Annotated in this window: 202 protein-coding genes (2 of these 202 cut by a window edge); 106 read left to right on the top strand and 96 right to left on the bottom strand. The window is 39.1% G+C overall.

What is annotated here, in order from left to right:
- Positions 1-113, top strand: the 3' portion of a protein-coding gene (locus FHS59_RS03715; protein WP_394353559.1) for a putative LPS assembly protein LptD. 2,620 nt of this gene lie to the left of the window's left edge; 113 of the gene's 2,733 nt are visible here — the last part of the coding sequence; the start codon falls outside the window, past its left edge; its stop codon occupies positions 111-113.
- A 74-nt stretch (positions 114-187) separates the two neighbouring features.
- On the opposite strand, the gene FHS59_RS03710 is transcribed toward FHS59_RS03715, so the two are convergent.
- Entirely contained in the window at positions 188-1,402 is a 1,215-nt protein-coding gene (locus FHS59_RS03710; RefSeq protein WP_184493156.1) for an arginine deiminase, read from the bottom strand.
- A 218-nt stretch (positions 1,403-1,620) separates the two neighbouring features.
- Between FHS59_RS03710 and FHS59_RS03705 the strand changes: the two genes are divergently transcribed.
- Positions 1,621-2,364 carry a DUF4197 domain-containing protein gene (locus FHS59_RS03705; protein WP_184493154.1) on the top strand — a complete coding sequence of 248 codons (744 nt, stop codon included), beginning with the start codon at positions 1,621-1,623 and terminating at the stop codon, positions 2,362-2,364.
- A 112-nt stretch (positions 2,365-2,476) separates the two neighbouring features.
- Here FHS59_RS03705 and lysS read toward each other — a convergent pair whose 3' ends face one another.
- Together lysS and FHS59_RS03695 are read right to left on the bottom strand one after the other, a co-directional pair.
- Positions 2,477-4,183 carry a lysine--tRNA ligase gene (lysS, locus tag FHS59_RS03700; RefSeq protein ID WP_184493152.1) on the bottom strand — a complete coding sequence of 569 codons (1,707 nt, stop codon included), beginning with the start codon at positions 4,181-4,183 and terminating at the stop codon, positions 2,477-2,479.
- Between the two features lie 156 nt (positions 4,184-4,339).
- Positions 4,340-5,515, bottom strand: coding sequence for a proline dehydrogenase family protein (locus FHS59_RS03695; RefSeq protein ID WP_184493150.1), 1,176 nt, complete (start codon positions 5,513-5,515; stop codon positions 4,340-4,342).
- A 513-nt stretch (positions 5,516-6,028) separates the two neighbouring features.
- On the opposite strand from FHS59_RS03695, the gene FHS59_RS03690 reads away from it, so the two are divergent.
- The 12 genes from FHS59_RS03690 to FHS59_RS03635 all read left to right on the top strand — a co-directional run bounded on the left by FHS59_RS03690 (position 6,029) and on the right by FHS59_RS03635 (position 17,749).
- A complete protein-coding gene (locus FHS59_RS03690; RefSeq protein ID WP_184493148.1) occupies positions 6,029-7,126 on the top strand; it encodes a chorismate mutase in 1,098 nt (365 codons plus the stop codon).
- 85 nt (positions 7,127-7,211) lie between these two features.
- Positions 7,212-8,255: a 3-dehydroquinate synthase gene (aroB, locus tag FHS59_RS03685; RefSeq protein ID WP_184493146.1), complete on the top strand. Its 1,044-nt coding sequence runs from the start codon at positions 7,212-7,214 to the stop codon at positions 8,253-8,255.
- A 10-nt stretch (positions 8,256-8,265) separates the two neighbouring features.
- Complete coding sequence (locus FHS59_RS03680) at positions 8,266-9,507, top strand: 3-phosphoshikimate 1-carboxyvinyltransferase (protein ID WP_184493144.1); 1,242 nt, start codon at positions 8,266-8,268, stop codon at positions 9,505-9,507.
- A gap of 3 nt (positions 9,508-9,510) precedes the next feature.
- Positions 9,511-10,335, top strand: a complete 825-nt coding sequence (locus FHS59_RS03675) for a prephenate dehydratase (protein WP_184493142.1) — start codon at positions 9,511-9,513, stop codon at positions 10,333-10,335.
- Positions 10,335-11,483 carry a pyridoxal phosphate-dependent aminotransferase gene (locus tag FHS59_RS03670; RefSeq protein ID WP_184493140.1) on the top strand — a complete coding sequence of 383 codons (1,149 nt, stop codon included), beginning with the start codon at positions 10,335-10,337 and terminating at the stop codon, positions 11,481-11,483. Before FHS59_RS03675 ends, FHS59_RS03670 begins: the two co-directional genes overlap by 1 nt.
- 2 nt (positions 11,484-11,485) lie before the next feature.
- Positions 11,486-12,334 carry a prephenate dehydrogenase gene (locus FHS59_RS03665; protein ID WP_184493138.1) on the top strand — a complete coding sequence of 283 codons (849 nt, stop codon included), beginning with the start codon at positions 11,486-11,488 and terminating at the stop codon, positions 12,332-12,334.
- A gap of 104 nt (positions 12,335-12,438) precedes the next feature.
- The gene (locus tag FHS59_RS03660; protein ID WP_184493136.1) at positions 12,439-13,407 is read left to right on the top strand and encodes a Kelch repeat-containing protein; all 969 of its coding nucleotides are present in this window, start codon (positions 12,439-12,441) and stop codon (positions 13,405-13,407) included.
- 116 nt (positions 13,408-13,523) lie between these two features.
- Positions 13,524-14,213: an SIMPL domain-containing protein gene (locus FHS59_RS03655; protein ID WP_184493134.1), complete on the top strand. Its 690-nt coding sequence runs from the start codon at positions 13,524-13,526 to the stop codon at positions 14,211-14,213.
- Between the two features lie 69 nt (positions 14,214-14,282).
- Positions 14,283-14,864: an O-methyltransferase gene (locus tag FHS59_RS03650; protein WP_184493132.1), complete on the top strand. Its 582-nt coding sequence runs from the start codon at positions 14,283-14,285 to the stop codon at positions 14,862-14,864.
- 79 nt (positions 14,865-14,943) lie between these two features.
- Entirely contained in the window at positions 14,944-16,254 is a 1,311-nt protein-coding gene (locus FHS59_RS03645) for a polysaccharide deacetylase family protein (protein WP_184493130.1), read from the top strand.
- Positions 16,255-16,261: 7 nt separating this feature from the next.
- On the top strand, positions 16,262-16,744 hold the full coding sequence (locus tag FHS59_RS03640) for a VOC family protein (protein WP_317168143.1): 483 nt from the start codon (positions 16,262-16,264) through the stop codon (positions 16,742-16,744).
- A gap of 114 nt (positions 16,745-16,858) precedes the next feature.
- Entirely contained in the window at positions 16,859-17,749 is an 891-nt protein-coding gene (locus FHS59_RS03635) for a dienelactone hydrolase family protein (protein ID WP_184493128.1), read from the top strand.
- A 55-nt stretch (positions 17,750-17,804) separates the two neighbouring features.
- Here FHS59_RS03635 and FHS59_RS03630 read toward each other — a convergent pair whose 3' ends face one another.
- Complete coding sequence (locus FHS59_RS03630; protein WP_184493126.1) at positions 17,805-18,374, bottom strand: Pycsar system effector family protein; 570 nt, start codon at positions 18,372-18,374, stop codon at positions 17,805-17,807.
- A gap of 91 nt (positions 18,375-18,465) precedes the next feature.
- A complete protein-coding gene (locus tag FHS59_RS03625) occupies positions 18,466-20,640 on the bottom strand; it encodes a B12-binding domain-containing radical SAM protein (RefSeq protein ID WP_184493124.1) in 2,175 nt (724 codons plus the stop codon).
- 143 nt (positions 20,641-20,783) lie between these two features.
- Here FHS59_RS03625 and FHS59_RS03620 point away from each other — a divergent pair, with 143 nt between their 5' ends.
- The 3 genes from FHS59_RS03620 (at position 20,784) to FHS59_RS03610 (ending at position 24,110) form a co-directional block, all read left to right on the top strand.
- On the top strand, positions 20,784-21,569 hold the full coding sequence (locus FHS59_RS03620) for an NYN domain-containing protein (protein ID WP_184493122.1): 786 nt from the start codon (positions 20,784-20,786) through the stop codon (positions 21,567-21,569).
- A gap of 147 nt (positions 21,570-21,716) precedes the next feature.
- Entirely contained in the window at positions 21,717-22,448 is a 732-nt protein-coding gene (locus FHS59_RS03615) for a class I SAM-dependent methyltransferase (RefSeq protein WP_184493120.1), read from the top strand.
- Positions 22,449-22,574: 126 nt separating this feature from the next.
- Positions 22,575-24,110, top strand: coding sequence for a thiol-activated cytolysin family protein (locus FHS59_RS03610; RefSeq protein ID WP_184493118.1), 1,536 nt, complete (start codon positions 22,575-22,577; stop codon positions 24,108-24,110).
- Between the two features lie 15 nt (positions 24,111-24,125).
- Here the strand turns inward: FHS59_RS03610 and FHS59_RS03605 are convergent, their stop codons facing one another.
- Both FHS59_RS03605 and FHS59_RS03600 read right to left on the bottom strand, forming a co-directional pair.
- Entirely contained in the window at positions 24,126-26,717 is a 2,592-nt protein-coding gene (locus FHS59_RS03605; protein WP_184493116.1) for a serine/threonine-protein kinase, read from the bottom strand.
- An 11-nt stretch (positions 26,718-26,728) separates the two neighbouring features.
- Positions 26,729-27,268 carry an ECF-type sigma factor gene (locus FHS59_RS03600; RefSeq protein WP_262890852.1) on the bottom strand — a complete coding sequence of 180 codons (540 nt, stop codon included), beginning with the start codon at positions 27,266-27,268 and terminating at the stop codon, positions 26,729-26,731.
- 201 nt (positions 27,269-27,469) lie between these two features.
- On the opposite strand from FHS59_RS03600, the gene FHS59_RS03595 reads away from it, so the two are divergent.
- Positions 27,470-29,005 (top strand): M20/M25/M40 family metallo-hydrolase, encoded by a 1,536-nt coding sequence (locus tag FHS59_RS03595; protein WP_184493112.1) that lies wholly within the window; start codon positions 27,470-27,472, stop codon positions 29,003-29,005.
- 71 nt (positions 29,006-29,076) lie between these two features.
- On the top strand, positions 29,077-30,246 hold the full coding sequence (locus FHS59_RS03590; protein WP_184493110.1) for a DUF4421 family protein: 1,170 nt from the start codon (positions 29,077-29,079) through the stop codon (positions 30,244-30,246).
- A gap of 1 nt (position 30,247) precedes the next feature.
- Here FHS59_RS03590 and FHS59_RS03585 read toward each other — a convergent pair whose 3' ends face one another.
- Positions 30,248-30,949 carry an NUDIX hydrolase gene (locus FHS59_RS03585; RefSeq protein WP_184493108.1) on the bottom strand — a complete coding sequence of 234 codons (702 nt, stop codon included), beginning with the start codon at positions 30,947-30,949 and terminating at the stop codon, positions 30,248-30,250.
- A 126-nt stretch (positions 30,950-31,075) separates the two neighbouring features.
- Here FHS59_RS03585 and FHS59_RS03580 point away from each other — a divergent pair, with 126 nt between their 5' ends.
- A complete protein-coding gene (locus FHS59_RS03580; protein WP_184493106.1) occupies positions 31,076-32,680 on the top strand; it encodes a carboxylesterase/lipase family protein in 1,605 nt (534 codons plus the stop codon).
- 53 nt (positions 32,681-32,733) lie between these two features.
- Here FHS59_RS03580 and FHS59_RS03575 read toward each other — a convergent pair whose 3' ends face one another.
- Positions 32,734-34,995: a helix-turn-helix domain-containing protein gene (locus FHS59_RS03575; RefSeq protein WP_184493104.1), complete on the bottom strand. Its 2,262-nt coding sequence runs from the start codon at positions 34,993-34,995 to the stop codon at positions 32,734-32,736.
- A 97-nt stretch (positions 34,996-35,092) separates the two neighbouring features.
- Here FHS59_RS03575 and FHS59_RS03570 point away from each other — a divergent pair, with 97 nt between their 5' ends.
- Positions 35,093-35,710, top strand: coding sequence for an FMN-binding negative transcriptional regulator (locus FHS59_RS03570; RefSeq protein WP_184493102.1), 618 nt, complete (start codon positions 35,093-35,095; stop codon positions 35,708-35,710).
- Positions 35,711-35,859: 149 nt separating this feature from the next.
- Positions 35,860-36,234 carry a PRC-barrel domain-containing protein gene (locus FHS59_RS03565; RefSeq protein ID WP_184493100.1) on the top strand — a complete coding sequence of 125 codons (375 nt, stop codon included), beginning with the start codon at positions 35,860-35,862 and terminating at the stop codon, positions 36,232-36,234.
- A 41-nt stretch (positions 36,235-36,275) separates the two neighbouring features.
- Here FHS59_RS03565 and FHS59_RS03560 read toward each other — a convergent pair whose 3' ends face one another.
- Positions 36,276-37,883, bottom strand: a complete 1,608-nt coding sequence (locus FHS59_RS03560) for an AsmA family protein (protein WP_184493098.1) — start codon at positions 37,881-37,883, stop codon at positions 36,276-36,278.
- 197 nt (positions 37,884-38,080) lie between these two features.
- Here FHS59_RS03560 and FHS59_RS03555 point away from each other — a divergent pair, with 197 nt between their 5' ends.
- From FHS59_RS03555 to FHS59_RS03545, 3 genes are read left to right on the top strand one after another with little or no spacing between them, the layout of a single operon-like run.
- Positions 38,081-38,884, top strand: coding sequence for an endonuclease/exonuclease/phosphatase family protein (locus tag FHS59_RS03555; protein ID WP_184493096.1), 804 nt, complete (start codon positions 38,081-38,083; stop codon positions 38,882-38,884).
- 1 nt (position 38,885) lies between these two features.
- Entirely contained in the window at positions 38,886-39,755 is an 870-nt protein-coding gene (locus tag FHS59_RS03550; RefSeq protein WP_184493093.1) for a 3-keto-disaccharide hydrolase, read from the top strand.
- Between the two features lie 12 nt (positions 39,756-39,767).
- Positions 39,768-41,015, top strand: a complete 1,248-nt coding sequence (locus tag FHS59_RS03545; RefSeq protein ID WP_184493091.1) for a DUF2264 domain-containing protein — start codon at positions 39,768-39,770, stop codon at positions 41,013-41,015.
- Positions 41,016-41,064: 49 nt separating this feature from the next.
- Here FHS59_RS03545 and FHS59_RS03540 read toward each other — a convergent pair whose 3' ends face one another.
- Positions 41,065-42,450: a Gfo/Idh/MocA family protein gene (locus FHS59_RS03540; RefSeq protein ID WP_184493089.1), complete on the bottom strand. Its 1,386-nt coding sequence runs from the start codon at positions 42,448-42,450 to the stop codon at positions 41,065-41,067.
- A gap of 151 nt (positions 42,451-42,601) precedes the next feature.
- Positions 42,602-42,814: a YgaP family membrane protein gene (locus tag FHS59_RS03535; RefSeq protein WP_184493087.1), complete on the bottom strand. Its 213-nt coding sequence runs from the start codon at positions 42,812-42,814 to the stop codon at positions 42,602-42,604.
- Positions 42,815-43,124: 310 nt separating this feature from the next.
- Here FHS59_RS03535 and FHS59_RS03530 point away from each other — a divergent pair, with 310 nt between their 5' ends.
- On the top strand, positions 43,125-44,816 hold the full coding sequence (locus tag FHS59_RS03530; RefSeq protein WP_184493085.1) for a hypothetical protein: 1,692 nt from the start codon (positions 43,125-43,127) through the stop codon (positions 44,814-44,816).
- 6 nt (positions 44,817-44,822) lie between these two features.
- Here FHS59_RS03530 and FHS59_RS03525 read toward each other — a convergent pair whose 3' ends face one another.
- From FHS59_RS03525 to FHS59_RS03450, 16 genes are all read right to left on the bottom strand, one after another.
- Entirely contained in the window at positions 44,823-46,796 is a 1,974-nt protein-coding gene (locus FHS59_RS03525) for an ATP-binding protein (protein ID WP_184493083.1), read from the bottom strand.
- Between the two features lie 26 nt (positions 46,797-46,822).
- Positions 46,823-48,511, bottom strand: a complete 1,689-nt coding sequence (locus tag FHS59_RS03520) for a hypothetical protein (protein WP_184493081.1) — start codon at positions 48,509-48,511, stop codon at positions 46,823-46,825.
- A gap of 159 nt (positions 48,512-48,670) precedes the next feature.
- Entirely contained in the window at positions 48,671-49,714 is a 1,044-nt protein-coding gene (locus FHS59_RS03515) for a glycoside hydrolase family 113 (protein ID WP_246388283.1), read from the bottom strand.
- Positions 49,711-50,928, bottom strand: a complete 1,218-nt coding sequence (locus tag FHS59_RS03510) for a bifunctional alpha/beta hydrolase/OsmC family protein (RefSeq protein ID WP_184493079.1) — start codon at positions 50,926-50,928, stop codon at positions 49,711-49,713. Before FHS59_RS03510 ends, FHS59_RS03515 begins: the two co-directional genes overlap by 4 nt.
- Before the next feature lie 5 nt (positions 50,929-50,933).
- Positions 50,934-51,683, bottom strand: a complete 750-nt coding sequence (locus FHS59_RS03505; protein ID WP_184493077.1) for a DUF6503 family protein — start codon at positions 51,681-51,683, stop codon at positions 50,934-50,936.
- A gap of 26 nt (positions 51,684-51,709) precedes the next feature.
- A complete protein-coding gene (locus FHS59_RS03500) occupies positions 51,710-52,453 on the bottom strand; it encodes a hypothetical protein (protein WP_184493075.1) in 744 nt (247 codons plus the stop codon).
- Positions 52,450-53,772: a glycosyltransferase 87 family protein gene (locus FHS59_RS03495; protein ID WP_184493073.1), complete on the bottom strand. Its 1,323-nt coding sequence runs from the start codon at positions 53,770-53,772 to the stop codon at positions 52,450-52,452. The genes FHS59_RS03500 and FHS59_RS03495 overlap by 4 nt, the downstream gene beginning before the upstream one ends.
- Positions 53,773-53,792: 20 nt before the next feature.
- The gene (locus FHS59_RS03490) at positions 53,793-54,668 is read right to left on the bottom strand and encodes a hypothetical protein (RefSeq protein WP_184493071.1); all 876 of its coding nucleotides are present in this window, start codon (positions 54,666-54,668) and stop codon (positions 53,793-53,795) included.
- 10 nt (positions 54,669-54,678) lie between these two features.
- Positions 54,679-55,389, bottom strand: coding sequence for a glycosyltransferase family 2 protein (locus FHS59_RS03485; RefSeq protein WP_184493069.1), 711 nt, complete (start codon positions 55,387-55,389; stop codon positions 54,679-54,681).
- Positions 55,379-56,848, bottom strand: coding sequence for a cellulose synthase family protein (locus tag FHS59_RS03480; protein ID WP_184493067.1), 1,470 nt, complete (start codon positions 56,846-56,848; stop codon positions 55,379-55,381). Before FHS59_RS03480 ends, FHS59_RS03485 begins: the two co-directional genes overlap by 11 nt.
- Positions 56,849-58,393 carry a 4Fe-4S binding protein gene (locus FHS59_RS03475; protein ID WP_184493065.1) on the bottom strand — a complete coding sequence of 515 codons (1,545 nt, stop codon included), beginning with the start codon at positions 58,391-58,393 and terminating at the stop codon, positions 56,849-56,851.
- Positions 58,390-59,745, bottom strand: coding sequence for an NAD(P)/FAD-dependent oxidoreductase (locus FHS59_RS03470; RefSeq protein ID WP_184493063.1), 1,356 nt, complete (start codon positions 59,743-59,745; stop codon positions 58,390-58,392). Before FHS59_RS03470 ends, FHS59_RS03475 begins: the two co-directional genes overlap by 4 nt.
- 49 nt (positions 59,746-59,794) lie before the next feature.
- Positions 59,795-60,622, bottom strand: a complete 828-nt coding sequence (locus tag FHS59_RS03465; protein WP_246388281.1) for a DUF547 domain-containing protein — start codon at positions 60,620-60,622, stop codon at positions 59,795-59,797.
- Positions 60,623-60,689: 67 nt separating this feature from the next.
- Entirely contained in the window at positions 60,690-61,202 is a 513-nt protein-coding gene (locus tag FHS59_RS03460; protein WP_184493061.1) for a rhodanese-like domain-containing protein, read from the bottom strand.
- Between the two features lie 36 nt (positions 61,203-61,238).
- Positions 61,239-61,952: a Crp/Fnr family transcriptional regulator gene (locus FHS59_RS03455; protein WP_184493059.1), complete on the bottom strand. Its 714-nt coding sequence runs from the start codon at positions 61,950-61,952 to the stop codon at positions 61,239-61,241.
- A 60-nt stretch (positions 61,953-62,012) separates the two neighbouring features.
- Positions 62,013-62,486: a type I restriction enzyme HsdR N-terminal domain-containing protein gene (locus tag FHS59_RS03450; protein WP_184493057.1), complete on the bottom strand. Its 474-nt coding sequence runs from the start codon at positions 62,484-62,486 to the stop codon at positions 62,013-62,015.
- A gap of 51 nt (positions 62,487-62,537) precedes the next feature.
- Between FHS59_RS03450 and FHS59_RS03445 the strand changes: the two genes are divergently transcribed.
- The gene (locus FHS59_RS03445; RefSeq protein ID WP_246388280.1) at positions 62,538-64,178 is read left to right on the top strand and encodes an amidohydrolase; all 1,641 of its coding nucleotides are present in this window, start codon (positions 62,538-62,540) and stop codon (positions 64,176-64,178) included.
- On the opposite strand, the gene FHS59_RS03440 is transcribed toward FHS59_RS03445, so the two are convergent.
- Positions 64,163-64,843 (bottom strand): ComEA family DNA-binding protein, encoded by a 681-nt coding sequence (locus FHS59_RS03440; protein ID WP_184493053.1) that lies wholly within the window; start codon positions 64,841-64,843, stop codon positions 64,163-64,165. The genes FHS59_RS03445 and FHS59_RS03440 overlap by 16 nt on opposite strands.
- 199 nt (positions 64,844-65,042) lie before the next feature.
- Between FHS59_RS03440 and hemA the strand changes: the two genes are divergently transcribed.
- Together hemA and FHS59_RS03430 are read left to right on the top strand one after the other, a co-directional pair.
- Positions 65,043-66,311: a glutamyl-tRNA reductase gene (gene hemA, locus FHS59_RS03435; protein WP_184493051.1), complete on the top strand. Its 1,269-nt coding sequence runs from the start codon at positions 65,043-65,045 to the stop codon at positions 66,309-66,311.
- Between the two features lie 97 nt (positions 66,312-66,408).
- Complete coding sequence (locus FHS59_RS03430) at positions 66,409-67,974, top strand: WG repeat-containing protein (RefSeq protein ID WP_184493049.1); 1,566 nt, start codon at positions 66,409-66,411, stop codon at positions 67,972-67,974.
- Between the two features lie 43 nt (positions 67,975-68,017).
- On the opposite strand, the gene floA is transcribed toward FHS59_RS03430, so the two are convergent.
- The 3 genes from floA to proS form a co-directional block, all read right to left on the bottom strand.
- The gene (gene floA, locus FHS59_RS03425; RefSeq protein ID WP_184493047.1) at positions 68,018-69,028 is read right to left on the bottom strand and encodes a flotillin-like protein FloA; all 1,011 of its coding nucleotides are present in this window, start codon (positions 69,026-69,028) and stop codon (positions 68,018-68,020) included.
- 6 nt (positions 69,029-69,034) lie between these two features.
- Positions 69,035-69,493 carry an NfeD family protein gene (locus FHS59_RS03420; protein ID WP_184493045.1) on the bottom strand — a complete coding sequence of 153 codons (459 nt, stop codon included), beginning with the start codon at positions 69,491-69,493 and terminating at the stop codon, positions 69,035-69,037.
- Between the two features lie 92 nt (positions 69,494-69,585).
- Positions 69,586-71,067 carry a proline--tRNA ligase gene (gene proS, locus FHS59_RS03415; RefSeq protein WP_184493043.1) on the bottom strand — a complete coding sequence of 494 codons (1,482 nt, stop codon included), beginning with the start codon at positions 71,065-71,067 and terminating at the stop codon, positions 69,586-69,588.
- A gap of 122 nt (positions 71,068-71,189) precedes the next feature.
- Here proS and FHS59_RS03410 point away from each other — a divergent pair, with 122 nt between their 5' ends.
- Together FHS59_RS03410 and FHS59_RS03405 are read left to right on the top strand one after the other, a co-directional pair.
- Complete coding sequence (locus FHS59_RS03410; RefSeq protein ID WP_246388278.1) at positions 71,190-72,530, top strand: hypothetical protein; 1,341 nt, start codon at positions 71,190-71,192, stop codon at positions 72,528-72,530.
- A 74-nt stretch (positions 72,531-72,604) separates the two neighbouring features.
- Entirely contained in the window at positions 72,605-74,116 is a 1,512-nt protein-coding gene (locus FHS59_RS03405) for an OmpP1/FadL family transporter (protein ID WP_184493041.1), read from the top strand.
- Here the strand turns inward: FHS59_RS03405 and FHS59_RS03400 are convergent.
- Genes FHS59_RS03400 through FHS59_RS03390 form a run of 3 tightly spaced genes read right to left on the bottom strand, consistent with a single transcriptional unit; the run spans position 74,099 to position 76,273 of the window.
- On the bottom strand, positions 74,099-74,635 hold the full coding sequence (locus FHS59_RS03400) for a shikimate kinase (RefSeq protein WP_184493039.1): 537 nt from the start codon (positions 74,633-74,635) through the stop codon (positions 74,099-74,101). The genes FHS59_RS03405 and FHS59_RS03400 overlap by 18 nt on opposite strands.
- The gene (locus FHS59_RS03395) at positions 74,632-75,732 is read right to left on the bottom strand and encodes a BT_3928 family protein (RefSeq protein WP_184493037.1); all 1,101 of its coding nucleotides are present in this window, start codon (positions 75,730-75,732) and stop codon (positions 74,632-74,634) included. Before FHS59_RS03395 ends, FHS59_RS03400 begins: the two co-directional genes overlap by 4 nt.
- Positions 75,725-76,273: a DUF1599 domain-containing protein gene (locus tag FHS59_RS03390; protein ID WP_184493035.1), complete on the bottom strand. Its 549-nt coding sequence runs from the start codon at positions 76,271-76,273 to the stop codon at positions 75,725-75,727. The genes FHS59_RS03395 and FHS59_RS03390 overlap by 8 nt, the downstream gene beginning before the upstream one ends.
- Before the next feature lie 16 nt (positions 76,274-76,289).
- Between FHS59_RS03390 and folP the strand changes: the two genes are divergently transcribed.
- From folP to FHS59_RS03375, 3 genes are all read left to right on the top strand, one after another.
- Complete coding sequence (folP, locus tag FHS59_RS03385) at positions 76,290-77,171, top strand: dihydropteroate synthase (RefSeq protein ID WP_184493033.1); 882 nt, start codon at positions 76,290-76,292, stop codon at positions 77,169-77,171.
- Positions 77,168-78,043, top strand: coding sequence for a diadenylate cyclase CdaA (gene cdaA / locus FHS59_RS03380; RefSeq protein ID WP_184493031.1), 876 nt, complete (start codon positions 77,168-77,170; stop codon positions 78,041-78,043). The genes folP and cdaA overlap by 4 nt, the downstream gene beginning before the upstream one ends.
- 352 nt (positions 78,044-78,395) lie before the next feature.
- Positions 78,396-79,118, top strand: a complete 723-nt coding sequence (locus tag FHS59_RS03375; RefSeq protein WP_184493029.1) for a DUF5715 family protein — start codon at positions 78,396-78,398, stop codon at positions 79,116-79,118.
- Between the two features lie 118 nt (positions 79,119-79,236).
- Here FHS59_RS03375 and kbl read toward each other — a convergent pair whose 3' ends face one another.
- The gene (gene kbl / locus FHS59_RS03370) at positions 79,237-80,433 is read right to left on the bottom strand and encodes a glycine C-acetyltransferase (protein WP_184493027.1); all 1,197 of its coding nucleotides are present in this window, start codon (positions 80,431-80,433) and stop codon (positions 79,237-79,239) included.
- A gap of 154 nt (positions 80,434-80,587) precedes the next feature.
- On the opposite strand from kbl, the gene FHS59_RS03365 reads away from it, so the two are divergent.
- The 5 genes from FHS59_RS03365 (at position 80,588) to FHS59_RS03345 (ending at position 88,155) form a co-directional block, all read left to right on the top strand.
- Entirely contained in the window at positions 80,588-81,535 is a 948-nt protein-coding gene (locus tag FHS59_RS03365; protein WP_184493025.1) for an NAD-dependent epimerase/dehydratase family protein, read from the top strand.
- Between the two features lie 118 nt (positions 81,536-81,653).
- Positions 81,654-84,392, top strand: a complete 2,739-nt coding sequence (locus tag FHS59_RS03360; RefSeq protein WP_184493023.1) for a DUF1553 domain-containing protein — start codon at positions 81,654-81,656, stop codon at positions 84,390-84,392.
- Position 84,393: 1 nt separating this feature from the next.
- Positions 84,394-85,902, top strand: coding sequence for a DUF1501 domain-containing protein (locus FHS59_RS03355; protein WP_184493021.1), 1,509 nt, complete (start codon positions 84,394-84,396; stop codon positions 85,900-85,902).
- Positions 85,903-85,904: 2 nt separating this feature from the next.
- Complete coding sequence (locus FHS59_RS03350; RefSeq protein WP_221444435.1) at positions 85,905-86,780, top strand: sugar phosphate isomerase/epimerase family protein; 876 nt, start codon at positions 85,905-85,907, stop codon at positions 86,778-86,780.
- On the top strand, positions 86,773-88,155 hold the full coding sequence (locus FHS59_RS03345) for a c-type cytochrome domain-containing protein (protein ID WP_184493019.1): 1,383 nt from the start codon (positions 86,773-86,775) through the stop codon (positions 88,153-88,155). Before FHS59_RS03350 ends, FHS59_RS03345 begins: the two co-directional genes overlap by 8 nt.
- Positions 88,156-88,220: 65 nt before the next feature.
- Here the strand turns inward: FHS59_RS03345 and FHS59_RS03340 are convergent, their stop codons facing one another.
- Positions 88,221-88,574: a Spx/MgsR family RNA polymerase-binding regulatory protein gene (locus tag FHS59_RS03340; protein WP_184493017.1), complete on the bottom strand. Its 354-nt coding sequence runs from the start codon at positions 88,572-88,574 to the stop codon at positions 88,221-88,223.
- Positions 88,575-88,667: 93 nt separating this feature from the next.
- On the opposite strand from FHS59_RS03340, the gene FHS59_RS03335 reads away from it, so the two are divergent.
- The gene (locus FHS59_RS03335; protein WP_184493015.1) at positions 88,668-89,750 is read left to right on the top strand and encodes a DUF3667 domain-containing protein; all 1,083 of its coding nucleotides are present in this window, start codon (positions 88,668-88,670) and stop codon (positions 89,748-89,750) included.
- Between the two features lie 201 nt (positions 89,751-89,951).
- Here the strand turns inward: FHS59_RS03335 and hemL are convergent, their stop codons facing one another.
- The 3 genes from hemL to guaA all read right to left on the bottom strand — a co-directional run bounded on the left by hemL (position 89,952) and on the right by guaA (position 94,589).
- Complete coding sequence (gene hemL / locus FHS59_RS03330) at positions 89,952-91,244, bottom strand: glutamate-1-semialdehyde 2,1-aminomutase (RefSeq protein WP_184493013.1); 1,293 nt, start codon at positions 91,242-91,244, stop codon at positions 89,952-89,954.
- Between the two features lie 3 nt (positions 91,245-91,247).
- Positions 91,248-92,900 carry an ABC transporter substrate-binding protein gene (locus FHS59_RS03325; RefSeq protein WP_184493011.1) on the bottom strand — a complete coding sequence of 551 codons (1,653 nt, stop codon included), beginning with the start codon at positions 92,898-92,900 and terminating at the stop codon, positions 91,248-91,250.
- Between the two features lie 159 nt (positions 92,901-93,059).
- Entirely contained in the window at positions 93,060-94,589 is a 1,530-nt protein-coding gene (gene guaA / locus FHS59_RS03320; RefSeq protein ID WP_184493009.1) for a glutamine-hydrolyzing GMP synthase, read from the bottom strand.
- A 308-nt stretch (positions 94,590-94,897) separates the two neighbouring features.
- On the opposite strand from guaA, the gene FHS59_RS03315 reads away from it, so the two are divergent.
- From FHS59_RS03315 to FHS59_RS03305, 3 genes are all read left to right on the top strand, one after another.
- Positions 94,898-95,506, top strand: coding sequence for a hypothetical protein (locus tag FHS59_RS03315; RefSeq protein ID WP_184493007.1), 609 nt, complete (start codon positions 94,898-94,900; stop codon positions 95,504-95,506).
- Positions 95,507-95,556: 50 nt separating this feature from the next.
- On the top strand, positions 95,557-97,278 hold the full coding sequence (locus FHS59_RS03310; protein WP_184493005.1) for a M28 family peptidase: 1,722 nt from the start codon (positions 95,557-95,559) through the stop codon (positions 97,276-97,278).
- Between the two features lie 80 nt (positions 97,279-97,358).
- Positions 97,359-97,961, top strand: a complete 603-nt coding sequence (locus tag FHS59_RS03305; RefSeq protein ID WP_184493003.1) for a hypothetical protein — start codon at positions 97,359-97,361, stop codon at positions 97,959-97,961.
- 10 nt (positions 97,962-97,971) lie between these two features.
- Here FHS59_RS03305 and FHS59_RS03300 read toward each other — a convergent pair whose 3' ends face one another.
- Both FHS59_RS03300 and FHS59_RS03295 read right to left on the bottom strand, forming a co-directional pair.
- Complete coding sequence (locus tag FHS59_RS03300; protein ID WP_184493001.1) at positions 97,972-98,979, bottom strand: phosphotriesterase family protein; 1,008 nt, start codon at positions 98,977-98,979, stop codon at positions 97,972-97,974.
- A gap of 12 nt (positions 98,980-98,991) precedes the next feature.
- On the bottom strand, positions 98,992-100,125 hold the full coding sequence (locus FHS59_RS03295) for a hypothetical protein (RefSeq protein WP_184492999.1): 1,134 nt from the start codon (positions 100,123-100,125) through the stop codon (positions 98,992-98,994).
- A 123-nt stretch (positions 100,126-100,248) separates the two neighbouring features.
- On the opposite strand from FHS59_RS03295, the gene FHS59_RS03290 reads away from it, so the two are divergent.
- Positions 100,249-100,659, top strand: coding sequence for a DUF4174 domain-containing protein (locus FHS59_RS03290; protein WP_184492997.1), 411 nt, complete (start codon positions 100,249-100,251; stop codon positions 100,657-100,659).
- A 99-nt stretch (positions 100,660-100,758) separates the two neighbouring features.
- Here FHS59_RS03290 and FHS59_RS03285 read toward each other — a convergent pair whose 3' ends face one another.
- Positions 100,759-101,349 carry a DUF4136 domain-containing protein gene (locus FHS59_RS03285; protein ID WP_184492995.1) on the bottom strand — a complete coding sequence of 197 codons (591 nt, stop codon included), beginning with the start codon at positions 101,347-101,349 and terminating at the stop codon, positions 100,759-100,761.
- Positions 101,350-101,863: 514 nt separating this feature from the next.
- On the opposite strand from FHS59_RS03285, the gene FHS59_RS03280 reads away from it, so the two are divergent.
- Entirely contained in the window at positions 101,864-103,303 is a 1,440-nt protein-coding gene (locus tag FHS59_RS03280) for a sulfatase family protein (protein ID WP_184492993.1), read from the top strand.
- Positions 103,304-103,384: 81 nt separating this feature from the next.
- Here the strand turns inward: FHS59_RS03280 and folE are convergent, their stop codons facing one another.
- Positions 103,385-104,089: a GTP cyclohydrolase I FolE gene (gene folE, locus FHS59_RS03275; protein WP_184492991.1), complete on the bottom strand. Its 705-nt coding sequence runs from the start codon at positions 104,087-104,089 to the stop codon at positions 103,385-103,387.
- Positions 104,049-104,459 (bottom strand): 6-pyruvoyl trahydropterin synthase family protein, encoded by a 411-nt coding sequence (locus tag FHS59_RS03270; RefSeq protein WP_184492989.1) that lies wholly within the window; start codon positions 104,457-104,459, stop codon positions 104,049-104,051. The genes folE and FHS59_RS03270 overlap by 41 nt, the downstream gene beginning before the upstream one ends.
- A gap of 296 nt (positions 104,460-104,755) precedes the next feature.
- On the opposite strand from FHS59_RS03270, the gene FHS59_RS03265 reads away from it, so the two are divergent.
- Positions 104,756-105,460, top strand: a complete 705-nt coding sequence (locus FHS59_RS03265) for a murein L,D-transpeptidase catalytic domain family protein (protein ID WP_184492987.1) — start codon at positions 104,756-104,758, stop codon at positions 105,458-105,460.
- Here the strand turns inward: FHS59_RS03265 and FHS59_RS03260 are convergent.
- The 5 genes from FHS59_RS03260 to FHS59_RS03240 form a co-directional block, all read right to left on the bottom strand.
- Entirely contained in the window at positions 105,411-107,099 is a 1,689-nt protein-coding gene (locus tag FHS59_RS03260) for a L,D-transpeptidase family protein (RefSeq protein ID WP_184492985.1), read from the bottom strand. The genes FHS59_RS03265 and FHS59_RS03260 overlap by 50 nt on opposite strands.
- Before the next feature lie 210 nt (positions 107,100-107,309).
- The gene (locus tag FHS59_RS03255) at positions 107,310-108,956 is read right to left on the bottom strand and encodes a L,D-transpeptidase family protein (protein ID WP_184492983.1); all 1,647 of its coding nucleotides are present in this window, start codon (positions 108,954-108,956) and stop codon (positions 107,310-107,312) included.
- A gap of 12 nt (positions 108,957-108,968) precedes the next feature.
- Positions 108,969-109,817 carry a 3-deoxy-8-phosphooctulonate synthase gene (gene kdsA, locus FHS59_RS03250; RefSeq protein ID WP_184492981.1) on the bottom strand — a complete coding sequence of 283 codons (849 nt, stop codon included), beginning with the start codon at positions 109,815-109,817 and terminating at the stop codon, positions 108,969-108,971.
- Complete coding sequence (locus FHS59_RS03245) at positions 109,814-110,389, bottom strand: KdsC family phosphatase (protein ID WP_184492979.1); 576 nt, start codon at positions 110,387-110,389, stop codon at positions 109,814-109,816. Before FHS59_RS03245 ends, kdsA begins: the two co-directional genes overlap by 4 nt.
- Positions 110,371-111,912, bottom strand: coding sequence for a GNAT family N-acetyltransferase (locus FHS59_RS03240; RefSeq protein WP_184492977.1), 1,542 nt, complete (start codon positions 111,910-111,912; stop codon positions 110,371-110,373). Before FHS59_RS03240 ends, FHS59_RS03245 begins: the two co-directional genes overlap by 19 nt.
- Positions 111,913-112,078: 166 nt before the next feature.
- Here FHS59_RS03240 and FHS59_RS03235 point away from each other — a divergent pair, with 166 nt between their 5' ends.
- Both FHS59_RS03235 and FHS59_RS03230 read left to right on the top strand, forming a co-directional pair.
- Positions 112,079-112,981 carry a mechanosensitive ion channel family protein gene (locus tag FHS59_RS03235; protein ID WP_184492975.1) on the top strand — a complete coding sequence of 301 codons (903 nt, stop codon included), beginning with the start codon at positions 112,079-112,081 and terminating at the stop codon, positions 112,979-112,981.
- A gap of 52 nt (positions 112,982-113,033) precedes the next feature.
- A complete protein-coding gene (locus FHS59_RS03230; RefSeq protein WP_184492973.1) occupies positions 113,034-113,957 on the top strand; it encodes a DUF6089 family protein in 924 nt (307 codons plus the stop codon).
- Between the two features lies 1 nt (position 113,958).
- Here FHS59_RS03230 and FHS59_RS03225 read toward each other — a convergent pair whose 3' ends face one another.
- Together FHS59_RS03225 and FHS59_RS03220 are read right to left on the bottom strand one after the other, a co-directional pair.
- Positions 113,959-114,783 (bottom strand): universal stress protein, encoded by an 825-nt coding sequence (locus FHS59_RS03225; protein WP_184492971.1) that lies wholly within the window; start codon positions 114,781-114,783, stop codon positions 113,959-113,961.
- 101 nt (positions 114,784-114,884) lie between these two features.
- Complete coding sequence (locus FHS59_RS03220) at positions 114,885-115,349, bottom strand: GNAT family N-acetyltransferase (RefSeq protein WP_184492969.1); 465 nt, start codon at positions 115,347-115,349, stop codon at positions 114,885-114,887.
- Between the two features lie 74 nt (positions 115,350-115,423).
- Between FHS59_RS03220 and FHS59_RS03215 the strand changes: the two genes are divergently transcribed.
- On the top strand, positions 115,424-115,936 hold the full coding sequence (locus FHS59_RS03215; protein WP_184492967.1) for a RidA family protein: 513 nt from the start codon (positions 115,424-115,426) through the stop codon (positions 115,934-115,936).
- A gap of 2 nt (positions 115,937-115,938) precedes the next feature.
- Here the strand turns inward: FHS59_RS03215 and FHS59_RS03210 are convergent, their stop codons facing one another.
- The 3 genes from FHS59_RS03210 to FHS59_RS03200 all read right to left on the bottom strand — a co-directional run bounded on the left by FHS59_RS03210 (position 115,939) and on the right by FHS59_RS03200 (position 117,903).
- Complete coding sequence (locus FHS59_RS03210) at positions 115,939-116,403, bottom strand: methylated-DNA--[protein]-cysteine S-methyltransferase (RefSeq protein ID WP_184492965.1); 465 nt, start codon at positions 116,401-116,403, stop codon at positions 115,939-115,941.
- Between the two features lie 87 nt (positions 116,404-116,490).
- On the bottom strand, positions 116,491-117,186 hold the full coding sequence (locus FHS59_RS03205; RefSeq protein ID WP_184492963.1) for an XRE family transcriptional regulator: 696 nt from the start codon (positions 117,184-117,186) through the stop codon (positions 116,491-116,493).
- Between the two features lie 327 nt (positions 117,187-117,513).
- A complete protein-coding gene (locus FHS59_RS03200; protein WP_184492961.1) occupies positions 117,514-117,903 on the bottom strand; it encodes a four helix bundle protein in 390 nt (129 codons plus the stop codon).
- 194 nt (positions 117,904-118,097) lie between these two features.
- Between FHS59_RS03200 and dinB the strand changes: the two genes are divergently transcribed.
- Positions 118,098-119,288: a DNA polymerase IV gene (dinB, locus tag FHS59_RS03195; RefSeq protein ID WP_184492959.1), complete on the top strand. Its 1,191-nt coding sequence runs from the start codon at positions 118,098-118,100 to the stop codon at positions 119,286-119,288.
- Between the two features lie 59 nt (positions 119,289-119,347).
- Positions 119,348-119,884 (top strand): GNAT family N-acetyltransferase, encoded by a 537-nt coding sequence (locus tag FHS59_RS03190; RefSeq protein WP_184492957.1) that lies wholly within the window; start codon positions 119,348-119,350, stop codon positions 119,882-119,884.
- Positions 119,885-120,274: 390 nt separating this feature from the next.
- Here FHS59_RS03190 and FHS59_RS03185 read toward each other — a convergent pair whose 3' ends face one another.
- Together FHS59_RS03185 and FHS59_RS03180 are read right to left on the bottom strand one after the other, a co-directional pair.
- Positions 120,275-121,093, bottom strand: a complete 819-nt coding sequence (locus FHS59_RS03185; protein WP_184492956.1) for a ferritin-like domain-containing protein — start codon at positions 121,091-121,093, stop codon at positions 120,275-120,277.
- Positions 121,094-121,117: 24 nt separating this feature from the next.
- Entirely contained in the window at positions 121,118-121,816 is a 699-nt protein-coding gene (locus FHS59_RS03180) for a ferritin-like domain-containing protein (RefSeq protein ID WP_184492955.1), read from the bottom strand.
- Positions 121,817-122,586: 770 nt separating this feature from the next.
- On the opposite strand from FHS59_RS03180, the gene FHS59_RS03175 reads away from it, so the two are divergent.
- The 10 genes from FHS59_RS03175 to FHS59_RS03130 all read left to right on the top strand — a co-directional run bounded on the left by FHS59_RS03175 (position 122,587) and on the right by FHS59_RS03130 (position 131,865).
- A complete protein-coding gene (locus FHS59_RS03175) occupies positions 122,587-124,458 on the top strand; it encodes a tetratricopeptide repeat-containing sensor histidine kinase (protein WP_184492954.1) in 1,872 nt (623 codons plus the stop codon).
- Between the two features lie 44 nt (positions 124,459-124,502).
- Entirely contained in the window at positions 124,503-125,312 is an 810-nt protein-coding gene (locus tag FHS59_RS03170; RefSeq protein ID WP_184492953.1) for a creatininase family protein, read from the top strand.
- An 87-nt stretch (positions 125,313-125,399) separates the two neighbouring features.
- A complete protein-coding gene (locus FHS59_RS03165; protein WP_184492952.1) occupies positions 125,400-125,960 on the top strand; it encodes a pentapeptide repeat-containing protein in 561 nt (186 codons plus the stop codon).
- A gap of 62 nt (positions 125,961-126,022) precedes the next feature.
- The gene (locus FHS59_RS03160; protein ID WP_184494476.1) at positions 126,023-126,244 is read left to right on the top strand and encodes a DUF4160 domain-containing protein; all 222 of its coding nucleotides are present in this window, start codon (positions 126,023-126,025) and stop codon (positions 126,242-126,244) included.
- Positions 126,228-126,464: a DUF2442 domain-containing protein gene (locus FHS59_RS03155; RefSeq protein WP_184492951.1), complete on the top strand. Its 237-nt coding sequence runs from the start codon at positions 126,228-126,230 to the stop codon at positions 126,462-126,464. The genes FHS59_RS03160 and FHS59_RS03155 overlap by 17 nt, the downstream gene beginning before the upstream one ends.
- 168 nt (positions 126,465-126,632) lie before the next feature.
- Positions 126,633-126,839: a hypothetical protein gene (locus tag FHS59_RS03150; protein WP_184492950.1), complete on the top strand. Its 207-nt coding sequence runs from the start codon at positions 126,633-126,635 to the stop codon at positions 126,837-126,839.
- Positions 126,840-126,933: 94 nt separating this feature from the next.
- On the top strand, positions 126,934-127,158 hold the full coding sequence (locus FHS59_RS03145; protein WP_317168176.1) for a type II toxin-antitoxin system RelE/ParE family toxin: 225 nt from the start codon (positions 126,934-126,936) through the stop codon (positions 127,156-127,158).
- A gap of 611 nt (positions 127,159-127,769) precedes the next feature.
- Positions 127,770-130,727 carry a DNA polymerase III subunit alpha gene (locus tag FHS59_RS03140; protein WP_184494475.1) on the top strand — a complete coding sequence of 986 codons (2,958 nt, stop codon included), beginning with the start codon at positions 127,770-127,772 and terminating at the stop codon, positions 130,725-130,727.
- A 216-nt stretch (positions 130,728-130,943) separates the two neighbouring features.
- Positions 130,944-131,405 carry an antitoxin Xre-like helix-turn-helix domain-containing protein gene (locus FHS59_RS03135; RefSeq protein ID WP_184492949.1) on the top strand — a complete coding sequence of 154 codons (462 nt, stop codon included), beginning with the start codon at positions 130,944-130,946 and terminating at the stop codon, positions 131,403-131,405.
- Positions 131,406-131,409: 4 nt separating this feature from the next.
- A complete protein-coding gene (locus FHS59_RS03130; protein ID WP_184492948.1) occupies positions 131,410-131,865 on the top strand; it encodes an RES family NAD+ phosphorylase in 456 nt (151 codons plus the stop codon).
- 74 nt (positions 131,866-131,939) lie between these two features.
- Here the strand turns inward: FHS59_RS03130 and FHS59_RS03125 are convergent, their stop codons facing one another.
- From FHS59_RS03125 to FHS59_RS03090, 8 genes are all read right to left on the bottom strand, one after another.
- Positions 131,940-133,106 (bottom strand): hypothetical protein, encoded by a 1,167-nt coding sequence (locus FHS59_RS03125; protein WP_184492947.1) that lies wholly within the window; start codon positions 133,104-133,106, stop codon positions 131,940-131,942.
- Positions 133,099-134,232: a hypothetical protein gene (locus FHS59_RS03120; RefSeq protein ID WP_184492946.1), complete on the bottom strand. Its 1,134-nt coding sequence runs from the start codon at positions 134,230-134,232 to the stop codon at positions 133,099-133,101. Before FHS59_RS03120 ends, FHS59_RS03125 begins: the two co-directional genes overlap by 8 nt.
- A 79-nt stretch (positions 134,233-134,311) precedes the next feature.
- Entirely contained in the window at positions 134,312-135,340 is a 1,029-nt protein-coding gene (locus tag FHS59_RS03115; protein ID WP_184492945.1) for a hypothetical protein, read from the bottom strand.
- A gap of 28 nt (positions 135,341-135,368) precedes the next feature.
- Complete coding sequence (locus FHS59_RS03110) at positions 135,369-136,115, bottom strand: hypothetical protein (RefSeq protein ID WP_184492944.1); 747 nt, start codon at positions 136,113-136,115, stop codon at positions 135,369-135,371.
- 183 nt (positions 136,116-136,298) lie between these two features.
- Positions 136,299-136,934 (bottom strand): 3-keto-disaccharide hydrolase, encoded by a 636-nt coding sequence (locus FHS59_RS03105; protein ID WP_184494474.1) that lies wholly within the window; start codon positions 136,932-136,934, stop codon positions 136,299-136,301.
- A 111-nt stretch (positions 136,935-137,045) separates the two neighbouring features.
- The gene (locus FHS59_RS03100; RefSeq protein WP_184492943.1) at positions 137,046-137,966 is read right to left on the bottom strand and encodes a formate/nitrite transporter family protein; all 921 of its coding nucleotides are present in this window, start codon (positions 137,964-137,966) and stop codon (positions 137,046-137,048) included.
- 77 nt (positions 137,967-138,043) lie between these two features.
- Positions 138,044-138,445, bottom strand: coding sequence for a group III truncated hemoglobin (locus FHS59_RS03095; protein ID WP_184492942.1), 402 nt, complete (start codon positions 138,443-138,445; stop codon positions 138,044-138,046).
- Between the two features lie 4 nt (positions 138,446-138,449).
- Positions 138,450-139,697, bottom strand: a complete 1,248-nt coding sequence (locus FHS59_RS03090) for an alkaline phosphatase family protein (RefSeq protein ID WP_184492941.1) — start codon at positions 139,695-139,697, stop codon at positions 138,450-138,452.
- A gap of 317 nt (positions 139,698-140,014) precedes the next feature.
- Here FHS59_RS03090 and FHS59_RS03085 point away from each other — a divergent pair, with 317 nt between their 5' ends.
- A complete protein-coding gene (locus tag FHS59_RS03085) occupies positions 140,015-140,692 on the top strand; it encodes an OmpA family protein (RefSeq protein ID WP_184492940.1) in 678 nt (225 codons plus the stop codon).
- Between the two features lie 62 nt (positions 140,693-140,754).
- Here the strand turns inward: FHS59_RS03085 and FHS59_RS03080 are convergent, their stop codons facing one another.
- From FHS59_RS03080 to FHS59_RS03065, 4 genes are all read right to left on the bottom strand, one after another.
- Positions 140,755-143,133: a tetratricopeptide repeat protein gene (locus FHS59_RS03080; RefSeq protein WP_184492939.1), complete on the bottom strand. Its 2,379-nt coding sequence runs from the start codon at positions 143,131-143,133 to the stop codon at positions 140,755-140,757.
- 277 nt (positions 143,134-143,410) lie between these two features.
- Positions 143,411-143,929 carry a GNAT family N-acetyltransferase gene (locus FHS59_RS03075; RefSeq protein ID WP_184492938.1) on the bottom strand — a complete coding sequence of 173 codons (519 nt, stop codon included), beginning with the start codon at positions 143,927-143,929 and terminating at the stop codon, positions 143,411-143,413.
- A 3-nt stretch (positions 143,930-143,932) separates the two neighbouring features.
- The gene (locus FHS59_RS03070) at positions 143,933-144,541 is read right to left on the bottom strand and encodes a hypothetical protein (protein WP_184492937.1); all 609 of its coding nucleotides are present in this window, start codon (positions 144,539-144,541) and stop codon (positions 143,933-143,935) included.
- 148 nt (positions 144,542-144,689) lie between these two features.
- Positions 144,690-145,451 carry an SDR family NAD(P)-dependent oxidoreductase gene (locus FHS59_RS03065; RefSeq protein WP_184492936.1) on the bottom strand — a complete coding sequence of 254 codons (762 nt, stop codon included), beginning with the start codon at positions 145,449-145,451 and terminating at the stop codon, positions 144,690-144,692.
- A 343-nt stretch (positions 145,452-145,794) separates the two neighbouring features.
- Between FHS59_RS03065 and FHS59_RS03060 the strand changes: the two genes are divergently transcribed.
- The 4 genes from FHS59_RS03060 (at position 145,795) to FHS59_RS03045 (ending at position 149,721) form a co-directional block, all read left to right on the top strand.
- The gene (locus FHS59_RS03060; RefSeq protein ID WP_184492935.1) at positions 145,795-146,544 is read left to right on the top strand and encodes a hypothetical protein; all 750 of its coding nucleotides are present in this window, start codon (positions 145,795-145,797) and stop codon (positions 146,542-146,544) included.
- Positions 146,545-146,553: 9 nt separating this feature from the next.
- Entirely contained in the window at positions 146,554-147,504 is a 951-nt protein-coding gene (locus tag FHS59_RS03055) for a hypothetical protein (RefSeq protein ID WP_184492934.1), read from the top strand.
- Between the two features lie 14 nt (positions 147,505-147,518).
- Positions 147,519-148,148 carry a hypothetical protein gene (locus FHS59_RS03050; RefSeq protein ID WP_184492933.1) on the top strand — a complete coding sequence of 210 codons (630 nt, stop codon included), beginning with the start codon at positions 147,519-147,521 and terminating at the stop codon, positions 148,146-148,148.
- 157 nt (positions 148,149-148,305) lie between these two features.
- Positions 148,306-149,721 carry a hypothetical protein gene (locus FHS59_RS03045; protein WP_184492932.1) on the top strand — a complete coding sequence of 472 codons (1,416 nt, stop codon included), beginning with the start codon at positions 148,306-148,308 and terminating at the stop codon, positions 149,719-149,721.
- Positions 149,722-149,896: 175 nt separating this feature from the next.
- Here FHS59_RS03045 and FHS59_RS03040 read toward each other — a convergent pair whose 3' ends face one another.
- Positions 149,897-150,667, bottom strand: a complete 771-nt coding sequence (locus tag FHS59_RS03040) for a hypothetical protein (protein ID WP_184492931.1) — start codon at positions 150,665-150,667, stop codon at positions 149,897-149,899.
- Between the two features lie 170 nt (positions 150,668-150,837).
- Between FHS59_RS03040 and FHS59_RS03035 the strand changes: the two genes are divergently transcribed.
- Complete coding sequence (locus FHS59_RS03035) at positions 150,838-151,275, top strand: VOC family protein (RefSeq protein ID WP_184492930.1); 438 nt, start codon at positions 150,838-150,840, stop codon at positions 151,273-151,275.
- A gap of 55 nt (positions 151,276-151,330) precedes the next feature.
- Here FHS59_RS03035 and FHS59_RS03030 read toward each other — a convergent pair whose 3' ends face one another.
- The 8 genes from FHS59_RS03030 to FHS59_RS02995 all read right to left on the bottom strand — a co-directional run bounded on the left by FHS59_RS03030 (position 151,331) and on the right by FHS59_RS02995 (position 164,538).
- Positions 151,331-152,431 (bottom strand): glycoside hydrolase family 130 protein, encoded by a 1,101-nt coding sequence (locus FHS59_RS03030; RefSeq protein WP_184492929.1) that lies wholly within the window; start codon positions 152,429-152,431, stop codon positions 151,331-151,333.
- A 163-nt stretch (positions 152,432-152,594) separates the two neighbouring features.
- A complete protein-coding gene (locus tag FHS59_RS03025; RefSeq protein ID WP_184492928.1) occupies positions 152,595-153,752 on the bottom strand; it encodes an efflux RND transporter periplasmic adaptor subunit in 1,158 nt (385 codons plus the stop codon).
- The gene (locus FHS59_RS03020; protein WP_184492927.1) at positions 153,752-158,083 is read right to left on the bottom strand and encodes a CusA/CzcA family heavy metal efflux RND transporter; all 4,332 of its coding nucleotides are present in this window, start codon (positions 158,081-158,083) and stop codon (positions 153,752-153,754) included. Before FHS59_RS03020 ends, FHS59_RS03025 begins: the two co-directional genes overlap by 1 nt.
- 89 nt (positions 158,084-158,172) lie before the next feature.
- Positions 158,173-159,537, bottom strand: a complete 1,365-nt coding sequence (locus FHS59_RS03015; protein WP_184492926.1) for a sensor histidine kinase — start codon at positions 159,535-159,537, stop codon at positions 158,173-158,175.
- The gene (locus FHS59_RS03010; protein ID WP_184492925.1) at positions 159,534-160,202 is read right to left on the bottom strand and encodes a response regulator transcription factor; all 669 of its coding nucleotides are present in this window, start codon (positions 160,200-160,202) and stop codon (positions 159,534-159,536) included. The genes FHS59_RS03015 and FHS59_RS03010 overlap by 4 nt, the downstream gene beginning before the upstream one ends.
- 2 nt (positions 160,203-160,204) lie before the next feature.
- Complete coding sequence (locus FHS59_RS03005) at positions 160,205-162,466, bottom strand: lipid-A-disaccharide synthase N-terminal domain-containing protein (protein ID WP_184492924.1); 2,262 nt, start codon at positions 162,464-162,466, stop codon at positions 160,205-160,207.
- Between the two features lie 4 nt (positions 162,467-162,470).
- Positions 162,471-163,199, bottom strand: a complete 729-nt coding sequence (locus tag FHS59_RS03000; protein ID WP_184492923.1) for a glycosyltransferase family 2 protein — start codon at positions 163,197-163,199, stop codon at positions 162,471-162,473.
- Positions 163,200-163,317: 118 nt separating this feature from the next.
- Positions 163,318-164,538, bottom strand: coding sequence for a PepSY-associated TM helix domain-containing protein (locus FHS59_RS02995; protein WP_184492922.1), 1,221 nt, complete (start codon positions 164,536-164,538; stop codon positions 163,318-163,320).
- A 188-nt stretch (positions 164,539-164,726) separates the two neighbouring features.
- Here FHS59_RS02995 and FHS59_RS02990 point away from each other — a divergent pair, with 188 nt between their 5' ends.
- Positions 164,727-165,494 carry a DUF6503 family protein gene (locus FHS59_RS02990; RefSeq protein ID WP_184492921.1) on the top strand — a complete coding sequence of 256 codons (768 nt, stop codon included), beginning with the start codon at positions 164,727-164,729 and terminating at the stop codon, positions 165,492-165,494.
- On the opposite strand, the gene FHS59_RS02985 is transcribed toward FHS59_RS02990, so the two are convergent.
- The 3 genes from FHS59_RS02985 to FHS59_RS02975 all read right to left on the bottom strand — a co-directional run bounded on the left by FHS59_RS02985 (position 165,491) and on the right by FHS59_RS02975 (position 168,875).
- Entirely contained in the window at positions 165,491-166,351 is an 861-nt protein-coding gene (locus FHS59_RS02985; protein ID WP_184492920.1) for a transglutaminase family protein, read from the bottom strand. The two genes, FHS59_RS02990 and FHS59_RS02985, sit on opposite strands and share 4 nt — an antisense overlap.
- A 96-nt stretch (positions 166,352-166,447) precedes the next feature.
- Complete coding sequence (locus FHS59_RS02980) at positions 166,448-167,440, bottom strand: alpha-E domain-containing protein (RefSeq protein ID WP_184492919.1); 993 nt, start codon at positions 167,438-167,440, stop codon at positions 166,448-166,450.
- 7 nt (positions 167,441-167,447) lie between these two features.
- Positions 167,448-168,875 carry a circularly permuted type 2 ATP-grasp protein gene (locus tag FHS59_RS02975; RefSeq protein WP_184492918.1) on the bottom strand — a complete coding sequence of 476 codons (1,428 nt, stop codon included), beginning with the start codon at positions 168,873-168,875 and terminating at the stop codon, positions 167,448-167,450.
- A gap of 265 nt (positions 168,876-169,140) precedes the next feature.
- On the opposite strand from FHS59_RS02975, the gene FHS59_RS02970 reads away from it, so the two are divergent.
- On the top strand, positions 169,141-170,046 hold the full coding sequence (locus tag FHS59_RS02970) for a YitT family protein (RefSeq protein ID WP_184492917.1): 906 nt from the start codon (positions 169,141-169,143) through the stop codon (positions 170,044-170,046).
- A 198-nt stretch (positions 170,047-170,244) separates the two neighbouring features.
- Here the strand turns inward: FHS59_RS02970 and metG are convergent, their stop codons facing one another.
- Positions 170,245-172,305 (bottom strand): methionine--tRNA ligase, encoded by a 2,061-nt coding sequence (gene metG / locus FHS59_RS02965; protein ID WP_184492916.1) that lies wholly within the window; start codon positions 172,303-172,305, stop codon positions 170,245-170,247.
- 93 nt (positions 172,306-172,398) lie between these two features.
- Positions 172,399-173,031 carry a TetR/AcrR family transcriptional regulator gene (locus tag FHS59_RS02960; protein ID WP_184492915.1) on the bottom strand — a complete coding sequence of 211 codons (633 nt, stop codon included), beginning with the start codon at positions 173,029-173,031 and terminating at the stop codon, positions 172,399-172,401.
- Positions 173,032-173,275: 244 nt separating this feature from the next.
- Here FHS59_RS02960 and ligA point away from each other — a divergent pair, with 244 nt between their 5' ends.
- The 5 genes from ligA (at position 173,276) to FHS59_RS02935 (ending at position 179,006) form a co-directional block, all read left to right on the top strand.
- On the top strand, positions 173,276-175,726 hold the full coding sequence (ligA, locus tag FHS59_RS02955; protein ID WP_184492914.1) for an NAD-dependent DNA ligase LigA: 2,451 nt from the start codon (positions 173,276-173,278) through the stop codon (positions 175,724-175,726).
- A gap of 76 nt (positions 175,727-175,802) precedes the next feature.
- Positions 175,803-176,666 carry a 4-hydroxy-tetrahydrodipicolinate synthase gene (gene dapA / locus FHS59_RS02950; RefSeq protein ID WP_184492913.1) on the top strand — a complete coding sequence of 288 codons (864 nt, stop codon included), beginning with the start codon at positions 175,803-175,805 and terminating at the stop codon, positions 176,664-176,666.
- Between the two features lie 5 nt (positions 176,667-176,671).
- Entirely contained in the window at positions 176,672-177,991 is a 1,320-nt protein-coding gene (xseA, locus tag FHS59_RS02945) for an exodeoxyribonuclease VII large subunit (protein ID WP_184492912.1), read from the top strand.
- Positions 177,979-178,167, top strand: coding sequence for an exodeoxyribonuclease VII small subunit (xseB, locus tag FHS59_RS02940; protein WP_184492911.1), 189 nt, complete (start codon positions 177,979-177,981; stop codon positions 178,165-178,167). Before xseA ends, xseB begins: the two co-directional genes overlap by 13 nt.
- A 134-nt stretch (positions 178,168-178,301) precedes the next feature.
- The gene (locus FHS59_RS02935) at positions 178,302-179,006 is read left to right on the top strand and encodes a hypothetical protein (protein WP_184492910.1); all 705 of its coding nucleotides are present in this window, start codon (positions 178,302-178,304) and stop codon (positions 179,004-179,006) included.
- 28 nt (positions 179,007-179,034) lie between these two features.
- On the opposite strand, the gene FHS59_RS02930 is transcribed toward FHS59_RS02935, so the two are convergent.
- From FHS59_RS02930 to FHS59_RS02910, 5 genes are all read right to left on the bottom strand, one after another.
- A complete protein-coding gene (locus FHS59_RS02930) occupies positions 179,035-179,553 on the bottom strand; it encodes a UpxY family transcription antiterminator (RefSeq protein ID WP_184492909.1) in 519 nt (172 codons plus the stop codon).
- 134 nt (positions 179,554-179,687) lie between these two features.
- On the bottom strand, positions 179,688-183,092 hold the full coding sequence (locus tag FHS59_RS02925) for an efflux RND transporter permease subunit (RefSeq protein ID WP_184492908.1): 3,405 nt from the start codon (positions 183,090-183,092) through the stop codon (positions 179,688-179,690).
- A 2-nt stretch (positions 183,093-183,094) separates the two neighbouring features.
- Complete coding sequence (locus tag FHS59_RS02920) at positions 183,095-184,228, bottom strand: efflux RND transporter periplasmic adaptor subunit (RefSeq protein ID WP_184492907.1); 1,134 nt, start codon at positions 184,226-184,228, stop codon at positions 183,095-183,097.
- A 52-nt stretch (positions 184,229-184,280) separates the two neighbouring features.
- Complete coding sequence (locus FHS59_RS02915; protein ID WP_184492906.1) at positions 184,281-185,663, bottom strand: TolC family protein; 1,383 nt, start codon at positions 185,661-185,663, stop codon at positions 184,281-184,283.
- A gap of 63 nt (positions 185,664-185,726) precedes the next feature.
- On the bottom strand, positions 185,727-186,392 hold the full coding sequence (locus FHS59_RS02910) for a TetR/AcrR family transcriptional regulator (protein WP_246388275.1): 666 nt from the start codon (positions 186,390-186,392) through the stop codon (positions 185,727-185,729).
- Positions 186,393-187,620: 1,228 nt separating this feature from the next.
- On the opposite strand from FHS59_RS02910, the gene purL reads away from it, so the two are divergent.
- From purL to FHS59_RS02880, 6 genes are all read left to right on the top strand, one after another.
- Positions 187,621-191,304 carry a phosphoribosylformylglycinamidine synthase gene (gene purL, locus FHS59_RS02905; protein WP_184492905.1) on the top strand — a complete coding sequence of 1,228 codons (3,684 nt, stop codon included), beginning with the start codon at positions 187,621-187,623 and terminating at the stop codon, positions 191,302-191,304.
- A 180-nt stretch (positions 191,305-191,484) separates the two neighbouring features.
- On the top strand, positions 191,485-191,700 hold the full coding sequence (locus FHS59_RS23120) for a tyrosine-type recombinase/integrase (protein WP_246388273.1): 216 nt from the start codon (positions 191,485-191,487) through the stop codon (positions 191,698-191,700).
- Between the two features lie 109 nt (positions 191,701-191,809).
- Positions 191,810-192,460, top strand: a complete 651-nt coding sequence (locus tag FHS59_RS02895; protein ID WP_184492904.1) for a hypothetical protein — start codon at positions 191,810-191,812, stop codon at positions 192,458-192,460.
- Positions 192,457-193,374, top strand: a complete 918-nt coding sequence (locus tag FHS59_RS02890) for an AraC family transcriptional regulator (protein WP_221444434.1) — start codon at positions 192,457-192,459, stop codon at positions 193,372-193,374. Before FHS59_RS02895 ends, FHS59_RS02890 begins: the two co-directional genes overlap by 4 nt.
- Positions 193,375-193,825: 451 nt before the next feature.
- Positions 193,826-194,287, top strand: a complete 462-nt coding sequence (locus FHS59_RS02885) for a hypothetical protein (protein ID WP_184492903.1) — start codon at positions 193,826-193,828, stop codon at positions 194,285-194,287.
- A gap of 21 nt (positions 194,288-194,308) precedes the next feature.
- Positions 194,309-194,686, top strand: a complete 378-nt coding sequence (locus tag FHS59_RS02880) for a cation diffusion facilitator family transporter (protein ID WP_184494470.1) — start codon at positions 194,309-194,311, stop codon at positions 194,684-194,686.
- Between the two features lie 53 nt (positions 194,687-194,739).
- Here FHS59_RS02880 and FHS59_RS02875 read toward each other — a convergent pair whose 3' ends face one another.
- Positions 194,740-195,150 carry a helix-turn-helix domain-containing protein gene (locus FHS59_RS02875; RefSeq protein ID WP_184492902.1) on the bottom strand — a complete coding sequence of 137 codons (411 nt, stop codon included), beginning with the start codon at positions 195,148-195,150 and terminating at the stop codon, positions 194,740-194,742.
- A 375-nt stretch (positions 195,151-195,525) separates the two neighbouring features.
- Positions 195,526-195,987 carry an IS200/IS605 family transposase gene (tnpA, locus tag FHS59_RS02870; RefSeq protein ID WP_184492901.1) on the bottom strand — a complete coding sequence of 154 codons (462 nt, stop codon included), beginning with the start codon at positions 195,985-195,987 and terminating at the stop codon, positions 195,526-195,528.
- 1,282 nt (positions 195,988-197,269) lie between these two features.
- Here tnpA and FHS59_RS02865 point away from each other — a divergent pair.
- From FHS59_RS02865 to FHS59_RS02855, 3 genes are all read left to right on the top strand, one after another.
- Complete coding sequence (locus FHS59_RS02865) at positions 197,270-197,605, top strand: hypothetical protein (RefSeq protein WP_184492900.1); 336 nt, start codon at positions 197,270-197,272, stop codon at positions 197,603-197,605.
- A gap of 216 nt (positions 197,606-197,821) precedes the next feature.
- The gene (locus tag FHS59_RS02860) at positions 197,822-198,676 is read left to right on the top strand and encodes an HAEPLYID family protein (protein ID WP_317168130.1); all 855 of its coding nucleotides are present in this window, start codon (positions 197,822-197,824) and stop codon (positions 198,674-198,676) included.
- A gap of 212 nt (positions 198,677-198,888) precedes the next feature.
- Complete coding sequence (locus tag FHS59_RS02855) at positions 198,889-199,188, top strand: hypothetical protein (protein ID WP_184492899.1); 300 nt, start codon at positions 198,889-198,891, stop codon at positions 199,186-199,188.
- A gap of 119 nt (positions 199,189-199,307) precedes the next feature.
- On the opposite strand, the gene FHS59_RS02850 is transcribed toward FHS59_RS02855, so the two are convergent.
- Positions 199,308-199,535, bottom strand: coding sequence for a hypothetical protein (locus FHS59_RS02850; RefSeq protein WP_184492898.1), 228 nt, complete (start codon positions 199,533-199,535; stop codon positions 199,308-199,310).
- A gap of 207 nt (positions 199,536-199,742) precedes the next feature.
- Positions 199,743-200,480, bottom strand: a complete 738-nt coding sequence (locus FHS59_RS02845) for a phytanoyl-CoA dioxygenase family protein (protein WP_184492897.1) — start codon at positions 200,478-200,480, stop codon at positions 199,743-199,745.
- A 332-nt stretch (positions 200,481-200,812) separates the two neighbouring features.
- Here FHS59_RS02845 and FHS59_RS02840 point away from each other — a divergent pair, with 332 nt between their 5' ends.
- The 8 genes from FHS59_RS02840 to FHS59_RS02805 all read left to right on the top strand — a co-directional run bounded on the left by FHS59_RS02840 (position 200,813) and on the right by FHS59_RS02805 (position 209,475).
- Entirely contained in the window at positions 200,813-202,255 is a 1,443-nt protein-coding gene (locus FHS59_RS02840; protein ID WP_184492896.1) for a hypothetical protein, read from the top strand.
- Between the two features lie 254 nt (positions 202,256-202,509).
- Positions 202,510-203,232 carry a DUF2071 domain-containing protein gene (locus FHS59_RS02835; RefSeq protein WP_184492895.1) on the top strand — a complete coding sequence of 241 codons (723 nt, stop codon included), beginning with the start codon at positions 202,510-202,512 and terminating at the stop codon, positions 203,230-203,232.
- Positions 203,233-203,390: 158 nt separating this feature from the next.
- Positions 203,391-203,966 (top strand): DUF1444 family protein, encoded by a 576-nt coding sequence (locus FHS59_RS02830; RefSeq protein WP_184492894.1) that lies wholly within the window; start codon positions 203,391-203,393, stop codon positions 203,964-203,966.
- A 141-nt stretch (positions 203,967-204,107) separates the two neighbouring features.
- The gene (locus FHS59_RS02825; RefSeq protein ID WP_184492893.1) at positions 204,108-204,800 is read left to right on the top strand and encodes an SDR family NAD(P)-dependent oxidoreductase; all 693 of its coding nucleotides are present in this window, start codon (positions 204,108-204,110) and stop codon (positions 204,798-204,800) included.
- Positions 204,801-204,811: 11 nt separating this feature from the next.
- Positions 204,812-204,988: a Lacal_2735 family protein gene (locus FHS59_RS02820; RefSeq protein ID WP_184492892.1), complete on the top strand. Its 177-nt coding sequence runs from the start codon at positions 204,812-204,814 to the stop codon at positions 204,986-204,988.
- On the top strand, positions 204,989-206,404 hold the full coding sequence (locus FHS59_RS02815; protein ID WP_184492891.1) for an SDR family oxidoreductase: 1,416 nt from the start codon (positions 204,989-204,991) through the stop codon (positions 206,402-206,404). It abuts the gene before it with no gap.
- Positions 206,405-206,535: 131 nt separating this feature from the next.
- Complete coding sequence (locus FHS59_RS02810; RefSeq protein ID WP_184492890.1) at positions 206,536-208,014, top strand: APC family permease; 1,479 nt, start codon at positions 206,536-206,538, stop codon at positions 208,012-208,014.
- Between the two features lie 3 nt (positions 208,015-208,017).
- A complete protein-coding gene (locus FHS59_RS02805) occupies positions 208,018-209,475 on the top strand; it encodes an aldo/keto reductase (protein ID WP_184492889.1) in 1,458 nt (485 codons plus the stop codon).
- 2 nt (positions 209,476-209,477) lie between these two features.
- On the opposite strand, the gene FHS59_RS02800 is transcribed toward FHS59_RS02805, so the two are convergent.
- Both FHS59_RS02800 and FHS59_RS02795 read right to left on the bottom strand, forming a co-directional pair.
- A complete protein-coding gene (locus FHS59_RS02800) occupies positions 209,478-212,585 on the bottom strand; it encodes a VPS10 domain-containing protein (RefSeq protein ID WP_184492888.1) in 3,108 nt (1,035 codons plus the stop codon).
- A gap of 100 nt (positions 212,586-212,685) precedes the next feature.
- Positions 212,686-213,867: a dicarboxylate/amino acid:cation symporter gene (locus FHS59_RS02795; RefSeq protein WP_184492887.1), complete on the bottom strand. Its 1,182-nt coding sequence runs from the start codon at positions 213,865-213,867 to the stop codon at positions 212,686-212,688.
- A 172-nt stretch (positions 213,868-214,039) separates the two neighbouring features.
- On the opposite strand from FHS59_RS02795, the gene FHS59_RS02790 reads away from it, so the two are divergent.
- Together FHS59_RS02790 and FHS59_RS02785 are read left to right on the top strand one after the other, a co-directional pair.
- Positions 214,040-214,837 (top strand): M90 family metallopeptidase, encoded by a 798-nt coding sequence (locus tag FHS59_RS02790; RefSeq protein WP_184492886.1) that lies wholly within the window; start codon positions 214,040-214,042, stop codon positions 214,835-214,837.
- 85 nt (positions 214,838-214,922) lie between these two features.
- A complete protein-coding gene (locus FHS59_RS02785; RefSeq protein WP_184492885.1) occupies positions 214,923-216,221 on the top strand; it encodes a glucuronyl esterase domain-containing protein in 1,299 nt (432 codons plus the stop codon).
- Here the strand turns inward: FHS59_RS02785 and FHS59_RS02780 are convergent, their stop codons facing one another.
- A complete protein-coding gene (locus FHS59_RS02780; protein WP_184492884.1) occupies positions 216,222-216,776 on the bottom strand; it encodes a DUF2911 domain-containing protein in 555 nt (184 codons plus the stop codon).
- Positions 216,777-217,034: 258 nt separating this feature from the next.
- Between FHS59_RS02780 and FHS59_RS02775 the strand changes: the two genes are divergently transcribed.
- The 6 genes from FHS59_RS02775 (at position 217,035) to FHS59_RS02750 (ending at position 222,150) form a co-directional block, all read left to right on the top strand.
- Positions 217,035-217,547: an OsmC family protein gene (locus FHS59_RS02775; protein ID WP_184492883.1), complete on the top strand. Its 513-nt coding sequence runs from the start codon at positions 217,035-217,037 to the stop codon at positions 217,545-217,547.
- A 10-nt stretch (positions 217,548-217,557) separates the two neighbouring features.
- A complete protein-coding gene (locus FHS59_RS02770) occupies positions 217,558-218,376 on the top strand; it encodes a class I SAM-dependent methyltransferase (protein ID WP_184492882.1) in 819 nt (272 codons plus the stop codon).
- A 127-nt stretch (positions 218,377-218,503) separates the two neighbouring features.
- The gene (locus FHS59_RS23510) at positions 218,504-219,463 is read left to right on the top strand and encodes an NAD(P)-dependent alcohol dehydrogenase (RefSeq protein ID WP_184492881.1); all 960 of its coding nucleotides are present in this window, start codon (positions 218,504-218,506) and stop codon (positions 219,461-219,463) included.
- A gap of 27 nt (positions 219,464-219,490) precedes the next feature.
- Positions 219,491-220,825, top strand: coding sequence for an ADP-ribosylglycohydrolase family protein (locus FHS59_RS02760; protein WP_184492880.1), 1,335 nt, complete (start codon positions 219,491-219,493; stop codon positions 220,823-220,825).
- Positions 220,826-220,938: 113 nt separating this feature from the next.
- Positions 220,939-221,745, top strand: coding sequence for a metallophosphoesterase family protein (locus tag FHS59_RS02755; protein WP_184492879.1), 807 nt, complete (start codon positions 220,939-220,941; stop codon positions 221,743-221,745).
- A 69-nt stretch (positions 221,746-221,814) separates the two neighbouring features.
- On the top strand, positions 221,815-222,150 hold the full coding sequence (locus FHS59_RS02750; protein WP_184492878.1) for a HopJ type III effector protein: 336 nt from the start codon (positions 221,815-221,817) through the stop codon (positions 222,148-222,150).
- Between the two features lie 99 nt (positions 222,151-222,249).
- On the opposite strand, the gene FHS59_RS02745 is transcribed toward FHS59_RS02750, so the two are convergent.
- Entirely contained in the window at positions 222,250-222,786 is a 537-nt protein-coding gene (locus FHS59_RS02745) for a pyridoxamine 5'-phosphate oxidase family protein (protein ID WP_184492877.1), read from the bottom strand.
- Between the two features lie 249 nt (positions 222,787-223,035).
- Between FHS59_RS02745 and FHS59_RS02740 the strand changes: the two genes are divergently transcribed.
- The 7 genes from FHS59_RS02740 to FHS59_RS02710 form a co-directional block, all read left to right on the top strand.
- Complete coding sequence (locus tag FHS59_RS02740; protein ID WP_184492876.1) at positions 223,036-225,273, top strand: FdhF/YdeP family oxidoreductase; 2,238 nt, start codon at positions 223,036-223,038, stop codon at positions 225,271-225,273.
- A 53-nt stretch (positions 225,274-225,326) separates the two neighbouring features.
- Positions 225,327-226,064, top strand: a complete 738-nt coding sequence (locus FHS59_RS02735) for a peptidylprolyl isomerase (protein WP_184492875.1) — start codon at positions 225,327-225,329, stop codon at positions 226,062-226,064.
- Between the two features lie 83 nt (positions 226,065-226,147).
- Positions 226,148-227,740 carry a sulfatase gene (locus tag FHS59_RS02730; RefSeq protein ID WP_184492874.1) on the top strand — a complete coding sequence of 531 codons (1,593 nt, stop codon included), beginning with the start codon at positions 226,148-226,150 and terminating at the stop codon, positions 227,738-227,740.
- Between the two features lie 39 nt (positions 227,741-227,779).
- On the top strand, positions 227,780-228,712 hold the full coding sequence (locus FHS59_RS02725) for an aldo/keto reductase (protein WP_184492873.1): 933 nt from the start codon (positions 227,780-227,782) through the stop codon (positions 228,710-228,712).
- A gap of 11 nt (positions 228,713-228,723) precedes the next feature.
- Positions 228,724-229,746, top strand: a complete 1,023-nt coding sequence (locus FHS59_RS02720; protein ID WP_184492872.1) for a zinc-binding alcohol dehydrogenase family protein — start codon at positions 228,724-228,726, stop codon at positions 229,744-229,746.
- A 1-nt stretch (position 229,747) separates the two neighbouring features.
- Complete coding sequence (locus FHS59_RS02715) at positions 229,748-230,563, top strand: sugar phosphate isomerase/epimerase family protein (protein ID WP_184492871.1); 816 nt, start codon at positions 229,748-229,750, stop codon at positions 230,561-230,563.
- A gap of 11 nt (positions 230,564-230,574) precedes the next feature.
- Positions 230,575-230,686 carry the 5' portion of an L-rhamnose mutarotase gene (locus FHS59_RS02710; RefSeq protein ID WP_184492870.1) on the top strand. Its footprint extends 230 nt past the window's final position, so 112 of the gene's 342 nt are visible here — the first part of the coding sequence; it begins with the start codon at positions 230,575-230,577; its stop codon lies beyond the right edge, outside the window.

The raw sequence follows: 230,686 nt of genomic DNA, 5'->3' as shown, positions 1-230,686 counted from the left end.
TAAGCTGGATTCCATTCGGAAGATTTACCTCTTACAGTATTGACATCAGGGTTAAATCAAGCATTCTCCAGGACTTGAAAGTTTCTCGAAGAAGATCATTCTTTGACAACTAGGTGATTTGAGATATTAGATGTAAGATATATGATGATCCCTAAATCATACATCTAAAATCATAAATCCAATATCCCTAAACTCTCGATCTGCTCAACGGCATCGTCATACATCTAGGACCTCCTAGACCTCTACTTAATTCTGAGGAAGGAATTTCTAGAACCTCTACTCCCATTTGCCGCAAAGCTCGGTTGGTATGAATATTTCTATTGTAAGAAATCACCCTACGAGGTCCAATTGCGAAAACATTTGCCCCATCAAACCATTGCTCACGCTGGGAATAATCAGGGCTTCCATCTGCAGTATGAAGAATTTCTAAATGCGGGATTTCACGTTCCAGAATCGTCAACAGAGATTCCTTCAGCACTTCTCTTTTGATGTGAACTTTGTCTCCATTTACTTCTTTCAAGGTATATAAAGAGGTCTGCAACACTGAATTTAGCGCATCAGGATAGGTCAAAACCAAGTTTTCATCTAGGATGGTAAACACAGTATCCAAGTGCATGTATTGACGTTTTTTAGGCAAGTGAACTTCATAAACTCGTTGAACGGAACCTTCTGCAAGCATGGCTTTGGCAGCATGGTAAATCGCTTTTTCGTCGGTCCGCTCTGAATTTCCGATTGCCACTGCTTTTCCAGAAAGCACGATGATATCTCCCCCTTCAATACTTGGAGGATTATCATGTCCATTCACAGGATACAGGCGGTTCACATTGTCCTTGAAATCCATATGATTTTCAAAAATCGTCCTCAAAAGATCTGCTTCACGTTGTCTTCCATCCATTTTCATACTTGAAAAAATGATTCCAGATGGAGTCAAAGCCATTGGATCGCGCTGGAAATACAAATTGGGACAAGGGGAAATTGCAAAGGCAGATTCCATTAATTCTCCCGAATTTAAATTGGGGAGTTTCTTTCTTAATTCGTGAATCTTCAACCCAGCCGTTAAAATGGATGCACATTCTGCCGTAGAATATCTTTCTAAAATATCTTCGGCTAAATGGACCAAACCTGATCTTTTTAATGATTCACGCATCAATTGAAGTAAAATTGATTCATCGTATAAAACTCGAATCAGCAATTCTCTCAATTGATATACCTGAGCACCAGTTGAATCTTTGATCAGATTGGAAAAAGCATCGTGTTCGCGTTGCAAAGCCTCTAAGTAGGGAACGTCTTCAAAGAGCAAAAACTCTTTGTTGTAAGGGGTAAGACGGTCTATTTCCCTTCCGGGTCTATGCATCAGAACAGCTTTAAGCGTTCCAAATTCTGAATTGAGCCGAAGATTCATTCAATTATTATTTTTATATCTATTTTAACTATTTATTATATTTATTCAAACAAAAACGATCTTTTATTAATAATTATAAAATTATTTTAGAAAAAATTGATTTGATTGAATTGACCTACCCCCTTTTTCATGGAATAATTAAAAAAAATTAATTCACCATAAAAAATCGGGGTATCATTGTTGGACTTATAAACTTCATACAGAAAACATACTCAATTATGAAAGTTAAAATCCACAAGAATATAGCATTTATCTTTCTCTTTTTTGGCCTTATCAACACAGGATGTGATACAATTAATCAATTAGGCGGTCAATTTGGACTGGGAACTCCTACAGAAGCTGAGATCAACTCAGGTTTAAAGCAAGCTCTGGAATATGGGACCAGCTACGCATCCGATAGATTGTCTCAAGAAGATGGTTATTTGGGAAACTTAGCGATCAAAATCGTATTTCCAGAGGAAGCCAAAAAAGTTGAAAACACCCTTCGCTCTATCGGTTTAGGAAATCTTTGTGACCAAGTGATCACCAGTGTCAATAGGGCTGCAGAAGATGCTGCGATTGAAGCAAAGCCAATTTTTGTAGCTGCAATCAAAGATATGACGATCAACGATGTGAAAAACATCCTATTGGGGCAAGACAATGCCGCAACTCAATATTTTGAAAACAAAACAACCAGTGAGCTAGAATCGAAATTCAAACCTATTATAGAATCTAGCCTAAATAAGGTTGGTGCAACCAAATACTGGGGAGATGTGATCGGAAGGTACAATCAAGTTCCCTTAGTAAAACCGATTGAAACAGACCTTTCAAAATATGTCACCCAAAAAGCAATTGACGGTTTATTTTATGAGATCGCAAAAGAAGAATTAAAAATCAGAGAAAACGTTACTGCAAGAAGCACTGTGTTACTTCAAAAGGTATTTGGATATGCAGAACGTGAGAAGGCTGGTTCTGGGATTTAATTTTAAATCTTCAAATCGACTTTTTATCGCTTATTAAAATTTCTTGAAGAACGATATTAAAACAAAAAAAACCGAGCCTCTCAGCCCGGTTTTCCTTTATTATTATTGAAGCTTATTCAGCTAAAGAAACTGTCAAATTATCTCCGTCTTTAGTCACTTTCGCCACTCCTTTCCCAGTCAAACCTTTCATTGACACATCCCACTTCTTATTACTCAAACCAGCTTTTTCTTTGAGTGATACTAGAGCAACTGGAGATTCAGCCTTTAACAGTTCAAAAATGATCTTCTCTTCTTCTGTCAATTCAACAGCTTTCTTTTCAGGCCTCATTTGAGGGAAGAACAACACTTCTTGAATTGTAGTATTATTGGTCATCAACATCGTTAATCTGTCGATTCCAATTCCCAATCCTGAAGTTGGAGGCATTCCATATTCCAAGGCACGAAGGAAATCATCGTCCATCGCCATCGCCTCATCATCCCCTCTCGCGGCTAATTTCAACTGATCTTCGAAACGTTCTCTTTGGTCGATTGGATCATTCAATTCGGTATATGCGTTTGCGATTTCTTTTCCGTTTACGAATAATTCAAATCGCTCCACCAAACCTGGTTCAGTTCTATGCTTTTTCGCCAAAGGCGTCATTTCAATTGGATAATCCGTAATGTAAGTCGGCTGGATTAAATTAGCCTCAACCTTTTCACCGAAAATCTCATCCACCAATTTTCCTTTGCCCATCGAATCATCCACAGCGATTCCCATCTCAGCACATACCTTACGAAGGCCTTCCTCATCCATTTTGCTGACATCAATTCCTGCATATTCCTTAATGGAATCATACATGGTTAATCTTCTATATGGTCCAGCAAACTCTATCTCGTTTCCGCCAACTTTGATCTTGGTTTTACCATGAATGGCTTCAGTCACCTGCTCAATCAATTCTTCCACCATCTCCATCATCCAGATGTAATCCTTATAGGCTACATAGATTTCCATGGAAGTAAATTCAGGATTGTGCGTACGGTCCATTCCTTCATTACGGAACATTTTTCCAAACTCATACACACCATCAAACCCACCAACAATCAGCCTTTTTAGATATAACTCATTCGCAATTCTTAAGAAAAGCGGCATATCTAAAGTATTGTGATGCGTTGCGAAAGGACGCGCTGCTGCACCTCCGTGAACGGCCTGAAGAATAGGTGTCTCCACTTCTAACCATCCATGATCGTCAAAATAGCGACGCATTTGAGTAATGATTTTAGAGCGGGTCATAAAGGTCTTCTTCACTTCAGGGTTTACAGTGAGATCGACATATCTCTGACGATATCTCAATTCAGGGTCTGTAAATCCATCATGCACATTTCCATCTTCATCTCTCTTCACCACTGGAAGCGGCTTCACAGATTTTGAAAGGACTTTCAACTCAGTCACATGAAGAGAAATTTCTCCAGTCTGGGTAGTAAAAATATATCCCTTCACTCCGATAAAATCACCGATTCCAAGCAACTTTTTAAACACTGCATTGTAATGCGTTTTATCTTCCTCAGGGCAGATATCGTCTCTTCTCACATAGATCTGTAATCTTCCTGTGGAATCCTGGATCTCGGCAAATGACGCAGAACCCATAATTCTTCTACTCATCAGACGACCTGCAATGGAAATTCCCTTGTAGTCATTCTTTCTGTTTTCGTAGTTTCTATGAATATCTTCTGCTGTCACATTGATAGGGAAAGCCTCTGCTGGATATGGGTTAATTCCCAATCGCATCAGTTCTTCCCGATCTTTCCTTCGCTCTAATTCCTGTTCGCTCAAAAGTTGCATTTTATTTAATTTGAAATTTATAATTCAAAATTTGAATTTTAGAAAATTGCCGATTGCAATCCTAAATTCGGAATATTTAATGTTTTAGAATCTGCCTAAAACTTCTTTTAACTCATTAGTGATTTTCGCCCTGTAACTGAGACTGCCTACTGATCACTATTTTATTTTTCTCCTTTTCATTTCTCGCTTTATCAGCTCAAATTCTCTACTGCTTTGCCCTGCAATGCTGGAGTTTTCTGCTGCTCTTCGAGTCAAATAAGGCATAACTTTTTCCACAGGCCCATAAGGAACATATTTCACAACCCTATATCCAGCATTTGCCAGATTAAAAGAAATATTATCACTCATTCCATACAACTGCGCAAAGAAAACCTGATCTGAATTAGGATCTACTCCATATTTATTGATCAAGTCAGCTACTAGTAAATTGCTGTTTTCATTATGCGAGCCACTCATCAGGTGAATCTTGTTTTCAATACAAAACTCGACTCCCAAATTGTAATCTCTATCTGTTGCCGCTTTGCTAGGCTGGATTGGACTTGGATACCCTAGCTTTTCTGCCCGCTCTCCTTCCTTTTCCATATAGGCCCCTCTTACGAGTTTTACTCCTAACAAATAGCCTTTTTCCTTGGCCACCTCAGCTGCTTTTTTCAATCTACCCAACATATCATGTCGATACATCTGGTAAGTATTATAAACTACACAACGCTCTTGGTTATACTTCTCCATTGCCTCATAAGCCAAATCATCAACAGCATCCTGAAACCAAGATTCCTCGGCATCGATCAGGATTTTCAAACCGAGATCATGAGCAGTTTTGCAAAGTAAATCAACCCGGTTTTTGGTTCGCTGATAAGCTTCTTGCTCTTCCTGATTTAATTTCTCTCCTGCCTGAATCTTTATCAAATGGTGATAATCTCCCAGACCGGTTACTTTTATGACACCAAAAGGCATGTAATCCGTTTTTTCAGACTCAATCATTGTCTGACGAATCTCTTCGGTAGTTCTTTCAAAACTTTCCTCATCCCCTTTTCCTTCCACTGAATAATCCAGGATAGCTTCGATGCCATATTTGGCCAAAGATTCACAGGCTTTAATGCTTTCTTTGATCGTTTCCCCTCCACAAAAATGCCCAAACATTGTTTGCTTCATGATCCACTTGATAGGAAATTTCAATTTCAAAGCCACATGAGTCAGGGCAATTCCGATATCTGAAAGGGTCTTATTATTTAATAAGGAGAAAACCAGATGCATTTTTTTAAGTTCTGCATCAGATTTAGAGGCAAAGGCCACTTCTAGATTTTCGAAAGAAATAGTCGGTTTTGTTGGCATATTTCTAAATAAAGGTGCAAAGATATCAAAAAAACTACTTTTACTCGGCTTTTGTTGGCAATAAACATGAGGCTTTATTGGAGATAAATCTTCTTCTTAAATTCTGAATGTTCTTTTCCATTTTAATAGAAAGACGTGCAAAAATTTTCTGACTTGTTAATTTTTTAAGATTTTTTTTAAAGAATTTTAAAAAAGAAATTAGAACGAAAACAGAATAATATTCCGAATAGACAGTTTCACAAAGTAAAATCTAAGTGATTTATTCAGTTGTCATTATTTAATATTGAATTTTTCAACTTTGGTTAAAAAATTAATTTTGTTTTTTGAGAGTCCCCTCTTACATTTGGGGCATGTTATTGACAGCAGCGATCTATTTTACCTTCTTTTACTTTTACTTTCGAAGCCAAAATCGAATCGGTGCCGCCTATTGTCTAGCCAAAAACTAAAAGAACATAAACTACACAAAGAGCCCGATTCGAAAGAGTCGGGTTTTTTCATTTAATGCTTAGCCGTATGAAAACGCACAAACAAATCAAAGACTGGGGTCTAGGACTCACTGGACCAACCATCATCGCAGGACCTTGCTCCGCAGAATCTCCTGAGCAGATCGAGAAGATCTGTCTGGAAATGAAAGAAAATAACATTATCCCTTCTATGTTCCGTGCTGGAATCTGGAAGCCAAGAACCAGACCGGGAAGTTTCGAAGGTATCGGTGAAGAAGGTTTGAAGTGGATGGAAATCGTCCGTCATCATTTGAACATTCCAATTACCGTTGAAGTAGGGAATGCAGCACATGCAGAAATCGCCCTTAGAAACAACGTTGACGTAGTTTGGGTAGGTGCAAGAACTACCGTTAACCCATTTGCTGTTCAGGAAATTGCTGATGCTCTTAAAGGATCAGACATTCCAGTAATGGTTAAAAACCCTATGAATCCAGACTTGGATCTTTGGATGGGTGCTTTGGAAAGATTTCATGCTGTTGGACTTGACAAATTAGCCGCAATCCACAGAGGTTTCTCTGATGCTTATGATAAGAGATTCCGTAACAAGCCAAACTGGTCTATGCCAATGCACTTAAAGCGTGTTTGGACTGGAATGGAAGTAATCAATGACCCTTCTCACATTGTAGGAAAGAGAGACGGCATTCTTGAAATTTCCCAGAAAGCGATGAACTTCGGTTTGGATGGTTTGATGATCGAAACACACCATGATCCAGATAATGCATGGTCTGATGCCAAGCAGCAAGTGACTCCAAAGAGATTGAAAGAAATAATCTCTGCTATTGATTTCAAGAAACCATTGGAATCTGAGAAGCCAAGCGAAAGATTAAATGATTTGAGAAGAGCTGTGGATCATTTGGATGATCAGTTATTGGATATTCTTCAAGAGAGATTTGCGATTATCGATCAAATCGGTGCACATAAAAGAGAGCATCATCTAACTGTATTTCAGTCTGATAGATGGAAAGAAGTAATGGAAAGCAGAACTCAAAAGGGAGTTCAGCGTCACCTGAGTGAAAAGTTTATGAAGGAGTTACTTTATTCTATTCATGAAGAGTCCGTAAAACGCCAAGAAAAACAACTTCGCGAATCTGAAGCTGTTAAGAAGTAAAATCAAAGGCTAAGCATTACTAGGTTTTGGGAGAATTTTTCTCCCAAAACCATTTGCCTACCTTGCTCCTATCCTATCAAAACCTGTGGATCCTGTAATTTTCTCAACCTCTATTGCCTCAGATTTGAAAAAAGTGCTTTCGGGCATTTCTTTTTCCCAACTTTTCGTCCTCACAGACCAAAATACTGAGCAGCATTGTTTACCTAAGCTTAAATCCATTTTTCCTTCAGACACTGTTTTTAAAACTGTTTCTGCAGGAGAAAAAAACAAAAACCTAAGTACTTGTACTGATATTTGGTCGGCTATGACCAAGGCCGCCTTAGATAGAAAAGCTCTCTTTATCAATATCGGTGGCGGAGTAATCGGCGACATGGGTGGTTTTTGCGCAAGCATTTACAAAAGAGGAATCCGTTTTATCAATATTCCAACTACTCTTCTTTCTCAGGTTGACGCAAGCGTCGGTGGAAAATTAGGAGTTGATTTTGAGGGATTAAAAAATCACTTGGGAACATTTAATGAACCGGAAACAGTGATGATTTCAACTGAATTTCTGACAACATTGCCTGAAGAGGAATTGCGTTCCGGATATGCAGAAATCATCAAGCATGGTTTGATTCAGGACAAATCCTATTTTGAAAACCTGTCTATTGAAAACTGGGAGAATCAAAATTGGATGGAATTGATTCAACATTCTGTGGGCATCAAAAAACAGGTGGTGACTTCTGATCCAAAAGAAGCCGGACTTCGCAAAGTTTTAAATTATGGCCATACCATTGGACATGCTTTTGAATCACACTTTTTGGATGGACCAAAACATCTATTACACGGAGAGGCTATTGCGATCGGAATGATCTGTGAAGGATACCTTTCCCATAAAAAATTAAACCTGAGTGCGAATGAACTGAATATTATCAATAAAACTTTCCTTTCTATTTATGGAAAAATCAGTTTCGCAGAGTCAGATTTTGGCCCAATACTCGATCTTTGTCTACAGGACAAAAAAAATGAAGGCTCTGTCCTTATGTTTTCTCTTTTGAAGAAAATCGGAGATTGCAGCTATAATATTCCGGTGAGCCGAGATGAAATAAAAGAAGCAATTCTTTACTACCAAAACTTAGATCTTTCTTAAACCTATTCCCGTGAGTACCGAAACCAAAACTGTTTTACAGCTACACCAAAAAAGCGAATTCAATACCACCACTATCCCTCTTCCATCTTCAAAGAGTGAATCAAACAGGGTTTTGGTTATTGACGCATTAACTGAAGGCAAAAACAAGATCACAAATCTGGCTGAGGCGAGAGATACGCAAACTATGATCCGTTTGCTTGGCAAAAACCCTCCTGTTTTTGACGTATTGGATGCTGGAACTACTATGCGTTTTTTGACTGCTTATGCTGCCGTAACCAATCAAAACAAAGTGATGACTGGTACTCCAAGAATGTGCGAACGACCAATAGGAATTTTGGTGGATGCGCTAAGAACTGTTGGAGCTAAAATACATTATTTGGGCGTAGAAGGCTACCCTCCTCTTGCCATTCACGGACTTTCCGAACAGCTTTCTAACAAAGTTAAAATCCGCGGAGACGTCTCTTCACAATACATTTCAGCGATGTTGATGATCGCTCCGATCCTACCTCAGGGATTAGAATTAGAACTTGAAGGCAAAGTCGGATCTAGAACATATATCGAAATGACCCTCGAACTGATGGCTCAATTTGGCATCAAGTACGAGTGGAATGACAATAAAATCAAGGTCGTAAATCAGCCTTATCAAACCACTTCTTTCGCCGTAGAAAGCGATTGGTCGGGAGCTAGCTACTGGTTCAGTTTATTGGCTTGTGCCGATTCTGGAACGTTATTTTTAGAAGGTTTGAAAGAAAACAGCCTTCAGGGAGACTCCAAAATCGTCGATATCATGGACCGTTTAGGAATCAAAAGCAGTTTCAAAGACGGAGGAGTTTTACTACAGAAACAACCTGTGAAAGGACTTGATAAATGGGATTTCACTCATTGTCCAGACCTTGCCCAAACAGTCGCTGTTACCTGCGCGATCCTTGGTCAAAATGCCATTTTCACCGGTTTGGAAAGCTTGAAAATCAAAGAGACTGATCGAATTCTAGCACTTCAACAAGAATTGGCAAAGTTCAATGCGGATCTTAAGGAAATTGAACCGGAAGTTTATCAGGTGATTCCATCTGTGACGATGCCTTCCGAGGTAGAAATTCACACCTACGATGACCACCGAATGGGAATGGCTTTTATGCCTTTGCTGACAAAAACACGCGTGTTAATCGAAGATCCTGCCGTAGTGAATAAATCCTATCCAAGCTTTTGGAAACATTGTGAGCTTTTAGGAATCGAAATGGAAACCAAATCCTAAGTCATGAGCACATTAAATATTGCCATCCAAGGGGTTCCGGGATCCTTCCACCACCAAGTGGCTCTGGCTAAATTTGGCGAAAACACAGAAATACTTTCTTTCAACCAGTTTGAACCAGTAGCTAAATCTGTCGCCACAGGAGAAGCAGATTTTGCTGTCATGGCAATTGAAAACTCTATTGCCGGAGCAATTTTCCCCAATTACGAGCTGCTGGACCGATATGAACTGACCGTTCGGGATGAATATTATCTTCCAATCGCACATCAATTGATGGCATTGCCAGGTCAAAAAATTGAGGATATCAAAGAAGTGCGTTCTCATCCAATGGCCTTACTACAGTGCAAAGCATTCTTTGCGGAGCATCCCTCCATCGAACTTAAGGATGATATCGATACTGCGGCAGTTTCGAAGCAAATCGCAACCCATCAATGGAAAGGAATTGGAGCAATTGCTTCCACGATTGCAGCAGACATTTATGGACTAGAAATCTTGGCAAAAGATATTCAAACGGTAAAGAACAATTTTACCCGATTTATCATTTTGCAAAAGCAAAAAGAGATTTTGGATTTCATCCCAAATAAAGCTTCGATCAAAGTAACGCTGAAAAACGAAAAAGGAATTTTGGCAAAACTTCTCACATTGATGAGCGAAAATGGCTTGGATCTAAGTAAGATTCAGTCCGTTCCGGTCATTCAAAAACCATGGGAATATTCGTTCTTTATGGACACAGTTTTTGAAGATCATCAGGTTTTCAAACAAACCATGGAGGAGATTCAAGAGCGATTTGGAGAGGTGAAAATTTTTGGGGAATACATAAGCAGAAAATAATGAAAGGATTTTCAGAGAAAATCGAAACTGTACAGGAATACTATTTTTCTGCCAAACTAAGGGAAGTCAATCAGATGATTGCGGATGGAAAACCTGTAATCAATTTAGGGATTGGCAGTCCAGATCTTGCTCCAGACCCTAAGGTAATTGAAGCATTAAAAAACACCGCTGAAAACCCACGGGCCCATGGATATCAAAGTTATCAAGGTATCCCCGAACTGAGAATTGCATATGCAGAGTTTTATGCCCGGGAATATGGAGTCTCCTTACAACCCGATAAAGAAATATTACCTCTAATGGGCTCTAAAGAAGGAATTATGCATGTAAGCATGACCTTTCTAAACCCAGGCGATGAGGTATTGATTCCAAATCCAGGATATCCTACTTATGCCTCAGTCACCAATCTTCTCGGAGCAAAACCTGTCTATTATACTATTGATTTGAATAGGAAAGGCCGGCCAGATTTTGAATCATTAGAGCAAACAGACCTTAGCAAAGTAAAGCTGATGTGGATCAATTATCCCCATATGCCAACAGGCGCTCAAGGGTCTGAAGAGATACTCAAAGAGTTGGTGGATTTTGCGAAGAAACATGACATTGTATTGATTTCTGATAATCCCTACAGTCATATTTTGACGGATGCGCCTAGAAGTATTTTGAGCATTTCTGGAGCTGAGGAAGTTGCCATGGAGTTAAATTCCTTAAGCAAAACCTTTAATATGCCAGGTTGGAGAGTGGGAATGTTGGCAGGAAGAGCCGATTGGTTGCAGAAAGTGCTGAAAGTAAAAAGTAACATGGACTCAGGAATGTTTCTTGGCCTCCAAAAAGGTGCGATTGCTGCCTTAGGTCTGGGAAAAACCTGGTTTGAAGATTTAGACGATTTATATAAAAACAGGAGAAAACTAGTTTGGAAACTAGCAGACAAACTCGGTCTTAAATACGAGCAGGATTCTGCTGGATTATTTGTCTGGTGTCAAGTACCAGAGGGAAAAACTGCTGAGGAAATCGTGGATAACTTGTTGTACGAAAAAAATATTTTCATCACACCGGGTAAAATCTTTGGTTCGGAAGGAAACAATTATGTCAGGATCTCCCTATGCATGCCAGAATTCAAAATTTTAGAAGCAATTAACCGTATTAAACCATAACCATGAAAAAGATACATATCATCGGACTGGGTCTTCTTGGAGGCTCTTTCGCATTAGGTGCAAAAAAGAAACTAGCCGATCTTCATATCACAGGATTTGATATCGATTCCCAAAATCAAAAAGATGCCCTAACGTTGGGTATTGTTTCTGAAATCAAAGAACAGGCTGATGTCGACACTGACTTAGTCATTTTGGCAACTCCAGCAGATACTTTGGGGGATTTGTTGATTTCCACATTGGATCAAATCGGTGAAAACACACTTGTTTTTGATGTGGGTTCCACCAAATCAAAACTAACCACTTTGGTGGCGGGCCACCCGAAAAGAGACCAATACTTAGCTGCTCACCCAATTGCCGGCACTGAGTATTCAGGCCCTAAAGCAGCTTTGGAAGATCTTTTGGATAGAAAAGTGATGATTATCTGTGAGCTGGAAAAAACCAATCTTCATCTCAAGGAAAAAGCTTATGAATTGTTTGAAGCTTTAAACCTTAAACTTCGATTTATGGATCCAGAAGAGCATGATAGACATTTGGCTTTCGTGTCTCACCTCTCCCATATTTCTTCTTTTATGCTTGGTGAAACTGTGCTTCAGAAAATGGCAGATGAGAAAAACATCTTTGATATGGCGGGTTCGGGCTTTGCCTCCACAGTAAGATTGGCTAAATCCAGTCCGGCGATGTGGGCTCCGATTTTGACAGAAAACAAAGAAAATATTCTCAATGCCTTAGATGGATATATCGCAAACCTTTCCTCATTTCGTGAGAAAATTGCTCAAAGCGATCTAGAAGGGCTTTATAACGAAATGGCAGAAATCAATAAGATCAGAGATATTCTGGATCTTGAGAAATAAAAAAATCGAAATCACGATTTATAACCACGGTCATCCGTGGTTTTTTTTATGTCTTTAGATTTTCGATTAATTAGGTAAATTGATAACCTCAAAACGATAAACCTATGAAACATAAACTATTACTTATTCTTGCTTTTACAGCTTTCCAAGCATTTGGACAAAGTGATTCTTGGCAAATCCTAGAAACAACGAATGAAGCTTCTCCGAGACATGAAAACTCTTTTGTAGAATGTGACGGGAAGTTTTATGCGCTCGGAGGAAGAGCAGACCGTCCAGTGGAAGAGTTTGATCCAAAGACCAAAACCTGGAAAAAGCTGGCAGATGTCCCTATGAATTTTCACCATTTTCAGGCGATCTCTTACGATCATGAAATCTATGTAATCGGGGCATTTACAGGAGGCTATCCTCACGAAAAACCTATTCCCAATTTTCTGATTTTTAACCCGAAGAAAAATGAATGGAGAGAAGGGCCAGAAATCCCAAAAGATAGATTAAGAGGATCTGTAGGAGTTTTTGTTCGGAATGATAAAATCTATTTAGCAAGTGGAATAATTGACGGACATTGGGACGGACATGTGACTTGGTTTGACGAATACGATCCAAAAACAGGAAAATGGACAGTTTTACCTGATGCTCCAAGGGCAAGAGATCATTTTAGTGCTACACTGGTTGGAGACAAAGCTTATCTAGTAGGTGGACGTCGCTCTTCTGCCGTAATCGGAAAAGTTTTAGATCTGACTGTTCCAGAAGTGGATTATTTTGATTTTGACACAAACACTTGGCATACAATCGATTCGACGATTCCTACCGAAAGAGCCGGAACATCCAATGTTGCGAATGGCCCTTACCTTGTCGTCATGAATGGTGAAAGTGTAGCACAAGAAGCTGCACATGCAGAAGTAGAAATGCTGGATACCCGTACTGGAACGTGGTCAAGTCTACCAAAATTAAACCAAGGAAGACACGGAACAGGTGTAGTTTATTACAAAGGGAAAATTTATGTAGCTGCCGGTTCAGCAAATAGAGGCGGCGGCCCTGAACTTAACAACATTGAGGTTTTGGAATGGAAATGAGCTAAAACCTCCTCTTAATTTTCCTAAAACAACGATTCTTAAAGGGTAAATTTCATTTATTTTCTATTTCTGGCCTTTCATTTGAATAAATAACACCAGAATAAACAAACTAAACCATGAAAAATCTATTCACCCTATTATTCGGATTACTTTTAGCCGTACCGGTTTTTGCTCAGGATGACATGACGATTCCTCTTATAGAAGTAGAGGGATTTGCAGAAAGAAAAGTGGCCCCGGACGAAGCTGTTTTCTCTATCCATTTGGAAGAAAAAGCAATGAAAGTAACGGATGCGACCGAAGTTTTAAATGCGAAAACCAAAAAACTTGCGCAAGCCTTAGAGAAAGCGAAAATCAAAGATTACAAATTGGTAGCAGATAACTATTCTGTGAATTTGAATAGAATTTATAGAAATGGATATGCAAGAGACAGTGGGTATGTTGCTTCTCAAAACTTAAGAATCACCACAAACAGCAAAAATGTCGACATGCAGAAAATCGTGGAAGCAATTCAAAATTCTGGAGACATGTCTTTCAATTTGAATTTTCAGGTTTCTGAAATAGCTCAAAAGTCTTTAGAAAATGAGCTTTTAACTGAGGCTTTGAAAAATGCCGAAAGTCGTGCGGAATTGATCGCTGAAACTTTGAACATTAAATCCATCAGAGTGCATAGAGTTTCATTATCTGCTTCACAGCCGGTTTATAAAATGGAAATGATGAATGCCAGAGCTGACGCAGCCCCTGCTCCATTAATTTCCCCTGATGATCAATCCCTCCAAAAACGGGTTATGGTCAAATACACCTACTAAAAATCTACTTATATAAAGAGATCTGGTAGCAGGTCTCTTTTTTTGTTTTATCCTTTTATATTTCCTTTTATGAATGATTCTGATTTCCGAAACAAGCCATCCATCCATTCTCAAATAGAGGCAAAATCTGCAGAAATAGGCTTTACCATGCCTTCTGATTTGTACATTGGAACACTTTTAAAAACCTTGGTTGCAAGTAAGCCTAATGGCCTTTTTCTAGAACTAGGTACGGGGATCGGGCTTTCCCTTTCTTGGATGATTGATGGAATGGACCAGGAATCCAATCTGATTTCAGTGGACAATGATCCTAAATTGGTTTCGATTGCCAGAGAATTTTTTGGAGAAGATGAAAGAGTTGAATTGGTATTATCCGATGGGGAAAAATGGATTGAGTCTTACGAAGGTCCTCAATTTGATCTGATATTCGCAGATGCTTGGCCTGGAAAATACAGCCATTTAGATGAAGTATTCTCCTTTTTGAAAGTGGGTGGGATCTATGTCATTGATGATATGTCAGAACAACCAAACTGGCCTAAGGGACATGCTGAAAAAGCCAATGCATTAGTTGAGTTATTGGAAAACAGAAAAGACTTTCATCTGACAAAAATGAACTGGTCTACCGGGGCAATTTTGATGACAAAGATTTCATAATCAGCTGAATTTGGGATCGGCGGTATGAATAATATTACTTGAATTTGAGATATTGGTAGGAAACATTACCCTACCCAAAATGAAATTCAGATTTCACCTATTTGCATATTCAATCATTTGCTTCAGTTTTTCTTGCTCCAATCCCAATCCAATTATTGGCACTTCAGAAATTACCAAATGGCCAGATGATAAAACTGGAGCCATTTCTGTAACTTATGATGATGGGATTGTAAATCAATTTACGATTGCAAAACCTATCATGGACAGTCTTGGGATTCCGGCTACTTTTTACATTATCACCGGAAAGGTTGAAGGAGCCGGAAAAGGGAAGTTTACAGGTAGAGATCCAAAAGTCATCATCGAGGAAACTCGGTCCACCCCTACTGATTCCAGTAATTTCTTTGAGCGTGCCTCCCTTATTGCTTTCACCGGAACAACAGAAGCAGAGGACTATCATGCACGGGTTGGTTCTTTATATGAAGCAGGTAAAGTAAATGAAGCATATAGCCTTTTGGATGAAGGCTATGAGAAAATCCGGGATGGCAAAATCCGAAACACTGGCGAAATAGTGTTTCACAACAATGTAGAAGATACTACGACTTGGGAACAGTATAGAACCTATTCAGCGCAAGGGCATGAAATAGCATCTCACACGGTTACTCATCCGAGACTTGCAGTTTTGGATGAAGTAAATATGCTTTATGAGCTAGAGCAGAGCAAAGCTGATTTATTGGAAAATATCGGTGAGGAATCCATTTTTTCTGCAGAAGGTCCATACGGAACGGAGAATGAGCGGGTCATGGAATATGCCCATAAAATCTATCCTGCTTTGAGAAACCGAATGCCTGAACCATGGCTGGAGGAAATCAATCGTGGAAGTAATGCTCAACCAGGTCAATCTGAAAAGGAATACGTGCAATGGCAAAGAGGTCCTCAGACAAGAAATACCCTGGAAGAAATGAAAAGCTGGGTGGATACTGTCATGAATCATCAAAATATCTGGTTGGTATTGGTGATACATGGCGTAGAAAATCTAGGCTGGGAGCCAAAGACAAAAGAAGAACTTACTGGTTACTTTTCTTATATGAAAGCCAATGAGGATAAGCTTTGGATTGAAACTTTTAGAGATGTCACTAAGTATATCCGAGCTCGGCAGAACAGTCAAATTTCTAGTAAATTGGAAAATGGTGAGATTTCCGTTTCACTCCAATCAGAGTTGGATGCATCTGTCTATTCAGTTCCACTAACAATCAAAACTTATATTCCTGAAGACTGGAAAGAAGCCAAGACCAATAAACAAGGTACTTTGGAAATACATCAAGACGAAAAAGGCAAATTTGTTTTATATCCATTGAGCCTAGCCGAAGCTTCCATTGCATTAACTAAATAAACTCCCTATGAAAAACATATTCTTTATCGCGGTGGGATTCATCTTAGCTGTAAGCTTGGGATTTGTTAATGATCCTGAACCAACAAAAAACGAAAATTTTATGAATACAAAAGAAAACCTAAAACTTGGGGCTTTCTCGATGAGTTTAAGTGTGAAAGACCTTCAAACATCTAAAAGATTTTATGAAAATCTCGGATTTACTCAACTTGGAGGAAACATGGATCAAAATTACCTCATTATGAAAAATGAGAATTCATTGATCGGACTATTTCAAGGAAAGTTTGAACAGAATATTTTGACTTTCAATCCAGGTTGGGACGAAAATGGGGAAAACACGGAATCCTTTGATGATATCCGGGAAATTCAAAAATTACTGAAGAGCAAGGGGATTAAAATTGATCAGGAATTAGATATGAACAGCAAAGGTCCTGCAAGTATTGTACTGACTGATCCGGATGGAAATTTAATTTTAATAGACCAGCATCGATGATTCTTCTAACATGCTCTGACTTTATCAATGAAAACACCTTTTAAAGAAAAGAAATATAAGTACATCTGTTTTTTTAATATATTATTACACAAACACTTGAACAACCAATAAACCATGAAAGAGCTCAGAAAAGAAGACATTAAACAGGAAGTTTTCGATCTATATGATGCTTATGCACATAATAAATTAGATCGAAGAACCTTCGTAGAGAAATTATCCGCATACGCTGTTGGAGGTATTACTGTTGCATCTCTAATGAGTGCAATGATGCCAAATTATGTAGATACAATTACTGTCCAGCCGGATGATGAGCGTATCGGATCCGATTACATCATGTATGATTCTCCAAAAGGCGGCGGAAAGATCAAAGGTCTACTTTCTAAACCTTCAGGAATGAGTGGTAAAGTACCTGGAATTGTGGTTGTACATGAAAACAGAGGGTTAAATCCTTATATCGAAGATGTGGGAAGAAGATGTGCAGTTGCCGGATTTATTTCTTTAGCCCCAGATGCCTTGACTCCGCTTGGAGGCTATCCTGGAAATGACGACGAAGGTCGTGCAATGCAATCAAAAAGGGATCGAAATGAGATGTTGGAGGATTTTATTGCAGCTTATGAAACGTTAAAAAATCATCCAGACTGTACCGGTGAAGTAGGCGTGGTTGGCTTTTGTTTTGGTGGATGGATCTCCAATATTATGGCCGTGAGGCTTCCAGATCTGGGAGCGGCAGTTCCTTTCTATGGCGGACAACCTTCAGCTGAGGAGGCTGCTCAGATAAAAGCTCCTTTAATGTTGCAATATGCCGGTTTAGACGAGCGTGTTAATGCAGGCTGGCCAGCATACGAGGAAGTACTGAAAGCGAATAATGTGGAGTACCAAGCCTTTGTTTACCCAGATGTCAACCATGGTTTCCATAACAATACCACACCTCGCTATGACGAGGCTGCGGCGACTTTAGCATGGGAACGAACAATTGACTTTTTCAATAAGCATCTCAAAAGCTAAAAGATTCACGCAAAAAAATGGAGGCCGATTGACCTCCATTTTTTCTATTTCTTTTTCAATAAAACATCCCGATAAAAAACAGGAAAGTTAAAATCCCCAAAGCCAAGCCTAGGATAAAAACATTGTAGGCATGCCTAAGTAAACTGTACTTTTTATTTAAAACTTTGGCCTGATAAAAAAGCGCAATAGACATTTGCTCTTGAATTTCCTTTTTTGATGGCAAAATCCTGTTGACTTCTTCCAGATATTGCTCCATAGTTAAGTTGGCACTTGAACCAAAAAACATGATGCTTGCTTTTGGATCCACCACATTCAGACTTTTATTTCCCATGATTTTAGGCTTTGCTGACTGCACTGCCAAAATAGTGGAGACAAAGCATGCTGAAATAAGTAACAACACAGGAACCAAAGTTATTGGGCTCTGAATTTCTATCTGATGGGAAATAGTGCCGTAGCCCATTATCGCCACTATCGAGGAAATCACCAGCGCATTGATGCTGATGATGATATTGGCTTTGTTGTCTGCTATCTGAAGAAGATTACAATTATTTTTAAAAGTCACTCTAAAAAATGTCTGATGTTCCCGATCAGGTTTTTCTTTTTTAACAAGGATAGGCTCTTCCATAGTATCTGTTTGTACAAATGAAATTTACATAAAAAAACAGAAGCCCATAGGATTCATCCCTCAATTTCAAGGAGTTTGAAATTTTATACCCCTAAAAAATCAGTAAACCTTGCTCTTTTAAAATCTCCCAAACTTCTGATTCCACTAATTCTTCAAACTCCCCTACCTCTTCTTCATAACTCTCTTTGACAGGCTTAATTGTATTCAATGGATTGGTATAAGAAACTTTCTCCAGCAGCTTGGTAACCCAAGCTCCAAGCTCTTCTGGCAGTTCCATAGCGAAATCCTCCTTTTTTCCTGAAAAAATCAATTCTACAAAACCTTCCTCTTCGCCTTGCATCAATTCCGGAAGTGCTCCAATCCAAAGAATTCTATTTTGGTCTTTATAAACCGGTTCAGGTTCATTCTGAATTGCTTTTGCAATGTATTTTTTATCAATCCCGGTCTTTGGCATTTTGAGATCAAACCAATCCTGCAATGGGATTTCAAATCCGATCCCATGCATGTAATTAAAAAGTGATTTTCTTAAGCCATCTCCGAAAAGCTCATGTTTTGCACCAACTGGATCCTCAAATGCCAGTTCATTATTTGCAAAATCACCATCCTCCGGATTCATTCTGGAGACACTAAATGCTTTCGGATCTAACCCAACAGGACTGTGTGCAGTCATGGCAAAACGATGCCAAAAAGCAGATTGCAACACGCCCAATTCGAAAAGTTGGCGGACCATTTCCATCGAATCAATTGTTTCTTGAGCCGTTTGGGTTGGAAAGCCATACATTAAATAGGCATGGACCATGATCCCTGCAGAAGTGAAATGGTTACAAACCTGAGCCACTTGAGACACTGTCACTCCTTTTTTGATCATCGCCAATAAGCGATCAGAAGCCACCTCCAAACCTCCGGAAACAGCAATACATCCGGATGCTCGAAGCAAACGACAAAGGTCTGTGGTAAAGCTACTCTCAAAGCGGATATTAGTCCACCAAACAACTGTCAAACCACGACGGAGAATTTCTATCGCCAAATCACGCATCAATGCCGGAGGTGCAGCTTCATCCACAAAATGAAACCCATTATTTCCAGTTTGTAGCATGATCTCTTCGATTCTATCACACAAGATTTCCGCTGTTATCGGCTCATATCGAGCAATATAATCAAGAGAAATGTCACAAAAAGTGCATTTCCCCCAATAGCAACCATGCGCCAAAGTCAGCTTATTCCATCGGCCGTCACTCCATAGTCGGTGCATAGGATTTGCTACTTCTATGACTGATAAATAGTTCTGAAGATTTAAATCCGAATAATCCGGTGTACCAACATCCCGCTGGGAAATGTCTTTAAACGCAGAATTATTCCACATTTTCACTTGACCATTCTCTCTCACAAAAGTTCTTTTCAATTCAGAAACAGGCCTCTGTCCATCCAAATGCTCCAAAAGCAAACGCACAGGCGCCTCTCCATCATCGAGCGTAATGAAATCTATGTAATCGAAAACACGAGGATCTTTTAAGGTTCTTAATTCTGTATTGGGATATCCTCCTCCCATCCAAACTGAGATGCCAGGGAAATTCTTTTTGATGAATTGACCACACTTCAAAGCTCCATAAAGATTGCCAGGGAAAGGAACTGAAAATGCAACTGAAACAGGGTCTACCTCTTTGATCTTCTCCTGCAATAAATGAAGCATTATCTGATCGATCAGACCTGTTTCATCATTTAGAGCAATTTCCATTTCATCAAAATCACTGGCAGAAACTGCCAATCTCTCTGCATACCTGCTAAAGCCAAAATTTGGGTCAATAGCTTCGGTGATCAAATCGCCCAAATCCTCTAGATACAAGGTTGAAAAGTATCTGGCCTTATCTCGAACCCCCAATGTACCAAAGGCCCATTCCAAATCATCAAGTTGCTCAAATCTAGCAGCTTCAGGAAGGTAATCTCCTTCCGAAATATGGTAAGCCAAAGTGGGATTTTTATCCTGTAAAAAGGAAATAACAGGATCAATTGTCTGAAGATATTTCAGCTTTAGACGAAGAATTCTACTTGCGTTATCCGAAAGCTGAACATCAAGATTTTCAACAATCTCAAAAACCTTTTGTAATCCTTTTCGGGAAAAAATCTCCAAAATCACATCCATTCCCAAATCCATTTGTTTGGAGGAAACTCCAAGTGTATTCAAATACCCTTTGAGATATGCTGTCGCCGGATAAGGAGTATTAAGCTGCGTAAATGGAGGAGTGATAAAGAGTACTTTCGTAGCCACAAAGATTTCATTTATTGATTTTCAAAGTTCGCAAAGAATCATGGATTCCGGCTAACTTCTTCAAAATAAGAAAAGCTTCTTCCTGAATCATCCCTTCAAGCCTTAATTTTTTTGGTAGATTTACTATTCAAGATAAAGACTACATGAGAGATAATAAATTCAATATCGCCGTATTGATCGATGGCGATAATGCCCAAGCAAAATTGATCAAAGAGATTTTAGAAGAAGTTTCCAAATATGGTAAAGCGACCATTAGGAGGATTTACGGAGATTGGACTACACCCCAAATGAATAGCTGGAAGGAAATGATCAACCTCCATTCTTTTAATCCAATCCAAAAATTCTCTTATACAACAGGTAAAAACTCTACAGACAGTTCTTTGATTATAGATGCCATGGATATCCTCCACAGTGATAGTGTGGATGGTTTTTGCATCGTTTCCAGTGATTCTGACTATACGGGACTCGCCAAAAGAATTCGTGAAGAGGGCCTTTTTGTCATGGGAATTGGCAGAAGGATTACTCCCAAAGCATTTGTTCAATCATGTGAGATTTTCACTTTTGCCGAAAACTTGGGACCAGGAGCAGATGATGAAAAAGCGCCTTCCAAGAAGTCCGAGAAACCATCCTCTGGCCCAGCAAGGCAGGATGTTTATAAAGGCGAGGAATCTAAAAAAGAAGAATTGCTGAAAGAGGCACCGACATTGGATTTAGATTTAATCGACAAAGCTTTCGAGATTTCTTCCGATGAAGAAGAGGAAATTCACATCGCAAAAATTGGCGCTTCGCTCCGTAAAATAGACCCTAGCTTTGACCCAAGATCATATGGATTCAGAAACCTGACTGAGCTTTTCCGAAGTCTGAAGAAATACCAAGTCATGAAAAATGAAGTGAATGGACTGAATTACCCGCTTGTAAAATTGAAATAAATCAAGTTGGAATTTTAGATCGAAAAAGAAGTTCAAAATAGGAAGGTTAAAAACAAGTTTCTATAAAGCTTGTTTTAAATAACAGGTTATTTGGCACATGCAAAAAACCTGCAGACTCAATGTTTAGGAACGATCAAAATCCATGAAATGAAAAAATCAAGAATCTTTCCTTTTGGCCTCTTCATTTTTTTAATTTCTTCTTTTTCATGTCAGGCTCAAAGTACCAATAGCGTAGAAAAAGATGCATACAGTTATAAAACTCCAAGTAGAGATGGTACGGGCAAATTTTACATGGGAAGAGAAATCTCCCAAGTCATGGGCTTTCAAGGAAAAGCATGGCTCGAAAGACCAAACAGGGAAGAGGAAGAAGGAATTTCCATCGCTTTAAAAAATCTGCCAATCAACGAAGAAAGTGTCGTTGCGGATATCGGAGCAGGTTCTGGATATTATTCATTTAGAATCGCCCCTCTTGTTCCAGAAGGAAAAGTCTATGCAGTAGAAATTCAGGATGAAGCCATCGCCTATTTAAATGATAAGATAGAAAGCTTAAAAATCACCAATGTAGAAACTGTAAAAGGCACAGAAAAATCACCAAATCTCCCCGAGTCTTCCGTCGATTTGGTAATCATGGTAGATGTTTATCATGAATTGGCATATCCGGCTGAGATTCTTCAAAACATTTATAAAGCACTGAAACCAAATGGGAAGATTTTACTACTGGAATACCGTGGAGAAGACCCGACGATTAATATTAAACCTTTGCATAAAATGACGGAAAGCCAAGTTAAAAGAGAATTAAAAGCCAATGGATTTAAATTTGTCAGCAATGGTAAATTCCTTCCCATCCAACATTTTTTGATTTTTGAAAAACCAGATTGATTAGGTTTTAAGCCTTAAATAGCTGAAAAATTAAATAGCTGAAAAAAAATTGATTTTTTTCAGGACTCATTACCACTTTCGGTACAAAATGTCGCCTATAGAATTGTAACCAAAATTCTATACGCCATGAAATCATTATTTCAACAAAAACTAAAAGCATTTTTCTTTATCTCTTTTTTATCAATAGTAATTTTATCTTGTGATTCTGGAGGTAAAGAAGAACCCATAAAAATCTCACCTGATGCTGAAAGTATCTCCACCTACCTCAGGGGATTAACTTTCAATTCAGATGAACTTTTAAATGTTCAGCCGATTTCCGGATCAATTTTTCGTGAAAATGTCGGAAGTCCAAGCTCCAGCACGACTCCTGGAAATGGTACCTACACAGAATGTAAAACTCAAAAAGTAAACCTTAGAAGTAACTTCGAAGAGATTGCTATTCTTCAGCCAACTAATGGAGTTATTTATCCTGGGGCTTTGGTAGTGGCAGATGAAGCCACTTTGGGAGGAATACCTACTCCAGTAACAATCGATCGAGCTCCATTGAAGTTAAGACTGGATCTTCCCGGAATTGGAGAAAACGGAAACATTGAAGTAGAGAATGCAAGCAACACTAGCGTCCAGTCCAGTGTTGATGAAGCTTTGGAGTGGTGGAATGCCAATGCCAAACCAGATGGCTATACCATTGCATCAAACTCCTCCTATTCAGCAGCTACTTCCTACACCGCAAAGCAATTAAGTATAGATGTAGGGCTTAATGTAGAATGGGCAAAAGGTGATGCAAGAGCGCAATTCAATTATACTTCAAACGAAAGTCAAAGAGTAGCTATGATGGTTTTTAAACAACGCTTTTATACCATCTCCATGGATGCTCCTGGTTCTCCAGGAGATGTTTTTGGTCCAAATGCTACCATTAATGATGTAGAATCCAGATTTGGATCAAATGGTCCTCCTGCCTATGTTCATTCTGTTTCCTATGGAAGAATAATCATGTTCAGAATGGTCACAACCGAATCAGCAACTGACGGAGAACTTTCTGGAGCTCTAAATTACGCGGCAGGTGTGACTAATGTGAGTGGAAGTACTGAAATTAAGTACAAGCAAATTCTTGAAAAATCTTCTATCACTGTGGTAACAATGGGAGGAAATGCAGAAGCTGCTTCTTCGGCAGTAACCGCTAGAAGTTTTGCTGATCTAGAGCCTATTTTGCAAGGAGAGAATGCGGTTTATAGCAGAAATAATCCTGGGGTTCCGATTGCATATAGTTTGAAATATCTAAAAGATAACACCAGTGCAAAATTAGGCTATACTACTGACTACAATGTTAAAACATGCGAAGAGGGTGTATATCCTGCGAGAGATGTAAGCTTGAATAACAAAAACGGATTCTTAGGTGTCAACATGAGATTCACTATCACTTACAAGAAACTTTCTGGTGGTAACTCTTATAATCATACGATAAACAGCGGCACAATTAGCACTAATACTAAAAATATCAAATCAATCCCTGCTGGAGCTTACGATATCAGAATTACAATTGAGTTTCAAGATGGATTTAAATGGAAGTTTTTATCCGACTACACCTACTCAAGACCGACGGCAGCTTGCTTCCAATCGGAGCAATCCTTTGCAAAAGTTACAGTCAAAAAAATAAGTTGTTAGAACTGTCCAAGCCAGCTATTCTCTTGCAGCCAATTGCTCTTGATAAAAGCTGGCTTTTTCACTATCGTTAATCCCTTCATAGGCAGAAATTAATGATTGACCAACTGAGGAAATCGTCACCTCATCCACATCAGATTGAGCTTGATAGGATTCAAAAGCTGACTTCAAAAATTCTATGGCGGTAGAATAATCCCCAAGTGCCAATAAGCATTCTCCGAGTGCTTGTTGGCTTTGGGTTATTTGGGGATGTCCTTCAGGATAAGCACTTTGCCTGATTTCCAATGCCTGACGAAAATAGGAATTTGCTAATTGGTAATCATTTTCTTCCATTGCTATTTTTCCTAACCTCTCCAGTGGAGACGCAATTCTAGGATCACCTTCAGGAAGTATCTTTTGAAAATTTTCTATTGATAATTTAAAATTTGCTTTGGCCATTTCCAGCTCACCTTGTCCCAAGTAGGCCGTCCCAAGACTTCCTATCAATGCCCAGTAATAATAATGCTCTTTGCCCACCAAGGAATCTGTAATCAACAAAGTTCTTTCATAAATGGGGATCGCTTGTTCTGGCAATCCCAATCTTACCAGAGTCCTTGCATAATTTGCCATGCTAGCCATGGTCTCCACATGAAACTCGCCAAGAATAGCTCTCCTTTGCTCCAATGATTCCTCTATATACCCCATTGCAACAGTGTCCATCTGCATTGATTGATACAAACTACCCAAATGGTTATAGGTATAGGCGATTTCCAGATGTGGCTCCTCAAAAAGCTCTTTTTTCATCGCTAATGACTCCATTAAATATTTTTCTGCCTTTTCATAATCCCCGCTTTCACGAGCATTTGCCCCAATCATGTGAAGCACAAAAGCTTCGTCTATATTCACCCCCTCATTTAATTCCTTAAAAATTTCATAGGATGCCTGATATGCAGAATCGGCACGCTCAAATTCACCTAAATCATATAAAACATTTCCCAATTCAGTCAATGCGGAAGCCATAGACTCTCCTCCATAAATTCCTGCATTTTTTAATCTATTGATAGCCTTATTGGAAAAAATCTGAGACGAATCATATTTACCAAGCAGATAATACATCGCGGAAATTTGTGTCTCATTATCAGACAAGACCTCTACAGACACATCCTCTAGACTTTGATTAATTTCATATGACTTAAAGATCAATTCCCTTCCTTTTTCGTAGACCCCCAGATTAAAATAAATCTCAGAAAGTCTAAACGCAATCGAAGCAAACAACTCAGGTTGATCCCCTAAATTTCTTTCTAGATTTTCTTTTCCCTCATTTAAAAGCTGAACGGCAGTGATGGTATCTGCTCCTCCAATATTGGGATCTGCAGCCATAAAAACATCAGATAGTAAATCTGTAATCTGATTTGCCTTTTTCGCTTCCAATTGAGCAATATTCCGCTCTTCACTCAGCCTTTTTGTATAGTAAACCCCACTAAAGGCCAGCATTAAAAAAGCAATTGCAATCGAAGCTACCAAACTGGAATTTCGTCTCAAATATTTAGAAAATGAATAAGTCCAGCCTTTTGGATGGCTCGAAATAGGATATCCAGTCAGATAAAACCTCAAGTCCCTTTGCAACTCATCTACCGAAACAAACCTATCCTCTGGATTTAGCTCCAAAGCTTTTGAACACACATATTTCAAATCAGAAATAAAAGGAGTCTTGCTTTTTAGGTCTTCCGGAACGAAGGAAAAATCACCCTTGATTTTCGCATTTTTTAATGCCGATAAATCCTCAAAGTATTGTTGGAATGGGTGCCTTCCAAATGCAAGTTCGAAAAGGATCAAACCCAAAGAATAAATATCAGACTGCGTCCCTGCGTCCTTTTTTTCAATTTGTTCGGGAGAAGCATAGGCAAGTGTGAAACTTCCTGTCCCATCTTCCGAATCTTCTAAAATTTTAGAAACACCAAAATCAAGAAGTTTTACCTGCCCATCTTTGTTGACAATGATATTCTGAGGTTTCAAATCCAGATGCACAATCAGATTCTGATGGGCATATTGCACGGCTGAGCATACCTGCAAAAACAATTTCAGCCTTCCCATCAGGTCTAGCTGGTTGTCTTGGCAATAATCAAGTAGATTTTTGCCAGACACATATTCCATGGTGAAAAAAGGTCTTTCAGACTCTGTAAACCCGCCATCATAGAGCCTGGCAATATTGGGATGATTTAATTTGGCAAGAATCTGTCTTTCTCTTTTGAAAAAATCCTTCATTGTGGAATCCAATACCAAGGATCTCAAGATTTTAATTGCTACGGTCTGGTCAAATTGGCCATCGACACGTTTTGCTTGAAAGACCGTGCCCATTGCGCCGGTACCAATAATTGATTCCAGTTGAAAAGCCCCAACATGCATTCCTAGCAAATCCGACTCATCTTCTATCTTTTCAAGCAGCTGATGGGCTGAAGCGTCAAAAATGTGGTGACCTTTTCCATCTGATTCAATTAAGTCTTTCAGTAGATTATAAAGTTCAAGATCCTCCTTTGCCAACGTATCTAAAATCGTTTGCTTCTCTTCCGAATTCGCCTCAACGATTTGATGAAAAAGCTTTTCAACCTTTTCCCATTTCCCTTTGATCATTTTAAAAAAATTTAATTCTTCAACTCATTGCTCAGCCAAGCTTTAGCCAACCTCCAATCTCTTCGCACTGTATCAATAGAAACTCCCATCATGGCAGCAATTTCTTCGTGTTTATATCCACCGAAAAAATGAAATTCAACCACTCTACAATGACGATTGTTAATGGATTTTAAGCGAGTTAATGCCTCATTTAAATTCAAAACTTCTTCCGGAGTTGTGATCACAGGGCTAGAAATTGCCCCATAAGTAAGATGTATCTGATCTCCCCCTCTTTTTATTCGCTGCTTTTGTCTTGCATAATCCACCAAAAACCTACGCATGACAATTGCTGCAACAGCCAGAAAATGATTTTTATCCTTTGTAACCTGATCTTGCTTTTCCATTTTCAGATATGCTTCATGGACCAGCGAGGAAGTATCTAAAGTAAATGCATTATGCTCATTCTTTAATTTATAATGAGCCATTTTACTGAGTTCTGAGTAGCAAGCCAAAAATTGGTTTTTGATTAAAGTGTATTGACTAGATTCTTGAGGAATGGTTTGAGAATACATACTAATAGGTCATCTTAGCTGAGAAAAATATTTTCCTAAAATAAGTCTATTGCCTTAAAACACCTAATCACAAGGATTTAAAATTCAATTATTTAGGCGTTAAACTGCAAAAAACCTGTTATGAAAAATCAACATGAATTTCTCCATAGGATTTTCATTTAGGATGCCATTTGATTACTTTGAAAACCAATCTCCAATCCTATGAAAAAACTTTTACTTCTTGTTCTCACCCTTTATTCTGTACACATTTTTGCCCAAGATTTGACAAAAAATCAAATCGAGCAATTGACAGATCAAAACTGGCAACATGGTCTTTCGCTCCTGCAAGAGATCGTCAGTATGCCAAATGATGCTTTCTACCCTGAACAGATTGAAACGAATATAAAATGGTGCGAAGAGCAATTCAAAAGTAGAAACTGGACTTCAGAAAGGTTAGTTACTGATGGAATCCCATTGCTTTTGGTCGAAAAGAAATCCCCCGGAGCTACCAAAACAATCCTCTTTTATTTTCATGTGGATGGGCAGGCGGTTGACAGAAGCAAGTGGAATCAGGAAGATCCCTACTCCCCTGTTTTAAAAAGCCAAAATCCAGACGGGACTTGGGAAATAATTCCTTCCGAGAAAATTAAAAATGAATACGATCCAAACTGGAGGATTTTCGCCAGATCCGCATCTGATGATAAAGGTCCAATAGCCATGTTTTTGACAGGATGGGATGCTTTGGAAAAGAAGGGTTTGTCTCCTGATTACAATGTTAAAATCATCCTGGATTTTGAGGAAGAACAAGGTTCACCAAGACTTCCGGGAGCAGTTGTGAAATACAAGGAAAAATTGGACGCGGATATGATGTTAATCATGGATGGGCCAAGACATACAAGTAATGAACCCACATTGAGCTATGGTGCCCGTGGAATCGCAGATTTAACTTTGACGACCTACGGCCCAAAATTCCCTCAACATAGTGGTCATTATGGTAATTATGCGCCAAATCCTGCTTTGCTTCTCTCCCAACTTTTAGCTTCCATGAAGGATGAAAATGGGCGTGTGAAAATTCCAGGCTATTATGATGGAATCGAATTATCAGCTACGGAGAAAGCGATTCTCGCAAAAGTCCCGGATGATGAAAAAGCAATTCAAACAAAACTAGGAATCGGTAGAACGGATAATGTCGGAAATAGCTATCAGGAAAGTATCCAATATCCTTCCCTAAATATCAGAGGTTTAGAATCTGCTTGGGTTGGTAGTGAAGCTAGAACGATCGTTCCAGCCACAGCCATTGCAGAAATCGATGTCCGTTTGGTTCCTGAGTCAGATCCTGAAAGGTTATTCAGCCTGATCAAAAAGCATATTCAAGACCAGGGATTTCATATTGTCAGTGAAGATCCGACAGATGCTGAGCGGATGAACTATCCGAAAATCGTAAAAATGTTCTATTCAATTTCTTATCAGGCATTTAGAACTCCTATGGATTCTGATGCAGGAAAATGGCTAAGATCTTCTATGCAGCGGGCTTTTGGAAAAGAACCTGTTCAAATCAGAATTTCTGGTGGCTCAATCCCAATCTCTCCATTTGTCGATGCTTTGGGAATTCCAGCAGTCACAATTCCTACTGTCAATGCGGACAATAACCAACATAGTCCAAATGAGAATATTAGGTTAGGAAACTACAGGGAAGGAATTAGTACAGTTATTTCCATTTTGAGTGAAAAAACTAAAGAATCCATAGAGAAAAAGTAAAGAAATTTTAATTTTAATCAGATTTCTCATTTGGCTAAAAATGTAGATTTTTCTCGTTAAAGGATTTAAAAATGACACTAAAATCATTTGTACTGACGGCATTATTTGCATCTTTCAGTTCTGCTGTTTATTCACAAATAGATCTCCAAGATTCTCATTTTGAATCCAAAAATCCTGATAATACACGTTTTGGAAAAGCTATTCTATCTAGTAATACTCCTGAGTTTAAATTTCAAGCTTACAGCGAAAAAATCATCCATGAAAATGATACAGTCCCAACTTCGGAGGGAATAGTGGTTGAGGACGGATTTATAGAAAAGATGGATAATTACCTTGCTTTTAGATTAAGCATGGTAAACGAAAATGAAAGGTTTTCATTAGATGCAGGACCCACAGTTTTAAAAATCTATCCAAATGGAAGTTCTGTTTTTAGACTTAACTTAAACTATAGATTCCTATCCGTTGGGTTTAATTTTATCCCGCAATTTTTATCAAACAATGATGATGATTTCATCAAAGGTAAAACTACCGGAATAGGATTTTCGACAGCATTAAATTTTTCTCACTGGGTTCAAGAATTTAGGTATACAAGAACAACAGGATATTATCTTGAAAACACATCAGATTATCAACCTGATTGGAATGAAGGTGACCCTTATATCCAATTTCCAGAATTACATTATAGAAGTTTTCAAGGGATCACCGGATATAATTTCAATCAACACTTTTCTACCAAAGCATTGTTTTTTGGGACTGAGCGCCAATTAAAAAGTGCAGGCACATTCTTACCTACTTTACAATATCGATACTACATCATAGATAATCGTGTGGAACCAACAAATGCCTCACCTACCCAAAAATCAAAGAATTTTGAAATTCTTGCGAATGCGGGTTATTACTATACCTATGTTATCAATGAATCATTTTATGCCTCTGCAGGTGCCTCGACGGGATATGGATTAGTTTCCTCCAAAATCATCACAAGTTCTCCTGATGAACGCATAGAAACAAAACAAAACAATGGAGTCTTCAAGTGGGATGCAAGAGGAGCGATAGGTTATAATGCCGAAAGAATCTTTTCTGGAATGTTACTGACAGCAGAAAACAGAAGGTTTAGACAACAAAACACCAATGCCATCAATACCAATTGGAGAGTATATTTACAATTCCATGTCGGTTATAGAATCACTGCCCCTAAAAAATTAAAAGAGAATTTGGATGCTGTTCCTTTTCTAAATTAAATCAAGGCTTTTTAAAACTATACAGGAAAGGAGCTTTATGAGATCCTCCTGTATATAATTTATCATGACGCTTTAAAATATTAAGGCTCAGCATTTTGCGTTGAAAATTTGCTCTATTTAAGCTTTCTCCCAAAATGGCTTCATAAACCTGCTGGAGTTCTTTCATGGTAAACTTCTCTGGCAAAAGATTAAAGCTCAGAAGCTTATGATCCAAATGAATACGCAGATGTTCTAATGCCTTTTCGATAATTTCCCTATGATCCATCATCAATTCAGGAAGCTGGTCTAAGTCATACCATTCGATAGAATCTGATAAGAAATCAGGCTTAGGTGTGACATTTTTATAATTTATCAAAGCATAATATCCCACCGTGATAAACCTTCCTAATAACCAGTGATCCTTTTCCTCAATATCACCTTGCTCCTCCATAATTCGCTTCATGATCTCCGGCTTGAAGCGATGCATCGACCCGAATGTATGAAACTGCTCCAAGTAAATTTTATCCAGGCCAGTGCGCTCGGTCAACCCTCTTTTCACAGCATCATCCAAAGCCTCATTGGTCTTCACAAATCCGCCAGGAAGAGCATAAGTCTTCATATTATGATACTCCAGAATTAATATTTTTAGCTTCTCTCCTGAGAAACCAAAAATTACAGAATCATAGGAAAGGTTGGGTATATATTCGGGAGTCGATGAGGTCATGGGCTATTGTCGGAAAAACTAGGGTAACAAATTGGATTTTCAAAAATAAGGAATTACTATTGTTTCACAACGAAACAATAAACTCAACTTATGAAATCTGTATATAAATTCATTCAGATTTTTTTCATGGCTTTATTAACAATCTTACCAACGTTACTAAAAGCTCAAAACCTAAACGGATTTGCCGTGCAAACTAAAATAAAAAATGGAATAATTGAAGGTTCTTTTGATACCAAGTCAGGCATTCAGAAATTCTTTGGGATTCCATTTGCCAAACCTCCTGTGGGTGAGCTTAGATGGAAAGCTCCTCAACCACTTGAAAACTGGAATGGAGTATTGAAAACAATGAGTTTTGGTCCTAGGGCAATTCAAGCTCCAGTTTTTGGAGATATGGATTTCAAATCAGATGGGCTAAGTGAAGACTGCCTCTATCTAAACGTTTGGACTCCAGCTGATAGATACACGAAGGATTTGCCAGTCCTGGTCTATTTTTATGGAGGCGGTTTTGTAGCAGGAGATGGTTCAGAACCTAGATATAATGGAGAGGCAATGTCTCAAAAAGGAATTGTCGTCGTTACTGTCAATTATAGATTAAACATTTTTGGCTTTTATGCACACCCTGGCTTGAGTGCTGAAGCTCCTTATAAAGCCTCAGGAAATTATGGGTTGCTGGATCAAATGGCCTCTTTGAAATGGGTGAAAGAAAACATTGAAGCATTTGGTGGAGATCCCAATAAAGTGACCATTGCAGGGGAATCTGCCGGCTCAATTTCTGTCAGCTATCAGATGGCTTCTCCCCTTTCCAAAGATTATATAGCAGGTGCAATCGGAGAAAGCGGGGCCGGAATCAATCCTACTCTGGCTCCTGTGAGTCTTGAAGAAGCTGAAAAAACCGGTGAAGATTTTGCCAAAGAGGCTGGATATTCCACCATTGAAGAATTGAGGAAGTTATCCACCAAGAAGATTTATGAAATCTATAATGAGTCAAAAAGATTTGGGTTTCCGGTGGTTTTAGATGGTTATTTTCTTCCAAAGACCTTAACTGAAATCTTCGAAGCAAAAGAACAGGCAATGGTTCCTTTATTAGCTGGATGGAACTCAGCAGAGATCCCGGGAATGGCATTTATGCAAGGAAAACCATATACTCCAGAAGCTTTTATCGAGGTCGTAAAAAGCACTTATCCTACCGATTACGAAGAGGTGTTAAAACTTCACCCACATGCCAATCCAGAAGAAGTAGAATGGTCAGCAACCCATTTGGCTGCGGATAGATTTATTGCCTACAGCACTTGGAAATGGATTGATTTACATGCAAAAAATTCGGATCAACCAGTTTACAGATACCTTTATAGCAAACTTCGCCCACCATTGAAAGACTCCAATCTTTCATCTGGTTTGGCAGGAGGAACTATCGAAGGTGGCCCAAAAATGCCAGAAGCTATTGGTGCTCCTCATGCCTGCGAAATTGAATATGCGATGGGAAATCTTCCCTTAGTGGATGCCTACTCTTGGACACCTGAAGACTACCTGGTTTCAAAAACCTTCATGAATTACTTCGCGAATTTCATCAAAACAGGAAATCCAAACGGAGAGGATTTACCTAGTTGGGAAAAAGTGGAAGGATCAGATCCAACACCTCCAACTATGGTTATTGATGTGGAGAGTAAATTGATCCAGGCTACAGATCAGGCGAGATATCAGTTTCATGATAAATACTACGGAAACAATTAATTTTATCTATTCCCGTTTCCAACTGGGGAGTTCTAAAGACTCCCCATATTTTTTTATAATCCAACCTTATTTCCGGCTATTACCATCTTGATGGTGCCGTAATCATATTTCCCATCAAAAAACGCTCTTAATTCACTCATACTTTTCTGCTTTTCCAGCTCATCCCTGATTTCGGAAATTACACCTTCAGAAAGGCAATCAGTCAATTCAATTCTTCCCGTTTCAATGCCATAGGCCAAATGGGATTTGATGGTAGATTGAGCCAAACTTCTTTCTTTGGCAATCTCTTCGGCAGTTTTCCCGGATTGAAATAATTGGTAGGTAACTTCAAAAGAATCCCCTTTTTGTCTTTTTGGTTTTAAAGAATCCCTCTTCTTTCTCCCGGTTTTTGATTTGATGTCTTTGATTTTATCCTTGGCGTTTTCTTTTGCGATTGATATAAACTGCCTTCTCAAAGCGAGCAGCTCTTCTTCCAATTCTTGCATTTTCGAAGGAACTTCTCCTTTGGAAATCACCTCAATCAATCGACCCAGTTTACTTATTTCAAGATATTTTCGAAGTAAACTTTCCTCGATTGCTTCTAATCCCTCCACGTATTTTTTTGTTCTTGAAAACTGCTCTGCCATCCCCATTTGCCCGAGAATTTTCTTCAGGGAATTAGCTAAAAGCTCGCGGTAATATTGACCACCTTTTTTAATTCGTTCCTGAATTTTCTCCGATTCCTTTTCCTGAAGTAAATAGAGTAATTGTCTTCTAAATTTCTCAGTATTTCCAACTTCTTGGGATAGAAGCTCATACACTTGAGGTATCGTCATTTGCATTTCTGGATCTTCAAATTGCATGGTGCTGTTTTCTTCTTTCTGAAAACTTTCTAGCTCTCTAAGAATAAGAACAAAATCAAAAGTTTGCTCCACTAGTTTTCCCAAATAGGTATTTTGTTGATAAAGCAACAATTCCTTCAAATCCTGCTGATTTCCTGCACTTTGAGAAAAATTTACCACTTGATTATCTGAGTATACTAAACTCGATTGGATTCTACTTCTCAAAACCAACCCATCCAAACTTCTCAATCTGGAAAGAGCCACGTATACCTGACCAGGGGCGAATGCCCGCCCTACATCGATGATTGCCTTATCAAAAGTCAGCCCTTGGCTTTTATGGACCGTTACTGCCCAAGCTAATTTTACCGGGTATTGCTCAAAAGTTCCAATCACTTCCTCATCCAATTCTTTCGTATCAGGATTAACGACATATTTTTTATTCTCCCATGTCTCCTTTCTAAGCTGATATTCCTCCTGATCATCCTGCATCTCTACCAATATTTCATCCTTTTTCAGTTGAATTACTTTGGCAATTTTACCATTGAAATAAAAAGAATTTCCAGAACTGTCATTTTTCACAAACATGATCTGTGCTCCTTCCCGAAGTTCCAGTTTCTCAGGTAAAGGATACAAAGTCTCGGGAAAATCACCTTCCACATCTGCCTCAAAAAACATGGATTTTCCTTCAAGACCTTCCATCTCTTTTTGATTGATCTGATCGGCCTTATAATTATGGGTCGTGATGGTAATGTAGTCGTTCAATTGGCCGATTTCCTCCTCACTTTTAAAATGACTATTCAGAAGTTGGATGTCTTCATTTGTCACCCGATTATCCCTCAAATGATTGAGAACGGAAATAAACTGATCATCCTGCTGACGAAAAATTTTATCCAATTCCAAATAAACCATCCCTGAATTCTGAAGAGCCTTCGCTTCAAAAAAATGCATGCTATTGTAAAATCGATTCAGGACATGCCATTCATGGTCTTTCACAATGGGCGGAAGCTGAAACAAATCCCCGATCATCAACACCTGAACCCCACCAAAAGGCTCACGGAAATTTCTCTTGACACTTTTCATGCGATAATCGATAGCATCCAAGACATCTGCTCTAAGCATACTTACCTCATCGATCACTAATAGTTCTACAGCCTTTAGGACACTTTTTCGCAACTTATTTAATGGATGTTTTCTACCCAATGTGTGCTGTGTGAAAAAGCCATATTGATCCGTAAAATTTCCTTCAGGCTCTCTGACAGGCAGAAAACTTCCCAAAGGGAGTAGAAATTGGGAATGGATAGTTACTCCTTTGGCATGAAGAGCAGCGATACCTGTTGGAGCTAAAATCACATGTCTTTTATGAGTACGCTTAGCCAAATCACGTAAAAAAGTTGTTTTCCCCGTCCCAGCTTTACCTGTCAAAAAAATCGGAGCATTGGTATTATTGACAAATTTGGCCGCAAATTCCAACTTGTCTGTAGAATAGTTGTCCATAAACTAAATTAATAAAAATTATTATTTTTTGAATTAAACTTCCTTTTGTCTTTGATCAAAATTTCCTTTTAATTTTCAGTAATTAAACAGCAAATCGATGTACATACACCCGAAAAACGTCTGGGAAGAAGAAGCCGAAATTGTAGAATTCATCAAAGGCAATCCATTTGCTACTTTGGTTTCCGAAGTAAATGGAAAACCTTGGGCCACACATATCCCTCTCCTTTTATCCAAAAATAAAGAAGGAAAAACCACAATCACAGGACATGTTGCCAAAGCAAACATCCAATGGAAACAACTGGGAGAAAAAGAAATTTTGGTAATCTTCAAAGGTCCACATGCTTATATTTCCTCTTCCTGGTACAATCATGAAAATGTCCCGACATGGAATTATTTGGCAGTGCATATTTATGGAAATATCCGGATTATTGAAGGGGAAGAGTTGATGGATCATCTCAAAACTTTGGTAGATAGATTTGAAGAAGGAAGGCCCAATCGAGTTTCTGTAGAGGGTATGAGCAAACCTTATTTGGAAAGTCAATTAAGAGGGCTGATCGGGGTAGAAATCACTATCAATGAAGTTCAAGCCAATGCAAAACTTTCGCAAAATCGAGACGAAACAAATTACCATTCTATCATTCAGCATCTCGAGTCCAGCAACTTTGGAACTGATCAGGAAGTCGCAAAGGAAATGAAAAACCGGATGAAAAAATAAATCAGGTATTCAATTTCCCAATTGGTAGAAATAACACACAGCCTGATTTTTTTAAAACCCTCATTATAGCGCTAGAACTAAGTTTTACAAAAAGGCATGCTATTGGTAAAGTATAAAGCATATTAAATGTTTCACTAAACCAACTAACAATGAATACCGATTATCATTTTCCTATTAGTAGTTCAACTACTTCAGAATGTACTATCAAAACTGCCAGAGACGAAAAAGTCGGCAAAATCAAGGATATCATGATTGATACCGAAACAGGAGACGTCGTGTATGTCGTACTTGCTGTAGACGAAGGTTTCTTAAACTTAGGGAGCAAACTTTTGGCTTTGCCATGGCAAGCATTCCATTTTCATACTCAGCAAAAAGACGTAATTATCGTCAATGTTGAGAAGGAAAAATTAGAGAATGCGCCTGGATTTGACAAAGACAATTGGCCTTCAGGTCCTCAACATGAATTCATTGAGGATTTACATACCTATTATGGATTTGAAAGAAGAAGAGTTCCGTTTATTTAATAGTAAATGGAATTTTGGAAGCCTGTTCTTTGGACAGGCTTTTACTTTTTACTATCAGGCATAAAAATATTTCCCAGCCCCGATGGAACAATCGCCATCATTCCATCTTTGGTAGAAATCCAAATCAAATGAAAAGGAGCACGATAAGGATTTCTCGAAGTCCAATGGGTGGAAATTTTATAATTTTTTGAACCAGGAAGGTTTTCTTTAGAGGTCAATAAATTAGCCACTGAAGACAAAATCCCATTTTTACTCCTCTGTTGCCCATCAGATTTATAAATCTCCAGTTTCAAATTTTCATAATCAAAATTGAGTTGATTCGAAGAACCTTTCTCATTGGCATCCATGCTTAGTTTTAGCCCACGCAAGGTCCCTGATTCGACTCTAAACTTCCCCATTGGTTCAAAGATCTCATTTAATGCTGTTAAGTTAAAACTACCAATAGATGCATCCAGTGCAAAGGATTTTGTGCCATAAGGAATATCTATCTTCATTTTCACGGGAGCAAATCCATTCAAAACTGAGGTAACATCTACGAGGAGACTCCCCTGATTTTGAAGAGAATCAGATGAGACTAAGTTGGTAATACTTCCTTGAATCTCCTGAAAGTTCAATTGAATCGGTTCATTTTTCCCCTGTAAAATCTCCTTGTATGAGATGGTAGAGTTGGTGACTTTTATTGAATCCAATTTGATCGGGAAAGGAATAGCTTCTACCATTCCTTCGAATAAAGGCTTGATTGGTTCATCAGGTCTTGGCTTATTTTTATCTCTCAAATCCTCCAAAACCAAACTATCAATCCTAGCTAGCTTTGCGAAAATAGCCCAGTTCCCATAAATTGTACTTTCGGTATCGATTTGACTTAGTTCGAATTCTTTGATATCCAACTGGATCAAGTCTTTTTGAAACTCAGATTTACTTCTTGCTCCATCAAGCCCTTCATTATATTTAAGAGAAATCCCTTTTAAAGTACCAATATTCTTACCCGAACTATAACTTGCTTCCGCGATTCGAAATTCTTGATTGGTATCAGTATTGATTTTTAGATTCTTCAGACTGGTTGCAATACTTTCCAATTTAAAAGGAATCACATTTTTTGCTATCAATGAGTCTGATTCTATACCATGTGCGACAATGGTAAGATCTGTAAATTGCCCGAACCGATAGAGACTGTCTTTGTCCATAAACATTTCAGCAGTCCCTTTTTCGAGAAAAAAGTTTTTAATTACACCTCTGGAAATCAAATCCTTAAATAAGTCCTGAAATGCCTTAGAGCTTTCATTGGCATTGCTTTTCCTATCTCTTTGAATTAGCCTAAAAGCAGGTTCCAGTAGTTTAATTTCACCTATCTCTAATTTATTATTGAAAATCAAAGCCAAAAAATCCACTCCTGACATTTCAATACTTCGGATAGATCCATTCATTTTGGTAGCCAAGGAATCATCCAACGGAACCAACATGATTTTTTTGAGTTCTACTCCCTTTTTCAATAAATGGATATCAATTTCCTCAAATTGTAAATCGTAATTCCGATCAGGATTTGCATTGATCACTTCTGGAATTCTTTTTCCAAGCCAAATTTCCAAATAGTAAGTTCCTGCGATGCCTACAACCAATAATACGAGCAGGCCAATCCCTAATTTCTTCATGAATATGTCTTTACATTGAAAGATAACTTATTATTGAATATTTCAGATTCCTTCCATCAAATCCTGATGTTTTTAGGTCGTATTCTATTATTCAACAAGTGATTCTACCATCTATTTCAACCATTCAACAATGAATTTCTGCAACTTGACCTATTCATTTTTAACTTCAATTTTTAAACCCATCGATCTGAAAAACCATGAAAATTCCTCAAAGCAAAATTCTACTTTTTCTTTTTCTTATAGGGCTTGGTAGCTCTGCTTTTGCTCAATCTTCTTCGGAAACCATTAAAATACTCAGCTACAACATCTTTCATGGGGAAAACCCAAACCATCAAGGTGTAGGAAACTTAGAAGAAATAGCTGCTTTAATATCAGAATTACAGCCTGATCTAGTCGCTATGCAAGAGGTGGATAGCATGACTACCCGCTCTGCGGGAGTTTATGGAGAAAAGGAGGATTTGATGCAAAAATTAGCTGAATTAACGGGGTATACAGGGTATTTTGCCAAAGCAATGGACTTTGCGGAAGGAGGATATGGAGAAGGATTGCTTGTAAAAGGAAATGGGAAATTTGAAACTCAAAACCTACCTCTTCCTGGGGGCGGTGAACCTAGAGCCGCTGCATGGGTAACTTATGAGCTTCCTTCCGGGAAGAAAATTAAATTTGCTGGAACTCACCTTTGTCACCAATTTGAAGAAAACCGGATTGCACAGGTGGAAGCTGTAAGTCTAAGAGCAAAAAAAGAGAAACTTCCCACCATTTGGGCAGGAGATTTAAATCTCAAGCCTGATTCGAAAGCTTATAAAAGCATCAAAGGAAGCTGGAAAGATGCCGGAGCATCCCCCACGCCGTACTCCCCTACTTATGGAACCATGGAAGACGGTGCTAGAATTGACTATGTTTGGTTTGATTCCAGTAAATTTACTTTGGTAGATTACCAAGTATTGAATGTTCTACATTCAGATCATTATCCTGTCCTTGTCACTTTACAATTGAAATAATATGAAAAAATCTATTAGCCTTGCCCTTAGCTGTCTGGCGCTTTACGCATGCAGCCCAAGTACAAATACCCAGGTAGAAGAAGAAAAAAACCAACTTGAATGGCGTGACCTTTTCAATGGAAAAGATCTAAATGACTGGTCTATAAAAATCAGCAAGCATGAACTGAATGACAATTTTGCCAATACCTTCCGAGTGGAAGACGGCATGATGCAAGTGAGGTACGATGGATATGATCAGTTTGATCGTCAGTACGGTCATATCTTTTACAATGAATCCTTTTCTAATTATGTTTTACAGGTTCAGTACCGTTTTGTAGGCGAGCAAGCCAATGGTGGTGAAGGATGGGCATGGAGAAATAGCGGTGCAATGCTGCATGGGCAAGACCCAAAAACCATGTTGGTGGACCAAGACTTCCCTATTTCTGTGGAAGCTCAGTTTCTAGGCGGAAATGGAACGGATAAGAGAAGTACCTGTAACCTTTGTACTCCCGGAACGAATGTAGTTTTAGCAGATACCTTATTCACTCCACATTGTATCAACTCTTCCTCTGAAACTTATGCTGGCGACCAATGGGTAACAGCTAATTTCATTGTTCTAGGTGATTCTGTCATTCACCACATGGTGGGAATGGATACCGTGTTTAGCTACAATAAGCCTCAGATCGGTGGTGGAAATGTAAATCCATTTGATCCGGCTGTAAAAATTGATGGGCAACTTTTGAAAGAAGGTTTCATTTCTCTTCAAAGTGAAAGTCACCCTATTGATTTTAGAAAAGTTGCGATCGTGGAATTGGATGATTTAATCGGGAAAAATGATCAGTTAAATGAAGCCGTACTTAACCTTTTGAATTCAGAAACTATCAAAAATTAATATTTCATTATAATGACATTTAAAAGAAGGGATTTCATCAAAACAGTTCCAGCACTTGGTGCTGTTTTTGGGATATCCAATCAGGCATTTAGTAATACATCCTCATTGCCAGCAGAGAATGATCGAAAAATATGGATCGATTTACTTTATAAAATCTCACGTCCGGTTCTCGACGCCATGTCTCAAGGAAAACTGAAAAGCTTGATGCCGGTGGAAGTACCTGAAGGTGCGTATGGAGATCGAGAAACAGTAACTTATTTGGAAGCCATTGGTCGATTACTGGCAGGATTGGCACCTTGGCTAGAGTTAGAAGAAGTCGGTGGAGAAGAAGCTGTTTTGCAAAAAGAGTTAAGAGAAAAAGCATTATTAAGCATCAAACATGCCGTAGATCCAAATTCACCGGACTATATCAACTGGACGAAAGGCGCGCAACCCTTGGTAGACGGAGCGTTTTTGGTTCATGGGATTATGCGAGCACCTAAGCAACTTTGGGAACCTCTGGAGCCAGAAACTAAAGCTCGATTGATCAAAGAACTTCACGCTCAGAAATTGGCAATCAAACCTTTTTATAATAACTGGATTTTGTTCGGAGCGATGATCGACGCTTTCTTGTTTTCTGTAGGTGATCAAGGGGATTTGATGCGAATGGATTTTGCCATCAAAAAACACATGGAATGGTATCTGGGAGATGGATGGTATGGAGATGGGTCGGAATTTCACTTAGACTATTATAATTCTTATGTCATTCAGCCCATGTTGATTCAAGTTTTGGAAATTGCAGTCACAAAGCAAAAAGCTTATGAAGCAGATCTAGAAAAAGCAAAAATCCGGATGAAACGGTTTGGAAGGCAATTAGAGTTAATGATTTCTCCGGAAGGAACTTATCCTGCCATCGGAAGGTCAATATGTTATAGATCAGGCGCATTTCAACCTTTGGCAGAAATTGTTTTGAAAGAGGATCTCCCTTCAGAAATCAGCAATGGTCAGGTACGGTCTGCACTCACAGCCGTGTATAAAAGATTGTTTTCTGCTAAAGATACATTCGACACAAACAACTGGCTACAGCTTGGTTTGGCTGGACATCAGCCTGATTTGGCAGAACCTTATATCAGTACCGGAAGCCTGTATTTATGTTCATTGGGATTTTTGCCATTAGGTTTGCCTGCAAACCATCCTTTCTGGACTGATCCAGCAGAAGATTGGACAAACAAAAAGATTTGGAACGGAGAAAATCTGAAAAGAGATGAGGCTCTGAAATAAGAAAAGCCCGCTGTTGATGAACAGCGGGCTTCTTTTTGAACCATTAATATTATCCTCTAAGAGTAATTGGAACAGGCTTATTTGTTTTCCAACTTCCACCTGTAAAGTCAGGAACATCGATGGAGTTAGATCTATTGGCAACAGACCACTCACTTAGCGGAGAAATACAGCTCCAAAGTGCACCATCATAAACATCCTGATCCAAAGGAAGTCCATTTCTAAGACAGTCTATCAATCTCCAGTCCATCATGAAGTCCATTCCTCCGTGACCACCCACTTGCTTGGCCAACTCACCCACTTTCTGTACGATCTCTGGAGTATATTTTGTTTCTAGATCTTTGAATTCTTCGTCTTTTAACCAGCCATGTCCTTTGGCAACTTTCGGCGTTGGATATTTTTGAGCATAACCTTCGGTACCGCTTACCACATGAAGTCTTGAATACGGTCTTGGACTCGTCACATCATGCTGAATCATGATAGTCTTACCATGCTTGGTTTTCACCACAGTAGTATTCATATTTCCTCTGTAATGCTTTGCAGCAAAATCCGAGAAGAAATTATCTTCAGCGGCAAGTTGTTCTGCCTTTGCTTTCATCATGAAATCGTTGGAAGAGACAGACGTCAAATAATCCATTTGATCTCCTCTATTGATATTCAAAATCTGGCAAATAGGTCCTAAACCATGTGTTGGATAAAGATTTCCATCCCGATAATTTTCTTTTAATCTCCACATGCCCTGGTACCCATTTTTATCAAAATTAAGAGCAAGAAGGTCATGGATATAGGCTCCTTCTACGTGAAGTACTTCACCAAAATATCCCTCACGAGCCATCTTCAAAGTCATCAATTCGAAGAAGTCATAGCAGCAGTTTTCAAGCTGCATACAGTGCTTTTTAGTACGCTCAGAGGTTTCTACTAATTGCCAGCATTCATCTAGCGTTCTAGCGATAGGCACCTCACAAGCGGCATGTTTTCCTGCTTCCATGGCATAAACTGCCATAGGAGTATGCCATTCCCAAGGAGTGGCGATGTAAATCAAATCCAAATCTGGTCGATCCATCATTTCTTTCCAGGAATATACATGTCCAGAATATCCATCTGGTCTATGAGATGTATCTTTTAACTGCGCTTTTGCTTTTTCAACTCGCTCAGGTAACAAATCACAAAGTGCCTTAATCTCCACACCATCGATTTTACTCAAACGGTCAACTGCACCTGGGCCACGCATACCCAACCCAACAATACCAATTCGAACTGTTTCAATTTTCGGAGCCGCATAACCGGACATGTTAAAAGACTGTTGTCGATTCTCGTATTTTCTTAGTTCTTCCGGTAACTTATTGATATCTCCTGCATACACAGAACCTGCTCCAAATAAGCCCAATCCGGCTAAACCAGATGCCTTTAAAAATTCTCTCCTTTTGTTATTTTTCATGTGTTGGTATTTTGGTATTCTGATTCAATACTAATGGTAAATATTAAAAAATTCAGCCTAAAATTCTTTGAGAGGTGGTAAATACCTGATAAAAAAGCCAGAATTGGTTAATTCTGGCTTAATTTTCAAAGGAATAAGAATTTCGAAAAATCTATTTTACACTAGAGTTTCGGCAAGTATTGAGTCCTACAATGGTATAAAGTGGACAGAAACTCACTATGCTGGTTAAAGTAAAAACGCCAGCTAAAATCAATGCAATAACTCCTAAAGTCCCAGTCACAACTCCGGAAAAGTAAAGAGCTATAAGTAAAGCTGCTATGACCAACCTGATACCTCGGTCGGCACTTCCCATATTTTTAATCATGATTTCTAAAATTTGGTGGATGAATGGTTAAGTCGAAATACGCTTCCGACTTGATAAACATATCAAAAGCATCCTCATTTTGATATGACTAAAGTCACATAAGAAATTGATTTAGCATCTGCTTTTCAAAAACACATACTACTGAATATCAAGTTAATCAAAGCGCAAAATCCATTTTAATCACGTATATTCATAATCTTATCTGGGCTCTTATTTTCATATTGAGTATGAAAGTTTTTTTGAGACGGAGAATTTTAGGCTGCCTAATTTTTGGAAGGCATTTGATTCAACATTCATTTATAAACGTCAAATGAAATTTTTCAAATTGTTCATTTTTTCCATTTCAGTTATGCTGCTTTGCGGGAAACTCAAGGCACAAGAGGATCTTATTTCCTCAAAAAATGATTCGATCCTATTGGCTCAGGCATACATGAATCTTTACTTGACAGCAAGCTATTTTGATTCTTTGGAATGGCCGAGAATTGAAAAAATCCTCAATTACGAGAAAAGTGAAATTGACAAAATCAAAACTCCAGCTTTTTTAAGAGGAAATCAAACGCTCTATCAGTTTACTCAGTCCCTTTTACAATTTAACCAGACCTACTTTTTCTATTCGGATCGTAGAACTCAGGCAATACTTTCCCGACCAAATCCTCAAAGAAAAGCTTTCGTGATTCGGCTAAAAAATTCATTGGATATCGCCATCAAACAATACAATAATTCCGGCACAAATGACTCTCTTTTCTATAGCCAACCACCCAACTCATTTTTCAACTTAATAGGTTTTACCATTGATGCAGATCTTCAACACAAGACCAATCTCATCCGATTAAAAAATGAAATAAACGATAAAATTGACGAGGAACTTTATCAAGACTTTCGAAGATTTTTAACCAAAGCCAAATTTTCAAAGATCTATGAATTGGACTCGATGCAATTCTTGAGCAGGAGCTACGGAATACCAATTAAATCTATTGTTCAAACCAATCAAATTCAGCCAAGCATTCATGTTTCAAGTGATTTAAACAACATTAATCCAGAATATTATACCGGATTGAGAGCGGAAGTGATTTACAGATATGTGGAATTAATGACTTTACTGAAAGTGAAAAGTTCCCGAGAATCAGATCATGATCTCCTGAATTCGAAATATAAATACTGGATCAATCGATTAAACTCCGTTGATGATGATTTCATCAAAGAGGAACTAAACCCTACTGTTGTGGCAGAGATCAAAAAACAAGTAGATAACACTACAAAGAAAACAAATACAATGAAATCGTCTGGGGGAGGAATAACAGGCAGTGGAAGAAGACCAACTTCCATCAAAAAACCTGAGTATGAGGAAGCAGTAAAATTTGATCCACCACTTACCCAAGAGGAACCAATTGTCATGTACTCCCAAGAAATTCAGAAAAAATTCTTCCCTAGCCCTCCACCCAAAGCCTCAGCTAAGTATTTTGTTTCCAACTACAAATCAGAACTAAGCAATTTGGGACAAGTGGATACCTTTCTAAAAGGCAAATTAGCTAGCAAAGGATTTACCAACCAACTCCACTATTACTATTTCAACCAGAATGGTTTTGCGATTGCTACCAGTCTGGAGAAATTTAATCTTGATGGTTCAGAAGTACCTAATGATAAAAGATTTATAAAAAGTTTGGGCAGTGAAGACCATTTCTCTTATTTCGAAATTGTCAAATCCATGTTTCTGGATATCGAGTCGGAATATAGGATGTTTACTTTCATCATTGATTCAAATGAGGCCGACCCCGCTGGTGAAGGTCTTTCTGGTACATTTTCCGAGCAAATTCTATTGAACAGCTATAAAGAATTACCCGCTGACTTAAAAGAAAAAGTCATCAGCCCAAAAGTCCTGACTGTTCTGGTATATCATTTTCATCAGAATGATATTGGGGAAGTTCCTGAGTTGGTTCTTGGCGGAAACATAAACGTTCAAGATTATCTCCAAAAAGCTGGATTAGCCTCGATAATTCAATAACAAATTTTAGTCGACCGGGGGATTTTCTCTAAAATACCTCTCGAAAGAAAATTCTTTTCTAATTGTATCTCCCGACTGAAGGATGACATCAATTCTCATGATCGGGCAATACCCCCAACCTAAATAACCGATAGAAAAAGAAGAAGTCGGATCTTTGGAAACTCTAAGCCGGTCTGCAAATCCTCTGCAAAAATTATATTGGACTTCTTTGATTTCATCTTTTCTGAAAGAAGGTACATCAAGCCACATAGTGTAATTCTTGTTTTCCCCACCAGCATTGGAAGGGCTAACAGAAGCTTTTACTTCGATTAATTCACTCAAAGGAGAAGTTCTTTCTCTATACAGAATCTGCTTCAGAACACTGTCACTTACATTGGCGTATTGATCACCCCTTCCTTCCATGACCAGCCTCAACAATTCGCTTGAATAATCATTAGCCTTTTTAGCTGCCAATGCTTCATTCTCAGCGAGAATCGCATTTTCCTGAGCTTTAATCGCCAAATAGACAAAGAGCCCCGCGATGATTACAAAGACAACCACAGCAATTTTCAAGAACATGGATTTCTTGCTTTTTACCAGTTCTTCATATTTCCTTTTAGCCTCCTTCTGCTTTTCCAGTTTTAGAGATTCCCGGCTTTTTGCTATCCAATTACTCTCCTCTTCACTCAGTTTAAATTTTCCCAAATAAGGCTCTAAAAAGATCAATTGTTTTTCGGTAAAGAATTCTCTCGCTTCTTCCCTCACCCCAATCTGACTTTTAATCAGTCTCTTGATTTCTAAAATCGCCTTTTCCTCCACAGACCTTTTCTCGGCGATAGGTTTTGCCAAGGAATCATGTGCTATTTCATAAGTCTCATTGGTATCATTATAGCGGAGAATCCTACTTGTGATAAAGGCCTGGACTACGTCCAAAATCATTTGATTATCAAGATCAGGAAGACGGGCAAACAATTCGATTTTGCTAATGGGGTCTTTTGTACCTTCCAAAGTCGCGAAAGGCGAAAGAATTTTCCAAATCAATTCTGGTTTAAACTCTTGATATTTACCACGAAGAGATTCTGAAATCCGAGAAACCTGATCTTCTAAGAAATTAATTAAAACATCACCTATTTCTCCCATTTCATTAACACTGGCCAAAGAGAATTCAGCTTGTTTTTGCCTGTTTTCATCTCCCGTAATCTGTAAATACAGCTTATCTAAAAAGACTTGAAGGAATGGCAAAGCTATCGTCAAGGACTTTTTATCTCCTCTGATTTTCTGAAAAATGGCTTCTGCAACAGCATCTTCCTCCCCAGTTTTTATTGAAATATTGGAATTTTCAAAAGATGCTGCGCCAATGATTACTTGTTTGACTTTCTCAAGGTTCATCGGTTCCACTCTTAGCTTTTTTCGGAGCAACTGGGGGATTTCTCTTTCAAACTCCGCCAAGTACCCTAAATATTCTTCTCTGATCGAAAAAATCAACTTAACTGGCTGGCCTGAATCTAAAAGCCCTTTGATTGACTCCAAAAAAGTTTGCTGCTCAATGGTAGTTCCCAAAACAAAAAGTTCCTCAAACTGGTCAAATATCAAATAGATGGGTCTGAAGGATTTTTGGTAAATCGTTTTAATGGATTTAGCCAGAGGGGTTAATTCTTTTCCTTTTTTATCGAATTCTTCATCCCAGTCATTCTCCCACTTACTTTTATCGATGTCTACATCAACATTCCCTCCCAAATTAGCCAAGGCAGAACTCAAAGACTGGTTGATATCTCTTCCTCTTCGAACCATTATTTCCAGCCAATCATGGGGCTGAAACCTCCCGGCCAGACCGCAATTGATCAAACTGGTTTTGCCTGTTCCAGAAGCCCCATATACCAATACAACAGAGGATTGAAAAACCATTTCATACAAAGAATTGATTTCTTCATCTCTCCCAAAAAACACGCTTTTATCCTCTTTCTGGTAGGAATCGAGAAACTTAAAAGGGTATTTTTTCATGTGATTTCCTTTTTGATTTTAAAAAATTAGAATTGATCCTCTGTAGATTCTTCTTCTATCCCAGTCAAAGATTTTTTAGCCTGATAGAATAGACTATAAACTTTATCAAAATTCATATCCTTCCTATTCTCTTTCATGGATAGCCACTTATTTAAAGCATTCAAATCAGAATCGTCAGGCTTTGGATTGTCAGATTTCCGGATGACAACTCTGCTATTATCCTCGATAAAACTGAAATTAAGATTCATATCATCATAGGTATTGCAGTAAGAGTAAAAGCAGATTTTAGAACCTCCTGTCAAAGCCAGACCATTGTAGTCAATGATGAATGGATCCAGATTAATATTTTTTCGGTAGTTGTCTTTGAATAATATTACTGCATGGGAAATTACCGGAGAGTTTTCCCTTCGTACTTTGCTTTGGCTGGTGCTAAACTGAATCTCTCCATCTAGCAAAACATAATTGTGTAAATACAAGCCCTCTTCATCATTTCTCTGCTGATTAAAATCAATCTCATTGATAGAAATCATGCGGTATTCTGCCAAGAAACTTAACTCCGACAGCACTACTGCAAGACTAGTTTCTATTTTGGTGCAATCTTCTAGAGAAAAGCTTGAGGTTTTCAGCAAATTAGAAACTTCATGAAGAGATTCGCAGGCTGTATAAAAATCTGACTTGTTATCTATTTTCGGCAACAAATCAAACGATTCAGAAATGAGAAAATCCAATTGATTTCCAGAATATACTTCTAAAAGACTTTTTAATAATTCTAGTAAATCCAGAATATCTTCCTCTGCAGCATTCCTAAAAAACTTCAGTAAAACTTCATTTTGGGATGCAGACAACTTCGCTTTTTTGGTTAATTGATGATCCCACAAAGAAGAAATCAATGCATAACAAATAAGCTGAAGGGCTCTTTTGGCCGTTGTTTGACTATTTTCCAGATATCGCTTCATTTTGCTTTCTGAAAAATCTTCTTCGCCAATTGACATCAACTTTCTGATCTGAACTCCAATTACCCCAACATACCCATTGATAATCAGCCGCTTTGCCGTTTGAATTAAGTGTTCATTTTCTTTCCAATCAGAATTGGCACTTAAAAACTCTTTCGCTCTCTTATTATGGCTGCTGATCGCATTGATTAACTGATCAGTCAAAACTTCATTAAATCTGTTTGGAATCTCCTTTTTATCGGTTTTGGATTCATCTCCTGATTCCCCCTTTTCACCTGCATCAAATTCCGCAAAATATCGATCCAATTGGCTTCGGTACTTATTGACCAAATTATCAATGCTGGTATAGGAAGTAAAAAAATGCCCTAAATCACCAATCTTCTTCTTGAAGGCAAAAAGTGAATTTACTTCTTCCGATAATGTTCCTGTGTTAATTGGCGCATCTTTGAAATAGGTCCAAATTTTAGGTTTCCCCTGCTTTTTGAACACATCATACGCGGTATCAAATTCTTCTTCTGTGTATTTCCCAACTTTGGTAAAAAACAAACAGACCACGATATCGCAGCTCCTGATGGCTCGATTATATTCATCCTGTAGTCTGGAGTCAGAAATAGAATCCAAGAATTCCTCCCATTGAACCAACTCTAGGTAGATACCTTTCTTGTGCAATAAGTCATTCTGATTGCTAATAAAAAGTCTAAAATCATCTCTGTCTTCTTTTAACTCGGAAGAAGAAGCAATAAAAATCCGAATCGTTTTCATAAACTCTTCATTTAATAAAACTCGATCTAATTCAGTGATTTTTACTGAATTATTCTAAAATACAGAATTTTCTCCGTTTAATATGCTGTCTTGAAAAAAGCCTTTAAAACAAGCTCTCAGACCTAAAATTCTCCTCAAATTCCATCTTTGAGGAGAGTTTTAATCTTTCATTGAAAAATATCTCGCCATAATAGCCTCGGCTTTTTTACCCTGAGGTGTGAAATCCGGGTCTCTTCCATGTGCTTCTGGATACCATTTCCAAAAGAATACCCCAGCCATCCAGGATTTTTTCCAAGCTGTTTCAAAAAATGCCTCATAACATAAGGCCTGAATTTCTTCAGATAGTTGGATTTCCTTCCGCTCATTTGGCCAAACCCAAGGTTCGATGGCGGCATCAACAGTATTGCAATAACCGATCTCAGTAAAAAACACCGGCTTCTTATATTTTCTAACCACTTTCTCTATCTGTGGAACTTGCTTTTCCCAAGATTTAGTGAGTTCTGCTAAGTCTGGGTTATGTGATTTTGCCAAAGGAAAATATGCCTGAATTCCGATGTAATCCAATTCATCCCAGAATTTGATCTTTTCAAACTCCGTAAAATTGGCAGCATAAACCAGTTTCCCAGAATACACTTTTCTAATTTGAGAAATTACTTTTCTCCAATCCTCAGTCCTTTCTGAAGTCTTTTCCAGTTCAGTTCCAATACAAAGAATCGGGATTTTTAACTCTTCAGCCAGCTTAGCATAGTCCAAAATAAATCCTCGGTAGTTTTTAAACCAGAGTTCCCAATCTTCCTCGTTTGTCATTTCGATTTCTCCTGGCCAGCTCCCTCTCACCCATAGATGTGGCTTCAGCATATTCATGATCCCTAAAACCTGTGAGGAATCATGAGTTGCCTGAATTCCATTTGCAGTTTCTCCCCACCACTGTCGCTCTGCATTCACTTGCCATCTGATTTCTGGAGAATTCAAGTCACCCTGCCAACCAAAAGGAGTTTGGGATAATGCATTTGCCCCGGTTGATTTTAATGCCCTCAACTCTCCCCCATCCAATGGAGATCTACTTCCCACCCAGCAAACGCCTTTCAGTTTCTCAGTTACAGAAATCAATTCCTCTTCCGGTAAGGTCCACCAGATCATACCAAACACAATCAAAACTGCGATTGAACTCAATAAATACCTCGTGTACCAGGGTCGATTCATTTCTTTAAAACTGTCTGAATAACAATATCTTCCTCTAATGTACGATGAACTGGACAACGATTCGAAATTTCCAACAATCTATGTCGTTGCTCTTCATCCAAGTCTCCTTCTAGCTCAATAATCCTAGTAAATCGACTGACCTTTGATTCCTTACTGGTAGGATTGTCACTGTCTTTTAAATGAACTTTGTCATGATTTAGGAAAACTGTTACTTCCTTCAAATCCCAGTTTTTTCTCCCTGCATACATTTTTAAAGTCATCACCGTACAACTTCCCAAGGAAGCCATCAAAAAATCGTATGGATTTGGTCCAAGGTTATCCCCTCCCACTTCCAGTGGTTCATCGGCTATTAAATGATGGTAAGGCGTTTTAATTTCTGTTGTAAATTTTGGCCCGGTCAACCTGACTTTCACTTGATTGCCCTCTGTATCATTAAGTGAAGTTTTTTCATCAAAAGCGATATATCTTTTGCTCCAGCTGGATATCACTTCCCCTACATATTCACTGTCTTTTTCCTGCGAAAGCAAATGGTCGGAACCATCTAAAGAGATAAAGCTTTTTGGGTGTTTTGCTGCTTGGTACAGTTCGGCAGCATTAGAAATATCTACAATTTCATCCTGCGGGGAGTGAAGAAATAAAAGTGATTTCTTTAGAGTTTTTAAATAGTTCTCAAGAGGTTTCTGTTCTAAATCCTCCAAAAATTCATTTGAAATTCGAAAAGGTCTCCCTCCAATAGTTACTTCCGCACTTCCCTTTTCTTCAATCTCAGGAATACTTTCCTTAAATAATTTTCTGACATGTCCTGGAAAAGCTGGTGAGCCGATTGTCACCACAGCCTGTATTTCTGAGAGCTCAAAACTTGCATACAATGAGGCAGTTCCACCCAAGGAATGCCCAACCAGCATTTTCGGAGTTTCGTATTCTCGTTTTAAAAACTCAAATGCATCAAGCAAGTCTGAAATGTTTGATGAGAAGTCACTTTCCTCAAATTCCCCTTTACTTCTTCCTAGACCCGTAAAATCAAAACTCAAAACCGCAATTCCCTTTTGAGAAAGAGAAGCAGCTATTTTTCTAACAGCAGAAAAGTTTTGAGAGCAGGTAAAACAGTGGGCAAAAATCGCATAGAACCTGGGATTTTGATCCAAGGGAACATAAAGATATGCTGCCAGCTCAATATCCTTCCGGTTCCTAAATGTGAGTTTTTGGGGATTCATCTGTCTTATTTTTTTAATTCCATCACCTTGATATTTTCAAGATTTATTTCGGAAAGCACCTCTAGTTTTCCAGCCAAATACAAAGATTGCATGCTGTCAACTGGTGTTTTTTCCACTTCTGGCTTCAGATTGAGATAGTTCTGAAATCTAATTCCTCCAACTTCATTGACCGAAGAAACCGACCTAAACCTCACTCCTCCTCCATCTGTCAAATAATAATATGCCATGTAATCCATGATATAATCATCCTTGCCAATCCAATACAAGAATTCATCTTCAAAATCTTCCCCTCCACCTTCTTGTGCGAAAGTCACTTTGATCAAATGATATTCTTCCCCTTTTATTTCTGCCATTCCTTCATACGTTTTAATAGCTGCAGGGTCATTTAAACCATAAGGCAAATAGGCAAAGTATGCTACTGAATTGACAGAGCGAGTGTATTTACCAATCCACTCTTCGGATAAAGTATCAATTTTTACATCATTTACTGTTCGGGCAAATCCAGAATTATTAAGAACATCTTTTACATACCCAGTGGAGTCTTCAAACTCACGAATGTATTCAAAACGGTCCGGTGTCTTTAAAATCGAATAGTGGATATCTCTGAAATCAAATTCGATTTTTGAATTCTCGTAGGCCTCTCCACCATGTGCTACTATAGATTTATTGACAATTTTCTCTGCCTCTGATTTGGACTCACAGGAGGAAAAAATCAAGACACTTGCAAGTACTGCCACACTGAATACTAATTTCATTTTGAATTGGATAATCGTCTTTTTCATTATTTATTCTCAAACTTTATTTCAAAATCTGAATACCGATATTCAGCCCTTATAAATTGCTTTTTCCCAGAAGAATCAATTCGATAGCTGGTCCTCTCCCCATAAAATAGAAAAGGATCCACCTTCTCCATGATATCATTTTCCAGCAAACTTCTATGATCTTTTAGTTGCACTTCATTCCCCAACATAACAAAACTAACTGGGTCAAAATAATACCACCAGGTATCTTGATCCGGCCCATAATTCACTTGAACCACTTCTGCCAGTTGGCCTGAAAGCAAAGTTTTTTGGCCTTCATAAGCCAAAGTAGCTCCCTCATCCCGCAGAAGTTTCCAGGGCTGCGCAATCACATAAAAAGCCGCATCAAAATCACTTTTCTTGGATTTGAGAAAGTCTGGGTTTTGAATAGAATTTCCATTCATCGTATAATTCATCTTTGACCCATTAAAGCTGGAAATATGAGTCACACTGTCACTCCCCCAAGTAATCGTGCCTTCTAGATAGGGTTTTAATCGAAACTCCATCTTCTGATCAGTCTCGCTTTCAATCGTCCCATCTTCCTTCAGTAATCGCGTCCATTTACGGAATTTCAACACTTCCAACCGATCCCATGCTTCTTGTCCTCCATGTGCAGATATGGCTTTTTCCAATATTTCTACTGCCTTCTGTTCCGGACTTGGCTTACAAGCTGTCAACTGGATAAAAATTATAAAGACGATTAAGGCACTTACTGTTATTCTCATTCAAGTAACTTTTTTGATTTAAAAGGAAATACTCCGCTTTTCCAATCCCATGCCAGAGCCAGAAAAACTAGGGCATATTCTATCCAAAGAAACATAGGGTTTTCCTCAAAACTTGGTTGGCTATAGGCATGATACGATAAAATCGCAGCAAAAGTCCAAACAAGAACTGAACGAATCTCCGTTAGCAAACTCAATCCTAATACGGGGATTATATACCAAGGGTGAACCACTGGCTGCAGAATTAAATACAAAAGATAAATCAAAACCCAAAGTTCGGCGAGTTCAATGGGTGAATTCCATCTTTTTTTCCAGCTGATCCATACTATCCCTATTAATGTGATCCCACTTAGAATTTTGGTCAAAGTAGCGATAGTATTATAGCCTTTTATCCAAAACCCTACCTCTCTAAACAGGTAATAGACAGAGGCATTGAACTCAAATTTCCCTTGGTAAAGTCTTAAGCTCTCCAGCAGGTATTGCCAAGAGTTTTGATAGAATAAAGGAAGAAAAGACAAGGCAAAAATAAAGGCAAAGCCGATCCAAAACTTAGGAGCTTTTCTGATTTTTTCTTTAAAAATAAAAGTGGGAACAAGCATCAATGGAAGTATTTTAATCCCGATTGCTAAAGCCCAAAAACCTCCAAATGTGGCAAGTTTCTCTCTTGATAAATACCACAAAGCAAGAAGCAAAGCCATTAAAACCAGTCCTTCAAAATGAAGATTGCCTGTGATTTCTAAAATCACTAAGGGGTTAAACCAATATAAAATCAGATTCTTAACATTTTTCTGATGTTTTTTCAAAAGACCCAATAAGATCCAAAAAACCGCCACCTCCACTATAATCAAAAGAATTCTTAAGGCTACGATTCCATATTCCAAATTGGAATCTGCTCCCTTCGAACCTATCCAAAAAATCAATTGATTGCTTGGAGGGTAGACGGAATAGTAATCCGGTGAATTCATCAAACTCAATAGCTTTTTTAAATATGGGGTTGATAAGTCAGGATTTGATTCCAGCCAATCATTTGGGGTTTCTAAATATGGGTTCTGCCCTAGCTCTACCAACTCACCATCCCATAAAAATCGGGCATAATCATCAGACCAAGAGGGAAAAGAAAAAAGTAAAATCAATCGCAACAAAAGCCCTCCCAAAAACCACCACCAAATATTATTTTTTGAGTTGGAGGAAGATTTGTAAAAAATTAGCATCAAGCCAAAGCACCCCGAAAAAACCACCAAAATCGGTTCAAAATATAGTCTTGGCATTGGAAACAGAAGAAAGACACCCACCATCAACCATGCCCAAATGGCAACCTGCAAAATTAGCCTCCAGTTAATTTTCAAAGCCCTAGAGCCCTTCTCAGCTCTTCGTCCTGAAGTTTATTTTTATTCCAATAATCAAGTTTTTCCATGGATCTTCTAGTGGCAATTGTCCGCTCTATTTGTCCATCCGGCTTGGTCTGCAACTCCTCCCAACTCAAAATTTCAAAAGGGAAAAATTGCTGATATCTGACTACCAGTTTCCTATTAATGGTTTTATACTCTACGGTCAATTCTTCCTGGTTACCACTAATCGACCTTTTACTAATGGATGCTCTTTCCACTTTTAATGGTATATGGCTAAATCTTTGGAAAATCAAGGATGGTATCAAACGGATATCTCCTTCAGGAACGATGGAAGGGTTAAGACGAATCGTATTGAAAATCTCATCTTCACTTGGCCCTTCTAATTTAATTTCTTGATCTCCCTCAGATTCAAAATAAGAGAAAAGTTGGGCTCGATAGGAGCCGTTTTTCCAGTTCATCTGAGTAAAAGACTGGCCACACCATTCAGTCATTGAAGCCGTGATTTTGAAGGCATTTTCTTCATCGTAAACTGGAGTAAAAACCGAAAGCATGGTGTGATAAGGATAAACTCCTGTCACAAAATCTCGGGTCATGTTTAATTTTAGAACCTTTCTGGCATCTGCACCAGCATCTTGAGGATTATCCAATTTCACCTGATTCCTTTTCGAAAAATCCTCTGTCACAAAAATCATGACTGCTGTGCCCTCTCTTCGCTCACCATATCGATATTGCTCCAAATCAAACACATTGATTTCGGCTTTTCCTTGATACCAATATCCAGAAAATTGATCTTCATCAACACCCGATCTTGGGTTTCCTCCACAGCTAATCAAGGATAAAACGGTAAATAGTAAGAGTAATCTTCTCATTTGATTCAAGTTACCAATATTTAAAAATCGTCCAAATTATTTTGTAACCAGCTCCAATAACACCTTTCACGGTTCCACTGACTTTGGAAACACCAATCCGCTTTCTGTAATTTACGGGAACTTCTGTATAGCGGAGGCCTTTTTGATGGGCTTTGATCTGCATTTCTATAGTCCAACCAAAATTCTCATCCACCATATTTAGATCCAATAACTTCTGCCATTTGATCGCCCGAAAAGGCCCCAAATCAGAATAATTAGCTCGCTGGATATACTTCATCATGGTCGTTGCCAACCAATTCCCAAATACCTGAGGAAAGGTCATCGATCCGGCTTCTTTCTGGCCTTTGGCTCTGGAGCCAATCACCATATCTGCTTGCCCATCCCAAATTGGCTGAATTAAACCCACCATTTCCTCTGGATAATCACTGTAATCTCCGTCCAAGAAAACCACGATATCCGGTTGAACAGTTTGTTTTTTGATCCAATCCATGGCAGTCAAACAGGCTTTCCCATACCCTTTCTGCGGTTCGAAGACGACAATCGCTCCTTCTTTTTCTGCTGCAGCTTTTGTCCCATCTGTAGAATTATTATTGGCAACTACTACATTTCTAACAAAGTCAGGGATCTCTCTGATTACAAAAGGAATGGACTTTTCCTCATTGTATGCAGGAATGATCACATCTACTATGGATGAGGGATGACTCGATTGATTATTTCCCAAGACTGTAGGCTTTGAATGAAGTGATAAATACCAGACTATACCCTAAAGCGAGCATTAGGTGAAAAGGCAACATTTCGAAGGTTTTCCATTGAATGTGTAGCAAAACCATTCCCCAAAAAATCAAGGCAAAAAAACCTTCAAAATAGGTGGTCACTGGGATTTTGAAATGGATATAGAGGTTAGATTTTAAACCTGATTTTTCACTTTCCAAGTTGAACTTTGGGGTTCGTATAAATGGAGATTTTTTGCCTGTCAATCCTTCCCAAACTGCCTGAGCATTGTGTAGGGCCAAGCCCATAGAAACTGACAAGAATAGTGGTAACTGCCAAAAAACTTGGCCTAAACTCTTCATAAATGACCTCCTTGCATAAAAATAGGAAACCAAATAAACTCCAGCGATTATGACAAACCCGATCATAAAAACACCAGCTAGTTTAAAAAGCCGTTCTGGAATTAAACCTTGGATTCCTGCCCACCAAACTCCGATACTGCTAAAGCTAACCAATAAAATGGCTATAAATATGGAGCTATTGAACAAGTGTGCCATCGCATGAAATTTGACACGAAAAGGCAAATCTTGTCCCAAAACTCCATTGATATGTTTAACAGCACACTCCGCTCCCCCTTTGGTCCAGCGAAACTGTTGCGATTTTACAGCTGACATAATAGGCGGAAGCTCAGCAGGAGATTCAATTTCAGGTCTGTACACAAATTCCCAACCTTTTCTTTGAGCTCGATAGCTTAGATCCAGATCTTCCGTCAATGTATCGTCATGCCAGTTACCAGCATCTAGAATACAGCTTTTGCGCCAGATACCACCAGTACCATTGAAGTTGATAAATGCTTGCTGATTATTTCTTCCCATTTGCTCTATGAGAAAATGTGCATCTAAAGCAAATGCCTGAAGTCTGGTCAGCAGAGAGTAATTTCTATTTAAGTGCGTCCATCGAGTCTGAACCATCCCGATTTTTTCATTTGAGAAAAACGGCAAGGTTTTGATCAAAAAGTCCGGATCTGGAACAAAGTCAGCATCAAAAATCACTATAAACTCACCACTTGCAACTTCCAATCCCTCTTTCAAAGCGCCAGCTTTAAAACCCTTTCTATCTACTCGATGAAGGTATTTAAAATTGACTTCAGGGTATTTTTTTAATTCCTTTTTAATCAGCTCAGCTGTCTCATCGGTGCTATCATCCAAAATTTGGATCTCAAGAAGATCTTTTGGGTAGTTAAGACTTGCTACTGATTGAATCAATCGCTCCACTACATACAACTCATTATAAATTGGAAGCTGAAGTGTCACTTTCGGGAAATCACTGATTTGCTTGATCGGCGTATTGGCTAATTTTTTTCTAGCCTTCCAAAAATTCCAAAGTAAGTTTCCCTGAGCCAAGCTGTATAGAAATATGAACAGCATTCCCAGGATATAAATCCCTATCAATAGGTAAAGAAAGATCATTTAGGCATTTAACTTTATGGAATCATTTCCAATGATAATAGGTAATTCATTGATTCTTCCTTCTTCGGAATTATTTTCAAGTTTTAGCACTCCTCTTGGGCAAACTGAAGAGCAGACTCCACATCCAACACAACTGGAACGAACGATATTTTGACCTCTTTGCGCATACCAGCGCACATCAATTCCCATTTCGCAATACGTAGAACAGTTGCCACAGGAAATACACTGTCCTCCATTTGTAGTGATTCGGAATCTGGATTTAAATCTCTGAACCAATCCTAAGTAAGCTGCCAAAGGGCATCCAAATCTACACCAAACCCTATTTCCCATGAAAGGGTAAAACCCGGTACCAACCACTCCTGCAAAAGCAGATCCGATGGCAAAACCATAAAACGAATGTAACTGGTTCGTGACATTTCCCAAAAGACTAAATCCCGAAAAGTAATTGACGATGGTTAAAAGCGTCATCACTACCGCCAAAACTAAAACAGAATGAATAATTACTCGCTCGTATTTCCAGGCTTTTAGACTTTTATCAGATAGTTGTCTATAGGGATCGCCAACAGTTTCCGCCAAACCTCCGCAGCCACAAACCCAAGAGCAATACCACCTCTTTCCGAAGAAATAGGTAAAGACCGGAACTCCAATAATAATCAAAAGAATCCCCCAGATTAGCATAAACATCCCTACTCCGCCAGCGCTCAAAAAAGTATCTATCTGATAATCATAAAAGAAGTCATAATCTAAAGGCCAGATATTTTTGAAATCAAAATAAGGTTGATTAAAGAGGACTAAAATTTCGGGAATTAGGAATGCAAAAGCTGTTTGAAAGAACATAACTGAAGCTGTTCGAAGCTGTTGGTATCTATTACCCCGATACTTTCTAAACATTCGGATCCCCATCACCAAAATGGCCAGGGTATAGATCAAGCCGTAGAGAAACCATTGGCTCGCAGGATTTCCACTTAAAATCATGCTGACTGGATCCACCATTGACACCAGATTGACTATATAGGCAGGAAACCAGTAAAGAATGATGTAAAACAAAATCAAATAAGCTCCTGTTATCATTCCCATCCAGCCTCGATTTTTCATTGCTGAATGAAACACACCATTGTTTTTAACCCCTGCCGGTTCATCGCGGTGTTTAGGAAGATTATAAAGAAGCCCTCCGATTGCAGCCAAACCAATCGACAGCATCAAAAACAGCCAAGGATTCTCTTTTACCGGACTTGATAAAGCTGCTTTTGCCAATGGAAAACTATAATCATCCCAGATAACCTGATCCCAAAGAGATTGCTCTTTTAAGCCATCATTGTAGTTGTTGAAATTTGTTTTGAATGCAGAAATAAATCCAAAATTGGAATTGTAGACTTCTCCATACATAGGTTCCAAAACCTCAGACATTTTCTCTTGATGGATGTCTTTGGTGTTTTCCAGGACCGTTTTCTTATCTAACTGATACGAGCCTAGAAATGGAATAAGTGTAAAAGTCCCAATGCCCACTAAGAATAAAAGGATCCCTATTTTTTGAATAAGCTTCATACGCTGGCTCCGAAAAGTTTTTGAATGAAAGACCTTTTTTCCAACTGGATGGAAGTTCCAAATTGGGAATTGAAAGCCTTTTGAATTTCTATATTGTAAGGAGCAAAGAACTCCGGGTCAAAATTGGCTTTTGCCAGATTGGAAACGACTTTTTCTCCATTCCATTTTTCTTTGATCGCTTTGTCAAAAAACTCATGACGCAATCTGAATCCGAAGTTATTGACGCCAAGGATCTCTCCTTTTTTACTTAAAAGCATTCGGAAAGAAACTTTTCCGGATTCATGTTCCCAATAAAAAGAATTACAATTCTCTTCATCCCAAGTAGCAGGAACTGTCCCGTATGTTTGGTATTCGATATCCAAAAACTTGGCAGAATTAAACCAGATGCCAGGACGGTAAGTTGTCGGCTTTCCAGCAAGCGTATAAGCCAAAGTCTCTCCATGCATTCTGCCCGTATACCAAACTTGTTCGATTGGTTTTCTATCAGCAGCTGGAATTTCCAAAAACTCCGCACAATCCCCTATTGCATACACATTAGGAAGATTTGTTTTAAACTGAAGATCCACTTTGACTCCTCTATTTATATTTAATGGAGTGTTTTTCAAAAACTCAATATTTGGAGACACTCCTGCTGTCAGGCCTACAAATTGGCAAGGAATTTTATCACCTGATTTTGTCTGAACTGCTCGAACCCTACCATTTTCATCGGAAATAATTTCTTCCAATTCCTCCTCAAGCCTCAAATCAATATGATGCTCTCTGATATGTCGACCGACTAAATCAGATTCTTCTTTTGGTAAAATGTTATTCCAAAACCCAGTCTCACGAACCAGAAAAGTCACCGGAATCTTTTTATAGGCCAACATTTCTGCCATTTCGATTCCTATTAAACCACCTCCTACAATCACCGCTCTACCTACTCCTTGGCTCGTTAAAGCTTCCATGGATTCAAGATCTTGTTTGGAATACAACCCTTGCACTCCTATTAAATCCTGCCCCGGCCAGCCAAATTTATTCGGCTTAGAACCAGTAGCTATCACCAAATCATCATAAGCCATATTTTCTCCGGATTGAAAAGAAATGACTTTCAAGTCAAAATCAACTGAAGAAACCCAAGCTTCTTTGAGATCAATTCTGTTCTTTTCCCAAAACCAAGGCTCATAGGGCTGGGTATGCTCAAACTTCATGTGCCCCATGAATATGTACATCAATGCTGTTCTAGAGAAGAAGTATTTAGATTCTCCAGAGATAAGGGTGATGTTGACTTGATCGTCCAGTTTCCTTAATTGACGAGCACAGGTCACTCCGGATATTCCATTGCCAATGATGACCACATGGCGGTTAGATTTCATCAAGAAATTGGGTTAGGATGAAAAAGAAATCAGAAAGTAAAAGATACGATTATTGTTTATTTAGATTCCAATCGTAATCCAAATAACTGATTTTCGCATTCTGATCGATTTTCACTTTACTGTATTTGTTCAAAAAATCGATTAGAGTTCCATTGTCTGTAAAATCGCCTTTGAACCAAGAAAATATCGAAGATAGCTGAACAGAATTTTTTGAGATTTTATTTCTGGTTCCTCCATTAATAAATGCCTCTGCCTGAGAATTTAATTGCGACTCCAGTTTAGATGGAACAAATGCTTCATTCAATAAAGGAGGGCAAGAAATTGAAGCGCAGTTAACTGCAAAGTGAATTCGAGGTTCATCAAAATCCTTTCTCAAAATCCCATGTTCGATCTCATCAAGGTTAAAATCTTCTCCCTCGATTTGAAAAAACTTATAATGCCAAACATCACTGACCAAAGGGATTTTTAAAGCCGGCCCCAAATCCTTGATGCTTTTGGTAGGGTAATTATCTACAATCAATTTTACTGTAAATGCATTGTAAGCATTGATCCAATAAGCCAATTGCTCTTCTCTTGACCAAGATTTATCTGGTTTTTTACTGCTCAAAGTCTTTAGGTATGCTTCTAATTTCGCTTTGTCTTTCACAAATCCTTCATAATCCACCATTCCAGAAGCATCGACATGTTTTTTCAAAAGTTCATCCCAAGGGGTGTGATTCGGGCCATTTTCTGCTTTTGTATTATTCCCAAGTTCTACTTTTTCAGCAACTGTATTTTCTTTTACCTCAGAATTAGAGTTTTGACAGGATAAAAAGAAAATTGCCAATCCGGCAAGCAAAGATGTTTTCATATGATTCATGAGTTCTTTTTTCTTCATTTACGTGCATTCAATGTTTTGAGATGACTCAACAATCCGTTTTGTCATGCTAAAGACAAAGTATTTTTCAATAGACTTTTTTGCCATTGTTGAGCCAAAAACCCCAGGATTTGGAATAAGTATGTACTTCTCTGGTAAGATGGCCATTTTTAAAAAGTGGTAATTCGTCGTTGGACCATTGAATAATCCCACCGTAAAGATTGAATACATTTTTGAAGCCCGCATCTTTCAGTTTCATACCAATCTCCTGAGATCTAGCACCTACCGTACAATAGACTAACACAGGTTTCTCTTTGTCCAATGATTCAATATTTTCCAACTGAAAAGAATCAAAACCTACCCATTGAGCTCCTTTTAGATGCGAGACATCATATTCTTCTTTTTCCCTCGTATCCAAAACTTGATAGCTCGATAAGTCTTTGATTTCCTTTGGATAAACAATCGGAAAATCTTTATCATAAATCCCGCTCAGGAGGGTTTTGTAAGCAAATGACTGCGCAAATGTCGAGTTGAAAATCAGGATAAGAATAACAGTTAAACCAGCTTTCAATTTTGAAACTGATGATTTTTGGGCTTTCATACCTAAGCAACTTATGAACTTATCCTAGGGTTCAGATCAAGCGTAAAAATCTGACAGACGGGCAAGGCCTTTTCTGTCTTTCAAGATGATTCTCTTGCCTTCCAACTCAATCAAATTGTCTTTTTTGAACTCAGACAGTAATCGAATCACTGACTCAGTGGCGGTGCCGACCAATCCTGCAATTTCTTCTCTGCTCAAGATTAAATCGATTTTTTGGTTTTCTCCACCTTCGACACCATAGGTATTCCCTAATTGAAGCAATACAAAAGCGAGACGCTCACGAATACTTTTCTGAGTAGCATCGGTCAGTTTTTCTTCCATCACACCCAGTTCATGGCTGAGTGCTTTGGTGACACGTTTAAAAAATTGGGTGTTTTGAAATAATGTATTTAGGAATGCCTCTTTAGGAATGAAGCATATTTTAGCATCTTCTACAATCATTGCAGAATTGGAGTAATTTTCTTCTCCAAGCAATGCTGAATATCCTAGGAAATCTCCCTCCTTAGATAAATGTAAAATTTGCTCTTTACCATTGGAAGCAGTTTTGTATACTTTTACCACTCCTGAGTTGATGCAGAAAATCCCCAAAGGCTTGGTTCCTTCGTAGAACAAAATCTGTCCTTTTCTGTGAGAAATCAGGTTTTTATTATCTGAAATGGTACAAACATGTTGTTCAGGCAAATCCGCAAAAAGTGAATATTTCCTGCTAGCGCATAGTTCACATGGAGTATTTCCTGAATTACCACTCATAATCTGATCTTAGTTTGGTCGAAATTATAAAAACACTGCTATAAATCATAAAACTGTCTCCTATTTAGGTGATGAAGGAAACTCTTTGATTTGCATAAATTCCTTTTTTTCTTCAATCCATTCTAAACTTAAATGGTTCATCCCATTTGAGAGAATCAGAAATTTCGAATGAATCTTTTGATGATAAAGACAAGCTTGCTCCACAGTCTTTTGAGTCAATTTCACAGCAGGAGCTTTGCATTCAATTAAAAGGTATGGTTTTCCTTCTTGGTTCCAAACTACCAAATCCGTTCTTTTTTGAAGGTTATTATAGACCAGACCCTTTTCGAGTGCAACTAATCCCTTGGGAAAATTTTGATGGTTGATCAAAAAATTGATCCAATGTTGTCTCACCCACTCTTCCGGTGTTAATATCAAATACTTCTTTCTGAGACTGTCAAAAATGCCTATTTTCCCATCCATTTCTCTAAGCTTAGGTTCGAAAGCCGGCAGATTGAGATTTGGTAATTGAATACGATCTAAACCCTGATTCATACCCCAAATATGTACATTAATCGTCAGTTGAAATTAAAGAATCTCTCAAAGATGATTCATTTTCTGGCTCTCTGTGGTCTCTTAGTATTGGCATCTTGCCAAAATCCAAAGATACAAGCAGACATCATTTACCATGGAGGCACTATCTATACCGTCAATTCAGAATTTGAAATCACGGATGCAGTTGCCATTACTGATGGGAAATTTGTGGCGGTAGGTTCCGATGATGAAATTTTAAATAATTACGAAGCTGAAGAAACAATTGACCTTAAAGGAAAATCAGTCTATCCCGGTTTTATAGATGCTCATACCCATTTTTTCAGATACGGTACTGGATTACGTGTGATAGACTTAGTTGGAGTTAAAAGCTTCGATGAGTTAGTTCAGAAAGTAAAAGACTATGCCAATGAAAACCCGGATGAGAGCTGGATTCTTGGAAACGGTTGGGACCAAAACATTTGGGAAGGACAGGAATTTCCAACAAGAGATCAATTAGATGAATTGTTCCCCGATAAACCTGTCCTTCTGACAAGGATTGATGGTCATGCTGCTTTGGCAAATGGAAGAGCTTTACAATTGGGTGGAGTTACCGCTGCCACCAAATTACTCGGTGGAACTGTAACCGTAAAAAACGGCAAAACAACCGGAATATTGGTAGATAATGCAATTGATCTTGTCAGTGCAAAAATTCCAAAAACAACGGAAGAGCAAGCCAGAAAGGCGATTTTACAAGCACAACAGAACTGTTTTGAAGTTGGCTTAACTTCAGTTGTGGACGCTGGATTAGATAAGGAAACCATTGACTTGTATAAAAAAATGCACCAAGATTCTTCCTTAAAAATGAGAATCTATGCAATGGTCAATCCTACACCTTCCAACATGGAATATTATTTTGATCAAGGGGTTTACCAAGATGATCAGCTAACAATTCGGAGTTTTAAAATTTATGGAGATGGAGCTTTGGGATCTAGAGGAGCTGCTTTATTAAAGCCCTATTCTGACAAACCTGAAGAGACTGGTTTTTTATTGAGTACCGAGGATGATTTCAGAGATCTTGCGAGTAAAATGTATGAAAATGGATTCCAGATGAATACTCATTGCATCGGGGATTCTGCAAACAGAACGCTTTTGAATATTTATGCGGATGTTCTGAAAGGGAAAAATGACCTGAGATGGAGAATCGAGCATGCCCAAGTGGTCAATCCTGATGATGTTCCAAAATTTGCTGAATTCAGCATTATTCCTTCTGTTCAACCAACTCATGCAACTTCAGACATGTACTGGGCAGAACAAAGATTGGGACCAGACCGCATCAAACACGCCTATATTTTCAAGGAATTGCTTGACCAGAATGGCCTAATTGCACTAGGAAGTGATTTCCCTGTTGAATTCATTAATCCACTTTATGGATTTCATGCTGCCGTAGCAAGAAAAGATAAAAACAACTGGCCAGATGAGGGATTCCAAATTGAAAACAAACTGACCAGAGAAGAAGCCCTTAAAGGGATGACCATTTGGGCAGCGTATGCAAATTTTGAGGAAAATCTGAAAGGAAGTATAGAAACGGGGAAATTGGCTGATTTGGTTATCATGGAAAATGACATCATGATCGAAGACGCTAAAAACCTTAGAGACTTACCGATTTGGGCAACGGTAGTAGGTGGAAAAATGGTCTATCAAAAAGTTAAGTAAGGTGCTATCTTATCAATCCATTCCGATTTAAAGATCTTTATCTTTTTAAGATCCTCTTTGGAATTGAATTTTCCATGTTGATTTCTATAGGCTAAAATCACCTTTGCTTCAGAATAGGAAATGTAAGGATGCTTGGAAAGTTCTTCCAGTTCGACTTCGTTTATTGGGATTTTTCGATAGATCAAAGGATCAAAATCAAAATAATCCCACATCAATTCTACTGTTTCTGCCTTTAATCCATAAACTTCTAAAAGCTGGGAGGAGCTATAAAATCCTCCCAGTTGATTTCCATATTTAATAATCCTACTGGCAGTACTTGGACCGATTCCGGAAACGATTTGTAAGGTGATGGAATCCGCCTCTGAAAAAGGTATTCGATTTAAGTTTTCTAATTTCTTGGAGCTTGAATTATTTTTAATTGTATCCTGTGGATTGAAAACAGGATCTGGAGACGAGACCAATTTCATCCCTATTTTTTCTAAAGAATCAACCTTCTCTTGATACAGCAATTCATAATCTTCTGCTTTTGAAGACCTTACTTTATTAATCAGAGAAGGGATGATAATCATGAAAATCAAAACCGGAATAAGAAGTACAAAACCCCTGGATTCTTTATTGGAAAAACCCAAATACGATTTAAGCCAAAAAAACAAATTGGTTTTCATAAAAAATTTGATCTGCAAGGGACATTGATTTTATCAATCACCTATAATTTAAGGATATTGGCATATTAATTCAAAATAACTGATCTTTGCACAGGGTATAGAATCCTTATTTAGAATTATTTCAAATTGGAATTTCGGTTAGCAAAATTGGCACTTTAACACCCATAGTCTGTTAAATTTGCAACCAAGACTTGTACCTATGCAAATCAAGTTTAGAGCTTTAAGTTTATCACATAAGACAGCACCTGTTCAAATCCGGGAAATTATTGCCCTTGGGGATCAGGAAATCCAACGCATTTTACTGAAACTGAAGGACTTCTTTAGTTTAAATGATGTGCTGATTTTGTCTACCTGTAATCGAACTGAAGTTTATTACAGTCACGACCTCGATCTTAGCACAGAGATCATCAAATTGGTTGGTCTAGAAAAAGGTCTTCCTGACATTGTCAATTACCTAGAATACTTCCAGATTTATCAAAACGACCGAGATGCAATTTCTCATTTGTTCCGTGTTTCTATGGGACTCGAGGCACAGGTTGTTGGGGATATTCAGATTTCCAATCAGGTAAAAAGAGCATATCAAGCATCAGCAGATTTAGAAATGGCAGGTCCATTTTTACATCGTTTGATGCACACTGTATTTTTCACCAACAAGAGAATCGTTCAGGAAACTTCTTTCAGAGAAGGTGCTGCTTCCTTGTCTTATGCGACAGTAGAATTAATCGAGAGTCTTACTGCAAATACATATCAGCCAAGAATCTTATTAATTGGAGTTGGTGAAATAGGTGAAGATGTAGCCAAAAACATGGTATATCTTCCAAATGCCAAAGTAACAGTTACCAATAGAACACTTTCAAAAGCAGAAGAGATTGCTGCTCCTTTGGGGTTTGAGGTGATTCCATTCGAAAATTGTATTGAGGCAATGAAAGAATCAGATGTGATTGTTTGTTCAATCATGAAAAATGAGCCTTTCATTACAAAAAATCTAATTCAGAAATTTGAAATCCCTAGCTATAAGCTTTTGATTGACCTATCAGTACCTAGAAGTATTGAAACTTCAGTAGAAGATGTACCTGGTGTGATTCTATATAATGTTGACAATATCAGAAGCAAAACTTCTGAAGCTTTGGAAAAAAGGCTTGCTGCTGTTCCTCAAGTTGAGGCAATTATCAATGAGAGCATTGATGAATTTTACAGCTGGAAAAAAGAAATGATGGTTTCCCCTACCATCAACAAGCTGAAACAAACTCTTGAGCAAATCAGACTTGAGGAGTTAAGCAGATACTTGAAAAATGCAGATGAGAAGGAATTTGCAGTGATTGATAAAATCACTAAAAGCATGATGCAAAAAATTCTGAAAGTTCCTGTGGTACAACTGAGAGCTGCCTGTCAAAGAGATCAAGCTGAAGAAATGATCGAATTTATTTCGGATCTTTTTGACTTAGATAAAGAGGACGTCAAAAAGTAATTACATAAAAGTTTAAAGTGAAATGACCAAAGGATTGCTAAAACCTTTGGTCATTTTATATTTGAGCCCTCATCAAGATTTATCACTCTAAAACAGAATGAAATTACATCTCTCAGTTCTCAAATTTTTCATATTCACCGTTTGCACAGTCACTATTTCAAAAGCTCAGACTTGGGAAGTTTATGATGATGAATACAAGCTTAAGGCAAGATTACTTTATGATGAGGTAGAACTATTAAGTGAAACAGTGCGAATCGGAAAAAAGGACTCCATTTTAAGTTTACTTTCTTCCGATCTTAAGCCTGCTGTTTCACTTCAAGGAACTGAGATCTACCAATATTTAGCTCCTTGGATACTTGTAAAAGGCCCAAATGGTATTGGCGCTTTCCATGAATATGGACAACAGGTTTTGCCTTTGGAATATGATGGAATCGAAACTTATTTTAATCTTCTTTTGGCCCGCAAAGGAAATAACTACTGGATATTTGAAAGAGGAAGCGGTAAAACAACGTCATTAGGAAGACTTGATGAAGCCAAACTGACCAAAACAGGAATGCTGATTACCCGGATCGGGAATGAATATTTCATCCCTTTGTCTAAAGCCGGTCAAAAATCATTTCAATTGCTGGAAGACTCAGAGGGCGATTTTTTACTTGCAAAAGAGTCTACTGGATTTGGCCTAATCAATCGTGAAGGTGACTATGTAATGGACCCTGTGGTGGACGAATTAAGACATAACAGAGGGAATTTTTATTTTGGTTACGATGAAAATCAATTCCTTTTAATTGAAGGAAATGACATCAAAGCGAATGTCCGATATAATTCATTTCATAAAATCACTTTGGAGAATGGTTTGATGCTAGAGTACATCCATGGCAAACTTCGCAGAGTCATGGAAGAAGATGGGATTTTGCTTGATGCTGTAGGGATGGAAGAAGTAAACAGAATTGATGATAACCTCTACACGATTAGATTTCGAGATGGCAACTTAGGTTTGTTAGGCAAAGGTGGCTGGCTGGTTAGACCTAATGCTCCAGTGGATAAAATCTGGATGGGATCCGATGGACTTTTCCCTGCCTCAAAAGATGGCGATTTGGGATTTATTAATTCGTTGGGAGAATGGGTGATCGAACCTCAATTTGAGGAGGTTGGAAAGTTCTCAGAATCCTTGAGTTCGTATAAAAAATCAGGAAAATGGGGCTTAGTAAAAAGTAATGGAGAATTGGTTGGAATGCCTTCTTGGGATGAAATCAAACCATTTTCAAATGGCTTTTCCATTGCAAAAGCAAGCAATGGGTTTTATTTGCTTAACTCCTCTGGCTCGGCTGTAAATCAGGAATCTTTAGATCAAATTTCCAGAATCAACGATGGCTATTTTATTATTGAAAAAGATGGGAAAGTTGGAATCTTAGATGCTACTGGGAAAGAACTAATCCCAATGGAATTCGAAACTATTCAAAGAGCCAAAAGAGACCAAATCATCGTTGCAAAAGATGGCAAAGTAGGATTGATCTCTGATCAAGGTGAAATTCTTCTTCCACTAGCTTTTGAAAACATCATACTCGATACGGACAGCAACAGGATTTTAACCAAAAATCTATACGAGCCGGTAGTGGTTGTGGAACCCGAGCCTTTGGATAAAAAAGGTAGAAAGCGAAACTAAAAGAAGAAGCCCTCAAAAATTTGAGGGCTTCTTCTTTGTACTCTTATTTTTTATCTGATTTTCCTTTGCTAGAATCTAGATTATCTGGATCCGATTTAGCGATTGAGTCTCTCATCGAAGTGTCGGATTTGATATTTTCCATTCTATAATAATCCATCACTCCTAATTGACCGCTTCGGAATGCCTCCGCCAAAGCTTTTGGAACTTCTGCTTCAGCCTCCACAACTTTCGCTCGCATTTCTACATTTTTGGCTCGCATTTCTTGCTCAAGCGCTACCGCCATTGCTCTTCTTTCTTCCGCTTTTGCTTCCGCAACTTTTAAGTCTGCAGAAGCCTGATCGATTTGAAGCTTCGCTCCAATGTTGGTTCCCACGTCAATATCTGCAATATCAATTGAAAGAATTTCAAAAGCAGTTCCAGCATCCAAGCCCCTTTCCAAAACCAGTTTGGAGATTTTATCAGGGTTTTCTAAAACACTTTTATGATTAGATGCAGAACCGATAGAAGTTACGATACCTTCTCCTACCCTTGCTAAAATTGTCTCCTCTCCTGCTCCACCAACTAATTGAGCGATATTCGCCCGAACCGTTACTCTCGCTTTTGCGATCAATTGAATCCCGTCAGCCGCCACTGCAGCCACATTTGGAGTATTGATCACTTTTGGATTTACAGATATCTGTACCGCTTCAAAAACATCTCTACCAGCCAAATCAATTGCTGTTGCCTGTTTGAAAGAAAGATTAATATTCGCTTTATCTGCTGAGATCAAAGCTCTGATCACATTTGGCACATTTCCTCCTGCCAAATAGTGCGTTTCCAATTCACCAGTAGTAAGCTCTAAACCTGCTTTGGTAGCAGTAATCAAGGAATTGACGATAACTCCTGGAGGCACTTTTCTAAAACGCATACCTACCAATTCCAACAATCCTACGCGGACATTGGAAAAGATCGCTGTAATCCAAAGTCCTACAGGAATGAAATACAAAAAGATAAATAGGACAACAATCGCGGCTATCGCTGCGACTAAAATAAATAAAGAATTAGATGGATCCATTTTTGGCTATTTTACTATGATTTTATTGTTTTCAATTTTTATGATCGTGACGTTTTTCCCTACTTCTATAAAGCCATTTTCACTTTTAACTTCAAAGATTTTATCCTCAAAAGTAGCTTTCCCAATTGGCTTAATATCTGAAATGGCCTGACCAGGCATCCCAACAGACAAACCGTCAGTTCTTCCATCAAAAGCTCCCCCTTCCATTTTTGATTTTAGAGAAAAATAATTCCATACACCAGAATTAAATCCATACCAAATTACAGCTATATAACACAAAGCTGTTATTCCCATAATCCAAAGAGCAATATTTAAATCAAATGAAATATAAGCGTAGTAAACACCTAGAAGACTTACCAATAAACCGATAATTCCTACCACCGTAGTGCCTGGGAGCAGAAAGACCTCTATCAGAAATAGAACGAGGCCGATAATCAGAAGACTGGAAAGAATGAAAACCGTCATGTATTTGGGGGTGTTGAATGTCCTAAAATACAAGTTTCCTAGACACCAAATTCGACAAGACAAAAAAAACCCGGAAAATTCCGGGTTTCATATTAATAAGCTTTTGCAAAATAGACTCTTCCTTCTGAAGGTTTGCCGGTCAGAATACAAGTTCCGGCTTCTTCTTTCCTTGCTAAAGGAATGCACCTAATAGTTGCTTTGGTCAAATCTTTTATTTTTTCTTCCGTTTCGGATGTTCCATCCCAATGAGCTGAAATAAATCCGCCTTTATTCTCAAGAACCTCTTTAAACTCATCCCAGGTATTCACTTCTGTAGTCTTTTCCTCTCTGAAAGAAAATGCCCTATCATAAATGGACTTTTGGATATCATCCAGCATTCCGGTTATTTTTTCGGTAATAGGTTGAGAAGCCAACTCGAATTGTTCTTTCGTCAAAGTATCTCTTCTTGCAATTTCAATAGTGCCATTTTCAAGATCTCTTGGACCGATTGCAATTCTCAAAGGTACTCCTTTCAATTCATATTCAGCAAATTTGAAACCTGGCTTATGCGTATCTCTATTGTCATATTTCACAGATACACCAGCTTTTCTCAAGTCAGCCATGATTTCATTAGCTTTCGCTGAGATAGCCTCAAATTCCTCATCTTTTCTATAAATCGGAACAATCACCACTTGGGTTGGTGCCAGCTTAGGAGGAAGTACTAAACCATTATCGTCAGAGTGAGCCATAATCAGCGCACCCATCAAACGTGTACTTACACCCCAAGAAGTTCCCCATACATATTCTAGTCCTCCTTCTTTTGTCGCAAACTTCACATCAAAAGCTTTTGCGAAATTCTGACCTAAGAAATGGGATGTTCCTGCTTGCAAAGCTTTTCCATCTTGCATCATCGCCTCAATACACAATGTATCATCAGCTCCAGCAAATCTCTCATTTGCAGATTTACGACCTCTTACTACAGGCAATGCCATGAAATCTTCAGCAAACTGTGCATAGACATTCATCATTTGCAATGTTTCTGCTTTAGCTTCTTCAGCAGTAGCATGAGCGGTATGTCCTTCCTGCCAAAGGAATTCTGCAGTTCTTAGGAAAAGTCTGGTTCTCATTTCCCAACGCACCACATTAGCCCATTGGTTTACTAATAGAGGAAGATCACGGTAAGATTGAATCCAGTTTTTATAGGTACTCCAGATTACAGTTTCGGAAGTAGGCCTTACGATTAATTCTTCTTCCAATTTTGCTTCAGGATCCACAATTACTCCACTCCCATCCTCTGCATTTTTCAGACGGTAATGTGTTACCACTGCACATTCCTTAGCAAAACCTTCTACGTGACTTGCCTCTTTGCTCAAATATGACTTGGGGATAAATAAGGGGAAATAAGCATTGGTATGACCAGTTTCTTTAAACATCCGGTCTAGTTCCGCTTGCATTTTTTCCCAAATAGAATAACCGTATGGTTTGATTACCATACAACCCCTGACTGCGGAATTTTCCGCCAAGTCGGCTTTTTTAACTAATTCGTTGTACCAAAGTGAATAATCTTCACTTCTCTTAGGTAGTCCTTTACTCATTATAATTGATTCAGATACTTTTTGTCCTTAATTTTGCTAAATTGAGCAGGGCAAATATAAAGTAAAAAGTATAACCCTTCACTTCTGACCACGTATAAGAAAGTAACAATCTAACTTCAACCATGAGGAAAATTTCAATATTCACATCTTCTGTTGTTCTCAGCGCTTTAGCATTGAGTGCTTGTAGCACCAATAAACTTGCGACTAGTGGAGAACAGGATAACTTGTATTTCATGGCTTCGGATGCTAAAATCGCTACCGAGTTTGCTGTGCAAAACAATAATCCTGAATCTTTTGAAAGCCTGAGTTCATTGAATACAGACTCCTATAAAGGTGAAAATTTCAGCTCTAGGAATGTAAATCCTGAATACATAGCGAGATATACCGCTGCTGAGGATACAATTTCTGATGAGATGGTTTATTTCGACGAAGGAGTTGAATCTTCAGGAGAAGGTGATATCAATGCATACGATAATTATAGAGTAAACAATTCCAATTCTTCTTACGGATCAAATTTCTTCCCAACCATGTCTTTAAGCCTTGGTTATATGGGAGGCTTTAGTCCTTGGGGAATGGGATATTATAGTCCTTTCTACGATCCATTCTATATGCCTGGCTACATGTATCCTTCTTTCGGATTCAGACCTGGATTTAGTCTAGGTTTCGGATTTGGTTTCGGATTCGGACTTGGTTTTGGTTCTATGTGGGGTCCAAGTTATGCTTGGGGAGGATATCCAATGTATGGAGGATTTTATCCTAGCTATGGTTATCCAGGGTATTATCCTGGTTATGGATTCAATAGACCAATTTATGTTCTTCCTGGCGGAGAATATGGAGATAGAAGAGTTGTAAGAGGAGCTCGAGCAACAAGAGGTTCAAGTTTAGCGACTTCTTCTTTAGGCACTAGATCTTCTGCTGTTTTGCCAAGTACTTCAAGAGCTCAAGCAAGAAGAGAGGCAGTAAATTCTCCTTCAAACAGAAGCTTAGTTTCTAACTCAAGTGCTAGAACTGCATCAAGAGAATTTGGTAGCTCAAAAAATGATTATTACACTAATAGTAGATCTAGAGTAGGAACTACAAGAAATGTAAGTTCTCCTGCCGTAACTAGAAGTGCTACTAGATCTAGAAGTGCAATGCCTTCTGCAAGACCTAGTTATTCTGGAACAAATTCAAGATCTTCAAATTCAGTATATAGACCAAGTAGAAATACTGGCACATACAATAGAAGTGCTAGCCCTTCTTATAATAGATCGGCAAGTCCTTCTTACAACAGAAGTAATATTCCTGCTCGTACATCGCCATCTTACGGTTCGCCGTCAAGATCATCAATGCCGAGCAGATCTAATACACCAAGCTATAGTGCTCCAAGCAGAAGCTCGGGTAGCGGCATGAGTTCTGGAGGATCAAGAAGCGGCGGAGGCAGCGTCTCCAGCGGATCATCCAGAGGAGGAAGGGGAAATTAATTCCCCTTTTTTTTTGAACATATCTGACACAATTCCTTAGCTAAGCCGTTATTATTAAAAAATTATTTCTCTCAATGAAATTAAAGATTCTTATATTCTTCAGTTTTCTCCTATCCTCCAATTTGCTATTGGCGCAGAGTGGTTATTATGAAGATGCATACAGATTCAGTCATGTAAAAGCAAATGGTTCCTCCCGGATTATGGGGATTGGCGGAACCCAATGGTCTATTGGCGGCGATGTTTCAAATATCGCTGGAAACCCAGCAGGCCTAGGTTTTTTCAGATCTTCCGAAGCAAGTATTTCCATCGGATATTCTGATTGGGGAGTTAACACAACTTATTTAGATCAGGGCAGGTCATACAATACCAGCAACTTCAATTTGCCAAACCTTTCCTATGTGATGGCCAACCCAAAGGATGGTTTATCAAGAGGAGCTTTTAAAGGAGGAGCTTTTGGAATCAGTATTCAACGATTGGCAAACTTTAATACAGAATATGGTTTTTATTCTGACGAAATCGGCAATACTTCCATCATTGATTTTTATCTGCAGGATGCCAATGGAATCCCAGAAACTCAAATTGAATCATTTGGTTTGACAGGACTTGCGTATTCTACCTACCAGATTAATCCAGTATTTGTAGATGATAATGGGAATGTTATTCAAAACCCTACCTCCTACGATTCATTTGTGACTGGTTTCCCTTTTCAGGATGAAAACATTACGCAAGAAGGAAGCTCCAACCAAATCACTTTTGCCTATGGAGCTAATTTCAACCATAAGGTGTTTATAGGTGGTTCGGTAGGAATAAGGAATCTATCATTTACTTCTCGAAAAACTTATAACGAAGAGTTCCCTGACGGACCTTTGATAAATTCTTCACTTTCTGAAAGATTATATATTAACGGAGCAGGCTTAAATGTCAATTTGGGATTAATTTATAAGCCAATTGATTATGTGAACTTAGGTTTCACTTTCCAGACTCCAACTTGGTATGCTTTCAATGAAGAATATGAAGCAAGTATGTTTGCGGAATATGACAACTACGAATTCGAACCTGAAAACATTACTTTAGGAAGAGTTGAGGCTTTATCTGACTATATAGTCGGTTCATATAACTTAAACACACCACTAAAGATCGGTGGTGGAGCTACATTTTTCCTTGGCAAAAATGGATTTGTTTCAGCTGATATAGACTTTGTAGATTATAGCAATTCCAATATTAAAAGCAGGGACTTTGACGAGGGACCTGATAATGAAGCTATCAGAAGCACCTATACAAGCACGCTGAATTATAGATTTGGAGCAGAATTCAGGTTTGATATATTCCGAATCAGAGGAGGTTATGCGTATTATGGTGATCCAATAGCTAATTCAGATTTTGACAGAAGTACCAATCAGATTAGTGGTGGATTCGGCGCAAAACTCAATAAGTTTTCAATTGACCTTGCGTTAATTAATCAGCGCTTCGATGGGCTCTACAGTAGCTACCAGGTATTAGATGCTCAGAACAATAATATAGGTCCAGTAACCCAATTAGAGAACAATATTTTTACGGGTATGCTAACCTTAGGATTCAGCTTTTAAAAGACTGATCAATTCAGATATCAAAAGCTCAGCGGAGAAGTCTTCACCGCTGAGCTTTATTTTTGCCTGATTATAAAAGTATTCCCTTTCCAGCAAAAGGCTCTTTAGCTTCGCTGTAATCTCATCTCTATCTAGTCCTTGAAACATCGGCCTATTTTGAATCTTTGACAGCCCCAAACGAGTGGAAATTTCATCTAATGGAACATCCAAATAAACTGAAACACCATGTTTATTGATCATGTCCATATTGTCATTAAAACAAGGACAACCTCCTCCTGAAGCAAGAACAAAAGAGTCGGTGCTTTCTAGGGTTTGTCTCAAGGTTTCACTTTCCCATTCCCTAAATTTTCCCTCACCAAATTTGCTGAAGATTTCGGGAATTTTCATTTCGTAATTTGATTCAATCAATTGATCCAAATCATAGTAAGGAAAGTTTAAAACAGAGGCCAATTGTCGTCCAAATGTGCTTTTTCCCGAACCAGGTAGTCCTACCAAAACGACTTTAAGTTCTTTTGTCATTTCATAAAAAGATCTAAAACCTCTCCGGCCTCCGGTGTATTGTTGTGATGATATTTCGATAAAACTTCTCCGTCTTTAAGAATCATTATTCCAGGATTTGAGCGGATAATTGTTTTCACCACAGTCGCATCAGCCTGCAAGCCTGTAATGCCCCACCCTCTTTCACTAATCAGTTTTGTTATCTCTTCCTCAGTAGCTGCTGCTACGAATACAACTTCAATAGGAGAGTTTCTTAATGAAGCAATCAATGCATCGATTTGCTCCAGATTAGAATCATCCATTTTAGGCATACTGCTCACCAAAATGGCTACTTTATTGCCATTAAACATCTCGGCAGAATAATCACCATTCTCATTCCAAACCGCGAAATCTGAAATCTTAGGTAAGTTTTCAGGATTTTTGATATTCATTTCCACAAACTCATAGCTTTCATCCGAAGGATATGAATCAAGAATGACCGTTTCACCATCCTTTTTCATCACATATGAATACAACAAAGGTGCAGAAGGCTCCATTGCCTGCGGAATATTCACACCAACCTTATAAGCTCTGAAGTCAATGAATGGTAGATTTCTAATCGCCAAAATTGATAATACCAAGGAGCTAATTAATACTAGGACGACAAGGCCGTTCGCCCACATAGGAGAGGAATCCGGAAGATCATCCCTGAACAGGAATAAAATGGTAATCAAAACCAATAAAATAATGTCTTTATAGAAAGATTCCCAAGGAGTCAATTTGATGGCGTCTCCAAAACATCCACAATCCGTTACTTTATTAAAGTAAGCAGAATAGAAAGTCAGAAACGTAAAGAATAGAATCATCAATCCTAAAGCCCATACGGTAAATCGACTCTTCACTCCGAGAATCAGCATAACTCCAAGGACAACTTCGACTACCACCAAAAACACACCTATTTGCAGAGCAAAAGGTTCAAAGGCAGCAAAAAAACCAGCAATATCATTAGAGAATACATCAAAATACTCTTCAAGTTTGATTGATGTCCCAACTGGATCATTTACTTTAATTAATCCTGAAAAAATAAAAAGCCCGCCTACCAAAAGGCGTAAGACCCAAAGAAATCCGTCTTTAATCATGATGATATCCAAGTTTGATCAAACAAAATACAGAGTAATTAATCATATCCTGATAATTGGCTTCAATTCCTTCTGAAACGATGGTTTGTCCTTCATTATCTTCTATCTGTTTGACACGAAGTAATTTCATCAATACGATGTCAGTCATAGAGCTTACTCTCATTTCTCTCCAGGCTTCACCATAATCATGATTCTTATTTTCCAATAATCCTTTCGTATCACTCACCCATTTATCATAGACTGGTTCTAATTCTGAAAAAGGTATTTCCATTCGCTCATCATCAGAAAAACTAATTTGAAGCAAGGCGATAAGGCAATAATTAATGATTCCTACAAACTCATCTACGATTGGATCATTTACTTTTTGACTTCCCTTTTCCTGGATAGATCGTACTCTTTGAGCTTTGATAAAAATCTGGTCGGTAATGGATGATAATCTTAAAATCCTCCAAGCAGTACCATAATCGATAGTTTTCTTACGAAATAATTCTTTACAACGGCTGATAACTTGTGTATATTCGTTGCTAGTTAGCGTCTCCAAATTTTATTTTAGTTTAATGTTTCCGGTTCAGGGATATTCTTCTTTCGAAGATAGATTATTTCCCCAAAAATATACATTTCAAATCAACGGACGGCTCCATGTTTGGAACAGTCCAAAGATTATGGGTATTTTAAATGTAACACCTGATTCTTTTTTTCAAAAAAGCCGGACTGATTTTAACTCTACTGATTTCTCTGCCAAGGTAAATAAATTAGTTGCTGAAGGAGCAGATATATTGGATATCGGAGGTTATAGCTCAAGACCTGGGGCTTCAGAAGTTTCGGAAGAAGAAGAAATCAGAAGAGTTGTTCCAGTCATTGAATGGATCGCCGAGAATCATCCGGAAGTATTAATTTCTATTGATACCTTCCGGGCAAAAGTGGCAGAAAAAGCAGTCCAATCTGGTGCTCATATAGTAAATGATATTTCGTCAGGAGACCTTGATCCAGAAATGATACCGGCTGTAGGTGAGTTAAAAACGCCGTATATCGCAATGCATATGAAGGGAAATCCGAAAAATATGCAAGAACTAACAAATTATTCTGATATTTTAGCAGAAATATTGAATTATTTCGCTGAAAAACTGGATCAATTCAAAAAGTTTGGCATCAAAGATGCAATAATTGATCCTGGCTTTGGATTTGCAAAATCGATTGAACAAAATTATTTTTTGCTGAAAAATTTAAGCCAGTTCCAATGTTTATCATCACCCGTTTTAGTCGGTGTTTCCCGTAAATCAATGATTTACAAAACTCTCCAAAACGATGCTAATGATGCTTTGAATGGAACTACAGCATTAAACATGTTTGCCCTTTGTCAGGGCGCAAACATCCTAAGAGTACATGACGTAAAAGAAGCTAAAGAAACACTTAAACTATATCACACAATTTACCCTTGACCCTACTATTTAAAATAGGATTTTTAGACATTTCCATCGTCAATATGATTGATATTGCGTTGGTAGCTGCGCTATTATATCAAATTTATAAATTGCTGAAGGGAAGTGTTGCGATAAAGATATTTCTTGGATTTCTTTCGATTTATCTGATTTACCTTTTGGTAAGAGCGCTTCGAATGGAGCTCCTTTCAGCAATATTAGGTCAGTTTATGGGTGTTGGTGTGATTGCCGCCATCATTATTTTTGCACCCGAGATCAGAAAGTTCTTGCTACTTATCGGCCGTTCTTCATTTTTATCCGATGATAATATGTGGAAGGATCTTCTTTTCTTTTGGAGAAAAAGAGAAAACTCGATTTTCAATATCAGTCCGATCATAGATGCATCCAAGACTTTGGCAGGTAGCAATACAGGAGCATTGATGGTTATCTCAAAAAGTACTGAGCTTAAATTTTATGCTGAAAGTGGAGATATTCTTGACGCCGAACTTTCCAAAAGACTTTTGATTTCCATCTTCAATAAATACAGCCCACTTCACGATGGAGCAGTAATTATTTACAATGGTAAAATAAAAGCAGCCAGATGTATTCTTCCTGTTACCGAAAGAGAAGTTCCCGCACAATTTGGCTTGAGACACAGAGCAGGTATCGGGATGTCAGAAGCTACTGACACATTGATTTTAATAGTTTCAGAAGAAACCGGTCAACTCTCTATGGCGAAAAATGGCAAGATTCTCCATAACATGTCATTTCAGGAAGTTCGTGAAACGATCAATGATTATTTAAATAGCGAGGATGTAGATGCTCGATTTGAAGACATTGATGAATACGAATTAAAGAAGAGACGAAAACTAGCTATGACAAGCAAATCATAAAGGAAGGCAAGTTGAATACTTGCCTTTTTTATTGTTATCCATCCATAATTATTTATCAAGATTTAAACACAAAAAAATTATCTTGAAAATATTCCAGAAAGGATTTCTTCGTTTACCAAAGAGAGCTTTCCTGATTTCCGAAACCTCTTATAAATTCAATATGCCACCAGAAAAATTTCTTCTGGGAATTATTATATTTTAAAATCAAGTTGTCTTTTCTTAATCCCAAGCGGCAAATGCCAATTAGAAATCACCCTAAATTAATTAGTTTCATTTGGCTAGATGGATTAATATTTGCTTTGCAGCTACCTAAATTAACATCTGGATAAAAAAACCAAGTACGATTTCACCCATGAGGAAACCTTCACTCATCCAACTTATCTCATTTTTCATCCTTTTTTCAGTGGGCGCGTATGCTGCTCAAGCTTATATCCCAGAACTGAAAGAACAATTAAAAGAAACGTACACGGCGCTTACTAATTCCCCTGAACCCAAAGAAAAATTAGAAGCTTTAGAACCAATAGAAGTGGAAACACCTGAAATAAGAGTGGTTCCTCCGATTCCAGAAGGTTTAATTACAAAAGAATATGACAAGCATTTATATGCTGCCGAACACAATGGTTTTGGATTAATTGAGTCTGAAGATCATTTCAAAAAGCTGATTGAAGATGAAAAACTAGTGTTGGTAGATAAGGGAAAGGGTTATGAAATCATGAAATTGACCCATAGCCATCCTTACATTACACCTTATTCCAAGGTTATTCTTGAAGAACTTGGTTTGGCTTTTCAAGCTTTAACTGATGATGAAAGCTTTTTCACGATTACATCAGTAACGCGTACCCCAGAACAGCAAAAGAGTCTAAGAAGAAGAAATAAGAATGCCACAGGAGGAACAAGTTCTCGTTCTTATGGCGTTTCATTTGATATTTCTTACATCCGCTTAAATGGCAAAAAACGCTTTAGCAGACCTCTTCAAAAGAAGATAGAGACCATTCTCAAAGAATTTGAAAAGTCTGACAAAATCGTATTTATCAAAGAAAGAAAGCAAAGTTGCTATCATGTAACAGTTAGATAATCCATCACATGGATTGGAATTGCCTTCAAAAAAAGTCGGGTTTCAATAATTGAAACCCGACTTTTTATTTACAAATATTGACAACCTACTCTACTTTTTCAAATAGGCAATGCTCACTTTATTTAATCACTCCCAACTCTTTGCCAACTTCGGTAAATGCCTGAATAGCTTGATCCAAATGAGCTCTTTCGTGTCCAGCAGAGATTTGAACTCTGATTCTAGCTTGGCCTTTTGGAACAACAGGATAATAAAAACCTATCACATAAATGCCTTTTTCCAATAATTTCTCGGCCATTTTTTGGGATAAAACCGCATCATATAGCATCACTGGAACGATAGGATGTGTTCCCGGCTTGATATCAAATCCTGCAGCAGTCATTTTCTCACGGAAGTAAACAGTGTTTTCTTCCAATTTATCTCTCAACTCAGTGGTACCGGTCAAAAGATCAAATACAGCAATGGATGCTCCGGTGATAGAAGGCGCCAAGGTATTAGAGAATAAATACGGTCTTGATCGCTGGCGCAAAAGCTCAATAATTTCTTTTCTTCCAGAAGTAAATCCTCCTGAAGCCCCACCTAAAGCTTTTCCAAGCGTTCCTGTAATGATATCAATTTTACCCATGACACCACAATGCTCGTGAACACCTCTTCCGGTTTTACCCATAAATCCGGTGGAGTGACATTCGTCAGACATCACTAATGCTTCATATTTCTCTGCTAGCTCAACGATTTTATCCAGTTGGGCGATCGTGCCATCCATGGAGAAAACTCCATCCGTCACGATAATCTTTTGTTTAGCTCCCTTTGCATCAGCATCTTTCAATTGTGCTTCTAGGTCAGCCATATCATTATGCTGATATCTAAATCTCATTGCTTTGCAAAGTCTTACCCCATCGATAATAGAAGCGTGATTTAATGCATCTGAAATAATTGCATCTTCCGGGCCCAAAATCGGTTCAAAAACGCCTCCATTTGCATCAAAAGCTGCTGCGTAAAGGATGGTATCTTCCGTTCCCAGAAACTCGGAAATCTTTTTTTCCAATTCCTTATGAATATCCTGTGTACCGCAAATAAATCGCACAGAAGACATTCCAAAACCATGTGTATCAATGGTGGCTTTAGCTGCTTCAATCACTTTTGGATGTGAAGAAAGACCTAGGTAATTGTTAGCACAAAAATTTAAAACTGACTTACCACCAGCAATTGTGATTTCGGCAGATTGAGGAGAAGTGATGATTCTTTCCTTTTTAAAGAGTCCAGCTTCTTCAATTCCTTTTAACTCTTCTACCAATTTGGGTTTTAATCGATCGTACATATACTTGTTAGAATAAATTGTTCAATTATTATCAGTTGCCGGCAATCAAAAAATCCTGCAAAACTTTAGATTTTTCTTACTTTTGCCATCGCATTCCCAAATATAAACAAAAACCTAAAGCGCGGCTTTGGGTGCATTTTTGAAAGAATACAACATGGAAAAAATCCTTGTAATCGGCGCTGCTGGTCAGCTTGGCTCAGAATTGACACGATCTCTAAGCGAAATGTATGGTGGTGAGCAAGTTATTGCCACAGATTTAAATGAAGCTGCCCGTTCTAAATTTGATTATTGTCGATTTGAAGTTCTTGATATCATGAATCAAGATGCTGCAAAAGATCTTATCAAAAGAGAAAATGTAAAACAGATTTATCATTTGGCAGCAGTTTTATCTGCTACAGGTGAGAAAAACCCGCTTTTTGCCTGGGACCTAAATATGAACAGCCTTTTGTTCGTCCTGGAAATGGCAAAAGAATTTAAACTGGACAAAGTTTACTGGCCGTCTTCAATTGCTGTTTTTGGCCCAAACACTCCAAAAGTAAATACTCCTCAATATTGTGTAAAAGAACCCAACACCGTTTATGGGATTTCAAAGCAAGCCGGAGAAAGATGGTGTGAGTATTATTTCCAGAAATTCAATGTAGATGTAAGGAGTCTTCGATATCCAGGTCTAATTGGATATAAATCACTTCCAGGTGGCGGAACCACAGATTATGCAGTGGACATATACCATAAAGCTATTGCTGGCGAGAAATTCTCTTGCTTCCTAAGAGAAGACAGTTATTTGCCAATGATGTATATGCCAGATGCCATCAAAGCTACTTTGGATTTGATGCATGCTCCGAGTGAATCTGTTAAAATCAGATCAAGCTATAATCTTTCTGCAATCAGCTTTGCTCCAAAAGATATTTATCAAAGTATTTTGAAGCATTATCCTTCCTTCGAAATTGAATACAAACCTGACTTCAGACAAGCAATTGCAGATTCTTGGCCTGATAGCATCGATGACACTTGTGCTCAAAAAGACTGGGGTTGGAAACCAGATTATGATTTGGATAAAATGACCAAAGACATTCTGGAAAACCTTCCGAATTTTTCCTTTTAAGAAAAAAATCAAACCTAGAATACAAAATTCTAGGTTTTTTTAGACTATTTGCCCTAATATCAGAATTGACTTTTGATATAATCTGAAAATCCCTACTTTTCAATTCAGCTTTAAACCCATGTCAGTAAACCGAATAATCATACTAACAAGCACTGCCATTCTCTTGGCAGTATTAGGTTTTTTCCTTTTTGGTAATGAACAGGAGGTAGATTACAGTAGTCAGATCAAGCCTATTCTAAACAAACACTGTATCTCCTGTCATGGAGGAGTGAAAAAAAGCGGAGGTTTTAGCGTACTCTTTAAAGAAGAGGCTCTTGCAATCACTGAATCTGGGCATCCTGCAATCATTCCTGGAGATCCTGAAAACAGTGAAATGATCAAAAGACTCACAGATTCTGATCCAGAGTTACGGATGCCGTACGAAAAAGCGCCGCTTTCAGAGGAGGAAATTGATCTTTTGAAAACATGGATTCGTCAAGGAGCAAATTGGGGGAAACACTGGGCTTATGAACCAATCCAAAAGCCATCATTAGAAGGGAAAAAACTTGAAGCTGGAATCTCATCAGAATCGACCAATGAAGAAATTAACCCCATAGATGTTTTTGTTGGAAACACTTTAGAAACTCAAAATTTAAATTTTTCAGAAGAAGAAAATCCTCTCAAACTGTTGAGAAGAGTCACTCTGGATATTACCGGTCTACCACCTTCAGACTCACTGGTTCAAGTGTATAAGGAAGGAAAAATCAGTTACGATCAAGCGGTTGATTACTTACTTTCTCAACCAACATATGGAGAAAACTGGGCAAGTTGGTGGCTAGATTTAGCAAGATATGCTGATACAAAGGGATACGAACGCGATGTTTCAAGAACCCTTTGGCCATTCAGGGATTATGTCATCAATTCATTTAATAAAGACAAACCCTTTGACGACTTCACCATTGAGCAATTGGCAGGGGACTTACTTCCTGATCCTACCCAAGAGCAATTAACCGCAACGGCTTTTCATCGAAACACTATGAATAATGATGAGGGAGGAACTCAAGATGAAGAATTTAGAGTTTCGGCTGTTTTGGATAGGCTTAACACCACTTATGAAGTTTGGCAAAGTACCACGATGGCTTGTGTACAATGTCATAGCCATCCTTACGATCCAATCCGTCATGAAGAATTTTATGAATCCGCAGCATTCTTTAATAACACCAGAGATGAGGATACGCATGACGAAGAGCCTAAACTAAGGTTCTACTCCGTTTCAGATGAGATAAAACTCCATTCTATTATTAACTGGGTTAAAGAAAATAAAGGCACTGATGCTGCTAAAAAGAGAAAGGATTTTCTGACTTTTTTTGAACCTAAATATGAAGCTCACATTGCGGAGGATTTTGATAAAGCCGAATTGATCGATACTAAATGGCTGGGTATGTGGCCAGGAGGATCTGCCTATTTAAGAAATATAGATACCCAGGGTTCGGATCAGATGCTGATGAACTACGGGACGGGAATTGATGGAAGTCAGATTACTATCCAGAAAGATGGGCCTGAAGGTGAAATTCTTTCCCGTTTTACAATCAATAAGACCAAAGGTGATGAAATTCATGCATTTCCATTTAAAGAAATACATGGCAAAAATGACCTTTATATTTCTGTCATCAGCCCGAATGCCAAGCCCCAGCAAAATACTTCTAAAATCATTTGGTTTGCTTTCGTACCTACACTTCCAGGAAAAGAAAAACCTGAATTCCAAGCAGTTCAGAATTCATGGGAAAGCATACTGAAATTCAATGGGACAAAGCTTCCAATCCTTATAGAAAACCCTGATTACATGAAAAGGGAAACGAGGGTTTTCGAAAGAGGAAACTGGCTGGTTTTGGGTGACAAGGTTTCTCCAGATGTACCAAGTGAATTAAATCCTTGGAAACCAGAATGGCCAAGAAATCGATTAGGCTTTGCATATTGGTTGACCGATAAAGAAAACCCTCTGACAGCCCGTACATTGGTAAATAGAGTTTGGGGTCAGCTTTTTGGAAGAGGTTTGGTAAGTACTTTGGAGGATATGGGAACACAATCAGATCCTCCCTCCCATCCTGAGCTTTTGGATTATTTGTCTTGGGAAACCATGAACACATATGATTGGAGCATCAAACAATTGATCAGACAGATCGTAACTTCCAAAACTTACAAGCAAAGCTCTGTTGTAACACCTGAATTATACAGCCAAGACCCGCAAAACAAATGGTATGCAAGAGGACCTAGAGTGAGGCTAAGTGCTGAGCAGATCAGAGATCAGGCATTGGCAGTTTCGGAATTGTTATCAGATAAAATGTTTGGGCCAAGTGTGAAACCTGCTCAACCAGAAGGTATCTGGCAAACGGTCTATAATGGAGAATCATGGACTGAATCTGAGGGAGAAGACAGACACAGAAGAGGTTTGTATACCTTTATTAAACGGACCAGTCCATACCCTTCATTCATCACATTTGATGCGGGGAGTCGGGAAGTTTGTCTGAGTAGAAGAATTGTAACTAATACACCTCTTCAGGCCTTGGTAACCCTCAATGATCCAGTTTTCATTGAAGCAGCAGCCCATTTGGGCAAAATAATGGCTGAGAAGAGTAAAGAACCTTCCCAAGCAATTTCTTTTGGATATCAAAAATTGATGTTGACTCCGATTTCAGACAGCAAACTGGAAGCTTTGACTGGTTTATACCAGAGTTCATACAGCGAGTTTAAAAATGACAGCACGGCCATGAATTCATTTTTTAAAATTGAGGATGTCAACACAAGCCCTGAGCTTGCAGCCATGACTGTAGTGGCAAACGCCTTATTGAATTTGGATGAATTTCTAACCAAACCATAGTATGAAACAAGTAGAAAAGTTGATCAATGAGCTAACTCAGCAAAAGCTGGAAAGGCAAACCAGACGACATTTCCTTATGGATTGTGTTAGTAAAATGGGAGGCCTTGCTTTGGCTCCTTTGATGTTTGGCTGCGATACCGGTTCTTCATCAAAAGCCTCTTCAGGACTTAATTTAAGCCAACGGGATTTAAATCCACTGGCCCCTTTGCCTCCTCCATTTACAGGAAAAGCAAAATCGATCATATATCTCCATATGGCTGGTGCCCCATCCCAATTGGAGCTATTTGATTTCAAACCTGAGTTGGCGAAATATCATAATCAGCCTTGCCCTGAATCTTTGCTGGAGGGGAGGAAATTTGCCTTTATCAGAGGTGTCCCAAATTTACTGGGACCTCAGGCCAAATTTGAGCAGCATGGAGAATCAGGAGCTTGGGTTTCTGATTTCCTACCTCATTTTTCGAAAGTTGTGGATGAAGTGGCTTTTCTGAAAGCAGTTCACACGGACCAATTCAACCACGGCCCAGCACAGTTATTTATGCAAACAGGAAGTCCAAGACTTGGAAGACCTAGTTTGGGAAGTTGGGTAACCTATGGGTTAGGAACAGAGAATCAAAACCTACCAGGATTTGTCGTTTTAACTTCTGGAGGAAAGACTCCTGATGCAGGAAAAAGTGTCTGGGGAAGCGGTTTCCTTCCATCGGTTTACCAAGGTGTACAATGTCGCTCCAAAGGAGATCCAGTGCTTTATCTTCAGGATCCAGACGGAATGTCCAGAGACATGAAGAAAAACCTGATTTCAGCGATCAACACAGTCAATAAAAGTGAGTTTGATCAATACGGAGATCCGGAAATCCTAGCAAGAATCAACCAATACGAAATGGCCTATCGCATGCAGATAGAAGTGCCTGAAGTCATGAATATCAATGATGAACCTAAGTATATCCATGACCTCTACGGGACCAAACCTGGATCAGAATCTTTTGCCAACAACTGTTTACTTGCAAGGAAATTAGTGGAAAAAGGAGTTCGATTCGTCCAATTGTATGATTGGGGATGGGATACTCATGGTACCGATCACGATGGATCCATCGATATGGGATTAAGAAATAAATGTCGAGAAATAGACCGGCCGATGTCTGCCCTTTTACTTGACCTAAAACAAAGAGGATTGCTGGAAGACACATTGGTAGTTTGGGGTGGAGAGTTTGGCAGAACTCCGATGCAGGAAAACAGAGAAGGAAAAACCCAAAGCTTTTTGGGAAGAGATCATCATGGCGACGCATTTACGATGTGGATGGCAGGCGGTGGAATAAAAAAAGGAGCAAGTTATGGATTGACTGATGACTTTGGATTTTCAGGAATTGGCGAACAAGTTTCTGTTCATGACATTCACGCGACCATTTTACACCTGATGGGCTTTGACCACGAACAATTCACTTATGAATTTCAGGGAAGGCCATTCAGATTGACGGATGTCGAAGGAGAATTAATAAGGAAAATTTTAGCTTAATCATGCGATCAATATTAAAGCCGCTTATTCTCCTAGGCCTCTTCATGCTGCCTTTCACAATTTTGGCACAAAAGCAATTGCAGTTTTTCCAAACTGATTGGGGAAATCAACTACCTCTGGATGAGTTTTTAAAAAAGGTGAAAGAAGATGGGTACGATGGGATTGAAGTTTGGATGCCCGGCTCGGATGAAGCCAAAGCAAATCTAAAATCGGGACTTAAAAAGTATGATCTAAAAGTAATCTTCCTACATGGAACCAACCGTGGTTTACCTTTTGAAGAAGCATTAGAAAGCTATGAAACTGGCCTAAAAGAAGTTTTATCATGGTCACCTGTCAAGGTTAACAATCATACAGGAAATGATTTTTGGTCAGAGGATGAAAACCTGGAATTCATCAAAATCGCAGATCGGCTTTCGAAAGAATCAGGTATACCGGTAATCCATGAAACTCATAGAGGAAGATTTTCAAATACTTTGCCATCCGCTTTTTCTATGCTAGCCAGATTTCCTGAATTAAAATACACACTCGACGTCAGTCATTGGATGGTCGTCCACGAGCGATTACTAAAAAAAGATGATCCAAACCTTCAAAAGATCCTTCCATCAGTTCAGCATATTCATGCCAGAGTTGGATTTGCGGAAGGCCCCCAAGTAAACAATCCGGCAGCTCCAGAATGGAAAAATGAACTGGTAGCACATCTTGATATTTGGGAAGAAATCATCAGAAATTCCGAAGAGGATGTCTTTACTATCACGACAGAGTTTGGGCCTCCACCGTATTTACCAACCATTCCATTCACAAATAAACCTATCGCCGATCAGTGGGAAGCTAATGTTTTCATCATGAAAGCGATTAAAGAAAGATTCCAGAATGATTGAGTTTATTTTGCCGCTTTTTGGAAGGTTTCATCCGATCCTTGTCCATCTTCCTATTGGCATTCTTGCCTTTGGGATCATCTTGGTTTTCCTTTCTGAGAAAGGTACTTCCAAACACCTGGATTCCATTAGGCTTGCCTTTTTGCTGGGAGGTATTTTCGCAGTCATTTCTTCGATTTCAGGTTTTCTACAATACCAATACGAAGGATTTACTTGGGAAACTGTGCAGTTTCACTTCTTCTTTGGATGGGCTACTGCAATCGCCTCTTTTTGGCTTTTCTATGAAGTCAACAAGGCAAATTCCAACCCCAAAAACTTAAAGTTAAAAGCTGCAGGTCTATTTGGGTTGATGTTATTTACAGGGCATTTGGGAGGAAATATTACACATGGAGAAGAATACCTAATTGAGGTCTTGCCTCCAGAAATGCAATCGCTCATCGGATATGAAATAGAGCCCGAAAAAGGCCTTGTTTTACCCGAACAAGGTTGGGAGGAGCTCGCATATTACGACGAAGTAGTACAACCCATTTTAAATCAGAATTGCAAAAGCTGCCATAATCCTAAAAACCTGAAAGGCGAACTTGACTTGACTTCATTTGACAAAATGCTGGAAGGCGGTGAAGATGGAAGCATTCTGACTGCAGGTAATGCAAAAGAAAGTGCTCTCTATTCACGACTGGTCCTGCCAAAAGAAGATGAGGATCACATGCCTCCTGAAGAGAAAAGACAGCCTGAAAAAGAAGCCATTGAACTGATCCGTGCCTGGATAGATTTAGGTGCTACAAAAAGTGCTAAGCTGGGAGAATCCAATATTGACACAGAAACTTTAGAGCCTTTTTTCCATCGTGTTGAAAAGCCATTTTATCCTGAATTAGCAGTTGATCCGGCAACAGAAGAATCGCTTTCTAACTTAAAAGCCGAAGGTTTCTTTGCAGAGAAAGTTTCTGAGACTTCAAATTGGTTGATGATTTCCTGCGTGAATTTCCAGAGTTTCTCAGATCAAGACTGGAGTAAGTTAGGAGCAGTCAAAAATCAAATCGCTTACCTGGATATGACTGGAACGCAAGTCACTGATGCTATTTTGGATAGTCTGAATACTTTACCCAACCTGACTGTCCTGAAATTAAATCAGACCGGTATTTCAGGGGACAATCTTCAGGTTTTGAATGAAAACAAAAATCTGAAACATCTCTATCTGAATGAAACAAAAGTGGATTTATCTTCCATTCAGGCCCTGAAAGAACATCCCTTATTAGAAAAAGTATTTGCTTTTGATACTCCTTTGGCAGAAAAGGAAGTCTCCGAAAAATTTAAATTTATTCTGGAAACAGGTAACTATCAATTGCCAGCTTTGCCGACAGACACCATTGTTTATTAAAAGTTCTCAGATCATTTTATGATGATCTGAGAACAGATTTTTTACGGATATCTTCTTTCAAACTATTATTTCAAATGTTTCTCGATCGCTTCAGGGTCAAAACCCAAAGTTAAACTTCCATCAGGATAAATGATTACAGGACGTTTGATCATGCTAGAGTTTTCTGCCAAAATAGAGACTGCAGTACTTTCCTTTTCTAATAAAGTCTTCTGCCCCTCATCCATTTTTCTATAAGTCGTCCCCTTCTTATTTACCAATGATTCGAGGTCGGTTTTCTTCAAAAATCCATTCAAAAGCGCTGCATCAGGCTTTTGCTTTTTGTAATCAATAAAATCATACGCAACTCCTTTTTCCGTCAGGAAATCGAAGGTTTTTTTCATCGTATTGCAATTCTTGATTCCGTATACTTTTAATTTCATTTGTTCTTTGTTTTCAAGCAAATTTAAGACTTATGAGGAAAGCGGACTTTTATTTTGAAAAGGATTGGCTAATTTTCTTCAAATTTCCAGCCTTTGAAAAATTCAAGAAAATTAAATTCCTGTCTCAACTGCGGGACTGAACTTGGACAAGACGTTAATTTCTGCCCCAATTGCGGCCAAGAAAACAAGGATCAAAAAGTATCGATTTTTAGGTTTGTTGAAGATTTTATTTCAAACTACCTGAATTTTGAGACCGTTTTTTTCCAAACATTACCTCCATTTTTTCTCCGTCCAGGGAAATTGACAAATACTTTTAACGAAGGGAAAAGACGAAAATACATCCATCCTATTCGATTGTATTTGATGACTTCGCTTTTCTATTTCTTCATCATTGCTCTGGTGATTCCAGTTGACTTGGTGGATAAAATCATGACCGGAGAACTCACGCCTGAACAAATCGAAAAAAATAGTGAAGGTATGGTTCGGTTTAATACCGAAGCTGCCGAAACATTTGACTCATTAAAAAAATCAGGACAACTGGATGAAATAAAAGAACTTGGGATCAATCTGGACTCAATGCAAATGAATACCAAAGGTCTGAGTGAGCTGGATAAATTTGTGAAGGATACCGTTGAGAAAAGCAGAAATGACTGGAAAGAACTCAGAACATTATCGATAAATCCTGAGGTATCTGATTCAGCATTTAATATTGCTTTATCAAAAACATCATTTGATGCTTCATTTGGTCTGGAATCCCATCAAAAAAGGAAATTCGTAGCCAACTCAGGTTTGTTTATTACTAGTGCTGCTCAAAACCTGCCTTTTATGATGTTTTTATTGCTGCCATTTTTCGCCTTTCTCCTTTGGTTTCTCAATATCCGCAGCAAAAAATTCTATGTTGAGCACTTGATTCATGGGCTTCATTTACATGCCTTTGCTTATGTTATCTATGGGCTGGCTATTTTATGGATTGTAAAGGCCCAATTATTCGTTTCTATTGTCACCTTAATCGCCTTTGTTGGTGTATCAATTTACACCTATCTATCCATGCTAAATGTCATGAAACAAGGCTGGTTTAAAACATTGATCAAATTCTGGGTCTTGGGCCTTTTTTACCTTACCGCAATCACATTTGCCCTTTTTATAGAATTGTATCTTTCTTTAATAACCTTTTAAAAAAAGAAAACCTGTCAAAAACAGGTTCCCGAAAAATAGACTAAAAAATAGTTTCAGCGATCACATTCTCAATGTGAATTACTATTACAAAACTAGGTCTTCAATCTATCATAGTAAATACCTAGGATTGGGTATTTTTCGGGGGTTTTCTTTGTTTTTTGGGCTGAAAATAAAAAAACCGGCAGAAAAGCCGGTTTTGAATTAATTGAAGATTTCGATCATACTTTCCTCATGAGCCTGAAGAATCTTGGATATCAATTCATCAGTAAGTGCTGTAGATAAAAACAAACTCTCAAACTGTGATGGAGCCAAATACACTCCCCTGTGTAGCATTGCCTGGAAATACTTACCAAATTTTCCAGTATCAGAATGCTTCGCAGATTCAAAGTCATAGACTTCATTGTCTGTGAAAAACATTGAATACATGCTACCAAGTCTATTGACAGTAAAGTTGTGACCTAGTTTTTTATTGATAGCCATGATCCCATCAGAAATCAACTCTCCCACATGGTTTAATCTTGCATATTCTTCGGGATGAGTATTTAGATGATTTAGCATCGCCAACCCAGCTGCCATTGCAATAGGATTTCCTGATAATGTTCCTGCTTGATACACAGGCCCTGCAGGTGAAACAAACTCCATGATTTCTTTTTTCCCACCATAGGCTCCAACAGGCATTCCTCCACCGATAATTTTACCAAGTGTTGTCATATCTGGAGTTACCCCAAATAGTTCCTGAGCACCACCTTTTGCAAGTCTGAAGCCAGTCATCACTTCATCAAAAATCAAGACAATCCCTTCACGGGTACAGATCTCACGAAGTCCCTGCAGATAACCTTGCTTAGGCAAGCAAAGCCCCATATTCCCTGGAACTGGCTCCAAAATCAAAGCAGCAATTTCTCCCTTATTTGCAGCGACCAATTTCTCGATTGCATCCAGATCATTGTACGGTGCCAAAAGTGTGTCTTTCGCTGTTCCCTTTGTCACTCCTGGGGAATCAGGATTCCCCATAGTCATTGCCCCAGAACCTGCAGCAATCAAAAATGAATCTCCATGTCCATGATAATGTCCTTCCATTTTGATGAACTTATCACGACCTGTATACCCTCTGGCAACGCGAATTGCCGACATAGTTGCTTCGGTTCCTGAATTCACCATTCTCACTTTTTCTACAGAAGGAACCATGCTGACGATCAGCTCAGCGATCTCCACTTCCTTCGCCGTAGGTGCTCCAAAAGATGTCCCATCTTCCATTGCCTGAACTACCGCTTCTTTGATCATCGGATGATTATGACCGAGAATCATTGGACCCCAGCTATTGATCATTTCGATGAATTTATTCCCGTCCTCATCAATCAAAAATGCACCTTCTGCTTTTTTGATAAAAAGAGGTTCCCCTCCTACTGCTCGAAAGGCTCTAACTGGAGAATTAACTCCACCTGGGATAAAATTTTGGGCATGGGCAAATAGCCTTTTGCTTTCTGAAATTTGCATGAATTACTGTAATGGTTTCAATTCTCCTGCTTCCATTTTGAAGACAGGAACGTACTGGTTGTTATTGCTGTTTTGAAAATTAAATCCCCAAGTAACTTTACCTTTTTGGAATGCCGCTTGATTCAGGTTTTTACGAAAATCAAACCCTTTACTTGGGCCCATATTATTGGAAATCCAATAAATCAACTCTCTTCCAACAGTTGCATTTAAGCTTGGATAGGCCAAGTTTTTGGTAAAGAAGTTGTCTTTAAACTGCTGCATTTCGTCCGCTTGAAAATTCGGAGTATTATTTGAAATGAAATGGAAATTTGGGAATGCCAACATCTCGTAATTGGCGAAATTAAACCCTAACCAAGAGTCCATCACCAAAAACGGAACGGAAGCTGTCACCGATTCCATCAAGCCAAAAGTAGGCTGCGCGATAGAAGGATCATCTGTCAACAAAATGATCTGATCTACTCCTAGTTCGGTGCTATCCATTCCTGATCGAACTCCTTGTCTTTGAAGAAAATCAATCACATTTCTTGAATTCACCTGCTTAGATTCAACCACTGAAAAACCTGCTGACGCAAGCTGATCATTCAACAACATCGCTAAACGCTCATCTCTGGAACTACCACTATAACCAATCGCCACTTTCCTTCCCCAGTTTTGCTTTTGCAAGGACTTCACTACACCATTGGATAAAGAGGCTACAGAAGGTCTAAACAAATAACTAAAGCCGGTATTTTCGAATCGCTCTCCTAGGTTTGATAAAGGATGAATCAAAGGAATTTTAGCTGTCTCGGAAAATGCACTGACAATATCTACTTCATCCTGATAAATCGGGCCAATGATCACATCAGCTTTGGCAATGACAGGATCATTTAACAATTCTCTCACCCGGTCTAGATCATGCTTCGAATCAAAACTATGCAAGGTCACCTGCTTTCCTTCTTCTTTCAATCTTTTGACTGCAAAATCAATTCCTTGATACAATTCAAAGACAAAGCTTGACTGATCAATTGAATTGATAGAAGCGTTCGGATTGTTTGTAAAAGGTAAAATCACAACCACATCTAGAATCAAATCCTTCACCTGATTTACTTCTCCTCCTGCATTTCCTTGGAGCTCATAAAATGCTGCTCTTTCAGTCGCAGAAAGAATTGTTTGAGATTCTAAAACCGCCTTCAAAGCTGCGGAAAATCCTTTGTTTTCTTTGAACTCCTGAAGATTGGCAACCATAAAACTTGCACTGGTCTTTTTGAGGTTTTCAAAAGTGGCGTTCTCAGCTAACACTTTGACATCCTCTTTTTTAATCCCCTTGATCGTTCGCAGCGCTTCCACGTTTTGCTGGTTTTGAAAATAGGCCAAAGCCAGCATGTATTTTGACTCATCGGATTTGGTCCAGACTTTCCCTGAAACTTGCTTCAAAGCGGCAATTGCCTGATCTGGTTGATTCGCTCCCAAAGCTGCCTCTCCAAGGTGAAAAGCAGCATAATTGGATAGATTCCCATACTTGTCTGAATCCAGAAATTCTCTGAACAATGGCATTGCCTCCCAATAATTCTTTGAATCAAGAAATGTTTGGGCTTTTTGATAGTCCGCAGGGATATTCTGGGCAAAAGTGAACGTGATCAGAAAAAAAGCGAATAGAAATAATGAATATTTTCTCATGTAGCTGAAGGTGAATCAAACATCAAAACAGGGTCTGCAAATTTAACCCAATATTTTCAAACCCAAAGTTCGAGCCGAAAAGGCTTTTAAAGTAAAAAACCCGAAGTCAAAGCTCCGGGTTTCACTATTTCTAAATTGAAATTTTAAATCTCAAATTTCTTATTCCCACTCAATTGTTGCTGGTGGCTTGGAAGAAATATCATACACTACTCGGTTGACACCTTTCACTCTATTGATAATCTCGTTAGAAATCTTTCCAAGAAACTCATATGGAAGATGGATCCAATCTGCAGTCATTCCGTCTACCGAACCAACAGCTCTCAATGCAACCACTTTTTCATAGGTTCTTTCGTCTCCCATCACGCCTACAGACTGAATTGGCAACAACATCGCTCCTGCTTGCCAAACCTGATCATAAAGACCATGATCTTTCAATCCCTGGATAAAGATGTAATCCACTTCCTGTAGAGTTTTGACTTTCTCAGCAGTGATATCACCCAAAATCCTGATTCCAAGACCTGGACCTGGGAATGGATGTCTACCAATAATGGTTTCCACAATTTCCAAAGCTCTTCCTACTTCACGAACCTCATCTTTGAAAAGCGTATTCAAAGGCTCCACCACAGAAAGTTTCATAAAATCGGGTAATCCTCCCACATTGTGGTGAGATTTTATGGTTGCAGAAGGACCTTTAACAGACACAGACTCAATCACATCTGGATAGATGGTTCCTTGACCTAGCCATTTTACTCCTTCAATTTTATGCGCTTCATCGTCAAAAACTTCAATAAAGACTCTTCCGATTGCTTTTCTCTTTGCTTCCGGATCAGTTAAACCTTCCAAAGCTTTATAAAAACGATCCTTGGCATCCACACCGATCACGTTTAATCCCATGTGCTTGTAAGAATCCAAAACTTCTTCGAACTCATTTTTACGAAGCAATCCATTGTCTACGAAAACGCAAGTCAGTTGATCACCAATCGCTCGATGGATCAAGGTGGCAGCAACAGAGGAATCAACTCCGCCAGAAAGTCCCATGACCACTTTATCAGAACCGATTTTAGCTTTCAAATCCGCGATAGTTGCATCAATGAATACATCTGAAGTCCAATCCTGTGCACATCCGCAAATTCCAACCACGAAATTTCTCAAGAGATTTTTTCCTTCTGAAGAATGGGTTACTTCCGGGTGAAACTGAATCCCGTAAGTTTCTTCTTCTTTTACCTTGAATGCCGCTACACGTACGGAAGAAGTACTTGCGATCACCTCAAAATTATCCGGAAGCTCTTTGATGGTATCTCCATGAGACATCCAAACCTGAGATCCATGGCTCATTTCTTTGAGCAGATCGTAATGCGTATCGATATGGCTCAAATTAGCACGTCCATATTCTCTGATTTCAGAAGGAAGAACTTCTCCTCCATATTTTTGTGCCAAAAGCTGGGAGCCGTAGCAAACTCCTAATAGAGGTAATTTTCCTCTTAAAACATCCAAATCCAAGTCAGGAGATCCCGCATCTCTTACAGAGCAAGGGGAACCCGAAAGGATCACTCCTTTGATATCGGAAGTGATTTCTGGAACTTTATTATAGGGGTGGATTTCACAATAAACATTCAGCTCTCTAACTCTTCGGGCGATGAGTTGTGTGTACTGAGAACCGAAATCAAGGATCAAGATTTGTTCTGCCATGCGCAAAGGTAAGCAGGTCAGATAAATTGAGGAAATGTTCTGCGAAATTTTACAGAATAATGTTTGGTAATCCTGAGAGGAGTCGAAGCAAAGTCAATTGGAAGGTTATAATATTGGAAGATTTTGAGTTGAAGGTTGTAAAGTTGAAAGGTTGAAAGATTAAAAGGTGGTTCCTCCCGGTTAAAACAATTCCAGAATCTCTGGTACTTTTTGATTTAACAATCTTTTAGTTAATCAAACTAAAAAGAATTTAGTATTTAAAAAGATTAGTAGTAATTCGGTAATTCAACTTTTAAACTCTATAAAACATGAAATTCCAACGACTACTTCTATTGCTTGCCTTTTGTTATTTGATTCCTCAAATCTCATTTTCACAGGAAAAACCCAAGCTACAATATGGAATTGGGGTCGGATCATCTTTCGACGGCATGAACCACCTGTATGGGCTCAACTTCTCCAATGAACTCAATGTAAGACTTGGCAAAAGAACCTCATTTAATGCAGGAGTTTTATTCTACCAATCATTAGGGAGTACTGAAGAAAAATCATTACCAACTTTTTCAAACGGAAAGAACAATGAACAGTCCTCAGGCTTTTTCATTACACCTTCTTTAAAATATGACATCATCCAGCGTCCTTCTGGATTTAATTTAGCATTTTCAGCAGGACCTTCCCTACAGCTAGGAGGAGAATCCTTTCTCAGAGGAATGTCTTATGGGACTGAAATCCCCGAATACGTTTATTTTGTAAATAAATATCACCGCATAGGTTTAATGCTGGAATTAGAAGCTGAATGGAATTCTAAAAATCCAAACCGAAAGAATGCTGTCAGCATTTCAGCATTTGGAGCTAATAATGCCATGCCTTGGTACCTTAATGCCACTTACAAATTGAAATTTAAAGTCGGAAAGAAATAAAACTAAAATTCTATCTTGCGCCAATAAAGCCTTTCTATTCAATTATTCGCATGAAATCCCCTTTCTTTCTCTCATTAATTTTACTGCTTTTTGCCTTCAACTCATTTGCTCAAAAAGCCAATGTCCAAAAAATTAGCGAGCCTTATTTCAATTTAGTAAGGCCTGAATTTAAGGGAGATCTGGCTTATGAAACCGTGGCCTTTGTCGAGAAATATTGGAGAGTGGCAGGGAATACCGGATTTAATAATACGGTAGAGCTGATAGCTTCCAAACTAGAAAATGCAGGATATGTCTTGGAAGAAAATGCAACCAGCGCAGATAGATTGACATACAGAATTGAGAAAAGAAAAATGGATAGACCCACTTGGGAGCCTGTCGATGGATCTGTTCAACTAATCGGTCATGAGGAAAAGCTGCTGGACTTTAGCAGCAATCGCCATTTGATGTATCAATATTCTTCTTCCACTCCAGAAGAAGGAGTCACTGCTGAGATCATTTATGTGAAGGACAAAGAAGCTTTGGAAGGCCTTGATGTGAAAGGGAAAATCATTTTTGCCGGAGAAGGTGGTTACCGGGCATTCCAATCTGCTGTCAAAGAAAAAGGGGCTTCAGGGATTTTCACTTATGATATGCCGGAATACCTCCAACCAGAAAAGAATACCACATCCATTCAATTCCGAGGCTTAAGATACGATGCAGAAAATCCTACTTGGGCAGTAGCTCTTTCCTATGAAGCCAAAGAAAAGTTAATGGCTGCCTTATCAGAAGGGCCTGTAATGGTGAATGTGAAGATTCAGACCCGAATCTATGAGTCTGAAGAATTAACAGTGGTGGCCAATGTCAAAGGTTCCGAACTTCCCTTGGAAAGTCTGGTCTTTTCTGCACACATTCAAGAGCCAGGAGCAAATGACAATGCAACAGGCGTGGGTACGCAATTGGAAATGGCTAAAATAACAGCTGATCTGATGAAACAAGGCAAGCTCGATCTGAAGCGAACTTTGACTTTCCTTTGGGGAGATGAAATCATTTCTACCAGAAGGTATATTGAAGAGGAAGAAAAAAGAGAACCGGAAATCAATTGGGGAATCTCTTTGGATATGGTGGGTGAAAATACCGATGTCACCGGAGGAACTTTCCTGATCGAAAAAATGCCTGATCCAAGTGCGATCTGGACAAGAGGAAATGATAAACATAGTGAGTGGGGTGGCCGTCCTCTGACTGTTGAAGACATGAAACCGCATTATTTAAATGATATTATCCTGACCAATTTCGAGGCGCAGGGAGAATATGCTGACTGGATAGTAAAAACCAATCCTTTCGAAGGAGGTTCGGATCACACTCCATTTTTACGGGCTGATATTCCGGGATTATTGCTTTGGCACTTTACCGATCAGTTTTATCATACAGATAACGATCGTATAGACAAAGTCTCTCAAAAAACCATGGTCAATGTCGGAACTGCGGCTTTGGCTTCAGCCTATTCTTTGCTGAATGGAGATATCAAAACAGGTGAAAAACTAGCCCAATTGCTTCTTGCCAAAGCAAATCAAAGGCTGCAGGTTGAGGCGATTTTAAGTAAAAAAGCGATCGAAAATGGTGAAGATGCAGCGGAACAAAAGTTAATTCTCACGACTTGGAAAGATTGGTACATGAATTCACTGGACTCAATTAGTGATCTTTCTCCCAAGCCAAATCAAAAATTAGAATCTATCATTTTTGGTGCAAAAGAGAAATTGGAAGGCGTTTATCAAAGCTTAATCTTAACCCTTTAAATTATTAATTAAAGAAAATTAAAATTTAATTTTAACTAACTTTTTTTTACTAGGTTTGCCTCAATTTAAAAACTAAACCAATGAACAGATTTTTTCTTCCCCTATTTGCCCTTTTAACTTTTTCCCTACAAACAACCGGGTTTTCACAAGAGAATAAAAATCTCATATATAATGTGGGAATTGGTCCCGCAATAGATGGGAATATTGGGCTTTTTGGAATTAATTTAAGCAATGAACTGAGTTTTGCCTTAGGCAAAAAAACTTCCCTGAACCCATCATTAACCTATTATCAATCTATTAAATCATTTGATAATTATGATGACCCAAAATTTGGACAGGATAATTCATCAGGGCTTTTTACCAATGTTACTTTCAAATACGATGTCCTAAAAACAAAAAATGACTTTAGAATTTCTTTGGCCATAGGACCTTCTTTTCAAATAGGAAGCGAGAATAGCACAGAGGGGGCTGTGCTTCGATATGACGATTTTGGAAACTACTATGAGTACCTTTATAGTATAAATAAATTTGCAAGATTAGGCTACACCCAGCAAGTAATTTTCGATTGGAAAAGCAAAAATGAAAACCGTAGAAATTCTGCATTGGTTAGCATGTCATCTTTTAACGGTTATTGGCCGTGGTACCTGATGGCTACTTACAGAATCGGATTCAAATTAAAGTAAGCTCTCTTTCCTATTTTTTATTTTCTCCAAAAGCCCGCTTTGGATTTTCTTTTAAAAGAAGATCCCAATCCGCTTCATCAAATCCCTTTGCGTTCAATTCAGGCATCAACTTTTCGAAAATGTTGGTGAATGGCTGAAAATCTCCCCCATCGGGTTTGGCAGGATCGTACCAACCTGCATCATGGGAAATCAGAACATTTCCCAAAATCCCATTTTCCTTGGCGAAAAGTAAGCGGTCTACATATTCATCGATACTCCAACCTATACCATCTAGACTGATCCAAACTCCAAGTTGAGCAGCTATAAGGTAATTTTGAAAATCCTGTTCTGCTTGTGCATGAACCCAAACGAATGCCGATGGATCAACTCCCATCTTTTGCAGGATTTCGACTTCTTGTTTGGCAGTATTCCAGGTACCAGTGTGAGAATAAATCAATAACCCTGTGTTTTCATTGGTTATGCCTGCAGCTCTAACCAGTTTTGCATCCACTTCCAGCAAAGGATCCTCTTCATTGACGGAAATCTTGATAAATCCCGGTTTGATCCCAGTATTTTCAATCCCCTTTTCAAACTCATCCATCCATCTTTCGGCCAATTGGGAAGCATTTTCTTGGAAGACAAAATCAGGTAAATATTTCCCTCCTACTGCCCCATAAAACCCAGTATTCGTGATTAGTTGGATCCCTGATTTTTCACTAAGTTCTTTAAGCAACTCAGGATCCTTCGTCAAGAAACTCGGAGTACAATCAAAAATAGTTTTTACGCCATACTTCTTCACCTCGAGCAAATAGGGTAAAACCTTGGTAATTACTTCCTCCCGACTATAACGATCTGGAGATACCGAGTCCGCTCCTATAAAATCCACCAGCATATGTTCATGGACTAGAGTAAGACCTAGGGAATCTAATGAGATGGGTCCGGTAACCGAGTTGAAACCGGCCTTTTCTTCATTTGCTGGTTTAGAGCATGAAAAAGAAAATATCGCAATCAGCAATAAGAAATAATAACGACTTCGCATGCTTGAATTTACTTATCTCAATTCATAAAAGTAAAAAGTCTGAACATCCTTTTCTACGGCATCAGGATCTTCTCCAGGCTTTGCATTGGAATAAAGCACATCGCGAACTGAACTTAGATTTACGTCCCAGGTTCCTTCCCAGATTTTTTCCTCTCCTTTGAATACTTGGTAATACATTTCGCTTTTATACTTTTCTTCCAATGCCATATAACGCTTATCCCCAACGACATTTCTCGGCAATGCATCTACCTCCTCCTGTGGAACCGCCCCTTGGAACATGGTCACTAAGTAATCATTAGAAAACGCTAACCCGGTGTATTGAGAACCTGCCAGGTCTTTGAAGAAACCATCAAAATTTTGTGTAGAATTTGTTGGTAAAGTTTGCTTATACTCCTTAGAAGGATTCAATTCCCATGTAGACTTCAATTTTAATTCGGGGAAATTATAAACATATATTTCTGGGGAATATGGGAAAAGAACAAACATTTCATCCTTTCTAAATTGAACAATTGGATCGAAACTAAGAAACATCCCATTATGAATTGCAGGTTGGCTTTCTTTGGGAAGTGAATCTGCACTTATGCGTTTTAAAGTAGCTAAATCCCTTATTGTCAATAAGGGATAGGAAATATTAAAAATTCCTGAATTATAAACTTTGTCCATGTCCTGTAGTTCCACAGAAAATGTATACAAATAACTTCCATAGGATTGAGCAGCTCTATTTTCACCTGATCTCCTGGTTAACAAAACAAACTCCATAGGTTGACTTTCTTTCAAATTGAAATTGAGATCATACCTAAAATATTCTGAATTAGTAGTCAGCATAATTTCATCATTTCCTGAATAATTGGCCGTATAAAAATAAGATGACTTGTAATTATCTTTTCCATCTCCCGTTCTATTTGCTCTTAGTAATATATCTCCTGAGCTATCAACTCTTAAAAACTCTTTGGTTTTAAAATCATAAAACAGATACTCCGAATTATCTTCCTTCACATCGATCAAGGTTAACTGTGTGAGATTATCTATCACCAAACTATCTTTTATTACCAGCTCGGGTATATAGGATTCTGAAGGTGTTTCTTGGGTCTTTTCGTTGCAGGCAAAAAGCACTGGAATAAGGCAAAGCAGTAAAAAGTTTTTCATCGATCTTAATTTCCTAATAAGATAGGTAGTGAGAATGAAAACTAAAAATCTCAAACTTTATTGCATTTGAAAGGTTAGGCCATTATGTGCCTTAAGAAACTATTCATCTTTACAATTTTAATTTTGAATTCCCTTTCCGTCTATTCCCAATCTCTGTCTTCTTATCAATGGAAAAATCGACTAGTACTGATCCAAACAACTAATCCACAAAATCAACTTTTTAAAACTCAGATTCAGGAACTAGAAGATCACTTAAAAGGGCTGGAAGAAAGACGCATAGTAGTATTCAAATTCACTCCAGGTTCCTTTCAAAAAGGATTTGAACAAGATGCTCCTTGGGAAAACCTGAATTCCAGTCTCAAAAAAGATTTGCGCAATAGCTCCGAATTTGAAATAATACTCATCGGTCTGGATGGAGGTGTAAAGCTTCGTAAAAATGAATTTTTGTCTACTGATCAACTTTTCAGATTAATAGACCAAATGCCGATGAGACAATCTGAAATCCGAAAGAAAAAAGATGATGACAATAAATAAATATCCGGATCTGCCTCCCTATTTCATTTTTAATTTGAATTTGAAAAAAGCATAAAAAAACCCAGGCTTTAAGCCCGGGCTTCTAGGATACTCTACTAATTATTGTGAACTCGTATTAAACTGGTTGAAGTCAAAATCTTCGAATATTGCTCCAACTTTTTCCTGCATGGCACTCATATTTTTAATGTCTTTCTCTTCCAATGCTCCGGAAGCATATCCTTGCCAAATCTGATTTCCTGATCTTGAATCCATAAAGTTTATCAAGACCGTTCCTTCATCCACAGGAATCATCTGAACTGATTCAGATCTTGGTCCAAACCCTAAATAATCCTGTCCATTGTCCAAAATATATTTTCTCAATTCTGTATCATCTTCTAAAACTTCAAAGTTGATTAACATGTCAGGGTTTTGAGCATCCTTCTTAAATCCCCTAGCTGCCATTTGAAGTTCAACAGCATCTTTAATCATTTTTTGAGAAGATTCATTATTGAAAACCAAAGCCTCATTTGAACCTAAAAGTGCATATGCATTTGGTATATTCTGCTTCTCTGAAATCCATGCATACGTATTGTACCCAGAGAGACTCGTATCTCCATCCTCTCTTGTGACTACTTTCATCCCATTATTAGAGCAGGAAATGAATGTCATACTGATAAAAGTGGCTATTAATAAATAAGTTAATTTTTTCATGATTCTAGAGTTTAAGGTGAAACAAATCAAAAAGAATTGTCACGTATTCGACCTGATTAGGGCCTTAAAAAACTCTGTTTGCAACAGGTTCAATCTTTTTTCCTTCTTTATTACCCCTATTATAATACCAACACTATTCCAGACTCTTAAACCAACCTTTAAAATCATATAACACAGATTTTCAGACACTTATATTTTATAGATGTGGATTTAAATCAACAGATCGGGAAAAAATTTTCGGAGGAGGTTTTTTCGGGAATTCAGACTTCTTACTAAATAGTTCAAGGACAAATGGAAAAATACTTTCTTAATCCAACAAGTTGATAAAAGGCTATATAAGGAAATATCACCTACCAATTTGGACAATCACAGAAAACCATTTTCCATTTTATTGCTGGAGATCATCAGGTATTCGCTCCAGCCATAGAATATGAAATAGGCCAAATTACATGACTATTGTACATTGAGGCAGAAACCATTTTCAAAACCTAAGCATCCGACATATTTTTAACCTATGAAAAGAGTTTATGTATTATCAATTCTTACTTTATTAAGCCTTAATAGCTTCATTTCTCCAAAACCTAAGCCCAATAAACAGCCCAACATTATCCTGATCTTTATTGACGATATGGGTTGGGCGGATTTTTCAAGTTTCGGAAATAAGGATGCCCAGACTCCCAATTTTGATCAAATGGCTTCGGAAGGGATCAGCTTTGAGCAGTTTTATGTCAACTCTCCTATTTGCTCTCCTTCCCGAGTGGCTATATCTACTGGAACCTATCCACAGCGTTGGAATATTACTTCCTACTTAGATAATCGAGCCCAAAATCAAAAAAGGGGCATGGCAAGCTGGCTCGATCCCAAAGCCCCCATGTTGGCAAGAAGACTCCAAGAAGCCGGGTACGCAACTGGTCATTTTGGAAAATGGCATATGGGTGGACAGCGAGATGTAACCGATGCACCACAGATTACCTCTTACGGTTTTGATGAATCTTTGACCAATTTTGAAGGATTGGGGGCTAAACTCCTTCCATTGACTAAAGATGAAACTGGAAAAGTTGGAAGGATCTGGCAAGATGCGGAAATATTGGGTGAGCCAGTTACTTGGATGCAGCGATCAGAGATTACCACTGGATTTATTGATGAAGCGATCCAGTTTATAGATAAGGCCGAAAATAAAGAACAACCCTTTTACGTCAATATCTGGCCTGATGATGTACACAGCCCTTATTGGCCTCCATTTGAGGATTATGGGCTTGCCAAAGAAGCGGGAAAAAGAGGTTTATACCTAGCCGTTCTGGAAGCTATGGATCAGCAGTTCGGTAAATTATTTGATTACATCAAATCCAATCCCGAGTTAAGCGAGAATACCTTGATTTTGATCTGCTCTGACAACGGTCCGGAACTTGGAGCCGGGCAAGCAGGTAACCTCAAAGGATATAAAACTCATTTATATGAAGGAGGAATTCGCTCTTCCTTGATTGTCTGGGGAGCGAGTTACCTCGATGAAAAAGCAATAGGTTCCCGCAACAAGGAATCTGTGTTCTCGGCAATCGACATGATGCCTTCACTGCTAGAGTTTACAGGACTCCAACCTGAAAAAAAATCAGTTTTGGACGGTGAAAATATGATTGAAACAATTCTAGGGAAATCTACAGCATCCAGAAAAGCTCCTATTTTTTACAGCAGACCTCCTGATAGGAAAAATTATTATGGAATCGAAAATCTTCCTGATTTGGCAGTTCGCGATGGAAACTGGAAACTTTTATGTGATTATGATGGAGGAAGGCCGGAATTGTATCAAATCGTAAATGATCCGGGAGAAAAACATAATCTTGCAGAAACCTATCCTGATATCGTGAAAAAACTAACTGATAAAGTGGTTTCTTGGTATCAGTCAATGCCAGTTCTAGACGAGAATACTTCAAATAATAAAATGGTTTTATCTCTTTAGGAAAAGCCCTCTATTTTAAGTCATAAAACAAAAAAACCGGGCTAAATGGCCCGGTTTAATGTTGGTCTAGTTACTTTAAAATTATTTTTCCAGAGATATGTATTTCAAAAATTCATTTCTCGATTGTTCATCTTTTTCAAACTTCCCTGAGAAGAATGATGTCACTGTGGAACTGTTTGTATCCTGCACTCCTCGTGAACTCACACACATGTGATTTGCATCCATAATGACTGCTACATCGTCAGTTTTCAAAACCTCTTTCAATTCGTTTCCGATTTGCATGGTCAGTCTTTCCTGAACCTGAGGTCTTTTTGCAAAATATTGAACGATTCTATTGATTTTAGAAAGTCCGATCACCTCTCCACCTGAAATATAGGCGACATGCGCTTTGCCATAAATCGGCACGAAATGGTGCTCGCAATGTGAATGGAATGTGATGTCTTTCTCCACCAACATTTCATTGTACTTATATTTATTTTCAAAAAGTTTTGCCGTAGGCTTATTCTTTGGATTCAACCCGCTGAACACTTCTTTCACATACATTTTGGCTACTCGATGAGGTGTTCCTTTCAAACTATCGTCAGTCAAGTCCAGCCCCATGATATGCATGATTTCACGGAAATGCTTTTCGATCAATTCGATTTTCAGCTCATCATCCATTTCAAATGCATCTTCTCTAAGTGGAGTCTCAAGAGATGTACCTACATGCTCTTCTCCAATTTCCTCAAATGATGCTCTGGCAATATTAATTCCCATCGTATTCAACAAAGTTTCTTTCCGTTTCATAAAGTCGAATCTTTAATTCGAATTTCCGATCAATTTTTTCCCTCAAAATATTCCAAATAACCACTGCAATGTTTTCGGCGGTTGGGTTAAGTTGACTGAATTCATCGGTATCCAGGTTTAAATTTTTATGATCAAATCTATTTAAAACATGCTCTTTGATCAGATCGCTGAGCAATTTCATATCGTATACATAGCCCGTTGCCGGATCTACTTCCCCTCGCAAGACCACGACCAACTCATAGTTGTGTCCGTGATAATGCGGATTATTACACTTTCCGAAAAAAGCCTTGTTCTGCTCCTCAGTCCAATCTGGGTTGTTTAAACGATGAGCGGCATTAAAATGCTCTTTTCTAAATACGGTAACTTTCATGCGCTTATTGAACAGAGGAAGATTTAATTTTGTTTACCTTTTTCGAAATAATTTTAAACACAATCATTAAAACCTTACTGTTCAGTATTTTAATTTTTAAACAGGCTGCAAAACTACAGAATAATATTTCGCGATGAAAGCCGTTGTGTAATCATGCACCCATTTAACCGAAAGAATCCTTATTTAGGTTCCAAACTCATCATCAAGTTCCTTAACAAAATTTATTAATGTTCTGATCCTTTGGAACTTTTATCCCACAAATGAACCTTGTACCTTTGTAAAATCACCCGAATTACATGATTTCAACAAACTTATTACTACCCATACTTTGGATCTTCAGCTTTGCATTCTCTCCAGAAGAAGCAAATCCCATGGAAAAGGTAATAACTGAGAATCCAATTTCACTTTATGAACAACTTGCAGAGAAAACAGAGGCTCTCCCAAAAAAAGAGGTTTTTGATATTGCTTTGAAAGGTTGGCAAAAATTGAACTCGGAACTGAAATCCAAAGTGATTACCATCATTGATTTCAGTCTTCCATCTACAGAAAAGCGTCTTTGGATCATCGATCCTACCAATCAACTGGTTCTTTTAAATACCGTTGTTTCTCATGGTAGAAATTCTGGAAATCTGATGGCAAGCAAGTTTTCCAACAAACCTGAATCCTACCAAAGCAGCCTTGGCTTCTATAAAACTGCGGAGACTTATCAGGGCAAACATGGTTATTCTTTACGTCTGGATGGATTAGAGCAAGGGTTTAACGATCAGGCGAGAAACCGTGCCATTGTGATTCATGGTGCCGATTATGCACGGGAAGAATTTGCAAAGAACACTGGAAGACTCGGAAGAAGCTTGGGTTGTCCAGCACTTCCAACAGAAATTTCATCCAAAGCAATTGATTTTATCAAAGACGGATCACTTCTTTTCATCTATGGACAAGATGAGAATTATCTTAAGTCCTCATCTTTGATTCGCTCTTTGGAGCAGCTTTCAGCGCCTTGATCACAGAAGCATCGCGATTATAGATATCCGGTCTGAAATGTCCGTTTCCGCTTTCATCTGCCCAGAAAGTCAGGTAAAGCAATAATACGGGCACTTCACGATCCAATTTTACCACTTCTTCATTTTCTTGATTCATGGCCATCTGGATCTTTTCCTCGGTCCATTTTTTATCGTTCAATAACGTTTCGGCGAATTTATCCGGGTATTGAATTCGAATACATCCGTGACTCAATGCCCTGCTTTCTCTGGCAAAAAGACTTCTTGCCGGAGTATCATGAATGTAAATGTTATAATCATTTGGGAACATAAATTTTACCAAGCCCAAAGAATTGGAACCTCCCGGTTTTTGACGAATTCTATAAGGGAAATTTTCTCCTTCTTTTCCTGACCAGTTTACTTGCTTAGGGTTCAAAACCTCTCCGGAATTAGAGACTACCTCCATATTTTTTTCTGCCAAATAATTTCCATTCTTTCTCACAGAAGGAATGATTTCATCGCTGGTAATAGAAGGAGGAATATTCCAATATGGACTAAAAACGATATAGCTCATTGGGGCAGTAAATACCGGAGACTCATTGTATTCCTTCCCTACAATAACCTTCGCAGTCAACGTAGTATCACCATCTTTAAAATAGTCCAATTGATAGTTAGCGATATTTACCAACACCAATTCGTTTTCCATATCAATTTCCGGCATCCATCTCATTCTTTCCATATTTGCTGAAGCAATTTCAATCAGCTTTTTTGGTGAATCATTCAAGAAATCTGAAGTCAAATCACCGATGGCACCATCTGGATTCATCCCATTTTCAAGCTGATAGGCTTTCAACCCTTTCCACATGGTAGAGTCAAACAATAGCTCATCTTCCATCTTATAGTTGTCCAAAAATCCCCAAAACTGCAGTCTTTCTCTCAACTTTGGAACAGACTCATTTCGATCTCCTACTTTCAATGAGCTTTCAAATCGAACTTGCTTCCAGGTCAAGGTATCTTCACCCATTTTATCGTACAGATCCTGAATCACCTTTCTACCATTTTTATACATTTCATGGTTAGGATAAAGGCTCTCAAGCACATCTCTAATATCTTCTCCACCTGCAACTTCTCCCAGAAGTTCTATCCTGTTTACCGAGGATTCTTTGGCAGCAAGTTTCCAATAAGACCCTCTAGAGTCTGGAGAAATTTTACCTAATTCCAAATCTTTTGCTAGTCTCAGAAATGCATCAGTCATCAAAAAATCAAGATCCACTAACTCTGGAGTAGATTTCGGTTTTAAAATTTTTCGTTTGTTTTGGATTTCTTCAAAAAAAGAATGGATCAAGGCCTGATTGTAATCATCCGGATTTAGTCCATCGTATTTTACTGACTCAATTTCCTCCAGGAAATCTTCTGCCAAAGAATTGATTTTCCCATTATTTGACCAAACTTCTTCGAAATCTCTGTCTTGATAGAATTCAATAATTTCTTCCGAAGTCTGAAGTCTCTCACCATTCACTTCGATGAATTTGCGGTCTTCATTATTGCTCAATCTCAATTCGATTTCTTCAGTTAAATCAGATCGGCGCAACCTATTGACAAAGAATACAGCGGCGCAAACAGTAAGAACGGCTAGAATAATTAATAGTGGTTTATTTTTCATAGTTCAAATGGGTCAAATTAATGAAATCCCTGACTATGACTATCCAATTCTGATGCTTTAAATTCAATTTCCAGAAAAAGCGAGAAAATATGTCCTTTGCATGCTCAAAAGAGACATTTCGCCTTTTTAAAAAAATCCATTTAAGAAGTTCTTAAATGGATTAGTGTAAATATTTTCCTGTTTTGGGGATTCTTCTCAAAAAGAACTCTTTTACTTATTGAGTGCTTCTAATACTTCTGCATCACGGTCGTAAATATCATCCCTGAAATGTGCTTCTCCCTTAGAATCAGCCCAAAATGTCAAGTAAACAAGTACTACCGGAATTTTTCGATCCAGTGTTACCACTGTTTCTTGGTTTTGATGCATGGCGGACTCTATCTTCTCCATCGTCCATTTCGGATCATTGGCCAATAGCGTCTTAGCAAAATCCTGAGGGTTATTAATTCGGATACAACCATGGCTTCTGGCTCGATCATCTAAAGCAAATAAAGAACGGGCATTGGTATCGTGGATGTAGACATTGTGCTTATTAGGAAACATAAATTTCACCAAACCTAAAGAATTCCATTCTCCGGGTTTTTGTCTGACCAAGTAGGGAAATGACTTTGCATTCCAGTCGATGGTGCTTGGGTCAACTACTTTTCCAGAAGTAGTCACCACTTCCATGTTTTTGGAGGCAATGTAATTTGGGTTTTTTCTGACACTCGGAATAATTTCTCCCCGAGTAATAGAATAAGGGATATTCCAATAAGGGCTAAATACGATATAGCTCATCTCAGCCATAAAAATCGGAGTTTCGTGGTACTTTTTACCAACAATTACCCGCTCCGAAATTAAGGTATCCAAATTCTTCAGATAGTCCAGCTGGAAATTGGCAATATTCACCAAGATAAACTCAGCATTCTTCACAGTGTCAGGCAGCCATCTCAAGCGCTCCATATTTACCCTAGCCTTGTCCAATCGGTCTTGAGGGGAATCATTGAAGAGCTCTGCTGTCTGAGAACCAATCACACCATCTATCTCAAGTCCATTGATACCCTGAAAATTCTTGACCGCATCCAGCATGATGGAATCATACAATTTTTCATCTTGAAAAGTATATTTCTCTAATAACTCTCCATAAATAAGTCGCTCTCGTATTCTAGGAATCTGGGAATTGGTCTCTCCTACATGAATTGCTTTGTCTACCTTTATTTTCTTCCAATTGAGCGTATCTTCCTTGACTTTAGCTGTCAATTCACGGATGACTTCTCTCCCCTTTTTATAAATACTGAATTGGGGATAAAGGGATTCAAAACTTTTTCTGATTGATTTTTCTACAAGCGCCTCTTCCAGCAATTGAGGATAATCATGAACTGGAGCTTTCCTGGATATTTCCCAATCTTCTCCAATTTTGGAAGGGTCTACTTTTCCTATTTCAAGGTTTTTGGCCAAATGAAAATAAGCGTCACTTAAAAATATGTCCAAATCAGCCAAGTCACCTACTTCATTCTGGACGCCATTTTTCTTGTTTTCTTCGAATGTGAGGAAAAAAGATTCAATGATAGCCAGATTGTAATCTTCAGGAATCAATCCATCAAACTCCGCTTGTTTGATTTCGAACCTCAATTCATAAGCCTCTTCTGTGAGAAATCCATTTGCAGACCATGCCTTTTCAAAAGTCCTATCTGTATAAAAGCGGATAATATCTTCAATTGTCAATAAAGAAACATTTCGGATTTCTATTTTATCCCGTGGTTCGTCGGACTCAATCCTAAATCGAATCAACTCACTAACCTCATCGTAAGATTGGGCAGAAAGACCATGAGAAATGAAAATAAAAACAATAGAAAGAATCCTAAAAATTTTAACCTGCATAGCGATCATAACTTATTGAATTTGAAAATCCTGATACTTTCGTCCTACAGACCAGGCTTCTTTTAGCATTTCCAGAAAATCTCCCATTCGATGAAGCGGAATTAGGTTTGGTCCATCACTTAAGGCTTTTGCAGGCTCAGGATGAGTTTCGATAAAAAATCCATCGATCCCTGTTCCAGCGGCAGCTCTTGCCAAAATCGGAGCAAATTCCCTCTGTCCTCCTGAAGTTCCTCCTTGTCCACCTGGCTGCTGTACTGAGTGTGTAATATCAAAAACAACCGGGGCAAATTGGCGCATGATCGGCAATCCACGCATATCTACGACCAAATTATGATAGCCAAGAGAAAAGCCTCTTTCTGTCAAGCAAACATTTTCATTTCCTGTAGACCTTACTTTAGTTACTGCATATTGCATATCCTCAGGCGCCATGAACTGACCTCTTTTGATTTTCACTGCTTTGCCAGTTTCGCCAGCTGCCAACAAAAGATCAGTTTGTCTACAAAGGAATGCTGGAATCTGAAGCACATCTACCACTTCAGCCACTTCTTTGGCTTGGTAGCTTTCATGAATATCTGTCACCAAAGGCACGTCTAAAGCTTTACCAACCCTCTGTAAAACTTCCAGAGATTTATCCATCCCGATACTTCTGAATGAACCAGATGAAGTCCTATTGGCTTTGTCAAAAGAAGCTTTAAAAACATAGGAGAAACCATGTTCTTCTGCCCAAGCTTTTACTTTAGTCCCGATTTCTATACAGATATCATAACTCTCTACTGCACAAGGTCCCGAAAAAAGTACTGGCTTTTCCTCACCTAAAATCACCTTATCCGTGATTTTCATGGGTTTGGTATTTCTGATCATGCTTCTTTTTTAGTTAAATTTTCAATAATTGGGACAAGCAGTCCTTTCGAATGTAAAATAATGTCGGCTGTTTCCCTAAATACACCGTCTCCGCCTTTAAAATTTGAGACCAAATGAGCAAATGGTTTAATATACTCGACCGCGTCTTTTGGACATACCGCCAGACCTACTTGGCTCAAGATCGGCAAATCGATCAAGTCATCTCCAATGTAAGCAACTGTTTCAAGATCAATTTCCATCGTCTCTAAAAGATCGTTCAGCTTTTTACCTTTGTCTTTGACTCCATGGTAATGAAAATCGAATTTCAGTTCCTCGCATCGATTCATCACCACTTGTGATTCTCTGCCTGTGATAGCTCCAATTAAAACCCCGGATTTCCTAAGGTATTTTACGATCTGACCATCTTTTACATTGTACTTTTTAAACTCTAATGCTCGATCATCATAGATGATTCCCCCATCAGTCATGACTCCATCGATGTCCGTAATCAGGAGTTTGATATTTTTGGCTCTTTGCCATACATCTTCAGAAACAGATGCAAAATAGGTTTTGATTACTTCTTCTGTTTCCATTGGATAGAATATAGGTCTAATCTTCTTTGTTCTAAATTTCTCACACTTCCGGCCTTTCTTTGTTTGGTTAGCAAATCCAAATCAACATCAGCTACGATAATTGTTTCTTCATTTTCAGATGCCTGCGCTACCACCGCATCATGAGGGAAAGAAAAATCTGATGGGGAGAATATCGCTGCCTGAGAATACTGGATGTCCATATTTTCTACTTTTGGCAAGTTGCCCACCGAACCGGTGATCGCCACATAGCATTCGTTTTCTATTGCCCTGGATTTGGCACAGGTATTTACCCGGAGGAAAGCATTTTTGGTATCGGTCCAGAAAGGCACGAATAAAATATCCATTTCCTGCTCCGCTAAAATCCTTCCCAATTCAGGAAATTCAACATCATAACAAATCAAAATCCCGATCCTTCCTGCATCCGTGTCAAAAACATTGATTCCGTTTCCTCCCTGTAGTCCCCAATAGGCAGCTTCATCCGGAGTGATATGTAGCTTATACTGTTTGGCTTGCGTTCCATCTCTTCGACAGAGGTAACTTACGTTTCTCAATTTTTTGCCATCGTATTCGGGCATCGAACCACCGATGACATTCACGTTGTAAGAAACTGCCAAATCGCTCATTCTTGAGACGATTTCGTCAGTATAATCCGCCAAATTTCGGATGGCCTCTGAGGCATCCATGTCATTGAACTCCGCCAATAGCGGGGCATTAAAGAATTCTGGGAGAAGGCAAAAATCAGATTTATAACCTGAAACCGTATCCACAAAAAACTCGACTTGCTGCATTAGATCATCCACATTGGAGAAGCGACGCATTTTCCACTGTACCAAACCCAATCGCACGATGGATTTCTTGTTTCCAATCAGCTTTTCATCTTTCTCATAATAGATATTGATCCATTCGAGTAAGGTCGCATAGGCCCGCGAATCCGTATCCTCTGGAAGATATTTAGTGATTACTTTTCTTACGTGAAATTCATTTGCCAACTGGAAAGAAAGAACCGGATCAAAAATCTCTTTATTCTTGACCAAGTCTATGTATTTACGCGGAGTCATTTCATCCGCATAATTTGCATAGCCGGGGATCCTTCCACCAGCAATAATGGACCTGAGGTTTAGGTTTTCGCAAAGCTCCTTTCGGGCATCATATAGCCTTCGGCCAATCCTCATGCCCCGATATTCTTTATCTACAAAAACATCAGTACCATATAAGGTGTCTCCGTCATCGCTATGGGTATCGAATTTTCCATATCCAGTGATTTCATCATAGGTATGATTATCCCCAAACTGAGCATAATCCACAATCAAACTCAAGGCTGCTGCAACGACCTTTCCGTTATCCTCAATACAGATCTGACCTTCTGGAAAAGCTCGTAATTGATTTTTCAACTCCTCTTTAGTCCAGGCACCACCTGGATTTTTGTAGATTGAAGTCATAATTGCCCGGATATCATCGTAATCCGAAAGCTTTATATTCCGTAACCTGAGCCTATGTTCAAGTTCTTCTTTATTCTTACTCATATGCCAAAATTAACAAAATCCAGTCCATCGTTTTAAAAGAATCGTAATTTGAATCTCAAAACAGAATAATCTACTGAACTTCAAAAGTGATTTAAATATAAATAGTTTAATGTCCTTATTCTCAATATTTTTAAAACCGAAATTTCGATAAAGTACCCGAATTTCCATGCAAGAAAGTATTAATCAAGTAGCAAAAGAAAAAGCTCAATCATTTATCGAATGGTTCGAAGAGCTAATGAATTATAGTCTATTTAATCTTGGAGAGTCCAAATTAACCATCGGACTGCTCCTTACGTTGGCTATTTCTTTTATCGTTTTATTTATTGTTACCGAATGGATCAGACGTTTTATGGTTCACCGGGTTTTGAAACGGTATCAAATCGATGTCGGGACTAAACAATCGATCGGAACCATGATCAAATACTTGCTGATTCTGGCAGGTATCTTTTCAATCCTTCAGACAAATGGAATCGATCTCAGTGCCTTTGGGATATTGGCTGGTGCACTTGGTGTCGGTATCGGTTTTGGTCTACAGAACATCACAAACAACTTTATCAGTGGTTTGATCATTCTTTTTGAACAGCCTATCAAAGTTGGCGACAGAATAGAAGTCGGAGATGTAACAGGAGACGTCATTAAAATTTCTGCTAGATCTACTATGATCGTAACTAATGACAACATTACGATCATCGTCCCAAACAGTCAATTCATTGATAGTCAAGTAATAAACTGGTCTCACAACGAAAGGAAAATCCGATTCAATTTTCCTGTTGGGGTTTCTTACAAAGAAGATCCGGAAAAGGTAAGGGCAATATTATTAGAAGTTGCCAAAGCAAATAAAGGCGTTTTAAACCAACCAGAGCCAGACGTGCTGTTTGAAGATTATGGAGATAACAGCATTAATTTCAATCTGCGGGTGTGGACCACCGAATACATCAACAGACCAAAAATCCTCAAAAGTCAACTTTATTACGAGATCTTTAGAAGGTTTGGAGAAGTTGGTATTGAAATTCCGTTTCCTCAGAGAGATTTGCATCTGCGATCTGGGTTTGAAAATATCATTAAATAGGCTATTTTTCGCTTTGATAAAACATTTCGCATAAGAAAGCCTGGGGTTCTTCATGAAAAAACTGTTATTCGTAGTATTCTTTTTATGCACTTGGACTGCCCATTCACAGAGCTTTTATCGCTATAGATTCGAGGAACCATGGTCTATTTCTGCTAGCATTGGACCTACTCAATATTTTGGGGAATTGTATTCTTTCTGGAAATACAATGAAGGAATACAGCCAGATTGGAATGCAAATTTTGCTATTCGAAGAACCATTGGCACCAACTTAAGAGCGAGGCTTGAAGGCACTTACTACAAAATGTCCGGCTCGGATAAACCTTCAGATCCAAGAGCTTATCGGTTTCCAAGAAACCTAACCTTCAGAGCAAAAAATTGGGAAATCTCAAGTATTATTGAATACCATTGGTATCCTGTCAAAGTACCCAATATCCATAGGCCACTTTGGAATCCCTACATTTTTGCAGGATTGGCATTATCAACAAACAATCCTGAAACTCAACTGGATGGAGAATGGGTTGATTTGCGACCATTGCAACTCGAAAACAATCCTTATGAGCGATATATCCTTGCTTTCCCAATGGGATTGGGTCTCAAGTACAAATTGAACGTGTACATGGATCTGACATTTGAAGGGAATTATAGATTCACACTCACCGACTATATGGATGATATTTCCGCTTATAATGTGAGTGAATTTTACCTGGATTTGGTAGAAGATTATGTTGATGGATCAAATCCAGACAGATTAAGATTAGCAATCAGAAATCCCAGATACCTTGATGCCAATGGGATGCCCGACATAGACAAAATCCTTCAAAGCAACGGCAGAATCAGGAGAGGATCTGGACTTCGGCATAGATTTGATGGATACATGACCATCAATGTAGGTCTTGAGATCCATTTGTCTGAAGATATTTTCCAAAACTGGATCTTCAGAGATAGAATTTATGAGAAGCGATTCAGATTCTGGTAAATCATCTTTTCACACTCAAGACCCCAAGGTCTGATTGGAAAATCAGAGTTTCTGTGGTGCCTATCTGATAGCCTGGATTTTTTTCATGATGGCCAGATTCCAGAGCCACCCATTTTATTTGATTTAATTCCGAAAATTCAATCAATCCTTTTTCAGTTTCCCTGTGATTAAAGACATGCAAATGAAAGGTGACTTCCTCATGTCCTTTCATAAAAAAGCCCATCCGATCAAGAGTCTCAGAACTGTTTTCAAAATGAGCTGGGGTATTGATATGCACCAGATGAACACTCGCCCGGAATAATTTCACCAATGGCTTGACTAGTTTAAAAGAATCTGAAGAGTTGACAGAAAAATTAGAAGCAAAAGCAAGCTTTCTGAAATGATTACCATCCAACGCTTCTTTTACTGCTAAGATTGGGCAATGAGCATTTCTAATAACTTTTTGCAAATTACTACCAATAAAATCTCCATCCTGGTAGCCTTTTCCATAAGCACCAATAACGATTAAATCTGGAGAATATTCATTTGCCACATTTAAAATCGACTCAGAGGGAACACCTATTTGTATAATAGACTTCAAAGGAGTCTTTGTAGGCAAAATAGAAAAAAGGTAAGTAGGCAAAAACTCAACAGCTTCATCGTATTCCTCCTGAACCTGAGCATTTTTTGCTTTCAACTGATCAGACAAAAAATTCCAATCCAACAAGGTGGGAATGATGGTCACACACAGAATTTCAGCACCAGATTTTTTACTGATTTTGTACGCAGTTTTTAAAGCCGCAACTGCATAGGGCGAAAAATCAAAGGGAACGAGAATAGATTTCATGGCAATATCAATTGGATCAGTACCAATTTCACCAAAATCAAGCTCTCATAACATGATGGTATTCAGTAGAAAATATGAGAAATATCTCCTTTTCAAAAACTCTAAATAAGGTCCAATTCCATCTTGACATCACATCGGCAATACTTTCCAGCTTCAGGAACTGACTCTTTAAAACCCAGTTTTTTATAAATATGTAAAGCTGATTGTAGCTTTGTACTGCTGTAGAGCACTAGCTTCTTTCCTCCCATTTCCTTGGCTTTTTCTATAATGGCTTTGCCTAAAAGCATCCCCACTCCTTTTCCCTGAGCGACAGGTTTCACACCCATCTTTACCATTTCAAAAACACCTTCTTCTGCTTTAGCAAGTCCAACAGTCCCTACAATTTCATCTCCCATTTTTGCAAAAATAATATCTCCTCCTGGATGGATAATTGCTTTTTCTGGAGACTCCAGTTGCTCCAGATCAAAGGGTTCCAGCGTAAAATAATCCTCCACCCAAGCTTTGGTGATTGACACAAAATCAGGTTTATAATCAGAAGAATAAGGGATAATCTGAAGATCACTCATGGAAATAGGTTTTAAACAGGCTGTAAAAGTAATCAGAATCGATTAGCTTAGGAAGACTAAACATCAACCAACGCATGAATTTGAAACAAATAATTTTAGGATTGGCACTAGCCGTTTGCCTTCCTTTTATGGTTCAGGCGCAAAGCCCTGAAGCAAAGATCAAAGAATTAGGGATCACTCTTCCTGAAGTTGGCCAACCAATGGGCACCTATGTCAAATGGAGGCAAGTGGGAAATGTCATTTATCTGGCTGGTAATGGGCCTGATGTTTTTGGAAAAGTAGGTGCAGATCTCACCGTGGAAGAAGGATATCAAGCCGCAAGAGAAACTGGAATCGAAATCCTGGCAGTGCTCAAAGCAGCTACCGGAGGTGATTTAAGCCGTATTAAACAATTTGTAAAAGTTTTGGGAATGGTGAATTCTGCCCCGGACTTCACTAAGCATCCAGCCGTCATCAACGGTTTTTCTGACTTGATGGTCGAAGTTTTTGGTGAGGCAGGAAAACATGCTAGATCAGCAGTAGGAGTTGCTGCTTTACCAAACGACATTGCCGTTGAAATCGAGGTAATCGTTGAACTGAAAGATTAAGCTCAAAACAAGCTTTTCTGGACAGGAAAACCTTCTAACTCCAGTAAAGCTTGTTTTCTTTCCAAGCCTCCTGCATAGCCGGTCAACTGCCCATTGGTACCGATAATTCGATGGCAAGGCACAATCACTAAAATCGGATTTGCACCAATGGCAGCACCGACAGCTCGGATTGCAGCTACATTTCCAAGCTTTTGCGATAGCTTCATGTAGGTGGTCGTCTGTCCAAAAGGAATCTGGTTCACAGCTTCCCACACACTTTTTTGAAAGTCAGTTCCTTTTAATTCCAGTGGCAGATCAAAGGAATTCCTTTTACCAGAAAAATAGTCATCCAATTGATTTTTCACCTCTTTGGCAATTCCTTGTATAGATTCTTCACTCAAAGGATCTTGGGTAAATTGAAGTCGAGTGAGTTTTTCATCTTGAATCTCCAAAAGAACATTTCCTAAGGAGGTCGCTATTATCGGCATGGATTAAAAGATTTTAAGTAAGGTTATCTATTTCTATTGTATTTCGTCGAACGAAGTGAGACTTATTTCCATTGTTTTTCAAACCTATCAACTCATCGCCAAGCGATATTTCCAGATTTCCCGGACTTGCTCGATTTCCACTTCGAATGGAGGATAAATCGGATTAGCCGAGCAAAGCAACAACTTCTGCTCTGATTGAATGCGGTTGTAGGCCAATTTGAAAGTTACTCCATCCTGCTCGGTGACGATGACATATCGCTCTCCATCCTTCACTGCCAACCAATCATCCACATACTCACAGACAATCCATGCTCCGTCCGGTATCGGCAACATGGAATCTCCATCCACCTGAAATACCCGGTGTTTTTTATCTGTTGGTAAGAATGGTAAAGCAAACCTTGGCAACTCAGAAATATATTCTGGATCAGCAAAGCCCGCCAGATAACTCGCTTTGGCGCGTTGCGAAACCACTTCTATCAACTCTCTCCCCTGTTCATCCACTGTCGTGGCCAAAATCCGCAACTTTCTCCCTCGCAGAAATTGATCTGTTTCCAGGAGTTCACGCAGTTTATATTCCGAATAAGATGTCAGATCCTCTCGAAGCAGAATATCCAAAGACACACCCAGCGCATCCGACAATTTCACTAAGGTGTCTAGCGGTGGGTTGACACTGGATTCATATCCAGCCAGCTTAGACCTCGATATGCCCAATGTAGAAGCCAGTACCTCTTGGGTGAGATTTTTCTTTTTCCGGAGGAATTTAATATTGGTGTTTAGAGTCATTTTTTGTCTTTTTATTAAAAAAGATAGCTCTTCGAGCAGATAGAAATAAGATAGCCTAAAGGCAGATAATTCAAGATAGAACTTAAGCCAGATTTCAGGCTGAGCACTTGAGAGACGAGAGTCTCGAAATCGAAGCCTAGTCCTCGACTCCGCTCGGACTGACCGAAAGCTATCTTAGGAAGCTAAGTTGATTATAGCTTACGAAGCCTATCCCACCGAAGGCTTATCTCAGGAGCGAAGCGACCTATCTTCGCGAAGCATATCTTATCAATAAAAGATAGCCCTGTGGCAGATAAGTAAGATAGCTTAAAGGCAGATAACTTTTAATTAAACTTGCTTTTTTGCATCATAACTTGTTTTGATTTGCCTATTCAGTTTGATCTGTAAATTCTTCGAGATAGAATAGATTTCTTCAAATTCTTCCTGCAAAACTATCTTACGCTCAAGACCTAAATCAATCCAATGTTCAACACTTTCCGAAAGTGATGCTCTAGCTATATAATAAAATTTTATCCTGTCCAAGAAATGAAACCTTGCATATCCCTCAGCAATATTTGCTCCCACTGAATCAATGGAACTTATCATTTGATCTCCCCAGTTTTTCCGAAGATGATAATCTAAACGTTGGTAAATGTTCCATGCTTTAGAAGACAATTTTCTTGATAGCTGATAAATATCGAGTTCCTTTAGAGGAATATATTTTGACTTTGATTCCATAGCTAATACTCATTAATAAGAAAACCCAATTTATCTTGCGAAGCCTATCTTCCTCTATCTCGCCGCAGGCATATCTCGCGAAGCTTATCTTTCTCCATACGTCAACCCTCGTCAATCCTTAACTATCCATTCCCAAATATAAAAATTTTGTTTAAATTATAAACATTAAAATGTTAATATAATTAACAAAAGAAATGGAAGCGAAGAGAAGTATCGTACACATGGATTTGGACTCCTATTTTGTGTCGGTAGAGCGGTTATTTGACAGCAGGCTCAACGGAAAGCCTATCCTAATCGGAGGTTCGGGAGATCGTGGCGTGGTGGCTTCTTGCAGTTACGAGGCGAGGAAGTTTGGAGTGCACTCAGCCATGCCCATGCGAACAGCCAGACAACTTTGCCCCGAGGCATTGATTATCCGGGGAGATTTTGAAAAATATAGTCAAAAATCCCACGAGGTTACCGAGATCATCCGGGAGGAAGTTCCTCTATTTGAAAAATCATCGATTGACGAGTTCTACATCGATCTGACGGGAATGGATCGCTTTTTCGGTTGCTTTAAGCTTTCGCAGCAGATCCGACAGCGCATCATCAAAGAAACCGGACTGCCCATTTCTCTGGGACTCTCAGAAAATAAAACCGTCTCCAAAGTCGCTACCGGTGAAGCCAAACCCAATAATGAAAAGCAGATTCTATTCGGAGAGGAAAAGCCTTTTCTAGCCCCTCTTTCCGTGCGAAAAATCCCGATGATCGGAGAAAAAACATCTCAGACGCTTTACAACATGGGCGTCAAAAAAGTTCAGACGCTGCAGCAAATGCCCGCCGAACTCCTGCAGGCTACTTTCGGAAAAAATGGGAATATGATCTGGGAAAAAGCCAACGGAATCGATCGCTCTCCGGTCACTCCCTACTCCGAAGCCAAATCTATCTCTACCGAAAACACCTTTGAACAGGATACCATCGATGTGAAAATGCTGGAAGCTACACTGGTGGCCATGTGCGAGCAACTCACAGGAAAACTTCGTCAAAACCTGCAATTGACGGCCTGCGTGAGTGTAAAGATCCGCTATTCGGATTTTGATACCCACACCATGCAGCAGCGTATCCCCTACACCTCGGCGGATCATACGCTGATTCCTCTGGTCAAAGAACTCTTCCGAAAGCTTTACAACCGACGTATCCTCATCCGTCTGATCGGCGTGCGCTTCAGTTCGCTGGTTTATGGCAACTACCAGATCAAACTCTTCGAAGACACCCAGGAGCAGATCAACCTCTACCAGGCCATGGATAAAATCAATGGAAAGTTTGGAGAAAAAACTGTCTGCAGAGCCGTAGGAATGAGCGTAGGAAGAAGGAGCTTTAATCCTTTTAATGGGATGGCTGTTTAATATAAAGAGTATTTGAAATTCTATTTTCCATATCCGATATTGCTCCAAATCCACATAGCTTGAAAACAACTCAGCATCTCTTCACCTCCCCTCGCCTAGGCTTTCGAACCTGGCAAGATTCTGACCTCGATGTGTTCAGCGCCATGAATTCCGACCCGGAAACCATGAAATACTTTGAAAAGCCTCTGTCCAAAGACGAGTCAAAAGCGATGATGGAGCGAATGAATAGCATGTTTAAAGATAAAGGCTATTGTTATTTCGCAGTCGAACTTCTAGAAACCGGCGAACTCCTAGGAATGATCGGAATGGGATGGAAAACTTTCGAAGCAGAGTTCACCCCTTGCGTGGATATAGGTTGGAGAATCCGGAAAGAATTTTGGAACAGAGGCTATTCCACAGAAGGTGCCAGCCGATGTCTGGACTTTGCCAAAGAGCTAGGAATTCAGAAAGTCTTATCCCTAGCTTCCTCAGACAACAAAGCATCTATTCGTGTCATGCAAAAAATCGGAATGGAATATTGGTTGGACTTCGATCATCCAGATTTAAAAAAATCAAAGCATCTGAATCCTTGTAGTTTATATCAAATAATACTTTGAAACACCATAGAAATAAACCTCCCTTCGGTCGGTGAAATACTGTCTACGTTTTATTTCGCAGAAAGTATATCCCTCACAGCATATCTAAGGAACGGAGTGACCCTATCTCAGCGAGGCTGTATTTCGCGTAGCCTATCTCAGAAGCAAAGCGACTTTATCTCAGGAGCATAGCGACCCTATCTCGCCGGCTGCCTTCCGAAGGGAGGAAGGCATATCTCGCGTAGCATATCTCAGGAACGAAGTGACCCTATGTCAGCGAAGCTATATTTCGCGTAGCCTATCTTGGGAGCGAAGCGACTCTATTTCGCCACAGGCCTATTTCAACTTTAAACAAAAAAAAGATGCCATCTCCAAAGGAAATGACATCTCGCCACCCAACCCAACTAATAATTATGCTAAGAAAAGTGATGCAATTCCGAGAACCTGGTCTTTGCTCAATGGCTCATCCCAAGCTTCAGAAACCGCAGCCGCATCGATGCCTGTCAATGCAGTCACATCTACTCCACCATGGCTAACATTTTCCTCTCCCGCATAAATCGCCTGAGTGGCTGCTGGAAGGGATCCTATCGATCCATTGGTGATCCAACCTTTCACTGTATCCTGACCTTTTTTGGTCCTTAATCTTCTGACCATAGACGCATGTCTCGCTTCCACAGAGTGAATGGAAAGTGCCGCTGTCAAAACTACATCAGACTCCATCACATTCCCTGCTTGTCCTTTGTAAGCTCTTACACCGGTATCTTCAAATGCCTGTGCAAGTGCCAAGAACGTAGGGTAATCCATAAATGGAGAGAAGTTTCCTCCTGCTGTAAAGTCAAACTCTGGTTCTGCTACTGGCATACCGCCTAGTACATTTCCGATCACCTCAGTGAGGAAGTTGACGTGAGCCAACTCGTGATCACGAATTTTGGTGAAAATGTTCAGGTCTGCTCCTTCGATCACTCCTGACTCTACACCGGTCTGATAATATCTATATTCTAAATGCTCCAGTGTCAGCGCGTAATTCAATACGCCAATCAGGCTTTCTGTATCTGCTTTAGCCACTTTTGGCAAAGCTGTCAAAACACCCAGTGGCACTGCAGCCATCGCTACTTTCTTACTGAGATCTCCAAACTGGCGAAAGGCCTCTCTTCTGGAGAAAAACATATCTTTTTCTTCCGGACTATTTGTGTCCGGACACATCGTATCGAGCAATTTTAATAAGTTCATTTCTTCTTGTGGTTAAGGTGAATATTAGCTTGGCAACTGACTGAAGTCAATCGGTGTCTTCACGTAAGTAGACGCTGCTGTCAATACATCAGTAAAATTCAGTGTACGTTCTAGACCGTTTGCATCAATCAGATCATCTCCTGCGAAATCATCTGAACCTGGATTGATCAAATCACGGATAGCTGCCGCATGTCTCGCTTCAACAGAAACAATTTTACCCGCTATCACTAAGTAATCAACATTTTCGATAAACTGACCTGCACCATTATATGCTGCAACACCAAGATCTTCAAAGGTTTTGGCTGCTCCCAAAACGGATGTTCTGCTATTGAAGTCAATGGAGCTGAAATCAACTTCCAAATCTGCAATGGCAGCACTTCCTAAAGCTGCTTTGAAGAATTCTCTGTGAGCACGCTCATGCTTCTCCAAGTCACCCATAATGGTTTTTTCTTCTGCACTCGCATTTGCGAAATATCCTCCAGTTAATACTGTGGCATAAAATGCTGCTTCCAGCTGCTCCAATGCATAAGCATAATTCAAAATTCCGATATCTCCAGAACCAAGGCTCACACCTTCCATCATAGGAGGCATCATATCGTCATCGTCATTACAGCCCATTAGAAGCAACCCTGCTCCTGCTACTGACATCGTACCAAACTTTAGGAAATTCCTTCTGTTGGTATTTGTCACAAGTCCTTTAGGCTTGATTAATTCATTTTTCATTTTAATTGTGTTTAGGTTAATAATCCGGTTTTGTTTTCCATGGAAAAAAATGAAACCATTGACCAAAACAGATTCGGTCGGATGATTTGGAAAGAATTACGAAGTAGAAGGGCTAACTGGATTGAGTGGTAACAAAAAATTGGTTTTACCTGGCAGATTCGAAAAAAATATATCTCAATAAAATACCAACAACACTTTTAAATAATACAATCAATTCTTTAACTCAATTCATATTTAACTGAAAAACAGTTAGTTGTTTTTCGAAGCCTTCCAAACATCACTAATTTTTATCAATTAAAATTTTTCAATAAAAAATTCGAAAAAACCATGAAAAATTATTTTGAAGGTTCGCTTTGAGGGCTTGCTATGCTGCTCACATTAACCATTTTCATATCAAGCAATTTCTTTGATGAAAGTAAAATGGATCATTAATTAGCCTAATTGGTAGCAGTGCCAATTAGGCCCATGATCAATTAAAAATGAAATAAGAAGAACTTTTGGACCGATATCCAAAAATTGAAGATTATGATTTTTGGTGCCGGTGAAATTTCGAATAATGAGATTTAACTTGCCTTACATTTAAATAGTACTAATTCTTCTCTAAAGAAATTTAAATTTTTTTGAGCAAACAAAGACATACAAACCTATTATTCAATAAATTAAGCCTTAATTGAGAAAATATTTTTCAGCGAGGGATTTTTTTAAATTTATCCCAAGTAAATTATCTTTCCGTTTTAAAACTGTTTAGTCCTAACAATTACCCAGATTCAATGCCCAATTTTATTTTATTGATTTCCCTGATTTGGGCTTTTATCCCATTGCAGCAGGAAACTTCTACTAAAATGGAATCTGAGGTAATTTTAGATTCTCTGATCCAAAAAAGCGAGCAGTATCTCTATGTGGAATGGGATAGCGCTTTCGCTTATCTGACCAAAGCTGATTCTGTTGCGCGCCTAATCGAAGACGAAAACAAAACTGGGAAAATCGCTAATTTATTCGGGACACTCTATTATGTGGAAGGTGATTATGTAGAATCGATCAAGTATTATTCCCTTGCTTCTGAAATTTTTAAAAATACTCAAGATGAATCAGGTTTAAGCTATGCACTAAATGGACGTGGTCTGATTTATTTAAGTCAAAATGAGCTGGAAAAAGCAATTGAAATCTTTAATCGATGTATCGAAATCAATAAAAAACTCGGCGACAGTTACGGTGTTGGAAGAAATTATTTCAATCGAAGTATCGGTGAGTCTGATCTAGGTCAGTTTGACAAAGCACATCAATCCATTGACTTGGCTCTGGAATACTTAAAAGACCATCAGGACAGGGTAATCTATACCATGACTTTAAACAGAGCCGGTAAAATCTATTTTGACGAAGGAAAGCTTGAAGAATCTGAGAAATATTATAATCGTGTTTTAAATTATCCCGGACAACTCACCAATTGGGCAAATGCATTTGCATATACCGGATTGAGCGAAATCCAACTCGAAAAAGGGAATCTCAGAAAGGCTGTAGATTTTGGTGAGACTGCCAAAACTTACGTGTCTAAAACGAGAGGATATTGGGATAAAGGAAGGCTTTCAAATGCGTTGATGAGAGCTTATGAGAAAACAAATCAATTTGATAAAGCATTAGAAAACTCCAAACTATATAAAGCCTATTCGGACAGCTTATATAATGAAAATAAAAATGCTGAAATCAGTTACTTACAGCTTCTTTTAGCCAATGCTGAAAATCAGGATTTGCTACAAAAGAAAGAACTTGCCGAAAGCAGCGCCAATTTCAATAAACGCTTCACCATTATTCTGATAATCGCCTTGATCGGGTTGATTATTGGCTTCATTCTGTATGGAAGAGTCATCAAACAGAAAGAAAAAATAAATCAGGTTCTTTTGGAGAAACAAAAGGAAATCCAGATCCAAAACGAAAAACTAGAGGCTATTAATAAAGAAAAAAACAAATTGTTTTCCATTCTCTCTCATGACCTCAAAACCCCTATTAATTCGGTCAAAGAACTCTTGGAACTGGAAGAAAATGGATTTCTAGATGAAGAAGAACAAAAAACCGCGAGAAAACTTCTTCTTAAACAAGTCTCGGATACCGATGAAATGATCCGAAAACTTCTTGGATGGTCTCATGCACAGCTCGACGGAATTATCACCAAAAGAACTCCAACAGATCTGGTAGAAATTATTAAAGAACAAATCAGCCAGTTGGATTATCAGACAGTTTCTAAAAATATTACCATCGATTTTTCATCCCTGATCGATCATCTCACGGTAAATGTAGACCCGCAACAAGTACAGATCATTTTACAAAACTGCCTTCAAAACGCAATCAAATTCTCAAACCCCAACAGTAAGATAACTTTATGGAATTCTGAGAATGAAAAGGATGGATTCATCAACCTTCATATCAAAGATCAAGGCATCGGGATTTCTGAAGAGAAAATAGAAGAAATTTACTCCCGTGTAGTCCGTGTCAAATCAACTGAAGGCACTCAGAAAGAAAAAGGAACAGGTTTGGGACTGCTTTTGGTAAGACAGTTTATGGAAAAAAACAACGGGCACTTCCTTATCAAAAGCGAACCCAACGAAGGGACAGAAATCATTCTTAGCTTTGAGAAAACCAATTCCTGACACAAGAAATAATTCCCGAATTATCATATTTCCCCTTTCCGATCATGAAAAAACTTTTTCTCCTTTCCCTTATTTCACTTATCGCTTTCCCTCTTTTTTCTCAGCAAATTTCCACCCGCGAAATGGATAGGATCAACTGGATGGAATTTGCGGATTTTGTCCCTGAAAAAATCAATACCATTTTACTACCTACCGGTACTTTGGAACCACACGGCGTAGTCAATAATGGCGCAGACAATACAGCTCCTTCAGCTATGGCAATGGATATGGCAGATGAATTGAATGCCATGATCGCTCCTACCCTGAACTACGGGATCACCGGAAGTATGGCAGCTTATCCTGGAGCCTTTCAGATTACGGAAGAAGCCTACGCACCTTTTATCCGTGACATTCTAAAAGGCCTTGCCAAAAACGGATTCAAAAACATCATCATTCTCAATGGTCATGGTGGCGGACAAACTGCCGTTTTACAAAAAGTTGCCGGAGATATTGCCAATGAATTGGGCGTGCGAACTTTAGTAATCAACTGGTGGTCTTATGCCTCTGATGTAACGATGGAGGTTTTCAAAGAAGATGGAGGACATGCCGGACTTAATGAAACCGCTTACATTCAAGCCATTGACCCTACATTGGTTCATAAAGAAAAATATGATCCAGATATGGCTACTGCGTATCCCGAAAAAGGAACCTACTCCGCTGTTCCTTTCCCTTCCAGCATTGGTTTGTATCAGGCAGGTCAGGGCTATCCAAACTTTGATGAATCGCAAGCCAAAGAATACTTCCAGAAAGTCAATGCTAAAGTAGCGGCATTGATCAAAGAAACAATCCGAAAATGGGATATGGCGGGGTTATGAGATTTGTGATTTACAAAATACATCCCGATTATTTTCGGGATACGAGGTCCCGAAGACCTCTACCATTTTTCCATAAATTTCAGTACAATGTCTTATCATTCCAACCTAAACTTTCACAATGTAAACTCAGAAAATTTCCAGCCTGGTGAATATGAAGGTTGCAGTTTTTCCCAATGCAATTTTGCAGGGATGAATCTTCAGGGTTTTAGTTTCGAGGATTGCAGTTTTACCAATTGTGACCTCAGTAATTGCAAAGTTCCAGGAGTTTCTTTCCGAGGGGTTACTTTTGAAAGCTGCAAAATGCTGGGGATCCACTTCCAAAGCTGTAACCCATTTTTGATCGAGTTCACCTTCAAAAACTGTCAACTCGACTATTGCGGTTTTTACAATCTCCAATTAAAAAAGACCGTTTTTTCCTCTTGTCGAATGCTGGAAGCAGACTTCACGATGGCAAATCTGACTGCAAGCAGTTTCGTCGGTTCCGAACTGAGCGGAGCTGTATTTGACCAGACGGTTTTAGAAAAAGCAGATTTCCGGGAAGCACAAAATTACCGCATTGATCCAGAGCTCAACCGCATCAAAGGCGCTAGATTTGATCTGGATGGGCTTCCGGGATTGCTTGGGAAGTATGGGATTAAGATTGGATGATAAAACCACTTTGACCGAAGTCAAAAGCTTCCAATATTTTCGTATTTTAGTTTAGGCCTACGATTTACTCTGAAAATGGCTTTCGGTTTTTCTTCTATAGTAATGATCATTTACCAATTCATATTCATGTAGAAAAGTCTCGCAAAACGGCTAAATTTCTTCTTGAACCAGTAGAATTAAGTTCTTCGAGGAACTTTAAAGCATCGGAATCACGAGAAATCCGTATCATTATTAACTCAAAGATTGAATTCTTTAAAGAAAAATGGAATGAATACTTTAACTAAATTAAAATCAAATCTAGCTTCCGATCTTAGTTTTACGATCGACAAGATGACCATTTATATGGAAGATGGAAGGGAGATAAGTATTCCTTTAGAATGGTTCCCGAAACTTCGATCAGCTTCGCTTGAACAATTGAATAATTGGAGATTCATCGGAGGAGGAGAAGGTATTCATTGGGAAGATTTAGATGAAGATTTGTTAGTGAGTGAATTGATATCTTAACCGCGCTAATAAACCATGTCGACCGAAGTCAAAAGCTTCGGTTTTATTTTGGTATTGTGGTTTAAAATGGCACCCAGTAAAACAATTCTTTTTTTCTTAGTTTAGCTTCACTTCTAATAATAGCCGATTACTCTTGAATAACGTATATTTGGGTAAACACCAGTTTAAATGAAAGTATTATTAGACATAGAGGATCAAAAAGCTGATTTTATCATGGAGCTCTTGAAAAATTTCAAGTTTGTCAAAGCGGAGCCTATATCTTCCTATAAGGCAAATGTCTATAAAAACATAAAACGCTCTGTGGAAGAATTGAATCTTGTCCAAGAAGGTAAAATCAAAACTATCTCCGGAAAAGATTTATTGGATGAATTATGAAGTAGCCGCCATTCCTAATTTTGGGAAAGAGCTAAAAAAATTGGCGAAAAAGTACCCTTCTTTAAAAGAAGATTTTTCAAACCTTATTTAAACACTGCAGACAAATCCTTTTCAGGGAACACCTCTAGGTAAAAACTGTTTTAAAATCCGAATGATCATTTCTTCCAAAAGAAAAGGGAAGTCTGGAGGAGCAAGAGTTATTACTTTTGTTAAAATTACCGAGACAACGGTCTATTTACTTTCGGTCTATGATAAATCAGATAAAGAAACGATCAAGGATAGCGAATTGAAAGAACTTCTAAGTCAGATTAATTTGTAGTTTTCTAATCTCAATTTCACAGGAAATTATTTTTCCATTTTTAGTCATATTATACTTTATATATATCCGCTTTCTTACCAGTCCTCAAAGAAAAAAGTGTTTGAAGTGTCTTTCAAAGTGCTGTAGGCAGTGGACTGTCATCGGTGGACGATTATCCGCGATTTTCTAAACTCAACCTTTAACTACTGGCTCATTGCGGATAATCATTTTATACTTTTAATGAAAAACTCGGAATCTTCCAAATCCGCAAAATTTCAATTTTTAATACTTCTGATAGGAGTGGTGATTTCAATTATGATTTTCTTACTAAAGTATTTGTAAGTAGGAATTCTGACAATTCTTTACATCCTCTTGCTTTCCAGCTTACATTTTGACTACATTATAAACATTAAAATGTTAATATAATTGACATTTTTAAAAGAAGTAGACTTGAAATACAGTGGAAATAAACCTCCCTGTGGTCGGTGAAATACTATAAAATTCAGAAAGCTAAAGTCTGAAATCTGAAAAAAGATAGCTCTAAGAGTAGATAGTCCAAGATAGCCTAAAAGCAGATATCTCATCCGATGGATGTATCTCGGGAGCGAAGCGACTATATCTTATTAAAAACCATGTTTATCAACTGTCATTCTCACTTCAGCTTTAAGTACGGCACCCTATCCGTAGATGCCCTCATCGAGGAGGCGAAGAGCAAGCGATTGGATGCCTTTGCTCTGACAGATATCAATTGTACCGCAGGAGTATTTCCATTTATCCGGGCTGCGCAAAGAGTTGGGATTCACCCCGTGATCGGCATAGATTTCAGAAATGGAAGTCAGCAGCAATACATCGGATTGGCCAGAAACCAAGAAGGTTTCTTCGAACTCAACAGCCATCTTTCCGATCATTTGGTTCATAAAAAACCATTCGGAAAGCGAGCTCCGGCTTTTGATCACAGCTTTATCATCTATCCCCTACCGGATCGTTTTTTTACCCTTCGGGAAAATGAATACATCGGCGTCCATCCCACCCAACTCAATCGTCTGATCTCCTCACCCTGGTTTCGTATGAAAGACCGCCTGGTCATGCTCCAACCTGTGACTTTCACTTCCAAAATTGATTTTAATGCCCATCGACTCTTGCGAAGCATAGACTTGAACACGCTACTGAGCAAACTCCCTACGGAAGAACAAGGCGATCCCAGCGATCGATTCTACAGCTATGCTGATTCGGTGGCACGCTGCGAAAACCACAGCTACCTAGTCGCCAATGCCCAGAAATTACTGGAACATTGCCAGTTTTCCTTCTACTTCCAAGCCGTCAAAAACAAACGAGATGTCTTAGGTTCAGACTGGGAAGACTATGATTACCTGCGTCAGGAAACTTTCAAGGGAGCACTTTCCCGCTATCCAAACTTGACTTCCGAGATTTCCCAACGTATAGAGAAGGAACTAGAACTCATCCAGCAAAAGGCCTTTACCTCCTACTTCCTGATCAATTACGACATCGTAACCTTTGCGCAGCAGCGCAACTTCTACCATGTGGGCCGTGGATCCGGTGCCAATAGCATCGTCGCCTATTGCCTGGGCATCACCGATGTGGACCCCATCGAACTGGACTTGTATTTCGAGCGATTTATCAATCTCTATCGTGAAAACCCGCCAGACTTTGACATAGACTTTTCCTGGAAAGACCGGGATGAAGTCACCGATTATATTTTCCGGAAATACAACCAGGGCAAGCAGGAACATGTCTCACTTTTGGCAGCTTATAGCACCTTCCAGTACAACTCTGTCTTCCGTGAACTCGGAAAAGTCTTTGGCTTACCCAAAAGCGACATTGAGTCTCTGATTCATTTTGCTGATAAGCCTTATTTCGAACCGGATCAATTTGGCAAACTCATCATCAAATACAGTCAGGTATTGCATGATATGCCCTCCCATTTGACGGTTCATGCCTGCGGAATCTTGATTTCACACAAACCCATTCATTACTATACTGCGACGGAAATGCCTCCCAAAGGCTTCCCACTTTCACACATCGACATGCATGTAGCCGAAGACATCGGACTGCATAAGTTTGACATTCTGAGCCAGCGAGGCTTGGGGCATATCAAAAGTGCAATCGAGATCATCTACCAAAACCAAGGGGTAAAAGTAGACATCCGTAAAGTGGAGCAATTCAAAAAAGATCAAAGAATCAAAGAACATCTCCGGGATGGGCATACCATCGGTGCCTTCTATGTGGAATCTCCTGCCATGCGCATGCTGCTGGCAAAGATGAAAGCTGATGAATACCTGGAACTCGTCGCTGCCAGCTCCATCATCCGTCCGGGAGTGGCGAGATCAGGAATGATGCGTGAATACATTTTGCGCCATGTGGATGAGGAGCGACGCAAAATCGCTCATCCTGTTCTCGCCGATATCATGCCCGAAACCTATGGCATTATGGTCTATCAGGAAGATGTAATCAAAGTGGCGCATTACTTCGCCGGTTTGAGTCTGGGAGAAGCCGATGTACTACGAAGAGGCATGAGTGGAAAATCCCGCTCCAAAGATGAATTCCAACGGGTGAAAGACCGCTTCTTCAGCAACTGTCGGGAAAAGGGACATGACGATAAAATCGCCGGGGAAGTCTGGCATCAGATCGAAAGCTTTGCTGGATATTCCTTTGCGAAGGGACATTCCGCTTCCTTTGCTGTGGAGAGTTACCAAAGTCTTTACCTCAAAGCCTATTTCCCACTGGAATTTATGGTGGGAGTGATCAACAACTTTGGAGGCTTTTATCATACTGAGTTTTATATCCACGAACTCCGAATGAACGGTGCGGACATCCAAGCTCCGCATATCAATGAAAGTGAGTATCTGACCCGAATTACCGGAATAACAGTGTATCTCGGATTCATCCATCTCAAGTATCTGGAAAAAGCTTCCGTGGAAAAAATCCTCACTGAGCGCAGACAAAACGGTCACTTCCTCGGACTGGCGGATTTCTGTGGACGTGTAGAAATCAGCCTGGAGCAACTCTTGATTTTAATTCGGATCAATTGCTTCCGATTCACAGGCAAAACCAAGCAGGAACTGCTCTGGGAAGCGCATTTCATTCTGAACAAGCGGAAAGCGATTCCCGGCCCTACTGATCTCTTTAAACAAAATACCGGATTCAACTTTCGCCAGCCTGCAGTACCCCAACTGGAAGAAATCGACATCAGACAGGAAATCGTCGACCAGATCGATATTCTGGAATTTCCGCTGGACTCCCCTTTTCACCTGATCAAAGATCAAAACATTTGTGGGATCAAAGCTGCCGAACTCAAGAGCTATCTGGGCAAGACGGTGAAGATTGTCGGCTATTTAGTGACCGTTAAATACACCCGAACAGTCAAAGGAGATGTGATGAATTTCGGTACTTTCATCGACAGGGAAGGTCACTGGATCGATACGGTTCACTTCCCTCCCGTGGTCAAAAAATATCCTTTCAAAGGTCGGGCAATCTACCTGATTGAAGGTAAAGTCACCGCCGAATTTGACTTCTACAGCATCGAAGCTAGCAAATGTGAAAGACTGGAGTATTGGAATGCGGGTGAGTGAATTTAAAATTGGAGAATGTGAAATTTAAAATGAATAAATCACAAGATATAGAAAGGCCTATGTCTGGATAATTATCTGAAGCCTCCATCGAATTATATGTCAAGACTGATCTCCCTTCCATTGCAGATCTTTAAGTGAATTGTAGAAAAAAATTTAGGAAAAAAATCAAATTAGGACAAATTACGTTATATTAAAAGACAATTTTCCCTTTCAGTCATGGCAAAAAAATCTTCCAAAGTCAAAGAGCCGGCAGTTGCCTATGAAAAGACTTCAAATCTTTCTGTATCTGATATTCTACATATTGATGATCATCCTTTGGACGAGCCTTTCGATAGATTGGAAGTATTCCGTAAAGGTTTGCCTAGAAAGTCTTTCGACAGTCTGAAAGAGCTATCCGGTATGGATTACAATACACTAGCCACTGCTTTGGGAGTCTCCTCCAAAACCTTGCAGCGAAAGGAAGTTTTTGACACGATCCAATCCGAAAAAATCTATCAACTCGCATCATTATATGCTTTAGGCATCAATTACTTTGGTAAAGAAGGCTTTAAAAGATGGATGGATCGACCACTTTTTACTTTAGGGAATAGAAAGCCCCTTGATCTGATTGACGTTTCGGAAGGAATAGACCTTCTCAAATCAGAAATCATGAAACTTCAATACGGTATTGCTATTTGAGAAGATGATTGTCTATCGAATTGCTTTGACACAATACAACGATCTCAGTGGTGAAGGAGCCAAACGCTATGGAGGACGTTGGAATAAAGTTGGGGTTCCTGCCATTTATGCTGGATCTAGTATCTCATCCTGTCTCTTAGAAAGATTGACAATAGATCCTGAATTGTTCTCATCTGAGAGATATATTCTCTACTCGATCATGGAAATTCAGATTCCGGACAAGCTCCTTCTCTACCCTGAAAAAACGGAATTACCAAAAAACTGGAACAGCCTCCCTCCCACAAAAGCCTCTCAGGAATATGGCTCTAACTTACTTCATTCAGGCCTTCTCTGTTTTGCAGTTCCTTCCGTAGTGGATCCAAGTTCAATGAATTTTGTGATCAACCCACTTTCAGAAAATTTCAACCTCATCGCATTCAAAACATATTCATTACAACTTGACCAGCGGATAGTCAGATGATTTTTCGTTAGGAAATCCACTTTTTTCCGAAGGCTAAAAGCGTATGAGATTGAAATCTAATCATCCGCTCTTCCCTATTCCTCCACAACTTTCAATTTATAATAAACCACCTGATCCTCTTCTGTTCCGAAGAAATCCTGATGTTTCAAAACTAAAATCTCTTCATTTTTGGTCAAGACTGTAGTGAAAATCAAGCCTTCAGGAACAGGAATATCATTTTGTAAAAGAGTAAAATCCAAATCAAAAACAGCCAGGTATTTCCTCTTTAGCCTTTCTATTTCCCTTCTTCCGTCTGGACTATTCCGGTCAAATTGTCTTGCTAGGTCTTTAGAAACTCCTTTGTGATAGATCACCAATAGTTTATCCCTTCCTCGATAGACCTCCTGAATAGATCCAGGAAAATCATAAGCCGTTAATTCATTATACTCTTTAGCTTTTTCAAACGAAACCCCAATTTCTGCAACTGCATCTGCCACTTGAAGATCGACTTCTTTTTTAAAAAGGACCTCACCCTCTTCCTCTTCGTAAACCCAAAATTTCAACTCATTTCTAAAATAAAGAATCCATTCCTTACCTGATTTACTAACTGTAGGAAAGGTCCAAAAATGGAAATCTCCATCGCTATAAATGGAGTTGGGAGGAAAAGACATGGTATATCGTGAGGTTTGGGAAACGGTATCAAGAACCTCCAAAATCGGAGATTGATAGATTTTTTTGAATAAATCACTCAATCCTTCGTCCCAGTCCATTTCACCCTTCTCTGGTCTTAAAAATGCCATATCCTTCCCCAAGGAATAAAAAGGATCTCCTTTAATCCCATTTACATAAAAATATTCTGAAGGCATTTTAAAACTCCAAACCCTGTTCCCTTGAAAATCATATCGATAAAACCCATTTGGAACAGCCATCAATTCAATTCCATCATTATTTAAACCTATAGGGTTTATCCATCCAGGCAAAGCATCCGGGCCATCAGTTGGGAAATTAAATGTGAAAGAAATCTCACCTCTTTCATCCAAAATCAAAACTTCTCTATCTCCATCTCCCCATGCAAGATATTGTTGACTGGAAGAATCATAATCTTGAATCCACAGATCTCCCAAATAATCAATCTGTAAGGAATCTGTGACAATGAGCCCAAATCCATCTTGTTTTACACTTTTAACACGTTTTTCAGTACAGCCATATGTTAAAGACCCAAAAAGTAAAATGATTAAAAAACCAGCTTTAAACTTATTCATCAATTAATTTCAATTTATAATAAACCACCTGATCCTCTTCCGTCCCGAAAAAGTCTTGGTTCTTCTTAGCAAGAATTTCACCCTTTTCAGTCATTGCTCTACTAAAAATCAAACCCTCTGGCACCTCTATTTCATTTTGGATCAACTTATTTTCCTCATCAAATACCGCTGCAAAAGTTTTATCATCAAGCTCTACACTAGGGTCAGAAAGGCTGTTTTTCACCAGTTCCTCTTGGATGCCCTTTTTATAAAAAACGATCGTTTTACCCTTATCTCTATATAGTTGCAAGATAGAAGCTGGTCGTTGATCGCTAGTGGTGTATTCCATGGCCACCTCAAAATTTTCCGCCCTTGGCAAGACAGCATCTTTCACTTCCAAATCAACTGTTTTTTCCAACACAATTTCATCCCCCATTTCCTTATAGACATAATATTTCAACTCATAGAAAAAATGTAAATACCATTTACTCCCCAGCTTTTGGATCTTAGGAAAAGGAAAAAAATAAAAATTCCCGTCGGAATACAAGGAAGTTTTCGGAAAATCCATGGTGTCATGCTTCTCCATAGAAACTGTGTCCAAAACCTCCAAAAATGGAGCACTGTACAAATACTTTACAAAATCTGTTACATCACGAATGCCCTCGTCCCCAAAACTCGCCGGCTTGAAATAGGCAATCTTTTCTCCTATAGAAGAAAATGCCGGATCTATGGAATTGTTATGAATGATGTATTGATAGGGCAATAAAATTGACCGTTTAAAATCCCCAACCTTTGTGACAAAATGAAAGCCGCTTACCGAACTCAAAATCTGCAACATTTCATTTCTATAAGACAGCAGGAATATCCCCTGCATTGAATTGGGTCCTTCAAAAGGAATCTTCAAGTTGGATGTGATTTCTCCTTTGGAATCGATAAACAAAAGTTCCTGATCGTTTTTGGTCACAGCAACAAATTCCTGAGAAACCGAATCATAATCTTGAATCCACAAATCACCCAGATAATCTATCTGTAAGGAATCAGTAATTTCTATTTGAAAATTCTGCTTAAAATTCGCTTCTGCTTTCTTTTCGGTACAACTAGCCTCAAGAATCAGAAGGATTAAAAATGAAAAGTATACATGCTTCATATCGTGTTTTTAAATCCAACCACAAGATAGAAGCAGAGACTTTTGCTGATTGTTAAAACACCTTAGCTTTTGTTAAAAGTTATTTTCGGCAGGCCATTAAAATTTGATTTTCAAATATCCTATCATTCTCCAAAATCATAAAAAACTCCTCGAGGTAGGAGGTAAAAACCTTAAAATCTCCTTTGCTGATCATGCTTTCATAAGAACCTACAAGCTCCCAAAGCTCTGGCTTCATTACTAAAAACTCCTGCCTGATTGCCTGCATCAAAGATTCTTCCCTACAATATCCCCGATACAATCGCTCTGTCACATGTTCGATGTCTACCAAATTACTCACCTGAGAATAAGGAGGATTTACAAGCCCTGTCATATCAAAATCATAAGCCAAAGGAACCACAGTTTTAGAATCCAGTTTTAGGATTTTCATATTGTGCTGAAACATGGTAGACCAATCTGTATTCCCAATCATCAACTGAAAAAAGTCATGTCTTACAGCTGCGGAGTCTTCGAGTAAGGTTCCGAGGATTTTTTTACCATCCAAAATCTCACCTTCAAATCGGTCAGCAACTTCATCATCATCTTCGATGAAAAAACCCATCAATTCAGTGGTTTCTCCTTTTTTATCGTCCTCATTTTCGAGATAAACCTTTACCAGTCTGGTTTGAAATGAATATTCGGTCACCGGCTCGGCAAGTTTATAGCAGACATATTCTTTGATAATATCATCGTCTGCACCATTCTGCCTGTTGCAAGGGATGACTAATTTCAGATTTCTATTTCCATCAAAAATGGTCTCTTTCGCCTGCTTCTTTTTGATTTTGACCCGAAGTGGCGGATAAAAACAATTGCTCAACCGAAAATTCCCTCTAACTCTCAAATCTATGTCCAGCGAATCCCACTCTCCAGTGTTTTCATTTTTATACTGTAAAAAGCTTTCGACATAGGTCGAATCATTGGAATCTTTTTTAATATCCTTGACAGAAAACTTCATTCGGATTTCCACAGGTTCCTGATCTGCAAACAGGTCAAATGACTCTTGCGCAAACCCTTTGGATGCCAAAAAGAAAATTGAAAAACAAAATAAAAACCCTCTTAGTAACACCTTCATAACCTTCATTTTAAAAATCCTCAAAAAACTATTTATTCATATCAAACATCTCCAATTTCACATCATCTACTCCTTTTTGATCAAATGGATTTTCCAATTGCTCCTGTACATTAAAAAGCGAAATCAGGATAAAAGAAGAAATCAAACCCAAAGAATATAGGATCCAAGAATCACTTTTCGAACCTCCTTCCAGCAACCTAAAATAGATAGAAGGAATATAGATAATTGGATATAAGTAAATGAATATCAAACAATAAGCACGAATCGAAGTAGGAGTTCTATGCTCCTTAATCGCGGCTGTATTTTCAATCGACTGCAGCACATCTCTCATAAACCCTTGAATTTTTAGGGAGGCATTGAATTTCATGGAAACTGACCTCTCTTTTATATAATCGCTGATTTTCTTTGCTTCAGCCCTTACAGTCTCAATTGGGGTCGGTTCTGGACCTAAATATTCCAACAAATACCTAGAAATATTCTCAATGATCTGCTTCAAAGCCTTCTTATCCTCCTCTCCGATTTTAGTCTGACTCTGAAGACAAATATCCACTGTGATCAAACCGGATTTGAATTTGGACAAATGCTCAATGGCTTTTTCCCTTCTTTTGAAAGCTCCACGAATCGTAAATACCAAAGGAAAAATAATGGCGATACTGATCATTGTCAGATCAAAATTATACTGGAAATTTTTCTCCAGTGTAAAATGTGTAGTCAAGGCGGTAATGGCTAAAGCCACAAAAGTTCGCCAATTAATAATGACCAGGTACTTTTCCATTCTAAAAATCCTGAGTTGATGGAATTGCCTGGAATCTCCTGTTTAAATAATTCAATTTTGAACTATAATTTTACTTAGAGAATCAAGCAATAAATTGAACAACAATAATTTACAACTCTAAAATATAGGATTTTTTTAATGTATATCCGATAGCAATACGGATGTTATTGATTGGAATTGGCTTTATTCAATTTCTGTCAAAAAAATGTTTTTAAACTCGACTTCTGCCCCCTCGGCCTGCAAGGCAATTTGACCTTTTTGCGCTGTTGCCCCATAGCCATCATTGACTAATTCTCCATTGAGCCAAACAGTGATTTTATCTCCATCGCAAGTGATTTTGATATGATTCCATTCGCCCAGTGGCTTCTCAGAATCATCTGTTAGATTCTTCACTCTTCTTTCTTTTCCTTCAGAAACGCCCCAATCCTCTTTTGGACCCCTGCGACTTTCCATATCATCTACTTGGATATCCTGCTGAATACACCAAAAGTCCCCTGCATTGGAATGCATCAATTGAACTTCAATGGACTTCGGAAACATATCATACAAAGCTCTTGGCTCAGAGGCATGAACCAAAATGCCGCAATTTCCCGGCTCACCGGCAAATCGGTAATCGAGTTCCAAGGTGTAATTCTCATATTCTTGATCTGTGATCAAATGCCCCTCAGGAGTCCCCAAACTCACCAACAAACCATCACGAATGATAAACGGGATTCTCAGACTGCTATCTGCTTCGAGGTCGGGCACATCCATATGCCAGCCTTCCAGATTTTCCCCATTGAATAAAGAGATGGGCTCCATTTTCTTCTCAACTTCCATTTTCTCCTCCACTTTTTCTTTGGAATTACATTGCCAAAAACCAAAAGACCCAAATGCGATCAAGAGAAAAGAGAATAGTCGGAAATTCATAGGAAGGAGTTTTGATGTCTACTATTTGTTGCTAATGATATTATACACAAATGCCCTGTATTTGATCAATCCCACGAAAATTGCTCCACCGAAGGCATTTCCCAATAAGGCCAAGCTTTGAAATGAAAGATAATCCAATAAACTGATTTCATTTGAATTCAGCATTCCCGAAAACACCTCAATACTGCCGATAATGCTGTGATGCAATCCCGTGAAAGCCAATACAGAGGTAATCAAAAAGATCATCACAATTCGGCTGATCGTATCTCTTACCGATGCCAATAACCAAGACAGCAAACCCATTAACCAGCCTGCTATAATAGCGCTGACCAGGATTACTTGAGGAGCAGAATCCACCACATGAGATGCAATGGTGATAACTACTTCCGAATTGAAAATACCAAGTCTTGGACCGAGCCAGTTTAGAATCAGAGCCATCATATAACCACCGATCAAATTCCCGCTGATGACAATTCCCCACAGCCGAAGCATCGCACCAATCGTTTGTTTCTTATTCAAAACCGGTAAAGTCAGTAAAGCTGTTTGTTCAGTAAAGAGGATACTTTGCCCCAAAACCACCAGAATAAACCCCAGAGGATACACCAGAGAAATCATTTTAAAAACAGCATCTTCCTCCATTCTTCCACCAAAAAAGAAAAATACCGTACAGATCATCAAGTAACTGAATCCTATTTCCAATCCTGCTGTAATCGAACTTAAAAACAGACTACTTGGGCTTTTTTCGTAGGTTTCCTGGGCATCAGAAATCTGATCCCGCAATATCTCCCCATGTGATTTTGGTAGATCCTTCCCCGTTTTTTTGGTGCCTTGGATTTCCTTATCTATAACTTTCTGCTTCTTTTTTTCTTCCGCAGCGACCCTTTTCTCTTCAGCCGCCTGCTTCTTCAAATCCGCTTCAAGATTTTTATCTTCTTTTTCCATAGTCAAGTTTTAGGCTGCTCCTTTCAAAAACGTTTCCATACTAAAATAAGTAAATGAACTGATTTGAAATTTTAAGTTTAAGACTTCTCCACTCGAGCCTCCCAAATCCTCATAAATAACATATGAGCCATCCTTCTGGCATGTTCTTTTGCATAATCGGCCACTTCGCCTTCAAAATACCGATCAATTGTATTAAACCATAGTTCCAGCCAATTGCCAAAATGAGCTTGTTCGATGCTATTATCAACTGCCGAATCTACCTCTCGATGAACTTTGGTTGGATTAAATTTACCGGCTCCGGGCCCGGTTTGTAAAAGGATCATTTCCCAAAAATCAGAGAGATGGATCAGGTGATGATCCCAATCTTTGACAACCCCATTAAAGATCGGCCCCAGTGTCTCATGAACCCTAATTTGATCATAAAATCTGCGAACCAAAAAATCCACTTCTTTTCTACTTCTGATATCTATTCTATCCATCTTATTATTTCAATATCGGTTCGAGTACCTTCAAATCTCCGTCGATATCCTCAGGTACAGGCAATCCTAAAATTTCACAGATCAATGGGTAAATATGAATATTATCAAACGAATCGATCTTCATTCCTTCTTTGATTTGTGGGCCATTGGAATAGAAAATCCCATGCATTTCGGGATATTTTTGACTGAAACCATGCGTTCCTCTAACCGAAGTTTCATCCATCCTCATTCTTCTGGAAATCACTTCCCGATATTCCTCATTGTCCATGAAGTAATTCCCAAGATCAGCTAGGATGATAATGTCGCCAATCCGATCTCCATAAACACTGATATCCTGATAATAATTCTTATCTGCCGGATCAAAAACCACAAAACCTACTTCCCGTTCTTTCAACTTTTTAATCGCTTCCAGTTTATCAGCCGGATCATCAAGGTATATATGTGCCAATGCACCGCTATTAACAACTTTTCCTGAAACCCCATCCGTGATTTTATCCAAAGGAATGTACTTTTCTGCTGATACGTTTGCCATCCCATGATCAGAAACGATGATTATGTTCACATCTTGATCGAGGCTTTTCACTCCTTCTATTAAAGCTCCTAGTTCTCTATCCAGGCGATACAAGGTCTCTGAAAGCTTTTCGTCGTTTTCCGCCCCATACATATGACCAACGTCATCCATGTCCGAAAAATACATGGTGATCATTCGCGGTTTTATAGAGTCCGGCATCTGAAGCCATTCAAAAACCTGACTGACTCTTGTCAGATTATTGATTCTAGCATCATAATCAAAATAGTAGCTTGGTCTTGTTTTTTGTACATCTGCCTCCGAACCAACGAAAAAGTAACTGGCTGCTTTCATCCCATTTTTCTCTGCTAGAACCCAAAGCGGCGTACCTCCATACCAGCTTCCATCTGTTATCAATTCCCTCTTATTGATTTGATAAACCTGATTTCTCTCCGGGTTAAAAAAGGAATTGTCCACGATGCCGTGATGCTCCGGCCTCATCCCGGTAGCAATGGTGTAATGATTAGGAAAAGTCTTGGTTGGAAAAGATGGAATTAAGGACTTTGCGGCGGTTCCCGAGGATATAAATCTGCTTAGATTTTCGGGTTGGAATCTCTCCACATAATCGTATCTGAAACCATCCAGAGAGATCAAAATCACCACTGGTTCCTTCTTATCCTGCGAGAAGGCAAAGAATTGAAGCCCAAAAACTAAAAGAAGGATGAGAATAAGTAATTTTTTCATTTGAAAAGAATTTAGACGAAAATACCTGTTGAAAACTTGAAACCAATGAAATCATGTAAAGTAACCTTGATCCTTTTCACTTTCTGATCAAATTACAAAGAATAGCTTCTTGATGAAGCGTATTTATAGTTTTTCATAGACCCTATTTTTTCCTTTTTTCTTTTCAACCAAATTCCCAAAATCAGCAATAAAAACTGTGGATCTCTCCCCAAATTCGGGAATTTATTTCCATGAGAAATCCCAATAAACGGCCAAAATAGCCTGCATTCGCAATGGTATGTGAATTGAACTTGAAGATTTCATCAAACAAAAAAGTTATGAAAACGACCAACAAAATTCTTTATACTATGATGATTGCTTCCGCTAGTTTGGGAGCTGTAAGTTGTAAATCCAGTAATGCCGTAAAAGGTGGTGCCATTGGTGGTGCAGCCGGAGGTGTTCTAGGTGGAGTAATTGCTGGTAAGGACCATACCGCAACAGGTGTTTTGATCGGTTCTGCTATCGGTGGTACTGCCGGTGCAATTATCGGTAACGAAATGGACAAAGCTGCCGAGGAATTGAGAAGAGATCTTGAAGGAGCAACTGTAGAGCGTGTAGGTGAAGGTATCAAAATCACTTTCGACTCTGGGTTGATGTTTGCAGTGGATGATTCAAATCTGAATTCTAATTCCAAAGAAAATTTATCTGAGCTTTCAGAGACTTTAAAGAAATATGAAGACACCAACATTCTTGTAGAAGGTCATACCGATGCCACAGGTTCGGATGAGTACAACTTGGATCTTTCTAAAAGGAGAGCCTACTCCGTAGAAGATTACTTAACTGATCTAGGAGTCGAAAAATCAAGATTGGAAACAGCTGCTTATGGAGAGGCTCAACCAGTTGCCACAAATGAAACTGAAGCCGGTAGACAGCAAAATAGACGTGTAGAGGTAGCAATTTATGCAAACAAAAAGATGCAAAAAATGGCTGAACGAGGTGAGTTAGGTCAGGATTAATCTGATCGACGAGCCCTATTTATAGATCCGAAAGGCGACCGATTGGTTGCCTTTCTTTTTGGTTACTGATTGGAGATTTTTTGTAACTGCTCCTGATAGAAATTCATTCTATCTTCATTCCCCACTGCTTTATTCAACAGATATAAATTGGAAAGAACTGACTTGCTGGTACCATATTGCAAGGCTTTCTCATAAACTTCAATCGCCTCTTTTTCCTTCCTTTGCACGATCAGTGCTGTACCAAGATTATTTAAAGCAGAGAATTGATCCTCATGCCCTGCTTCCACGGCAGCTCTAAAATACTTTTCAGCATTCGCATAATTTTTATCCTTCAAAAAGGAAATCGTCCCAAGGTTGGTTAACACGACAGAATTAGAAGGATCAGATTGATACGCTTTTAAGAATCTAGCTTTCGCCGCCAAGGTATCTCGGGTTTCAAGAAGTGATTTTCCGTAAGCAGCATAGTAAGATGGATATTTCTCCGAGCCTCCAAACTCTTCAAATGCTGATTCTACCTTCCCATATTCAGCAGCCGCCAAAGCAAAGTTTTTATTCTCAAAAGCATCATTCCCAGCTCTCAAAGCAATTAAAAAAGCTGTTTCCTCCACCGAAAAATCATCGTCATCCGATTGATAGGATTCCGCCTTTTCAAGGTCTCCGATTTCTGTATATAAGTAAGCGAGATTTCGCTTTAGCTCAGGATCATCTTGGATTTCGACTGCTTTTTCGAGAGAAGAAATCGCATTTTCCTTTTCGTTTAACCTCATATAGGTTAAACCCAGGTTTTTATAAGTGGCATACAGGTCTGGTTTATCAGCTTTCAAACTCTCCAAGTAAAATTTTCTTGCCTTCTCAAAATCTCCTTCTTCATAGGAAACGGCCGCTAATTTAAATTTTGAAAAATATACATTGGGCTGTTTTTTGATGCTTTCTTCGAGAACCAATTTTGCTCGTGTAGTATCACCAACTCCCAATAACACCTCCGCCAACGGTGCCAAATATTGAGAAACGGGAGCATCTTTGCCCAGAATCTCATAGGCTTTGTCAAAGTGTACAACAGACAGGGCAAAGTAATCTTTGGCAGAATCTGGAGAAGTTTTTTTCAATTTGGCTGCTTCCAACCTCAGTTCCTCTGCATACATCACATGTGTTCTCCAGCTTTTTGGAGCTGTTTCTACTCCTGAAGAAGAGAGTGCTAATCCGTTTTTCCAAACCGGAGAGCGATCCACCGTTTTCCATGAAAATGCCAATAAAGAGGGAACAAGCACCAGCAAGGTCACTAAAGAACTTTTTTCAATTTTATAATAGGTCAACAAACGGTAAAGTCCATAGACCACCAGAAAACTAAAAGCCAGAGAAGGGATAAACATAAATCGCTCTCCCAGATTGGAGCCGATAGTCAGTGAGTTTGTTAGGTTGGCAAAAATGGAGAATGTAGCCAGGTAAAACAGGATCCCGAAACTAAATAAGCTTCGCTTTTTAAAGCCTTTGACAGCGAAATAAATCAACACACCAAAAGTCAACAAACTCAACCAGACAATTGGATTCTGGAAAGTCTGTACATCGATCTGACTGAATGAATAATCCCAAGAAAGCGGGTGCGGGAAAATCAATAATTTCAGATACTGAAGATAGATATACAAGTTGGTCGCCAAGCGCTCCCCACCCGAAAGCCCGTATAGAATAGAATTGATTTTGGAGTCATAGGTAGTCGCTGCCTTATCGAGTACCAGCCCTCTAAAGACCATGTAAAGGATCACCGGAATCAAAAAAGGAAGGACCTCTTTGGCACTTTGTACGACAGTTTTATTCTGAAAGAAATAAGCAATCAAAAACACCAAAGCCAAAAACGTAATCGTCTCTTCTTTGGAAATCAATGACAAAAAGAAAAGTATCCCGATCCCAATTTGCTTTAGCATTTTAACTTTTGACTCGGAAGAAACCCAAAGCAAAATTGCTGAAAAGGCAAATAATGATGCCAGTAAGGTATCCCTACTTTTGACCGAAGCCACCACTTCTGTATGGATCGGATGTACTGCGTACAAAGCCAAAATCAACAGCGGGACAAATACCGGTAAATTCTTTTTCTCCGATAAAATCAACAGGAATTTGCCCAAAATCAGCAATAATCCGAAATATAAAATCACATTCAGGATATGACCATTGGAGGCATTAAACTCGCCAAAAATCTGGTATTCAATGGCAAAAGTCAATAAGGTAAATGGCCTGTAAATACTTGTGTTGACCGGATTGATGGAGATGAAATTCATGGAACCATACTTGAACAATTCGGTCCATTCTTCCAATCCTTTTTGGGTAACTCTATTGAAATAGGCGTAAATCCCGTCATCTCCTGAATAGCCATAATTGTAAGTCTGGAAATACAAGGCAGCTCCTAAGAAGGAAATCAACAGGATCCAAAAAATCGGTTTCAGCTTCATTCTGATTAATCTAATTTATGCGTATCCGCATGAATTTACCTAGTAAAATTATGTTTCGTCTATCTTGTTTAAATCCCCCTGCCCCCTTTAGAAAGGGGGAATTGCCTAATTTGAACTTCTAAAATTCAAGTAAATCACCCGTCAGTTGTTAAGCAAACAGAGAAAATTTAAAAAGCTTGAAAATAAAAATAAACTATTTTCTTTCAATTCTCCTCTTCCGGAAATTTCCCTTCAAGAAGGATTTTGTTCAGCTGTTCACTATTCCCCTTAGGATTGGCTAAACACTTTTTTTCATCAACCAATCCGTTTGGATTTCATCTCCAAAAGGAAAAGGATGCGTCCCGAATTTCACCAGACCGTTCTTTTCATAAAATCGGATTGCTCGTGCATTCTTCTCCCAGACACCCAGCCAGACATATTCCAAGCCTTGCTTTCTGGCAAAATCAAAAGCATAATCCAATAAATCCTTCCCAAGACCTATTCCTAAAAACTCCTCCAAAATATACAGCCGGGAAATCTCCAAACTACTTGGATCATGGATATCTGTCTGTGCCGGAACCTGATTCACTTTGGTATATCCGATGATTTTCCCCTCCTTTTTTGCCACAAAAAACTTGGAGCTGGGATTCAAGAATTCTTTTTGATACTGCGGCAAGGTGAAAGCTTCATCCAAGTAGGCATACACATTCTCGATTTTGTTTCCTGCAGTAAAAGCCTCCAAAAATGACTTTCTGGCCATCAAAACCAACTCCTCAAGTTCTCCTGCTTTAACTTCCTCAATCGTTATAGAACCCATTGTTTAATTCTTGTTCAAAATTTTCAGCGCCTGATCGATCTGATTATTGGGAAACTCCCCCAAAATCGCGCGGTATTCTCCGCTGGGATGAATCACCACGAAACTTCTGCAAGGATACGGAAATTTAAAAAATTGATTTTCGAAAACTCCATCAGGATCAGGCATCCAGGTCATGATTCCCTGGTATTTCTCCAACCCATGGGAGTTCTTGAAAATATATGCCGGTTCACCCGCATTTCGCTTGGCTGCCGTTTTCAACAGATAGTCATGACTTTTCTGAAAGTATCGGGTATCGTTGGCATTGTCGCCTGTAGAATTGCACTCATCCTTTCCCGGATAATAAACGACAATCAGGGATTTGCCTTCATTGAGATCCTGCGCTTTTCCCAATTTCTCGTAGAAAATCTCCGGTTCCACCTTTCCAAAAGGCATTCGATAGATCAACATCATCACCTCAGGATCCTCACTGGGCACTCCGAAATATGGTCCGTTCAATATCTTATTCTGGAATTCATCTTTGGAAACAGACCTGCCCATCTCATCTCGATATTTGGTCTGAGCCGAAAGAGAAACACTGAGTAAGAAGAAAACAAGAATCGGGATAAACTTCATGCAACCTAATTTGGGGCTAGAAAACTACTGATTAATTGTATTCCAGAAAAAAATATTGCCCTAAGATTAAAATCCCTCACCCCGGTCTGTGTCTCACAGACCGAAACTTCCTCAATAAATTGACCGAGGAAGAAACAGACCACTGCTCCTAAAGGAAAATCCCTCCCGAAACCTCGATTCGCTGACCATTGATCCAGCGGGCATCTTCGCTGCACAAAAATGCTACGACTCCACCAATATCTTCCGCTTCTCCAACTCTTCCCAGTGCTGTAGCACCAGAAATCAGCTTTCTCTTTTGTTCGTTATCCCGGTTTTCTCCTCCGCCAAACTTAGTTGCGATAGCGCCTGGAGCGACTACATTTGCTCTAATCTTTTTGCCTGCCAGTTCCTTCGCCAGATAGCGGGTCAAAACATCCACCCCACCTTTCATGGCACCATAAGCAGAGGAACTAGGAAGACTGAATCGGGCCAAACCTGAGGAAATATTAATGATCCCTCCTCCTTCACTTAGGAATGGAACAGCCTTTTGAGTCAGAAAATACACTCCTTTTAAGTGAATGTTTGCCATCTCATCAAACATGGCTTCGGTCGTTTCCAAGAAAGGAACATACAATCCCGTGCCGGCATTATTGATCAAATAATCAAACGTTTCGCGCTGCTTTTTGCTTTGTAGGTATTCATAGAGCATTGTGAAAAATGCTTCAAAGCCTTTGATATCACGGGTATCCAATGAAAAGGCTTTCGCGGTTTGTCCCAATTTCTCGATTTCTGCCACTACCTCATTGGCAGCTTTTTCATTGGTATGGTAGGTAATAATTAAGTCATTTCCTTTTTCGGCCAAGCGGAGCGCAATATCTCTTCCCAATCCACGACTTCCTCCAGTGACCAAAGCTATTTTAGAATCGTTCATTTAATCTGTTGTTTTTGTTTCTACAAATCTCGGGGAAAAACGGTTCCGAGACCTAGCCAAATCTTGGAATGATGGAGCCAAAAATGATTTTCCAACTCCTACCGATTCTCAGATTTCCCTTTTGTAGGTTGATTTTTTGGCATTTCGCCTAAAAAATACCCTGTACTGGGTATTGTGATAAAGAATTTAGTTGACGTTCTTAGGAAACTTAAAATCGGCAAAATGCTATTTCCTAAAATTTACATTTTTTGATAAGTTACAGATATAGAAAATATATGCGAAACTGGTTTAGAATATACAATTGTTAGGCACAATATTAACAGACCAGAGATAGCAGTACAAAATGAAAGTAGAAATTAAAGAAATTTTTGAATTATTAGAAAAGGTTCAAAACCAACAAGGCGACCTTAAATTATTTATTGTGATTGGTCTAATCATTGTAATTGGAGTTCTCATAACATATTTGAAATACGCAACAAAATCAATCGCTGAAGAAGCATCTAAAAAATCAGTTGCACAATATGAAAGTAATTTAACTGAAAAGGTACAGACACAAGTTGGCTTGTTTTTCAGAGACGAAAGTGTTCGTAATAATTTATTAACTCATATTGGAACAACTTCTCTTGAAAAGAAAATTGAATGCTGGCAAGTAAGCCAAACAATGTACTTTAATTATCAAAAGAGCTGGTCATTTTCGCAAGAAACAGACATTCAGGAATTTATAAAACTAGACGAAGAACTTGGGAAGATAAGACAGAAAATTTTTATTGAAACAATTCACATTGGATACTTTTTATCTCAAAAGTTAATCAGGCTTAATTCACTAATGCGAGATAATTTAAGACAAAAAAGAACCGAATTTGCTTATAGTGGTGCAAACTATCAGACTTATTTAGAAACTAAACTTCAAAATAATCTAAATATTCAACAAGACAACGAGACGAAAATTTCAGATATAATGTATGAAATTGAAAAATGGATAATCGATAAACTACATTCAGACCAAACCATTGAAAATTTTGAGTTTACAAGAGAACAATTAGAGTCAATAAAAAAAGAACGCGAATTGAAATTTGATACAATAAAGAAATAATAATCCAAAGTGATTAAAGCAGCCACTAAAATAGAACTGCACTACTTTTTGCGTGATGAAACTCACACAATGAACGCATTTGTTAGAAATGAATGCGAAAAGGAACTGTTGACTATTATCAAAGAGGTTATTTTATCACTTGATATTGAAGTTGATATAGAAAGTGAAGCTTTTAAAGAAGGTGGCTTAAAGGAGATTTGGAAGTTTTTAGGCAATAATGGAGTTCAGCTTACATTAATTATAACTGTATTCGGACTTGTTTTATCAAGAGTGCCAGTTGAGAATAAAGAACTCGTTAAGCTTCAGATGGAAAATTTGGAACTTGACAACGAACTTAAAAGACAAGAACTAAAAAAGATAAAAAACGAAATTAGGTCAGAGGAAGAGTTAACTGATGATATTGTAGAACGTGTTCTTGAAATACTCGACAAAGACTATAAAATCATTTGGCATAAATCTAATTTTTATAAAAAACTAAACTTTTATCCAAAAGTCACTAAACTGACAACTCAAAGACTAAATGAACGAAATGAACCTCTTGAGAAAGAGAGAACGGTTGAAAGAAGACAATTCGGAAATTTCATATTACGGTCTAATACATTTCCACCGAACATAGACGAAGAAGCGTTAATTGACATTATTTCTCCAGTATTGAAAAAAGGAAATTTTAATTGGAAAGGCTTTTACAAAGGCGACATAATTAACTTTGAAATGAACGACCAAACTTTTAAAAACTCAGTCCTTAATAAGGAAATTGAATTTATTAATGGCACTGCAATTAAATGCGTTCTTCATCAAAATAGAAAAATTGATGAAACGGGCTTGGTAAAAGTGGTTCAGAATAAAGTGATTACAGTAATTGAAATTATTACAGGAGACAATTATGTAGCTACTGAACAAGGAAAAAAACACAAACGTGACAAAGACCTTAAAAACGACCAGCTCAAACTTGATTTTTAATTAAACATAAAAGTATGGACAAGAAAACTGAGAGATTAATAGATATAATAAAGGATGCTAAGAGTAAATATTCCGAGGAAAATTTGGTTTTGGCTATTCCGAAATTTATGTCAAAATCTTTCACATCGTTTTGTTCTATTAGGGAGGACTTGCTATTAATAAAAAAATATTTGGAGAAATTAGAAATTGAAAAAGATGTAATTATTTCTTCTGCATTAACATACTCACTAATTTCCATTTACGGTAAATGTTTTACAGATGCCTCAAAGTCAAAATCACCAAAACTTGAACCAAAACAAATATTCGAGGAAAACTCAATTTTTTTGATGATACACGATTATTTAATGGATTTACGTCACAATTTCATAGCTCATCGTGGAGACACTGAAAACGAAGTTGAAGCAGCCTATCTTTTAATACCAAAGGAAGAAGGTGAACCGCAAGTAAGATATGCTCAAAAGAAACGAATGAACTTAAACAGTGAAAAAAGAAGTGAAATATCGGCATTAGTAGACTTCTTACTTCCTATCGTAATGGAAAAAATTCAGAAATCAGGACAAAAGACTTATAACGCATTTTTTGACAATTTTACACCAGAACAAATGAGTTTTATGTTAATAAATAACGTAAAAGATGAAAAATAGAAATACTGTGCCTAACAGCACCTACCCAAAAGTGGCGGTTCAGTGGTTAAATCAAGCTTTGTGCTCCTATCAAAGTTTCTGCTTGCTTGATAGTGAAGTGCTTCGAAATCGCCACAAGCCATATGCAAACCGTTTGCATCAACTTTAAATAGACACGATGAAAGAATATAAAGGAATAGGATTTAGTATACCTAGCGAAAATGACGACTATGTCCGCTTGGACAGCTATACTTCTTTAGCAGATTTAGATATAGCCATTTTCTGTCCAGACCTTTCAACAACTAGTTATTCAACCTACGACAGTGGTAGCTATCACAGCATTGGTGAGTACGAAGGAAAAAAACTTTATAATAAAGAGTCATCTGTATCAATAAAGGAACATTCTAAACATTGGAAAAAGGAGCTTTTACATTTTGTTGAAACCGGTAGAACACTATTTATTACCCTTCCACATAAGTCTGATTTTTATATTTATAGTGGAACAAAAGATTTAAGCGGAACAGGGAGAAATCAAAAAACTACTTACCACGTTTCACCCTTCACAAACTATTCATTCCTTCCATTTAGCTTTATTGAGTTTCATACTGCTTCTGGAAAAAATGTTTATCCCAAGTCAGACTTAACAAAAGATTTTTTCAACCAATTTAAAGACCTGATTACTTATGAAGTCTATTTAACCTCAAACAAGCAATTACAAGGATTATTTACAACAAAAAATGGTGACAGAATATTAGGTACAGTCTTTAAAATTAAAGATGGCTTTGTGGTCTTTTTGCCAAACTTAAATTTCAATGACAAGGTTTTCTCATTTTATGACAAGGAAAAAGATGATGAGTATTGGACTGAGGAAGCTATAAAGCGAGGCAAGATATTTATAAATTCATTAGTAGCTATTGACAAAAGTTTAAGAAGTGAAAAGGCAAAAACTCCAAAACCAGATTGGCTTGAAAAAGATGAATACTCCCTTGAGAAAGCAAATGAAACAAAAAGCCTAATAAAAAAAATTGAAAAAGAAATAGCTAAAAAGACAAAAGAACTCAAAGAGCTAAGTTCTGTTCTTGAAGAACAAGAAAGTTTAAAAGACTTGCTTTTTGAAACAGGGAAACCACTTGAGATTGCAGTCATAAAGGCTTTATCCATTTTAGGATATAAAGCTGAAAATTATGATGACGGAGAACTAGAATTAGACCAAATTATACTATCTCCAGAAGGGTTTAGATTAATAGGCGAATGTGAAGGGAAAGACAACAAAGACATTGATGTTTCTAAATTTAGACAATTGTTGGATGGACTGAATGCAGATTTTGAAAAGGAATCAGTAACCGAAAAAGCATTCGGATTATTATTTGGGAACCCTCAAAGACTTATTTCACCAAATGATAGGACATTAGACTTTACGCTGAAATGCAAATCAGGAGCACAGAGAGAAAAAATAGGATTAATAAAAACAAGTGAATTGTTTAGAGTTTGCAAGATTGTTTTAGAAAAAGGCGGTGATGAATTTGCTAAAAAATGTAGAGATGCAATCAATAATCAAATGGGTGATTTAGTAGTATTTCCAGATTATGAATAAAAAAGCAGCTGCCAACAGATCCTACCCTAAAAGTGGCGGTTCAGTGGTTAAATCAAGCTTTCTGCTTCTATCAAAGTTTCTGCTTGGTTGACAGTGAAGTGCTTCGAAATCGCCACCTTCGGGAAGCTGCAAAACGTTGAAAAACCAGCCCTATCCATTTCTCCAATCGCATCCCTTACTTTCCCTCCAGTTCCCCTTCAATCAACTCCAAAATATCATCTATATTCTCAAGCAGAGGTTGGTAATGATTTGTTTTTGTGGCTTCAGAGGTCAGCATAAAAATCAGTAAATCATTTTCAAAAGCCCGGGAATCCAGTATTCCCAAGTTGCTCTGCAGATTGGATGCAGCTGGAATATCAAGCGCCTGACTCAATCCGGTTTGCTCAAAAATGGTCAGAATGCTGTAATCTTCCGTTCGGAACAAATCCAAGACATCCTCACGCTGGCTACTCAGTTCCGCTTCTTGCCTTTTGATATCATCCATGGTAGCTAGCCAGGAAGTCAACTTCTTCCTCAGCTCAATGCTGGAGATATTTTTCAAATTCCCCGAGTTGATGAGTTCATTTAAAAATGAATTATTGGCATTGAAAGAAATATCATCCGAGAAAGTGCCAAATAGTAATTCAGAAAGCCGCTGATCGGTGGCTTGACCTGATTCGGAATGGATAAAATTCAGGATTTCCCTTGCTCCATCCAGATTCTTTTGGTTGACAGCCAGCAACTCGGTCAATTTCATTTTGCTCACCTGAAACTCAAATCTTAAGCCCTCAAGATAGTTCTGTTCGTTATTGGAATCTATCCTTCGAAGGTTTGCATTGTTGATAGCCAAAGCGATTAGAATCCCTATCACCACCAGCACAATCTCCCCTAGCGCATAAATCAGGTAATTATTAATCCTCTTTTCTTCAATTAGCTTCTGGCGGATTTTTCTAAAAAATTTGATCATTTATAATTCGGTTTAATCCCTTTAAGATAATCAGTTTTGCGGAAAGACATTTTTAGAGGCATTTGAACAAATTCCCTGTCGTAAAACCGCCATTTTTTGACGGAACTTAGCCTCCTAATTGAGACAGGATTTGGATAATTTTAAGTATTGAAACAAAATCAAAAATCAAGATGGCACTAATAAACCCCTACATTAACTTCAATGGAAATGCTGAAGAAGCATTTAATTTTTACAAAGCAGCTTTTGGTGGAGAGTTCGCAAACATTACGCGGTTCAAAGACATGCCAAGTTCGGAGCATCCCATTTCTGAAAAGGAAGCAGACAAAATCATGCACATCGCACTTCCTATCGGCGGAAATATCCTAATGGGAAATGATGTTCCTGAATTTATGGGCAAGGTCAATGAACTTGAGCATCGCTCCAAAATCTTTATCAGCGCAGAAAGAAGAGAGGAAGCTGACAGATTATTCAAGGCACTTTCCGCAGGTGGATCGGTGGAAGTTCCCATGGATGACAGCCCTTGGGGCTCCTATTTCGGCATGTTCCGGGATAAATATGGAATCGAATGGATGATCGATTTTGACCCGAAATACAATGGAAAACCATAAAAAAATGCCTCGTGAATCCACGAGGCATTTTTTGTTTATTTCTAACGATAATAACTTACTTATCTTCCGCTGACACAACTCCTACCATGCTATCTGCTGTCCCATAATAGAGCAGCCACTTTCCTTCAAAATAGACCAAGCCTTCCAGAAAAGTCGTCCCTTCGGGATATTGCCCGGATTTCTCAAAATCCAACGTTGGCTGGATAAAAGGAGCCTCAACCCGATCCAAAAGTTTCCATGGTTCGGTTGCAGAAAATAGTGCTTGACCTCCCGTATAAACCCGGTTCCCAAGATTCTTCACGCCCACTTGCTGGGAATTTCCCGCATTGTATAAAACGACAATTCCGTCTTTGGTAAGAACCGGAGGAGGTCCCGCCTCCACCAACCATGAGTCAAAATACCCCGGGCGAGGACTCAGTACCGGCACTCGATTGCCTTCATGATTTTCTACCGGCTGCCAATGGACCAGATCTTCCGAAGTAGCCAGCCAGATATGCGGTACGCCATAATACATCCAGTATTTCCCATCAATTTTCGCCGCAACCAACTTCCCCTCTTTCAGCTCGGTCACGATCGCACCTGATTTGGATTCGGTAGTATGATATTTCCCATCCTTCCAATCCTTGAAAATCGGCCCATGCTTTTCCCAGTTTCTCAAATCCCGGGAAGTTGCCACCGCCAATCTCGGCACATCTCTGTTCCACTGTGTGTAGGTGAGTACATAAAGCCCTTCTTCTGTCTCTACAATGCGTGGATCTTCTGTGCCTCCGGTCCATTCAAACTCCTTTTGACCATCCTCTTTGGGATAAAAAATCGGTTCTTTCTCTCTTGTAAAAGAAAAACCGTCAGTAGATGTTGCCAAACCAATTCTAGAGGTATGCCCTCCGATTTCTTTTTCTCCGAGCTTTTCCTCCGCCCGGTAAAGCACATAAACTTCCCCATTTCTGGTGATCGCCGCGGGGTTAAAGGTTGCCATCGACTCCCAAGCCACTGTTCTGCCAGTCATGGGATCTTCAAATTGGGTAGATGCTTGTGGCGCTATAATCGGCTTGGCAGCTTCCGGTCTTTGAAATGGCCCGAGCATCCAGGGTTTTTGCTGAGCCTGCAAAGCAAAAAATGAAATGAAGGCAATGGTGAATGAAAGCAACTTCTTCATAAGAATGGGTTTATTTCTTCCAATGTAAATTCTTCTGTCCACAATTCCCCTCTTGACCTTGTCAAATCTCTCTTATCAATTGGGATTAATAATTAGAAATCTAAACCCTTATCAATAAAAAAAGCCTCTAGTTGGAGGCTTTGAATTTCTATTTGGGAAGGATTTAAAGCATTGTAAAAGCTCCCTTCACCAAGATGATTGAATTTTCGTCCAGTTTTGGGTTGGGATAAATCTCTACCAAATCATCATTTTGTCTTCCCAGTTTCACCTCCACTTTATCGAGGTAAAATCCTTTTTCATCAGAACCTGACTGGACCAAAACATAATCTACACCATCTGCTGCCACTACTGCGGATACTGGCAATGACCAACCTTCCTGTGGTTCGAGTTTGATCTTCGCCTCCAAATACATGCCCGGCACCAAAGAATGCTCTTGGCTTTCATCGATTAGGTGTGCATGCACCGGAACCAATCGTTGTTCACTTATGGATTTACCTACTACATACACTTTTGCATCAAATGTTTTCCCCGGCATATCTGGAAGGGTAAAAGCTACATGCTGGCCTTCAGTTACATTCACTGCATCTTTTTCAAACACACTTAGCTCGATATGCATATGCTCTGTACTAATCAAAGTCGCAGCTTTAGAAGCCGATGGCAAAAATGCTCCCGGCACTGTGAAAACACTTTCCACATAGCCATTGATCGGAGAAATTACAGGAACCTTGGTTTGGATACTTGCCGGCGTCAATTTATCTGCATTGACATGAATCATTCCCAATTGCTTTTTCAAGCTTTCCGCTTTAGCCAAGCTACTTTGATACTCTGACTCAGCTTTGAGATAGCCTTTTTGCGAAGCTATTTTCTCTCCGAAAAGTGTCTTTTGTCGTTCAAATTCTTCTTTCAGGAAATTCAATTGACTAGAAGTTTCCAGATATTCTTGTTGAAGTCTAACAAATTCTGGGCTTTCCAGGTAAAAAAGGACTTCTCCCTTTCGAATCTGCTGCCCTTCCATCAACTTCAGGTCGGCCACATATCCTCCAAAAAACGGCGTAATATCCTGCATTCCTTCAACCGGGATTTTCACCTGTCCCTGAACTTTGATTTCTTCCGAAAAAGTCTTCAGGACCATTTCCCCCCATTTCATATCCATGGCAGCAAACTGCTCTTTGGTTAAGCCGATTTGATTGGATCCGACTTCGATACTTTCCATGGACTCTGCCCCGGAATTTTCCTCGGATTTTGGCGAACATCGGATCAGAAACACCAATCCAACTAAAATCAACAGGCCAGAATAAATTTTTGATTGTATTGCTTCCATCAGTTGATGAGATAATTAATTTCTAAGACATTGATTTGATAATTATACCTGCTTTCCAGATATTGAAGCGTGATATTCATGGAGTTTTCCATCAATTGCACGTACTGCAAAAAGTCGATTTCTCCTTCTTGATACGACCGCTGTGCCTGATCCATCAGTTGATTGGCCAGAGCCTCTCCTTCCTCCTCATAATATCGGATTACCTCCGAATTTTGATCCAACTTATATTGGGTTTGATTATATTGGGCATTTAGTCTTTTCTGGTAATTCAATGCCTCTAGCTCCATCATTTCCTTGTGAAACTCGCTGGCCCGAACCTGTGATCGCTGCGCTCCAAAGAACAATGGAACAGTAATCCCACCTTGAAAACCCGGATAAATTTTGGAATCAGGATAAGTGTTGGTTCCTCTGAAAACATCGATGTGTAAGTCAGGAAGTAATTTTCTTCGCTCCACTTGTACTTGATGATCCGCTTGGTTCAAGGCAGATTCATAATAATTCACCCCGGGATGAGAAGCCGCTTCGAAAGTGACATCTTCAGAAAGCGAAATCTCCTCAGTAACGATTTCCAACTCACCTTCCCAATTGAGCAAATTCTTTAAATTCTCAATCGAAACCTGATAATTCTGATTTGCCTCAGAAAGCTTCAGTGCTATCTCCCGCTGCTTACCGGAAGCAGTTAATTTTTCAAGGTAATTGGTCTCTCCCAGTTCAAACCTCCTATTGGAAGCTGAAGAAAACTCTTTGTAAAGGCTGTCTAATTGCGCAAAATGATCTCCTACTTCTTTCCAGTGCACCGCAGTCACATAAGCTTTACTCACTTCACCTTTCAGTGTTCGCTCCTGTAAAGTCAACTGACTTTCCTTCATTGCCACCTGATCTTTCAGCACATTTTTTTGAGCAGAATAAAGCGATGGAAAAGCAAAAGTCTGACTTAATCCCCACTTGCTATTGGCGTAGCCATTCTCAGCAATATCATTCTCATCTCGGGAAAAATAGACTTGGGTTTTATCGATGTTCCAGCCTGCTCCTGTTTTTACCGTAGCAGCTTCCAACCCTTTGGTGGCAGCCTGATAGTTCAGGTTTTGTTCCAAAGCTACTTCCAAAGCCTGCTCCAAGGTCAATTGAGATGGCTGCTCCTGAGCAAAGGCTGAAAATCCCATTCCGAAGAAAATCAAAATAGCCAAGCCGGATTTCTTTATTCCAGAGACTAAGTTTAATGATCCTTTTTTGAAAAAGACATACAAAACCGGCAGTACTACCAAAGTCAAAATTGTCGCTGAAATCAATCCTCCAATTACCACTGTGGCCAGCGGACGCTGGACTTCTGCACCCGCTGATCCTGATACTGCCATCGGCAAAAAGCCCAATGCCGCAGCTGAAGCTGTCAAAAGCACGGGTCTCAATCGCTCTTTAGCTCCGTCCAACACCAGTTTCTTGATATCTGTATACTTGCTTTCCATAGATTTGAAATGTTCTATCAATACAATTCCATTGAGGACCGCGATTCCAAACAAGGCAATAAATCCTACCCCTGCTGAGATACTGAATGGCAGGTCTCGAATCCACAATAACAAAACTCCTCCGATGGCAGAAAGTGGAATCGCAGAATAAATCATGATGGCATCTCTGGTAGATGAAAATGCGAAATACAACAAAACGAAAATCAAGATCAACGCAATCGGTACGGCAATCATCAAGCGATTTCTCGCCTGCTGCAAATTCTCAAATTGCCCACCATAATCTACTCTATATCCTTCTGGAATATCGATTTGAGTACGTATAATTTCCTGAATATCATCCACAACGGATTGAAGATCCCGATTTCTCACATTCACCCCCACTACAATTCTTCGCTGGGTATCATCTCTTGAAATTTTCGCAGGACCTTTGGTATAGGTAATTGAAGCCAATTCCCCCAAAGGAACGCTTCCTCCATTTGGCAACTGAACGGATGCCAGTTCCAAATCAGATATATCTGATCTAAAATCTTTGTCAAATCTCACAACGAGATCAAACTGTCTTTCTCCCTCAAATACTGTCCCGGCAGTTTCCCCAGCAAATCCCATGGTCACTAAAGCATTCAAATCGGAAATATTCAGGCCATATTTGGCAATTTTGCTTCGGTTGTATTCGATTTTCATCTGAGGCAAGCCATCGACTTTCTCAACAATAATATCTGCCGCACCTTCTACACCTTGGATTGCAGCTTCGATTTCCTGCCCGGTCTTCAGCAACTGATCCAGATCATCACCAAAAACTTTGATGGCCAAATCCGCCCTCACCCCAGTGATCAGCTCATTAAATCGCATTTCGATAGGCTGGGTAAACTCGTAATCCAAACCAGGAATCACTTCCAAAGCTTCTTTGAATTTATCGGCCAACTCATCTTTGGTTTCCACTGTGGTCCATTCTGAAGGCGGATTTAAGGTAACAATCACATCCGTCTCTTCCATTGACATCGGATCGGTAGGAATTTCCGCAGCACCAATCCTGGTTACCACCTGATTTACCTCGGGGAATTTTTTCAGGATCTTTTCAATTTGAGTCATCGTCTCCACGGTATTGCTCAGTGAGGTACCGGTTTTCAAAACTGGCTGAATCACAAAATCCCCTTCATCCAAGGTTGGGACAAATTCAGAACCCATGGATGAGAATAATAACACCGCTGCGATCAACATGGTGGCGGCTGCACCCAAGACGATTTTGCCATGATCCAATGCCCACTTGATGGTTGGTTCATAGACTTTATTTATCTGACGGATCAGTCTCGTAGAAATGTTTTTAGGACCTGGAGGGGTAGACTTCAAAAACAAGGAAGAAACGACCGGAACATAAGTAACTCCCAAAATCATCGCACCGATCAACGCGAAACTGAAAACTTCCGCCATTGGACGGAACATTTTGCCCTCCACTCCAGAAAGTGACAGGATAGGAATAAAAACTATGATGATGATAATCTGTCCAAAAATGGCAGAATGCATCATTTTAGAAGCACCGTTAAAAGCGATTTCATCTTTTTGATGCTGGATTTCTTTTTTGCTCAGCCCATCAAATCCATGATGAACTCTTGTAAACTGATAGGCAATAAATTCGACGATGATTACCGCCCCATCAATGATGATCCCGAAGTCAATCGCTCCCAAACTCATCAAGTTGGCATCCACTCCGAATATATTCATCATGGACAGGGCAAAGAGTAAGCTCAATGGAATAATCGATGCAACCACTAAACCTGATCGGAAATTTCCTAGTAATAAAACCACTACGAATACCACAATCAAACAGCCTTCTATCAGGTTTTTTGAGATGGTAGAGGTCGTTCTTCCGACTAATTCTGATCGATCCAAAAATCCATTGATCACAATCCCTTCAGGCAAACTAGGTTGGATTTCCTCCAATCGATCCTTGACTCTTTCGATAGTTCTTTTGGAATCAGCTCCTTTCAGCATCATCACCTGGCCAAGGACTTTTTCTCCTTCGCCGTTTCCGGTAATTGCTCCAAAACGATTGGCATGACCAAATCCAACATCAGCAATATCTCTGACATAAACTGGCGTCCCGTCTCGGATATCCACCACGATGTTTCTTATATCTTCCAGATTTTGAACCAGACCTTCTCCTCTGATAAAAAAGCTCTCATTGGTTTTCTCAATATATCCACCACCAGCGATGGAGTTATTCTGCTGAAGTGCCTGAAAAACTTGAGATAAATCGAGTTGCATTCCTTTCAATCTTTCCGGATTGATGGAAACCTCATATTGTTTTAAAAATCCTCCCCAGGTATTTACCTCCACAACTCCTTGGATACCGGAAAGCTGCCTTCTTACAATCCAATCCTGAATTGTTCTTAAATCGGTAATCGAATATTGATCTGCAAATTCCGGTTTTACATCAACCACATATTGATAAATTTCCCCAAGTCCTGTAGTAATCGGCCCCATAAATGGCTGACCAAAACCTTCAGGGATACTTTCCTGAGCAATTTTTATTCGTTCTGCGATTAATTGGCGGGGAAGATAGGTACCCAAATCATCTTCAAATACGATGGTCACCACAGAAAGACCGAATTTGGAAACAGACCTGATTTCTTTGACACCCGGTAGGTTTGCCATTTCCAATTCTACCGGATAAGTCAGGTATTTTTCAACATCTTCTGTAGCCAGATTTCTGGAAGTTGTAATTACCTGCACCTGATTATTGGTCACATCTGGAACAGCTCCAATCGGTAAATGACTAAGCGAATAAATCCCGTAAGCTATCCAGGCAGCGATAAAAAGAAAAACCAGGAGCTTGTTATGTATGCTCCATTGTATGATTTTGTCTAACATAGAATCCTCTGATTGCAAGACAAAAATCTACAATTAAACTATCAAGGAGCTTTTTAAAACCTTAAGATTAGCTTAAAAATGGCCTGTGGTCAAAAACCCAGACGAAAGGTACTGCCAAGCCCACTTTCACTTGAAACACTGATTTCGATACCACTTTCCTGGGCAAGTTTCTTAACAATTGCCAAACCCAAACCAGTACCTGGAATCAGCTTTTCCAATGCCGAAGGGTCTCTATAGAAAGGATCAAAGATCTTTTTTATGGATTCTGCAGCAATTCCCTGACCCTGATCATTTACAAAAATCATCGGTTTTCCATTTTCTATTTTGACCTCAAGGTCTATAGGGCCTTCCGAATATTTGATGGCATTCTGAATCAGATTGTTTAATATCATTACAAGTGACTTCTCACTCACCTGTACAAAAATCGGCATTGATTCACGGGTTTTAAATCGGATTTCCCTCCCTGTATCAGTTTGATACTGGGCAGCCATTTCCTCAACGAAAGACAGGATTTCCACTTCATCCTTAGGAGAAGGCGCTCCTTTTTCTACTCTTGCCAAAGCCAAAAGTTGATCAATCATTGCTGACATTCTATCGATACTGCCTAATGCTGTCTGAATCTTATTGACATATTCTTCAGAAGTCCGAGGTTTTCTGATCAACACCTCCAGAGTTCCCCGCATAACTGATAATGGAGTTCTCAACTCATGGGAAGCATCCGAAGTGAATTGCTTTTCTCGGATAATGGACTGTTCCAGACGATTCAGTAAATCATTGATGGATCTGGTAAGCTGACCTATTTCGTCTTTCTGATCCAGCACTGGCACCCGCTCATTCAGGTTGCTTTGAGTGATCTGGTTGGTTTTGGAGATGATCTTCTTAATCGGTTGAATACTTTTTCCGGCCAGGTAACGCATCGTCAAAAAAAGCGAAATCAAAATCCCAGGGTAAAGCAGTAATAAAATGTTGCGAAGGTTATTGAGAAGTTTTTGAGTATCCTCAAAGGAAGTTGCCACCAACAAATACCCTTCATCTATCCCTTCGTGATTCAATAACATTTGTTTTTGACGAACAAGTTGATCGCCAATCTTTATGGTAGAAGCACCTTCCTTGGAACTCCAATCCGGATGAAAAAGCAATCGATGATTTCCCAGATTCGGAGATTTATCCATAGAATTACCATCCAAATCCACAATTTCAATAAAAATAGGATTTAGCTGAATCTCCTGATGCTCCTCCTCCATCCATTCATCCTTGTGGATGAATTTGATTTCTCCATCTTCCAAAAAAATCTGTCCGACATGTTTATTGGTTTCCAAATCTAATTCTCTGTCGATATTTCCCACAACAGTAAAATCCACTACCCAATAAATCACACCAAAGACCACCATCACAATCAAAGCAGTGACGATGGTCAGTCTTCTAGCTATTTTTTCTTTGTAGGATAATTTCATTTTTCCTTTGCCATATAACCCACTCCCCTCACTGTCTGGATGTAATCTTCATCTTTTTGGAGATCCAATTTCTTTCGAAGTGAATTGATAAACACGTCAATCACTCCGGTATTGTATTCGAAATGGATATCCCAAACACTCTCAATGATCCTTGTACGACGACAAACCTTGTTTTTATTTCGTAATAGATGTTCCAGTAGCGCAAATTCCTTCTGAGTCAAAGAAACTTCCTCTCCATCCTTATACACCTGATGCCGATCAGTGAATAATTCGATGGGACCAAGCGTGAATTTCTCATGTTCTCCGGCCTTTGAGCGAAGCTGTACTTTTATCCGCTCCAGTAATTCTTCGAAATGAAATGGTTTTTTGATGTAATCATTTGCTCCGGCCTGAAGCCCAAAGATGGTTTCATCTACTGTGTCTTTGGCAGTCAGAAATATGATTGGTGTCAAAGGGAATTCTTTTCTGAATTTCCTCGTGATCTCTATCCCGCTAAACCCCGGAAGCATCCAGTCCAGCAATAACAGATCATAACTTCCAGACAAGGCCAAATCAAGCCCTTCTCTCCCATTGTCTGCGACATCCACAGCAAAAGCCTCCTCTTCCAATCCTTGTTTCAAGAAATTGGAGATTCCTGGTTCATCTTCTACCACCAAAATTCTCATTTCTATTGAATTGATTTAATGTTCATTATTTTCCAACCATCCACTTCCGTCAACGTTTCCCAGATCTTTCCCTTCGGCAAATCAGGCATTTTCTTTTTGACTTTTGCTAACCAAATCCCCTTTTGATGCTCTTCAGAATCAATCCAAGTCGGATTTTTCTTCAAATTAATCAAAAATGTTTTCCAATGATCATCCTTCTGGAACTGGGTTTCTCTGTTTAGTCCTTCATCTCCATCGTAAATAGAAATTACTTTTCTATCAGTTTGAAACATCACGGAAGGAAGTCGTTTATCAAAGATTACAATTTGTTCTTCTTTTGTCGAATTGGATTCTATCCAAGAAACCACTCTTCTGGTATCATTTGTAAGGGCTGGATTTTGGCTGAAAAAATAGGTAGACAAAGCTGTAATTCCCATCGTGAAAATCCATGCAGAAACAACAGCTCTTTCTGCCCTTTTCATACCCGTAAACTGGAATGCCACCAAAATGGATCCCAAAACCAATGCAACAAACAAAAACTTATAATTGTACTCTATTTTTGGGTCAATAAGTGGAGCTATCAATAAACCTATCAAAATCAGGATTTGAACTCCCAACTGGATCCTTTCCCAAATTTTTTGTTGCGATTTCTTTAACTTCATCCAAATCAAAACTGCCCCCATTGCCATTCCTGAATACACTGGCAATATGTATAGAACAAGCTTGGAATGACTCAAAGAAAAGAAGATAACCGGCACAACTAACCAGACCCAAAATAATTTTTGAAGAGATTTTTTACTTTGCCATATAGCTTTGCTTTTGGATAGAAGTATTAAAACCCAAGGAAATGCAGTCAAAACCAACAAGACTGGGTAAAACCAGATTGGCTGGCTTCTTCCAAATGTATCAGTTGCAAATCGGTCTACGGTATGCTTGAAAAAGAAATAGTCCAAAAACCTAGAATCCTCTTCATACAATTTCAAAAACCAACTGAGTCCTATTCCCAACATCAAGATCCAACCAAGGGTATGCAGCCAAACAGAACCTTCTATTTTCTTTTTGGCGATTTTTTGAAAGGACAACAATACCATTGGAACTATTAAATCGACAGGGCCTTTGGTAAGAAAACCTAATCCCAAGGAAATGTAAGAAAGCAGCAGAATCCAGGGCTTTTTTATTTCATTATATAAAATCCAAAAATAGACTGCCGCAAGTATAAATGTGGTCAAATATGCATCGGTAGTCAATGCTCTTCCGGCTATAATTACCGTGGGAAAAGATGCATAAAGCATGGATGCAAGAAAAGCCTGTTTAGTATCCTTCATCAATAATTTACCAATGAAGTAAACCAGCAAGATTTCTAACAGAATCGACAGTTGAAGGAAAAAGCGGGCTGAAAAAGGAGAAACTCCAAAAATTTTGTAAGAGAAAGCAGTGATCCAATAAGTCATTGGAGGTTTATGGTAATGATATATCCCCATCAACTGAGGATGCATCCAATCTCCAGATTCAAGCATTTCTTTCCCGATCTCCGAATACCTGGCTTCACTTGACTCTGTTACCGACCAAGCATTCAAGTTGAAGAAAAGGACAAGTGCAGTAAAAACTAATAAAAACCCCATTCTGTAAGTCTTCAACCGATCCAATACCGTCATTCTTGTAATATTTGGTGGTCCAAAATGAATCATGATATTTCTTCCATAAACCAAAATCCCAAATGCCTGCCCAATAAACAGGACTGCGTCTTTCCGGAAAATCGCATAACTGGCTATCATCAAAGCTCCCAGGAGACTGATATACCAAAACAACATGGGAAAATGCGATTCTTTGGCTTTTTCTGATTGGATCCATTGCACTACAAAACGCGCAGTAAATATGGCCTGTCCCAAACCACCCCATGTCAGCATTATGCTACTGATCTCAGGATTATTGAATACCTGGGAAAAGTCCTGATTTCTAAAAATGATCAGATTGGCAAAAAACAGAAAAGGCAAAACCAAAAAGACAATCCGAAGTCCCAAGGGTACTTTTCTCCAATAATTCTGAATCTGTAAATTTCTGATGTAGATAAAATATCCGATGAATTGCCCTCCAACAATGACTAAATCTTGGCGAAAAGTGCCGTAAATCATTAATAAGAAAGAAGCAAAAAGACTTAAAATCCAGAACAAAGTCGGTGAAAGCACTTTCCCAGCTTTCTCTGACTTGATCAGTTGGATGAGAAATCTTGCAGAGAAAAGCCCTTGTGCGATAAATCCAATTCCTAATAGAATCCAGCTGTTCATTTTTTCAATTTGGATGAGTCAATGAATTCGTACTTCTGATTTTATAATCAATTTTCCTTTTCATCATCCACCTCACAGCTAACGTATCTAGAAAAGGCGAAAGCAGGCGATTCCATAAATGAAACTTACTTTTGCCTGTAACTCTTGGAAAATGGGAAACTGGTAATTCTTTTAATTTCCCGCCTTGCATTAATACCAAAGCCGGGATAAACCGATGCATTCCTTTAAAAAAAGGAAGAGAGACTGCAAGGTCTTTTCTGATGATTTTCAAAGGGCAACCCGAATCAGAAACATGGTCATGAAGCAAGCTGTCTCTAAACCAATTTGCAAAGGAAGATGATAAGTTTTTGACGAAGCTATCTTTTCGGTTAACCCGCTTTCCTGTAATAAGATCAAATTCGCCCAAAAACGCCTCATAGGATAAAAAATCCATCGGGTCAGTTTGAAGATCCGCATCTATGTATCCTACCCAATCGCTTTGCGAATAATCAAATCCTGCCTTGATCGCAGCACTTAAGCCAGCATTTTTTTCAAAGGAAATAAACTCGAAATGATCATTAAGGAGACAGACTTTTTCAATTTCCTGAAGACTTTGGTCTGTGGAACCGTCGTTTACAAAAAGAACTTTTGCATTCAGTGAAGTGCTTTTAAAATACGGCCCAAAAGCCTCCACAATTGCCGGAATACCCGCTTCTTCGTTATAAACTGGAATTACAATTGTGATTGATGCCATCTTTCCTTAAAAAGGCAAATCACTATATTTCAGCTTTTATTCCCCTAAAATCAACCTTAAGATTCTCTTAAAATTGGGGAAATGAAAAAGCCTTCTACTAATCAGAAGACCTTAAATATTATGCAGACTCCAGAACTGTTTTGGTTACTTTCCCTTTTTTCTTTGATTTCTTTTTCTTCTTATTTAGCCAAATCAAAGTACCAGTAATCGGCAAACTGGTAGCGACCAAACAAGCTAAAAACCAGATGAATTTAGTGAACTGTCCAAAAATCTCTCCTGTATGAAGTGACTTCACAGACCTTCCAACTTGTTGCCTAAAAGGAAGATCTGAAAATAAATTCGCCTCCATAACTTCCAGGGTTGCTCCATTGATTTTCAACTGATCTGAACCTGATCTTGCAAAAAATCCAGTTCTATATTTGCTGATGCTTACAGGCTCTGAGGTCTTTTCAGGAAGGGAAATTCTATAAATTCCGTCGTAAGAAAGCGTCTTATCAGTGGCTGCAATAATTTCATCCAAAGTCTTAAATTCTCCAGAACTTAAAACAGGCTCTTCCTTTTTTTCATTTGATTCATTTCTTTGACCTGGCTCCTGATAAGTATCCCAGGTTTTTTGCCAGCCTTCTCTATACCAACTAAACGACCAAAATGGCCCAGTAACTCCCATTAACAAAAGAAAAATCAGGGAATAAAATGCCAGGGTATTATGAAGATCATGGTTAACTCTTTTCCAATTGGCATTCCATTTTACTTTTAAGCCCTGTCTCCAGTTCTTCACTTTTTTTGGAAACCAGATCACGATCCCAGTCAAAACACCAAGTGTAAAAAGTAAAGTCGCAATTCCATTAATCAATCTTCCCAAATCGCGATTTGACATACTTTCCAGCATCGGAGTTTCGATTCGATCCAGCATCAACCAGCGATGAAGGCTAAACATATAGCCCATAAATTCCGCTGCGGATGTTTTGACGCCTGAATCGCCAAGAACTTCACCTGTATATGGATTGACAAAATAGGTGGTACCTCTTCCTTTCTCTCCTTCTTCCTTCAAGGTAAACTGCACACTTTGATCGGGTTCATTATTCCAATTGACCCCTACCACGTTGGACTGAAACTCGGACTCCAATTTGTTTTTTAGAGATTCGGCAGACATTCTGGTTCCAGATTCTTCTACTGAATACAGTTCAGGACTGGCACTTTCCCTGATCTCTGAATTATAAACATAGATGGTACCGCTAAGGCAAACTGCCACAACAATGATTCCTGAAATTAATCCTGCATAAAGGTGGATCTCATTGATTACATGCCTGAATTTTTCCCAAAGTGTTGAATTCCTCATGGATTGATTAAATAGATTAATGGCTTTTTAGGAGTTTGACTTTCCTATTAAATCACAAATCTAATAAACACAATTATTATTTAGACTAATTCCAAAGTATTTTTTTTATCTGAATTGTCAACCACCCGATAGGTCTATCTAATCCAATTTGATTTTATTTGATCCATTCAATGATGAACCTAAATTCTATGAAAAACCTAAACGCAATTGCTATTCTCTTTTCCGTCTTTTTATTGGTAGCCTGTGAAAAAGAAACCGTTAAAGAAATGCCAAAAGTGAATCCGGAATTTCAGGAACTTTTGGAAAAACACGGTGATTGGTCAAAATGGATCCATGCTAAAGCCATGAGTTTTATGATGATTCATGAAACCAATCTGACTCGGGAAAATTATTTCATCAATCTGGATTCCAGAAAAATCAGATTGGATGGCTCAGGATTCTCAATTGGTAAGGATGATCAGGGAACTTGGATCAGCCCAAACAGATCGGCATTTGGTGGAAGATCCATCAACTTTTACCATAACCTTTACTTCTATTTTTACTCTATCCCTTATGTTTTCACAGATCCAGGAGTATCAGTTTCAGAAGTAGAAAACAAAATGGTGAATGGAGTTTCTTACAAAACCTTACAGGCAAAAATGGCCCCTGGAACAGGTAGTTCTCCCGATGATCAATACTTTATGCTGCTAAACCCTGAGACTGGTAGGCTTGAATATTTACTGTACACGGTTTCATTTTTTGGGAACCAAAATCCTACGTTTACCGCTTTGAAATACGATGATTATAGAGATGCTGATGGATTGGTTTTTCCGAGATATTTAACTGGATACACCTTTGAAAACGATTCTACCAAAGGCATAAAATACCAAGTAAGCTTTTCAGACATTCTACTTCTGGATGAAAAATTTGATGATTCTATCTTCGAAAAACCAGATGAAGCAGTCTACGCTGATTAATCTAATATTTGGCTGATTTGAACTTCTGTATGTAAGGTGGAATTTCCTTCTCCATTAAAGGAACCTTGGACTGGGGAAGCCAACTCTGGTTTGGCATGACATGCTAAAGGAACATAACGATGATCTGTCAGCAAGCCTAAGCTGGGATCCAGTCCTACCCAGCCGCCACCCGGCAAATACACCTCCAGCCAGGCATGAAGCTCATGTCCATCTTTCAAGTTAGGATTAAAAGCATAGCCACTTATAAATCTGGTAGCCAAGCCTATCGATCCTAAAAGGCTCATTTGCATATAAGCTAAATCACGGCATGAGCCTTTTTTCTCAGAAAATGTATATGCAGGCTCCCAGATATCCATCTCATGACGAATTAAGTGGTCCCATTGGCTGTGTATAGCTGCAGTGATCCTAAATAAAAATCCTATCACATCTTCAGGACCACGCCAATATTCCATTACAAAATCAAGCATCATCTTATCCCCAGTATCCACCAAATAGTAATTGGCGAGCTCTTTCTCAAGACCTAGATAACTGAATTTCGGATAAGTTTTATTCGCAACGGATTGAAGAAATTGTTCATCAATCAAAAATGAAAAGGGATTAAACTCTTTCACCTTCAAAACCAACTCACTTTGAATCTGGAGCTTTTCACTCATATCAAGAAACCAGACTTGAGTGTAAAAATTCCCCGAAAGATCCATCCTGACATGATTTCCTTCAGGTTTAGGATGAACTACTAAATCCTGTTTTAACACATCGAAATAAAGTCGATTTTGAGGAATTAAAAACAGGAGATGAATTCCCAAAAAGACCGGGTTATCATACTTGTATTCAGTAAGATGCTGTATTTGAAGTTTCATAAGGAGGATTTAATTCTCCTTGATTTCGGGAGATATTTGAACAAAACATAATTCTCAGAAAAAAGAATTAAACTTGATCATTTGTGGAAATTAAAATTAGGACTGCGATTGTGATTGTTCGCTGGTCTGAAATGCCAAATTGTCTTTGATGGTAAAGAAGTTCTCATTGACATGGTTGGAGATATGATTGATTTTGATCTGGAGATTATCCAGATATTCATGAAGACCAATCGTAATGATCTCTCCAACTTCTGCATATTCCAGTTTGGACCGAAGTTCTCCCATAGCCTTCTCAGCGCTATTTTGATACCCTCCACCAGAGTTTCCAGATATATTTAGAAGGCATTTTTCAGCTTCTTTGATGCAATAATAAATGGATCTTGGGAAGTATTTATTCAACACCAAAAACTCCACTACTCCAGCCGGATCGATGTTTCCATATAGTCTACGATAGGAATTAAAACCAGTCACAGATTTCAACAGAGCCATCCAATGAAGAAAATCCAAAGGTGTTCCTACCTCTTCCGGTGAAGGCAAAAGGATATGATATTTCACATCCAAAATTCGGGAAGTCTGATCAGCCCTTTCTAGAAATTGCCCGAGCTGACGGAAAAACCAACCTTCTACTCTGGCCACGGTATTATCGGCAATGCCATAAATCAGTAGAATCTGATTTTTGATTTTTTCAAAAAACTCACGGGGATCTTCTTTTTTCCATAACCTCTTCTCAGCCCCATGTTTGATCATGTAATACAATTCATTGACTTCTTCCCAAGTTTCTTTGCTCAAACTTTCTCTGATAATTCTCGCATTTTCCCTGGCATGGCTGATGGTATTGATCATGGAATTGGGGTTCTTTTCATCAAATGAAAGGAAAAACAAAACCTGATCCCTGGAAAATGTCTGATGGGTATCCAGATACAATTTCATATCTCCAGTCGCCGCAATCAAAGGTTGCCATTGCTCTTTCAGATCCAGAGGCAAATCTTGCATCAGGTTAAAATTCACGTCAATAAATCGAGCGTAGTTTTCTGCTCTTTCCAGGTATCTTCCCAGCCAATAAATATGATTTGCTACTCTACTCAGCATAGTTCAATTAGTTATATAAAACCCAAGTATCCTTACTTCCTCCTCCTTGAGAGCTGTTCACCACAAGTGAGCCTTTTTTCAGCGCCACGCGAGTCAAAGCACCCGGAATAACCTCTATTTCTTCTCCGTATAAGACATAAGGTCTCAAATCGACATGTCTACCAACTACGCCTTCTTCTGTCAAACTCGGGACTGTAGAAAGTGATAAAGTGGGTTGGGCGATGTAATTGGTCGGATTGTTTTTGATCAAAGTTTTGAAATGCTGATGCTCCTCCTTAGTGGCTTTGGGACCAATTAGCATTCCATACCCCCCTGCAGCATTTGTCTCTTTCACTACCAAATCCTGAATATTATCTAATACATACTTCCTATCGGATTCTTCCCTGCAGAGGTAAGTTGGAACATTATGCAAAATCGGATCTTCATCCAGATAATACTTTATAATCTTTGGCACATAGGCATAGACAGCTTTATCATCTGCTACTCCGGTTCCAGGTGCATTGGCCAGTCCAACATTCCCTGCCTTATAGGCTTCGAAAATGCCAGGAATCCCAAGCATAGACTCAGGATTGAAAGCCAAAGGATCCAAAAAGGTATCATCAATCCTTCTATAAATCACATCGATTTGCTGAAGCCCTTTGGTGGTCTGCATGTATACTTTCTTGTTTTCTACAATCAGATCCACTCCACTGACGAGCTCCACTCCCATTTGTAAAGCCAGATAGGAATGTTCAAAGTATGCCGAATTGTAGATTCCCGGAGTCAAAACTCCCACCACAGGCTTTGCTTTGCCACTGATATTCTGAAGCATTTTAAGAAGTTTGGCCGGGTAATCTGATACCGGCATCACTCCTTTTTGGTTGAAAAGTTCGGGATATACCCTCTTAATGATTTCTCGGCTTTCGAGCATATAAGAAACTCCAGAAGGACAGCGAAGGTTATCTTCCAAAATGTAAAACTCCCCGCTTTTATCCCTGACGAGATCTGTTCCTGTGATATGACACCAAATCCCTTTCGGCGGAGTCAAACCAATACATGGCTTGAGATAATCCTTGCTTTTCAAAATCAACTCAGCTGGAACAACGCCATCTTTCAGGATTTTTTGATCATTATAGATATCCTGAAGGAAAAGATTCAATGCATGCACCCGTTGCTTGAGACCCGCTTCCAGTTTTTTCCATTCCTGATTGGAAATGATCCTGGGAATAATGTCCAAATGAAGGATTTTCTCCATTCCTTGATTGTCATGATAGACGTTAAAAGTCATTCCCATTGCCAATTGGGTCTTATTGGCCGAAAACTGAAGATGCTTCATTTTTTTTGCTGAAGCCTTATCCAAAAACTTAAAAAAACCTTCGTAATGAGGGCGAACCTTCCCATCCGGAGTAAACATTTCGTCAAAATGTTCTCCGGCACTATATCCTTCTGTTTTCATGAAAATCAAACTTTATGGGTTGTAAGTCAAATAAGATAGAGTAAAATACATAAAAGTCAAAAATTTTAGTCAAATGCGATAAAATTTTTACCAGTTCTGATTTTTTTTATGTTTTTAATAAAAATTTTGGCTTTTTATTAACCCTATACCTCTCAAATAACACTAAAAGAATTCCCGATCTTTTTTTATTAAGTTAAGAAAAAAAATACGCTTTACTTCATCGGGCACATAGAGAAGTCTAGATGAATTGAACTAATTTTGAAGGATGGTAAAGTCAATACTGAACATAGAAGATAACCCACTAATCAAGCGAATCACCCTATACCGACAACTGAAAGACGGTCTGTTTATAGCAATCGGTGTGGTGATGGCGAGTATTGGGTTAAAAGGATTTTTGCTTCCTAATGGATTTTTCGATGGTGGAGCTATGGGTATGTCCTTGCTTCTGGAAATGCTTACCCCTGTCAATCTTTCCGTATTGATTATTTTGGTCAACCTCCCTTTTATCTTATTAGGGGCAAGACAGGTTTCAGTTCCATTTGCGATCAAAAGCACCTTGGCAATCTTTGGTCTTGCATTGCTAGTGCATTATATAGAAGTTCCTGCCATCACTGCAGACAAGCTTTTGATTGCGGTTTTCGGCGGTTTTTTCTTGGGTTCTGGGATTGGTTTTGCAATTAGAGGCGGTGCCGTTATCGACGGGACAGAAGTTTTAGCGATTTCTGTCAGCAGAAAATCCAGTTTAACAGTTGGTGACTTTATTACTGTATTTAATGTCTGCCTTTTTCTAGTCGCTGCAATTTTTGTGGATATAGAAACAGCCATGTATTCTATGCTGACCTATTTTTCTGCTTCCAAGACTGTCGATTTTATCATCAATGGTGTGGAAGAATACCTAGGCGTCATGATAATGTCTTCACACAATGAAGATATCAAGCAGATGATTTCTTATGATTTAGGCAGAGGGGTAACCGTGCTGAAATCTGACGGTGGATATGGAGACAAAGCCAATCAACTTCCAGATAGAAAGGTTTTATTCTGTGTGATCACCCGACTGGAAGTCACCAAGATGCTGGTAGAAATCGAAAAAATAGACCCCAAAGCCTTTGTGATCCAATACCCGATCAAGGATACAAAGGGTGGTATGATCAAGAAAAGACCATTGCATTAGGAAAAGTCCCTAGACACCAGTATCAAGATATTAGACTTAAAAAGAATAGAGCCAAGAATTTCGAAAACTTACCCGAAATTCTTGGCTCTTCTTGGTTCTAGATTCTAGGCTCTTGATACCAGATACTTTTTACTAGATACTCTAAAATGGCTTCGACTTCGCTCAGCCTGACAATACTAAAATCTTGGTTCCTATTTCTTAAGATATTCCCGATCCACTAGCCGTACCTTCATGTGGCATCAAGAGCTTCAACTTCCCGTCCTTGTCTTCTGCCATCAAAATCATTCCTTCTGAGTCAATTCCCATCATTTTTCTAGGAGCAAGGTTAATCAACATTGTCACTTGCTTACCTACTAAGAATTCTGGCTCGAAGTGCTCAGCAACTCCACTCAAAACAGTTCTTTCTCCTAACCCAGTATCCACTTTCAATTTGATCAGCTTTTTGGATTTAGGCATTTTCTCTGCTTCCAAAACTGTAACAACTCTCATGTCCAACTTGGCAAAATCATCATAAGTGATAATCTCCTTCATTGCTGGTACCGGTGCATTTGCAGCTTCGTTTTCTTTTTTCGCGTCCATTAGTTTCTGTACTTGTTTTTCTACTACTTCATCCTCGATTTTCTCAAAAAGCAGTCCCATCTTCCCTAGAACTGTTCCTGCTTTCAATAATTCCGACTGACCTGCTTCAGACCAATCAATTTTTTCCATACCGAATAAATCCACCAGTTTCCCGGCAGTGAATGGTAAGAAAGGCTCAGATACGATCGCTAGATTTGCAGCGATATTCAAAGCTATGTTCAGAATAGTTGCTGTTCTTGCTTCATCGGTTTTGACTACTTTCCATGGTTCGGTATCTGCCAGATATTTATTACCCAAACGAGCCAAATCCATCACAATTCCCAGAGCTTCACGGAACCTGTATCGCTCAATTGAAGAAGCAATTTTCTCTGGAAACTCTGCCAATGCAGCTAAAACTTCCTCATCGTATCCAGTTAATTCACCACGAATTGGAATCACTCCCTGATAGTATTTATGGGTCAATACAACCGCCCGATTCACGAAATTCCCATAAATCGCTACCAATTCTGAATTATTTCTTCCCTGAAAATCCTTCCAGGTAAAATCATTATCCTTGGTCTCCGGTGCATTTGCAGTCAGGACATATCTAAGGACATCCTGCTTTCCAGGAAACTCTTCTAGATACTCATGCAACCAAACAGCCCAGTTTCTTGAAGTAGAGATTTTATCTCCTTCTAGATTCAAGAATTCATTTGCCGGAACATTGTCTGGCAACACATATCCTCCATGGGTTTTCAGAATGGCCGGAAAAATAATGCAGTGGAATACAATGTTATCTTTTCCTATAAAGTGAACCAGCTTAGTTTCCTCATCTTTCCAATATGGTTCCCAGTCAATTCCCTTTTCTGCAGCCCATTCTTTCGTCGAGGAGATATATCCGATCGGTGCATCAAACCACACATAAAGAACCTTTCCTTCTGCATCGGCAAGTGGAACTTTGATACCCCAATCCAAATCTCTGGTCATGGATCTAGCCTGCAGACCATCTCCGGCTTCCAGCCAAGAACGACATTGGCCTAAGACGTTGTTTTTCCAATCTTCGGCATGATCTTCCAGAATCCACTTTTTCAAAAAGCTCTGATATCTCGCCAAATCCAGAAACCAATGTTTGGTTTCCTTCAAAACCGGAGTTCTTCCACTCAATTTTGATTTTGGATTGATAAGATCAGTAGGACTTAAGGAGCTTCCACATTTCTCACATTGATCACCATAAGCATGCTCGTTTCCACATTTCGGGCAAGTCCCCTCAATGTATCTATCCGCCAAAAACTGCTTCGCTTCCTCGTCGTAATATTGCTCGGTGCTTTGCTCTAAGAACTCCCCTTTTTCATAGAGATCTTTAAAAAAACCCTGCGCAGTCTCATGATGTACCGGAGCAGAAGTGCGGGAATAATGATCAAAGCTGATCCCAAATTCCTGAAAACTACCTTTCATAATCTGATGGTAGTGATCCACCACTTCCTGAGGCGTTTTGCCTTCTTTCTTAGCTTTAATTGTAATCGCTACACCATGCTCATCCGAGCCACAGATGTATGCTACATCTTTGCCAAGGCTGCGCAAATAGCGAACATAGATATCGGAAGGTATGTAGCACCCTGCCAAATGTCCAATATGAAGCGGGCCATTTGCATAAGGAAGTGCAGAGGTAACGGTATATCGTTTGAAATTTTTATGACTCATAAGAGTAAATCTATTCGGATTCTAGAAAGGTGATATGCAATTGAAATTCGATCAATTTGGGTGCAAAGATAGGAAAATCAGACGAAGCAGGCCTTAGGCATTTGCAAATTCGTTGCGAGCTTCTTCTGTCAAAATTCCATTGTAAATAATCGTAGTTGCCTGATCATAAATATCGGCTGGAGGAATTTTCATTCCCTTCTGAATGGATTCTGGAAATTGATGGATGAATTTCGGGTCCAAAAGAGACTGTACCGCAGCGGCATACATCATCACTACCAGGTTAATGTTCACATTGGGATTTACTAGACCAAGTTTAACACCCTGAGAAATCAGTTGCTGAAATCTCTCGTAAGCGGACTCATTGATGTAGTCTTTCAATTCCTCCCATACCTCAGGAGCATAATCTCTCAAATCATCAAAAAGGTCAGGATTAATCGGTGCCAAATGCGTTGCCATCACAGTCAAAGTAGATTTTAACTTCAATGGAAAAGGCAAATATCTATTATCCAAAATCCCTTCTACTTTCGCGGTCATCTTAGTCTTCAGCACTTCAAAAGCGGCTGAAAGCAATTCCATTTTCCCCGGATAGTATTTATAAAGCGTTTTTTTACTCATCCCCAGTGACTGAGCGATATCATCCATCGTGGTGTTTTTGTAGCCTTTTTCCAAAAAAAATGCGTAGGCAGACTCCAAAATCTTGCTCTCAATATTCGTCTTCTTGCTCATAATTTTGCCACGGAAATAAGGGAAACAAAGATTCAAAATTATGGAAGGATAAACAAAACCTTAGGATTCAATACCCTAAATGGATTAGTATTTTTATAAGTTGAAACCATCCATATTATTACTATTTTCCACAACCCAACTTTCTTTGCGTCACTTTGTGGCTCAATAAATCCAAACTCTTAAAAACATTGCTCCTTCCCAACCGAAATCTTATTTTTACCAGCCCTAATTTTTCATTACGCCCATGAACCCACAGGAAGCCGAAAAGCGCATTGCTCAGCTCAGTAAAGAAATCAATTACCATAATAACCTCTACTATCAAGAGAGTAATCCGGAGATTTCGGATTTTGAGTTTGACAAACTCTTGGAAGAGTTGATCCAACTGGAAACTGCATTTCCTGATTTGCTCGATCCAGACAGCCCAAGCCAGCGTGTGGGTGGCACTATTACAAAGGAATTTCAGACGGTGGAGCATGAGACGAGGATGCTTTCTTTGGGCAACACTTATTCTCAAGAGGAATTAGTGGCCTTTGATGAGCGAGTGGTGAAGGGATTGGGACATTCCAATTTTGAGTATTTCTGCGAAATGAAATTTGATGGAGTGGCCATTTCATTGGTGTATGAAAATGGTCGTTTTGTCCGTGCTGTTACGCGGGGAGATGGATACCGAGGTGATGATGTCACTGCCAACGTGCGAACAATCAGAAATATTCCGCTTCATATCAAAGGAGACGACATTCCTGCCAAATTCGAAGTGCGCGGAGAGATCTTTTTGCCGTTGAAAGAATTTCTAAAAATCAATGCAGAGCGAGAAGAAGCTGGTGATGCATTGCTTGCCAATCCGCGAAACGCAGCCTCAGGAACGCTTAAAATGCAGGACTCTTCAGTTGTAGCCAAGCGTAGATTGAATTGTTACTTCTACCAATTGCTTGGAGATGAAATTGGCGTTCAAACCCATTCAGAAGCGATTTCATTGATTGAAAAGTGGGGTTTTAATGTTTCTCAGACTTATAGAAAAGTTGAAAATATTCAGGAAGTAATCCAGTATATCGAAGACTGGAAAGAGAAGCGATTTACATTGCCGGTAGACACAGATGGAGTTGTTTTAAAAGTCAACAATTACGATCAAAGGGAGGAATTAGGCTTTACTGCCAAAAATCCTCGCTGGGCGATTGCCTATAAATACAAAGCTGAAAGTGCCGAGTCGGAATTGCTTTCTATTACCTATCAGGTGGGCCGTACTGGGGCGATTACTCCGGTGGCAAATCTCTCTCCAGTGAGTTTGGCAGGTACTACGGTTAAGCGAGCTTCACTACACAATGCCAATGAAATCGAACGACTGGATTTACATGAAGGCGATTTTGTATTTGTAGAAAAAGGGGGCGAAATCATCCCGAAAATCACGGCTGTAAATCCTGAAAAAAGAAAAGAAGGCGCTAAACCTATCGCTTACATTACCCATTGCCCGGAATGCGGCTCTGAGTTGGAGCGAAAGGAAAGTGAAGCCAAACACTATTGTCCAAATTCTGAATCCTGCCCTCCACAGGTGCTTGGAAGAATAGAGCATTTCGTCCATAAAAGAGCGATGGACATTGACTCCATGGGAACTGAGCGGATCAGAGCTTTGATCGACCAGGGTTTTATTGGAAATTATGCCGATATCTATGATCTGGAAGGTAGAAAAGAGGAATTGCTTGGACTCGAAATGTCCCAAGATCAATACGAAACCGAAGGAGATGGATTGCTCTATATCACGTTTGAAAAGGCGCTTTTTGCCTTGACAGAACAGATTTCATTCAAGCAAATTCACGACTTTTTGCTAGAGAAAGCTGAGCTTCCTTTGCCTGAAACCTTAAAAGCTTTTCAGGAACAAATCCGGATCTGGAAGAAAAAAGTGCCTTCAAATGTCGGGATGGTAGAATACTTGATCAATCATCTGAAAGACCATAATCTCCCGAAATTGGAGGATTATGTACCGGTAGCAGTTGTATTGGAGATTTTGCTGGGCAGGCGAGTTGAATTTGAGAGAATTCTGGAAGCTAGCAAAACAGAAGGAACTGTCCATGGAATCTTGCTGAAACTCAACTTAGACCTCTCCCCTGAAATTACAGATCGGATCAAAAAACTTAAGGCTAATACATTTCAGGATGGAGTAATTTCCAATATGATGGAAGGTATTGCGGCTTCCAAAAATCAGCCTTTTGAGAAGGTGCTTTTCGCTCTAGGAATAAGAAATATTGGAGAAAACACTGCTCAGCTTTTAGCTCGTCATTTTGTGAGAATTGAGAGAATTCAAGAAGCTACCTCAGAGCAACTTTTGGATGTCAATGGCGTGGGTGAAACTTTGGTAACAAGTATTCAGGATTTCTTTGCCAATGAAGAAAACCTGACCATCATCAACAGGTTGAAAAGCCATGGTTTGAAATTTGAAATTGAGCAAAATGAATCTTCCCAGATGGGAGATCAATTGGCAGGCAAGAGGATTTTGGCCAGTGGAAAATTGGAGCATTTCAAAAGGGATGAGATCAAAGACACGATCATTGCCCATGGCGGTCAATATATTTCTGCGGTTTCCAAAAATTTGGATTTCATTATTGAAGGTGCTGAAATGGGCCCTAGTAAGAGAGAAAAAGCTGTAAAACTGGGAATTCCATTGATTTCTGAGAAAGAATTTCTAAAAATGATCAATGAATAATCCAAATTTTGAAATCTCTTAAGATCAATTCACAGAAGCCCCTTATCTTTAGCGTCCAATCCTATTAAATTTTAAAATGAATCAGTTTACAGGCACCGGAGTAGCTTTAGTCACCCCATTTCACGACGATTGTTCGATTGATTTTGCGGGTTTGAAAAAGCTCATTGATTATGTTATCGATGGTGGCGTCGATTACTTGGTGGTCTTGGGTACTACCGGAGAAAGCGCAACCCTTACTCCTGCTGAAAAGAAACAAGTATTGGCAGCATGCTTGGAGTACAATGCAGGAAGGGTTCCGGTGGTTTATGGAATTGGTGGTAACAATACCCAAGCAGTTTTAAACGATATCAGTACTACCGATTTCACAGGTATTGAAGCTATTCTATCGGTAAGCCCATTTTATAATAAACCGAGTCAGGCTGGCATTATCGCGCATTACACTGCTATTGCTGATAACTGCCCTGTTCCGGTGATTTTATACAACGTCCCTGGAAGAACCATGTCCAATATGACTGCGGCTACCACTGTACGATTGGCAGATCATCCAAACATTATCGGGATGAAAGAAGCCAGTGGCAACCTAGAGCAATGCATGGAAATCGCAGCAAAGAAACCAAAGGACTTTTTATTGATTTCCGGTGATGATCTGATGACAAAGGCCATGTTCAGTATTGGCGGATGCGGAGTTATTTCTGTATTGGCAAACGCCTTGCCTTCGACTTTTAAAAGCATTTGCCATGGCCCAGAAAAAGAAAGTCTGAAAGCAGCATTTTCTTTGTTGAACTTTAACTCTTTGATGTATTTGGAAGGAAATCCTGTTGGGATCAAAAACTTGCTGATGCACCAAGGAATCTGTGGAGATCAACTGCGTCTTCCTATGTTGAGAGCGAGCCTGGAACTCAACCAACAAATCAAGTCTTTGTATCAAAAACACCTATAAGTTGAATGCATAATGCCCGGTCCATCTCAGAATTAAACCAGCTGATCCAACAAGTCATTGACAGAGAAATGGATCCGGTTTACTGGGTAATCGGCGAAATTTCCGACTTCAGGCTTTCCCCGCAGGGGCATGCCTATTTTGAGATTGTGGAGAAAGTTGGAAATAAAATCGAAGCAAAGCTTCGGGCAAATTTATGGCAGTTTTCTTATCGGGCAATTGCATCCAAATTTGAGTCAGCAACTGGCACGGGATTAAAAAATGGAATGAAAATTCTGGCTCAGGTAGCGATCAATTTCCACCCTTTATATGGTCTTAGCATCAATGTAAAAGATATTGACCCTTCTTTTTCTTTAGGAGAAAGAGCCCGAATCAAACAGGAAACTATTGATCGGCTGACCCGTGAGGGAATGATCGGCCTGAATCAACGCCACGTTTTACCTCCCGTGGTTCAAAAAATAGGAATCATCAGTAGTGCAACTGCCGCTGGCTATGGGGATTTTATCAATCAGTTGGATTCAAACCCCGGGGGATATAAAATCTACCATCAGCTTTTTCCTTCCTTGATGCAGGGCAATGAGGCAGCAGCAAACATCATCCGGTCAATCGAGATGGCTGAAAATTCCAAAGATAATCTGGGACTCGAAGCCCTTGTCATTATTCGAGGTGGTGGAGCTCAAATCGATTTGGATTGCTTTGATGAGTATGCTTTGGCACTGAAAATTGCCACTTGCAGTCTACCTGTGTTTACTGGAATCGGACACGAGCGAGATGAAACAATTGCCGACCTGGTTTCACATAGCAAATTAAAAACCCCAACTGCAGTAGCAGAATTTATCCTCGCCAGCTTCCGTGAATTTGATGAAACACTGGGATTGAGTTTGAGGAGATTGGATCGGGCAACTAGGATTCAGCTTCAGGAACAACAGGCAACCTTACAAAACTTCAGTTTGATGATACAATCCCAAAGCAGTCATGCTATTGCAAGGGAAAAAGAACGATTAACGGGGAATTCAAACAGAGTAAGAACCGCTGTCAGAAATCAACTTCAGTTGGAATCCTTGTCTTTATTGAATTTGGAAAAAAGCTTGAAAAATCTGGTCCAGCACCGATTGATAAAGGAATCAGATCATTTGGAAAGCTTGTCAAAAAATCTGGTACAACTGGATCCGAAAGCTATTTTGGCTCGAGGGTATACGAAAACAGAAATTAATTCTACTCCAATTCATTTAGCTAAGGCTAAAATTGGAGATGAAATGGTTACACATACTTCTGAAAAGAAAATCAGCAGTACAATTACTAAAATCGAAGAGGAATGGAAGAAATAAAATACAGTGAGGCAATGAGCCGATTAGAACAAATCTTAGCTCAATTGGAAGAAGGCAAAAAAAGTGTGGACGAATTATCCGATTTGGTAAAAGAGGCCTCAGAACTGGTTAATGCCTGTCGATCCAAATTAAAATCTACTGAGGAAGAGATCCAAAAAGCCTTTGAGAATAACTGACCAGATGTGCCATTCAGGCAATAATCCTGTGTAATTCCTGTTATTGATATGAATTCTTGTAAAGGATTGGCATATTTGTTGTCGAATTTGCAAACAATCCTGAGTTTACTTCTACTCACTTCAGGGAAATTATCATGCGTAAATTACTTTCCATATCATTTTTCACGGTTTCTCTTTTGATCTCCTTCAGCTTAAAAGCTCAGAATTTCTACAAAGAAAAGATCTCTAGAGATAATATTCTCTCCATAGGTTTTGGTCCATCATTTGCCTACCTCGACAATGGGGGAGCTTATCGGGATTTTAATTTTGAAATTAAACCCTCTTTTTCAGCTTCGATTGCTAAAAGGTTAACCCCGATGTTTGACCTTCGAACCACTACCGGAATCCAATGGATTTCTAGTGGTGGAGACCCTTCAGTTAGAGTTCAGGATTATTGGTATGAGAGAAACTCAGCTTACACTGCCAAAGGTTCTGCGATCTATTTTGACATGATGCCGAGTGTCAATTTGATTCCATTTTCAAATCACATGAACAGGAGTTTTGCCAACCTATATGGAGGTTTTGGTTTAGGTATCATGTATACAAGCACCAAACAAACCAAATCTTTTAGTGAAGATGAGGTTCCTGAAAAATTCAATTTGACGACTGCATATATGCCATTCCGAGCCGGCTTAAGTTTTCAGCTTGGAGCTTATGCAGACATTGCAGCCGAGGGGACACTAATGCTAACTTTTACAGATAATATGGATGGGAATGTCGGATTTAATAGATTTGGAGACCATCTTGGGCAAGTTCAGATAGTTTATAGGAGATATCTTTATCCAAGATTCGAACAATAAAAAAAGGAGCAAATATTTGCTCCTTTTTTTATTGTTCGGGGGTTACTTTCCCTATTGACTGCAGGAATTTTCTCGGAATACTTACCAGCATATTTTGATAAATACTTGGTATCCTGATCAAGAAATAATCTTTATTCCCTTTCTCAATTACTTCACCGGTCATATTCTGAAGTGCTCCGCCAATAACTTCCACTTTCTCTCCCGGCTCAATTACAGAACCATCAGACTCCACTGCCACACCTGTGGAAATAATCCGCTCAATGGTTTCTAATTCCTCGTCTCTTATGGTCGCATGCTGTCCAGAGAAATGGACAAATTTCACTGCGCCCGGTACTTGAAGACATTCCCATAATTGACCGCGGGTAGTTTTGACAAAAACATATCCATTAAATAAAGGGCGCTCTACTTTCTTTTTACGATCTGACCATTGTCTTAATTCCTCAACAATAGGAAGGTATACCTCTTTACCACTTTCCCTCAGTCGGGCTGCAACTTTCTTTTCAGAACGGGATGCCGTATACATGACAAACCATTTTAATTCATTCATCTCTCACCTATTTTTCTTACTCAAAATTAACATTTTTTAGCAGCAAAGGCCGAACCAAGATGATCTAAAAATCAAAAAACCCCCGGGATAGAACCCCGGAGGTTTTGTAAAAAAAACCACCAACCTTAAAACAATCATGCTTTAATCTTCTTTAACCGCATATTTAACTTATCGGCCAAGAGATACATGACTGGTACAATTACTAACGTGAGGAAGGTCGCAAAGGTTAACCCGAAAATCACTGTCCAGGCCATTGGACCCCAGAAAGCAGCGTTATCTCCTCCCACATAAAATTGCGGATCAAAGTCACTTAACAATGTTCCAAAGTTGATATTCATTCCTATAGCTAGAGGAATCAAACCAAGAACCGTCGTAATCGCTGTCAGCAATACAGGTCTTAATCTGGTCTTTCCTGATTCCACAATACTTGCAATCATTAAGTTGAACGGTAAATGGTCTTTAGGCCCCATTCCCAATTCATCCCGCTTACGCTCTCTTACTAAATTGGTATAGTCAATCAATACAATCGCATTGTTTACAACCACACCGGCAAGGGAAATAATCCCGATCCCCGTCATAATCACTACGAAGTCCATATTGAATATCACCAAACCTAGGAATACCCCAATGGTACTTAAAACCACGGAGGCCATAATAATAAAAGGCGTTGTAACTGAGTTAAACTGAGCAACAATGATTAGGAAAATTAAAGAAACTGCGATTCCTAATGCCCCAACAAGGAAATCCATTGATTTTTGTTGCTCTTCCTGCTCTCCAGTATACTTTAAAGATATCCCATCAGGAACTTCGTAATTCTGTAGTGCTGCCTGAATCTGAGCATTGACTTCTGTTGGATTATATCCGTCCAAAACGTTGGAATAGACCGTAATCGCCTTCTCCAAATCTTTTCTTTTGACAGATCCATAAGTAGAACCATATTTTACTTCAGCCACAGCAGAAATAGGAACTTCACGCTTGGTGCCAAACTTATCTCTAAACCCAATCTTCTTATTGACCAAGGTATTGATATCATATCTAAACCCTTCTTTCAATCGAAGTTGAATCGGGTAATCATCTTCACCTTCTTTGTATTTGGATACTTCCAAACCAAACAAAGCTGTTCTCAGATCATTCGCGATTTCTGAAGTAGAAAGCCCAAACCTTCTTGCTTTCTCCCGATCGATATCCAGAATTACTTCAGGGCTACCTAGGGAAAGGTCGGATTTGAGTTCTTCAATTCCAGGAATATTCAGATTGACCAGGTATTCACGGGTTTTGTTTACATAAGCGATCAACTGATCGTAATCTTCACCTACAAATTCAATGTTCACCGCTTTTCCGGTTGGAGGTCCATTTCTTTGCTTATCCACTGTTAAGAGAACTCCTGGATATTTTTCTACCAATTGCCTGATTTTCTCCATCGCCTCATTGGTATTGATCCCTTGACGGTCGATGTAATCCACAAATCCAATCGTGATTTTAGCTTTGTGTGGAGTAGGTTGATTACTTGGACCTTCCTTAGGGTCTCCAGTTCCTTCCCCCACCTGCGTAATCACAGACTCCAAAATATCTTTGTATTCATCCAAAGCCACCATCAATTCATCTTCCATTGAATCCACAAATTCGTTGGTAGCCTCTATGTCAGTTCCGATTGGAAACTCGATAAATACATTGACCAATTGAGGCTGATTATCAGGGAAGAAAAGCACTTTCGGAGCTCGAATCCCCAATAAAACCATTGAAAAGATCAACAGAAGAAAAGTACCTCCAAAGAACATGTACGGCTTTTTACCATTCAGTGCATATTCCAAAACAGATTCATACATATTCTCCAGTTTGACCAAAAACACAGTCTGGAACCAGCGGATCGCTTTTCTTAGTACAAATACATTGAACAATGTCAACACACAAGCTACAAGCATTAAAGTACCAAAAGCGGTGATCCCTACCAGATAAAAGATGGTCGAAAGGATTAAGAAAATTCCCGCAACAATAATGGACTTCTGCTTGGGTTTGTCCTTTGTCACATCCTCCACTTTCATGTAAAGTGCTGTCAAAACAGGGTTGATTACCAAGGCTACAAACAAGGAAGATGACAATACAATAATCAGTGTGATCGGAAGGAACTTCATAAATTCACCCACCACATCTTTCCAGAATGCTAATGGCAAGAATGCGGCAAGGGTCGTTGCAGTAGAGGTAATAATTGGCCATGCCACTTCCCCAACACCTTCTTTTGCTGCCTGGACTGCATCTTTGCCTTCTGACATCAATCGATAGATGTTTTCCACCACCACGATTCCGTTATCCACCAACATCCCCAGAGCCAAAATCAAAGAGAAGAGTACCATTAGGTTGAGCGTGATCCCAAAAGCATTCAACACCAAGAATGAAATAAACATGGAAAGTGGAATAGCAATCCCAACAAACAATGCATTTCTAAATCCTAAAAAGAACATCAATACCAACACCACTAGGATGACACCGAAAATAATGGAGTTCTCCAAGTCACTCACCTGAAGACGTGTCTGCTTCGATTGATCATTGGTAATCGTAATCTCCAAATCCGGAGGAAATCTATTAGCCTTAGTCGTCTCGATGATTTCCTTGATTTTATCTGCTGCATAAAGAAGATTTTCCCCACTTCTCTTTACCACGTTAATGGTTACAACAGGAAGGTTCTTGCTACGTGCATAACTAGTCCTTTCCTTATAAGTATCTTTTACCTCAGCAACATCTCTCAAGTAGACAATTTTCTGGTTATCTGTCTTGACAATAATATTCTGCAAATCCATTGGATCGGTAAATTCACCGTCAATACGCAGGGTTCTCTGGTAGTCTCCAGAACGGATATTTCCCCCTGAAATCGTCACGTTTTCGGTTTGAATTGCCTGTGCAATATCTCCGAAGCTTACTCCTACAGATTCCATTTTATAAGGATCTGCATTGATCTGAATTTCACGTTCTACCGTCCCCGCCAAGTCTGCTTTGGAAATCTCTGGAAGCTTCTCAATCTCATCCTCCAAGTATTCACCAAATTTCTTCAATTCAGCCTCAGAATAATTCCCTGAGATATTCACGTTCATGATCGGGAAATCAGAAGTATTCACTTCCAACACATTTGGATCTTGATCCAGATCTGTAGGAAGCTCACTCTTCGACTTATCGACCGCGTCTTTCACTTCCTGAATCGCCTTGGAGATTTCTACTCCAGGGTTGAATTCGATCACAATCGAAGAAAAATCCTGAACCGATGTTGAGTTGATATCCTTGATGTCATTCAGGGATTTCAATTCCTTTTCTATCGGTCGGGTGATCAAATTCTCCATGTCCACAGGTGAGTTTCCAGGATAAGGAGTCCCTACATACACAGTAGGAATTACGATTTCCGGAAAACTTTCCTTTGGCATATTTCTGTATGCACTTAGGCCAAGGACAGAAATGATCAAAGTAAGAATAACGACTGAAGTGGAATTGTCCACACTCATGCTGGACAGTCCAAACTCCCTTGTCTTTTGTGGTTTTTGGTTTTCTGCCATTATTATTGCGCTGCTATGTTCACATTAAAATTGTCTCCTACCTCGCGGAAACCTTTGTCTACCAAAGTCTCGCTTCCTACGAGTCCTTCTAAAATCTCAGTCTCTTTATCAAAAGTCTTTCCTCTTACCACATACTTTTTCAAAGCTTTACCATTCTCCACTGTAAAGACATAATCACCTCTATTATCACTTAGAATTAAATAGCTCGGTACGATCACTGCATCCGCACTTTGGTAGTCCAAAATCTTCAATACAGAAATCATATTAGGCTTTACATTAGTAATATTTGGAAGGAAAACTTCCACTTTAAAAGTCCTATTGTTTGGATTGATAATCGCTCCTACAGATGAAACTTTCGTTTGGATATCTTTATTAATAGACGGGAAATTCACATCCACAGAGTCTCCTTTGGAAAGAACTCCGATGTAGCTTTCAGAAATATCAGCTTCGATAAATAGGTCACTTTCACCTACAAATTGAAACATTCCCATTCCAGGCTGTACCAGTTCACCCAATCTAACTTCGACTGTTTCTACCGTACCGGAAAATGGCGCTCTGATGATCGCTTTATCCAGATTGGTTCTGGCAGAAGCCAAGTTTCTTTCCAATCCTTCTTTTCTGTTTTTAGCTTCTAGGTATTGAACTTCAGTACCGATTTTCTGATTCCAAAGTCTCTCCTGCTTCTCGAAAAGGGTCGTTGCGAGTTCCAAAGAATTTTCCAGTTCATCGATACTTCTTTCGATTGACTCTGCATCAATTCTGGCTAAAACGGTTCCTTTATTCACTCTCATACCTTCTAAAACTGGTACTTCAAGGATTCTTCCGGAAGTTTCCGCACTGATCATTACATTCTTCTTAGAAAGTACAGATCCTGTTACTTCTACATAATGATCAAATTCACCTTTTTTCACTGGTGCAGTGGTGATCAAGATGGATTTTTGATTTTGCTTCGCAAACTCAGGATCCAATTTCATCAACTCCGCTTCCAATTCCGAAATAGAAGTAGTCAGTTCATTCGCTTCGGCTTTCAGCTCCTCAAGTTCAGCCTTTTTAGCTGCAACCTCGTCTTTTGGCTGGCAAGAAAATACCAGTAAAGAAATACCAAGTAGCGTTAAAAATCTATGTGATAATTTCATTGTATATAGTTAATGTCGTTGATACTATTTTGTTTGATGGTCGGCCTGGAGCTTATTGATCCAAACCATTTTTTAAAATCCCAAGCGCTTTTTCCAGATCAACCTTTGAGATCAATCCATCATATAATGCTCCTAAATAATTGATTTCGGATTCGATCAAAGCTGCATCAGCTTCTACTACTTCCAAGTTAGATCCTACACCTTCATTGTACTTGATTTTGGAGATGTCATATACCTCTTTTGCCAACTCCATGCTTTCTTTCTGCACTGCCAAAACCTCCATGTCATTTGCAAGATTCTGCTTTGCCTGATACACTTCCAAAGCTATATTCTGATTGAGGTAGAATTTCTGATTTTCTAACTGCTGTAGCTGGATTCTGTTTCTCTGGATTCTGGCACTTTTAGAAAGACCGTCAAAAATCGGGATGTTCATAGAAACTCCGATAAGAGAGGAACTAAACCAATTATTTGAACTGAAAACCGTCTTGAAAGAATCTCCTGCTCCAGACCTAGTATAATTTGCTACCAGATCTATTGTCGGCATGTATTGAGAAGTATTGTACTTCAAATCCAACTGAGTCAATTCCATATTGGTTAACAACTGGTCCATTTCCACTCGGTTATTTCCTTCCATGGTCTGTAGCGCCATCAGTTCTTCTTCAGGATTCAACTCTGCCAAAGTTTCTGTGATGACGATATCATAATTTTTAGGAAGTCCCAATTGGATTTTCAACAACTGCTTAGAGATATCATAGGCAGTCAAGCTTTGCTTTAATTGAGAGAAAGTATTATTTCTCTGCACCTGAATTCTTGAAACCTCTATTCTCTCTGTAAAACCTGCTTCGTTCAAAGCTTTGGTTTCCTCTAGCAAAGAGTCTATTCTTGACAGGTTTGACTGCGAAAGTTTAATTCTTTCCGCATTGACCAATACCCCGAAATATGCTTTTTTCACATTTTCGATGACATCATTTTCTACTTTGACTTTATCCAATTCCGTCAAAGCTTTATAAGTTTTGGCAGCTCTTAACCCCACGAAGAATGAACCATCAAAAATCATCTGGCTCAAGTTAACTCCGGCATTTCCAGAATAACTCACCCCGAATCTCGCAGGAATTACGTCCGATGGATTGCTTGGATCACCAAATGGAGGTTCGTTGGGAAGGAATACTACCTGAACCAATGGGTTATAGTTTAAGCCAACTGTTCCATTGATCTGAGGCAAACCTGCAGCGGTTTCTTCCTTGATGGTAGTTTGAGAAATCATTACTTCCAATTTGGCATTCTTGGAATCTGGATTATTCTCAAGTGCATACTCCAATGTCTCCTTTAAATTTAGCTTGAGAACTTCCAAAGGAGGAGCTTCCTGAGCTACAGCCTCCATCTTGACCAAACCCAAGACGAAAAAAACTGCTAAATAAATCTTCTTTTTAAACATGATCCTATTTAATAAAAGTCGGTTTTGAGATTTAATACGATTTGAAAAGCTCACCACTCTTCGTTAATTACTTTTATATTTTTCTAAATATGCCTGTCGCCCTTTCTCCGTGAAAACACCATGAAGAAAATGGTTCATCATTTCCAAGTGTAAATCCAAAAGACTGTAAGCTAGATTATTAAAGCTGGAAGGGTCAAAAGCTGCACTGATCTGATTCACTCGCATCCTTGCCAAAATTTCGGAGTTTATTTCCTCGCGAAAATAACCCAATTTCTTACCCCTTTCCAGCACATTGACGATGTCTGTCACAATAATTTCGTCCCGAAAAGATTCAAACATTTCCCAGGAATCAGGGAAATATCGTTGAACTTCCAAAATCGCCATGGGATTCATATTTGCGAACCTTTCACGAATCATTTTTGAGGTATAAATCAATTGCTCTATCACCCCATCCCCATCGCTTAGAATTCCGACAAGCTTTTCCTGATCTTGATTGAGAAGCATCCCAAAAGCCATCTTCACCAATTCTTTTTTGTCCTTAAATTCCTGGTAAATCGTCTTTTTGGAAACTCCAGATAGTCGCGCAATATCCTCCATCGTCACAGTACGGACACCGTATCTGCTAAATTGCTCCACTGCAACCTCTAAAATCTTTTGCCTCATTAAATTCCACTTCTTTTTATCCGGCTGCAAAACTACGGAAACTTTCTGCTCTTCAAAAGTTTCCATAGTATCAAAAACGAACAATCTTTGGGCTTAACAAAAAAATAATATTAGAATATGTTCGTTTTTGAACAAATTATATAGTTTTTGAAATTTTCAGTTGAAAGACTAGAGAACTGAGATGTTAGAAAAAAGGTATAAGATTTTAGAATCAAGAGCCAGACGTCAAGAGACAAGATTCAAAAATTTAGATTCAAGAAAATTGGTTAAAGATTAATCTTCAACCCTTGCCAATCTGAGCAAATCCGAAATGGTAAATTATTAGTCCTCGACATGCCCGACTTTCCTCGCTCCAGTACTACCAATGACAGATTGATTTTAATTTCGAAAAATCAATAATTTCAATTTTTTTCTTTGCTATTGGAGATTATTTGAGTTGATAATTTCTTCTCCAAATAAACATTTTGCTATTTGTTTCCTTTGTCCTTTTGCCTTGATGCAAAAGGACCAAAAAATCAAGATTTGGCAAAGCTTCCACCGCACAAAGCCTTCGCCCGCCCCGCTGCCAAATCCTCCCACCGCACGTCTAATTAACGATTCTTCTTAAATTGAAATGTCGTTTTGTAGACAAATCGAAATTTTGAGTAACTCCCTTAAACTATCCGGTTTTTGAGCTGAAGGCAGCTCCGTTAAAAAAATCGGCTAGCCCCGAACTTGTTTCGGGGATCCGCCGATTTTTAGGAGATGCCAAAGCGAAAAAATCAAATCGGAACGAATTAACTTATTTCCAAGATTTTTTACCGATTTGAAGGAGAGTTTAGGGAGAAAACTTTTGGTTACTTTTGGTTTCAAAAGTGACAGAAATTCAAAACCCAGGCAAATCCGAAATGGTAAATTATTAGTCATCGTAACCCTGACTTTTTGACGGACAGTCATCGCCAATGACTGATTAAATTAATGGAGAGCAAACCCGGTCAGTCCGAGCACTGAAGCGACGAAAGTCGCGCATATCGAGGACCTTTCTATTTTGGGACTCCCGTCTTTTAAGAACTCGCACTGACCAGAAAATCCAATCAACCACAAAAACCCAACTCATCGAAAATCTCGTAAATCGTACTTCTTAATTCGTAAAAAAACCATATATCTTCAGTCATTCTTCCTTCTCAATGGCGAATACTATCACATTTAATTATTCCCCTCTCCTCCTGACCACGATATTTTTTAATCTTTCAATTTTCAAATTTTTCAATCTAACCCCCAAATGCTTACCTTTGCAGCTTACTAGCCTAAGGACATGATATTCTTCTTCGAATCCCCTCAAAACCTTATCTACGCCGTACAAACTCCACAACCTTTTGCTCCAGAAGATATCCAGAAACTGATCTGGCTTTTCGGCGAAGCCAAAGCTTTGGAAACCAATAAAGTAGAAGGTAAATTTTCTGGCCCAAGAAAAGAGATGATCACTCCCTGGTCCACCAATGCTGTGGAAATCACCCGAAATATGGGAATTCAGGGAATCGTGAGAATCGAAGAATTCTTCCCAATGGCAGATTCAGATCAAATCGACCCAATGCTACAAAAAGCATATAATGGTCTGGATCAGGATATTTTTGACATCCATTTGGAGCCGGAGCCGATCGTCCAAATCAATGACATCGCAGCCTACAATAAAAAAGAAGGCCTTGCATTGAGTCAGGAGGAAGTGGATTACCTGGAAAATGTTTCGAAGCAATTAGAAAGACCACTGACTGACTCCGAAGTATTCGGCTTTTCTCAGGTTAATTCAGAGCATTGTCGCCATAAGATTTTCAATGGTACATTTATCATTGACGGAGAGGAAAAACCGATGACGCTTTTCCAATTGATCAAGGAAACGTCTAAAAAACATCCAAACCGAATTGCATCAGCTTATAAAGACAATGTCGCATTCGTCGCAGGTCCAAAAGCGCAACAATTCGCTCCAAAAACACAAGACAAAGCAGACTTTTTCGAGACCCGTGACATTGACACGGTAATTTCTTTAAAAGCAGAAACTCATAATTTCCCTACCACGGTCGAACCATTTAATGGTGCTGCAACAGGTGGCGGAGGTGAGATCAGAGACCGTATGGCAGGAGGAACTGCTTCTATTCCTTTGGCTGGAACAGCCGTATATATGACTTCTTATTCCAGGACAGAGGAAGGTAGAAGTTGGGAGAAAAACCTTCCTGCAAGACCTTGGCTTTACCAGTCCCCAATGGATATTTTGATCAAAGCTTCCAATGGAGCTTCAGATTTTGGAAATAAATTTGGTCAGCCCTTGATCTCAGGTTCTGTATTGACTTTTGAGCATGAGGAAGATGGAAAGCAACACGGCTTTGACAAAGTAATCATGCTGGCAGGCGGTGTTGGCTTTACCAATGCCAAATACACAAAGAAAGAAGAGCCAAAAGCCGGTGATCAGATTGTGATTATGGGTGGCGATAATTATAGAATCGGAATGGGCGGTTCGGCGGTTTCTTCTCTGAATACCGGCGAACTATCGAATGCGATCGAACTCAATGCAATTCAGCGATCCAATCCTGAAATGCAAAAAAGGGTTTCCAATGTGATTCGTGCCATGGCCGAAAACGAAAACAACCCGATTATCTCCATTCACGATCATGGAGCAGGTGGTCACTTGAACTGCCTTTCTGAATTGGTCGAAAGCACCGGAGGTACGATCCATATCGACCAACTTCCCGTGGGAGACCCTACCCTTTCTGCCAAAGAAATCGTAGGAAACGAATCTCAGGAAAGAATGGGATTGGTTGTTGGCAAGAAAGATATTGAAATGCTCCAGACTATCTCCAATAGAGAAAGAGCTCCTTTCTATGTGGTCGGCGAGACGACTGGTGACATGCATTTCAAATTTGAGAATCAGAAAACCGGCGAAAAACCGGTTGACTGGAATCTCAGCTATATGTTTGGTTCTTCACCAAAAACGATTTTGGAAGATAAGAGCAGCAAATCAAGCTTTGCGGAAGCAAATTATGATGCTGATCAAATCAAAAATTATATCCGTGAGGTATTGCAACTGGAAGCAGTCGCTTGTAAAGATTGGTTGACCAATAAAGTTGACCGATCTGTAACAGGACGAGTGGCAACCCAGCAAACTGCCGGAGCGATCCAACTTCCACTAAATGACGTGGCTGTAATGGCTTTGGATTTTACCGGAAATAAGGGAATCGCAACTTCTATCGGTCATGCTCCTGTGGCGGCGTTGGCAGATCCAGAAGCAGGTAGCCGATTGGCGATAGCTGAAGCAATGACAAACTTGATCTTTGCCCCTATTCAGGATGGTTTGGCAGGAATTTCACTTTCAGCCAACTGGATGTGGCCTGCAAAGAATGAAGGTGAAAACGACCGACTTTACCGTGCAGTAGAAGCCGTTTCCAAATTTGCGATTGACTTGGGAGTGAATATTCCGACAGGGAAAGATTCTTTGTCCATGACTCAGAAATATCCAGATGGAAAGACTGTTTACTCTCCGGGAACAGTGATTATCTCTACCGTTGGGGAATGTTCTGATATCAAGAAGACAGTAAAAACAGCTTTAAAACCTGTCAAAGGAAGTAAGCTTTTATATATAGATTTCTCCAGAGACGAAGCGAAACTAGCAGGATCAAGCTTTTACCAAGCATTGAACAAAATTGGCTCTGAAACTCCAGATGTTAAAGATGCCGAATACTTTGGACAGGCGTTTATGGCGATCCAGGATCTAATTGATCAAGGTTGGATTTTGGCAGGACATGATATTTCTTCCGGAGGTTTGGTGACAGCCTTATTGGAAATGTGCTTCCCTACTCCAGGTTCTGGATTGAAAGTACATCCAAACAGAATGGGTGAAGAAGATTTGGTGAAAATGCTTTTCGCAGAAAATCCAGGGATTTTGATTCAGGTTTCTGATGAAAATGCGGTAGAAGAACTTCTATCTGAATCAGATGTGGATTTTGTGGAGCTTGCCAAAGTTACCGATACGGGGAGCATTGATTTCAAAGGAACAGATTTAAGTTTGGATGTTGCCGAGTTGAGGGATGTTTGGTTTAAATCCTCCTATTTATTGGACAGAAAACAAAGTGGTGAGAAGCTAGCGAAAGACCGCTTTGACAATTATAAAAACCAGGTACTTTCCTATGAATTTGCCGAAGGCTGGAAAGGTAGCTTTGAAGGATCAGGCATTGATCCATTTAGAAAGTCTACTGGCAAAGCGAAAGCAGCAATCATCCGTGAAAAAGGTGTGAATGGAGATCGTGAGATGGCTTATTCACTTTGGTTGGCTGGATTTGAGGTGAAGGACGTACACATGACCGACTTGATTGCAGGTCGCGAAAACCTAGAAGATGTGCAGATGATCGTCTTCGTAGGTGGTTTCTCCAACTCGGATGTTCTAGGTTCGGCCAAAGGTTGGGCGGGAGCATTCCTATACAATCCAAAAGCAAAACAAGCGCTTGACAACTTCTATGCAAGACCTGACACCTTGAGTTTGGGTGTTTGTAACGGTTGCCAGTTAATGATTGAATTAGGGTTGGTAACGCCTGATCATTCCGAAAAACCAAAGATGCTTCACAATGCTTCTCATAAGTTTGAGTCGACTTTTGTGAATGTTACTGTTCCTGAAAATAACTCTGTGATGTTAGGATCCCTTAGCGGTCAGCGTTTGGGAGTTTGGGTTGCTCATGGAGAAGGAAAATTCTCTCTTCCTCTAGCAGCGGATCAATACAATTTCGCAATGAAATACAGCTACGAAGCCTATCCAGGTAATCCAAATGGATCGGATCATGCTACGGCCGGTATTGCTTCTGCGGATGGACGTCACTTAGCAATTATGCCACATATTGAGCGAAGCTTGAAGCCTTGGAACTGGCCTTATTATCCGATGGACAGAAAAGATGATTTCACCCCTTGGATGGAGGCATTTGTGAATGCGAGGAAGTGGGTTGAGACTCACACTTCTTAAACTTCAACATTCATCATTCGGCGTTCATCATTCGATATTTTTTGATTGAAATATTAGAAAATTGAAAGATTGAAAGATTTCACAAACAATTCCCTCGGAGCAATCTGAGGGATTTTTTTTGATATTTTTCTATATATTAAAATACTTTTAGTTCAATATATAAAAACGATTTTTACGCGATTGCTTCAATTGAAAAAGAGGAAAAAAGTTTTAGGGAAATTTACATTTAGTAATTACCTAAATGACTTCAATTCTACCCAATTGGTAAATAGTAGCACAGATCTAAGGTATTTTCAGGAATTGCTTGGACATAATAGTAGCAGGACGACGGAGATATATACCCATGTATCCACAAAATCACTACAAAAAATCAAATCTCCTTTCGATGATCTATAGAAAAATAATCGCCATAAAAATCTATCTTTTGTGGCGATTAGCTGACAAAATGGAGGGAATTAACGCCATATTACAGCGCAAATAAACAAGTTATGCACAAGTTTGAAAAATGAGAACATTGCTTTTAATAACAGTACTTCTAATTAATACTTTTTGCTATGGACAAAGCAAGCTTGAAGGGACATATTCAAATTTCTTTGGTGAAAAAATAGAATTTCGAAAGGATTTAACATTTAAACACTCTTGGTATTTTGACCTTGCATCAAGTTGGACAGAAGGAACATACAAAATGTTTAATGACACAGTTTACTTGAGAACAAAATTGGTCCTTGACACACTCGAAATTTTAAACAATAAAAATGAATTTGTAAAGGACTCATTGGTGGTATCAGTAGACAACGAAAGTAATAGAATTGACATTATTGAATTTGCATCATCAGGCATTTCGGGAGGAGGTCAAAATCGACTTAAACCGCCAGATGAGTTAATAATAAAACGAAATAAGCTTTATCGACTTGATGAAATGGGAAAATTGAAAATAAAAAAAGACAAAATATATCGACAGCTAAAAAATATAAGACTTACTTTTTCAAAAAAGAATAAAAACCAGTGCATAACACAGTACATATTGCAGGGCGGGGTTAGGTGGTACGCCAACTGCGGATTCTCGTTTCGCAGTTCCGTGTCCTTTGGACAGGAACGCTCTTCGAAATCCGCCCCGACAACATGTACCAACCGTTGTGCAGCATTTGAAAAATGACAATTACAGATAAAGAAATACATACTGATTATAAGAATCGAATTAACCGAGTTTTTGAATTTATTGACGATAACCTGGACTCTGACTTGTCTTTAAACATTGTTTCGGAAATTGCTTTTTTCTCACCATTTCACTTCCATCGAGTTTTCAAGTTTATTACAGCAGAAACATTAAATAAGTATGTAACAAGACGTAAAATTGAAAAATCAGCCTTGGATTTGTTGCATAAAAATATCACGACCACAGAAATCGCTCACAAATATGGATTTAGTGATAATTCTTCGTTTTCCAGAGCCTTTAAAAAATATTATGGAATAAGTCCGACCGAATTTAGAAAACAAAATCCAAATCGACATAGCAAGATTAGTCAACTTCAAAGCAAGAACGGACAAGACTATCCAGACTATGACAAATACATTTGCATCATTGATAACCTTAAAAACTGGATAAAAATGAATGCAAAAATTGAGATTAAAGAAATGCCAAAAATGGATTTGGCTTATGTTTCAAGTATCGGATCGCAAAACCTTGAAAACGCTTATAGAAAACTAATTCAATGGGCAACACCTCAAGGATTGATGAACGACCAAACTAAAATGGTTAGGATTTACCACGACAGTTTTAAAGTAACAGAAGCCAGCAAAGTCAGAATGAGTGCTTCAATTTTGTTAAACAAACCTGTAAAAACAGATGGCGAAATTGGACTGACTGCAATCGAAGCAGGAAAATTTATAGTTGGAAACTTCGAGATAGGATTGAACGAATTTGAAAAATCCTGGACAGGACTATTTTTATGGATGAATGAAAACGGATATAAAAAAGCCGACAGGAATCCTTTTGAAATTTATCATAATAACTTTAATGAACATCCCGAAAGAAAGGCGATTGTTGACTTTTATATACCGATTGAATAATTAAAACGCTGTCCAACAATGCATTAAAAATAGGCGAGTTTATGCTAATTTCAGGGTTTGTGGCTCGAATCAAATTTTGTGTTTAACCGCAAGTTTCGTGCTTCGTATTCGCCTACTTTTCATTTTCCCCACGCCCTTTCGAGACTTTTCCACCATAATAACTCCCGAAAAAGAAGAGTTTCAGCGATCAGTGCAACAGCCAGAAAGTTGGAAGTTATTATCTGGAATATGGTGGTCAAAGGAGTTTCGTACATCAACCCTAAAGGTTACCTATTTTGGGGTCAGAAAAGAAATTCGGGGTTATTTAAAAAGATAAAGAAGCAAATCGATAAATTCGGTATCCAAGAAGACTTCCTGGGCCTTAAAACTGTAGATTTTTAAAGGTTTTCGGTTCGTTAGTCACAACCTGAAAATAAGACTCGATAATTAACCCTAAAAAAAATAAACAATTATGAACACTAAAAATTTAAGAATTTCAATATTTGCTTTCCTGATAGGCCTTTTTGCTATCGTTTCTTGCAATAAAGATGATGATAGCCCAAATAACAACACTCAAGCTAAAGTGCAAACTAATGTTCAAAGTGGGACTTGGAGGATTACGAAATTTATTGATTCGGGAACAGATGAAACTAATCATTTCACAGGTTACAACTTCACTTTTAATAGTTCAGGAGTTCTAAATGCAAATAACGGAACTAATAATTATGACGGGATTTGGAGTATAACAGATAGCAACAGTAATGATGATAGTCAAGATGATTTGGACTTTAATATCAATTTCAACTTAACCAATGATTTTGAAGATTTAAATGATGATTGGGATTTCATCTCTCAATCCTCTACAAAAATTGAACTAATAGACGTTAGTGGCGGAAATGGTGGTACTGATTATCTTACATTCGAGAAAAATTAGACCAAAAGTTGACTAAAAAAAATTGCAATACGGACCACGTTTTTCACCTTAATTGAAAAAATAAATTTAGCATTGATTAATGGACTTGCCGGATTTTTTGGTAATTCCTATGCTCTTATTGCAGACGCTATCAAATCAACTACCGACATATTTTCATCACTTCAAGTTTTGTTTGGATTAAGATATGCCAAGCGACAAGCAGATGAAAATCATCCCCACGGACACGGAAACATTGAACTTTTGATCACGATTTTAGTAGTAGCATTTCTTTTCACATCTGAAACCGTTATTGCTTATGAGAGCATCCAAAATATTCAGAAACACCAAAAAGTTCCCCCTCTAGATATAGTCAGATCGTCGTCCAAGCGTAGTTGGCAACTACGCTTTCACATTCAATAGAAATTGTATTTCTCTATAGTCCATAACAATTGTTATGGACTAGTCTAAAAATTTTATTTATTCAGCAACATCTCCAATCTCGCCATCATTTCATCCTTTTCCTTTAGCATCCGTTCGTAAAGGGCGATTTTTTCATCATGGAGCTTCTTGATTTCTTCGAGAGGATTGATATGGAATGTCGGCTTGGAATTACCTACAAATGCATCTTTCTCAATATTGAAAGTGTTCGCAATTATGTTAACCGCCTGCTCTTCGTCAAAATTCTGAAATGCTTCCACCGGAATACGCAGAATCTCACCTACCTGTCTCAGCAACTCCTCCTCCACTTCTTCCTTTTGTTCCAGTAAACTGACTTTCTTCTGTGACCAGTCCTCCCCCAGCTCAAAAGCCAAGGCCTCCTGCTTGATGCCCATCATTTCTCTGAAACGCTTGATATTCCGGCCGTGGTGGATTTTTTCGTTCATAGTCTGATTATTTGAAAGGGAAATTAAGAAAATCTACCCAAAGTGTTTAGACTAATTTATTCCTTAGTGATGAAATCAGCAAGGAATCCGCGGGTTTGGATAATAAATAAAGACAAGAGATGTCGGGAATGGGTAATTTTGAAAGGGAATGAGGGTGCGTACCAGCAAAGAGAATGAAACGGTAAACCCATTGTGCATCATATATCGGCCATGCCTATGGCATTATAAAAATTATGGATTCACCATTTACCAGCCATTGAAATGGCTGGCTAAAAGATCGCTCATGCCTACGACATTAATTCTACATATCTCCAATTAATGAGTCCCATTGGGACGACCCATATCCTAGCTAGAGGTTTTAACCCATAGAGATATTTATTCCAGCTCTTTAAAAAGGAATTCTGGCAAAAAATCAATTTTATGAGCCTTTAACATCTCAAAATATTCCTCTCCAAACGTCAGTTTTTGATGGCGCTTTTCCTGATTTTTCACATATTCAAAAATAGATGAGATCTCCCTTTCACTATAGGTAAAGGAACCAAAAGCAGCTTGCCATTCAAACCTATGATCAAGAAGCTTTGACTCATTTAACCACTTGGAAGATTTTGCTTTTGAACTTTTCATGATCTCAGAAACAGCTTGCTTGGGATAGAACTGGAACAAACAATGAACATGGTCAAAATGTCCATTTACAATTAAGGTTTTCGCTCCAGTCTCATTGATCAGGTTTCCTATCACTCCGTAAAGCTCGCTCTTAAAAACATCCTGAATGACTGCTTTCCTGTATTTGACAGCAAAAACTGCCTGACAATACATCTTTGAATAGGTATTTGGCATAATAGATCATACTACTTGTTCAAACTAATTTAATCAATATCGGCCATACCTGTCTCCGGTATGCAGGCCTACGGCATTATTATAAAAACCTCATTCTTTTTTTCCAGGCATTCGAACGACTGGCTAGGTAATCGATCATGCCTAACGGCATTGAGAACTCAGAAATCTCTATAATCGAGGCTAGCTAATTTATGGTAATTACGAATAAAAATTCTTTCTACTCCTCCACAGTCCCTGCGGGACGGCTTATATCCTAGCCAGAGGTTTTAACCTCTGGAATTTGAATAACAACAAAGCAAAAAAAGTCCCAGAGGGACGGACGATACCACCTCACCAACAAATCTAATATTGGATTGTCATTTTCAAATATCGGCCATGCCTACGGCATTTTTTTGAACCATTAACCTTCTTTAGATCCAGCCATTGAAATGACTGGCTAGGTAATCGATCATGCCTAACGGCATTGAGAACTCAGAAATCTCTATAATCGAAGGCTAGCTAATTTATGGTAATTACGAATAAACATTCTTTCTACTCCTCCACAGTCCCAGCGGGACGAACTATATCCTAGCCAGAGGTTTCAACCTCTGGAATTTGAATAACAACATAGCAAAAAAAGTCCCAGAGGGACGGACGATACCACCTCACCAACAAATCCAATATTGGATTGTCATTTGCCATTATCGGCCATACATAACGGCAAAAAGGCAACAATGAGCCTGTAGGCTAACCTACCATAATAATTTTCCTGCCTTACCTAGCCATCTTCCAGGTATAAACCCTATCGACGCTTTATAAATCCAGTCAAAAAAAGTATATATTCTTTAAATTAAAACTATACCATGACCAATATAAAATCAATAATTAAACAGTATAAGAACATTATAAAATTGCTCTTATATAGTTTATACTATGCTTAAAATTTAATTTTTATTAAAATTATCTATTAATCTTAATCACAAAAAGCTATATTCATCTGTATATCAACCAGTAAGAGCATAGCAAGAATCACTAACTCAATCCTAGCCAGACTATCAGGAAGTGTAGGAGGTCTGATTTTTTATTCTGTATATCTAGGGATTGTATAATGCTTAAGACTATTACTCAGCTGACCTTTGATACGACGTTTGACCCAATTAGAAATATCTTTTTCTAATGATTTAGAAACTAACCTTGAAATATGGGTTTTTAACAAATCACTAGACAAAAGGAAAATCACTATTATTGCAATGTGATTCAAACACTAAGAAATAGTGCATGTGTAAAATTTTTATGGGTTTTGATGGGATTGTATATTTTTAATCTCAGTGCCGATACTCCTGACCCAAAATCCCCACATATCGCAGAAGATCTAACTATTAACGACCAGGAAAGTATTGTTGAAGTCTTGGTAGAAACAGTTTTGGGTTTCGAGGATACTTTTGAAGAGTTTGATGATCCAGATGGGGAAGAACAAAACAATAAAAGCGTCCAAAAAGTAGTTTTGGCCCTGCATAATCCTGCTGAACTTCAACAGCTTTTAAATTCACCTTTTGAAGTTGAAACTCGATTTTCAGATCTTAAGATAGCCCTTAGCATAGGCTTTCATCATATTGATTCCCCTCCCCCAAATAGTTGATATTTTTTTCAAAATCACAATCAACTATCATTTCGAGTAATTTAAAATCTCATTTAGCAAATTCTTAATCGAGGATGTTATTGCTATGCAGTATCAAACAATCAGGCTTCTAAAGCTTGCTAATTTTCTATTTCAAAATCGAGCTAAAAAGTGGTTTTTATGCCCTCAGGTAGTTGAATACCTCAATCTAACTCAACTATTTAAATCAACTATTTAGTGAAAACAATATATCTATCAATTATTATATCTCTCTTTATTTCAATTAATTATTCATTTTCTCAAACTGAAAATTCAGAAAAAGACAGTCTTTACATCCTTCAAGTAGAAGAACTCCAAAAACCTGAAAAAGTACTCCATGCCGAGCCCCTTTACATAGATCTGATTAGGGATCTAGGAGCCAGAAAAGGGGAAAAGGAATGGAATGTTGGTCTGGGTCTGACTGATAATTTAATGTTCGATTCATACGAAGCTCTGATAGAATACGAATGGGCTCCTATCGATAGATTAGGTCTTGAAGTAGAATTACCATTTACATTTTATGCACCTACAAATGGTTCAGAAAGGGAATCTGTTCCGTCAAATCATCTGAAAAGTCTAAAACTGGCTGCCCAATGGACCTTTTTAGTCAGCGCGCCACATGCAACGTCTATGGCGTTGGGATATATCAACGAATTTGAAATCTCTGATTTCAGAAACTTTGGAAATCCCATTATCAGAGGTAATGTGTACAATCCTTTTCTCGTAGTCGCCAAACGCTGGGGCAGTAATTACCACACACTTATCTACACAGGGCCTATGTTTCATCAGGATTTTAGCTTTGGGAAACTGCACACAACCTATGATATTAATACGAGTTTTCACTACATGATTACAGGTACGAGAAATTTTATTGGAGTTGAATTTAACCAGACTATTGACAATAAAGAGCTCAAAACCATCATACGTCCACAGATGCGTGTGGGAATCAGCGAAAACCTAATGGTAGGAATTGTCGCCGGAATCCCGGTTCAGAAAGGCAATGAACGACTCAGTTCATTTGTAAGGTTAATTTATGAGCCTAGGCACAAATAAATTCTGTTGAACCAGCATTAAAATACCTTTTCATTTTTCAAATAAAATGAGGCTGTCCAATTCATCTGGACAGCCTCAGATTTAACTGCCTCAGTGGAAAAGAACCCTTAACTACTACCAGAATTATGTAAAAAAATGATTTTTAAATCGGCCTTCCCTAATTAAAAGTCAAAAACCCACAACTTTTCTATTCTCCTACGTATCTTTTAATTGTGAAAAAATATATCATACCTGGAATAGCATTTTTGGTTTTTATCGCAGGATTAGCCTCCATGATGGTGCCTTTTATTCCTTTGGGATGGCTCTTGATTGCGCTTTCCTCACTCTTAATAGCTCCTTACCTTCCATTCGTTAGAAAATTTATAGGCTGGCTCTCCAAGATTGACAAGACTGGTTTTGTGGAGAAAGCAGGTGAAAAAGCGGCTAAACTTTACTATTGGGCCGATGATGCAAAAAGAGCCAAAAATCTGGAGGCAATTTTGGAAGAAAATAAACCTTCTAAAAACACCTAGCGAATTGGAATCAATTAATTACTGGATAAATGATTTGCTTTTTTTTGCTGATAATGTTACTAGATTGAATATTATGTCAACTTTTAGTTTTAGGTAGAAAAAGCCCAAGAAGACAACCTTTAATTTCTGTTTTTGTCTTCTTTTTGATTCTCCGATTTTTTATGTTGAATCTCTTTCTCTTGGTCATTTTCCCTCTTAATTTCTTCGTAATCCTTTTTTGAAGGGGGCTTAGCTCCCTCGGAATTTCCCGGAGTTTTACGATTGGTCCCTTTGTCTACCTCATCTTCCTTATTTCCAGAAACAAAAAGTGGCAACCCAAAAGAAGAATTAATGATCTGATGTAACATAATTAGATAGTTTTTGATAATAAAGTGAATATTAAGAACGTAAAAATTAAAATATTATTTACCTCCTATTTTTTTTCAGCACAGACTAAAGATTAGCAGGCATTAACAATCTTGATTATTTCTGAAACCTACCATCTTCGCTCATCGGCCTTCTAGCCTGTTTATCAAAGAACATTTGGCAGCTGGAATGAATGTGAAAAATTGAAATCACACATCTAAAATCGCTCTTCCCCTTTCCCCTACTCTGGATAAGGTTTCTTCTGTGATATATTTCTTTTGATCGATCTGTTGAGGTTGTTCTTTGGAGCAGAAGTAACTGTGAATACTCCTTCTTACCTTATCCGTTTCATTCATCGTTCCACCATGCCAAACATGCGAATTAAAAATAAAAACAGAACCTGCCGGTGCAATTATCCTTATCTCTTCGGGATGCTTTTCAAAAGGATCTTCCATGGCCTCATCCGGTAAGGAAGGCCATTTATGGGAAGTAGGCACAATTCTGGTTGAACCGTTATGCTCGGTAAAATCATCCAAAAGCCAAATGCTATTACAAACTTGATAGGCTCCATTCACTACCGTGTTTTTCCAATCCACATGTAGTTTCTGGAGGCCATTTTTAGGCTTTGCAGCACGATAGTTCAGGGATGATAATTTAAAAGCCTGACCCAAAACTGCTTCAATACCAGCCAGCACCCGAGGATGGGTATAAAAAACATCGAAAACAGGCCCCTTGTTTACCAAATCCGCCAAACGATCTGCCCCTTCTTCTTTTGGATGGCGGATATACTTTGATTCTGCCAATTCCGCTCCTGCATTTTCTCCTTCAGCCCACATCAAATCCTCAATTCTTTTATTGATCTCTTGAACTTGATCCGCACTCAACAACTGACCTAAATTCAGGTAGCCATTGGTATCTAAAAACTCGATTTCTTCTTTTGTCAGCATAATTATCTTCCATTCAAAATCTAAACATCCGAAAGCTGGAATTCCAAAACAAAAAGTCCATTGCCAGCAGATTTTCAGTTCGATTAATTTAAGGTTGAATTTTCAAAATTTCATAAGAGTCAGAAATAAAATCATGACACTTCCTCCACTTTTGTTCGTATTGAACATGGATTTGATTTTCTGGAAAACTTAATAAATCACCCGATGAAACCTTACTTAGAATCCTGATAATCAAACCAATCCTCACCTACCCTTTTGAACCAAGACTTTGAATTCAGTAAGAAAGGTGCTAAATTTTATTTCTGTGTTTTTTCATTTACAAACTTTTCAAAATGATCAACCAATCCATCTTTTTTGCAATCAATCCTGATGCTCCAAAAGACATGAGGATCTTTGGTGACAAACTAAAAACCTCCGGAACCAGAGGAGCTACCAGTTCGGTAGGTTTTGAAACCAAAGATTTACAGCCCACTCCAGGGCTACAGGTTCCAGAATTAACAAGTTCCTATAGAGGTGGAATTGAGTGCATTTTATTTGCATTTCCCTCGGTTCCACATTTCGGCCGATCAGAAAGAACAGATGCCTATCAATCGATCATTCGAGAACTTCGGGTTGGTACAAAATTCATCATCGCACATTATGAAGAAGATCGAGAGGTTATCGAAAGTTGGTTCTTTTCCGTAGGACATTCCTCAGAAGCCATTTCCTGGGTTCCTATTCCTAGTTATGTAGATTTTACAGATTGGGCAGAGGATGCTTATTTATCGCTCAAAGATGCTTTTGACAATACTTTTTACTTGATGGAGCCTTGGGAGTTTCCGAGATCCGGAGATCAACTTCTCGCTGACAGCATTGAAGAATACACCACCCTGAATGCAAGTCAGGCTCCATTGATTTTTCAGGGAGGAAATTGCCTGATAGCAGATGATTTCTGGATTTTGGGAAAAGATTATTATCAGGACACCATTGATATGATTTTGGATCAGACCCTTCCTCTAAAAGTAAAACCAGATGAAAAAGTGGAAGATGTAGTCCGCAAGACTTTTTCAGATTATGTTGATAAAAACCGTCCCATGTTTGTGGCGGGAACTAAAAAGAAAATCCCACTGGCAGCCTACGTTGGGTCGAAGGAAAACCAAGATTTTATTTTAGATATCGTCGGAGCAGGAACAGGTCCCTACCAACCTATTTTTCACATTGACATGTTCATTAGCTTAATCGGGAAAAATGAAGATGGAAAATTTGAGATGATGGTGGGTTCGCCCAAGTTAGGAAATGAGCTTTTGGGACTTCCTGACAAACCTCACAACCTACAAGCGGCCTATGATGAAATTGCCCGATCTTTCAAAAAACAAGGGATCATCGTTCATAGGAATCCGCTCGTACACTTTCCTGAATTTACAGGCAGAAAAATCTCTATTTCCTATTTACAAAATCTGGCTATTCAAAACCCGGATGACAAGGATATCAACAGTGCATTAAAAGACTTGTATAGCCTCGGCGCGAGAGAAAACGATTCGGTTTCGGTAAGAAATTGGCATCACATTACCTGCAATAATTGTTTGGTAGAAAACAGTGAGAAGTTTGGAAAGCATGTGTACTTACCCACTTTTGGACATGGTGATTTCTCTCAATTATCCGTGTTGGATACACATATGAAAGACCTTTGGGAAAGTTTTGGATTTACAGTTCATCAACTTGGCGATTTTAACAGCTTCGCAAAAAGACAGGGCGTAGTACACTGCATCACCAAATATATTCAGAGGGGAGAATAAGTGGGATGTATTTCAATGAGTTGAAACCAACTTCCTTCTCAATGTCAACATCAGCAAAATTCACCTAAAACAAATCCCCCGAAATAATGGATTTAAACTTTTATAGAAAATTTAGTTTTCCCTTTAGCCACAAATCCTCCTAAATCCTTAATTTGGTTTCAGCAATCCTAAAACCTATCGTGGACAATTGAGAAATAGACGCAATAGATAGGTAGAACTGGGGTTTATACAAGTATTGGGCTTAATGGAAAAAAATGAAAATTCCGACAATCATAGGAACAATTGACAGACGAATTTTAATCAACTACCAAGTTGACAAAGACGTGCTGACTAAATATTTGCCTGAGCCATTTCGACCTAAACTCGTAAATGATAAAGGAGTGGTTGGAATTTGCCTAATAAGACTAAAAAACATCCGACCAAAAGGACTTCCGAAAACTGTTGGAATATCATCTGAGAATGGTGCTCATCGAATTGCAGTTGAGTGGACAGAAAACGGACAGACCAAACAAGGTGTTTTCATTCCCAGACGAGACACATCATCAAAATTGAACTCACTTGCAGGCGGACGAATTTTCCCAGGTATTCATCACCTTGCTGACTTTTCGGTTAACGAAGAAAATGGAAACTATTCAGTAGAGTTCACGAGTGACGACAAGACGTTTCTGTCAATTAAAGCCAAAGAATCTACTAATTGGAACAAAGACAGCGTTTTTGAAAGTTTGGAGTGTGCTTCAGACTTCTTTGAGAAAGGTGCAGTAAGTTATTCGCCAGACAAAATCGGTGAGACTTTTGATGGACTTGAATTGAAAACCTATGAATGGAAAGTTAAGCCACTAACAGTTTCGGAAGTAAGGTCGACTTTCTTTGAAGACGAGACCATTTTTCCAAAAGGGACAGTCAAATTTGATAACGCACTACTGATGAAAAGCATTGAACACGAGTGGAAAAGTTTAAAAGAAATAAAGAAACACTAAGCCCAACAATGGGCATAAAACATAGGGCGGACGCTGGTTTCCGAAAGTTTTCGGCTCTTAACCAAGTTCGTTTCGGGCGGACAGTTAAGTGCTTCGAAATCGCCTACTTTTCATATACTAAACGTTTGCAGCAAGCCTTTCGGACAAATTAGAGTTCTATGATAATTGACGAAATAAAAGACAAAGTATATCCGTGGATAAAAGTTATTTATGAACCAGGAGAAATAGTTCCTGACTCAATCCACGAGATTGAATTTGCTAAGGAGGACGAACCGATAATAAAAAGGTGGTTGGGTAATCTTGCAATATTTTATGCAGTGGACATGGGCGATAACTTCTCACTTATTCAGGCAAGGGACTTGACTGAATATTGGACTATTGACCGCATACACGAAGTTTCGTTAGACAATTTACAACGCGATATTGAATATAAATTTACCAACACAAATTTTGGGGGACACGGACTGATCGCAGGAGGTGACCATGAGGCAGGTTCGATATGTTTGACCAACCTATGGGATTGGTGTGCAGAAAATGTAAACGACAATTTAATAGTTGCAATTCCTGCAAAAGACATGGTGATGATGGTTCCAGAAAATGACAGTGAGAAGATTGAAAAATTAAAAGAAATGGTGACCGACATTTTTGAATACGGTGATCGACTTTTGACAAAACAACTTTATAATTTCGACAGACAGACAAGTAGTTGGAGTTTATGGGGACAAGATGAATGAAGAAAGGCCAGCTGCCAACAAAATGTTTCACAATACACCACCAATCGAATTCCTCAAAAAACAAATCCCTCCTCTTCTGGGTTGACCAAGTAAATAACTTTGCCCCGTATCGGCTATTTACTTTATTAAAATTCAACTCATTTGAAAAACATATTGATTATCGGTGCTTCTTCTGGAATAGGAAAAGCTCTAGCCAACAGTTTATCTAAAAATGGAAATCAGGTTTTTGGAACTTATAATCAAACCCTGGTTGAATCTTCGGAAAACATAAACTTTATCCAATTTGATGTGCTGGATTCAGAACTGGATTTAAGCTTCTTACCTGAAAAATTAGATGGTCTTGTCTATTGCCCGGGAAGCATCAACTTAAAGCCTTTCGCCAGAATCAAAGCAGAAGATTTTCTTTCAGATTATTCCCTTCAGGTCGTTGGAGCCATCCAGGTAATTCAAAAAGTATTACCGCTTTTGAAAGCTTCAGAAAATGCATCGATCGTGCTTTTCTCAACTGTCGCTGTACAAAAAGGATTTAACTTCCATGCGCAGGTTGCCGCCTCTAAAGGGGCAATTGAAGGTTTAACAAGATCCTTGGCAGCAGAATTTGCTCCTTCGATACGGGTAAATGCCATTGCTCCATCTATCACCGATACGCCTTTGGCATCCAAGCTTTTGGCATCTGAAGAGAAAAAAGAAGCAAATGCACAGAGGCATCCACTTAAAAAAATTGGTTCTCCGGAAGACATTGCAGAGATGGCAGCCTTTCTCTTATCAGATCAATCATCCTGGATGACTGGGCAAATTCTCCATGTCGATGGAGGAATGTCAAGCATCAATTAATCAAAAAAACAATGTTCGGATTATTCAAAAAGAAATCAGAAATGGAGCTTCTTCAGGAGAAATACAAAAAGCTCCAAGAGGAAGCTTATAAGCTTTCGACAGTCAACAGAACTGCGAGTGATAAGAAGCAAGCCGAGGCAGAAGAAGTCCTCGACCAAATAAAAAAATTGGAACAGTCAAAAGCATAAATGAGAATTCTTTTAGCGGGAGCTTCCGGATACATTGGCAAACGACTCTTACCAGTTCTTTTAGAAAAAGGACATGAGGTTATCTGCTGTGTGAGAGATTCCAGCCGCTTTAATCCCGAATCTGATCTTCATTCTCAGATCAAAATCATTGAAGTGGATTTTCTGGAAAAGGAAACTTTGCATCGCATTCCAAAAAACATCGATGCTGCTTATTATTTGCTGCATTCCATGGCTGCATCCTCGGATTACGAAGAATTGGAAATGAGATGCGCGACAAATTTCCGACAAGTCATCAATGAAACTACCGCCAAACACGTCATTTATCTTAGTGGGATAGTCAATGAATCTTCACTTTCGAGACATCTTTCTTCGAGAAAAGCGGTAGAAGAAGAACTCAAAAAAGGGACCTACCATTTCACCACTTTTAGAGCCGGAATCATCATTGGCTCTGGCAGTGCATCTTTTGAAATCATCCGTGATTTAGTTGAAAAACTCCCGGTCATGATCACTCCGAAATGGTTGAAAACCAAATGCCAGCCAATCGGAATTGGAGATGTGATTTCATTCCTTCAAAAAGCTCTCGGCAAAGAAGAAGTCTTTGATCAGAGTTTTGATATTGGTGGACCAGATATCCTTACTTACAAGGAAATGTTATTGGGATTTGCAGAAGCCCGAGGACTGGAGCGTAAGATCTTCATTGTCCCGGTGATGACTCCAAGACTATCCTCCTACTGGCTCTATTTTGTAACCTCTACCTCTTACAAACTCGCCACGGCTTTGGTCAGCAGTATGAAAGTTGAGGTCATCTGCCAGCCCAGCAATATCAATGAAATTTTGGGAATTGAGCCCATCGACTATAAAACCGCTTTAAAGAAAACCCTTTACAAAATCAAAGGAAACGAGATTCTATCCAGTTGGAAGGACTCCTGGAGCAGTGGAGTGATCGATCAAAAGATAGATTTAAGCCACTCTGTTCCTCAATACGGTTGTTTTAAAGATATCAGATCAAAAACAGTAAATGATCCTAAAATCACCAAGGAAAAAATCTGGCAAATCGGCGGGGACAATGGATGGTATTATGGCAACTGGCTTTGGAAGTCCAGAGGTTTTCTGGATAAGCTTTTTGGAGGTGTAGGGCTCAGAAGAGGGAGAACACATCCGTCGAGGCTGTTGCCTGGGGATGCTTTGGACTTTTGGCGGGTGCTCTATGCAAATAAGGAGGAAGGGCGACTATTGTTGTTTGCCGAAATGAAACTCCCCGGAGAAGCTTGGTTGGAATTTGAACTGAAAAACAATGAACTCAAACAAACAGCAACTTTTCGTCCTTCTGGTATTTCTGGGCGCCTTTATTGGTATGCTGTTCTCCCTTTTCATGGCTTTATTTTCAATGGAATGCTTCGGTTCCTAAGTCAATGATTAAAGAGAGCAGTTCCTTATCTCAGCGTTAATTTTACAACTGAAAAGATCAGAAAAATCATTATTTCTGATGATTAAAACATATTTTGCTTTTTCAATCTAGTTAGAAATAAATTAACCACCTCTCCTCTGTGAGCAACCCTAAATTGACTCGACAAATGGGGCTTTTAGCTTTAATTGCCACCGGAGTCTGTTCTATGCTTGGAGCCTCCATCAACGTGGTTCCATTTATGATCCAGCGGAATGTCCCAGGCATTGGACCCTATGTTTTACCAGCTTTTCTATTTGCAGCAATTCCCGCACTTTTTGCAGCTTTTGCCTATGGCATCCTTTCCTCCGCCATGCCAAGAGCCGGAGGAAGTTATATCTATGCAAGCCGAGGTCTAAACCCCTATTTAGGTTTTGTCGCCAGCTTCTCCCAATGGTTTGGGCTATCTATTGTAATTGGGGTTATTTCTTATCTGACTGTCCCTTTTATTCGTGATATCACCTCTAGTTTTGGTTGGGAAGGTATATCAAGGACACTCGAGATCGGCTGGGTAAGAGTTGGTCTTGCATTGAGCTTTATATGGGGGTTTGTTATGATCAATATTCGAGGGATTAAAACCTATGAGAAGATCGTCTTACCCATGATGTTTTTAATGTTTGCTTTGGGTGGAATTGTAATTATTTCAGGTTTATTTTTTGACTCAAGTGATTTTTTAACTGCTCTACAAAAAAAGGAAGCAAGAACCTTTTTACCAACTACTGAAACTGAGTTTGATTTGCGGGTATTTTTGTCCGCGGCAGCTCTTCTTTTTTCTAGTTTCATCGGTTTTGACTCCATTGCCCAAGCGGGAGGAGAGGCCAAAAATCCTACTAAAAATTTACCTAGAGCAATCGTCCTGGCCATACTTGGCGTTGGGATCTTTTATTTCCTTTTCTCGGCTTCTGTTTATCATATTATCCCCTGGAGTTTTATCGCGGAAGAGGCTATGATTAAGGATATTTCTGCACCAGGATTATTGAGTTACGTGCTACCCTCTGGCTTGGGAATAGCCATCATTGTAGGCGCCGCAATTGCTTTGATCAATGATTTGCCTGCCATGTTACTATCTGTTTCCAGACTGATGTTTGCTTGGTCAGAAGATGGGATTTTCCCAAAAGGAATTTCTAAAATCCACCCCAAAAACAACACGCCATTTGTCGCTTTGTTAGTAGCAGGAGCTATGGCTAGCATAGGGGTTTTGGGTTCTCATTTTGCTGGTGATTTCTTTTTGGGAATTGACATAATGGTCACTTCCATGATGGTGAATTTTCTATTGATGTGTATTACACTGATCACAATCCCCAATGTTAATCCTTTGATAGCAAAAGATATTTCAGTTTTGAAAAGCAGGAAGATTCAGCTTTTGATAGGCTGGGCGGGAATAATTTCCCTCACTGGTTTTCTTGGTATTCATACCTATAAAGACCTAACTGCCACTACCAGTGCTTGGTACTTTCACTCCACCCCTATTTGGTTAATCGTGATGGGCTTGGCAAGTATCATTTTCGCTTTTAAGTGGAAGCAATTAAAAGATAAAGAACCTAATTTGAGACAACGGTTTTTGGAACTCCCAAAAGAATAAAACATGAATGCAAAAATTGAATTGGCGGAAGATTTAAAAATTTCAAGAATAGTAACAGGTCTTTGGCAAATCGCCGATATGGAAAGGGATGGGAAGACGCTAGATCCTATTGCTACTTCCAAGCATATGCAGGCATATATGGATGCCGGTTTAACCTCTTTTGATATGGCTGACCATTATGGGTCAAGTGAAATCATTGCGGGAACTTTCAAAAATAGTCTTGAAGATAAAAACAGCATTCAACTCTTTACCAAATGGGTTCCAAAACCGGGAAAAATCAGTCGAGAGGATGTCCACAATGCAGTAAACATAGCATTGGAAAGGATGCAACAAACTTCCATTGATTTATTACAGTTTCATGCTTGGTTTTACCCTGATCCAAGCTGGCTGGATGGACTTTTTTACTTAAAGGAACTAAAAAAGGAAGGGTTGATCAAGCATCTGGGAGTTACCAATTTTGATGCTGCTCACTTAAGAATTGCCTGTGCCAGTGGCATCCCCATCGTGAGCAATCAGGTGTGTCATTCTGTTATTGATCAGAGGGCTTCCCAGCAAATGAAAAATGTCTGTGAAACCTACGATGTTAAACTATTAGCCTTTGGAACGCTTGCAGGTGGTTTTTTAACAGACAAATGGCTCGGGAAACCAGAACCTAGGGAGGATGAAATCAAAACCTGGTCTCAAATGAAATACAAGCGTTTTATTGATGCAGCAGGTGGCTGGACTCCATTTCAAAACCTCTTAGAAACTCTCAAGAGCGTGGCAGATAAGCATCATGCATCTGTCGCGAACATTGCTGGTCGGTATATTTTAGAATCCCCAACAGTCGCTTCTATTATCGTGGGAGCGAGACTTGGTGAAAGCGAGCACATCGAAGACAATAAAAAGTTACTTGATATCAACCTCGATTCAAAAGATATTGAGTCAATAAAAAAAGCACAAAGTCAATTAAAAGCCATCCCAGGAGACTGTGGAGATGAATATAGAAAACCTCCATTTTTAACTGCCTCTGGTGATTTGAGTGACCATTTAGAAACCATTCCAAAAGCATTCACTCCAGTCAAAAAGAGTGAACAAAGATCACAGATCTTTAGTGGAACTGAATGGGAGGAGTATGCAGGATATTGTCGAGCTGTGAGAGATGGAAATCGAGTTTATATTTCTGGAACTACCGCCACACATGGTCCAAATATGATTGGCGGTAAAGATCCTGCGGCACAAGCTCATTTTGTCATCGATAAGATTGAGGGAGTTCTTACTTCATTTGGAGGCTCCTTAGAGGATGTGGTACGAACAAGAATCTTTGTCAACAATATCAATGACTGGGAGCCAGTAGCCAGAGCTCATGGAGAAAGATTCAAGGATATCAATCCTGCAAACACCTTGGTGGAAGCAAAATTAGTTGGAGATGGCTATCTGGTAGAAATTGAAGCAGAAGCAGTTCTTCAGCAAGGCGTTTAAATCTAATTGGCAGAACCTTGCTCAAGTACTAATTCAAATGGCTTCCATTCTGTTTCCATAAATGAATTGACAGTATTTGAAAAATCCTGCACCATTTTAGAAGCTTGATCCAATATTTCTTGATGTTGGGTTGAAAGTGCATTCGTCTGCGCTGCAGCAATTTTTAAAGCATCTTGAACTTTAGAATAAGGAGATGATTCAAAAGATTGCCAAGCCCCAACCTGTCTTTCCGGTCTAGGGATTTGCCCTTTTGCCCTCAGGTCTTTCAATTGCTGCTTCATCGTTTTTGCCAAAACAAGTGTTGAATCCTCAGCTTCGCCCTCTTCTTCTAGTTTTTTGATCAATTCATCAACCCTTTCGATTTTCCCATCGATATCTTTTAAAAGTCCTGCTATTATCCCTAACTGGGCATCAGCCGCTTTTCGATATTGATAAAGTTGTTCATCTACTTTTGGATCAAAATCAAACCTTGGGTCTGGCACTACCTTGACTGTTGTAGAATCTTTGTAGTCACCATAATGTAAAACAATCTTATAATCTCCTGGCAAAACAGGGATATTTCGGGAAAATTCATCCGAACCTCTTCCAGAAGGTGAAGAAGAAACTTCATCTAACTTCCAGATCATATAATTCAACCCCTCCACTAATTCACTGGATTCCAATGTATTGATCAGGGTGTTTTTCGAGTCAAAAACTTCTGCATTTATAATAGACTTCTCTTCCGGTATTCCCTTTAAGTAAAATGGGATTTTCGATTTTTGGAATACTTTATTCTCTCCTTCAAAAGTCGTATTGAACCCAGTCCAGATATTTCCCGGAGGGTTGATGAACAAGCCTTTTACCTGAACTGCGTTATTCATTGGCAGTGCCGTAAGTCCATCTTTTAGGCGATTGGAGGCTATTTCTCTTAAAGACAATAAATCATCCAGAACCCAAATAGCACGGCCAAAAGTACCTACGATCAAAGCAGATTCCGGCTCTTGAATTTTTAAATCCATAGTGGAAACAGAAGGAAATCCATTATGAAATTGCTCCCAACTATCCCCCTCATCGAAACTTAACCACAACCCATTTTCTGTCCCTAAGAATACCAATTTTGGCTCCACAGGATCCTGAATAACAGTCAGTGCATATCCTTTCACAATACTTTCATCCACCATCCTTGTCCAGGTTTTCCCAAAGTCAGTGGTTTTAAAAAGATATGGCGCATAATCCCCCTTTCTATAATCATTTACCACGACCCAAGCTGATCCTTTTTCATATCGAGAGGCGTGGATTTGAGCCACCCAACCCTCATTTGGCATTCCCTGAATATTGGAAGTTAGATTTTGCCAGCTTTTGCCTGAATCATTAGTCAATTGGATTTGACCATCATCTGTTCCTACCCAAATAACATCCTCATCTAAAGCACTTGGGGAAATCGTCAAAATAGAATTATAACGTTCTGCACCTGACACATCAAGTGTCAACCCTCCATAATCAGCTTTTTGGTGAAGCGGATTATTAGTAGTTAAATCGGGTGAAATAATCTCCCAAGTCGCTCCCTTGTCATTGGTCTTGTGGACAAATTGAGATCCATAATAAACTGAGTTGGAATCAAATGGATTATCTGCAAAACCAGCATTCCAATTGAATCTCAAGATTGTGGACGCATCCATAGAAGGAGGCTGGATACTTACATAATACCCCGTCAGTTTATCATATCTATATAAATCGCCGTTTTGGGATGAGCCATATCCGAACCTTGAATTTTCCAAATCTGGAGAAATATCAAAGCCGTCCCCTCCTACCAAATACTGCCAATAGAGCGTTCTGATCCCTCCTCTTTTCCAGGTGTAGGCTGGACCTGACCAATTACCATTGTCTTGCATCCCTCCATACACATTGTAGGGAACATCATGATCTACATCCACATGGTAAAATTGCGCCACGGGAATTGACTCTGGGAAATACCAACTTTTCCCATGATCATAGGTAATTCCTAATCCACCATCTCCTCCAATGATAAAGTGTTTCGCATCATTCGGATTGACCCAAAAAGCATGAAAATCTGCATGAATTCCTTTAGTCTCATCAGCAGGAATCATTGGTGTTGTATCAAAAGTTTTCGCCCCATCATAACTCACAGACAGGGGCTGATAAATATTATAAACCCGATCAGGATCTTCGGTATCCACAGCCAATTCCTGGAAGTAAAAAGGTCTATTATTGGCAAACCTTGGATTATCGTTGATCAACTCCCATGAATTGCCTCCATCATCACTGCGGTAAATTGCATTTTTCTCTGCTTCAATTTTCGCATACATTCTTTGAGGTTTGGAATATGCTATCGCCAATCCAATTCTACCCAAATCTCCTGATGGTAAGCCCTCATCTTCTCCTTGCTTTACCCATGTCTCTCCTTTGTCTTTTGAAACATAAAGACCAGATCCTGAACCACCGGAGGTAAAATAATAGGGAGTCCTTTTGTGTTCATACAAAGCTGCAAAAAGGATATTCGGATCATTTGGATGCATAACCAAATCTGCAATACCAGAGCGATTATTAGAAAACAATTTCTTTTCCCAGGTTTGTCCTCCATCAGTAGTTTTATAAAGCCCTCGATGTTCATTTTCAGTGAATGGATCTCCCATGGCTCCTACGTAAACAGTATTGGGATCAGAAGGATCCACCAAAATTCGGTGAATGGTCTTAGTGTGCTCCAAGCCCAAGTGTTTCCAAGTTTTACCTGCATCATCGCTTTTGAAAATCCCCATTCCTAGATTCATAGAATTTCTGGGATTGCCTTCACCTGTCCCCACCCAAATGACATTTGGATCACTTTGCTGAATCGCTATTGCCCCGATATTTTGGGTTGGTTGCTCATCAAAAACAGGAGTCCAGGCAGATCCACCATTTTCGGATTTCCATACTCCTCCGGATGCAGCTCCAACATAGATGATCTTAGGATTATCAGTTACCACATCTATTGCAGTAATCCTTCCACTCATATTGGCTGGGCCTACATTCCTGATATTTAAATTTTCAAGACCCGATAGATCGGTTGTTTGTGCAGATATAAATTGGGTGATTGCAAAAAATAGCAGCAAAAGAGCATTCCTAAAATTCATAGAAACTGGAAAATTTATATGGTGATACGATTACAGGCAATTTAAGCTATCCAAAGAGATGCTGGGAGAATTGATAAGATTAAATTAATGCCTTTTCCTTTTAGCTTTTTACTTCAGATTGGCTTTCTGTTATTTTATCCACCACCAAAGCGATTGCTCCATCTCCAGTCACATTACAAGCGGTGCCAAAGCTGTCCATTGCGATATAAAGTGCAATCATCAAACCAACCATCTCTTCCGAAAATCCCAGCATGGATTGAAGCACTCCGATAGCTGCCATAATCGCTCCACCTGGTACTCCCGGCGCTGCCACCATCGCTATTCCAAGCATAAAAATAAAGCCTGCAAACATCCCGAAATCAAAAGGAACTCCTTCCAAAATCATCAAAGCCATGGCACAGGCTGTGATTTTCATAATACTTCCAGAAAGGTGAATGGTCGCACAAAGCGGAATGACAAAACCGGCAATTTTTGGAGAAACTCCATTTTTTTCTGCTTGTTCCAAGGTCACAGGAATAGTAGCTGCAGAAGATTGCGTTCCCAATGCTGTAAAGTATGCAGGCATCATGGTCGCCAATAGCTTCAAAGGATTCTTTTTGACGATCGCACCTGTGATTACATATTGAAGGATCAGTAAGAAAATATGCATGGCGAAGATCACCCCGATGATATTTAAGAAAACTGAAAGGATTGAATAAACCTGTCCGCTGAATGCCATATTGGCGAAAATACCCATGATAAAGATGGGCAAAAGTGGAATAATCACATTCTCAATCACCTGCATGATGATGGTTTCAAAGTCCTTCACCACCTTTTTCAAGGTAGAATTCTCTTGATATGAAAGCCCCAAACCTATTACAAAAGCCAATACCAAGGATGACATCACATCGATCACAGCTGGGATTGTAATACTGAAATAAGGCTCTAAATCATTTCCTCCTTCGGTTACTTCTGCAGCTTCATTGACATGGGAAGCCAATAAAGAAGGGAAAATCGTGGAAGAGGTAAAATAGCTCATAAAGCCAGAAAAGAGAGTAGACCCATAAGCAATAGCTGCTGTAATCAATAATAACTTTCCAGCTCCTTTTCCGAGATCAGAAATCGCAGGCATGATTAATCCCAGGATAATCAGTGGAATAGCGAAATTCAGGAATTGGCCAAAAAAGGCATTGAAGGTGGCAAAAATCCTATTGACAGATTCCGGTAAAAACAGTCCAAAAACAATTCCTAATACGATGGCTATAAATACTTTGAAAAGTAAATTGGAGAATATTTGCTTCATTTTCGATGTTAATTGATTCGCTTTCCAGCTTTCTGATTTTCAATTGAGCTTGCTAAGATAGAAGAATCGACTTTTAGAATGCTGGCAATCTTCCAAATATTACCTCAGCGGTATTCCAGCTTGAATTCCGATTTTCTTAACTTAACGACCTCATTTATCCCTTCGTCTAAACTTGAAACTATTTACGCTCCTATTCGCTGGATTTCTTTTGGCCATGTTGATTTGGACCATTTATAAATCAAAAGTCAAAAAAAGTGGATTTCATGTTCCAGAACTTTTCCCGGAAAATTGGAGAAGGTTTTTGGAATCAGAAGTTCAATTTTATTCAAGGCTTAGCCCTGAAGAAAAGTCCACTTTTGAAGCAGATGTTCAGAAATTTCTAAAGCGAATCAGAATCACAGGAGTGAAATGTGAGGTGACGGATGAGGATCGTCTCTTGGTGGCAAGTAGTGCTGTCATCCCTATTTTCGAGTTTCCGGAATGGGAATACAAAAGCCTTTGCGAAGTTCTTTTATATCCAGATTTGTTTACCGAAAAATTTGATTTCACTGGGGATCACAGGTATACTTCTGGCATGGTTGGAAGTGGAGGACCCATGAATAATGTGGTGATTTTCTCCAAACCTGCTCTGCGCCAAGGTTTTGATAATAAAAGTGATAAGTCTAATGTAGGAATCCATGAATTTGTCCACCTGTTTGACAAGCAAGACGGTAGCATCGATGGTATTCCTGGGATCATTATGAAAAACCAAACCGTTTTGCCTTGGCTTCACTTAATTAAAACTACAACCTCCGAAATTCTCGAAGGCAAAAGCGACATCAATCCTTATGGAACCACCAATAATCAGGAGTTTTTGGCTGTGGTGAGCGAATACTTTTTCGAAAGACCAAAGTTGCTGAAAAGTAAGCACCCTGAGCTATACGAGATTTTATCCCAGGTTTTTAAGAATGACCTAGCGGAAAAAGTCTGAGGAAATCCCGGCAAAAGCATTACAGATCAGGACAGTAGATCATTCTTAAGTTGGTTATTTAAGTATCAAACCCAAAACCTGTCGAATGAAATATTTTGCTATAAGAATCCTTTGTTCAGTTTGCCTCTTTTTCACTACCCTAGTTCTCTTTTCCCAGACCAACGAACCTCCAAAAGAAGTCGCAGGTTTCCCCGTCAATTACGATGAGGATGCCATTCCTCCCTATATTTTGCCTGACCTTTTCACCCTCCAAAACGGAAAAAAAGTAAGCGATGCGGAGACTTGGATGAATGAAAAAAGGACTGAACTTTTAGAAGCTGTGGCTTCACTTCAATATGGCAAAACCACTCCAGCACCGAAAAACATAAAATATGATATGTTCGAAAAGAACGGTGAAGCATTCGGTGGAAAAGCAATCAGAAAACAAGTCAGAATTTATTTGACAGAAAATAGCAAAGATCATCCGATGGATGTTTTGATCTACCTACCTAAAAATGTATCCGCACCCATTCCTCTTTTTTTCACTATTTCATTTTCTGCCAATAATCAATCCGTTGATGATCCAGCTGTGAAAATTGGAGAAATTTGGAATCGTGATGGAGAAAAAGTTAAAGCAGATCAGCCCGGTAGATTTCGAGCGACAGATGTGGAGCAATTCATCGATGAAGGATATGGATTTGCGACGGTTTATTATGGAGACATTGATCCGGATTTCAAAGATGGTTTTGAGCATGGGATCCGAAAGGAATTTTTGAAAGCAGGGGAAACTCAGCCAAAAGAAGATGAATGGGGGACCATTTCAGCTTGGTCCTGGGGATTGAGCAGGGCGATGGATTATTTTGAAAAGGACAAAGATATCGATGAAGAAAGAATCGCTTTGATGGGAGTTTCCCGATTGGGAAAAACGGTGCTTTGGACCGGGATTCGCGATCCTCGGTTTAAGATGATAATTGCAAGTTGCTCAGGAGAAGGCGGAGCGGCTTTGGCAAGAAGGGATTATGGAGAAAACATCAAACATATGTCTGATCCTTCCCGCTACGCCTACCAGTTTGCTCCCAATTATCATGAGTATTCTACCCACTTGGATGATTTTCCTTTTGATGCACATTCATTGGTGGCGATGATTGCACCACGTCCTCTTTTACTTCAGACAGGGGATACCGATTATTGGTCTGACCCAAAAGGTGAATTTCTAGCAGCGAAAGAAGGAAGCAAAGTCTATGAGCTATTTGGAGAGAAGGGGCCCAAAAACAATGAAATGCCTGCCGCAGGAGACACTTCATTGCTCGGAAATAAATTGGGCTATTACATGCATGAGGGTGGTCACGGAACAATTCCTTCTGACTACCCGGTTTTTATTCAGTTTATGAAGAAATTCCTCTAATCAATAAGAAACCGGAACTTCCACCATGGTTTGATCCCAACCTAATCGCATTACAGCTGAGTTATTACCTAAATCTTCAAACCGTATAGAGAAGGCTTCAACAGTCTCTGGGAAAGATTTTGCCGGAACAGTCACTCGAATTACATCTTTGCTTTCGTCGTATTTAAAAGCTCCCCAGTAATCCAAATCCGAGTTGAAAATGATTGTCCATTCGCTTTCACCTGGAATTGCAAAAACAGAATAAGTCCCAGCTGCTAAACTTTTATCGCCAATTTTTAGATCCTTGAAAGCTTTAAATTCAGCAGCCTCGTTGGCTCCCAGCCTCCATACTTTCCCAAAAGGAACTATCCCTCCGAAAACTACACGATCAGATTTTGCAGGTCGGCTATAGTAGACTTTTGCGATAGCTTCTTCCCCAGCTTTGCGATCATGAGCAAAATTATCAGGAAGATAGGCTACATCCATAGGGCTTTTATCAGGTCCACGGAAGGATTGGGCAGTTGAAAAGTAACTTAGTCCTGTTAGGAGTAAGAAGGAAAGAATGATTTTTTTCATCGTATGAGCTTAATAAATGATTGGGAAAGTACTCAATTTTTAAGATCGATTCAAGGAAACTCTGTAAGCCAGAAGACAAAATCCTAAGATTTTACGAATCAACAACTTACCAAAAGGCTCCTTAAAATCAGACACTTGGATTCTGGGTGATTTTTGGATAAATTAAAGTTACCAAATGAGTGTTTTGTATTTTTTCTAGAAGTCTTTCAGGGATTTTTCATCCTAAGAGTTCATATAAATTTTTAACCAACCCAAATCATGAGCAAACAAGAAGTTATTAAAGAGAAGTTTCTACGAACACAAAAAGCTTTACTGCTAAAACCGGCTTTAGGCCATGGCACGGGAGTTTCAAGAACCAAAATCATCGATGGTTTAAGTTGTGAAACGCAGGAAGGTGAATGGAATTTTAAAATCGATATGCCCACACAAATTGGTGGCACCGCGACAGGTCCAGTGCCAGGAGTTTTAGGAAGGGCAGCTTTAGGTAGTTGTCTTGCGATAGGTTATATGATTTGGGCTTCAAAATTGGGAGTAAAAATTGACGGGCTGGAAGTGACTATCGAGGCAGATTACGATGACGGAGCACTTTTTGATACTTCGGATGTCCCTCCAGGCTATTCGGAGATTCGATATTATGTCAAGGTGACGAGCGACGCTTCAAAAGATGCTATTCAGCTTGTATTGGATGCTGGGGATAAGCATAGTCCTTATTTAGATGTATTCTCCAGAGCTCAAAAATGCATCAGGAAAGTCGAAATCATCAATTCTTAATTCTTTGACCATGAAACCAGAACTACAGCGAAGAGTCCAAAGGTATGGTTGGGACAAAGCCTCCGAATTCTATGAGAATTCTTGGCAGGAACAACTAAAACCAGCACACGATTTACTTTTAGAAAAAGCTAAAATTCAGGCCGGAGAGAAGGTTTTAGACCTTGCGGCAGGAACTGGACTAGTGACATTCAGGATGATGGATCTGTTAGGTCCAGAAGGTAACATGATTGCTACCGATCTTTCTGATGAAATGGTCAACAAAGGAACTGAAAAAGCCTGTGAAAAAGGCTTAACAAATGTGACTTTCCAATGGATGGATGCAGAAAACCTTAGTCTAGAAGACAATAGCTTTGATGTGGTTTCCTGTGCGCTGGGACTGATGTATTTCCCAGATCCCGATCAAGCTGTCCAAGAAATGTATCGTGTTCTGAAGCCAAAAGGAAGAGTGGCTTTGGCAGTTTGGGGTTCTCGGAAAAATTGTGGCTGGTCTGAAATATTCCCAATCGTGGATGCCCGAGTCAGTTCTGATGTTTGCCCGATGTTTTTCCAATTGGGAGAAGGAGAAATCATAAAATACCCCTTAGAAAAGGCCGGATTCAAAGAAATTTCAGTTCAAAAAATCGCAACTACTTTACATTACAACTCCGATGAAGAAGCTTGCCAAGCCTCATTTCTTGGCGGCCCAGTGGCAATGGCCTATTCAAGATTCGATGAACAAACCAAGGAAGAAGCACAGCGGGAATACATTGCTTCGATCCAAGTCTATAAAACTAAGAGTGGCTACGAAATCCCCGGTGAATTTGTCGTCGCAACCGCCATCAAAGGCTAAATACATTTAAAGTTTTCTTCAAAAACCTTCAACATTAATAGAATATTTTCCTCGCAATTTTTAATCTTTATTCTTAATCCTCTGCTTTTTAGCAGAATATCATTTTTAAATAAACAATTAAAATTCTGTGAAAGCTGCCCTCCGCCGTCAATATGGTGATCAAAATGCCATCACCATTGAAAATTTAGAGAAACCTGTTCCGCAGCCCAATGAAATCCTCGTAAAAGTCCACGCCACGACGGTCAATCGAACAGATTGTGCCAATCTGACGGGAAAGCCATTTATCATGAAATTAATGCTGGGATTATCGAAACCTAGGAGAATCATTTTGGGAACGGATTTCTCTGGCGAAATAATCGAAACCGGTGCTACTGTCAAGGCTTTCAAAACCGGAGATCGGGTATTTGGATTTTTTGACATGGGACAGGAAACCCAGGCAGAATATGTTTGTATCAAAGAAGAAGTAGCTTATCCCATGCCAGCGGGAGTAGATTTTAAAACTGCTGCAGCGGGTCTTGAAGGTGCTCATTATGCCTATTCTTTCAACCATTATGTTGAGATCAAATCCGGCCAAAAAATTTTGATCAATGGAGCCACAGGAGCGATAGGCTCAGCCCTATTGCAGTTTATCCGCCTGAATGATGTGAAAATCACTGCTACTTGCAACACTAAAAATATCGAGCTGATTAAATCTCTTGGCGCTGACAAAATCATTGATTTCACAACTGATGATTTCACGAAAGAGAATGAAAAATTTGATTTCGTTTTTGACACAGTAGGCAAAAGCACTTTTAGAGCCTGTAAACCAATTTTGAAGGATAAAGGAATCTATATTTCCAGCGAACTTGGCCCGAATTCAGAGAACATTTTTTATGCACTTTCCAGCAAAGTGTATGGAGATAAGAAGGTCATCTTTCCTATTCCATTTAGCCTAAAGAAGACCATTCCTTACATTTCAGAACTATTGGAAAACGGAAAATTCAAACCTGTCATTGATCGGGAATACAGCCTTGACCAAATTAACGAAGCTTACAAATACGTCCTCTCCGGACAAAAAACAGGAAATGTGATCATCAACATGCAATAAGCCCAAACCATAGAACCCAAAAACTACATGACACGCTCCATAAGAAATTTGCACTCCTCCCTCCTATTTATTCTTATATCGGCTATCCTTTTGGGATCATGTTCTGAAAAAACTGCCATCCAAGAAAATCAGGATTCCATTGTCATCTCAAAAGAAAAATATGCTGATCAATTGTATGGATTTTGGTTGGGAGAGTGCATTGCCAACTGGACCGGATTGGTCACCGAAATGGATAAAATCGGAAATGTTGGAGCTATTAAAACCGGTGATTTTTATACCAGAGAGGATTGGGGAAAGCCAGACCAGCCTAGTATTTGGGCGGAAGGAATTCCTAGTCATTTATCTCCCACGATCGATTTTGTTTTTGCTGATGAAGGTGAAGTTTGGGGTTCTGATGACGACACGGATATTGAATATATCTACCAATTCCTTCTAGACAAACATCAAACGACGCAGCTTACCGGGGAACAAATCAAAGAAGGTTGGCTGAATCATATCAAAAAAGAGGAGGAAAATTACCTCTGGGTTTCCAATCAGAAAGCCTTCGATCTAATGCAGGAAGGAATCACTCCACCCCAAACCAGCGACCCAGAATTGAATGAGCATTATGACATGATCGATGCGCAATTGACCACGGAGATCTTCGGCCTCTTTGCCCCCGGCAGACCGGATATAGCGATTAAAATGGCCCAACTCCCAATTCAAACTACAGCTCGGGAAAATGCCCAGTGGATTTCTGAATTTTATGTTTCGATGTACTCTTTAGCTGCTTTGGCAGATTCTGAAAAATCGAAAAAGGAACAAATCTTTGAAATGGCCAATGAGGCAAGAAAGGTCCTTCCAGAATCATCCTACTCCAGTAAAATGTATGACTTCGTTTTGGAAAAATATAAATCTGGAATCCCTTGGGAGCAAACGAGAGATTCAATTTATGTGAGATACCAAGTCAATGAAATGGATGGTTATGACCTAACATCTAAAAACCTCTATTGTAACGCATGCTTCGCCGCAGGAATCAATTTCGCAGCGAGTCTAATAAGTCTTTTTTATGGTGAAGGAGATATCGTCGAAACAATCAAAATTGCCGCATTGGCAGGTTGGGACTCGGATAATCCTACAGCCACATGGGGAGGAATGCTTGGTTTTATGCTAGGAAAAGAAGGAGTTGAAAAAGCGTTTGGCAGAAAGTTTTCCAATCAATTCAATATTCATAGAACCAGGATTAATTTCCCAAATGAGGGAATTGACACGTTTGAGAATATGGCAAAAACAGGCCTTCAAATCACAGAAAGGGTTGTTTTAGAGGAAATGGGTGGAAAATTAGATGAAAGCAACAATTCCTGGATTATTCCTGTTCATTGATTTTAAACGCCATTTTTCTCCAGGAACAAATTGTAAACCCTTTGTTATTAATTCATGAACTCATCTTCAAAGTCAAATAGTTTTTAGAACTTAAGGTCTTTATGAATAACCGTATGAAACGTCGCCCATTTCTTCAAAAGATTACCTTATTCTCTTCTGCCGTGATGGCAATTCCTCTGGATAGCCTAAGCAAAACCATCAAAGAGGAGCCTAAAAAACTACGATTCATTGTGGCTTCAGATGGTCATTTTGGACAGCCCGACACGGACTTTACTGGCATGCATACCCAATTGATGAAATCCATCAATGCGGAAGAGCAAGTTGATTTTGTAGTTTTCAATGGAGATTTAATTCACGACGATCCAGCCTTGATGCCGCAGGTAAAACTTTTTTATGACACCCTAAAATGTCCTTACTATGTCACAAGAGGAAATCACGATAGAGTGGCCGAGGGAGAATGGACAAAGATTTGGGGAAATCCAGAAAACCATGCCTTCCAGGCAAATGACGGCTCAGGAGTGATTTTACTGAACTGCTCCAATGAAGACGGGGAATATCTTTGCGGAGATGTTCCATTTTTGAAATCAAAACTTGACGAGTTCAGCGGTTTATCCCATGTCTTTGTTTTCATCCACATTTCGCAAAATGACTGGACCAGACATGGTGTGAAATGTGATGATCTTTTGGAAACTATCAGCCAATTCAAAAATGTCAAAGCTGTTTTTCACGGACATGACCATGACGTGGATGGCATCATGATCAACCGAGGCAAGCCATATCTTTGGGACGGGCATTTTGGTGGAAGTTGGGGAAATCCATTTCATACCTATCGAGTAGTCGAAATTTTAGAAAACGGCAACACTGTCACCTACCTCAAAACGGTCAAAGATGGTACGATCCTCAATGGACATTCGCTTTAAATTCTGACAGTTTCGGTTCATCTAGGCTTTGATCATAGGATCATTTTATATTTGCAAAAAAATCAAACGATGTCCTTTTTAGATAAAATAAAGCAATCTCCTGAAAGCATCTTATTTTCAGAGGTAATCAGTCATATCGATTCCAATTTTGATTTCAATCCTACTCGTTTTACGAATGGGGACACCATCAATGAGGCCAACCAGAACAATGGCTCTTGCAAAATTTTCAGCTTTGCGAAACTAGAATCCTTGAATCCAGACCAGACATTAAATCTATTTGGAGATTATTATCGCAAGGATGTATTAGAAAATCCAGATGGAGAAGACCATCAAAACATCCGGAATTTCATGAAGTATGGTTGGGAAGGAATCAGCTTCGATGGAGAAGCTTTACGCAAAAAATAAAAAAAGATCCGGCTAAAACCGGATCCTTTAATTGTTCAAAAACCTATTAAACTTATGCGTCATTCGCACCGCTGAGATCAGACGATCCCAGAAGTATTTTTATACCTTCAGCTCTCCCTCTACACCTACATCCACTTTCTGGCCGGTAATTATTCCAAATAGCATTTTCGCTCCAGCCAATCCAGCACCATGCTTGGTATCCCAATAATGGCCTGCTTGAGGTATGAATTTGATCACTGAAATTCTTGGATCATCTTTCCCTTGAGGGAACCAGTTTTTGGCTAGTGAATCCCATAATTCATAGATCATTTCTTTATCCTGAGAGATTTCAGATTTACCCTGAAGCTCCAAAAATTCCATCGAACTTGGTTTTTGGAAAAAGAGACGAGCTCTTGGGTTGCTGTTTATTTCTGCATTTTTAGCACTGTCTATAGCACTTAAGAACCAAAGTGTCCCATCATCGTCTGTTTTCTGGACACTCATTGGTCTTGCAGATTGGTTTTCATCAAATGATACTTCGGTTTGGAAAAAACACAAACTGGAAGAATCCACCATATCGCGGATTTTGCTTACGGCAGCTTTTCCTTTGAGATTTTCCACATTTGAACTTCTTGATTCTTTATTGATAGTTTCCATAATTTTTCTAACTAATTGTTCACTTGTTAAAATGCAAATGCCTTGCCTAGACTCTTGATCGGAAAACTTAGAGGACGAAAACCCTCTCTACACTTACTGAGAAGCCTTTTTTATTTGACTTTGGAGATTTAGCAAAGTAAAAACACCAAAGAAAAACTATCCTTTACCGAAAGATTTCCCCAAATTGTGGTAAATCTTAACGCTTTTAGCCTTCCATAAACCCAAGTATTTAAAACCTCCCTGTCAACCATGAAAATCGGAAAACCTGCAACTTCTGCCGCTGGCCCCAAAGCTGTCTACCATGCGATGGACAAAGCATTTCATGCCATGAAAATTTCCAAGGCATTTAAAATCCTTGGGGCTTTAAATCAAAAGGGAGGTATGGATTGCCCGGGTTGTGCCTGGCCAGATCCGGCCCATCGATCTAAACTGGGGGAATATTGCGAGAATGGCGTAAAGGCAATTGCTGAAGAAGCTATTGATCTCAATGCAGATGCTGGTTTCTTTTCCAAGCATTCTATTTTGGAAATGCGCCAGCAAAGTGATTATTGGCTAGGGCATCAGGGGCGATTAACACAGCCAATGATGATCCGAAAAGGCGAAACTCATTATTCTCCTGTGGAGTGGAATACGGTTTTTGAAACGATTGCGGGGCAGTTGAAAAACCTGCCAACGCCAGATGATGGAATTTTTTACACCTCTGGAAGAACCAGCAACGAAGCTGCTTTTCTTTACCAGCTTTTTGTAAGAATTTTCGGCACCAACAACATGCCCGACTGCTCCAATATGTGTCATGAATCCAGCGGAGTTGCGCTAAGTCATACCCTTGGAATCGGAAAAGGATCGGTCAAATTAGAGGACTTTTATCAGTCAGAACTGATTTTGATTTTTGGGCAAAACCCCGGAACGAATCATCCCAGAATGCTTTCTGCGCTGAAAAAAGCGAAAGATAATGGCGCAAAGATCGTAGTCATTAATCCGCTCAAAGAAGCTGGATTAATGAGTTTTGAGGACCCGCAGTCCGTTTCGGGATTTTTAGGAATCGGCGCACCACTTGCTGATTTATATCTTCAAGTTAGAATCAATGAAGATGTAGCACTTGTACAGGCTGTTGCCAAGAAGTTAATGGATCGCTCCAAAAATGACCCGGCGATATTAGATCATCATTTTATACAATCGAAGACTGACGGATTTGAAGCCTACGAACAATCCTTAAAGGAATTGGATGTGGAATCTTTGATTTCCAGGACAGGACTGGATCCTGAACAAATTGAAGAGTTTGTAAATCTAGTATCCACCAAAAGCAAAATCATCGCTTGCTGGGCTATGGGACTAACCCAACATGTCAATGCGGTAGACAATATTCAGGAAATCGTCAATCTCCTTTTGCTCAAAGGAAGCATAGGGAAACCTGGAGCAGGCACTTGCCCTGTGAGAGGTCATAGCAACGTTCAAGGAGATAGAACCATGGGGATTTGGGAAAGACCAAGTAAAGAATTTCTAGACACGCTAGCCTCCACTTTCAATTTTGAGCCACCACGGGAACATGGTGTTGATGTCGTGGGAGCTATACAATTAATGCATGAACAGCCTGGAAAGGTGTTTATGTCAATGGGTGGAAATTTACTTTCAGCCGCTCCGGATACCAGCTTTACCACCAAGGCGCTTGAAAACTGCGATATGACCATTCATGTTTCTACAAAACTGAACCGGTCTCATTTACATCCGGGAGAAATTGGATTTATCCTGCCTTGCCTTGGCAGAACAGATATCATTCAGGAAAAATCCGGCATCCAAAAGCTCACAGTTGAAAACTCCATGGGAATGGTTCATTCTACTCAGGGGAATCAAGTGGCCAGATCTGAGTATTTATTGAGCGAACCTCATATTATCTCTCAAATTGCATCCCGAACTGTCGGAAATGACATTATTGATTGGAATTCGCTGATTGACAATTACGATAAGATTCGGGATCTGATCAGCAAATCAGTCAAAGGTTTTGAGTCATTCAATGAAAAAATCAAGGGGAACACCATCTTAGAATTGCCCAATGGACCAAGGGAAGGAAAATTTACTAATGACATTGGGAAAGCTCGTTTTACGATAAATTCCCTTCCGGATTATCAACTGGAAGATGGAGAATTGATGATGATGACCATCAGAAGCCATGATCAATTCAATACGACTATTTATGGAATGGACGATCGGTACCGAGGCATTTATGGAATCCGTACTGTTGTTCTAATGAATACTTCAGACATCAAAAAACTGAATTTAGATCTCGAAAAGACCGTCACACTTTCCAACCATTATGAAGGTAAAACCCGGAAAGTGGCCGGTTTGACGATCGTTCCATACGACATCCCAAAAGGTTGTGTAGCAACTTATTTTCCAGAATGCAATGAGCTTGTTCCGATTCATCTAAAAGCAAGAAAAAGTAATACCCCAGCCAGTAAATCCGTGAAAGTTAGAATCTCTCAACCTTGATTCATCCATCGATTTTTGCCGATCTTTAACATCAATACCACCAACTTTAAATAATGAAACACCCTCTATTTCGTCTTTTTTCTTTCGTATTGATTCTTTCTTTTTCAGCATGTCAAAGCAATAAAAGTACGCTTCAATTTAACTCAGCTGAACTGGCAAAAATCAAGGAGTTTCAATCCTATCTCCCTAAAAAAGACAGTCTTTACCATGTTTTAATTGCTACCAGCGAAGGAGATATGATGGTGAAATTGTATAATCAAACACCTCTTCATCGGGATAACTTTATAGAAAAAGTTAAAGCTGGATATTATGACAGTCTGGAATTCCATCGTGTCATCAATGAATTTATGATTCAGGGTGGCCGACCAAAACCTACAGAAAATGGAGAGACTGCTCCTTATCAAGGAGAATTGATTCCTGCAGAATTCCGAACCGATCAGGATATTTATCATAAACGAGGAGCTTTGGCGGCAGCCAGAACCAATAATCCTGAAAAAGCCAGCAGCAGCACCCAATTTTACATTGTTCAGAGAAGCCCTTATTCTGTAGCGGCTTTGGAAGATCATATCCAGGAAAGAGAATTAACCTTAAACGAAACCCAAAAAACCCTCTATACGACAATAGGTGGCACTCCCCATTTGGATGGAGGCTATACTGTTTTTGGTGAACTGGAAATCGGGTTTGAAGTCTTGGACAAAATTGCCAAAACGGAAACAGGCGAAAAAGACGAACCTATCAAACCGATCAAAATGAAAATGTATATGCTGAATCAGCCGAAAAATCTCCGGTAATCAAAAATGATTTCGCATTGCGGCCCTTTCCTTTTAACTAGAGGAGAATTTAAAACCATAACAATAGCCCTTAATTTCTTTTCATGAAAAACCTAATAACGCTCTTTTTAGCATGGTTTGTCAGCTTTTTCTTTTTTTCCTGTCAAAGCGAACTTGAGGCACCCACTGATCCAAACATTGTGTTTATTCTGGTGGATGATTTGGGATATACCGATGTGGGTTTTATGGGAAGTGATTATTATGAAACTCCTAATTTGGACCGTCTGGCAAATAAGGGGATGATTTTTACCAATGGCTATGCAAACTCTGCCGTTTGTAGTCCATCCAGAGCTAGTTTGATGACAGGAAAGTTTACCGCCGCTCATGGCATCACCGATTGGATCGGAGCACCAGCAGGAGAAGCTTGGAGGAGCTATAATCGTTATTCAAAATTATTACCTGCTGAATATGAACATCAGCTTTCGAAGGAAATGAAAACCCTTCCAGAAGCTTTGAAAGAAGTGGGTTACAAGACTTTTTTCGCAGGAAAATGGCATTTAGGATCTGCAGAGGAGCATTCCCTTCCTACAGACCATGGATTTGACATCAACAAAGGTGGATACCATGTCGGAGGCCCCTATTCAGGCGGTTACTTCTCCCCTTTCGAAAATCCATTTATGGAAGATTATCCAGATGAAAAGGGGATGAGTTTGTCCATGAAATTGGCAAAGGAAACCAACCAATTTATTGAGGAGAATCAACAGGAAAAGTTTCTCGCTTACCTTTCATTTTATGCTGTTCACGCGCCCATTCAGACCTCTAAAGAGAAATGGGCAAGGTATCGCGACAAAGCGGAGACGATGGGAATCGACAGTATTGGCTTCGAAATGGAACGGGTTCTTCCTGCCAGAAAACATCAGGACAATCCTGTCTATGCGGGTTTGATAGAGCAAATGGATGAAGCGGTCGGTGCCGTAATTTCAAAATTAGAGGAACTCGGACTTGCAGAAAACACCATCATCGTTTTCACTTCAGATAATGGTGGCGTGGTATCCGGAGATAATTACTCCACGAATCTTGCACCGCTAAGAGGAGGAAAAGGATATCAATTTGAAGGAGGTACACGAATTCCATATATGGTCTATGTTCCTTGGCTAGACAGCAATGGAGCTAAAAATGATACCCCTGTTTCTGGTGTAGACTTCTACCCTACTTTATTGGATTTTGTTGGAGCCAAAGAACTTCCTCAGGGCATTGACGGAAAAAGCATCCGGCCCCTTTTGGAAGGTCAAAGCATGGAAGAACGCGCTCTTTTTTGGCATTATCCGCATTATGGAAATCAGGGAGGCGAACCGAATTCAACGATTCGAAAAGGTGATTGGAAGTTAATTCACTACTGGGAAGATGATCATGAAGAACTCTACAATCTCAAAGAAGACCTTAGCGAAAAGCAGGATTTAAGCGATAAAAACCCAGAAATCGCAAAAGCTTTATCTGAGGAGCTAATGAGTTGGCTGAAGCAAAACAATGCGAATTATGCGAGTCCTGACCCGCTATACAATCCTGATTCAGCCGCAATGGTAGCGACAAATTATAGAACGACATTGATCGAAAGATTGGAAAATCAGCGTAAAGCTATGTTGTCAAAGGATTTTCAACCAAACAAAGATTGGTGGGGAAGCAGGACAATTGACTGAGGATTCTGTCTTAATTTTATTTTTCAAGCCCAAAATACTATGAAGTACCGCCGATTAGGAAAAACGGATATGGATGTCTCCATCCTTGGTTTTGGAGCATCTCCTCTCGGAAATGTTTTTGACGAATGCACCCAGAAAGATGCTGACGAAACAGTTCACTTTGCGATTGACAACGGCGTCAATTTCTTTGATGTTTCTCCATTTTATGGGTTGACATTGGCGGAAGAGCGATTAGGGAAAGCTTTGGGTGAAAAAAGAAAAGATATCTTCCTTGCTACCAAATGTGGGCGATATGATTTACAGGAATTTGATTTCTCAAGAGAGCGAATTTTTAAAAGCATCGATGAATCACTTGGCCGGCTAAAAACTGATTATGTGGATCTGTTTCAGTTGCACGACATCGAGTTTGTCGACAAAGCACAAATAATAGATGTAGCGATACCTGCGATTCAGGAAATCAAAGTTTCCGGTAAAGCCCGATACATCGGTATCACGGGGTTACCAGTCCGCTATCTCGCTCAAATCGCCCGAGAAGTTGAAATTGATACGGTTTTATCTTGGGCACATTACAATTTGCTCGAAGATGAGATCAATGATGAATTGGTACCACTATCCAAAGAAAAAGGCTTTGGGCTGATGAATGCAGCACCATTGATGCAGCGGATTCTTTCGGATGCACCTCTTCCAGAATGGCACAGGTCTCCTGATGAAGTCAAGGCGATGCAACCCGTTTTGCTCCAACTTTGCAAGGAATATAATGTCAGTTTGAGTGACGTCGCTTTGCGATATGCTATGGATCATCCTGATATCGCTACGACGATCGTGGGAATGAATAATCTGGAAATTATCAAGCAGAATGTGAAAGCTGTGGACTTTGAAATCCCTCAGGAATTGCTTGATAAAATATTGACACTATTGGCACCTGTGAAAAACAAAATGTGGTTTGAAGGCAAGCCAGAAAATAACCTATAAAACCTAGTACGATGAAAGCACTTGTGATTACAGAAGTTGGAAAGACAGAAGTTCAGGAAGTAGAAAAACCAAAAGTAGGAACAGGAGAAGTCTTGGTTCGTGTGGGGATGGTTGGCTTCTGCGGAGGAGATCTAAATAGCTTTAGAGGGCTTTTTCCCCTACAGGAATACCCAAATATTTTAGGACATGAAGTCGGCGGAACAATCGAAGAAATAGGTCCCGGAGTGCCATCAAGCATTAAAGTAGGCACGAATGTGACGATTTACCCCTACCAAAATTGCGGGACATGTAAAGCCTGTAGAAAAGGAAGACCAAACTCCTGTAAAACCAATAAAACCATGGGGGTTCGCCGACCTGGAGCGATGACCCGATACATTTCTGTTCCTTATCAGGATACTTTCCCATCCCACAAATTATCTCTTCGCGAGTTGGCTTTGGCAGAGCCTCTGACTGTAGGTTTTCACGCGGCTGAAAGAGGTCGGATTGATGAGGAAGATATCGTAGCTGTACTAGGATGCGGAATCGTGGGACTGGGAGCAATTGCTTCGGCTGTGGAAAGGGGAGCTAAAGTGATAGCCATTGATTTAGATGATAATAAGCTGGATATCGCAAAGAAAATCGGAGTTGCTCACACCATCAACCCAAGCAAAGAAAACCTCCACGAATCTCTTCAAAAGTATTCTAATAACGATGGCCCTGATGTCATCATCGAGGCAGTTGGAAGTCCAGCTACCTATAGAGCTGCAGTCGAGGAAGTTGCATTTACAGGTCGGGTGGTTTGCATCGGCTACGCCAAAAAAGATGTGGATTTCAACACCTCGCTTTTTGTCCAAAAGGAAATAGAAATCTTAGGTTCCAGAAATTGCTTAGGAGACTTCCCTACTGTAATCAGCTATTTGGAGTCTGGAAAATTCCCAGTGGATGACGTTATCAGCAAGGTAGTCACCATTGACGAAGCTCCTCAAACGATGATTGAATGGGATGCCAACCCTGTGGGAATCACGAAAATAATGATTGACTTTGACCAAGAATAAAATGATAAAATCTTGCGCTACCATCGCATTAGTACCTCAAATCAAATACGGCCCTTGGATCTATTGGAATGACTTGGAGTCGGCCATGAAAAAGGCTTCTGATTTGGGATTTGATGCGATCGAACTTTTCACTCCTGCATCTGACACAATCGGAATTGAGGAATTAAAAGGACTTTTGGCTAAATACAAATTAGAGTTAGTGGCCCTAGGAACAGGTGCAGGGAAAGTAATTCATGGTTTAACCTTGACGGATCCAGATCCGGAAATCAGAAAAAAGGCAATTTCCTTTATTTCTGACATGATTTCTTTCGGAGCAACATTTGGAGCTCCTGCGATCATAGGTTCGATGCAAGGAAATGTTTTGGCAGGAAACGATCGTGAAAAAACACTTTCCTGGCTTGCTGAGGCATTGGAAATTCTTGGAGAAAAAGCTGAGAAGGCGGGAACGTTCTTGATTTACGAACCTCTCAATCGCTACGAAACCAATTTATTCAATACCCTGAATGCAGGTGTGAAATTTTTGGAATCTTTGAAAACCAAGAATGTGAAACTCCTAGCAGATTTGTTCCATATGAATATTGAGGAAGCAGATTTGGCACAAAGCATTACTGATGCTTCCTCACATATTAACCACATTCATTTTGCTGATAGTAATAGAAAAGCAATCGGTTTGGGTCATACAGAAATGGAATCTGTAGCTCGAGCAATCCAATCGATCAACTACTCAGGGTATATTTCTGCAGAAGCATTTCCCGAACCTAGTTCCGATGAAGCGGCTTTACAAACGATTCAATCTTTCAAAAAATACTTTCGATAAACCCAACCGACATGAAGCGATTTTGCCTCACATTGGATTTAATTGACGATCCAGAATCCATCAAAGAATACGAACAATATCATGCGGCAGGGGCTGCTTGGCCAGAGGTAACCCAGCATGACA

The organism is Algoriphagus iocasae, assembly GCF_014206875.1.
GTDB classification, from domain to species: Bacteria; Bacteroidota; Bacteroidia; order Cytophagales; family Cyclobacteriaceae; genus Algoriphagus; species Algoriphagus iocasae.
The sequence above is the reverse complement of the archived record's forward strand: the minus strand, read 5'-3'. Positions and strand labels throughout refer to the sequence as shown.

Bases quoted from the DNA above. Each gene is read 5' to 3' on its own strand.
- FHS59_RS03535 (WP_184493087.1), bottom strand. From the start codon at position 42,814: ATGATTAAAAATATGGGAAGTGCCGACCGAGGTATCAGGTTGGTCATA.
- FHS59_RS03545 (WP_184493091.1), top strand. From the start codon at position 39,768: ATGACATTTAAAAGAAGGGATTTCATCAAAACAGTTCCAGCACTTGGT.
- FHS59_RS02815 (WP_184492891.1), top strand. From the start codon at position 204,989: ATGAGAATTCTTTTAGCGGGAGCTTCCGGATACATTGGCAAACGACTC.
- FHS59_RS03595 (WP_184493112.1), top strand. From the start codon at position 27,470: ATGAAAAAACTTTTACTTCTTGTTCTCACCCTTTATTCTGTACACATT.
- FHS59_RS03205 (WP_184492963.1), bottom strand. From the start codon at position 117,186: ATGACTCTAAACACCAATATTAAATTCCTCCGGAAAAAGAAAAATCTC.
- FHS59_RS03135 (WP_184492949.1), top strand. From the start codon at position 130,944: ATGGCAAAAAAATCTTCCAAAGTCAAAGAGCCGGCAGTTGCCTATGAA.
- FHS59_RS03420 (WP_184493045.1), bottom strand. From the start codon at position 69,493: ATGACGGTTTTCATTCTTTCCAGTCTTCTGATTATCGGCCTCGTTCTA.
- FHS59_RS03605 (WP_184493116.1), bottom strand. From the start codon at position 26,717: ATGATCAAAGGGAAATGGGAAAAGGTTGAAAAGCTTTTTCATCAAATC.
- FHS59_RS03705 (WP_184493154.1), top strand. From the start codon at position 1,621: ATGAAAGTTAAAATCCACAAGAATATAGCATTTATCTTTCTCTTTTTT.
- xseA (WP_184492912.1), top strand. From the start codon at position 176,672: ATGCATAATGCCCGGTCCATCTCAGAATTAAACCAGCTGATCCAACAA.
- FHS59_RS03530 (WP_184493085.1), top strand. From the start codon at position 43,125: ATGAAATTTTTCAAATTGTTCATTTTTTCCATTTCAGTTATGCTGCTT.
- FHS59_RS03630 (WP_184493126.1), bottom strand. From the start codon at position 18,374: ATGGAAGAGCCTATCCTTGTTAAAAAAGAAAAACCTGATCGGGAACAT.
- FHS59_RS02720 (WP_184492872.1), top strand. From the start codon at position 228,724: ATGAAAGCACTTGTGATTACAGAAGTTGGAAAGACAGAAGTTCAGGAA.
- FHS59_RS02715 (WP_184492871.1), top strand. From the start codon at position 229,748: ATGATAAAATCTTGCGCTACCATCGCATTAGTACCTCAAATCAAATAC.
- FHS59_RS03500 (WP_184493075.1), bottom strand. From the start codon at position 52,453: ATGAGAATAACAGTAAGTGCCTTAATCGTCTTTATAATTTTTATCCAG.
- FHS59_RS03560 (WP_184493098.1), bottom strand. From the start codon at position 37,883: ATGAAGAAATTAGGGATTGGCCTGCTCGTATTATTGGTTGTAGGCATC.
- FHS59_RS03615 (WP_184493120.1), top strand. From the start codon at position 21,717: ATGAAAAAATCAAGAATCTTTCCTTTTGGCCTCTTCATTTTTTTAATT.
- FHS59_RS02915 (WP_184492906.1), bottom strand. From the start codon at position 185,663: ATGTTTAAAAAGAAGATTTATTTAGCAGTTTTTTTCGTCTTGGGTTTG.
- FHS59_RS02775 (WP_184492883.1), top strand. From the start codon at position 217,035: ATGAGCAAACAAGAAGTTATTAAAGAGAAGTTTCTACGAACACAAAAA.
- FHS59_RS03005 (WP_184492924.1), bottom strand. From the start codon at position 162,466: ATGAACAGCTGGATTCTATTAGGAATTGGATTTATCGCACAAGGGCTT.
- FHS59_RS02830 (WP_184492894.1), top strand. From the start codon at position 203,391: ATGATAATTGACGAAATAAAAGACAAAGTATATCCGTGGATAAAAGTT.
- lysS (WP_184493152.1), bottom strand. From the start codon at position 4,183: ATGCAACTTTTGAGCGAACAGGAATTAGAGCGAAGGAAAGATCGGGAA.
- FHS59_RS03395 (WP_184493037.1), bottom strand. From the start codon at position 75,732: ATGATTAAAGACGGATTTCTTTGGGTCTTACGCCTTTTGGTAGGCGGG.
- FHS59_RS03590 (WP_184493110.1), top strand. From the start codon at position 29,077: ATGACACTAAAATCATTTGTACTGACGGCATTATTTGCATCTTTCAGT.
- FHS59_RS02970 (WP_184492917.1), top strand. From the start codon at position 169,141: ATGGTAAAGTCAATACTGAACATAGAAGATAACCCACTAATCAAGCGA.
- FHS59_RS03475 (WP_184493065.1), bottom strand. From the start codon at position 58,393: ATGAAGCTTATTCAAAAAATAGGGATCCTTTTATTCTTAGTGGGCATT.
- FHS59_RS03295 (WP_184492999.1), bottom strand. From the start codon at position 100,125: ATGAAAAACTTTTTACTGCTTTGCCTTATTCCAGTGCTTTTTGCCTGC.
- FHS59_RS03170 (WP_184492953.1), top strand. From the start codon at position 124,503: ATGAAAAAACTTTTTCTCCTTTCCCTTATTTCACTTATCGCTTTCCCT.
- FHS59_RS03255 (WP_184492983.1), bottom strand. From the start codon at position 108,956: ATGCAGGTTAAAATTTTTAGGATTCTTTCTATTGTTTTTATTTTCATT.
- FHS59_RS03015 (WP_184492926.1), bottom strand. From the start codon at position 159,537: ATGAAATTATCCTACAAAGAAAAAATAGCTAGAAGACTGACCATCGTC.
- FHS59_RS03265 (WP_184492987.1), top strand. From the start codon at position 104,756: ATGATTTCAACAAACTTATTACTACCCATACTTTGGATCTTCAGCTTT.
- FHS59_RS03405 (WP_184493041.1), top strand. From the start codon at position 72,605: ATGAAATTAAAGATTCTTATATTCTTCAGTTTTCTCCTATCCTCCAAT.
- FHS59_RS03185 (WP_184492956.1), bottom strand. From the start codon at position 121,093: ATGAACTTATTAAAATTGCTCGATACGATGTGTCCGGACACAAATAGT.
- FHS59_RS02735 (WP_184492875.1), top strand. From the start codon at position 225,327: ATGAAACACCCTCTATTTCGTCTTTTTTCTTTCGTATTGATTCTTTCT.
- FHS59_RS02910 (WP_246388275.1), bottom strand. From the start codon at position 186,392: ATGGAAACTTTTGAAGAGCAGAAAGTTTCCGTAGTTTTGCAGCCGGAT.
- FHS59_RS03125 (WP_184492947.1), bottom strand. From the start codon at position 133,106: ATGAATAAGTTTAAAGCTGGTTTTTTAATCATTTTACTTTTTGGGTCT.
- FHS59_RS02985 (WP_184492920.1), bottom strand. From the start codon at position 166,351: ATGAAACTTCAAATACAGCATCTTACTGAATACAAGTATGATAACCCG.
- FHS59_RS03050 (WP_184492933.1), top strand. From the start codon at position 147,519: ATGGACAAGAAAACTGAGAGATTAATAGATATAATAAAGGATGCTAAG.
- FHS59_RS03525 (WP_184493083.1), bottom strand. From the start codon at position 46,796: ATGAAAAAATACCCTTTTAAGTTTCTCGATTCCTACCAGAAAGAGGAT.
- FHS59_RS03465 (WP_246388281.1), bottom strand. From the start codon at position 60,622: ATGAAGAAAAAAGAACTCATGAATCATATGAAAACATCTTTGCTTGCC.
- FHS59_RS03365 (WP_184493025.1), top strand. From the start codon at position 80,588: ATGGAAAAAATCCTTGTAATCGGCGCTGCTGGTCAGCTTGGCTCAGAA.
- folP (WP_184493033.1), top strand. From the start codon at position 76,290: ATGTTTCCGGTTCAGGGATATTCTTCTTTCGAAGATAGATTATTTCCC.
- FHS59_RS02740 (WP_184492876.1), top strand. From the start codon at position 223,036: ATGAAAATCGGAAAACCTGCAACTTCTGCCGCTGGCCCCAAAGCTGTC.
- FHS59_RS02895 (WP_184492904.1), top strand. From the start codon at position 191,810: ATGAGAACATTGCTTTTAATAACAGTACTTCTAATTAATACTTTTTGC.
- hemA (WP_184493051.1), top strand. From the start codon at position 65,043: ATGCAAATCAAGTTTAGAGCTTTAAGTTTATCACATAAGACAGCACCT.
- ligA (WP_184492914.1), top strand. From the start codon at position 173,276: ATGAACCCACAGGAAGCCGAAAAGCGCATTGCTCAGCTCAGTAAAGAA.
- FHS59_RS02820 (WP_184492892.1), top strand. From the start codon at position 204,812: ATGTTCGGATTATTCAAAAAGAAATCAGAAATGGAGCTTCTTCAGGAG.
- FHS59_RS03080 (WP_184492939.1), bottom strand. From the start codon at position 143,133: ATGAAGCTGAAACCGATTTTTTGGATCCTGTTGATTTCCTTCTTAGGA.
- FHS59_RS03310 (WP_184493005.1), top strand. From the start codon at position 95,557: ATGAAATCCCCTTTCTTTCTCTCATTAATTTTACTGCTTTTTGCCTTC.
- FHS59_RS03175 (WP_184492954.1), top strand. From the start codon at position 122,587: ATGCCCAATTTTATTTTATTGATTTCCCTGATTTGGGCTTTTATCCCA.
- FHS59_RS03480 (WP_184493067.1), bottom strand. From the start codon at position 56,848: ATGATCTTTCTTTACCTATTGATAGGGATTTATATCCTGGGAATGCTG.
- FHS59_RS03260 (WP_184492985.1), bottom strand. From the start codon at position 107,099: ATGAAAAATAAACCACTATTAATTATTCTAGCCGTTCTTACTGTTTGC.
- FHS59_RS02990 (WP_184492921.1), top strand. From the start codon at position 164,727: ATGAAAAACCTAAACGCAATTGCTATTCTCTTTTCCGTCTTTTTATTG.
- proS (WP_184493043.1), bottom strand. From the start codon at position 71,067: ATGAGTAAAGGACTACCTAAGAGAAGTGAAGATTATTCACTTTGGTAC.
- FHS59_RS02975 (WP_184492918.1), bottom strand. From the start codon at position 168,875: ATGAAAACAGAAGGATATAGTGCCGGAGAACATTTTGACGAAATGTTT.
- metG (WP_184492916.1), bottom strand. From the start codon at position 172,305: ATGAGTCATAAAAATTTCAAACGATATACCGTTACCTCTGCACTTCCT.
- FHS59_RS02890 (WP_221444434.1), top strand. From the start codon at position 192,457: ATGACAATTACAGATAAAGAAATACATACTGATTATAAGAATCGAATT.
- FHS59_RS03430 (WP_184493049.1), top strand. From the start codon at position 66,409: ATGAAATTACATCTCTCAGTTCTCAAATTTTTCATATTCACCGTTTGC.
- FHS59_RS03445 (WP_246388280.1), top strand. From the start codon at position 62,538: ATGATTCATTTTCTGGCTCTCTGTGGTCTCTTAGTATTGGCATCTTGC.
- FHS59_RS03035 (WP_184492930.1), top strand. From the start codon at position 150,838: ATGGCACTAATAAACCCCTACATTAACTTCAATGGAAATGCTGAAGAA.
- FHS59_RS02925 (WP_184492908.1), bottom strand. From the start codon at position 183,092: ATGGCAGAAAACCAAAAACCACAAAAGACAAGGGAGTTTGGACTGTCC.
- FHS59_RS03305 (WP_184493003.1), top strand. From the start codon at position 97,359: ATGAACAGATTTTTTCTTCCCCTATTTGCCCTTTTAACTTTTTCCCTA.
- FHS59_RS02785 (WP_184492885.1), top strand. From the start codon at position 214,923: ATGAAATATTTTGCTATAAGAATCCTTTGTTCAGTTTGCCTCTTTTTC.
- FHS59_RS02760 (WP_184492880.1), top strand. From the start codon at position 219,491: ATGACACGCTCCATAAGAAATTTGCACTCCTCCCTCCTATTTATTCTT.
- FHS59_RS03300 (WP_184493001.1), bottom strand. From the start codon at position 98,979: ATGCGAAGTCGTTATTATTTCTTATTGCTGATTGCGATATTTTCTTTT.
- FHS59_RS02755 (WP_184492879.1), top strand. From the start codon at position 220,939: ATGAAACGTCGCCCATTTCTTCAAAAGATTACCTTATTCTCTTCTGCC.
- FHS59_RS03600 (WP_262890852.1), bottom strand. From the start codon at position 27,268: ATGTATTCTCAAACCATTCCTCAAGAATCTAGTCAATACACTTTAATC.
- FHS59_RS03240 (WP_184492977.1), bottom strand. From the start codon at position 111,912: ATGAGTAAGAATAAAGAAGAACTTGAACATAGGCTCAGGTTACGGAAT.
- FHS59_RS03695 (WP_184493150.1), bottom strand. From the start codon at position 5,515: ATGCCAACAAAACCGACTATTTCTTTCGAAAATCTAGAAGTGGCCTTT.
- FHS59_RS03105 (WP_184494474.1), bottom strand. From the start codon at position 136,934: ATGGAAGTTGAGAAGAAAATGGAGCCCATCTCTTTATTCAATGGGGAA.
- FHS59_RS03095 (WP_184492942.1), bottom strand. From the start codon at position 138,445: ATGGATAGAATAGATATCAGAAGTAGAAAAGAAGTGGATTTTTTGGTT.
- FHS59_RS03620 (WP_184493122.1), top strand. From the start codon at position 20,784: ATGAGAGATAATAAATTCAATATCGCCGTATTGATCGATGGCGATAAT.
- FHS59_RS03350 (WP_221444435.1), top strand. From the start codon at position 85,905: ATGCGATCAATATTAAAGCCGCTTATTCTCCTAGGCCTCTTCATGCTG.
- FHS59_RS03150 (WP_184492950.1), top strand. From the start codon at position 126,633: ATGAAAGTATTATTAGACATAGAGGATCAAAAAGCTGATTTTATCATG.
- FHS59_RS03505 (WP_184493077.1), bottom strand. From the start codon at position 51,683: ATGAAATTAGTATTCAGTGTGGCAGTACTTGCAAGTGTCTTGATTTTT.
- FHS59_RS03515 (WP_246388283.1), bottom strand. From the start codon at position 49,714: ATGAATCGACCCTGGTACACGAGGTATTTATTGAGTTCAATCGCAGTT.
- FHS59_RS03460 (WP_184493061.1), bottom strand. From the start codon at position 61,202: ATGAAAGCCCAAAAATCATCAGTTTCAAAATTGAAAGCTGGTTTAACT.
- FHS59_RS02960 (WP_184492915.1), bottom strand. From the start codon at position 173,031: ATGAGCAAGAAGACGAATATTGAGAGCAAGATTTTGGAGTCTGCCTAC.
- dinB (WP_184492959.1), top strand. From the start codon at position 118,098: ATGGAAGCGAAGAGAAGTATCGTACACATGGATTTGGACTCCTATTTT.
- FHS59_RS02935 (WP_184492910.1), top strand. From the start codon at position 178,302: ATGCGTAAATTACTTTCCATATCATTTTTCACGGTTTCTCTTTTGATC.
- purL (WP_184492905.1), top strand. From the start codon at position 187,621: ATGATATTCTTCTTCGAATCCCCTCAAAACCTTATCTACGCCGTACAA.
- FHS59_RS03570 (WP_184493102.1), top strand. From the start codon at position 35,093: ATGTACATACACCCGAAAAACGTCTGGGAAGAAGAAGCCGAAATTGTA.
- FHS59_RS03580 (WP_184493106.1), top strand. From the start codon at position 31,076: ATGGCTTTATTAACAATCTTACCAACGTTACTAAAAGCTCAAAACCTA.
- FHS59_RS03115 (WP_184492945.1), bottom strand. From the start codon at position 135,340: ATGAAGGTGTTACTAAGAGGGTTTTTATTTTGTTTTTCAATTTTCTTT.
- FHS59_RS02770 (WP_184492882.1), top strand. From the start codon at position 217,558: ATGAAACCAGAACTACAGCGAAGAGTCCAAAGGTATGGTTGGGACAAA.
- FHS59_RS03220 (WP_184492969.1), bottom strand. From the start codon at position 115,349: ATGAGTGATCTTCAGATTATCCCTTATTCTTCTGATTATAAACCTGAT.
- FHS59_RS03130 (WP_184492948.1), top strand. From the start codon at position 131,410: ATGATTGTCTATCGAATTGCTTTGACACAATACAACGATCTCAGTGGT.
- FHS59_RS03675 (WP_184493142.1), top strand. From the start codon at position 9,511: ATGAGCACATTAAATATTGCCATCCAAGGGGTTCCGGGATCCTTCCAC.
- FHS59_RS03030 (WP_184492929.1), bottom strand. From the start codon at position 152,431: ATGAAGAAGTTGCTTTCATTCACCATTGCCTTCATTTCATTTTTTGCT.
- FHS59_RS03645 (WP_184493130.1), top strand. From the start codon at position 14,944: ATGAAATTCAGATTTCACCTATTTGCATATTCAATCATTTGCTTCAGT.
- FHS59_RS03665 (WP_184493138.1), top strand. From the start codon at position 11,486: ATGAAAAAGATACATATCATCGGACTGGGTCTTCTTGGAGGCTCTTTC.
- FHS59_RS03020 (WP_184492927.1), bottom strand. From the start codon at position 158,083: ATGTTAGACAAAATCATACAATGGAGCATACATAACAAGCTCCTGGTT.
- FHS59_RS03670 (WP_184493140.1), top strand. From the start codon at position 10,335: ATGAAAGGATTTTCAGAGAAAATCGAAACTGTACAGGAATACTATTTT.
- FHS59_RS03410 (WP_246388278.1), top strand. From the start codon at position 71,190: ATGAGGAAAATTTCAATATTCACATCTTCTGTTGTTCTCAGCGCTTTA.
- FHS59_RS03470 (WP_184493063.1), bottom strand. From the start codon at position 59,745: ATGAAATCTAACCGCCATGTGGTCATCATTGGCAATGGAATATCCGGA.
- FHS59_RS02885 (WP_184492903.1), top strand. From the start codon at position 193,826: ATGAACACTAAAAATTTAAGAATTTCAATATTTGCTTTCCTGATAGGC.
- FHS59_RS03710 (WP_184493156.1), bottom strand. From the start codon at position 1,402: ATGAATCTTCGGCTCAATTCAGAATTTGGAACGCTTAAAGCTGTTCTG.
- FHS59_RS03450 (WP_184493057.1), bottom strand. From the start codon at position 62,486: ATGAATCAGGGTTTAGATCGTATTCAATTACCAAATCTCAATCTGCCG.
- FHS59_RS03090 (WP_184492941.1), bottom strand. From the start codon at position 139,697: ATGAAAAAATTACTTATTCTCATCCTTCTTTTAGTTTTTGGGCTTCAA.
- FHS59_RS03140 (WP_184494475.1), top strand. From the start codon at position 127,770: ATGTTTATCAACTGTCATTCTCACTTCAGCTTTAAGTACGGCACCCTA.
- FHS59_RS03355 (WP_184493021.1), top strand. From the start codon at position 84,394: ATGAAACAAGTAGAAAAGTTGATCAATGAGCTAACTCAGCAAAAGCTG.
- FHS59_RS03510 (WP_184493079.1), bottom strand. From the start codon at position 50,928: ATGAATCCCCAAAAACTCACATTTAGGAACCGGAAGGATATTGAGCTG.
- FHS59_RS03655 (WP_184493134.1), top strand. From the start codon at position 13,524: ATGAAAAATCTATTCACCCTATTATTCGGATTACTTTTAGCCGTACCG.
- FHS59_RS02725 (WP_184492873.1), top strand. From the start codon at position 227,780: ATGAAGTACCGCCGATTAGGAAAAACGGATATGGATGTCTCCATCCTT.
- FHS59_RS03045 (WP_184492932.1), top strand. From the start codon at position 148,306: ATGAAAGAATATAAAGGAATAGGATTTAGTATACCTAGCGAAAATGAC.
- FHS59_RS03550 (WP_184493093.1), top strand. From the start codon at position 38,886: ATGAAAAAATCTATTAGCCTTGCCCTTAGCTGTCTGGCGCTTTACGCA.
- FHS59_RS02750 (WP_184492878.1), top strand. From the start codon at position 221,815: ATGTCCTTTTTAGATAAAATAAAGCAATCTCCTGAAAGCATCTTATTT.
- FHS59_RS03245 (WP_184492979.1), bottom strand. From the start codon at position 110,389: ATGGAAACAGAAGAAGTAATCAAAACCTATTTTGCATCTGTTTCTGAA.
- FHS59_RS03345 (WP_184493019.1), top strand. From the start codon at position 86,773: ATGATTGAGTTTATTTTGCCGCTTTTTGGAAGGTTTCATCCGATCCTT.
- FHS59_RS03285 (WP_184492995.1), bottom strand. From the start codon at position 101,349: ATGAAAAAATTAACTTATTTATTAATAGCCACTTTTATCAGTATGACA.
- FHS59_RS03660 (WP_184493136.1), top strand. From the start codon at position 12,439: ATGAAACATAAACTATTACTTATTCTTGCTTTTACAGCTTTCCAAGCA.
- tnpA (WP_184492901.1), bottom strand. From the start codon at position 195,987: ATGCCAAATACCTATTCAAAGATGTATTGTCAGGCAGTTTTTGCTGTC.
- FHS59_RS03640 (WP_317168143.1), top strand. From the start codon at position 16,262: ATGAAAAACATATTCTTTATCGCGGTGGGATTCATCTTAGCTGTAAGC.
- FHS59_RS02995 (WP_184492922.1), bottom strand. From the start codon at position 164,538: ATGAGGAATTCAACACTTTGGGAAAAATTCAGGCATGTAATCAATGAG.
- FHS59_RS03165 (WP_184492952.1), top strand. From the start codon at position 125,400: ATGTCTTATCATTCCAACCTAAACTTTCACAATGTAAACTCAGAAAAT.
- FHS59_RS03490 (WP_184493071.1), bottom strand. From the start codon at position 54,668: ATGAGAAGATTACTCTTACTATTTACCGTTTTATCCTTGATTAGCTGT.
- FHS59_RS02920 (WP_184492907.1), bottom strand. From the start codon at position 184,228: ATGAAATTATCACATAGATTTTTAACGCTACTTGGTATTTCTTTACTG.
- FHS59_RS03100 (WP_184492943.1), bottom strand. From the start codon at position 137,966: ATGGAAAAAGAAGATAAAAATCTTGAAGCGGATTTGAAGAAGCAGGCG.
- FHS59_RS02845 (WP_184492897.1), bottom strand. From the start codon at position 200,480: ATGCTGACAAAAGAAGAAATCGAGTTTTTAGATACCAATGGCTACCTG.
- FHS59_RS03065 (WP_184492936.1), bottom strand. From the start codon at position 145,451: ATGAACGATTCTAAAATAGCTTTGGTCACTGGAGGAAGTCGTGGATTG.
- FHS59_RS03340 (WP_184493017.1), bottom strand. From the start codon at position 88,574: ATGAAATTAAAAGTATACGGAATCAAGAATTGCAATACGATGAAAAAA.
- FHS59_RS03180 (WP_184492955.1), bottom strand. From the start codon at position 121,816: ATGAAAAATGAATTAATCAAGCCTAAAGGACTTGTGACAAATACCAAC.
- FHS59_RS02980 (WP_184492919.1), bottom strand. From the start codon at position 167,440: ATGCTGAGTAGAGTAGCAAATCATATTTATTGGCTGGGAAGATACCTG.
- FHS59_RS03690 (WP_184493148.1), top strand. From the start codon at position 6,029: ATGAAAACGCACAAACAAATCAAAGACTGGGGTCTAGGACTCACTGGA.
- xseB (WP_184492911.1), top strand. From the start codon at position 177,979: ATGGAAGAAATAAAATACAGTGAGGCAATGAGCCGATTAGAACAAATC.
- FHS59_RS03000 (WP_184492923.1), bottom strand. From the start codon at position 163,199: ATGGCATCAATCACAATTGTAATTCCAGTTTATAACGAAGAAGCGGGT.
- FHS59_RS02875 (WP_184492902.1), bottom strand. From the start codon at position 195,150: ATGAACGAAAAAATCCACCACGGCCGGAATATCAAGCGTTTCAGAGAA.
- FHS59_RS02780 (WP_184492884.1), bottom strand. From the start codon at position 216,776: ATGAAAAAAATCATTCTTTCCTTCTTACTCCTAACAGGACTAAGTTAC.
- FHS59_RS03210 (WP_184492965.1), bottom strand. From the start codon at position 116,403: ATGCCGATAATAGCGACCTCCTTAGGAAATGTTCTTTTGGAGATTCAA.
- FHS59_RS03010 (WP_184492925.1), bottom strand. From the start codon at position 160,202: ATGAGAATTTTGGTGGTAGAAGATGAACCAGGAATCTCCAATTTCTTG.
- FHS59_RS03230 (WP_184492973.1), top strand. From the start codon at position 113,034: ATGAAAAAACTGTTATTCGTAGTATTCTTTTTATGCACTTGGACTGCC.
- FHS59_RS03155 (WP_184492951.1), top strand. From the start codon at position 126,228: ATGAATACTTTAACTAAATTAAAATCAAATCTAGCTTCCGATCTTAGT.
- FHS59_RS03650 (WP_184493132.1), top strand. From the start codon at position 14,283: ATGAATGATTCTGATTTCCGAAACAAGCCATCCATCCATTCTCAAATA.
- FHS59_RS03440 (WP_184493053.1), bottom strand. From the start codon at position 64,843: ATGAAAACCAATTTGTTTTTTTGGCTTAAATCGTATTTGGGTTTTTCC.
- FHS59_RS03085 (WP_184492940.1), top strand. From the start codon at position 140,015: ATGAAAACGACCAACAAAATTCTTTATACTATGATGATTGCTTCCGCT.
- FHS59_RS03040 (WP_184492931.1), bottom strand. From the start codon at position 150,667: ATGATCAAATTTTTTAGAAAAATCCGCCAGAAGCTAATTGAAGAAAAG.
- dapA (WP_184492913.1), top strand. From the start codon at position 175,803: ATGAATCAGTTTACAGGCACCGGAGTAGCTTTAGTCACCCCATTTCAC.
- guaA (WP_184493009.1), bottom strand. From the start codon at position 94,589: ATGGCAGAACAAATCTTGATCCTTGATTTCGGTTCTCAGTACACACAA.
- FHS59_RS03455 (WP_184493059.1), bottom strand. From the start codon at position 61,952: ATGAGTGGTAATTCAGGAAATACTCCATGTGAACTATGCGCTAGCAGG.
- FHS59_RS03280 (WP_184492993.1), top strand. From the start codon at position 101,864: ATGAAAAGAGTTTATGTATTATCAATTCTTACTTTATTAAGCCTTAAT.
- hemL (WP_184493013.1), bottom strand. From the start codon at position 91,244: ATGCAAATTTCAGAAAGCAAAAGGCTATTTGCCCATGCCCAAAATTTT.
- FHS59_RS03200 (WP_184492961.1), bottom strand. From the start codon at position 117,903: ATGGAATCAAAGTCAAAATATATTCCTCTAAAGGAACTCGATATTTAT.
- floA (WP_184493047.1), bottom strand. From the start codon at position 69,028: ATGGATCCATCTAATTCTTTATTTATTTTAGTCGCAGCGATAGCCGCG.
- FHS59_RS03375 (WP_184493029.1), top strand. From the start codon at position 78,396: ATGAGGAAACCTTCACTCATCCAACTTATCTCATTTTTCATCCTTTTT.
- FHS59_RS02850 (WP_184492898.1), bottom strand. From the start codon at position 199,535: ATGTTACATCAGATCATTAATTCTTCTTTTGGGTTGCCACTTTTTGTT.
- folE (WP_184492991.1), bottom strand. From the start codon at position 104,089: ATGAAACGGAAAGAAACTTTGTTGAATACGATGGGAATTAATATTGCC.
- FHS59_RS02795 (WP_184492887.1), bottom strand. From the start codon at position 213,867: ATGAAGCAAATATTCTCCAATTTACTTTTCAAAGTATTTATAGCCATC.
- FHS59_RS03540 (WP_184493089.1), bottom strand. From the start codon at position 42,450: ATGAAAAATAACAAAAGGAGAGAATTTTTAAAGGCATCTGGTTTAGCC.
- FHS59_RS03225 (WP_184492971.1), bottom strand. From the start codon at position 114,783: ATGAAATCTATTCTCGTTCCCTTTGATTTTTCGCCCTATGCAGTTGCG.
- FHS59_RS03585 (WP_184493108.1), bottom strand. From the start codon at position 30,949: ATGACCTCATCGACTCCCGAATATATACCCAACCTTTCCTATGATTCT.
- FHS59_RS02805 (WP_184492889.1), top strand. From the start codon at position 208,018: ATGAATGCAAAAATTGAATTGGCGGAAGATTTAAAAATTTCAAGAATA.
- FHS59_RS02930 (WP_184492909.1), bottom strand. From the start codon at position 179,553: ATGAATGAATTAAAATGGTTTGTCATGTATACGGCATCCCGTTCTGAA.
- FHS59_RS03315 (WP_184493007.1), top strand. From the start codon at position 94,898: ATGAAATTCCAACGACTACTTCTATTGCTTGCCTTTTGTTATTTGATT.
- FHS59_RS03075 (WP_184492938.1), bottom strand. From the start codon at position 143,929: ATGGGTTCTATAACGATTGAGGAAGTTAAAGCAGGAGAACTTGAGGAG.
- FHS59_RS02835 (WP_184492895.1), top strand. From the start codon at position 202,510: ATGAAAATTCCGACAATCATAGGAACAATTGACAGACGAATTTTAATC.
- FHS59_RS03555 (WP_184493096.1), top strand. From the start codon at position 38,081: ATGAAAATTCCTCAAAGCAAAATTCTACTTTTTCTTTTTCTTATAGGG.
- kbl (WP_184493027.1), bottom strand. From the start codon at position 80,433: ATGTACGATCGATTAAAACCCAAATTGGTAGAAGAGTTAAAAGGAATT.
- FHS59_RS03060 (WP_184492935.1), top strand. From the start codon at position 145,795: ATGAAAGTAGAAATTAAAGAAATTTTTGAATTATTAGAAAAGGTTCAA.
- FHS59_RS02730 (WP_184492874.1), top strand. From the start codon at position 226,148: ATGAAAAACCTAATAACGCTCTTTTTAGCATGGTTTGTCAGCTTTTTC.
- FHS59_RS03610 (WP_184493118.1), top strand. From the start codon at position 22,575: ATGAAATCATTATTTCAACAAAAACTAAAAGCATTTTTCTTTATCTCT.
- FHS59_RS03635 (WP_184493128.1), top strand. From the start codon at position 16,859: ATGAAAGAGCTCAGAAAAGAAGACATTAAACAGGAAGTTTTCGATCTA.
- FHS59_RS03270 (WP_184492989.1), bottom strand. From the start codon at position 104,459: ATGAAAGTTACCGTATTTAGAAAAGAGCATTTTAATGCCGCTCATCGT.
- FHS59_RS03400 (WP_184493039.1), bottom strand. From the start codon at position 74,635: ATGACAAAAGAACTTAAAGTCGTTTTGGTAGGACTACCTGGTTCGGGA.
- FHS59_RS03215 (WP_184492967.1), top strand. From the start codon at position 115,424: ATGAATTTGAAACAAATAATTTTAGGATTGGCACTAGCCGTTTGCCTT.
- FHS59_RS02840 (WP_184492896.1), top strand. From the start codon at position 200,813: ATGATCAACCAATCCATCTTTTTTGCAATCAATCCTGATGCTCCAAAA.
- FHS59_RS02865 (WP_184492900.1), top strand. From the start codon at position 197,270: ATGGGATTGTATATTTTTAATCTCAGTGCCGATACTCCTGACCCAAAA.
- kdsA (WP_184492981.1), bottom strand. From the start codon at position 109,817: ATGATCAGAAATACCAAACCCATGAAAATCACGGATAAGGTGATTTTA.
- FHS59_RS03110 (WP_184492944.1), bottom strand. From the start codon at position 136,115: ATGGAAAAGTACCTGGTCATTATTAATTGGCGAACTTTTGTGGCTTTA.
- FHS59_RS02745 (WP_184492877.1), bottom strand. From the start codon at position 222,786: ATGGAAACTATCAATAAAGAATCAAGAAGTTCAAATGTGGAAAATCTC.
- FHS59_RS03120 (WP_184492946.1), bottom strand. From the start codon at position 134,232: ATGAAGCATGTATACTTTTCATTTTTAATCCTTCTGATTCTTGAGGCT.
- FHS59_RS03070 (WP_184492937.1), bottom strand. From the start codon at position 144,541: ATGAAGTTTATCCCGATTCTTGTTTTCTTCTTACTCAGTGTTTCTCTT.
- FHS59_RS03025 (WP_184492928.1), bottom strand. From the start codon at position 153,752: ATGGAAGCAATACAATCAAAAATTTATTCTGGCCTGTTGATTTTAGTT.
- FHS59_RS03325 (WP_184493011.1), bottom strand. From the start codon at position 92,900: ATGAGAAAATATTCATTATTTCTATTCGCTTTTTTTCTGATCACGTTC.
- FHS59_RS03360 (WP_184493023.1), top strand. From the start codon at position 81,654: ATGTCAGTAAACCGAATAATCATACTAACAAGCACTGCCATTCTCTTG.
- FHS59_RS03565 (WP_184493100.1), top strand. From the start codon at position 35,860: ATGAATACCGATTATCATTTTCCTATTAGTAGTTCAACTACTTCAGAA.
- FHS59_RS03235 (WP_184492975.1), top strand. From the start codon at position 112,079: ATGCAAGAAAGTATTAATCAAGTAGCAAAAGAAAAAGCTCAATCATTT.
- FHS59_RS03520 (WP_184493081.1), bottom strand. From the start codon at position 48,511: ATGAAAACGATTCGGATTTTTATTGCTTCTTCTTCCGAGTTAAAAGAA.
- FHS59_RS03575 (WP_184493104.1), bottom strand. From the start codon at position 34,995: ATGGACAACTATTCTACAGACAAGTTGGAATTTGCGGCCAAATTTGTC.
- FHS59_RS02800 (WP_184492888.1), bottom strand. From the start codon at position 212,585: ATGAATTTTAGGAATGCTCTTTTGCTGCTATTTTTTGCAATCACCCAA.